Genomic DNA, 225,556 nt, shown 5'->3' with positions numbered 1-225,556 from the left:
GTTCAGCGTCACCGTGCCCACCTTGCCGTCGGCGGACACCGACCACAGGAAGTGGCGCGGCTGGTAGTCGGCGAAGGGGCGCTTATGATGGCGCATGTCGAGGGCGATATCGGTCATTTGCGGTCTCTCTGTGGTTCCGTTCTGTCCTGCTTGTCCTGTCGGTCCGGCCCACCGCAAGGAAGGGGCCGGTGCGGCGTGCGCTCTGGGCGCACAAGGGCGCTCAGCCCGCCATCACTTCGCCGCCGGCCACCGCGATGGCCTGTCCGGTCATGGCGCCTGCCGATGGCCGGCACAGCCACGCCACGGCGTCGGCGACCTCCTCCGGCTGCACCAGCCGCTTCTGCGGATTGCCGGCCGCCAGTTCGGCGCGCGCCTCGGCTTCGCTGCGCCCGGTCTTGGCCACGATGTTGGCGACCGCCTCGCGCACGATGTCGGTCTCGGTGTAGCCGGGGCAGACCGCGTTGACGGTGACGCCCTTGGCTGCCACCTCCAGCGCCAGCGCCCGCGTCAGGCCGATCACGCCATGCTTGGCGGCGCAATAGGCACTGACATAGCCATAGCCCCGCAGCCCCGCTGTGCTGGCCACGTTGACGATGCGCCCCCAACCGGCAGCCAGCATGCCCGGCAGCGCCGCCTGGGCGCACAGGAATGTGCCGGTCAGGTTGACCTCGAGCATGGACTGCCACAGGGCCAGGTCGGTCTTGCCGAAGGGGGCGCTGCGCGCCTGGCCGGCGTTGTTGACCAGTACCGCCACAGGGCCGAGGCGCCCGCTCGCCGCGGCGAAGGCAAGGGAGACAGCCTCGGCGTCGGCGATATCCGCCGTTTCGACCGCCAGCACCGCCTCCGGCAACTCCGCGCGCAGCGCGGCCGCCGTCTCGTGCAGGACGCCGGCATTGCGTCCGAGCAGGGTCACGCTGGCGCCATCGGCCAGCAGCCGGCGCGCGATCGCCGCGCCGATACCGCGCCCGGCGCCCGTCACCAGCGCATGGCGCCCCTGCAGTTCACCGCCTTGCCGTGCCGCTGCCATCGTCATTTCCCCGCCGCCGCCTGCGCCTCGAAAGCCGCGGCGCGCTCCAGGTTGGTCTCGTACTGGCGCTTGCCCGCCAGGTACTGCCGGGGCCAGGCGGCCTCGCGCCAGCCCAGCCGCGCTGCCTCGTGCAGTGTCCAGGCCGGGTCGGCCAGGTGCGGCCGCGCGATCGCACACAGATCGGCGCGGCCGGCGGCGATGATGCTGTCGACGTGGTCGGCCTCGAAGATGGCACCCACCGCGATGGTGGCGATGCCTGCCTCGTTGCGCACGCGGTCGGCGAACGGCGTCTGGTACATGCGGCCGTACACCGGCGCCTGGTCGGGGCTGACCTGGCCGGACGAACAGTCGATCATATCGGCGCCGGCGGCCTTGAAGGCACGCGCGATCTCCACCGCGTCGTCCGGCGTGATACCGCCCTCGACCCAGTCGTGCGCCGAGATGCGCACCGACATCGGCCGTTCCTGCGGCCATGCCGCGCGCACCGCGCGGAACACTTCGAGCGGATAGCGCAGGCGGTTCTCCAGCGAGCCGCCGTAGGCATCGGCGCGCTGGTTGGTCAGCGGCGAGATGAAGCTGGACAGCAGGTAGCCGTGCGCGCAGTGCAGTTCCAGCCAGTCGAAACCGGCCTCGGCCGCCCGCCGCGCGGCCGCGACGAAGTCATCGCGCACGCGCGCCATGTCGTCCGCCGTCATCTCGCGCGGCACCTGCGAGATGCCCGGCAGATAAGGCAGCGGCGAGGCCGACTGCAGCGGCCAGTTGCCCTCGGGCAGCGGATGGTCCATCTGCTGCCAGCCGAGCTGGGTCGAGCCCTTGCGGCCGGCATGGCCGAGCTGCATGGCGATGCGCGCGTCGCTGTTGGCGTGGACGAAGTCGACGATGCGGCGCCAGGCATCGCGCTGGGCATCGTTCCACAAACCCGGGCAGCCCGGGGTGATGCGGGCATCCGGCGCGGTGCAGGTCATCTCGGCCACCACCATGCCGGCGCCCCCCATGGCGCGCGCGCCCAGGTGCACCAGGTGGAAGTCGCCTGGCACGCCGTCGACGCAGGAGTACATGGCCATCGGCGACACCACCACGCGGTTCTTCAAGGTGAGGCCGCGCACCCGGTAGGGCGTGAACATCGGCGGCAGCGACTTGCCTTCGCCCATGCCGGCGGCATCCGCCGGCATGCCTGCCGCGCGCGCCAGCCAGTGCTCGAAGCCCTGCACGTAGCCGGCATCGCGCAGGCGCAGGTTCTCGTGCGAGATGCGCTGCGAACGCGTCAGCAGCGAATAGGCGAACTGCTCGGGCGCCAGCTCCGCATAGCGCGCCACATTCTCGAACCACTCGGTGGAGTTGCGCGCGGCATTCTGGATCTTCAGCACTTCGACGCTGCGCGTGGCCTCGTAGCGCGCCAGCGCCTCGGGCAGGCGAGCCGCACCGGCGTCACCGATCTCGGCCGCCAGGTCGATGGCATCCTCGAGCGCCAGCTTGGTGCCGGAGCCGATGGAGAAATGCGCGGTGTGTGCCGCATCGCCCATCAGCACCACCGGCACGCGACGCCCGCCAGCCAGCGTGTTCCAGTGCACCCAGTGCTGGCAGATCACGCGCGGGAAGCGGATCCAGATCGCCGAGCCGCGCAGGTGGGTGGCATTGCTGATCAGCTTGTGGCCATCCAGGTAGCGCGCAAACAGCCGCTCGCAGTAGGCCACCCCCTCCTCCTGGCTCATCTGCTCGATGCCGGCGGCCTGCCAGACCTCTTCGGGCGCCTCCACGATGAAAGTGGAGGTGTTGTCGTCGAAGCGGTAGGCATGCGCCTGGAACCAGCCGTGCTCGGTCTTCTCGAAGGCGAAGGTGAAGGCGTCGAACAGCTTGCGGGTGCCCAGCCAGACGAAGCGGCAGCGGCGCGTGTCGATGTCGGGCTGGAAGGCGTCGGCGTAGCGGGTGCGGATGCGGCTGTTGATGCCGTCCGAGGCGATCACCAGGTCGGCTTCGTACTGCTCGGCCAGGGCCTGGTCGTCCGTCACGTCGGTCTCGAACACCAGGCGCACGCCGAGCGCCTCGCAACGCGCCTGCAGGATATTGAGGAGGCGCTTGCGGCCGATGCCGATGAAGCCATGGCCGCCCGAGCGGATGGTGCGCCCGCCGATATGGACGTCGATATCGTCCCAGTGGTTGAAGGCCTCGTTGATCTGGGCCGCGCTGACGGGATCGGCCTCCTTCAGGTTGTCCATGGTGGCATCGGAAAACACCACGCCCCAGCCGAAGGTGTCGTACGGGCGGTTGCGCTCCACCACGATGATCTCGTTGCGCGGATCCTGCAGCTTCATCAGCAAGCCGAAATAGAGCCCCGCCGGACCGCCACCAATGCACAGCACACGCATGTCTTGTCTCCTTGTGCGCCGGTCGCCGCATACCGCTTGCCCGGCTGCCGACCCCGCCTTGATCGTCTAGCCTGACCGTCTAGATCAAGCCTAAATATTTCATGTTTAAAATATTAGGAGGCATCACCGGGAAACGCAAGACCTGTTTGCCCCCATCGCCAGATGCCTGCCCCCCTCGCAATGTGGAGGCGACGGCGCGGGCAGGCCGGTCAGGCCTGCCCGCACCCCTCTCCGCTCAAGCCTTCAGGGCGTCCTGCAGCATCTCAAGCGCGACGGGATCCTCGATGGTGGTCAGGTCGCCGGTCGCCCGGCCTTCGGCCACGGCCTGGATCGCGCGTCGCAACAGCTTGCCGGATCGTGTCTTGGGCAGCACGTTGACGAACACCACGCGCGCCGGCTTGGCCACCGCACCGAGCTGCTGCTCCACAGTCTTCATCAACTCGGTCTCGAATGCCTGCCGGCCGGGCGCGTCAGCCACCCTGGCCGGATCGCGCGCCACGCAGACTCCCAGCGCCACCTGGCCCTTGAGCGCATCCTGCACGCCGACCACGGCCACCTCGGCCACGCCCGCGTGCGAGGACAGGCTCTCCTCGATCTCGCGGGTGCCAAGCCGGTGGCCGGCCACATTGATCACATCGTCGGTACGGCCGAGGATGAAGACATAGCCGTCTTCGTCCTGCACGCCCCAATCGAAGGTGGAATAACAGCGGCGGTTTGGCACCGACGACCAGTAGGTCTTGACGAAGCGCTCGTCGTCTCCCCAGATCGTGCTCATGCAGCCCGGCGGCAGCGGGCCGTCGATGGCCACCACTCCCTTCTGCCCGGGCGCGCAGACTTCGCCGGTGGACTCGTCGACGATCTTCAGGTCGTAACCATAGGCGGGCACGCCGGGCGAGCCCAGCTTGGCCGGCAGCGGTTCGATGCCGCGCTGGATGGCGATGATCGGCCAGCCGGTCTCGGTCTGCCAGTAGTTGTCCACCACCGGCTTGCCGATACCCTGCTGGATCCAGTCCGCGGTGGGTTCGTCGAGCGGCTCGCCGGCCAGGAACAGCAGGCGCAGGCTGGACAGGTCGTAGCGCTTCAGCCAGGCCGGGTCCTGCTTCTTCAGCACGCGGATGGCGGTGGGCGCGGTGAACATCAGGTTCACCTTGTACTCCTGCACCAGTTGCCACAGGATGCCGCCGTCTGGCCGCACCGGCGTACCCTCGTACATCAGCGTGGCCAGGCCGGCCAGCAGCGGCGCGTAGATGATGTAGCTGTGCCCGACCACCCAGCCGATGTCCGAGCAGGTAAACATGGTATCGCCCGGCTTGCCGCAGAAGATGTACTCCATCGACGTCGCCAGCGCCACCGCATAGCCACCGGTGTCGCGCTGCACGCCCTTCGGCTTGCCCGTGGTACCTGAGGTGTAGAGCACGTAGGACGGCTCGCTCGATTCGAGCCAGGCGCATGGCACGCGCGCCGCGCCCACCTGCCCGCGCCACGCGGCGTAGTCTTCGTCGCGCCCCGGCGTGCGCGCCATCGCCGCCAGCCCGCGGTCGACCAGCAACACGCGCTCGGGCTGGTGCGAGGCCAGGCGCAGCGCCTCGTCGAGCAGGGGCTTGTACGGCACCACCTTGCCGGCACGCGAGCCGGCGTCGGCACTGATGACCACGCGCGGCTGCGCATCGTCGATGCGAGCGGCGAGGCTGACCGAGGCGAAGCCGCCGAACACCACCGAATGGATGGCGCCGATGCGGGCACAGGCCAGCATGGCGAAAGCCGCCTCGGGAATCATCGGCAGGTAGATCAGCACGCGGTCGCCCTTGGCCACGCCGAAAGCCTGCAGGATGGCGGCCATGCGGTTGACCTCGTCGTGCAGCTCCGCGTAGGTGTAGCGGCGGCGCTCGCCGGTTTCGGTGGAAACGTGGATCAGCGCGGTCTGGCCGGCGCGCTCGGCGAGGTGGCGGTCGACCGCGTTGTGGCAGAGATTGGTGCGCCCGCCGACGAACCAGCGCGTGAAGGGTGCTCGGCTGTCGTCCAGCACCTGTTCGAAGGGGGTCTCCCAGTCGATGCGTCTGGCCTGTTCGGCCCAGAACCCCTCGGGGTCGGCCAGGGAACGCGCGTGCAGGGCGCGGCTAGCGGTCATGGCTGTCTCCTCCGCGCGTAGGCGGCTGTGGTTGTGCCGCTAGTTTGCCACCGCCGCGCGTACCGCAGGAAGATCCGCACCCGCCGCTGCCTTGCGCCAGCGCAAGGCAGGCGCCGCCAGCCGCGGCCGTCAGTGCTTCTTGCCGCCCTTGCCAGCCGACGCCTTGGCCGGCGCCGCCTTGGCGGTAGCGGCCCTGGGAGCGGGGGCAGCCTTGGCGGCGGCGCCCCTGGCCGTCGGCGCGGCCTTGCGCGCCGGCGCCGCCGTGGCGCGCCCGCGCGGCTCGGCCCGCGCTTCCGCACGCGGGTGCGCCGACACGCGCACGACCTCTGCACCACCCCGCGCCGCCGGCTCGGCACGCGCGCCGCCGGCGCGCACCGGTACCATCAGCACCAGGCTCTGGCCTGCCACCAGCTTGGTGCCGGGCAGGTGGTTCCAGCCCATCAGCTGGCTGGCGGTGACGCCGTAGCGCCGCGCGATCGACGCCACCGTGTCGCGCCGCCCCGCGCGCACCACGACGCGCCGGGCATCGGGGAGATCGGGCTCCACGGCCAGCATGGCATTGTCGGCCACGCTGGCGCTGATGTCCTCGTCATTGCGTTCGGTACGCGGGATCATCACCGTCGAGCCGGCCTTCAGCCGCATGCCCTTGGGTATGCGGTTGATCTCGCGCAGGGTGTCCGGATCGATCTTCAGCCGCGCCGCCAGCGCCTCCACCCGCTCACGGTTGTCCACCGTGACGGCGGTCCAGCTCGACAGGCCGCCGCGATAGGTATTGAGGTTGTACTGGAAGCGCTCCGCGTTGTCGAAGGGCAGCAGGATCTGCGGGTTGGCCGCGCCGAGGATCACCGGACGGTTGAAGGAGGGGTTGAGCGCCTTGAACTCCTCCAGCGGCATGTTGGCCAGCTTGGCGGCCAGCGCCACGTCGATGTCGCGCGAGGTGGTGACGGTGACGAAGTAGGGATGGTCGGGAATGTCCGGCAGCTTGATGCCGTAGAGCTCGGGGTTGCTGATGATGTTCTTGACCGCCTGCAGCTTCGGCACGTAGTAACGCGTTTCGTTCGGCATGCTCAGGCTGGCGTAGTCGGTCGGCAGCCCGCGCGCCTGGTTGCGCGAGATCGCGCGCGACACGGCGCCTTCGCCCCAGTTGTAGGCCGCCAGCGCCAGCTGCCAGTCGCCGAACATGTCGTACAGGCGCGCCAGGTAGTCGAGCGCGGCATCGGTCGAGGCCAGCACGTCGCGGCGCTCGTCGCGGAACATGTTCTGCTTGAGCTTGTAGGTCTTGCCCGTGCTCGGGATGAACTGCCACATGCCGGCCGCCTTGGCGCTCGACTCGGCCTGCGGGTTGAACGCGCTCTCGACGAAGGGCAGCAACGCCAGCTCGGTCGGCATGTTGCGACGCTCGAGTTCCTCGACGATGTGGTAGAGGTAGCGGCTCGAGCGGCTGATCATGCGCTCCATGTACTCGGGGCGCTGGGCATACCACTGCGTGCGGTCGTCCACCAGCGTGCCTTCCAGGTCGGGCATGGCGAAGCCGCGCCGGATACGGTCCCAGATATCGCTCTGCTGGACGTTCAGCCAATCCCTGCCGCCGCCTTCGCCACCTGCGGGCGGCTTGCCGCTGGCCGCGTTCAGCCCGCCGGCTGCCTTGCCGGTGGTCAGGCTGTTGAGCGGGTCGGGCGTGCCACGCTGCGCGGTCGCTGTGCCGGCCGTATCGGCGGCGGGCGGCGCGCCCGCGCACGCTGCCAGCAAGGCAGCGCAGGCGACCACCGCCATGAATCGACCAATTTTCATCAATTTCTCGAATCGTGACGCTAAAAAATTGCCTGATGCTATGAAAAACGCGCTATGGCGTCAATGAGATTCTCCCCCGGCAAAGCCGGGCAACCGTCGAGAGACGCGGGAAGCGCCCGGCGCGATGGCGGCCGGGCGGACCCTAGCGGAAGCCGTCCTTCCAGCCGCGCAGTGCGCCGAAAGCCGCCGCATCGTTGCCGGGGTGGCCCCCATGGGCAACGAGCGCCGCACGCACCGCCGGCTCGCGCGAGCGCAGGAAAGGATTGACCGCGCGCTCCAGCCCGATCGTGGTGGGCACGGTCGGCCGGCCCTGCCCGCGCAGATCCTGCACGCGCGCCTGCCAGTCGGCCAGCGCCGCATTGGCCGGCTCCACCGCCAGCGCGAAACGCACATTGGAGGCGGTGTACTCATGCGCACAGTAGACGCGGGTGGCGGGCGGCAATGCCGCCAGCTTGTCGAGCGAGTCCAGCATCTGCGCCGGCGAGCCCTCGAACAGCCGGCCGCAGCCGCTGGCGAACAGGGTATCGCCGCAGAACACGGCCGGACCGCTGTCGCCAAGTGCGGAGTCATCCGCCACGTAGGCCACATGGCCAGCCGTGTGACCGGGCACGTCCAGCACGCGCAGCTGCAACGCTGGCGCCGCCAGTGCCACCACGTCGCCTTCGCGCACCGCCTGGGTGCGGCCGCCGATGCGCTCGCCGGCCGGCCCGATGACCGGCAGCGGGCCGCCGCCGGGCGCGAGCGGATGCGCCTGCAGCAGGTCCGCGACGCCGCCCTGGTGATCGCCGTGGTGATGGGTGATTACAATAGCGCCCAGAGCCAGCCGATGCTGTGCCAGGAAACGCTCGACCGGGCCCGCCTCGCCGGGATCCACCACGGCGGCGCAGTGACCATCGTGGATCGCCCAGATATAGTTATCCTGGAATGCAGGAATCGGCTCCACTCTCAACATACTTGCTCCTATGTCCGACCGACCGATTATAGATTGGGAAGGCTGGCTCGCCTCGCCACCCGGGCAGTACATGCTCGGCTGGGAACAGGGCCAGTACGATCGCACGGTGACGGACATCTTCGGCTACCACGCTGTGCAGCTCGGCCTGCCGGTGATCGACACCCTGCGCGAGAACCGCATGCCCTTCTCGGCGCTTGCGCTGGACGCGGACGGCGGTCCGCACGGTCCGCGCAGCGGCCAGCCCGACGCGCGTCAGCTATTGTGCCGTTTCGACGAACTGCCCTTCGACACACAGAGCCTGGACCTCGTCACCCTGCCCCATGTGCTGGAGTTCAGCGAGTATCCGCACGAGGTGCTGCGCGAGGTCGCGCGGGTACTGATGCCTGAGGGCCGCGTGGTCGTCACCTGCTTCAACCCGATGAGCCTGTGGGGGGCCCGCCAGGGCCTGAACCGCATCGGCGTCGAGCCCTTCCTTCCGACCGACGCGCAGTCGATCGGTTTCGTGCGCATCAAGGATTGGCTCAAGCTGCTCGGCTTCGATATCATCCGTGGCCGCTTCGGCTGCTACTGCCCGCCCTACCGCACCGAGCGCTGGCTGCAGCGCGCGGCCTTCATGGAGAAGGCGGGCGACCGCTGGTGGCCGATCTTCGGCGCCGTCTACATGATCTCGGCGATCAAGCGGGTGCGCGGCGTGCGCCTGGTCGGCCCGGCATGGAAGCCGACCAAGGCGTCCCTCAAGCCGGTGGCGGCACCGGTGGCCACCCCGACCGGCACCCACGGCAAGGCCCCTGGCGGCACGCCTCGCGGCGGCGCCTAGGCGGCCGGCCCTGACGCCAATCCCTATCGCCAATCCACATCGCCGGGCCGCGCGCGGGCCGGCACGAACCTTGAATCACATGGAAGCACTGCAAGAAGTCACGATCTATTCCGATGGCGCCTGCAAGGGCAATCCCGGCCCCGGCGGCTGGGGCGCGCTGCTGGTGGCCGGCACGAGCGAGAAGGAACTGTTCGGCGGCGAGCGCGGCACCACCAACAACCGCATGGAACTGACCGCGGTGATCGAGGCCTTGCGGGCGCTCAAGCGCCCATGCCGCATCCAGGTCTATACCGACTCCCAGTATGTGCAGAAGGGCATCAGCGAATGGCTGCCCGGGTGGAAGGCGCGTGGCTGGAAGACCGCCGACAAGAAACCGGTCAAGAATGCCGACCTGTGGCAGTCGCTGGACGTCGAGGCCGCACGCCACCAGGTCAGCTGGCACTGGGTGCGCGGCCACAACGGCCATCCCGGCAACGAGCGCGCCGACGCGCTGGCCAACCGGGGCGTCGCCTCGCTGGCGGCCTGAGGCCTGCCCGCGCGCTCCGGTAGAATGCCCGCCATGCGACAGATCGTTCTCGATACCGAAACCACCGGCCTGAATGCCGCCACCGGCGACCGCCTGATTGAAATCGGCTGTGTGGAGATGGTCAACCGGCGCCTGACGGGGCGCAATCTGCATTTCTACGTCAACCCCGAGCGCGAGATCGACGAAGGCGCGATCGCCGTGCACGGGCTGACGCTCGAGTTCCTCTCGGACAAGCCGCGCTTCGCCGAGGTGGTCGAGCCCATCCGCGAGTTCGTGCGCGATGCCGAGCTGATCATCCACAACGCGAGCTTCGACCTGGGCTTCCTCGACATGGAATTCCAGCTGCTCGGCCTGCCGCCATTCCGCGAGCACGTCGGCGGCGTGATCGATACGCTCAAGGAAGCGCGCCAGATGTTCCCCGGCAAGCGCAATTCGCTCGATGCGCTGTGCGATCGGCTGGGCGTCAGCAACGCGCACCGGACGCTGCACGGCGCCTTGCTGGATGCGGAACTGCTGGCCGAGGTCTACCTCGCCATGACGCGCGGCCAGGACTCCCTGGTCATCGATGCCCTCGACGATGGCGACGGACCGGGTCACGCGGTGGCCTCGGCGGACCTGTCCGCGCTCGACCTGCCCGTGCTGCGCGCCAGCGAGGAAGAGGTGGCCGCCCATGCAGCAGTGCTGAAGGAACTCGACAAAGCGAGCGGCGGCAAGACCGTCTGGCAGGAGGTGCCGGCGGCCTGAAGCCACCTGCGGCAAAGTGCCAATGGCGCAGCGCCGCAAGAATTTTGCGGAAAGGGCTTTACAAGATACCGCGGCTTCTGCATAATCTCATTTCTCCGCTGCACGACAGCAACAACGCAGCAGCAGGGGTGGTTAGCTCAGCGGTAGAGCACTGCCTTCACACGGCAGGGGTCACAGGTTCAATCCCTGTACCACCCACCAGATTTGGCTGGCAACGCCTTACGTTGCCAAAAAACCCCGAAGCCGGAAGGCCTCGGGGTTTTTTGTTTTGCGCCATCATGCCTGGGCGCTTCGGCTTTGGCGAAGGAAGGAGCAAGCGCCCCCCCCTTCCTTGCGCGCTTACCGCCAGACCCCCTCGTCCGGCACCACGGTGGCGAAACGGTCATGCAGCGCGGCCAGCGCGGCGCGATGCACCTGCGCCGCCGGCAGCGCAGGCCCGCCGAGCGGATCCGGCAGGTCGCGCGTAGCGCAGGCGCCCGCCACCACGGTGCTGCGATAGCCGTGATCGAGCGCCGCGCGCACCGTCGCGCTGACGCACATATGCGTCTGGAAACCCGCCACCACCAGTTCCTTGCGGCCGGTCCGCGCGAGCACCGCGGCGAGGTCGGTGCCGGCGAAGCTGTTCGGCAGCCCCTTGACCACGGTGGCTTCGCCGGCAGCCGGAACGAGGTCGGCGATGATGGCCGCGTAGGGTCCGCTCGGATCGAAGGCCCCGCTACCCGGGCGCCCATGGTGGACCACGTGGACGACCGGTGCGCCCCGCTCGCGCGCCTGCGCCAGCAGCGCGGCGCAGCGGGCCACCGCCGCCGGCATGCCACTCAGCGGCAGCCGGCCATCGACATATTCACGCTGGTGGTCGATCAGCAGCAGCACGGCGGCGTCCCAGGCGGACGGCGCGCGGCTGGCGCCGGCAAGATCGAGCAGGGTGAAGGCTTGGGACATAGCGAGGATCTCCTGGTACAGGTGGCAGGGGCGGCCCAGGGATAGCGGCGCGCACCGCCGCGGGCCAGAGGCGCGGCAGGCGCCTTCCGGGACGCTTCGCAGCCATCTTAGGCTGCGCTAAGCTGTACGCCAATTCTCCAATCCCTCACGATCGCTGTGCAAAAACGTTCACTCTGCTGGGATGACCTGCTGACCCTGTCGGCACTGCAACGCTGCGGCAGCTATTCCGCCTGCGCACGCGAACTCGGTCTCACCCATGCCACCGCGATCCGCCGCATACGGCGCCTGGAAGCCGCGCTCGGCGGCGCGGTCGCCACGCGCACCGACGGCGCCTTCGTCCTCACCGGCACCGGCCGCGCGGCCTTGGAGGCGGCGCGCCAGATGGAACGCAGCGCGGATCGCCTGCTGCGGGAGACCGAACACGCCGGAGCCGGCGTCTCGGGCGAGGTGCGGGTGGCCGCCACGGCCGCGCTCGGCAGCGAATTCCTCACACCGCGGCTGCCGGGCCTGTACGCCGCCCATCCAGCCATCCAGGTACGGCTCGAACTGGACAATCGCGTTGCCAGCCTGGCGCGCCGCCGCGCGCATATCGCGGTGCGACTGGCACGCCCGCAGGAGGAGGATGTCGTGGCGCAGCGTGCCGGCACCGTGCAATTCGGCTTCTACGTGCGCGCCCACGACGCGGCGATGCACCGCCCGGATGCCAGCGCGAGCGCTGCCCTGCCCTGCTGTGCGCTGCTGGACGATGGCCTCGGCCTGCCCGAGTGCGCCTGGCCGCAGGCGCGCGGCGGCCCGGTCGCCTTCCAGTCCAACAGCCTGCATGCCGTGCAGCAGGCGGTGCGGGCCGGCCTGGGTGCGGGCCTGCTGCCGCACTACCTGGCCGCTCACGATGCCAGCCTGGCGAAGCTGCACGATGTGCCGGAAGTGACGCGCGAGATCTGGCTCGCCTATCCGGCGGAATTCCGCGGCCACTCGCGCTTCCGTCCGGTCATCGACTGGTTGCAGCAGACGCTCGCCACCTGCCCTTGACCTGCCCTTGATGCCGGACCTTCACCTGTACCTGCGCTCCTTCGCTTCTGCTAATCTTGACTGTCGGTTCCGTGCCGGCAGGCATGGGCAGATCGCGGCACCGGCCGCGTTCGATCCGCGTCCCCACAGGCCAGAAGAAGCACGAAGCAAGCACGCATGCGGCACTCTTTGAAATACCGGGTAGCTCTCGCCGCCGCGCTGGTGGTGACGCTGATTCTCGGCGTGCGTGTGCTGGCCTCCCAGTATTACGCCTATGCATCGCTGCGCCAGCTGCTGGAGACCGAGCAGGCCCGGCAGACCGACCTCGTCGCGCAGCACCTGGACGACAAGTTCGACAGCCGCATCCACCTGCTGCGCCGGCTGGCGCGCCAGCTCGAACCGATGCTCGACCAGCCGCCGGCGACGCTGCGGGTCTTCGCCTCCGGGATGGTGGACACGCCGGAGGACTTCAATGCTGTCTTCCTGGCCTGGCCGGACGGCGATGTCGCCTTCAGCACCGCCGTGCCCCAGGAGCGACGGCTGCAGGTCAAGGACCGCGACTATTTCCGCGCACTCGAGGCGGGCGCCTCCGTGGCGACCTCCGACCTGCTCTACGGGCGCATGAGCAGCGCACCGGGCATGGTGCTCGCCGTGCCACTGCGCGCGCCGGACGGAACGCTGCGAGCGGTGGTCGGCGGCGCGCTCAACCTGGCCGAGGACAACTTCCTGCACGAGTTGCGCGACGGCCGCCTCGGCAGCGGCGGCATCTATTGCCTGGTGTCCTCCGGGCAGAATCCGCGCTATGCGATGCACGCCGAGCCGGCCAGGATCATGCTGCCGGCGGCGCAGGGCACGGCCGACGCCTGTGGCCTGGCGACACCGGCGGCCAAACCCTGGGAGTTCCTGCGGCCCGCGCGCCCCGTCGTCACGCGCCGCAGTCTCGACCTGAACGGCTGGACCGTCGTGTCGGTGCTGCCGGCCGAGCAAGCCTTCCTGCCGCTGATCGACGTACGTCACAAGTGGCTGCTGATCGGCCTGCTGACGCTGGCGGGGGCTGCCGGCCTGATGTGGCTGATGGTGCGGCGCCTGCTCAAGCCGCTCGAAGACTTCCATCGGGCCGTCGACGCCGTGGCGCTCAACGCCGACGCGCTCAACCAGTTGCCGACGCAGCGCCGGGACGAGATCGGCCAGCTCGCCTCGGCCTTCGCCGGCGTCGTGCGCCAGCTTCATGAGCGCGAGAGCGCGCTCAAGGCTGCCAAGGACCTGGCCGCCGAGAGCGAGAAGCGGATCGAGGCCATCGCCAACCATGTGCCGGACTTCATCTCCCTGGTCGACGCGAAGGAGCGCTACGTCTTCGTCAACCAAGCCTATGCGCGCCATTTCGGGCTGCCGGTGCAGCAGATCGTCGGCCTCAAGCTGCGGGAACTGTGGGGTACGCCGACCTATCTGGCCGTGCGGCCTCACCTGGAGCAGGCGTTCGCCGGCAGGGCCGTGACCTACACTCAGGAAAGCCCGGACGGCACCGAATGCCTGGAAGTCAGTTGCCAGCCTGCCTGGGACGACGCGCGCGATACGGTCGTCGGCCTCTATATGTTCGCCCGCAACGTGACCGCCGAGCGCCAGGCGCTGCGCTCGCTGGAAGCGCAGACCGTCAGCGACCACCTGACCGGCCTGCTCAACCGTAAAGGCTTCGACCGCTGCCTGGCCGAAGCCATGAACCCGGGCGAGGGGCCAGACCAGAGCATCGCCCTGATGCTCGTCGACCTGGACGACTTCAAGCACATCAACGACAGCCACGGACACGCCGTGGGCGACGAACTGCTGGCAGGGTTCGGCAGGCGCCTGTCGGCGTGCGTGCGCGAAGGCGACGCAGTCGCCCGCATCGGCGGCGACGAATTCGCCATCGTGCTGCGCAATGCGATCGCGCCGGCCGATCTCGAGCGGATCGCCCAGGACATCGTGCAGGGTTCGCTGCAAGCGCACCGGATCGCCGGCCGCGCACTGATGGCCACCGCCAGCGTCGGCGCCGCCGTGCACCTGGCCGGCGACGGCCAGACTGCCAGCGAACTGTTCATGCGCGCGGACATGGCGCTCTACGAGGCCAAGCGGCGCGGCAAGGCGCGCTACGCCTTGCAGGTCGTGCACGACCGGGCCTGAAGCCCGGCCGCCACGCCGCCGGCGCGCCCCCGCGCGGGGCACGCCGGCCGGGGCTCAGCGCACCCGCCCTTCCTTCCATGCCTGCAGCAGCTTGTCGTAGGCGATGGTTTCACCCTTGGGCTTCTCGTTGGACAGCTTCTGCCAAGGCGCATGCTCGCTCGACAGCCATTTGGCCGGATCCTCCTTCGGGTTGAGCTTGGGCGCGCAGTTCGCCATGCCGGCGCGCTGCAGCCGCCCCATCACCTGCTCCATCTCGTCGGCGAGGTTGTCCATCGCGGCCTGCGGCGTCTTCTCGCCGGTGACAGCCGTGGCCACGTTCTTCCACCAGAGCTGCGCGAGCTTCGGATAGTCGGGCACGTTGGTGCCGGTCGGCGTCCATGCCACCCGCGCCGGGCTGCGGTAGAACTCGATCAGGCCGCCGTACTTGGCCGCGTTCTTGGTCAGGTACTCGTGGTGGATATCGCTGTCTCGGATGAAGGTCAGCCCGGTCAGCGATTTCTTCAGCGACACCGTCTTCGAGGTCACGAACTGCGCGTACAGCCAGGCCGCGGCGAGGCGGTTGGGATCGGTGTTCTTGAAGAAGGTCCAGGAGCCCACGTCCTGGTAGCCGTTCTGCATGCCCTGCTTCCAGTACGGGCCGTAGGGCGACGGCGCCATGCGCCACTTCGGGCTGCCGTCGGCATTGACCACCGGCAGGCCCTTCTTGGTCATGTCGGCCGTGAACGCGGTGTACCAGAACACCTGCTGCGCGATCTGCCCCTGCGCCGGCACCGGGCCCGCTTCCGAGAAGGTCATGCCCATCGCCTGCGGTGGCGCGTACTTCTTCATCCAGTCGATGTACTTGGTCAGCGCGTAGACCGCGGCCGGGCTGTTGGTGGCACCGCCACGCGCCACCGAGGCGCCCACCGGCGTGCACTTGTCCGCGGCCACGCGGATGCCCCACTCGTCGACCGGCAAGCCGTTGGGCAGGCCCTTGTCGGCGGCACCGGCCATCGACAGCCAGGCGTCAGTGAAGCGCCAGCCGAGCGACGGGTCCTTCTTGCCGTAGTCCATGTGGCCGAAGACCTTCTTGCCGTCGATCTCCTTGACGTCGTTGGTGAAGAACTCGGCGATGTCCTCGTAGGCCGACCAGTTGGTCGGCACGCCCAGCTCGTAGCCGTACTTGGCCTTGAACTTGTCCTTCAGGTCCTGGCGCGCGAACCAGTCGGCGCGGAACCAGTACAGGTTGGCAAACTGCTGGTCGGGCAGCTGGTAGAGCTTGCCGTCGGGCGCAGTGGTGAACTTGGTGCCGATGAAGTCCTTGACGTCGAGTCCGGGGTTGGTCCACTCCTTGCCCGCGCCGCTCATGTAGTCGCTCAGCGGCAGGATGGCGCCGTAGCGGTAGTGCGTGCCGATCAGGTCGGAGTCGGAGATCCAGCCGTCATAGATGGACTTGCCCGACTGCATCGAGGTCTGCAGCTTCTCGACCACGTCGCCTTCCTGGATGATGTCGTGGGTCACCTTGATCCCGGTGATCTCCTCGAAGGCCTTGGCCAGGGTCTTCGATTCGTACTCGTGGGTCGTCAGCGTCTCCGATACCACGCTGATCTGCGTGACGCCCTTGGCCTTGAGTTTGGCGGCAGCGTCGATGAACCATTTCATCTCGGCCAGCTGCTTGTCCTTGGACAGCGAGGACGGCTGGAACTCGTTGTCGACCCACTTCTTGGCATCGGCTTCGCCGGCCCAGGCCGCGTGGCCGCAGGCCAGCGCCGCTGCGCAGGCGAACGCCGTCATGCCCAACTTCATCTGCACCTTCATGAACGCCTCCTCGTGACTCCCCCTTCCCGCTGTATCGTTGGACCGCGGCCCCGGGAAGGGACAAGCCGCCAGGCCCATTGGCTCGGATATCTCCACTCCACCCTGCTCCGCCGCGCCCTGCTCCGGCGCCGGCCGTGCGACCGCTGCCGCGGCGCTCAGCCCTTGCGCAGGATCAGCGCCAGCACCAGCATCGACACCACGAAGCTGATCCATACCGACGGCTCATCGGCCAGCGAGAACCAGCCCGCCATCTTCTCGCCCAGCCCGACCCAGGCCAGGTTGATCCAGGCGGCGCACATCAGCCCGATGAAGAGACGGTCGCCGCGCGTGGTCGCGATGGGCAGGAAACCCTTGCGCAGCACCGACGGCGCGCGCGTCTCCCACAGCGTCATGAGGGCCAGCATCACCACGATGCAGGAAAAGAAGACGGCCACCGGCGTGGTCCAGACCATCCAGCTGAACATGGACTTTCCTCCGCATCAGACGCGGCCCATCGCGAAGCCCTTCGCGATGTAGTGCCGCACGAACCAGATCACGATGCCGCCGGGCACGATAGTCAGCACACCGGCCGCGGCCAGCACGCCCCAGTCCATGCCGGATGCCGACACGGTGCGCGTCATGGTGGCGACGATGGGCTTGGCGTTGACCGAGGTCAGCGTGCGTGCCAGCAGCAGCTCGACCCAGCTGAACATGAAGCAGAAGAAGGCGGCCACGCCCACGCCTGCCTTGATCAGCGGCAGGAAGACGGTGAGGAAGAAGCGCGGGAAGGAGTAGCCGTCGACATAGGCCGTCTCGTCGATCTCGCGCGGCACGCCGGACATGAAGCCTTCCAGGATCCACACTGCCAGCGGCACGTTGAATACCAGGTGGGCGAGCGCCACGCCCAGGTGGGAATCCATCAGGCCGATGGTCGAGTAGAGCTGAAAGAAGGGTAGCAGGAACACCGCGGGCGGCGTCATGCGGTTGGTCAGCAGCCAGAAGAACACGTGCTTGTCGCCGATGAAGCGGTAGCGCGAGAACGCATAGGCCGCCGGCAGCGCGACCGTGATCGAGATCACGGTGTTCAGCGCCACGTAGATCAGCGAGTTGATGTAGCCGGAATACCAGGAGGCATCGGTGAAGATGGTCCGGTAGTGCTCCAGCGTGAAGTCCACCGGCCATAACGACAGCGTGGAGAGAATCTCCTCATTGGTCTTGAACGACATGTTCACCATCCAGTAGATCGGCACGATGGCGAACAGCAGGTAGACCAGCAGGAAGGCATTGCGCCACCAGGTGGCGTGCTGCTTGGCTTCAGGCATTGGGCATGTCCTCCGCACCGGCGGTGCCCGCGCGCTGCATCCAGTTGTACAGGACGAAGCACAGGAGCAGGATGATCAGGAAGTAGACGATGGAGAACGCGGCCGCGGGACCGAGATCGAACTGGCCGACGGCCTTCTGCGTCAGGTACTGCGACAGGAAGGTGGTAGCGTTGCCCGGCCCGCCGCCGGTCAGCACGAAGGGCTCGGTATAGATCATGAAGCTGTCCATGAAGCGCAGCAGCACGGCGATCATCAGCACGCCGCGCAGCTTGGGCAGCTGGATGTAGCGGAACACGGCCAGGCGGCTGGCGCCGTCGATCTTGGCTGCCTGGTAGTAGGCGTCGGGGATGGCGCGCAGTCCCGCGTAGCACAGCAGCGCGACCAGAGGTGTCCAGTGCCATACGTCCATCACCAGCACGGTCAGCCAGGCGTCGAGCGCACTGCCGGTGTAGTTGTAGGCGAAGCCCATGGCGTCGAGCGCGGCGCCCAGCAGGCCGATGTCGGTACGCCCGAAGATCTGCCAGATAGTACCCACCACGTTCCACGGAATCAGCAGCGACAGCGCGATGACCACCAGTACCGCCGACGCCTGCCAGCCCCTGGCCGGCATCGACAGGGCCAGCAGGATGCCCAGCGGGATCTCCACCAGCAGCACGGCCAGCGAGAATCCGACCTGCCGCAGCAGCGCGTCGTGCAGCTCGCTGTCGCGCAGCACGGTGGCGAACCACTCGGTGCCGACGAAGACCCGGCGCTCGGGCGAGATGATGTCCTGCACCGAGTAATTGACGATGGTCATCAGCGGCAGGATGGCCGAGAAGGCCACGCACAGCACCACCGGCACCACCAGCAGCCAGGCTTTCTGATTGACGGGCTTGAGCGTGCTCATGACACCAGTTCCTCGTTGACGTAGTAGCAGGTGTGGCGATGGAAGGCCGACAGCCAGGCGGTCTCGCCCGCGCGCAGCGCCGCCGCTTCGCCGCCCATGCGGGCGCGCAGCGTGGCGACCTTGCCGCCGGCTTCGTGCACGGCGGCGGTGACCAGCCAGTAGGTGCCGATGTCCTGGGCGCGCTCGACCACCACCGGCACCGCCTGCGGATCGTTGGCCGCGGCCAGCCGCAGGTACTCGGGGCGCACCCCGACCTTGAAGCTGCCTGCCGCCTGCAGCGCCTGGCCCAGCGCCGGCGCCAGCTCCGGCGTGTAGCGGCGGCCGCCCATCTCGATGGCGCCGTCGCGCCATTGCCCGACCAGGAAGTTCATGCCCGGCGAGCCGATGAAATGGCCGACGAAGGTGTGTGCCGGCCGTTCGAACAAGGCATCCGCCGGCCCCGCCTGCACGGTCTTGCCGCGCGACATCACCAGCACCTGGTCGGCAAAGGTCAGGGCCTCGGTCTGGTCATGCGTGACGTAGATCAGCGTCAGCTTGAACTCGTGGTGGATCTCCTTGAGCTTGCGCCGCAGTTGCCACTTCAGGTGCGGGTCGATCACCGTCAGCGGTTCGTCGAACAGGATCGCCGAGACGTCGTTGCGCACCAGGCCGCGGCCGAGCGAAATCTTCTGCTTGGCATCGGCAGCCAGCCCGCTGGCGCGCCGGTCCAGCCACGCCGACAGGTCCAGCATCTCGGCCACGCGCCCGACCCGCTCGCGCACCTGGTCCGGCGGCACGCCGCGGTTGCGCAGCGGGAAGGCGAGGTTCTCGCCGACCGTCATGGTGTCGTAGATGACGGGGAACTGGAACACCTGGGCGATATTGCGCTGCTGCGGCGTGGCGGCGGTGACGTCGCGCCCGTCGAAGGCGATGGTGCCGTGCGAAGGCCGCAGCAGCCCGGAGATGCAGTTCAGCAGCGTGGTCTTGCCGCAGCCCGAGGGACCCAGCAGCGCGTACGCGCCACCGTCCTCGAAGGTGAAGCGCAGCGGCAGCAGCGCGTAGTCTTCGTCGGCATGCGGCTGCGCCAGGTAGGAATGCGCGAGATCGAGATCGATGCGAGCCATGTCAGTATCCTCCCGCCGCGGCCACCGCCGCCGCCAGCGGTGCCGGCCGGCCGCCTGGCCGGCGCGGTGCATGGATGCGGCGCCCGGCGGTGTCGAACAGGTAGACCTGGTCCGGGTCGACATGCAGGGCGAGCTGGGCACCCAGTTCGAGATCGACCACGCCCGGGAACTGCGCCACCAGGTTGCCGACGGCGGTATCGACGTGGACGAAGGTGTCCGAGCCCGACAGTTCCGCCAGGGCGACGCGGCCAGGCACGCGGACCGCACCCGGCCCCGCTTCAAGCCGCAGCGCGCCGGCGCGCACGCCGACCGTCACCGGCCCGCCGTGCGCCATCGCGTCCGGCAGCGGCAGCACGATGTCGCCGCCCAGCGCCACGCGCCCGCCATGCAGTTCACCGGGCAGCAGGTTCATCGGCGGATCGCTGAACGCGCGCGCCACGCGCAGGGAGTCGGGATAGTGGAACACCTCTGGCGTAGGCCCGTACTGCAGCAGTTCGCCGGCATCGAGCACGGCGGTGTGGCCGCCCAGCAGCAGGGCCTCGGTCGGCTCCGTGGTGGCATAGATGACGGTGGCGTCGCCGTGGGCGAACAGCTGGCTGAGCTCTTCGCGAAGTTCCTCGCGCAGCTTGTAGTCGAGATTGACCAGCGGCTCGTCGAGCAGCATCAGCGGCGCGTCCTTGGCGAGCGCGCGCGCCAGCGCCACGCGCTGCTGCTGCCCGCCGGACAGCTCGGACGGAAAGCGCTCGAGCAGGTGGTCGATGTGCAGGCGCTGCGCCAGCGAGCGGACCCGCGCAGCGATATCGGCGCCGCCGCGCAAGCGCAGCGGCGAGGCGATGTTGTCGAATACCCGCATCGACGGGTAGTTGATGAATTGCTGGTAGACCATCGACACATTGCGCTGGCGCACCGGCACGCCGGTCACGTCCACGCCGTCGACCAGGACCTTGCCGGCGCTCGGCCTGTCAAGTCCAGCCATCACCCTCATCAAGGAGGTCTTGCCGGCCTGGGTGGCCCCCAGCAGAATCGTGACCGCACCCGCCACGGGTGCAATTGTCATCGGATAGAGATAGGCTTGCGACCCTGCCTGCTGCGCAATGCCTTCCAGTCTGAGCTGCATCCAGCCTCCTGCGCGCGCCGCCTCGCTGCTGGCGGCATTGATGTCTGCCTCGGTTTGCGCGGTCGGGCTCGCGCAAGATTCTTGTATTTCTGCTTCCCGCTCGTTTTAGCAAAGAAACGAAAGCAAAACAATCTTGCAGCGCATCATTTGTTTTCGTTTCTGATTGAACTAGAATGCGGGCATGACGCTCAATCCACGCCAAACCGCCCTGCTCGAAGAAGTCCGGACCCAGGGCTTCGCCTCGATCGAAGAACTCGCGCGCAAGTTCGGCGTGACGCTGCAGACCGTGCGGCGCGACGTCAACCTGCTGGCCGAAAACGGCATGCTGGCGCGCTTCCACGGCGGGGTTCGGGTCGAAGGCTCGACCATCGAGAACATCGCTTACCGGCAGCGCCAGGTGCTCAACGCCGAAGGCAAGGTGCGCATCGCGCGCGCGGTCGCGGCGGCGGTGCCGGAGGGCTGCTCGCTGATCCTGAACATCGGCACCACGGTCGAGGAGGTGGCGCGCGCCCTGCTGCACCACCGGGGCCTGCGCGTCATCACCAACAACCTGAACGTGGCCAACATCCTGGCCGATAACCCCGACTGCGAGGTGATCGTCGCCGGCGGCGTGCTGCGCTCGCGCGATCGCGGCATCGTCGGCGAAGCCACGGTCGACTTCATCCGGCAGTTCAAGGTGGATATCGGCCTGATCGGCATCTCGGGCATCGAGGCCGACGGCACGCTGCGCGACTACGACTTCCGCGAGGTCAAGGTGGCGCGGACCATCATCGAGCACGCGCGCGAGATATGGCTGGCGGCGGATGCCAGCAAGTTCAACCGCCAGGCCATGGTGGAACTGGCCCACCTGTCGCAGATCGACCGGCTCTTCACCGACATGCCGCTGCAAGCGCCCTTCGACCGGATGCTGGCCGAAAGCGAGGTGAACTGTGTGGTCGCGGACCAGCCTTGAGGCGCGGGCCGGCGCCGGCCGCCTGGCGCGGCCGGGCGGCCGCGCGGGCAATGCGGGCGGCGCAGGGCGCGCCGTCCGGTCCCGGACGGATGGTCCGGGCGCCTGCCGCTTACTTGAAGACCACCGTCTTGTGGCCGTTGAGCAGGATGCGGTGTTCGGCGTGCCACTTGACCGCGCGTGCCAGCGCCACGCATTCCACGTCGCGGCCGACCGCGGTCAATTGCTCGGGATCCATGCTGTGATCGACACGCTCGATCTCCTGCTCGATGATCGGGCCTTCGTCCAGGTCGGCCGTCACGTAGTGGGCCGTGGCACCGATCAGCTTCACGCCGCGGTCGTGCGCCTGGTAATAGGGCTTGGCGCCCTTGAAGCTGGGCAGGAAGGAGTGGTGGATGTTGATCGCGCGGCCGGCCAGCTTGGTGCACAGGTCGTCGGACAGCACCTGCATGTAGCGCGCCAGCACCACCAGGTCGATGTTCTGCTCGCGCACCACCTCGAAAACCTTGCCCTCCTGGGCCAGCTTCTGCTCGCGCGAAGCGTTCATCAGCGGCAGGTGGAAGAAGGGAATGTCGTAGGACGCGGCGAGCTGGTAGAAGTCGCGGTGGTTCGACACGATCGCGGCGATCTCTACCGGCAGTCCGCCGGCCTTGGCGCGGAACAGCAGGTCGTTCAGGCAGTGGCCGATCTTGGACACCATGATCATCACGCGCGGCTTGACGCTGGCGTCGAACAGGTCCCACTGCATGGCAAACTGCTCGCCCACCGGCGCGAAGGCCGCCTTCAGCGCCGCCAGGTCGGGGCCGGCCGCGGGCGGGGTGAAATGCACGCGCATGAAGAAGCGGCCTGCGTACTCGTCGCCGTACTGAGCGGAGTCGACGATATTGCAGCCATGCTGGAACAGCAGGCCGGACACGGCATGCACGATGCCGGGCTGGTCAGGGCAGGAGATGGTGAGAATGAAACCGGTGTTGCTCATCGTGTTCTGTTCTTTGGGATGTCCGCCGGGCCGGCCGCGCAGCGCGCGGCTCACGCGCGGGATGTGCCGGAGGCCGCCCAGCCGCGGCGGCGGAGCGCATCCAGCGTCACCAGGGTCGCGTCGACCGTCATGGCGCCATCCGCCATGATAGCAAGCAATGGCCCCGGCTCGATAAGACGGTGCTCCGCCACTTCGCCGTCCCGATTGACCGGAATGAAGCCGGCCGGCAGCAGCAGGTCGTACACATGGACGGCCTCCCACTGCACCCCCTCAGGTAATTCCCGCAGCACCTCGATCACCCCGCAGGCCTGCGCCTGCGCCGCCAGGTCGGGCGGGATGCCCGACTCCTCCTCGCACTCGCGCACCAGCGTGGCCAGCGGGTCGCTGCCATGGGGCATGCCGCCAGCCACCAGGTTATCCCACATGCCAGGGTCGACCGCCTTGGCGGGGCTGCGGCGCGCGATCCAGAAGCGGCGCCGGCCATCGCCATCGCCGACGATGCCGTTCATGTGCGAGGCGAAGGTCAGCAGGCCGAAGAAACGCGCCGCGGCGCGCTCGACCACGGCCAGCGCCGGCGCCTGCAACGCCGGCGTGACGGCGAACAGTTCGTCGCGCCAGCCGCGCACGTGGCCGGCGCCGGCCAGCCAGCGCGCCAGTTCGGCCAGCGCCGCCGAGCGCGCGGCGAAATCCGTGCAGCGCGGCAGCAGCGCGACCTCGTGCGCGCCCCTTGCCTCCAGCGCGGCGGGCACGGTCGGCTGGGCCAGCAGGATCTCGGCATGGGCGCGCGGCAGCCAGCCGACCTGGCTGGCGCCCACCATCAGCCGCAGGTGGGCGGCGGCATCGAAGCGGCTGCGCGCCGCCAGCGCGGCCTCGATGCGGGCGACCGCGTCGGTGCCGGCCGGGGAATCGGGAAGCTTGGACAAATTGACTGCCTCTTTCATGAAACGCGCGCCGCGCACTGGCGCGAACGCTCAGGACTTCACAGGACCGCTTGCATGACGCACAGCACGACGCCATCGCAAACCCCGAACCCCGCCGGCCTGCCGCAGGGACAGCCACGCTACGTGCTGGCGCTAGACCAGGGCACCAGCAGTTCGCGCGCCATCCTGTTCGACCATTTCGGCAACGTGGTGCGGCTGGCCCAGCGGGAATTCCGCCAGTATTATCCACACCCCGGCCATGTCGAGCACGATCCCTACGAGATCTGGCAATCGCAGCTCGCCGTGGCGCATGAGGTGCTGAACGACGCCGGCGTCTCCGCCAGCCAGCTCCATGCCATCGGCATCACCAACCAGCGCGAAACCACCGTGCTGTGGGACCGCGCCACCGGCGAGCCGGTCGGCCGTGCGCTGGTCTGGCAGGACCGGCGCACCGCGCCGATGTGCGAGGCGCTGGTGGCCTCGGGCCACGGCGAATTGTTCCGCGAGCGTACCGGCCTGATCGTCGACGCCTATTTCTCCGGCACCAAGCTGCGCTGGATGCTCGACCACATCGAGGGTGCGCGCGCACGCGCCGAGCGCGGCGAACTCGCCTTCGGCACCGTCGACGCCTGGCTCGTCTGGCAGCTCACCGACGGCGCGCGCCACGTCACCGACGTGTCGAATGCGTCCCGCACCATGCTGTTCAATATCCATCGCTTCGCCTGGGACGACGAGTTGCTCGCCCTGCTCGACATCCCGCGCAGCGTGCTGCCCGAGGTCGTACCTTCGAGCGGCGAGGTCGCGCGTACGGCATCCCGGCTGTTTGGCGCCGAAGTGCCGATCGCCGGCATCGCCGGCGACCAGCAGGCCGCCACCTTCGGCCAGGCCTGCCTGTCGCCCGGCATGGCCAAGAACACCTATGGCACCGGGTGTTTCCTGCTGATGAATACCGGCAGCCAGCCGGTGACGTCGCACAACCGCCTGCTGACCACGGTGGGCTGGCGCTTCGGCGAGCGCACCGTCTACTGCCTGGAAGGCGGGGTCTTCATGGGCGGCGCCACCATCCAGTGGCTGCGCGACGGCCTGCAGATCATCCGGAGCGCAGCGGAAGTGGAACCGCTGGCACGCCAGTGCGAAGACACCGGCGGCGTCGTGCTGGTGCCGGCCTTCGCCGGCCTGGGGGCTCCGCACTGGGACGCGTTCGCGCGTGGCACCCTGGTCGGCATGACGCGCGGCACCGGACGCCCGCAGATCGCGCGCGCCGCGCTGGAGTCGATCGCCCTGCAGAGCGTGGATGTGCTCGACGCCATGCAGAAGGATGCCGGCATCTCCCTGGCCGAACTGCGCGTGGACGGCGGCGCCTCGCGCAGCGACCTGCTGATGCAGATGCAGGCCGACCTGCTGGGCACGACCGTGGTGCGCCCGCGCGTGACCGAGACCACGGCGCTGGGCGCGGCCTACCTGGCCGGCCTGGCCACCGGCTACTGGCAGGACGAAGGCGAGATCAGCCGGCAATGGCAGGTCGAGCAGCGCTTCGAGCCGCGCCTGTCGGCCGACGCGCGCGCGCAGCACCTGGCGCGCTGGCACCGCGCCGTGGATCGTGCCCGCGACTGGGCCCGCGAGGACTTGGCCGACGGCACGCCATGACCCTCTCCCGGCACCGCACCCTCACCTGCGGCGCGCGGCCGGGAAGCAACCCGCACTCCCCGAAGATTGACCCGTTTTGAACCTGTGACCATGCCAACGCCTTTCACCCAGATCCTGCCCCCTGCCCGCGCCGACCTGCTCGCCGGCCTCGCGCGCGAACCGCGCTGGGACGTGATCGTCATCGGTGGCGGCGCCACCGGCCTGGGCACGGCCGTCGACGCAGCCTCGCGCGGCTACCGCACGCTGCTGGTCGAGGCCGCGGACTTCGCCAAAGGCACCTCCAGCAAGGCCACCAAGCTCGTGCACGGGGGCGTGCGCTACCTCGCGCAGGGCAATATCAGCCTGGTGCGTGAGGCCTTGCACGAACGCGGCCTGCTGGCCCGCAACGCACCGCACCTGGTGTGGCCGCTCGGCTTCGTCGTGCCGGCCTACCAGATGCTGGACCAGCCCTTCTACGGCATCGGCCTCAAGGTCTACGACATGCTCGCGGGCAACCTCAAGCTGGCCGGCAGCCGCTGGCTGAACCACCGCGAGACGCTGGCCGCCGCGCCCACGCTCGCCGAACACGTGGGCGGACGCCCGCTGCGCGGCGGCAACCTGTACTTCGACGGCCAGTTCGACGACGCACGGCTGGCGATCGCCCTGATGCGCACCCTCTTCGACGTGGGCGGCACCGCGGTCAACTACCTGCGCGTGACCGGCCTGCTGCAGCAAGGCGGCGCCGTCACCGGCGTCACCGTGCAGGACGCGCTCGGCGAGGCCTGCTTCGCCCTGCAGGCGAAGTGCGTGATCAACGCCACCGGCGTCTGGGTGGATGCCGTGCGCCGCATGGAGGACGGCCAGGCCCGCACCATGGTGGCGCCCAGCCAGGGCGTGCACCTGACGCTGCCGCGCAGCTTCCTGCCCGGCCAGGACGCCATCCTGATCCCGCGCACCGACGACGGCCGGGTACTGTTCGTGGTGCCCTGGAACGGCCACACCATCGTCGGCACCACCGACACCCCGCGCCAGGACCTGCCGCTCGAACCGCGCGCCGCCGGCGACGACGTCGACTTCATCCTGGAAACGGCGGCGCGCTACCTGTCCCGCTCGCCCACTCGCGCCGACGTCACCAGCGTCTGGGCCGGGCTGCGCCCGCTGGTCAAGGCGACCGGGGAAAACACCACCGCATCGCTGTCGCGCGAGCACACCATCCTGGTCTCCAAGGGCGGCCTGATCACCGTGACCGGCGGCAAGTGGACCACCTATCGCAAGATGGCGGAGGACGTGGTGGACACCGCCATCCAGCGCGGGCTGGTGGCGCGCGCTGCGCCCTGCATCACGACGGAACTGGCGTTGCATGGCGCACAGGGCCTGCCGGCCGACCTGCCGGCATCCGGCAGCGGCTCACCCGATCGCTATTACGGCAACGAATTGGGAGCCTTGCGCGCACTGCCTGGCCAGGACGAGGTGCTGATGGCGGGCTCCGGGCTGACCGCCGCCCACGTCCGCTTCGCCGCGCGCCACGAAATGGCGCGGCGCGTCGAGGACGTGCTGGCGCGCCGCAATCGCGCCCTGTTCCTCGATGCGCGTGGCGCCAGCGCGGCCGCGCCGCGCGTGGCGGCCATCCTGGCCGAGGAACTGCAGCACGATGCTGCCTGGCAAACCCGCGAAGTGGAGGACTTCCGCAAGCTCGCCTCGGGTTATATGCTCGACTGAGTACCGCGCCTCCCCGGCCGCCGACAGCGCCGCCCCGACTGCAGGCCCCGACTGCGCGAGCGCCCCGGGGAGCGGGCGGCGGGAAGCGGGCGGCGGAAAGCCTTCGGCGCCCGCTCCGCTGAGCCCTGCCAGCGCCCCTGCCCACAACCCTGCCTCGAGGAATCCGACATGCCAGCCTGCCTTTCCCGCCTGCTCGCCAGCGCTGCCGCCCTGGGCGTGCTGCTCGCCGTCCTGCCCCTGGCCGCCGCGACGCGGCCAGGCATCGACGGCGTGCGCTTCGAGCCGCCGCGAACGGTGCGCTACCGCTGCGACGAAGGAAAGTCGCTGAGCGCGCGCTACTTCAACAGCGCGGACAACCAGATCGCCATCCTCCGGCTGGACGGCAGGCCGCTGCTGTTCGCCAGCGTGCTGACCGGCTCCGGCGCGCGCTATGCGGCCGGGCCCTACCAATGGATCACCAAGGGAGACGAAGGCCGGCTGGAGGACCTGCGCGGCGGGGACGGCGCCCCGGCGCCCTACGCCAACTGCAAGGCCGCGCGCTAGCGGCAGCGCCGCCGCCCGGCAGGCGTGGCGCATGGACGGGCTCCCGGGCGATAATGCGGGTATTGCATCAGGGAGAATGACATGGAAGACATGGACGAGATTGACGATCTGTCCGACCTGCCGATGCCCCGCTTCATCTGGGGCTTCGCCATCGCCACCGGCAAGGGTGGCGAGATCATGCACGACGAGTTCGAGTACCTCACGCACACCCGCAGCCCGCGCTTCACCTGCCGCGTGGTGGAACTTGAGGACATGCCGGGCGATGGCGAAGAAGGCGGCATCGATGGCCGCATCGTGCATTACGACGAGCCGCGCCGCCTGTTCTATATCACCGATGCGGGCATGGCGCTGGTGAACTTCGAGCTGTTCGACAAGCTGCCTGAGCGGCAGAAGCTCAAGCGTGTCTGCGACGAGGCGATCGCCAACTGGATGCAGCGCCGCGAATTCCTCGACAGCGAGGGCGATGACGAGGAATGAGTGTTGCCCCTGGCGCCAGCGCCAGGGCACCGATCACGCGTCGCGCACCACGATCAGCGTGGCGGCGACGCGCTGGATATCTTCATAGACCGGCATCGCCGAGGCCGGCCCGGTGCAGCTGACGCCGGTGGCCTGGTGCGCGTCCGCACCGGCCGGATGGAAGACGAAGGCCATGCCCGGCCGCCAGCCCGGATGGTTGCGCAGGCTCTCATTGAGGATGTCGAGGTACTGCTCACGCGAAAAGACGTGCTTTGCCGGCATGCCCATCTCCGAGGGTTTCGGAGGATCGTACCATGCCGCGATGTGCGGACATCCCGCCGCGCCGGCACTTGCCAGGCCGGCCGGGCAGGCCGTTTCAGCCGTGGTCCCGGAGCCCGCCGTCGTGCGGGCCGTGGCCGTCCCAGTCGCGGCGTTGATCATCACGGCGGCGGTCGTCGTGCCGGTAGTCGTCATGACGTTCCGGACCGCGTTGCGGCTCCGCACGGCCGCCCCAACCCCCGCGCACCAGCACCCAGCCTTCTGGACGATGCTCCCAGCGCGGCGGCGCGTAGGCATAGCCGGGCCGCTCCGCCTCCCAGTGTCCGGCCTGCCAGGCGTGCCGGTGGTACCCGGCATCCCAGTCCCAGAAGCCAGGCACCCAGATAAATCCGGGACGCGGAGCCGGCACCGCCTCGTAGACAGGCGCCGGCGGGGGCGCGCCGATGGTGACGTTGACGGAAACCTGTGCCATCGCGGCAGGTGCCGTGGCAAGGCCACAGGCCAGGGTCGTGGCGCAGGCAAGGCCAAGCGCGGCGCGGCGGACGAAACGGTTCACGAAGATCCTTTCCCATGCAGGGCGAGACGAACTGGGCGCCAGTCTATGCGTCGGCCCCGCGACAGTCTGTAAGAAAGGGTTTCCTTGCATTTCAAGGCCGCCCTCCGCTGCGACGGCCGATGTCCTGAGCCTTGAATCCGTTGATGAACTCGGCCTGCTGAGAGAAGTCTGACAAGCGCCTGCCAAGAGGTTGCGCAAGGCCTGCAACGTGGCGCTGCAAGCGCTGAAGCCTGGCAAGCCTGCGTCACGGCAAAGCGCGCAGCCCCTCGGCGGACTTAGTCGACGAATTCGTGCTTCAGCACGAATGACGCAGTGGACTAGTGGTCCGCCGCCATGGCGCGCAACTGCGCCTCGCCTGCGACGCGGGCCGCGTCCGCCGTGGTGAAGGTGTCGTCCGACACGATCGTCCGTTTGAGCAGCCTCGCTTCGAAATCCACCAGTGCGATCACCCAGACATAGCGCCCGGCCTGGGGTGCGGTCTGCACCAGCGCGCTCAGGCGCGGCTTGGAATCCGTTGTCATCTTGCCCTCCTCCGCAGCGTGCCGGATCCTGCCGGCATCGGGGGCCAGCACGAAGCCGGCGGACCTCGAATCGGAATATGCCTACATATATATAGGCGCTAGCTGAGAAAACTGGTGAGTGCATTCCTCAGTTTTTTGGGCCTTCTCCTAATCACGGTCTGCGGCCATTGCGCGGCAAGCGGCACAAAGCTGAAATCTGGGCGATCTCTTCTGCCTGGCGTGACGGCTGGGCCAGCCACGAACCTTGCGAGCCGCCTTCATGCCCAGCCCAGCACTTGCCCCGCTCTCCCGGCCAGCCGCAGCTGCCGCCCCGTCCCGGGGCGAGGCCCGCGGCTGAACGGGCACGCCCCGCCCGGCCTCCTGCTCGATCCGGCCCGATCCCGCCCCGCATGCGATCCCCCCCGTCCTGGCCCCGCTTCGCGCGGTATGCGGCCACCTGGCTGTGGCTGGCCTGCTGCGCCTGCGGCGGCTGGTGCGCGCCGGCGACCACCCCGGCGCTGAAGCTGACCAGCAGCATCGGCGCGGACGCGGCATTGCGCCTGCCGCCCGCCCTGCAGGGATCACCGGTCCTGCGCGCCTATCGCACGGTCCGCGTCGGCTATGTCCGGCACACTTTCGTGCCCATCTACCTGAACCGCGCCGACAAGCTGTTCGAAGGCGTCCTGGCCGACTACCTGGCGGCGTTGGCGGCGATGAGCGGGCTGCGCTTCGAGATCACCGGCTTCGACACCGGCGCCCAGGCACGCCAGGCGCTCGAGGCCGGCGCCATCGACCTGCTGGCGGGGACCGCAGACGAGGCCGGCGACACGCTGTCCGCCACCTCCGCCTACTTCACACACCGGCTGGCGGAAGTCCGCCGCACCGGCCCGGCGCGTCCGACCGCCACGCAGGTCATTGCCATCGCACGTGACAGCGTCGACCGCGACAGCCTCGCCCGGCACTATCGCGAGGCCCGCATCGAAGTCTTCCCCACCCAGTTGCTGGCGCTGGAAGCGGTCGCCTTCGGCCGCGCCGACCTCTTCGTCGGCGTCGCGACAGGCGCCAACTACCTGATCGACCAGTTGCAACTGCTGCAGCTCGCGATCACCAACTTCGCGCCGTTCAGCGGTGCGCCATTCGTGCTGCTGGCCACGCCGCGCCAGCGCCCGCTGCTGCAGGCGATCGACATCCTGCTGCGCCACGTGCCGATCCGCATCGCCGGTGACATCCAGCAGCGCTGGCTCGGCTCGGCCAGCCATTTCCGCGTCGCCCAGCAAGTGAACCTGTCCCCGGAAGAAGCCGCCTGGATCCGCGCCCACCCGCGCGTGCGCTTCGGCGCGGCCCGGTTCCTCGCTCCGTTCTCCTTCCTCGACCATCGCGATGCGAGCCCCACCGGCCTGTCGATGGACCTGCTGGCCGTGATCACCGCCCGCACCGGCCTGCAATTCGAACCGGTGCTCCTCGACAACGACGCCGACGGCTTCGCTGCCTTGGGCTCGGGCCGCATCGATCTGCTGCTGTCCGTGACCGCGACGGAGGAGCGGCGCCAGCACATGCTGTTCTCGACGCCTTACATGGAGTCGCTGTGGGTCATCACCACGCACGCCGATGAGCAGGGCATCCGGCAGGCCACCGACCTGGCCGGGCGGCGCGTCGGCGTACCCGGCAACACCCTCGGCACGCGCGGCTTGCTGCCCGATGGCGTGGCCGGGCGAGCCGCCAGCATCGCGGTGGCGCCTGACATGCTGGTCCTGTTCCGCTGGCTGCAGGAGCACAAGGTCGATGCCATCATCACCAACCTGACGAGTGCGAACTACCTGAACGCCACGCGCTTCGACGGGCAGTTCGCGGTGGCGGCAACCACCAGCGACTCCCCCTGGCCGATCAGTTTCGCCGCCGATTTCCGCTCCCCTGAACTGATCGGCATCATCGACAAGGTGCTCGACAGCGTCCCGCCGGAGGAGCTCGACGCCATCCGGCGCGACTGGAACGGCGCTCGCGTGGCAATCCCGCGCTACGGGCTGTCGGACCGCCAGACGCAAGGCCTGCTGCTGGGGCTGGCGGTGTCGCTGGGGCTGTTGTGCGCCGGCGGACTCTACCTCGGCTGGTCCTACTACACGCGGCGCCAGCAGGCCTTGCGGCTGCGCGACCAGCTGGAATTCCAGCGCACGCTGATCAACGGGCTGCCGTTCGCCGTCTTCGTGCGCGACGCACACGGCCGCCTGGCCAGCTGCAATCCGCACTACGCCGCCGCCTACGGCGACACGGCGGCCGCCCTGCTGGAGCGCGGGCGCGCGGACGATTGGGAGCGCGCGGGCAGCGGCGGCGCGCTCGATGCGCGCCTCGCCGCGCTGGCCCGCAGTGTCCGCGCCCAGCGCCGCGCCTGCATGACAGATTGCCACCTCGAGCACCGGGGCCAGGACGTCGACCTCTTTATCTGGCTGCTGCCGCTCTATGGCGCCGACCGCCGCTTCGACGGCGTGCTGGGCGGCTGGCTGGACATCACGGAACGCAAGCGCACCGAGCGTGAACTGCAGCAGGCCAAGCAGGCGGCCGATACCGCCAACCGTGCCAAGAGCACCTTCCTGGCCACCATCAGCCACGAGATCCGTACGCCGATGCACGCCATCCTGGGTACGCTCGAACTCGAGATCCGCTCGCGCAGACGGCCGGACAAGCAGAGCCTGGTGGCGGTACAGCAGGCCGCCCAGTCGCTGCTGACCTTGATCAACGATATCCTCGACTACGCCAAGATCGAGGCCGGACAGCTGAGCCTGGACCCGCAGCCGGCCGATCCGCGCGAGGAGCTGGAGCGGCTGCTGTTGATCTACCGGCCGCTGGCGCACGAGAAGGGGCTGCAGTTCAAAGCCCACCTCGACGAAACGCTGCCGCCCGCGATCCGCATCGATGCCCTGCGCGTACGCCAGATCGTCGGCAACCTGCTCAGCAATGCCCTGAAGTTCACGCAGCACGGCCTCGTGGCCCTGGAGGTGCGATGGCAAGGCGGGCGTCCGGACGGCGGTACTCTGCATATCGCGGTGCGGGACACCGGAGCGGGCATCCGCGCGGACCAGCAGGCCTCGCTCTTCCTGCCCTTCCGCCAGGCCGGGCGCGACACCGGCAGCCGCTTCGGCGGCACCGGGCTGGGACTCTGGATCTGCCGCCAGTTGCTGGCGCAGATGCAGGGGCGCATCTGGCTGCGCAGCGAGTTCGGCCTGGGCACCGAGTTCTTCGTCGAGATCCCGGCCTCGCCGGCCGACCTGCCCTCTTCCGCAACCGGCCATGCGCTGCCGCCGGAGCCGCTGGCGACACCTGCCGGACTGCGCGCACTGGTGGTCGACGACCATCCCGCCAACCGACAGCTGCTGGTGCGCCAGCTCGGCTTCCTCGGGGTGGTGACGGTCCATACGGCGGCCGATGGGCGGGAAGCCCTGGAGATCCTGGCACACCACGAGACCGACCTGGTCATCACCGACTGCAATATGGCCGGCATGGACGGCTACGCGCTCGCGCGAAGCATCCGTGCCGATGCGCGCCTGCGCCATCTCTTCGTGATCGGCTGTACCGCCGACGCACGGCCGGAAGTCGCCCGGCAGGCCCAGGAGGCCGGCATGGACCGCTGCCTGGTGAAGCCGGCCGGCCTGGACGCCCTGCGCGCTCTGCTGCAGCAGGCCAGGCCCGGCTCCCCTCTTGCCGGCACCGCCCGCACGAGCACGTCCACCAGCACGTCCACCAGCACGTCCACCGGCACCTCCCCGCCCGGCAGCACGGCCAGGACACGGCGAAGCGGCACTCGCGAAGGCCATGCCCAGCGTGCGGCGCAGCGCGTGGGCGAGATCTTCACGGACGGCCCCGAGGCAGCCGCCTTCCTGCACCTGCTGCAGTCGACCAGCCACCAGTACCTCGGCGAGATCGAGCAAGCCATGGCTGCCGGCGCCCTGTCGAAGGCCGCGTCGGATGCACACAAGCTCAAGGGCGGCGCTGCCGTCATCGGCTTCGAACCCGTCCTTCTGGCCTGCGCGGAATTCGAGCAGGCCGTGTCGCACCGGGTGCTGCAGGAGACACCTGAGAGAACTCTACAGCCACTGCGAGTCGCCTGCGCTCACATGGATCGGCTGCTGGCCGCCTTGATCCGCTACGCCGAAAGCGGTAGAGCCGGACGCACCGGGCCGGCCGACGGCGAAGGCGCTGCCGGCAGGCCGGCAGTCAGCCGGACAGGCTGACGGTCGCACCGCGCAGCGGCAACATACTCTCCGGCGCCGCCTTGACCTGCGCTGCCGGGCACCATGACAATACCCGGTCGGTCGGCGCCCGCAGGCGTCGCCCGCCCCGAACCATGTCATGCGTCCGCCACTCCTTCCGTCCTTCCGGGCAGGCACCGGCAGCCACCACGTCCGCAGCGCCCCGCCACCTTGCGTGCTGGCCCTGCTCGCGCTGCTGCTGGCTATCTTTCCGCTGGCCCACGCGCCCGACGCGAGAGCCCAGACCCTGCAGCAACGCGCGGACGCGGTAGCCAAGACCGTATTCAACCTGCTCAGCTACGCACGCTGGCCGAGCGAGCCAGCGGTGTTGCGGCTGTGCGTGGAACGCTCCAGCCTCTATTCCGCCAAGCTGCTCGATGGAGGCACGCTGGCCAACGGGCGGCCGGTGCGCACGCGCGTGGTCGACGTTACCGGCAGCGACCTGGCGCGCGACTGCGACGCGCTCTACGTCGGCACCATGACCGATGACAAGCGCAAGCTGCTGGGACGAGAACTCAGCGGCCAGCCGGTACTGGTCATCAGCGAGGGAGACTTCGAGTGCGAGGTCGGCAGCATGTTCTGCCTCAGTGTGCGGGATGCGCAGGTGTCCTTCCGCGTCAATCTCGACTCGGTGGCCCGCAGCGGCATCCACGTCCACCCCGGCGTGCTGCAGCTCGGCCGTCGGCGGGGAACCACGCCATGATCGGAAACAACAGGCCCGGCACGCGCCCGACGCTGCAAAGCACCCTGCGGCGCATCCACCTGAGCGTGGCGCTCATCGCCATCTGCACCGCTGGCCTGTCGCTGACCGTGCTCGGCATCACCGCCCTGCGCGTCTACGCGGACCACAACCTGCGCCTGGTGGCACGCTCGGTGGCCTACGCGCTGGAGGCCCCGGTGGTGTTCAACGACAAGGCCGCCACCCGCGACGCCCTCGCGCTGATCGCCAGCGAGGACGTCGCCTATGCCAGCGTCTACGACCGCGGCGACCACCTGCTCGCCGAATGGCGGCGTCCCGATGCCCACCGGTTCTCGGGCCTCAGCCGGGCGATCGGCGAACTGCTGCTGGCGGAGCCGGTCGAGCAACCCATCCTGCATGATGCGCAGGCTGTGGGCTATCTGCGCCTGTCGGGGGATCCGGCCAACCTGCTCAGCTTCCTCGCCAGCGGCGCCTTCGGCCTGCTGGCCTGCCTGCTGCTCACCGCGGTCAGCGCCCACTATATGTCGCGCCGCATGCTGACGCACATCACCGAGCCGGTGCGCAACCTGATGCGGGTGGCACATGCGGTACGCTCGGATCGTGCCTTCGAGCAGCGCACCCCGCCCGCGCACATCGCCGAACTGCATGCGCTGGGAGAAGACTTCAACGGCCTGCTCGACGAACTGGAGGACTGGCAGAAGCAGTTGCAGCATGAGAACCGCTCGCTCGCCCACCAGGCCAGCCACGACGCGCTGACCGGACTGCTCAACCGGACGGCATTCGAGCAGGCGCTGGAGCGCACGCTGCGCGCGGTGCAGGCACAAGGACGGCACGCGGCCGTGCTGTACCTCGACAATGATGCCTTCAAGGACATCAACGACCGTTTCGGCCATGCCGCCGGCGACGAGGTACTGATCAGCGTGGCGGCCCGCGTGCGCGCCTGCCTGCGCGAAACGGACCTGGTGGCACGGCTCGGCGGCGACGAGTTCGCCGTGCTGCTGGCCCCGCTGCAGCGGCCGCAGGATGCGATCCGTGTGGTGGAGCACATCCTGTCGAGCCTGCGCGAGCCGATCATGCTGAAATCCGGCACATCGGTCACGGCCCCGGTCAGCATCGGCATCGCAACCTATCCGGCGCATGGCGGCACGGCGGAAGCCCTGCTGCGGGCGGCGGACGGCGCCATGTATGACGCCAAGCGCCGCTCGGGGGGCACCTGGCAAAGCGCCCCCCCGCCGGACGGCGCCGACTAGGGGAGAAGAAAAGGGAGGAGGGACGTGGGCACTGCACGAACCACCCGCAAGACCGCATCGGCGCATGCCTGCGCCCGCGCCGCGGCGGCACTGCTGCTAGCTGGCGCCCTGGCCCTGGCCGGCTGCCAGACCGCACCGTACCGCAAGCTCACCGCACAGCAGGTGGAAACGCTGCGGCAGCAGGGTTTCCACCTGACTGGCCTCGGCTGGGAACTGGACCTGTCGGAAAAGGTGCTGTTCGGCTTCGACGACGATGCGATCCCGCCCGAACGGCAAAGCAATCTGCGCAGGATCGGGCAGGCCTTGCTGGGCGCCGGCATCGACCATGTGCGGCTGGACGGCCATACCGACGACGCCGGCAGCACCGACTACAACCTGAAGCTCTCCTTGCGCCGCGCGCAGGCCATCGCCGGCGTGCTGGTGAGCGCGGGTTTCGCGCGCGACGATATCGAAGTGCGTGCCCTGGGCATGAGCCGGCCGGTGGCGGACAACCATACCCCCGAGGGCCGCGCACAGAATCGCCGCGTCGCGATCATCGTCACGGTCGACTGAGCACGGCGACGCCCGCGGTGGCGCCGGCGGCTCAATGCGACATCAACAGCGGCACCTCGGCGTGCCGCATCAATACCCGGGTGGCGCCCCCCATCACCAGTTCCCGCACACGCGAGTGGCCATAGCCACCGGCCACCAGCAGATCGGCGTGCAGATGGCCGACGGCGCGCAGCAGCGCGGGGCCGACCGCCTCCTGCGTCGGCACCGGCACCAGTTCGGCGCGGATCCCGTGCCGCGCCAGGTACGCGGCCAGTCCATCGCCCTGTGCCACGCCGCGCCCCTCCGGATCGACCGAGACCAGGCTGATCCGCTGCGCGCGCCTGAGCAAGGGCAGCGCATCGGCGACCGCGCGGGCTGCCTCGCGCCGGCCATCCCAGGCCACCGCAACATGGCGCGCCTCGACGCGGCGCACCTGCGGCGGCAGCACCAGCACCGGCCGGCCGGCATTCAGCAGCACGTACTCGGCAGTCTGCGCCGCCAGCACCGGCGCCAGGTCGGGCACCGGCGGACGCGCCACCAGGATGATGTCGGCCAGCCGGCCCTGCAAGGCCAGAGCCCAGCCAGGATCCTCGGCCAGCAGCATGTGGGCACAGCTTAGGCCGGGCGCTGCCTGTGCCACGATGCGGCGCAGGCGTTCCTCGTCCGCCGCGCGGCGCTGCTGCTGGCGCTGCTCGGCCTGGGCGGCATAGCGGCCGGCTTCCTCACCCGCGCCCCGGAACGGATCGGGACGGAAACCCGTGGCCGTCACGCCGACCACGTGCCCATCGCCTCCCAGGGCAGCCAGTGCGGCCGCTGCCTCGATGCGCGCGTCGCCGCCCTCGTCGTCGCCCATTTCCACCAGCACCGTCTTGAAGTCCATGTCGCCACCTCTCGGATGAAGTATCGGCGTGTTGCGCAGATCGCCCGCGAGTCCGGCGGGCCGGTACCCCGATCATAGCGCCGGACCGGCCCGACCCAGCCCGGCCGCCCCACGCAAAGGGGGATAGCATGGCAAAGCGGCCGGCACAGCACCTTGATACCGATCAAGCAGCCTGGCCCGGTGCCCGCCATACTGGATGCACGCCTGCGGCCCGTCCGCACCGATCCTGCCGTGCCCGCCGGGCATGAGCCGACATGTCCTCACCGGAGCCCGCCATGCCGCAAACCATGCGTGCCATGATCTTCGATGGCAGCAGCCCGCTGCTGCATCCGCGCGACGTACCGGTGCCGGAGCCGGGGCCGGGCGAACTGCGCATCGCCGTCAGTACCTGCGGCGTGTGCCGCACCGACCTGCACGTGGTGGACGGCGACCTGCCGCACCCCAAGCCGGCACTGATCCCGGGGCACGAGATCGTCGGCCGGGTCGAGTCCCTGGGCAGCGGCGTCAGCGGCTTCCAGGCAGGACAGCGCGTGGGCGTGCCCTGGCTCGGCCATACCTGCGGGCACTGCCCGTTCTGCCTCGCCCAGCGCGAGAACCTGTGTGACGCGCCGCGATTCACCGGCTACACACGCGATGGCGGCTATGCGGAATATGCCATCGCCGACAGCCGCTATTGCTTCGCCCTGCCGGACGCCTATGACGATGAACACGTGGCGCCGCTGCTGTGCGCCGGCCTGATCGGCTACCGCACCTTGCGCCTGGCCGGCGAAGCGGCGCGCCTCGGCATCTACGGCTTCGGCGCTGCCGCCCACGTGGTCGCCCAGATCGCGGTCGCACAGGGGCGAGAGGTATTTGCCTTCACGCGCCCGGGGGACCAGGCCGCGCAGCAGCTCGCGCGCGAGACCGGTTGCCGCTGGGCGGGCGCCAGCGGCGAGGCGCCGCCCGCCGTCCTGGATGCCGCCCTGATCTTCGCACCGGTCGGCGCGCTGGTGCCGCTCGCCCTGGGCGCAGTGGCGAAGGGCGGCACGGTGGTCTGCGGGGGCATCCACATGAGCGACCTGCCGGCCTTCCCCTACCGCCTGCTGTGGGAGGAGCGGCGCCTGCTCTCCGTCGCCAACCTGACGCGGGCGGATGGCATCGACCTGATGCGGCTGGCCGCCGCCATCCCACTGCGCACCCACACCACGCTCTACCCGCTGGAGCAAGCCAACGCGGCGCTGGCAGACCTGCGCGACGGCCGCCTTGCCGGCGCGGCCGTGCTGGACATCGGCCATTGAGCCGACCGGCGCTCCGGCCCGGGACGAGTCCCGGCCATTCCCACCGGCCGTGCCCATGGCATATACTCGGCCGGCGCAGCCATGTCGCGGCGCAGGAATCCCAACGCAACCGTGCGGAGAACGGACCAAGATGCAATGTCAGGCGCTAGGGCAAGCAGCGCTCGAACAGGCCGTCGACGCTGTGGTCGTGGTCGACGCCGAGGGGCGTGTGGTGCTCTTCAATGCCGCGGCGCAGGCCTTGTGGGAATGCATCCGTGCCGAAGCGATCGGCCGCGCCGCCGCGGAGCTGGGCCTGCCGCCCGAGGGTGGCAATGGCGCCGTGCCACCGGTGCTGCAGCGCCCGCCCCAGGACGGCGGCAGGCTCGCCGTTCGCCTGCATACCTCCCGCCTCGATAGCGGCGAGCTGGCCTATTTCGCCGCGCCCGACGACGGTGGCCGCGCGTCCGCCCTTTCCTCGGCCTATCTCGATCACGCCGGCAACCCTGTCCTGTTCCTCGACCTGGACGGCTATGTCAGCCACGTCAACCGCGCCTTCACCAGTGTCTTCGGACTGCAGCGCCACCAGGCGGTCGGGCGCCGCGCGCTGGACCTGATGCGCCCCGCCCGCACCAGCGAAGCGCATCTGGCGCAGATGCTGGACGAACTCAGGCAGGGCACGATGCTGCACCGCGAAGCCCTGCTCGCCGACCGCCATGGCCGGCCCCGCTGGTTCGCCACGGCAATCAACCCGCTGCGGCAGGCCGACGGCGCGATCACGGGCGCCATCTGCACGCTGACGGACATCAGCGACACCAAATTGCGTGACACCATCCAGCGCAAGGCACTGGAGGCCTTGGCCAAGGACGTGTCCAGCGCAGAGATGATGGACAGCCTGTGCCGGCAGATCGAAGCGGTGTCCCCTGGGGTTCTGGTCAGCGTGGTCCGCATCGCCGACGGCAGGCTGCGCACCCTGGCAGCTCCCGGACTGCCCGCGGCATGCGTGAGCCGGATCGACGGACTGGAGATCGGGCCGACGGTGGGCTCCTGCGGCACTGCCGCCCACTTCGGCAAGCCGGTGCTGGTCACCGACATCGCCAGCGACCCCTTGTGGGCCGCCTACCGGGACCTGGTCCTGCCGCACGGCCTGAAGGCCTGCTGGTCGACGCCGATCAAGACCTACGACGGTCAGGTCGCCGGCGTGTTCGCGCTGTATTTCCACGAATGCCGGGGTCCCGACGCGCTGCACCGCAGCCTGGTCGACGTGGGCACCTACCTGTGCGCGCTGGCGCTCGAACGCGACGCCGCGCGCGAACGCATCGAGCGCCTGGCCTACTACGATCCGCTGACCGGACTGCCCAACCGCCAGTTGCTGCTGGCACGCCTCGACGATGCGGTGGCGTCGGCACGAGCCACGGGGCAGGCGCTGGCCGTGCTGTTCATCGATATCGACGACTTCAAGCGGGTCAACGAAGCCGACGGGCATGCCATGGGCGACCGGGTGCTCGGCAACGTGGCGGCGCGCCTGGCCGGCGTGGTCGGCCAGGCCGGCACGATCGGCCGCCTGGGCGGCGACGAATTCGGCGTGGTCCTGCCGGACCATGACCTGGCCCGCGCCAAGGCGCTGGCCGAGGCGCTGCTGGCTGCCCTGGCTGCGCCCCCCGCCGGCGGCGGGCAAGCCCTGCCCGCCTCGGCCAGCATCGGCGCCAGCGCGCTCAGCGGCAGCGGTTGCGACGGCCCGACCCTGCTCAAGCAGGCAGACCTGGCCATGTACCAGGCCAAGAAGGGTGGCGGCCACCAGATCGGCATCTACGATGTGGCGGTGGCGCGGCGCCTGGCCGAGCATCGTGAGCTGGCCACCGAGCTGCGCGCCGCGCTGGCAAACGGCACGCTGCAGCAGTACTACCAGCCGCAGATACAGCTGGCCGACGGCCGGCTGTGCGCCGTCGAGGCACTGGCGCGCTGGTTCCACCCGCAACGGGGAGAGATCACGCCCTCCCGCTTCATCCCGCTGGCCGAGGAGGAGGGCCTGATCACCGCGCTGGGCAAGTGGGCGATCGAGGCCGCCTGCGCACAGCTGGCGCAGTGGCGCGCGGCCGGCGTCGGCGTACCGCGCATCTCAGTCAACCTGTCGCCGATCGACCTGCGCGATCCCGCGCTGCCCGGCCGCATCGAGCAGACCCTGGCGCGTCACGGGCTGGTGCCGGCGGACCTGATCATCGAGATCACGGAAAGCGTATTCCTCGAGCATTCGGCCGGCACCGGTGCCAGCGTCGCGGCCCTGCGGCGGCTCGGCGTCCCGCTCTCGATCGACGACTTCGGCACCGGCTTCTCGACGCTGAGCCGGCTGATGCGCCTGCCGGTGGACGAGATCAAGCTGGACCGCTCCTTCCTTGTCTCGCTGGAAACGAGCGCGGAAGCCCGCACGCTGGTGGAAGCCGTGATCCGCATCGGACGCAGCCTCGACCTGACCGTGGTGGCGGAGGGTGTCAGCAGCACCTTCCAGCACCGCTTCCTGGCCACCCACGGTTGCCAGGTCGGGCAAGGCTTCCTGTTCTCGCGCGCGGTTCCGGCCACTGCGGTGGCGGCATGGCCTGCCCAGTGGCCGCTCGCCGACCCTGGCGCGGATGCCGGCGCAAGCGACGCCGCACGCTGCGGCTAGGCAGACAGCGGCCCGAACAAGCCGCACTCCAGGTCGCTTTCGAACTGCTCCAGCCAGGTACCGGGCGGATCGTCCTCGTAGACGCTCTGTGCCTCCGTGCCGGCACGCTTGACCGAGACCTTGCGCGTGGCCACGCTGGCATCGCTGCCGGCACCTGCGTCACGCGTCTCGTCCGTCACCTCGAAATCGCCCGGCGCCAGACCTACGCGCTTGCAGATCTCCGCCATCTGCTCCCGTTCCGCGACCGGGAAATCCTGAATCTGACGCTTGATCATCACTCGCCCCCTAATCTCAACGGACGGGCCGCATCGGACAGGACCGGCACCGGTGCCCGCCGCCGGCACCGCGCGGACTCGGCCGCTCACATGCACGCGGCCGCGCCCCTTGCCCGATGAGTCTACTCCCGGCTAAGAATCGGTGCTGCGCAAGCAGCCTATACTGGCTTGGCCGGCCCCTCGCCGGCAACCCGTCCGTTTCGCATACCTGCCACCTTGCTCATGGAGGTCAACCATGTCGATCCGCATCGGCGACGAAGCCCCCGACTTCACCGCAGACACCACCGAAGGCCAAATCCGCTTCCATGACTGGATCGGCGACAAATGGGCGATCCTGTTCTCCCACCCGAAAGACTTCACGCCGGTCTGCACCACCGAGCTGGGCTATATGGCGCGCCTCAAGCCGGAGTTCGACAAGCGCGGCACCAAGATCATCGGCCTCAGCATCGACCCGGTATCCGATCACCAGCGCTGGGTGCAGGACATCGAGCAGACCCAGGGCCACGCGGTCAACTACCCGCTGATCGGCGACGCCGACCTGACCGTCGCCAAGCTCTACGACATGATCCACCCCAACGCCAGCGGCGGCGGACCGCGCACGGCAGTGGACAACGCCACGGTACGTTCCGTCTTCATCGTCGGCCCGGACAAGAAGGTCAAGGCGATGCTGGTCTACCCGATGAGCGCTGGGCGCAACTTCGACGAAGTGCTGCGCCTGCTCGACGCCCTTCAGCTCAACGCGCGCCACACCGTGGCCACGCCCGTGAACTGGCGGCCCGGCGACGACGTAATCATCCCGACCTCGGTTTCCGATGAGGACGCCAAGAAGAAGTACCCGCAAGGCTTCCGCACCCTGAAACCCTATCTGCGCGTAGTGGCCGAACCGAAATGAGCACGCAGGACGGCCCCCGGCGCGTACGGGAAACACGTGTCTCGGCGACGCTACCCGCCACCGACATCGAGTGGCTGCACCGCTCGCTGCCGGACGGTGGCTCCCAGTGGGGCCTGAGCCTCACCCTCCAGGCCGACGAGCGAGCGATGGAGCGCTGGCTGCGCGGCGTAGCCGTGCCGGCCGGCGCGCACGCGGTGGAAGGCTGGTTGCTGGCGCCATGGACGATCTGGGCAACCTGGACGGCGTGGGCGCCGTGGCTGGCCTGGCATCCCCTGCTGGCGATGGTGCTGCACGCGGCGCCGCGCCCGCGCGTTTGATCCGGCCCTCCTGCCGTAGGCGCTGTCGATCGGCGGTGCTTTTCGCATGACACAATGGACTATCGACTATCGCGCGCCAGCCGGGTTCGGCAGCCGCGCGATACGCTCCCGCATCGCCTGCGCCGAGCCTATCTGGTGGAACAGCGGACCGCCTGGCGCGAAACTGTCGGCGCTGGCGCGGCCGCCCACCACGACCGGCTCGAAACCTGCATCGCGCACGAGTTGCTTGGCCACGCGCAGCGCCTGCGGGTCATCGCCTGCGATCGGCACCGCCACCGGCTCGCCGGCATGGTGGCTTTCGCTGGCGAAGGCAGCCGCCGCCATGAAATTGAAGGCGCGTACCACCCCGGGCGCCGGGCAGGAATCGCGCGGTCGTGATGCCGATGCCGTCACGCAGCGCCAGCGCACAGCATTGCCGTCGCGCTCGCGAAAGGCATTGGTCGCATCTATCACCACCTTGCCCGACAGGGCCCGCCCATAGTCCCGGGCGATCTCGGGCAGCGCCTTGTACGGCACCGCCAGGAAGACCACGTCCGCAAAGGCGATGGCCTGTGCCACGGAGCCTGCCTGCGCCAGCGGGCGCAATTCGTCAGGATGACGCGACGAGAACAGCACTGGATGGCCGGCCTGCACCCACAAGCCGCCGATGGTGCCACCGATATGGCCGGCACCGATGACGCCCACCGGCTGCATGCGTGCGGCACCGGGTTGCGCGCGCAGCCCCTGCGCCCGCCCGCCCAGAGCAGCCAGGGCCGCCGCGGCGGCAAACCCGGCCAGCCAGCCGCGCCGGCCCGGATCGACAGCACCAGTCTCGCGCGCGACCCGCTCGAATCTGAGACGCGGCGAGTAGCTGGCCTCGCGCGCAAAGATCAGCACCGGCCGCAGGGCGCGGCCCTTGCCCGGAACGTGGCGGCCACGATCATGGCGAAAATCGAAGCGCTGGCGGCGGACCCCTACGGGCCGAACCCTGACGCCAAGAAGCTGGCCGGCATCGAGGGATACCGGCTGCGCGTGGGCGATTGGCGCGTGCTATACCGAATCGAGGACGGCCGACTGGTGATCGTCGTGCTGGCAATCAATCCGCGCGGAGGCGCATACAAATGATCGACATCCAATTCATCGAACGCGACGGCCACCGCGAATATGCGGTGGTGCCCATCGAGATCTGGGACAAGGTCAAAGACCTGATCGAGGATCTGGACGATGCCGCTATGCTGAAGCAAGCGATGGCGGAAGACGATGGCACCCGCATTCCGCATGCTGTACTCAAGGCCGAACTGGCGGGCGACCATCCGATCAAGGCATGGCGCGAGCACCGAGGCATCACGCAGGAGGCGCTCGCCTCGGCCGCCGGCATCAGCAAGCCCTACTTGAGCCAGATGGAAAACCGGGAGCGCGATGGAAGCGTCGACGTGCTGCAGAAGCTGGCCACCGCGCTGGAGGTGCAGATGGACCTGCTGGTCGAGCAGGCCTGAGCGAGCAAAAAAGGATTCGCCGGCTCCTGGGAAACCCAAGGTCGCTTATCGACCCATTGCGGTCCTGGGCTTTGGTCGATCTCGTCGCCCCAAAGCAGTCGCCGAACGATGAAATCCAGCGGAGCCATGCGGCCAGGGCTACGTCAACGAGGAGAGCGGCCGCGCCGGCGGGTGGGAATCGCTTGGGCGGAACTTCATGGAGCGGGGGATAGCGGAGACGGACGTCACAGTGCCCTTCAACGAGCACGACATCCGCGCCAAGGCGGCGAACGACGCCGAAGACCTTGAGCACGCGCGAGCCCTGATGTCTCACGCGAGCACGGCGACGACCAAGCGGGTGTACCGGCGGAAACCGGAGGTGGTGGCCCCGCTGCAGGCAAACAAAAAGGGCTTGGGTCACGTTTCCATGACCCAAGCCCTTTGCTATGACCCAGCGGTTAGTGCAACCAACCCGCTAAGCCTTACGTATTCAGTGGCGGAGAGAGGGGGATTCGAACCCCCGCGATGCCTTGCTGCATAAGGCTTTGCGGGGGGGTGATGCGATATTGCTGCGATTCCGGACCGGCCCGCCCTGGTCGTCGGCTCCCTCAGTAGTAGCTGTCGCGGCCACGAATGTAGGTTACGGCCGCAATTGCAATCAACATGAGCCAGATCAGAAACTGCACCCACCCCAAACCCAAGTACGTGACAAGCGACCCCTCTCCTGGGATAAGAAAATGGAAGGTTGCCTTTTCAGCCAAGTTGTTCAGGACAGGCAGACAACCGGGCCACATGCAAACTGGGAAGACGGCAACACGGGTGCCAAAGGGCAAAGAAGAGTCCAGCAAGTGCCCTAATCCAGCAGCTACCACGGCACCTACCACAATCAGCGCCACTGAGAACATCGTGGGAACCCAATCCGCGCCAATCTGACGGGAGGCCCAAAGGCACGCCAGCGCGAAACCGAAGAGGAGAGGGGGAATTGCCTTGTCCATGTTGCCTTGTACCGAGCCGTCAAAATGAATGTCTTGGCTGTATCGACAACATTAGCAAGAAGTTAAGCCCTCTCCTCTTATCTCAGCCCCCCTGCATGCTGGTTCAAGTGCTTGGCCGGCTGCTCGCTATGCTATACTGCGTAGTGTATTTTAATCCAAGAGAGACAGTCGCATGAAGTTTGACCCCGACTCGAAAGTGCGCAGCCAGCGGGAGAACATGCAAGCGTATCAGCTACGGCTGCCCAAGGAAGTCATACGCGATCTGCAAATTTTGCGTGTCTTTGGAGGAGTCAAGGTGTCGGAGGAGCTTCGGGACATCGTCTGCGCCTATGTGGCAGAGCGGCAGGGCCTGATACAGAAAGCAGCAGCGGCTGTTATGCCTGTAGAGACTCTGCTGGCACAGGCGGGAAATGATGACCGGAGCCAGATGAACGCCGACATACGTTCCCTCGTAGACTCTGGCGAAGCGCGGACCCTCACAGCGACCGAGGGCCCCCTCGTGATCGGCGGTGTTGATACGGAAGGCAACCACACGGTTAAGGTGGTTCCTAACGAGAACGAGGGGCGCACAAGCACTCTCGTTGAGAACAAGCGGAAGTAACGCAAAAGCCGCAATCCATGCGGCCACAAGAATTCTGTTGCGTAGTGGTTTTTATTTATATAAACTTGCAAACCTTGCTTGAGAAAAGGGAGCTGCATACGCGATAAATACTCTCCCAAAGGTTTGCGTAGTGGTTTTTTATTGTACACACTTGAAAATGTACATAACGAGCGGCATAGCCGCCCGCCGAGCCGTTGGCGAAAAAGTACGGCCGGCGACCCGGTGCCCGAGAGTGCGACAGCAGCGAACCGGAAGATCACGAGCTAGCCAAGAGGTTAGATAAGGCGATTCGAGGAGTCCCCTTACCTAACCGAATGAGGAGACCTCGCATGTCCTATGCAGAACGCAAAGCCAAACGCAAGGCAAAGCACGAACGACAGCTTGAGCGCGCCCGCGCCGCGCACCAACGCACTACCGAGGCGATGCAGGTCAGCCGGGTATATGCAGCCGATGACTTTCACCGGGACGCAAACCGCCTTGGCCCTGCATTCAATCGGCCACTCACGCCGAGGGGCGCAGGCGTCTACAGCGTGACTACTGCCTGCACGGCGACCCTGTGAGAAGAGCACATGCACACATTTAACGTTCCCAATCTGCCAGCGCCCGCAGCTAAAGCAGCAATTGCAGCCCTCACGCTGTACGGCTTCCAAGTTCTCGCCAACTGGCAGGACAACGGCGTTGCCGTCCGGGTTCGCTGCTGTATGCCGGAGGCTCACATTGCCGCTGCCGAATTCGCAAAGATTCTGCCCGGAGGCTCAAGCGTGCGCGTAGAGGATGCGCTGATTACATGACGTAGCCCAGCACTACGAACACCACGAGGGACGCGAAAGCGTCCCTTTTCTTTTGCGCCGATAGCCGCCCGTTAGTGGGCACTACCAGAGTTGCATGACAGACCTAGTAGGGAGGGCGAGCCAAGCCCGCAGGCCCGTGCACGACACGGGAGGCAAACGAGGTCAGAGGGTGAGCGCTGCACCCTTCAGCAAGGTCGGGAGGCCGTAAGCACCCGGTGAACCCGTCTTGAAGGGGACCCGCGTAGCAAGGAGCATCGTGTCCATCTAGTTCTAGGTGGACACGTGGACACTATCGAAGAGAGCGCGCCAATACGGCGCCGACGTCGGCATAGCGCCGAGTTCAAGGCCAAGGCAGTGCAGGAGTGCATGCAGCCGGGTGTTTCGATCGCGGCGATAGCCCTGCACCATCGCCTCAATGCGAATCTGCTGCGGCGCTGGGTCGCCGAGCAGGAAGCAAAGAATGGCGCGCCTGAGGACCGCGAGTTGATGAGGGTGCCGCAAGGCGAGTTCATCCCGTTGCGGATCGGCGAGCCGACCACTGCCGTGCCGGACATCCAGATCGAAGTCCGCCGTGGCGCGACGACGATCAGTCTTCGCTGGCCGGGATCGGCCGCAGCGCAGTGCGCCCAGTGGCTGCAAGGGTGGTTGCGTTGATTCGGGTGGACGCGATCTGGTTGGCCGTGGAGCCGCTGGACATGCGCGCCGGTACCGAAACGATCCTCGCGCGGGTCGTCAAGGTGTTCGGCGCGGCACGCCCCCACCACGCCTACCTGTTTGCCAATAAGAGTTCGACGCGCATGAAGGTGCTGGTCTACGACGGCTTCGGCATCTGGCTGGCCGCGCGGCGCCTCAACAAGGGGCGCTTCATCTGGACGAACGGCGACCAGGCGATCGCCACGGCGCTCAATCCCGAGCAATTGCGTGCGCTGGTGACGGGGCTGCCTTGGCAGACGCTCACCCACGACCACGCGATCACGGTCGTGTAATACCCCCAAAGCCGTAAACTGGCTTCCTTCCAGAGGACTTGGGGTTCTGGCAGACTCGCCGCATGAACCTACCCACCAACCTCGATGCCCTGAGCCCGGACGAACTGCGCACACTGGCTGCGCAGTTGATGGCCCAGGTCGGCGAGAAGGACCGGGAGTTGCGGTACCGGCAAGCCAAGATCGACCAGCTCACACACGAGCTGGCCATCCACAAGCGCTGGAAGTTCGGCAAGCGCAGCGAGCAACTGACATCTGAACAGGCGAGTCTGCTGGACGAAGCCATTGACGCAGACCTCGAGGCGATTGAGACCGAACTGGAAGCGCTCCTGCCGTCGTCCAAATCTGAAGCCAAGAGCAAGCCCAAGCGCCAGGCATTGCCGCCGCAGTTGCCGCGCACCGACATCCACCACGAGCCGGACGCAGAGACCTGCACCTGTGGGTGTGCGCTCAAGCGCATTGGCGAAGACATCAGCGAGAAGCTGGACTACACGCCGGGCACGTTCACCGTGGAGCGTCACATCCGCGGCAAATGGGTGTGCGATCAGTGTGAGACGCTGGTGCAGACGCCGGTGCCACCCCACGTCATCGACAAAGGCATCCCGACGGCCGGACTGCTGGCACATACGCTGGTGTCCAAGTTCGGCGACCACCTTCCCCTGTATCGGCAGGAGCGCATCTATGCGCGCGCCGGTCTGGCCATCCCGCAATCGACACTGGGCGCGTGGGTGGGCATCTGTGGCGTGCGTCTGCAACCGCTGGTGGACGCCCTGCAAGAAGAGGTTCTGAGCCACGGTGTTCTGCACGCCGACGAAACGCCAGTGCAGATGCTCGCGCCCGGCAATGGCAAGACGCACCGCGCCTACCTGTGGGCCTATGCGCCGAGCGAGTTCGAGAAGATGCGCGCGGTGATTTACCAGTTTGCGCCCAGCCGCAGCGGCGAGCACGCTCGCGCGTTCCTGGGGCAGTGGCAAGGCAAGCTGGTATGTGATGACTTCGCCGGCTACAAGGCCAGCTTCGACGGTGGCGTCACTGAGATCGGTTGCATGGCCCATTCGCGGCGCAAGTTCTTTGAACTGCACGACAAGCACAAGAGCGAATTGGCGGGCCAGGCACTGCGCTACATGGTGAGCTTGTACGAGATCGAGGCGCAAGTGCGGGATGCTGAGCCAGACCAGCGCCTGGCAGCGCGGCAACAAAGGGCTGGCCCGATTCTAGAGCGGCTGCACGCCTGGCTCGAGGAACAGCGACGCCGCGTCCCAGACGGCTCGGCGATCGCGCGGGCCATTGACTACAGCCTCAAGCGGTGGCCGGCTCTCGTGCGTTACCTCGACGACCCGACGGTGCCCATCGACAACAACCACGTCGAGCGACAGATCCGGCCGGTTGCCCTGGGTCGCTCCAATTGGTTGTTTGCAGGCTCACTGCGCGCCGGTCAACGCGCGGCTGCCGTCATGAGCCTGATCCAATCGGCCAAGCTCAACGGGCACGATCCCTACGCCTATCTGAAAGACGTCCTCACGCGACTGCCGACCCACAAGGCGGCCGACATCGCCGAACTGCTCCCGCATCGCTGGACGCCCAGCGCCACCTAGCTGGCAAGACGGGTTCACCGGGTGCTTACGGGAGGCCGCCCTTTTTATTGTCAACAAATCATGGAGGTACTTATTAGCCAAACGAATAGCGCGCGGAACCGCAATTGCGCCTACGACCCCGACGTAACCCGCATTGTCTCCTGCCGGGTCCGGCCGGAAACGCTTCGGGCACTGCGACTGCTAGCAGCAGAGCGGGATATCTCGGTGGCAAGGATGCTTGCGCAGCAGGCTGAACGACTAGCAGCAACCCTTGAGGGTACCAAGCAATGACCGACAAGCAGTTAAGCGTTGTCGTTACCGCTGATACCTCCGGGTACAAGGCGTCGCTAGATAGCGCCATGAAGTCTAACGACGCGCTAAAGCGGTCCATCGCTTCGGCAGCGTCAACGATGCAGGCCAAGTACGAAGCCCTCGCCTCGCTGGCGCAGAACGCGAGCGACCGCCAGAAACGCGCCGCCCTTGCAACCGTTAATGCCCTGGCCTATCAAGCCGCCACAGCGGGCAAGACGACGGCGGAAATGGCAAAGCTGCGTGCAGAGGCCCAAGGCATCGGCGGCGCGGTGGACAGCTACGTAGAGAAAATCGCCGCCGCCTCCACGCACACGCATGAGTTTAGCCTCAAGACTGCCGGCGCGCAGCGCGAGCTACTGGTACTCGCGCACGAGCTATCACAAGGCAACTATAAGCAGTTCGCGGGCTCTATGCTCGTCCTGGCGCAGCGCACGGGCGCAATGGGCCTTATCTTTAACAAGACCGCCCTATCTATCGGCGCCGCTGCTGGCGTCATCGCGCTTACCGCAGAAACCGCCCTTCATGCGCGGGAACAGCTTGCGGAGTACGGCGAGACTATCAGCAAGCTGAGCCAGCAAACGGGAATTTCCACGGATGCGGTGCAGCGGTGGGCCTTCGCCGCCAGCACTGCCGGCATTGAGGCAAAGGAGTCCGCAAAGGCCCTCGCCTCCCTCGCGGAAGCGCAGAACAAGGCTACGCACGGCAACGCCGACGCGGCTGCGGCGTTCAAGGCAGTGGGTGTATCCCTGGCCGACCTCAAGAGCGCGAGCCCCGAGGAGTTGCTTACGCGCGTTGCGGACGCATTCCACAATTCGGCTGACGGCGCGAGCAAGGCGGCGGTAGCCAATGAGCTATTCGGCGCTGCCGGCGAGCAGCTTATCCCGCTGCTTGACCGTGGCCGCGCTGGCCTGGACGAACTACGCAAGGTAGCCGACGAAACCGGCGCCGTCATCGGCGGGAAGACCGTAGCCCAACTCGCAGCCATGCGCGAGCAGATGGAACAATCGACCGCCAAAATGGACGCGATGATGCGTACGGCCAAGCTCCAATTGCTGCCTACCATCATCCATCTTACCGACGCGCTGGGTGACAACGTAGCCCTTAAGCCCATGCTTGAGGACTTCTACAAGGGCGTCGCGGTAACAATGAAGTCGGCGGCTACGCTCATCGGCACGGTTGTCGTGGGCTTCGAGCAGCTTTCGGAAGCCATCGCAACCTCGCTTTCTGTTGTTTCACTGGGTGCGCAAGGCGAGTTCAAGCTAGCCGCCAATGCTGCGCGTATCGGCTTCGAGAACATGAAGCGAGACGGCGACGGCTACGCGCAGTACATGCGCAAGCTGTGGTCCGACACCGCGCCTCCCTCCAACGCGCACGGCGCCGCTGGCACTAAGCCGCTGAACTTCGCCAAGGGAGGCAACAGCGCAAAGAAGGGTGACGAGGCGGGCCTTAACGCCGCACTGCAAGAGCAGAAGAATTCCATTGCGGAACTTGACGCGCGCCGCAGGGAATCCCTCTCCCAGGCTAAAGCCGACTTCGACACAGGCGCACTGACCTACCGGCAGTATTACGACAAGCTGCGGCAGCTCAATGAGCAGTACTACCGCGAGGAACTTGTAATCGCGGAGAAGCGCGTAGACCTGGCCTCCCAAAAGCGAGACATTGCGGCCCGCCAGCATGCTCTAGGCGAAATGCAAAAGATTGGGGAGGCGTGGACTAAGTCAGAGCAGGACGTGACTAACGCCCTCCTCCGGGAGGAGGACAAGCGCGCGAAGGCGAAGCAGAAGTATGCCGACCAGCAGACCGCGCTCGTCCAAAAGCAGGCAGCGGGCTACGAGCATCAAGACGCCTCTCGCTTTATGAGCCCGTCAGAGCAGCAAGCGGACGCCGAACGCCTCAAGCTCAAGGAGTCATACCTGAGCGAGAGCGCCAAGCTAAAAGAGCAATACGACTCGGCGCAACTGGACATGGCCGAGTACGCACAACGCCTCCAGATCGTAGCGGATGCGTACGCACAGCAGGAGGCCCAGCTAGAAGCCCATTTGCAGAAGCAGCAGCAAATTCGAGAAAGCTACGGCGAGCAAGCCAAGCTAGCGGTAGGCAAGGTTGTTGGCGACGGCAAGACCGGCGCGCAAGCAATGGGCGAAGCCTTTACGACGACATGGCAGCAAGCTTCCTCCGCGCTTGACAAGTTCGTTACTACCGGCAAGTTCAGCTTTCAGGACTTCACCGCAAGTCTGCTGCAAGACATGGCGAAGATTCTCCTTCACATGGCAGAAATGCAGGCGCTCAAGGCGGCAATGTCCGCATTCGGGTTCAGCACGGGCGGCGCGGTAGAGGGCTTCGCCACTGGCGGCCACATCACCGGGCCGGGGACGGGTACGAGTGACAGCATTCCCGCAATGCTCTCCAACGGCGAGTTTGTCATCAACGCTGCGGCGACGAGCAAGTACCGCCCGCTGCTCGAATCCATCAACGCGGGCCACGCTGCGCACTTCGCTACGGGCGGCTACGTCGGCAGCGGCGACTCCTCCAACGGAGGCAACAGCAACGGCGGCATCAATGTGACGGTCCACAACAACGGCGGCCAGGGGCTCAGCACACAGGATGCGAAGCAGTTGCACGCCCTCGTGCAGGCGTTCGTTGATAAGCGCATGGGCCAAAACATGCGCGGACAGGGCGGCTACGCCTATCAGCTTCGCTATGGTCAGATTTAAGGAGGCCCATCGTTGGATCAAGTTAGAACAATCCGGCTCTACGGGAAGCTAGGCGCGAAGTTCGGGCGAGTGCATCGCTATGTCTTCAATTCCGCTAGCGGCGCGCTGCGCGCTCTCTGCGCGATGGTGCCCGGCTTCGAGGCAGAGCTAATGTCGAGCCGCGAGCGCGGCGTACGTTATGCCGTCTTCGCGGGTAAGCGCAACCTCGGGGAGAAACAACTAGGCCATCCCTGCGGATCGGATGATGTGCGCATTGCGCCCGTGCTCGTAGGCAGCAAGTCGGGAGGGCTGTTACAGACAATTGCCGGGGCCGTCCTCGTGGTCGTCGGGGCCGTGATGACGTATTTCCCTGCCACAGCCGCATACGGTCCCAATGTAATGATGCTGGGCGCCGGGATGATGCTCGGCGGCATCGCGCAGATGATGGCACCCCATCAGACAACCCAGGACAGCAACGGCCTACAGTCCTACAACCTCAATGGTGCCGAGAACGTCACGCAACAGGGCGGCCCTGTCCCTTTGCTCTACGGACGCATGCGCGTCGGCTCCGTCGTCATCAGCGAAGGAATGCTAGCCCAGGATGGCAAAGCACAGCTTGTCGGAGGACAGTATCTCTCCACCACTTAAGCCGCGCGCCGCGACTCGCAAGGAGCTACAGGCCCTCGCCAAGCAGGCCGGGACGCCACTTAGCGTCGGCGCCTTCCAGCAGGGCCGATACCGAAGTTGGCCCAAGACCAATAGCGAGCTACGGCGCGGCCTTCTGGAGACAACCTGCGGGCCGGGTATTGCATGGAAATTCCGCAGTCTCGGCGCGTGCGACGAAGCAATCCGCGCGTTGGTCGCCGCGAAGCTGGGAAAGCGCGGCCTGAGGTTCCTGCTTTGGGAGGCCGCAATCCGCGACGGACTTATGGCTTATACCGAATATCAGAGATTAACGGGACTTAAGCGAAGACGCACAGATGATGAGGCCAAGCAATTAGCGATCATCGAACAGGCCGCACTAGACGCAAAGCGGTACGAGCAGGATTATTAACGATTACCAGAGGGCTTGTTGACTAGAAAATATAGATACAAAGACATGGAGGTATTCCTGTTATCAGAAATTCTCCGACGGGCGAGCCATGATGCTCACCTTGTAAATGTCGCCTTATGGGAGGCCGGCCGGGATGCCTCTCCGGATAAGCTGGCTGAGCTAGAGGGGCAGGACCGGGCAGCATATGATCGCATCCGAATGCAGGTTTTTTCCGAGTTGACTAAATAACGATTCAGGTCGGGCATCGAAAATGCCCCTCCGGCCTGCGCATAGCCCCGCCACTCAATTATATTTGACTGGGATGCCCATGGGTAGCCTGGGGCATTAAAATGGCTTGACGGGCCGGATATTGGCCTTGAAATTGATTTCCTTGTGGGGCGTGGGCTGCAGGCCGATAACTACCCGGAAGGCCGCATGGTTCTACGCGCGCGTTACGCGCACGCGTTCCGCACCCGCGCGAGGACGGGCTCTAGCCACAATGGGCCGGGATGGGGAGAGCCAGGGTCGTTTCGCCCCTTTTATTTGCCCATTGCGATATTTCACGACTGACCAGTCGGCGCTGGCAAGTTCGCGCTCTGAATTTTTCCCTCCCCCCCCGTCCACAGAGAATCCCTTAGCTGCAAGGAGGCTGAGCGTGCCGAACGTAATAATAATGAGGATCGAACATGACAGAATGCAGCAAACACCCAAAATGGAAGCCGCAAGGAATGGAGTGGCGCTGTCCGCACTGTGCTATCTCTAATCAGACCAAGCGCAACGGGAAGCCGCTAACAGCCAAACAGAAGCAGCGACTAGCAGCAACTAATGCTCCGCGTATTGATGATCTGTCCGGCCATGCTTGGGGCAAGATAAGGAAGCGAATCCGAGAGCGTGACCGATATACTTGCAAATGTTGTGGCCGAGCAGTGGCTACCGGAATCGTCGACCATATCAAGCCATTAGAGCAAGGTGGCTCGAATGATGATAGTAACCTTCAATTACTCTGCCATGACTGCCATACCGACAAGACCAACCGAGATAGGGGATTCAAAGTGAGGCCATGGGTCGGCGCTGACGGGATTCCGGACGGATGGAAATAGGGGCGGCTGCCCCCCTTGGATAGATCGCAATGACGATCGGGGTCTGCCCTGCTATCCGCGCAGAATCTTATTGTATAAGAGAAAACCTGGAAACCCGCACCAGGCTTGCGTTATAGCCTTTTGATTGTGGTGGAGCACACCATTTTTAGGAGATTAATGGACGCCAAAGACATGCCTCCACTACTGGCCGCAGTACTTGCAGAAGTGGAGAGAAGATCGCTTGATCCGGACTATCGGCAGCACCCCGAGTTGTTTATAAGGCGGGTCATCGGCGATGCGGAGATTTTGGCTCACAGGGAAAGCCGACAAGTCGATTCTCTTAAATTACCGCAACCTCTGCCATGCTGTTCGGCACTACCGGAATCGAGCGGACACAGGTTCGTGCCCTGGTCGATTGAGGAAAGGGCTATACCGGAATCTATCCTTAAACGGGCTGGATGGCGGCGGCGTAGATCTAGGGGGAAATCGCCAGAACCTGTTACCCGTATTGTTCCCATTGAGTGGGTTGATTTGGTAAGCGGGGAAATTTTCACCACCAGCGAGCTACGCGCGTACGTCAAGCATGGCGATCACAAACTGCCCGGAACCGGGTCTATCTCTGAAAGGGCATTGCGGGCGGCTGCCAAGGTGGGGGAATGTACCCCGAGTGAGCGCGAATTTGTTGCTGCGGTACTCCGACTAAGGAACCATCGCGGAGGCTTGGTTGTGGACCTGAATACGTTGATTGCTCGTTGGATAGCCTGGAAACACCCCGGCATGCTATCTAACCACATTGCCAGGAAGTGTAAGCAATTGGCGGCCATTCTGGATAAACGCAAGATTATGGCTAATCCGCAAACACTGTACCGCAGTCTGCAATTTATCGGCAACACCGATCCTTGTGCGGCCCTTACCGAATCTGCGAAGGTGTACGGTGTCGTCCCCGTACATGGGAAGATGGGTGTATGGGTTGGTGGGGAAGCTAAGTACGGGCCGCGCAAGAGGTTAGTGTACCCGACGTCTAACATCACACCTCATTGGTTGGCGCAGAGGCATTAAGTACGTCGATGCGCCCCGGGAAGTCTGAAGAGGTAAGCGCGCTGGCAGATGCGAAGTGAGATTGGCTTTATGCTATCCTTGTGACGCCCCATGCGCTCAGCCATGGGTAAGATTTCACGGCAGAAGGAAGGTAAATGAGGCCAAAATCCAATACGCTTTTCCATTTCACTAAGGACCTAGAGACATTGAAGTTAATTTTGCAGAATGGGTTCTGGCCGAGATATTGCCTGGAGGATGTTGGTTGGTTGGGTGGTGACGATGATTACATTGCCTATCCAATGGTATGTTTTTGCGATATTCCCCTATCAAGGATATCAGAGCATGTTGGTTTTTATGGTCAATTTGGGATCGGGTTGACGCGAAGCTGGGCAGAGGATGCTGGCCTCAATCCGCTTCTATATGTTGCCGGAGAGAATGGTGTGTATGCAACCATCCAGAAGCTTGTGTCCAACGCGACGGATGACGAGGATCCGGAGAGGAGCAAGGCAGCTAGGGCCAGCGTTTTGCATATGCTTGCGTATTCGAAGCCTGTTAGCGGAAAAATGGTTGTTGGGGAGGGGCCAGTAGATAAGCTATTTTACCAAGAGTCCGAATGGAGATATGTCCCGAAGGGTAAGGGGGTGTCGCGATTTATAACTAAGGCGAATTTTGACGACGCTTCACAGCGGGACCGTGCTAACGCCAAGACGCGGGAGGGCTGCATGTTGAGATTCGGGCCGAAAGATGTTAGGTATATTTTTGTTAAGTCTGACTCGGATATTCCTGATGTTGTTAATTTTATTCATGCCCATATGGATCGGTACACGGGGAGCGAACAAAAGATTCTTATGTCGCGTGTCGTGTCGCTAGAGAGCCTGAGCGAAGATCTGTGACGGGCCGGGAGCACCCGACAGCCCCAAAGTACACTCGATGGAAAAAACTGTGGACATTCTCAAGACCGAAGCCGAAATCGCTAAGCTGATGGCCGAGACACAGAAGCTGAATGCGGAAGGCGCGAAGTACCACGCCGAGGGCGCCAAGTTTCGGCGCGAAACGTTCCTGATGCCCTTTGTTGCCGGCATGGCAACCTTGGGGGCGACAATCGGAGCGGTAGCAACATTCGCTAAGCTGTTTGTCCACTAACACGAAAGGACGCCGCGAGGCGGCTCTCTCTCCTTTATGGCCTACACTCCCCCGACCGCCGCAGACCTTCGCCGCTTGAAAGACTCCCTAGAGAAGACTAGCGAGCAGATGGCCGAGCTATTCGCGCTCGCGGGCGGGCAGCAGTGGCGCAAGTACACGGGCGGCGAAAGCCCGCGCGTTATGGGCGAAGACCGCTTGTTCTATGCCGCTGCACGGCTGACCCTCTCGGAGGAGGAGCTAGCCCGGGTCTACGCCAAGATGCGCGACATTGGCGCGGATCTGGGCTGACTTGCCGTGATCCGAGACGTTCGCCAAAGCATCGAGAGGGCAGCGAGGTACGGCCCAGATATGCGTAAACCGCGATCTGGGGGCGCCGATTTCGAACCGCCCGCCGCAGGCATCGCTTGCGCACGGCTGATCGGCTATTTCGAGCTTGGAAAGCACGAGCAGGAATACCAGGGGCAAAAGCGGCTCCGCGACAAGGTAGACCTCATTTTTGAACTGAGCGGGCCGAACCACCCGCCGCGAGCCTTGGCAGACGGCACGAAAGTGCCGCAGCGTATCGCCGTTAAAGAAACACTGGACCTGAGCAAAGATTCCAACTTCTTAAAGCTCTTCACAATGATGAACTACGCAGCCAAGGCTACCCATATGGCCCAACTCCTGGGCGACGCATTCCTTGTGGAGATTTTTCACCGCAAGAGCAGGGACGGCAAGAAGACTTTCGCGAACCTCAAGGGGCCGAACGGCTACAACATTAGAAATTCGATCTATCAAGACCTAATTATAGGAAAAACGATAACAATCGAAATTGCCCCGCCCATCACGAAGCTTCGGCTATTTGTTTGGACCACCGCCGACGTGAAAGATTGGTATAACCTTTACATGCCAGGAGAATACGAAGAAGTTCACGATTCAGAAGGCAATTTAGTTACCCCGACCAGATCAAAGAATGTTCTCCAAGAACAGATCATTCAGGCCGTCAACTGGCCTGAACATCCGCTCGCCTCAGTCGTTACCCTTGGGGAAGAGGAAAAACCGGTTGCACCCGAGATGCACACCAAGCGCGCGCCGATCCCGGATAGACGTCGAAGCGCACCGCACGCAGCCTTCGATGCTTCGATAGACGCTCGCAAAAGGACAAGGCGCCAACAGGACATCCCGCCGACGCGCAAGCAGGAGACTAAAGGCACGTAGGACATCGCCCCCCCTCGATTCGAGCTGTTGTGGGCCAAGAGCGGATCTACCATTAGTCAGACTGAGGCTGCCGCATAGGGACCGTAGCCTACCGCTTCTTTGTATGAGAGGATAGCCTTAACGCGGAGTAGCAAAAAACTCAGACGGGACGAATTCACGATGAGCATCGACACTGCAAAGCAAGCATTCGAAATCTTGGTGGCGGAGTGGGAAGCGACCCGCGAGACAATTGAGACAGAACAGGACGTACGCTTTCGGGTAATCAACCATGTCCTTACTGATGTACTCGGCTGGGCTGATTCTCAAATCGAAACTGAGCGTCACGAAGAGGAGGGCTACGTAGACTATCTTATGCGCGAAGGTGATCGCGCTCGCCTTGTTGTCGAGGCGAAGAGACAGAAAGTTCTGCTAGTTGACTCACAGAATCCTACTAGACAAGCGTACAAAATAGGCGGAGCCGCACTCAAGAGTGCCCGAGACGGCCTAGCTCAGGCAACAGGTTATTGCATTAATTTCGGCGCCCCCTTTCTGGCACTAACAAATGGATTTGAATGGATAGTTCATTGGCCGTTGAGAGGGGACGGGAAGCCGCAGAATCATCACTATGCGATTGTCTTTCCAAACCACAAGGCAATACTCGATAATTTTGCCGAATTCTACGACATCTTCTCTCGCTCGGGAGTAGGAAAAGATCTATTCAAGATACACATAAATAGCGCCGAGGGCCTCTCACTTTCCCATAGTGAGCCCTTGCGCCCCTTAAGGGATCCCAAATACCTAAAGCGCCTCGAACGCTCCAGCATGGCACGGGAGTTAGGAGAAGTATTGAACGGCTTTTTTAGCTCCATGAGTGGCGACGATGATCCCGAGATGCTCTCAGAGTGTTTTGTTGAAAGCAAAGAAAGCAGAGAAGCTGACGCCACCTTACAACGCCTCACGGAGAGCCTCCTACAAGAGATAGAGGTAGTTGGCAATGAAAATGCAGGAAATCTACAGGACGAAATTAGAGATGCTGTAGAAATGACCCGCAAGGAATTCGTCCTCATCATAGGGAACAAGGGGGCCGGGAAATCAACATTTATTGACCGCTTTTTCCGCACGGTTCTTGCGGCAGATCTCCGTGCGCGCTGCGCGGTTCTTCGAGTCGACCTCCGGGATTCTAATGGTGACGTAACACAACTATCCAGCTGGCTCACAGAGCAGCTCATTGGATTATGCGAGGGCATTCTTTTCCCCGGCGTCGTTCTGAGCCATGAGCAATTACAAGGAGTCTTCCATAGCAAATATCAGAGATGGGCACAGGGCGAGTACAAGCATCTTTACGACTCCGACAAAATTCAGTTCAAGATTCGATTCGGCGATTACATACGGTGCATGCGGGATGACTCCCCGGCAGAGTATTTACAAGCATTTCTAGCTCACGCCACCTATGCCCGGCGAATGATGCCATGCGTTGTATTCGACAACACCGATCACTTCAATCAGCAATTCCAAGAAGCCGTTTTTCAGTACGCCCAATCCATTCACAGAAACGTCTACTCATTTGTCATCTGTCCAATCACCGACAGAACAATCTGGCAGCTTTCGAAGCACGGCCCCCTGCAGTCATACGACACAAAATCATTTTACCTACCCATCCCACCCACCAAAGAAATTCTGCAGAAGCGGGTGACATTCCTCAAATCAAAACTAAAAGGCCCTGCGAAGCAAAGTGAGCAGTATTTACTGCGCAAAGGCATTCGAATTTCAGTTCGCGACATAAATGCGTTTGCCGCCTGCATTGAAGAAGTCTTCATAAACACAGAATACATATCGCGCACAGTTAGTTGGCTTTGCAACTACGACATCCGGCGCGGACTCAATCTCTCTAAACAGATCATCACATCCCCTCAAATCAGCATTGAGGATTTGGTAAAAATCTACATCTCAGGGAAACCCATCTCCATCCCGGAATATCGCATTCGAAAAGCCCTATTCCTCGGAGAATATAATCAATTCCGCCAAGAGAGCAGCGAGTACGTTTTCAATGTATTCGCTGTATTTCCGGACATGCTTGGCACGCCTCTAGCAACGTGTTCGATTCTACAATGCCTAAAGGACAAGCTAGCAGAGTCATCGGATATCCGGGAATCTTATATGGACCTAGCTTCCATCGCATCATACCTGGAACCGATGGGCATGCCTCCAACGATAACGAAGCGCCACGCCCAATCTCTTCTAAGTTATCGATTGATCGAACCATTCGACCCAACTGAAAGTACCGCAACCGAAGCAACTCAGCTACGATTGACCCCTAGCGGCGCAATTCACCTTGAATTTGCGCTAACTGATACCTCTTACATTGAGCATATCGGTTTAGCAACCAGCGTCCGGGAAAGTTTAATCGCTGACGGAATACGAGAAACGCTGCGAAACCACATTGAATCGTCAGCGGCCGCGCAGAAATTTCACGAGTTGCGGAATTCCTTCGCCAAATATATCTTAGAAGAGGATCTTAAATTCTGCACAATACCTGCAGCCTATCAAGGACAAATTAACCTTCGAGTGCAATTCAAAAATACTTGGCTAAAGGATTTCACACCCCCCCTCACAATCAGATCGGAAACCGAAAAGAAATTTTCAGCAACAATCCGGAAACTTCCCAGCAAGAGCAATTAAACCAAATAAAATGATGCCTCCCTGCAAAAGCCCGACTTCGGTCGGGCTTTTTTATTACATGAAGCAAAGCAAAGAAGGTCGATATTTTTCACCAACAACGCTCAACCACTTGGAGGACTAAAGCTTGAGCGTCCGCTTCCTCACCATCCGAAAATTCTCAGAAAAGAGCGGATACACCGAAGACGCCGTAAGAACAAAGATTCATCGCGGCATCTGGCTGGAAGGCGAAGTATGGAAGAAGGCCCCCGATGGGCGGCAACTAATTGACGTAAAGGGATTCGAGCTATGGGTAGAGACGGGCGGGGAGTTAGGAAGGTTTCGGAAAGCAGCGTTCAAATCTCCTTCACTTATCGGGGAATAATTTGCAGAGAGCGGCTTCGCATCAAACCGACGACCGCAGGGCTCAAGCAGGCGGAGCTACTCCGTGCTGAGATTTTGCTGGCAATTGCGCGGGGAACGTTCAACTATGCGACTGCCTTCCCCGAGTCCCCACGGGCCGCAACGTTCGCGGAATTCAAAGGCCAAATTAAGACAGTAGAGGACTATCTAGAAAGCTGGCTAGTGCGGCAAGAGAAATTCCTGAAGGCCAGCACGGTGGACGGATACCGTAAAGTGGTGAGCTACCTACTGATACCGGCGTTTGGCAAGCGGAAGCTATCAGACTTAACAAGGACTGATTTCCGCGACTGGCTGGACAAGATGACGTGCAGCAACAAGCGACTGGCAAACATCCAGAGCGTTGCCCGCAAGGCGTTTGAGGATGCAGTACAGGATGAGCCGCCACTGATGGAAAGGAATCCTCTGCACGGCTGGACATACCGAAAGAAGGAGGCCCCCAAGGAAGATGACGACGTAGACCCGTTCACCGCGAACGAGCAGCAGTCTATCGTCGCCGCCCTCCCCGCCCAAGCTGCGAACATGATCCAGTTTGCATTCTGGACCGGCTTGCGGACCTCAGAGCTTGTCGCTCTGGACTGGACGGACGTTGATTGGCGTAAGGGTGCCGTTGTGATTCGGCGAGCGCTGACGCAGACCGCAACGGTTGCCGAAGACACCAAGACGAAATCCAGCCGCCGCGAAGTGAAGTTGCTACCTCCCGCGCGGGCCGCCCTGGAGGCTCAGAAGGCGCACACGTTGCTGTCGGGGCGCGAGGTCTTCCAAGACCCCCGAAACGGGGAACGCTGGGCCGGGGATTCGCCGATCCGGATTGTTTGGACGCGGGCACTACGACAAGCGAAGGTGCGCTATCGCAAACCGTACCAAACACGCCACACCTATGCATCCATGATGCTGTCAGCGGGCGAACATCCGATGTGGGTTGCGCGGCAGATGGGACACTCGAACCAGAACACCACTGTGCGCGTCTACGCACGTTGGATGCCGAGTGCTGACCCCGACGCAGGCGGCAAAGCAGTAGAGAAGTTTGCAGCGGACGTGCTGCGATTGTCGTGCGATTCAGAGCCGAAAGTAGCCGAAAACAGCTAACTCAATCGCAGCCCCGAACCGCTAAGCGCTTGATTTACAAGGAAATCCTGGCGGAGAGAGGGGGATTCGAACCCCCGATAGGCTATTAACCTATACACGCTTTCCAGGCGTGCGACTTAAACCACTCATCCATCTCTCCGGGAAGTCCGCGATTATAACAGAGTTATTTTTCGAATCCAGTACTTCCTGCGGGAACAAGCGAAAAGACGGGCAAGCCCCGTGCAATCAGCCCTTGCGCAGGTAACCGACCAGCCGGTCGATCACCGGCGCGTTGCGCGGTGTCAGCAAGCTGACGACGATGGCCACGATGAAGCCGGCCGGCACGCCGAAGGCGCCGGATGCGATCGGGTCGACGCCGAACCAGCGGTCGCCGAAGATGCCGGTCATGCGCGTGAAGAAGGGATAGTTGACGAAGATGTAGTAGATGGCCACCCCCAGTCCCGCCGCCATGCCGGCCACCGCGCCCGCCGCCGTGGTGCGGCGCCAGAAGATGCCCAGCACCAGCACCGGGAAGAAGCTGGAAGCGGCCAGCGAGAAGGCGGCACCGACCAGGAACAGGATATTGCCCGGCCGCAGCGAGGTCACGTAGGAAGCGAACAGCGCCACCCCCAGCAGCAGTACCTTGGCCGTGGTCACCCGGCGCTGGTGGCTCGCCTGACGATCGACCATGTGATAGAAGACGTCGTGAGACAAGGCGTTGGCGATGGTCAGCAGCAGGCCATCGGCCGTGGACAGCGCGGCGGCCAGCGCGCCGGCCGCGACCAGGCCGGAGATCACATAGGGCAGCCCGGCGATCTCCGGCGCGGCCAGCACGATCATGTCGGGCTGGATCAGGATCTCCGCCCACTGCACGATGCCGTCGCCGTTGACGTCGCGCAGCGTGAACACCGGCGGATCGACCTTGCGCCATTGCACCACCCACTGCGGCAGTTCCGCATAGGGCGTGCCCACCAGGTGTTGCAGGAACTCCACCTTGACCAGCGCCGCGAGCGCCGGCGCGGAGACATAGAGCAAGGCGATGAAGAACACCGCCCAGGCGACGGAATTGCGCGTCTCCTTGACCGACGGCGTGGTGTACAGCCGGGTCAGGATGTGCGGCAGGCTGGCGGTGCCCACCATCAGGCAGAACACCAGCAGCACGAAGTTCAGGCGCTTGGCATCCCGCTCGCCCTCGCTCGCCGCGGGAAACGGCTCGGTGGAGGACTTCGAGGGCAGGCTGCGCGCGAGCGCGTCGTCGCGCATCTGCGTCCACTGCTGGTGCGCCTCGGCGGCATCGCGCGGATAGGCCAGCCGCTCGCGCTCCAGTTCCTTGATCTCGCGCAGCGGCGCGTTGCGCACGCGCAGCGACTCCAGCCGCGCCGTCAGCGCATCGCGCTCTTCCTCGAAGGACTGCGGCAGGCGGGCGATGCGGATCTGCAGGGCGGCCGCCTTGTCTGCGTAGAACTTCCGCACCGCGCGTTCGGCCGGGTCCTGGTCGAGCCGGCGCTCCTCCCGGTCGATCTGCGCCAGCAGCGGCCCGTAGCCGAGCTGGGGCAGCAGTTGGTGATGATGCTTCCAGGCGATCATCGACACCGCCGCCAGGAAGGCCACGATCAGCATGATGTACTGCGCCACCTGTGTCCAGGTGACGGCCCGCATGCCGCCCAGGAAGGAGCAGACCAGGATGCCGGCCAGCCCGAAGAACACGCCGACGGCGAATTCGACGCCGATGAAGCGCGTCACCACCAGCCCGACCCCCTGGATCTGCGCGACCAGGTAGACGAAGGAGCAGAGCGAGGCGGCCAGCACGGCGATGCCGCGCACGGCGAAGTTTCCGCCCGGGCGGCCGTTGCCGTAGCGGGCGGCGAGAAAGTCGGGAATGGTGTAGCCGCCGTACTTGCGCAGGTAAGGCGCCAACAGGAAGGCGACCAGGCAGTAGCCGCCGGTCCAGCCCATCACATAGGCCAGTCCTTCATAGCCCGAGGCGAAGACGATGCCGGCCAGGCCGATGAAGGAGGCCGCGCTCATCCAGTCGGCGGCGATCGCCATGCCATTGAAGACGCCCGGCACGCGCCGGCCCGCCACGTAGTACTCGGTCAGGTCGGAGGTGCGGCAGATCAGCCCGATGCAGGCATAGATCGCGATGGTGACGAAGAGGAAGACATAGCCCAGCCACAGGGCATCGCTGCTGGACCGTTCCAGCAGCGACATCATGCCGACGAAGCCCAACAGCCCGAGCGTGAACAGGCTGTAGTAGAGCGTCAGCCGGCGGCGGAAGCGCGACTGGTCGTCGGGCATGGAATAGAACGTGGCGGCACGGAAGCGGGGCGCGACGGGCCGGCGTGCGGCCGGCGCCGCGCGGGCGCCGGGCCGTCATGCCGCTGCGCCCGGATCAGCGTGCCTGCTTGAGCTGGTCGAGGATCTGCGGGTTCTCCAGCGTCGAGGTGTCCTGCGTGATTTCCTCGCCCTTGGCCAGAGAGCGCAGCAGGCGCCGCATGATCTTGCCGGAACGGGTCTTGGGCAGGTTGTCGCCGAAGCGGATGTCCTTGGGCTTGGCGATCGGGCCGATCTCCTTGCCCACCCAGTTGCGCAGCTCGGCGGCGATCTGCTCGGCCTCGGCGCCATCCGGACGCGCGCGCTTGAGCACGACGAAGGCGCAGATCGCTTCGCCGGTGGTGTCGTCGGGGCGGCCCACCACGGCCGCCTCCGCCACCAGCGGGTTGGCCACCAGGGCCGACTCGATCTCCATGGTGCCCATGCGATGGCCGGACACGTTCAGCACATCGTCGATGCGGCCCATGATGGTGAAGTAGCCGGTGTCCTTGTCGCGGATCGAACCGTCGCCGGCCAGGTACAGGCGGCCGCCCAGCTCCTCGGGGAAGTAGCTCTTCTTGAAGCGCTCCGGATCGCCCCAGATGGTGCGGATCATCGACGGCCACGGACGCTTGATCACCAGGATGCCGCCATGCCCGTTGGGCACGTCGTTGCCGGTCTCGTCGACCACTGCCGCCATGATGCCCGGCAGCGGCAGCGTGCAGGAACCCGGCACCAGCGGCGTCGCGCCCGGCAGCGGCGTGATCACGTGGCCGCCGGTCTCGGTCTGCCAGAAGGTGTCGACGATCGGGCAGCGCTCGCCGCCGATGTTCTGGTAGTACCACATCCAAGCCTCGGGATTGATCGGCTCGCCCACCGTGCCCAGCAGGCGCAGGCTGGACAGGTCGTACTGGCGCGGATGGATCTTCTCGTCGGCGTCGGCCGCCTTGATCAGCGAGCGGATCGCCGTCGGCGCCGTGTAGAAGATGCTGACCTTGTGGCGCTGGATCATGTCCCAGAAACGGCCCGCGTTCGGATAGGTCGGCACGCCCTCGAACATCAGCTGGGTCGCGCCGGCTGCCAGCGGGCCGTAGGCGATATAAGTGTGGCCGGTGATCCAGCCGATGTCCGCCGTGCACCAGAAGAGGTCATCCGGCTTGACGTCGAAGGTCCAGCGCATCGTCATCAAGGCCCACAGCAGGTAGCCGCCGGTGCTGTGCTGCACCCCCTTGGGCTTGCCGGTGGAGCCGGAGGTGTAGAGCACGAAGAGCGGGTGTTCGGCGTCGACCGGTACCGCCTCGCAGGTGTCCGCCTGTCCGGCGGATACGTCCTCCATCGAACGGTCGCGGCCTTCGCTCCAGCTGACTTTGCCACCGGTGCGGCGGTAGACGATCACGTTCTTGACGGCCTCGCAGCCGCCCAGCGCCAGCGCCTCGTCGGCGATGGCCTTGAGCGGCAGCGCCTTGCCGCCGCGCATCTGTTCGTCGGCGGTGATCAGTGCCACCGCGCCGACATCGACCAGGCGCTCCTGCAGCGATTTGGCCGAGAAGCCGCCGAACACCACCGAGTGGGTGGCGCCGATGCGGGCGCAGGCCTGCATCGCGACCACGCCTTCGATCGACATCGGCATGTAGATCACCACACGGTCGCCCTTGGCGATGCCGAGCGATTTCAGGCCGTTGGCAAAGCGGCACACGCGCGCATGCAGTTCGCGGTAGCTGACGCGGGTCACGGTGCCGTCGTCAGCTTCGAAGACGATGGCGATCTTGTCGGCGTTGCCGTTCTCGAGATTGCGCTCCAGGCAGTTGTAGGAAGCGTTGAGCTGGCCGTCCTCGAACCACTTGTAGAAAGGGGCGTCGCTCTCGTCGAGCACCTTGGTGAAGGGCTGGTTCCAGTGCAGCAGCTCGCGTGCGTGGCGTGCCCAGAAGCCCTCGTAGTCGCGCTCGGCCTCGTCGCACAGGGCCTGGTAGGCCTCCATGCCGGAGATGGCCGCCTGCTCGACGAACGATGCGGGGGGGTTGAAGACGCGATGCTCTTGCATCACCGATTCGATGGCGGACATGTCGTTGTCTCCTGATTGGCTTGGCTGCGTGGCTGCAAACTTACGCTTGGTGGCTTACTGAATCCTGACGCTGCACGCAGGCAGCCGCGCCGCATCGCGATGGCGCCGGCGCCTGCTGCATCGCAGCATGGGGCGCGGTAAGCGGGACCCGGGGGACGTCTCCCGCATGCTCGCCTGTCAATGTGCAGCCTTCTCCATTAGGCTAGCACAGCTACCCGGCAACGGCGCCGTTCGGGCGGGATTCCCGAATGCCGCGCTGTGCCATTCCGCGCCATTCCCTCGCTGCCAGCAGACCGGCGGCTGCATAGCGCGCCGTGAGCGCCCTGAGCCGCAGGCGCTCACCAACCGCAGCCCTGCCCGGCTGCTTTCTTCATTGTCACCGCCGGCAAGCCGCAAGCATCACCTCCAGCCCGGCTGGGCGAATGTGGACGGATGTATGCACGCAGGCAACCACACCCGCCACGGTGTATGATTGCGGGCTACGTCCCACCGCATGTCCTCCCACAACATGACCGCCATCAAGCAAGAAGACCTCATCCAGAGCGTCGCCGACTCCCTGCAGTACATCAGCTACTACCACCCGATGGACTACATCACCAGCCTGGGCCGTGCCTATGAGCTGGAGCAGAGCCCGGCGGCGAAGGACGCGATCGCCCAGATCCTGACCAACAGCCGCATGTGCGCGGAAGGCAAGCGGCCCATCTGCCAGGACACCGGCATCGTCACCGTGTTCCTGAAGATCGGCATGAACGTGCGCTGGGATGACGCCACGATGAGCCTGGAAGACATGGTCAACGAAGGCGTGCGCCGCGCCTACAACGACCCGGACAACAAGCTGCGCGCCAGCGTGCTGGCCGATCCGGCAGGCAAGCGCACCAATACCAAGGACAACTCCCCGGCGGTGATCAACGTCTCCGTCGTACCGGGCGACACGGTCGACGTGATCGTCGCGGCCAAGGGCGGCGGCTCCGAGGCGAAATCCAAGTTCGTGATGCTGAACCCGTCCGACTCGATCGTCGACTGGGTGCTCAAGACCGTGCCGACCATGGGCGCCGGCTGGTGCCCGCCGGGCATGCTCGGCATCGGTATCGGCGGCACCGCGGAAAAGGCGATGCTGCTGGCCAAGGAAGCCCTGATGGAGCCCATCGACATCCAGGACCTGATCGCGCGCGGCCCGTCCAATCGCGCCGAGGAACTGCGCATCGAACTGTACGAGAAGGTCAACGCACTGGGCATCGGTGCGCAGGGCCTGGGCGGCCTGGCCACCGTGCTCGACGTGAAGATCAAGGACTACCCGACCCACGCCGCCAACCTGCCGGTGGCCATGATCCCGAACTGCGCCGCCACCCGCCACGCGCACTTCACGCTGGACGGCAGCGGCCCGGCCAAGCTGGAAGCGCCTGACCTGTCGCAATGGCCGAAGGTCGAGTGGGCGCCGAACACCGAGACCTCCAAGCGCGTCGACCTGAACGCGCTGACGCCGGAAGAAGTGGCCTCGTGGAAGCCGGGCCAGACCCTGCTGCTGAACGGCAAGATGCTGACCGGCCGCGATGCCGCACACAAGCGTATCGCCGACATGCTGGCCAAGGGCGAGAAGCTGCCCATCGACTTCACCAACCGTGTGATCTACTACGTCGGCCCGGTCGATCCGGTGCGTGACGAAGTGGTGGGTCCGGCCGGCCCGACCACCGCCACCCGCATGGACAAGTTCACCGAGACCATGCTGTCGCAGACCGGCCTGATCGCGATGATCGGCAAGGCCGAGCGTGGCCCGGTGGCGATCGAGTCCATCCAGAAGCACAAGTCGGCCTACCTGATGGCCGTCGGCGGTGCCGCCTACCTGGTCTCCAAGGCCATCCGCGGCGCCAAGGTGCTGGCCTTCGAAGACCTCGGCATGGAAGCCATCTACGAGTTCGACGTCAAGGACATGCCGGTCACCGTGGCGGTCGACAGCTCGGGCATCTCCGTGCACAAGACCGGCCCCGCCGAATGGCAGGCCAGGATCGGCAAGATCCCCGTCGCGGCCGCCTGATTCCAGGCACGCCGTGACAGCCTTGCTGTCCCTGAAAGCCGGGTCTGCCGACCCGGCTTTTTGTTTCCCGGTGCATGCTCGCCCCGCACTTCCGGTGTGGCCGGGCGCCCTCGCCACCAACCGCCCCTTGCCCTGCCCTTTCCCGTGAACCAGCCCGCCAACGACGCTCCCATCGGCATCTTCGATTCCGGCCTCGGCGGCCTGTCGGTCCTGCGCGAGATCCGCGCGCTGCTGCCGCACGAATCGCTGCTGTATATCGCCGATTCGAAGTACGCCCCCTATGGCGAGAAGCCGGAGCGCTTCGTCGAGGCGCGCACGCTGCAGGTCTGCCGCTGGCTGGCCGACCAAGGCTGCAAGGCGCTGGTGATCGCCTGCAATACCGCCACCGTCCATGCCGTGCAGACGCTGCGCGAGACGCTGCCGCTACCCATCATCGGGGTAGAGCCCGGCCTGAAGCCGGCCGCCGCCGCCAGCCGCAGCAAGGTGGTGGGCGTGCTCGCCACGGCCAATACGCTCAAGGGCGCGAAGTTCGCGCGCCTGCTGGCTTCGCTCGACGGCGAGAGCCGCTTCCTCTGCACCGCCGGCATCGGCCTGGTGGACGCAATCGAGCGCGGCGACGTCGGCAGCGCGGCGGTGCGCGCCAGCCTGGCCGGCTTCCTGCAGCCCATGCTGGACGCCGGCGCCGACACGCTGGTACTGGGCTGCACCCACTACCCCTTCCTGACGGACACGCTGGTGGAGATGATCGGCGGACGCATGGCGCTGATCGATACCGGCGCCGCGGTCGCGCGTCAGCTCGCGCGCCGGCTGGCCGAGCACGGCATCGCCGCCGCGCCCGGCGCGGCCCCCTTCACGCGCTATGCAACGACCAAGGAAGCCAGCCACCTGCAGGATATGGTCGCCGCCCTGCTGCACGTCGACGCGCAGGCGGAAACGATCGTCATCGAACCGGCGCCGCCGCTGGACGCGGCGGCACATGTCCTGCGCTGAACGCGGCGGGCCCCGCCCTACTGCAGGAAGCCGAGCGGGCGACGCTGCCTGACCTCGGGCTTGACCGCATGCTCCTGGCGCAGCTGCGCCAGGAACTCCTCAGGTGTCAGCGCTTCGCCCAGCAGCACGCACTGACGCTTCACAGTTGCGAAGTCACCGGGGGTCAGGCAGTCCATCGCATCGAGTTCGCGGCGCATGCTATCGCTCAAGGCACCCGCATCGCCGCCCAGCGCCTCGTCGGTGAACATGGCCACACGCTGTGCCGGCTTCAGCGGCAGGAAGCGGATCTTGAACGAAAAGCGCCGCAGCGCGGCCTCATCGATGCGATCGAACAGATTGGTGGTGCAGAGGAAGATGCCGTTGAAGCGCTCCATGCCTTGCAGCATTTCGTTGACCTCGGACACCTCGTAGTTGCGCACCGCGTTCTGCCGGCTCTGCATGAAGCTGTCGGCCTCGTCGAGCAGCAGCACGGCGCCGTCCTCCTCCGCGCGCGCGAACATGGCCGCGATCTGCTGCTCCGTCTCGCCCACGTACTTGCTCATCAGGTCGGAGGCGCGGCGGATCATCAGCGGCAGGTCCAGGGCGGCGGCGATATGTTCGGCCAGCGCGGTCTTGCCGGTCCCGGGCGGGCCGAAGAAGCACAGGGTGCCGCGCTGGCGCGCCTGCAGCGCCTGGATGATCTTGTCGACCGCATAGCGCGTTTCCAGGTTCAGGTAGTCGAGCCGGTAATGCGTCACCACCGGGCGCGCCTCGGCCTCCGGACGCAGCCCCATGGCCCGATCGGCGTGATCGAGCTGGCGCAGGATCAGGGCTTCCGCCGGCTCCTGCACGCCGGGACGGGCCAGTTCGACGAAGCGCGCCGCCGACTGCACCTGGGCCGGCGTCAGCGTCTTGCGCGCGGCCAGCGCGGCGATGAAGGCCTCGCTGACCTGCAGGCCTTGCAAGTGCTTGCGCAGGATGTTCTCGCGCACCATCGGCGGCGGCACCTTCAGCTCCAGGTGGAACTGGAAACGCCGCAGGTAGGCCGGATCGATCTGCCGGATCGAGTTCGAGATCCAGATCACCGGCACCGGGTTCTCCTCCAGCGTCTGGTTGACCCAGGCCTTGCCGTTGACCGAGCCGCGCGCGTCCTCGTGCCCGAGCAGGCTCATCAGCTCACGCGCGCTGCCCGGGAACACGTCCTCGACCTCATCGAACAGCAGCGCGGTGCGCGGCCGCCCGCGCAGGAATGCCTGCGAGACCTGCAGCGAACGATAGCGGTCCTTGCCCGACAGGCTGTTGCCGTCGCGATCGAGGCAATCGACCTCGTACAGCTCGCAGCCCGCCTCGCGCGCGATCAGCCGCGCGAATTCCGTCTTGCCGGTACCGGGCGGCCCGTACAGCAGGATATTGACCCCCGCGGCGTGCTGGCGCGTGGCGTTGCCGAGCAGGGCGGACAGGTAGCGCGCGTCGGTCTCGACGTGCGGATAGTCCGAGCAGTCCAGCGTCGGCGGCGCCGCCGGCCGCGTGAAGACCGCCATCATGTCGGCCTCGTCGGCGTAGTTTCCCAGCAGCACGTGCAGCAGCCGGTCCGACAGGCGCATCAGATCGCCCAGGTCGGTCACGCTGTTCTCCGGCAGCGGCTGTTCGATCAGGTTCAGCGTCTCCAGGCGCGAGCCGGGCCGCAGCGAAGCGGCCACCTCGGCGGGGCTGGCGCCGGTCAGGCCGGCGAGGATCTGGAACGCCTCCTGGCTGTGCGCCACCTTGCAGTCGACCATCACCGCGCGCAGGTCGCGCTTGTACTTCGCCAGCGCGGCATAGAGCAGCAGCTTGCGCTCGTGCTCGGGCAGGTCGAGCACATGGCTGAGCATGTCGATATTGCGCACCAGCAGCACCCGCTCGCCTTCCAGGCGGGCAGCGATGGCGGCGGCCGACACCTCGAAGACCGCGTACATGTCCTTGGCGTGGTACTTGACGTACTCGTCCAGGTAGTAGAACAGAGCGCTCTCGTCGAAGGCACTGTTCCACTGACCGTGGCGCTCCAGGAACTCCTCGGCCGGCAGGCGGGCGGCGCCCTTCCAGGCCGGCATGTCGGCACAGCGGGCAGCCAGGAAACGCTGCACGCGCAGCACCACGCCATAGGGCCAGACCAGTTCCTGGGCGCTGACCGTCAGCACGTCGTTGATGTTGCTGCGCAGGTTGAAGCGCGGACCGAGCGCGCAGACCACGCGCAGCGCGAACTGCGCGCACATCCAGTCGAGCGCGGAACTGGTGCCGGCCCCCGGCGTGGCGCGCAGGACGGTCGAACGCTCCTCATCGGCATTGCGGGTGAATTCCATAGCCTCGTCCCCTCGCTCGGGCCGCTGCGCGCCGCTGCGGGTGGCCCGTTTCTCCTATCCTAGCGCGCTTTGCGGCCGGCGCGACATTGCCGCCTACCCTCGGATGCCGGCCTGCGTGGCTTTGTCGCAGGCCGAGCAGACCGCTTGGAACAGCGGTATAAAGTGGGCTGCATCCTGCCGCCCGCGCCCGAGTGCCGCAAAAGGCAACAAATAAGAATCATTATCGTTTATACTCGCGAACTGACACGCTGCCAGAGAGCGGCGCTCCCACGGCAACCCGGTTGAAGGAGCGTTTACCATGGAACTGTTGCTCAGCTTGCTGGTCGGTTGTGGCATTTCGCTAATTCTCTTCTATCGCAAGTAAGCCAGGCCCGCCGTCCGTTGCACCATTCGCGCCCACCCGTCGCGACGCCTGTCGTATCCCATGTTCGATCAACGATTCTTCAAGATCACGGTTGCCGTCCTGCTGTTCCACGCGGGACTGCTGTATCTGGTCCAGAGCGGTCTGGCGCGCAAGTTCACCGAAGCCGTGATCTCGCCTGAGATCGTGGCACGCATCATCCCGCTGGAGCCGCCCGCGCCGCCGGCACCGCCGCCACCCAAACCCCAGTCCAAACCCGAGCCGCCCAAGCAGGTCAAGGTGACGACGCCCAGACCGCAGCCGCAGCCGCAGCCGCAGCAGCCCAAGGTCGAACCGGTCGCCTCGCTGCCACCGACGCCCAACGCGATCGAGGCGCCGCCCGCGCCACCGGCACCGCCTGCGCCAGCCGCACCGGCCGAGCCGCCGGCCCCGGTATCGAGCGCGCCGCGCGCGGTCGGCATCGGCGAGATCCAGTGCTCGCCGCCGCAGCCGGTCTATCCGTCGCAGTCGCGCCGCATGGGCGAGACCGGGCGCGCCGTGGTACGCCTGACCACCGATGAGAGCGGCAAGGTCGTCAAGACCAGCGTGTCCACGTCGAGCGGATCGTCGCGCCTGGATCAGGCGGCGGAAGACGCCGTCAAGCGCATGCGCTGCAAGCCGTACATGGACAACGGCCGTGCCGTGGCGGTGACCGCGCAGCAGCCGATCGCCTTCGAACTCAACTGATCCCGGATCCCCGGAATCGACTTATTCCATCCCGACCTACCAGGAACCAACATGCAGGACCTCGGACTCTCCCACCTCTGGGCGCAAGGCGATTTCGTCATGCGTGCGACCGCCATCATTCTGCTCATCATGTCGCTGTCTTCGTGGATCGTGATCCTCACCAAGGCGTGGGATCTGGTCCGCCTGAAGAAGATGGCGCAGGGCGCGGAAAAGCGCTTCTGGCACTCGGATGACTTCGACCACGCACTCGAGACCCTGGGCGCCAGCGATGCCAATCCCTTCCGCACGCTGGCCATCACCGGCAAGGAAGCCGCCCAGCACCACCGCGCCAGCCAGCCGCAGCTGCACGACGTGATGGATATCTCGGACTGGCTGACCCGTTCGCTGAAGAGCGCCATCGACGACGCCGTGTCGCGCATGCAATCCGGCCTGGCCGTGCTGGCCTCGGTCGGCTCGACCGCGCCTTTCGTGGGCCTGTTCGGCACCGTGTGGGGTATCTACCATGCGCTGATCGGCATCGGCGCGTCGGGCGTGCCGACCATCGACAAGGTAGCCGGCCCGGTCGGCGAAGCGCTGATCATGACGGCCTTCGGCCTGGCCGTGGCGATCCCGGCGGTGCTCGGCTACAACGCCCTGACGCGCGGCAACAAGTCGGTCATCTCGAAGCTCAACCGTTTCGCCCACGACCTGCACGCCTACTTCGTGACCGGCGCCCGCGTGCGTCCCGGCACGGGCCGCACGGGCGAAGACGGCTCGGTGCGCCTGGCCGTGAAGAACTGAGCCGGCTCGCCCCGCTCCCGAACCAACCCCAACGCCAAAGGAAGTCATCATGGCATTCGGCACCCTGGAAGGTGACGACGACGAGGTGATGAGCGAGATCAACATGACGCCGCTGGTCGACGTCATGCTGGTATTGCTGATCATCTTCATCATCACCATTCCCGTGATCAACCACGCGGTCAAGATCGATCTGCCGCGCGCGACCAACCAGCCCAACGACCAGAAGCCGCAGAACATCAACGTGTCGATCGATGCAGCCGGCAAGGTCTACTGGAACCAGGCCGAAGTGGATGACGCCACCCTGGACAACAACATCGCACAGGCTGCCAAGCAGGAACCCCAGCCTGAACTGCACCTGCGCGCTGACCGCGACGTACGCTACGAGCGCGTGGCGCAGGTCATGGCCGCGGCCCAGCACGGCGGCCTCGGCAAGATCGGCTTCATCACCGAACCCAAGCACTGACGCGGCATGCGGCACCGCGTGCTGCCGTCCGCATCGAGCAAGGCATCCTTCGGGATGCCTTTTTTCTTTTCACTCCCCCGCGACTGCCCGCCCGATGAATTTGCTCCCTCCGCGCGTACGTCGCCCCGCCCTGCAGAAGATGCGCCACGGTCCGCCGGCCGAGTTGTAAAGTTTGGTGAACCCCCATTGTATTGATAACCATTCGCATTTAAGATGGTCGTACCTGACCAATACACAAGCCGGCATGCATTGCCGGCACCGAGACCTACCGGAGTCCGATGATGAGCACCTTTGCCCTGCCGCTGCCGCAACCGCGCGAAGTCACCCGCCGGCGTCTATCCTTGCGCCGCGTTGAAGTGAACCCCGCGCAGCCGCGCCGGGAAACGCCGGCGGCTGCGGCAATCGAAACCGTGAAATGCGCAGTGGCGGCGCTGCCCGCCCGTCTCGAGGCTCTGGTCCGGGACAGCCGGCCCGCGGCACCCGCCACGGGTGAACCGGTGCGTCTCGACACCCTGATGCGGGGCGCCAGCACGCTGCCGATCCTGCACAACGGCGAGGTCTACACCTTGCGCATCACGCGCTACGGCAAGCTGATCCTGACCAAATAAGCAAACGGGGAAAGAACCGCGGCACGCGCCACCGCAAGGTGGACCGGCGATGGCGCAACAAAAGGAAAACGGGGCGCCATGGCGCCCCGTTTTTCGTTGCCGCGGCCCGCCTCGCGAGCGTCTTGGCATGCAGGACCGGCGCATGCCGGCCCCCCCGCTCAGACTCCCAGCGCGGCGATGCCAGCGCGGGCGATCTGGGCATCTTCGGCCGACTTGACTCCCGAGACACCGACCGCACCGACCACCTGGTCGTTGACCACGATGGGCACGCCGCCTTCCAGCATGCCTTGCAGCACCGGGGCCGTCGTGAAGGAGTGGCGGCCGTTGTTGATCATGTCCTCGTAGATCTTGGACTCGCGGCGACCCAGCGAGGAAGTGCGGGCCTTCTCGGTGGCGATATAGGCCGAGATCGGGGCAGCGCCGTCCAGGCGCACCATGGCAAGAGGATGGCCGCCATCGTCGACCACGACGATCGCGACGGCCCAGTGATTGGCCTTCGCCTCGGCTTCTGCCGCGGCCAGCACCTTCTTCACGTCATCAGCCGTCAGCACGGTTTTCTGCTGCATACCACTCTCCTCGAAAATCATTGCGAAACAGGAGCCGGCAGTATAGCCGCTGGCGCCGGGCCGCTGCCATGGGCGAAAGCACGCCTAAAAAGCAAAAGACCCGCAACATTTGCGGGTCCTTTTCAGTCTGTTTTCCTGCTGTGCGGGGCCGGCCGGGGGAAGCCGGCACCCACCGGCATCAGACGCCTTCCGAGAACGGGTCGCGGCGGTCGCCGACCTTCGCACCGTCGGTGTACGGGTCTACCTTGCCCAGCTTGGCGCCGTCAGTGTACGGATCCACCTTGCCCAGCTTCGCGCCGTCGGTGTACGGATCGGCCTTGCCGATCTTGGCGCCATCGAGATAGGGGTCGACCTTGCGCGGGGCGGCTTGCGCCGAAACGGAAAGGGCCGACAGGGCGGTAAGGGCGGCAAGCGCCACCAGGCTGGTCTTGATCTTCATGTCGCGGTCATCCTTGTATTTGATGCGAGCCATCACCATCCTTGCCGGGCGCCTTCGTGTCGCGCCTGTCATGACGGTGTCACAGCAATAGTGTAGGGGAAAACCCTAGGCCAAAGTGATGTCCGCTTTGATCAGTCACTTCAGTTTTTTTGACCCTCACCAAAATAGGGAAAAAAGAAGGGAACCTTGCACCACTTTCGACGTCGTCATCGCCCCGAGACAAAGCATCGGAATCCCGGCGACCAATGACCAGGGGCTCCTGACGGAGCCCCTGTTGACACTGCCGGCACGGCATCGGCGCTTGTCGCACCATGCCCTGCCCCGCTCAATGACGCCAGTGTCCGCGACCGTGCCACCGGTCCGGCGGGCCGTAGAAGCGCGGACCACCGTAGTAGTAGCCCGGACCGTAATACACCGGTGCCGGGCGCACGATCACGGGCGGCGCACCGTAGTACACCGGCGCGGGCGCGACCACCACCGGCGGAGGCGGCGCATAGTAGACCGGCGGAGGCGGATAGTAGGCGGGAGCCCCGACGACCACGCCGGGCACGCCAATCGCCACGCCAACGCTGACGTGCGCCATGGCCGCGCCTGATGCGAGCGCTGCCGCGACGCCAAGACCTGCAAGCATCCAACGCTTCATGTTCGTGCCTCTGGTTGTGACGGGATTTATACGGTCATTGTAAAACCCCAGGAAAATCCAGGTGCAACCGTCGGGACGACATTGTTACCAGTCGTAACCGGGAACATGGCGGCGCGCTTGCATCCAACCGCCCGAACCACCACAATACCGGGCTTGCCGGGCGGCCGTGGAGAAATTGGTAGACTCAGCAGACTTAAAATCTGCCGCCTTCACAGGCTTACGGGTTCGAGTCCCGTCGGCCGCACCAGCAACTCCCGCCCATCCTCCCGTGGCTTTACGCCATGACGGCGCACAATGCAGCGCCGGCCGCCATCAGGAACACGAACAGCAGGCCGGCCAGCGCCAGCGGCCGCCGCCCCGCGCGCAGCAGGTCGCCAAGGCGCGTATGCAGGCCGATGGCCAGCATGGCGCAGGCCAGCAGCCAGTTGTCCAGAGCCGTCAGTCCGGCCATCCACGCCTGCGGCACCCAGCCTGCCGAATGCACAGCCATGACCACCACGAAGCCCACCGCGAACCAGGGCACTGACTTCCGCAGCGACACCAGGGTGCCCCGCCCCTCTCCCGCTGCCCCCTGCTTCCCCGATCCGCGCGAAGCACTACGCTGCCACAGGGCCATGCCCAGCAGCAGCGGGCCAAGCGCCAGCACGCGCACCATCTTCGCTACCACCGCGGCGTCCGCGGTGGCGTCGCTGACCATCTTGCCCGCCGCGATCACTTGCGCCACTTCATGCAGGGTGGCGCCGGTGAAAATGCCGAACAGGCGCTCCGTCACCGGCCAGTGCCATTGCTGCGTGGCCAGGGTGAAGAGATAGGGGTAGAGCAGCATGCCGGCCGTGCCGAACAACACCACGGTCGCCACGGCCACGGCGGTCTGCTTGTCGTCGCTGCGCAGCACCGACGACACGGCGATGGCCGCGGCGGCGCCGCAGATCGCGCTGCCGGCGCTGACCAGCAGGGCCTCGCGCCGGCTCAGCCCGAACAGCGAGGCGCCCAGCCAGGTACCGACCAGCAGGGTGGCAACCAGCATGAGCAAGGGTACGACCACTCCGGAGACGCCCAGCGCGGCGATCGCGCCGAACGTCAGGCGCAGCCCGTACAAGGCCACACCGATACGCAGCATATGATGGCGCGCCAACTGCATGCCCGGCGCCAGCGGCGCCAGCCAGTCACGCGGCATGGTGTTGGCAGCCACCATGCCGGCACACATGGCAAGGGTCAGCGCGCTCAGGCCGTAGCGCGAGATGGCGGGGTGGTCGGCCAGCACCATGGCCAGCCATGCGATGCCGCCCAGGGGCAGCAAAGTCAGCACTCGCGTGCGCCAGGCCGGCGATGCATTGTCGGCACGCGAGGCGGTCAGGCTGGTGGACATGGAGGACTCCCGCTTCATGGATGGTCGATGTCCCGAGCGTAGCGGGCCCCAATCAATCTGTGAAACAGGTAATATCGTTATGATCAATCTGAATTAACGATATGGAACACCGCCCCCTGCGCCTGACCCTGCGCCAGCTTTCCGTGTTCGTCGCCGTTGCCCAGCATGGCAGCACGGTGGCCGCCAGCGAAGCGCTGGCGCTCTCGCAATCCGCCGTCAGCGCCGCGCTGGCCGAGCTGGAGCGGGCGCTCGGCGGCCCCCTGTTCGATCGCGTCGCACGCCGCCTCAGCATCAACGAGACCGGACGGCTATTCTTCCCGCGCGCGTTGTCGCTGCTGGACCAGGCGTACGAGCTCGAGCGCTTTCCCCTGCAGTCGGGCGTGCAGTTGCGCCTGGCCGCCAGCAACACCATCGGCAGCTATATCCTGCCGGCCCTGCTGCGCGGCTTCCGCGACAGCCAGCCGGGACCGTGCGCGCTCGATATGCGCATCGGCAATACGCGCGAGGTCCTGCAGGCGCTGCTGCAGTTCGAAGCCGACCTCGGCCTGATCGAAGGCACCTGCCACGAGCGCGACCTGCGCAGCACACACTGGTGCGACGATGAGATGGTGGTGGTGGTCGGCACCACGCACCCGCTGGCGCAGCGGCCGGTCAGCCGCCAGGCCCTGCGCGAGGCCGACTGGATCGTGCGCGAGCCCGGCTCGGGTACGCGCGAGGTGATCGAGCAGCGCCTGGTGCCGCTGCTCGGCGAACTGCGCTTCGCGCTGGAACTGGGCAACGCTGAAGCCATCAAGCGCACAGTGATGAGCGGCTTCGGCATTAGCTGCCTGTCGCTGCACGTGGTGGCGGAGGAACTGGAGCGCGGCCAGCTGGTGGCTTTGCGCGCCGGCATGCCGCCCCTGGTCCGGCCGTTGCAACTGGTGGTGCACGAGCACAAGTATCCGACCCAGGGCCTGCTGGCCTTCACCGAGTACCTGCACCGCGGCGCCAGCGCAGGCGCCTGACTCAGGACAGGTCGGCTTCCGCGAGGGTGCGCGCCTGCCGGGCCGTGTAGCGGTCGAGCAGGTGGAAGAGCAGCGGATTGAGCATGATCGACAGCAGCGCGCCGGCCACGATCAGTGCCTGCGCGCGCTCCGGCAGGATCTTCAGGTACACGCCCAGGCTGGCGAGGATGAAGGAGAACTCGCCGATCTGCGCGAGGCTGGCGGCAATGGTCAGGCCGGTGCGGGTGTCGTAGCCGAAGACACGCACGATGCCCAGTGCTGCCAGGGACTTGACCACCAGGATGATGAACAGCGTGGCCAGCACGCCCCAAGGGTCGGCGACCAGCACGGCAGGATCGAACAGCATGCCGACCGAGACGAAGAACAGCACCGCGAAGGCATCCCGCAGCGGCAGCGACTCCTCGGCCGCCCGGTGGCTGAACTCGGACTCCGCCAGCACCATACCGGCGAAGAAGGCCCCCAGCGCGAACGAGACGCCGAACAGGTAGAAGGCACCGAAGGCCACGCCCAGCGCCGTGGCCAGGACGCCGAGGCGGAACAGTTCACGGCTGCCGCTCCAGACGATGCGTTCCAGCATCCAGGGGATGAAGCGCCGCCCGATCAGAAGCATCACGGCGACGAAGGCGGCCACCTTGCCCAGCGTCACCAACACTGCCACCAGGATATCGCCGGCGCCGGGCGAGGCCGCCCCGTCCGCCTGCGCACCCGGGGCCAGCAGGCCTGCCAGCGCGGGCAGCAGCACCAGCGTCAAGACCATCGCCAGATCCTCGACGACCAGCCAGCCCACGGCGATCCGGCCCTGCGGCGAGTCGATCAGGTCACGATCCTGCAAAGCCTTGAGCAGCACCACGGTACTGGCCACCGACAGGGCCAGGCCGAACACCAGCCCTTGCCCCCAGCTCCAGCCCAGGGCCCAGGACACACCCATGCCAAGCAGCGTGGCAATGCCGATCTGCGCCACCGCGCCGGGAATCGCGATAGCCCGCACGGCCAGCAGGTCCTTGATCGAGAAATGCAGGCCGACCCCGAACATCAGCAGGATCACACCCAGCTCCGCCAGCTCCGGCGCCAGCGTCTGGTCGGCCGTATATCCGGGCGTGTGCGGCCCCACCACGATGCCCGCGCACAGGTAGCCGATCAGCGGCGGCAGGCGCAGCCGCGCCGCCAGCGCACCGAGCAGGAAAGCCAGCACGATGCCGCCGACGATGGTACTGATGAGCGGGGAGGCGTGATGCATGCGTTGTCGATTCCTTTTTCGGAGGCCGCAGGGGGGCAGATTGGACAAGCCTCCGCCGGCGCCGAACTCCTGGCCAGCGCTGTCCACTGACACCGGGCATGCTGCGCGGGAGCCCGCGCTGGCGTGCCGTACTGCTGCTCGGAAAAGGCGGAAAACGGGAAAGCCGTCAATGGCGCACGGGTACGAACGGATCGCTGCCCGCGACCGGCATGGCATTGGCGGTTCCGCTCAGACTGGGCTGGGGGACCCGGCGCGAAGGTGCCGACGGCTGCGCATAATGTAACACGATCCCCGTGCAGGCCATGGCAAGAACAAGGGCCGGATATGCCACCTGGACCGCTATGGCGATAGGCCCCCGGTTCGTACCGCTGCGCGCCGCCCGCACTCGCAGCGCGCGGCGCGAGCGGGCAGCACCAAAGCAAAAAGCCCCGAAGCAGATGCTTCGGGGCTTTCGCTGATCTGGAGGCGGAGGTCGGAATCGAACCGGCGTACACGGCTTTGCAGGCCGCTGCATAACCACTCTGCCACCCCGCCAGGCGACATTTTCTGGATTGTATCCGCAATCAGCCACCCAACGGGGCGACGCGGCCACAAGCCAAAACAAAAGGGAAGCCGGGCTTCCCTTTGGGATTGGAGCGGGAGACGAGTCTCGAACTCGCGACCTCAACCTTGGCAAGGTTGCGCTCTACCAACTGAGCTACTCCCGCGTACTACTACTCAAACCACTAGGCTTGCCCGCCACAGCATCGAACTTGTCGATCGTCTGGCGTACTCGCCGAAACCTGGAGCGGGAGACGAGTCTCGAACTCGCGACCTCAACCTTGGCAAGGTTGCGCTCTACCAACTGAGCTACTCCCGCAGGGATATCATCAACTACTTCGCTTTGCCAATCGCGCGCTAACTGCTGCCTACTGCAGCGTTCTCGCATCAGCTTCGCTTTACCTCGCTGTTTCGTTTGCGTCGTCAGCAGCGAGAACGAGATTATTGCAAAGGACGATTCCGGACGTCAAGCTTTTTTTGCATTCGCCCTCACTTTTGCGTGTGGGCCTCCCCGACCAGTGCGCTGCGCTCGCGGATCTGCGGCCACGCCAGCTTCATGTAGTACACCATCGACCACAGTGTCAGCACCGCCGCCAGGTAGATCATCCAGGTGCCGAGCACGCTGGCGTCGATGCCACCGGACAACGGGCCGTTGAACAGCAGCAGCGGGATCGCGATCATCTGGAAGGTCGTCTTCAGCTTGCCCAGGAAGTTGACCGCCACGCTCTTGGAGGCACCGATCTGCGCCATCCACTCGCGCAAGGCCGAGATCGTGATCTCGCGACCGATGATGACCAGCGCGATCAGGTCGGTGACCCGCCCCAGCGCCAGCAACGACAGCAGCGCCGCCGTCACCATCAGCTTGTCGGCGACCGGATCGAGGAAGGCGCCGAAGGACGAAGTCTGGTTCCAGCGCCGCGCCAGGAAGCCGTCGAGCCAGTCGGTGACGGCGGCGATGATGAAGAAGACTGCCGCCGTCAGGTTCTTGGCATGCATCGGCACCCATGCCTCCGGCAGGTAGAAGACCCCCACCACGAGCGGGATCATGGCAACGCGGAGCCAGGTCAGCAGAATCGGGATGTTCAGGGGCATGGGTCGGGGCGCGGGAAACAGCGGTCGAAGCGGTGGACAACCGTGAGATTGTCGCCGATTTCCCCCCTCGGGGGGCCATTCCGGCATTCCACGCGGCCGGACTGGCCGGATGGCGGCCCCGTCCAGGGCGATGCAGGTACTCTCCGGCACCGGTGTTCTCTCAGTGCAGCTGGCGATAGATCTCCTCGGCCAACGCGCGCGAAATGCCCTCGACGCTGGCCAGCTCGTCGACGCTGGCGGCCACCACGCCGCGCAGCCCGCCGAAGCGAGTCAGCAGCTTCTGGCGCCGGCGCGCGCCGACGCCTTCGATTTCCTCCAGCCGGGAGGTGGTACGCGCCTTGGCACGGCGCGCGCGCATGCCGGTGATGGCGAACCGGTGAGCCTCGTCGCGGATCTGCGCCACCAGCATCAGCGCGGCGCTGCCCGGCCCCAGTTCCAGTGCGGCGCGGCCATCGGCAAAGACCAGCGTTTCCAACCCGACCTTGCGGCCCTCGCCTTTCGCCACGCCGACCAGCATGCCGATATCGAGGCCGAGTTCTTCGAACACCTGCCGCGCCACCTCGACCTGGCCCTTGCCACCGTCGATGAGCACGATTTGCGGCAGTTGTACCGGCTCGCCCGCGCCGGCCCCCTCTTCCTGCTCGACCAGCTTCTGGTAGCGCCGCGTGAGCGCCTGGCGCATGGCGGCATAGTCATCGCCGGGGGTGATGCCCTGGATGTTGTAGCGCCGGTATTCGCTGTTCTGCATTTCGTGGTGGTGGAACACCACACAGGACGCCTGCGTCGCCTCGCCTGCCGTGTGGCTGATATCGAAGCACTCGACGCGCAGTTCGGCCAGGTCGTCGGGCTCCAGCCCGATGGTCTCGGCCAGGGCGCGCGTGCGAGCCTGCTGGCTGCCCTGCTCGGCCAGGCGCCGCGCGAGCGCCAGCGCCGCTCCCTGCTGCGCCATCTCGAGCCAGGTGCGGCGCTGGCCCTGCGGCTGGCGCACCAGCGAGACCTTGCGGCCGGCCTGCATGGCCAGCGCTTCCGCCAGCGCGCGATCGGCCGGCAGGTGGCTGACCACCAGGATGGGCGGCGGGGGCTGGTCCAGATAGTGCTGCGCCATGAAGGCAGCCATCACGCCACCGGCAATGCGTTCGACAGCGCTGCCGGCGGCCTCCTCTGCTGGCGCGGCGCTGCCCGGCGCCCTCTCGCCTGCCTCCCCTGCCGGCGCTTCGGCGGCAGCCTCCACCGGCATGGCCTCGAGCGCCTCGTCGCCGACGATCATCGCCGCCTCCTCGGCATGGGCCGGGAAATAGGCCCGATCGCCCAGGTGGCGCCCGCCCCGCACCATGGCGAGATTGACACAGGCACGCCCGCCCTCGACTGCGACCGCCAGAATGTCGATGTCGCGCGCCAGCCCCACCTCTTCGACCGCCTGGCGGCTCAGCACGGTCGACAGCGCCGCGATCTGGTCGCGCACGACGGCGGCCTGCTCGAATTCGAGCTGCTCGGCATACCGCTCCATCTTGGACTGCAGCCCCTCCAGCACCTCGGTCTGGCGCCCCTGCAGGAAGCCGGCGGCATTCTGCACGTCGCGCGCATAGTCGGCCTCACCGATCGCTCCCACGCAAGGACCGGTGCAGCGATGGATCTGGTGCAGCAGGCAGGGCCGCGTGCGGTTGTTGAAGACGGTGTCCTCGCAGGTGCGCAGCTGGAACACGCGCTGCAGGATCTGCATGCTCTCGCGCACCGCATGCGCGCTGGGGAAGGGGCCGAAGTACTGGTGCCTGCGGTCAGTCGCGCCCCGGTAGTAGGCCATGCGCGGGAAGCGGTGCCCGCTGAGCTTCAGGTAGGGATAGGACTTGTCGTCGCGGAACAGGATGTTGTAGCGCGGCGCCAGCGCCTTGATCAGGTTGTTCTCGAGCAGCAGCGCCTCGGCCTCGGTGCGGACCACGGTGGTTTCGATCTGCGCGATCTTGGCCACCATCATCGCGATGCGCGGCGACAGCTGCGTCTTGTTGAAGTAGCTGGAGACGCGCTTCTTCAGGTCGCGCGCCTTGCCGACGTAGAGCACGCGGCCGTCGCTGTCGAGATAGCGGTAGACGCCGGGCAGGCCGGGCAATTGCGCGATGACAGCCTTGGGATCGAATGCCGGCGGCGTGGCGGAGGATGCGGATTCCTGCTCTGACATGGGCGGATCTGGAGACACGGCACGGGTCCCGGCACACGGCGCGGCCGGGACACGCTCTAAAATCGCAAGTGTAGAGCAATCCCCGGCCATGCCGGCCCGCCGTATCCGGCCTCCCCTACCGATCCCCCAAAGACCCCTGTCATGCCCATCCGTTCCTGGGACATCTTCTGCACCGTGATCGACAACTTCGGCGATATCGGCGTCTGCTGGCGGCTGGCGCGCCAGCTGGCGCAGGAGCACGGCCACACGGTGCGGCTCTGGGTCGACGACCTGAACGCCTTCGCGCGCCTCGCGCCCGGGCTGGATCCGACGGCGCCGCAACAACGCATCGCCGGCGTCGAGATCCGCCCCTGGCCGCGCGACGAGCCCGCCGCCACCACGGTGTTCTGCGAGGCCGTGCCGCACGATGTCGTGATCGAGGCCTTCGCCTGCACCCTGCCCGAGCCGTTCCTGGCGCGCATGGCAACGCGCGTGCCGCATCCCGCCTGGATCAACCTGGAGTACCTGAGCGCCGAGCCTTGGGTGCGCGACTACCACGCCATGCCGTCGCCGCATCCGCGCCTGCCGCTGACCAAGCATTTCTTTTTCCCCGGCTTCGAGCCGGGTACCGGCGGCCTGCTGCGAGAAACAGCGCTCGGCGCCGAGCGCGAGGCCTTCCTCGGCAGCGCCGCCGCCCAGGCGGCGCTGTGGCACCGCCTGGACGCGCAGCCGCTCGCCGAGGCGCTCAAGGTGAGCCTGTTCGCCTACGCCAACGCGTCCCTGCCGGCCTTGCTGCAACAATGGCGCGACGGCCCCCGCCGGGTGCAGTGCCTGGTCCCGCTGGGCCTCGCCGCCGACCAGGTCGCAGCCTGCCTGGACACCCAGGCGCAGGTGGGCCGGCATTTCACGGCGGGCGCCCTCAGCGTGCACTTCGTGCCCTTCGTGCGCCAGGAGCACTACGATGAACTGCTGTGGGCCTGCGACCTGAACTTCGTACGCGGCGAGGACTCCTTCGTACGCGCGCACTGGGCCTCCCGCCCGCTGGTCTGGCAGATCTACCCCCAGGCCGACGACGCGCACCGGGCCAAGCTGGACGCCTACCTCGAACTGGCCGGGCGCCATGCCGACCCCGCCGCCAGCGCGGTGCAGACCGCCTTCTGGCACGCCTGGAACGGCTTCGGCGGCGAGGTCGACTGGCCCGCGCTGGCCGCCCGCCTGCCGGCCCTGCAGGCGGCGGCCGGGAACTGGCAGCGGCGCCTGCGCCACCTCGGCGACCTGGCCGCCAATCTGGTGGCTTTTTGCGAGAATCAGGTAGAATAACGGGTTGATTTGATGGCGACCGGCCCGGAAAACCGGGGTAGCCTTCGCGCAGTGCCTGTCCCGCCCGACGATCCGCCAAAAGCGCGGCCGCCAAGCGGACGGATGTCTCGGCGGGAGCACCTGGAGCGTCGGCTCGACGCACAGCGGCGGCGGGATTGCAGTGGATCTTGCGGGTCTGCAACGCGCCAGCGCACATCATCGCCATCCCGCATTCCGGGACTTTCTTTTTCAGGAAATCAGTTCAGATGAAAATCGCACAAGAACTCCGCGTCGGCAACGTGTTCATGATGAACGGCGCTCCGATGGTGGTCCAGAAGGCCGAGTACAACAAGTCGGGCCGTAACGCCGCCGTCGTCAAGATGAAATACAAGAACCTGCTCACCGAAGCTCCGGGCGAGTCGGTGTTCAAGGCCGACGACAAGTTCGAAGTGGTGGTGCTCGAGCGCCGCGAATGCACCTACTCGTACTTCGCCGACCCGATGTATGTGTTCATGGACGCCGACTACAACCAGTTCGAAGTCGAGAAGGACAGCATGGGCGACGCGCTGAACTACCTCGAGGACAGCATGGCCGTGGAAGTGGTGTTCTACAACGAGAAGGCCATCTCGGTCGAACTGCCGACCAGCCTGGTGCGCGAGATCGTCTACACCGAACCCGCCGTCAAGGGCGACACCTCGTCGGGCAAGGTGCTGAAGAGCGCCAAGATCAACACCGGCTTCGAACTGCAAGTGCCGCTGTTCTGCAACATCGGCGACAAGATCGAAATCGACACCCGTACCGGCGAATACCGCAGCCGCGCCAACTAAGGCGATGCACCGTGCGCGCCCCGGCGTGCGCGGCGGGACGAAGAAAGGGCAGCCTCGGCTGCCCTTTTTCTTTTTTCTTACGCTCGGCCGCTTGCCTCGTACGGCTCGCCCGGCGGCCGCCCGGCCACCGGGCGAGCCGGACGCAACGCAGCTCAGGCGACCAGGTCCAGCGCCTTGAGCTGGCGCAGGGCTGCGCGGTACTGCGGCTGGCGGTGCAGCTTGTTCCAGTCGAGCGGCCTGCGGCGTGCAAACAGCTTGCGGATGCGTCGCTGCGATGCCTTGCCGATGGTCACATCCAGCTCGTCGAGCAGCTGGTCGGCACGCTCCGGATGGTTGCAGATCAGCACCATATCGCAGCCGGCGCCGAGCGCCGCGCGGGCCGCCTCGGTCACGCTGCCGGCCACGCTGGCTCCTTCCATGCTCAGGTCATCGCTGAAGATCACCCCCTCGAAACCGAGCTGGCTGCGCAAGATGTCCTGCAGCCAGATGCGCGAGAAGCCCGCCGGCTGCGCGTCCACCTGCGGGTAGATCACATGGGCAGGCATCACCGAGGCCAGCGACAGCCCCATCCAGTCGTAGGGCCGTGCGTCCTGCGCCAGGATCTCTTCGAGCGGGCGCTCGTCGATCGGCACCGCCACGTGAGAATCCGCAGCAACATAGCCGTGCCCCGGGAAGTGCTTGCCGCAGTTGGCCATGCCGGCCAGAAGCAGGCCGTGGGCCAGGTGGTTGGCCAGCATGGTGACCACGCGCGGATCGGCGTGGAAGGCGCGGTCGCCGATCACCGCGCTGCGGCCATAGTCGAGGTCGAGCACCGGCGTGAAGCTCAGGTCGATGTCGCAGGCACGCAATTCGCTGGCCAGCACATAGCCGCAGTCGACCGCCGCCTTGGTCGCGGCCAGCACATCGCGATCCCACAACTCGCCGAGGCGGGACATCGCCGGCAGGTGCGTGAAGCCATCGGTCTTGCAGCGCTGCACCCGCCCGCCTTCGTGGTCGATGCAGATCAGCACGTCGTCGCGCACCGCGCGGATGGCGCGCGTCAGGGCCACCAACTGCGCGCGCGACTCGAAATTGCGCGCGAACAGGATCACGCCACCGGTCAACGGATGCGCGATGCGGCGCGCATCCTCGGCGTCGAGTTGCTTGCCGACGATGTCGAGCACCACGGGGCCCGGCCGCTTGCCGGAGATCAGTTGAGTCATGGAGTATCTTGTTCCGGTTCGGTAGCACGCGCGGCGCCGTCCGCCACGCGCTCGGCGATCGCGAAGGCGACCGCATAGTCTTGTTCATCGCTGACGCTGACGCGCACCGCCAGGCCGCGCGCGCGCATCCATTCGGCCAGTTCGCCGCTGCACTGGGCGACGGGCTCGCCCGAGGGCAGGTTCAGCAGCTCCATCGCGCGCCAGGTCATGGGCCAGCGCATGCCCAGCCCGATGGCCTTGGAAAAGGCCTCCTTGGCGGCAAAACGGGTGGCCAGGAAGGCCAGCCCCCGCTTCTCGGAGCGGGCCAGGCGGGCATGGTACTTCTCCAGTTCGCGCGGGCCCAGGACCTTCTGTGCGAAGCGTCCGCCGGTGCGCGCCATCACGCCGCGCACGCGCTCGATCTGGATGATGTCGGTACCCAGTCCGTAGATCACGCCGGCGCGCTCCCGCCCGGCCCCGGATAGCGCGTGCCGAGGCGCGCCGCGACCATGATCGCCTTCATCTCGCGCACCGCGTTCTGCCAGCCGGCGAAGACAGCATGCGCGACGATGGCGTGGCCGATGTTCAGTTCGGTGATGCCCGGCAGCGCCGCGATCGGCTGCACATTGGTGTAGTGCAGGCCATGGCCGGCGTTGACCACCAGGCCGTGGCGCAGGCCGGTCTCGACGCCGTCGGCAACGCGACGGAACTCGATCGCCTGTTCATCTGGCGTGTGCGCATCGGCATAGCGGCCGGTGTGCAGCTCGATCACCGGCGCGCCGCAGGCGGCGGCGGCTTCGATCTGCTCCGCCTGTGCGTCGATGAACAGCGAGACGCGGATGCCCGCGCCGGCAAGCTGGCGGCAGGCGGCCTTGACCTGCTCGAAGCGGCCCGCCACATCGAGCCCGCCCTCGGTGGTGACTTCCTCGCGGCGCTCCGGCACCAGGCAGACGTCCTGGGGACGGATCTCGCAGGCGATGTCGAGCATCTCCGGGGTGATCGCGCATTCGAGATTCATGCGGGTGGCCAACTGCGGACGCAGCGCGCGCACATCGGCATCGCGGATATGGCGGCGGTCCTCGCGCAGGTGCAGCGTGATCAGGTCGGCGCCGGCCTCCTCGGCCTGCAGCGCGGCCTGGATCGGATCCGGATAGACCGTGCCGCGCGCATTGCGCAGCGTGGCGACGTGGTCGATGTTGACGCCGAGATCGATGACACCGGGATGGGCGTGGAAGATCATGCGAGTCTTTTGGTAAGGTCTCAGAGATAGTGCAGGTCGATCAGGATCTGGCGCGTCCTGAGCGGTTCGCCCTGCAGGTAATAGTGCAGCAGGAAACGCATCAGCGCGCGGCTCTGCGCCGCCGTCTGCGCCCTGCCATAGTCATCCTGGGCCATGTCGAGCAGGGACTGGCCGCCGATCACCGGCCACGACGACGGATCGCTCGCGTGCGCCGGCCGCACGCCTCGCTCCGGATGGTAGACATAGTCCACCTCGGGCCGCACCCGCTCGCCGGTGCTGGTACAACGGTCGAAGGCCACGGCAAAGCCGGTTTCCTGCAGCAACGTGCGCTCGAAGCTGCGCAAAACCAGGCCAGCGGGCTCACCGTGGCCGAGCCGCGTCAAGGTGGCCATGTAGTGGCGGAACAGCGCCGCGTGGCCATCTTCGCGCGGGCAGAAGCGCAGCAGCAGTTCGTTCAGGTAGAAGCCGGACAGCAGCGCGTCGGCGGCAAGCGGCAGCATGCCGCCCACCCACTCCGCCTTGGTCAGGGTCTTGACCTCGCCCCTTCCGCTCCAGGACAGCGCGATCGGCTGGAAATGCTGCAGCACAGGACGCAGTGCGGAATGCGCGCGCTTGGCGCCCTTGGCCACCAGGGCCATGCGGCCATGGTCCCGCGTGAACACGTCGAGGATCAGGCTGGTCTCGCGGTAGGGCCACGAATGCAGCACGAAGCCCGGCTGGTTGTTGACGCGCACCTCGCTGCGCGCCGGCATGATGCGCAGGGCGCGGTCCATCATCGCGCGCTGCTCGGCGACGCTCGCGCCGCGCACGTCCTGGACGCCCAGGACCTCCGCCGCATCCTCGGCCACCGGATCGCCGCGGCGGCCGCCGCGCGGGCCCTGCCCGCCGCCCGCCAGCTCGGGCATCTTGCTCACCCGGTCACCCGCTCATTCGTAGCCGTAGGCGCGCAGCCCGGCCTCGTTGTCGGCCCAGCCGCCCTTGACCTTGATCCACAGCTCCAGGTAGACCTTGCCATCGAACAGCTTTTCCATGTCGAGGCGGGCCTCGGTGGAGATCTGCTTGAGCTTGCTGCCCTTGTTGCCGATGATCATGGCCTTGTGCGCGTCGCGCTCGACCAGGATGGTGGCGAAGACGCGGCGCAGGCGCCCTTCCGTCTCGAACTTGTCGATGATGACGGTGCTGGTATAGGGCAGTTCGTCGCCGGTCCAGCGGAAGACCTTCTCGCGGATGATCTCCGAGGCGAGGAAGCGCTCGCTGCGGTCAGTGAGCGCATCGGCACCGTACATCGGCTCGCCCTCGGGCAGATAAGGCCGGATGATGGCGAACAGGCGCTGGATATGGTCGCGCGTCTTGGCCGACATCGGCACCACTTCGCGGAAGGGGAAGACCTGCCCCATCTTTTCCAGGAAGGGCATGACCACCGCCGCGCGCTCGGCACCGATGCGGTCGAGCTTGTTGACGATGAGCAGCACCGGCACGTTTTTCGGCAGCAGCGCCAGCACCTTCTCGTCGTCCGGGCCATACTGCCCGGCCTCGACCACGAACAGGACCAGGTCGACCGTCGACAGCGTCGACGTGACGGCGCGGTTCAGCGAGCGGTTGAGCGCGCTGGCATGCCGTGTCTGGAAACCGGGCGTGTCGACGAAGACGTACTGCGCGTCCTCGCTGGTCTGGATGCCGACGATGCGATGGCGGGTGGTCTGCGCCTTGCGCGAGGTGATGCTGATCTTCTGGCCGACCAGCGCGTTCATCAGCGTGGACTTGCCAACGTTGGGGCGGCCGACGATGGCCACGGTACCGCAGCGGAAGCCGGCGGGAGGGGTGTCCGCGGCATCCTGCCGCGGCGCTTGGGATTCGGTCATTCCTTCAACCTGAGAGACAACTGAGGATCGGGCGGCGCCGGCTGCTTGCGGGTCTTGCCGGTACGCTCGGCGCGGCTGCGCTTGAGCAGCTGGGGCACCAGCTTCTGGACCTCTTCGAGGGCCAGCTTGGCCGCCGCCTGCTCCGCCGCGCGGCGCGACGCGCCCGTGCCGAACACACGCACCTCCAGTTTAGGCACCGTGCATTCGACTTCAAACTGTTGATTGTGCGCCGCACCATGCGTGGCGATCACGCTGTATTGCGGCAGGGCGATCTTGTGGCCTTGCAGGTACTCCTGCAGCAGGGTCTTGGCGTCCTTGCCCAGCGTGCGCGGATCGACCTGTTCCAGGATGGGGATGTACAACTTGCGGATCAGGGCCCGCGCGGCGTCGAAACCGGCATCGAGGAAAACTGCGCCGACGATAGCCTCCAGCGCATCGGCCAGGATCGAGGGACGGCGGAAACCGCCGCTCTTCAGTTCGCCCTCCCCCAGGCGCAGCACGTCGGAAAGCTGCAGCATCTGCGCGATCTCGTACAGCGCCTGCTGCTTGACGAGGTTGGCGCGCACGCGCGACAGGTCGCCTTCGTCGAGCTTGCCGAACATGCCGTAGAGCATGTCGGCCACAGCGCAGTTCAGCACCGAGTCGCCGAGAAACTCCAGGCGCTCGTTGTGCTGGGCGCTGTGGCTGCGGTGCGTCAGCGCCTGTTGCAGCAATTCGGGCTTGCTGAATCGGTAGCCGAGTCGTTGCTGCAAGGCGTCGAGGTTCATGTCAGTACTGCGTTCCCGAATAGGTAATCAAAAAACTGAGCGGGCCATAGATCGGGACCTCGCTGCGGTAGGAGAAACTGACCGCCCCTATGCCTCCGCCCTCGCTTTCCTGGATGTCCAGGTCGTCGCCGCGCAGGGCCGTGATGCGGTCGATCTGGGCCTGCTTGTCAAAATAGCCCGCCACCTCCTGCTTGCCGGAAGCCTGCTGGCGGGCATAGGCTACCGCACGCTTGACCGAGAAGTACTCCAGCAGGCTCGGGATCGTCTTGATCACCGGAATCACCACGCCCACCGCCACCAGGACCACCACCAGCAGGGTTCCCAGCGAGAATCCTCGCATCCGGGTCGGCCGGAGCCGCCCTCCACCGACTGCTCCGCTCCGCCCCGTCTGACCCATTCTGCGCCTATCCTAGCTTGTTATGGTGAGGTGATACGCTGGCTCCACACGGCTGCCCCGGCCTACTTGAAGGAACCGATGCGGCCGAAATTGCCAAGGTTCATCCAGATCAGGAAGGCCTTGCCGACGATGTTCCGGTCCGGCACGAAGCCCCAGTAACGGGAATCCAGGCTGTTGTCGCGATTGTCGCCCATGACGAAATAGTGACCCGGCGGCACCTTGCAGGTCAGCCCCTGCTGATTGTAAGTGCAGTTCTCGTGGAAGGGAAAATCCGGGTCCGCCCCCGAGACATAAGCCGGCCGGTCCGGGTCGTTGAGGATTCCGTGGTCGGGGCCCGCGGGCAGCTTCTCGCGGAAATGCTTCGAATAAGCCAGGCGCTCCTCGTCCAGGTAGTCGGGCAGCGGCGCGTACTCCGCCGGCTTGCCGTTGATGGTAAGGCGCTTGTCCTGGTAGCTGACCACGTCGCCGGGCACGCCGATCACACGCTTGATGTAGTCGAGGGACTCGTCCTTCGGGTAGCGGAACACCATCACGTCGCCGCGCTGCGGTTCGCCGATATCGAGGACCTTCTTGTTGATCACCGGCAGCCGGATACCGTAATCATACTTGTTGACCAGGATGAAATCGCCGATCAGCAAGGTGGGGATCATCGAGCCGGAAGGGATCTTGAACGGCTCGACCACGAAGGAGCGCAGGACGAATACCGCCAGGATGACCGGGAAGAAGCTGGCCGAATACTCCAGCCACCAGGGCTGGCGCAGCTTCTCCTCGGCCAGGCGGCTGCGCGAATGGTCCAGGTCGGACTGGCCGTAGCGCTGCAGCTCTGCCTGGCGCGCATCGAACTCGGCCAGCGCCGACTGCGCGGCCAGGCGCCGCTGCTTTTCGAAGACGAGCTTGTCGGCGACCCACGCGATGCCCGTGACCACCACCAGCACAAAAAGAATCAGTGCAAAGTTCATGACGGCTTGCTTGTTGACGATTATTGGTTAAGCCCGGCTGCTGCGCCGCCTGCATGCCGCGCGCACCGGTGCCCCCCCTTCTCTTGCCGCTTCCCTTATTTCTCTTCGACCTTCAGGATGGCGAGGAAGGCCTCCTGCGGGATCTCGACGGTGCCGACCTGCTTCATGCGCTTCTTGCCGGCCTTCTGCTTTTCCAGCAGCTTCTTCTTGCGCGAGATATCGCCGCCATAGCACTTCGCCAGCACGTTCTTGCGCAGCGCCTTGACGTTCTCGCGGGCGATGATGTTCGAGCCGATGGCCGCCTGGATCGCCACGTCGTACATCTGGCGCGGAATGATCTCGCGCATCTTGGCCGCCACCTCGCGCCCGCGGTACTGCGAGTTCGAGCGGTGCACGATCACCGACAGGGCATCCACCTTGTCGCTGTTGATCAGGATGTCCACCTTGACCACGTCGGACGGCCGGTATTCCTTGAACTCGTAGTCCATCGAGGCATAGCCGCGCGACACCGACTTGAGCCGGTCGAAGAAGTCCATGACGATCTCCGCCATGGGGATCTCGTAGGTGAGCTGCACCTGCTTGCCGTGGTAGCTCATATTGATCTGCGTGCCGCGCTTCTGCGTGCACAGCGTGATCACCGAGCCGACATAGTCCTGCGGCATATACAGGTTGACGGTGACGATCGGCTCGAGGATCGCCTCGATCTTGGCCGGGTCCGGCATCTTGGCCGGGTTCTCCACCGTGACCATGGTGCCGTCGCGCAGCTGTACCTGGTAGACCACCGTCGGCGCGGTGGTGATCAGGTCCATGTCGAACTCGCGCTCGAGCCGCTCCTGCACGATCTCCATGTGCAGCAGGCCGAGGAAGCCGCAGCGGAAGCCGAAGCCCAGCGCTTGCGACACCTCGGGCTCGAACTGCAGCGAGGCGTCGTTCAGGCGCAGTTTCTCCAGCGATTCGCGCAGCGCCTCGTACTGGTTGGCCTCCACCGGATAGAGGCCGGCGAACACCTGCGGCTTGACCTCCTTGAAGCCAGGCAGCGGCGACTCGGCCTTGCGTGCCACGCTGGTGATGGTGTCGCCCACCTTGGCCGCCTTCAGTTCCTTGATGCCGGCGATGACGAAGCCGACCTGGCCGGCCGAAAGCGCGTCGCGCTGGATCGACTTAGGCGAGAACACGCCGACCTGCTCGACCAGGTGCTGGGCGCCCGTGGCCATCAGCAGCACCCTGTCCTTGGTGCGCAGCGTGCCGTTGACCACGCGCACCAGCATCACCACGCCGACGTAGTTGTCGAACCAGGAATCGATGATCAGCGCCTGCAGCGGCGCGTCCGGATCGCCCTTGGGCGGCGGCACCTTGGCGATCAGCGCCTCGATCACGTCCGCCACGCCCTGGCCGGTCTTGGCCGAGCACGGCGTGGCGTCATGCGCGTCGATGCCGATGACGTCCTCGATCTCCTGGATCGCGTTTTCCGGATCGGCCTGCGGCAGGTCGATCTTGTTCAGCACCGGCACCACTTCGACGCCCAGCTCGATCGCCGTGTAGCAGTTGGCGACGGTCTGCGCCTCCACGCCCTGCGAAGCGTCGACCACCAGCAGCGCTCCCTCGCAGGCCGACAGCGAGCGGCTGACTTCATAGCTGAAGTCGACGTGCCCCGGGGTGTCGATCAGGTTCAGGTTGTAGACCTTGCCATCACGCGCCTTGTAGCTCAGCGCCGCGGTCTGGGCCTTGATGGTGATGCCGCGCTCCTTCTCGATATCCATCGAATCGAGCACCTGCGCCTCCATCTCGCGGTCTGACAGGCCGCCGCAGAGCTGGATGATGCGGTCGGCCAGGGTCGATTTCCCGTGGTCGATGTGGGCGATGATCGAGAAATTGCGGATATGGTCCATCTATATACAGGGAAAGCGCCGGCGCGAAGGGCGGGGCGACAAAGCTAGGGAACGACCCGGAATTGGCGCCCGCCCGGGCGCGTCCGCTCCCGGTCGCTGATATTCGGTGGCGCGCGCCATCCGCGGATGTCGACGCCAAAACGCGATTTTACCGGATTTCGGGGGCTTCCCGCATCGTGACATGGGGCCGCGCCGGCGCCCTGCCACAGGCGGGCTAGTGCGGCAGGTCGCGACAATGTGCGGCAAGCCACACCCGTACCGCAACGGCATCGAGAAAGTAGCGACAAAGTGCCTCGCCGCCGGCGCCCGGCGCCCCGCCCACCAGCAGCGGAACCCGCTCCCCTATGCGCGACTCGAGCATGGGATCCGCCTCGACATCGACTTCGTGCAGCGTGAAGTCGAATTCACGGCGCAGCGGCGCCAGCGCTGCCTTCATGTCGTCACACAGACGGCAGCGGTGCCTGCCATACAGCGTGAGCGCCGTCATCGCCGCATGGCGCCGCTCAACGCGAAGCGTTGCTACCCGGGCGCAGGGTCAGCACCTGGGTGGCATCGCCACGGCGCACGAACAGCGCCGCCAGTCGGTTCTTGTCGAGCGCGCGCACCATGTCGTTGAATTGCCTGGCGCTGGTGACATCGGTATCGCCGAGGCGCAGGATGATGTCGCCCGGGCGGATGCCCGCACGCAAGGCCGGACCGTCGACCGTATCCACCTCCACACCCGACTTGATCTTCAACTCCTTGAGCCGTGCTTCGTTCAGGTCATTGACGATCAGGCCCAGCGCGTTCGGCTTCGCCGCAGTCCCGCCGTCATCGCGCGGGCTGCTGCTCGCGCGCGCCTTGGGCTTGTTGTCCTGTTCCAGCTCGACCACGGTGATGGTGAGCTCGCGCGTGGCGCCCTTGCGCCAGACCTGCATCGGCACCCGGCTGCCCGGTTTGGTGTCGCCCACCATGCGCGGCAGGTCCGAGGCGCGCTCGATATCCCTGCCGTTGAACTTCAGGATGATGTCGCCCGGCTCCACGCCGGCGCGCTCGGCAGGGCCGCCCGGCTCCACGCTGCCCACCAGGGCGCCGCGCGCCCGTCCCAGGCCCAGCGAATCGGCGACTTCCTTGGTAACCTCACCGATCGCCACCGCGATGCGTCCGCGCGTCACCTTGCCGGTGGCCTTGAGCTGCTCGACCACGCGCATCGCTTCGTCGATCGGGATGGCGAAGGAAATACCCATGTAGCCGCCACTGCGACTATAGATCTGCGAGTTGATGCCGATCACCTCGCCGCGCAGGTTGATCAGCGGACCGCCCGAATTGCCCGGGTTGACCGCCACGTCAGTCTGGATGAACGGCAGGTAGTCGCCGGTGTCGCGCCCCTTGGCGGACACGATGCCGGCCGTCACGCTGTTGTCGAGGCCGAACGGTGAGCCGATCGCCAGCACCCATTCGCCGGCGCGGACCTTGTCGGAATCGCCCAGCGGCAGCTTGGGCAGGCCGGTCGCTTCGATCTTGATCAGTGCCACATCGGTACGCTTGTCCGAACCGATCAGCTTGGCCTTGAATTCACGCTTGTCGGGCAGCGTCACGTAGATGGTGTCGGCGTCGGCAACCACATGGGTGTTGGTCATCACGTAGCCGTCCTGGCTGATGATGAAACCCGAACCGACGCCGCGGTTCATCTCCTCGCCCTGGCCTTGACCCTGGCCTTGACCCTGGCCCTGCGGAGGCTGGCCGCGACGAGGCGCGGGCGCACCGGGCATCGGCACGCCGAAGAAGCGGCGGAAGAACTCCGCCATGTCGTCATCCTGGCTGCCGCCCTGGCGGACCCGCTCGGTGGTGCGGATATTGACCACGGCCGGGCTGGTCTTCTCCACCAGGTCGGTGAAGTCGGGCACACCGTAGCTGGGGGCCGCGGCCTGGGCATGGCCCAGTTCGGACACCATCGGCACGATGGCGAGGATGGCAGCCATCACCAGGGTGCGAGCCATGGCAGGCGATTTGGAAATCATCGACAACTCCCGGGAACTCAGCTTGTAGCTGGCAAGGTCTGTCTATTTGAGACAACTGTGAGAACGCCGCGCGGCGATCGCAAGCAACCGGCGCCGCCCGCGGCGGCGCCCGGCTCGGGATGGCACCTGGCTCAGTGCGTCACCTTGGGCGAATGGTACTCGACTGCTGCCGCGAACTGCTTCACCGTCGCGGCAGGTACTTCGCCGACCACCGTGATCCAGAAGTCAGCGATGCGGCGGACCACCACCTGGGTGGCGCCCAGTGAAGCCACGCCCTCGCGCCTGGCGCGCTGCTCCGAAACCGGCTCGATGAATACCGACAGGCCGGTCAGGCCATCGCTGTACACGACCTGCTGCACCTCGAAGGTCTGATTGCGGCCATCGCCCTGCTGGCCACGCAGCTCACCGAGCGGCCGACGCACTTCGCGGATCTTCTGGAAGCCTTTGACCGGCACATTGATCGACCAGCCTTCGTCGGCGATATTGGCCGGCTGGTAGGTGACCTCGTAGTGGCTCCAGCCGCTGGATCCGCGGATCGCCGACAGGATGCGCTGCTTCTCCGATGGCACGCCGATCTGGACCTGCGAGAAGGCGACCTGCTCGAGCACCTTGCCGTTCTCGTCCAGGGTCTGTGCACGCACCAGCAGGCCCGAATTCTTCTCGGCCCACAGGCGGACCGCATAGCGGGCGCCGTCGTGCGGTTGCAAGGCGAAGACCGCGCACTCAAGACCGGCAAGGCGCTCGTCCGGCAGCTTGCGCATGTCGTAGAGATCGAGCACGTCGGTCTTGTTGGTGGCGAGCAGGGCCGGGAAGCGGTCCTTGGCCTGCTGCTTCTCCACTACCACCAGTTTGGCCTCCGGAATCAGGCTGTGCACGACATCGTTCTCGCGCAGGACTTCGCGCGGCTTGCCGTCGAGCGTTTCGAGACGCTCGTATTCGTTCTGCGCCGCGTCGCTGTAATGCTGGATGCGCGAGGCATGCATGACGCTGCCGCGCTGGTAGATCAGGGTGCCGTTGTAGTTCTCACGCTGCGCCGCGCGGTGAATCTTGTTCAGCCAGGCCGTCGCGTCGCGGCGCGCCAGCGCGGTGTCCGCCGGCTGGGCGCTCGCCGCAGCCGCAGTCAGACAGAAGGCCAGAAAAAAGGACCTGCGCAGGGCCCTTATTCTGTGTGCGCCCGCTACATAGGCGGGCGACCATCCCTTATGCATGTCCGGCATTATTCCTGCGAATTGTCCTGAATGAAGTTGGCGCTGTTGGCAACCGCGCGCATGGTGGGCACGACCGCATCGGTCGCCACGGACACGCGATGAGCGCGCAGGTATTCGTCCAGGCGCGGATCCCGGATCATCTGCCCGCTGTCGGCCGCCACGGTGACGACCCCGCCGGCCTTGGCCGCAGGCTGGTCGGCCCGGGCCACCACCGCATCCGGCGCACCCACGTCGCCCGCACCGCGCATCTGCGGCACGACCACCCAGCTGACCGCGGCGACGGCCGCGGCAATGGCGGTACCCGGTACCACGCGGCGCACCCACGACGGACGCAGCAGCAGGCGCTGGCGCGCCTGACCTGCCTGGGCGACCGCCGGCACGAGGACGTGCGGCTCGCTGTCCAGCCGCGCCGAGAAGCGGGCCAGGAAGGCATTGGTCGAATCGATATGCGCGAGGTCTTCCGAACGCAGCACGTCGCCGATCATCTGGAAGGTCGACCAGTCGGCCAGGCCTTGGCCGCTGCGCGCGAATTCCAGCGCGGCGCTGGCCTCGTGCGGTGCCAGCTCGCCATCCATCAGCGCGGAAACCTGCTCCGCCGCATCCATTACATGAACCGACTGCTTATGAGCCTGACCCATTTCCCACCCCAAGACATTCCATTGAACACCGATAATCCCGTGACTGCTTGTCGCTTATCGATGCAGGAATTGACTGCAACGCTGGCCGCACGACATTTCTTTACAACGCTTCTACCACCGCTTGCCTTCTGCCGTTCCAAGTAGCGGACGCAGCTTCTCGGCAATCGCCTCGCGCGCCCGGAAGATGCGCGAGCGCACCGTACCGATCGGGCAGCCCATCGCCTCCGCGATCTCCTCATAACTGAGGCCTTCGATCTCGCGCAGTGTGATGGCCGTGCGCAACTCTTCCGGCAGTGCTTCCATCGCCCGGTTCACCGTCTCGGCAACCTGGCGCGTGTGGAGCATCGACTCCGGCGTATTGATATCCCTTAGTTGCTCGCCGTCCGCAAAAGTTTCAGCCTCCTCGGCATCAATGTCTGTTGACGCTTCCGGGCGGCGGCCCTGGGTGGCCAGATAGTTCTTGGCCGTGTTGACGGCGATCCGGTACAACCACGTGTAGAAGGCCGACTCGCCCCGGAACTGGGGCAAGGCACGGTATGCCTTGATAAAGGCATCCTGCGCCACATCCTCCACTTCAGCGGGGTCCCGGACCAGGCGCGAAATCAGGCGGATGATCTTGCGGTGATACTTGGTCACCAGCAACTCAAAGGCCCGCTTGTCGCCCTGCTGGACGCGTTCAACTAGGAGCTGATCGGCTTCGCGTTCGCTCACGAATGGTTCACCTGCAGTGTATCTCTTGGTTTCGTCGTCACGACAAACGTTGTATTTTACCTACGATTCGGTGGCGCACACGTCTTGGCTATGCATAGAGAGCCACCAGCGGCGGCACAGCCGTCATCGACGGCCCGCGCGGACCGCCCTCCGGATCGCCCGCAGCGCGGGCCCCGGCGTATTGCCGCGGTGAAGGATCAGCCACCGTGGCATGGACACCCCGCCTGGACGCAGCGCCAGCAGCAGCGCCGCGCCGCCGAGATCCCAGTTGGAAGCAATGCCCGCGACGGCGTCCCGTCCGTCCGGAAGGACCAGCATGACGGCAGGAGATCCTGCCGTGCCGGCCAGGCCGGCACAGCGGCAGGCGCCGGCGTACCGCACCTGCCGCCAGCCGTAGAACCACACGACCGGTACGGCGGCCAGCAACGCGCCAAGCGCGACCTGCCGCGGCCGGTCGCCGGAGGCCACGGCGGCGAGACAGGCAGCGGCAAGCAGGAACAGCGCGACCAGTTCGGCCGCAAGCGCGGCGCAGAACGCACCGCGTGGCCAGCTTGCACCGCCTCCGCGCAAGACGGAGGCGGGCCGGCGGGTGCCGGCTTCAGGCGCGGCGGAAGACAAGCGTGCCGTTGGTGCCGCCAAAGCCGAAGTTGTTCTTCACCGCCACGTCGATCTTCATATCGCGCGCCGTATTGGCCACGAAATCCAGGTCGCACTCGGGATCCTGGTCGACGAGGTTGATAGTCGGCGGCGACACCTGGTGGTGCAGCGCCAGCACGGTGAAGACCGACTCCAGCCCACCCGCACCACCCAGAAGGTGGCCGGTCATCGACTTGGTCGAGTTGACCGCCATCTTGTAGGCGTGCTCGCCGAAGGCCAGCTTGATGGCATCGGCTTCGTTCTTGTCGCCCAGCGGCGTCGACGTGCCATGCGCGTTCAGGTATTGCACCGCGTCGGCATTGATACCAGCGTCCTTCAGCGCATTGACCATGCAGCGGCGCGGACCGTCGGTGTTCGGCGCCGTCATGTGGAAGGCGTCGCCGCTCATGCCGAAGCCCACCAGCTCGGCGTAGATGCGCGCGCCGCGCGCCTTGGCCGACTCGTACTCTTCGAGCATCATCACGCCGGCGCCCTCACCCAGCACGAAACCGTCGCGGCCCTTGTCCCAGGGGCGCGAGGCAGCAGCCGGATCCTCGTTGCGGGTCGACAGCGCGCGTGCCGCGGCAAAGCCCCCGATACCCAGCGGCGAAACCGTGGATTCGGCGCCACCCGCCAGCATGGCATCGGCATCGCCGGCCTGAATCAGGCGTGCGGCCAGGCCGATGCTGTGCAGGCCGGTCGTGCAGGCGGTTACCGCGGCCAGGTTCGGGCCCTTGACACCGTGGATGATCGACAGGTGGCCCGAGATCATGTTGATGATCGAGCCGGGCACGAAGAACGGCGAGATACGACGCGGGCCGCGGTTGGTCAGTTCCGCATGGGTGTCCTCGATCATCGGCAGGCCGCCGATGCCCGAGCCGACCAGCACGCCGATGCGGTCGGCGTTGGCCTCGGTCACTTCCAGGCCGCTGTCCTTCAAGGCCTGCGTGCCTGCCGCGATGCCGAAATGGATAAAGGTATCCATGTGGCGGGCTTCCTTGGCTGGGATGTAGTCCTCGGCCTTGAAACCCTTCACTTCACCGGCGAAGTGCACGGCGAGCGCGGAGTGATCGAACTTGGTGATGGTGGCGATGCCGGACTGGCCCGCAACCAGGTTGGCCCAACCTTCGGCAACCGTGTTTCCGACCGGAGACACGAGGCCGAGCCCGGTGACGACGACGCGACGACGGCTCACTATGATTTCCTACGGGTGCGTGAAGCAGAATGCGGAACGGCGGCACGCGGATGCGGGCCAGCCGGTTCGGCGGGCCCGCATCGGCGCGCTCCGCTCACGGCGATTCTGCCTCTTCGGACAGACGAAAGCCACAGAAAACAGCAAGGCAGGGCCGCACGGCCCGCCCGTCCGCCTTCTGTGGCTCGGGAATTCAGAAAAGGCAGGCTCAGGCCTTGACGTGCGCGGTGGCGTAGTCGATCGCCTGCTGCACGGTGGTGATCTTTTCGGCTTCCTCATCGGGAATTTCCATGCCGAATTCATCTTCCAACGCCATCACGAGTTCAACCGTGTCGAGCGAGTCGGCGCCCAGGTCGTTCACGAACGACGATTCGTTCTTGATGTCCGCCTCGGCCACGCCAAGCTGTTCTGCCACGATTTTCTTGACGCGTTGTTCGATATTGTCCATGTAGCCCTCCAGGGAAGTTCGACAAAAAGTGGGCGCATTTTAGCAGGTTTGGAACGTAAAAATCCCGCCTGCCGACCGTTGCATGATCCGCGCCCGATTGATTGGAAAAACAGCCGCTTCACACGGCATCAAGCAGCTTCTCCGTCGAAACCGCTTGCCGTGCGCCGCAGTCAGTTCATGTACATCCCGCCGTTGACGTGCAACGTCGTACCCGTGATGTAGGCTGCTTGCGGGCCGGCCAGGAAGGTCACCGCATGGGCGATGTCCTCTGGCAGGCCGAGGCGGCCCAGCGGAATCTGGGTTTTCAGTGCCGCATGCTGCTCTTCCGACAAGACCTTGGTCATATCGGTATCGATGAAGCCCGGTGCCACGCAATTGACCGTGACATTGCGGCTGCCGATCTCGCGGGCCAGCGCGCGGCTCATGCCTTCCACGCCTGCCTTGGCGGCCGCGTAGTTCATCTGGCCGGGGTTGCCGGCAGAGGCCACCACCGAGGTGATATTGATGATGCGGCCGCCGCGCGCCTTCATCATCGGGCGCAGCACGGCGCGCGACAGGCGGAACACCGCCGACAGGTTGGTGTCGATCACCGCGCTCCAGTCATCGTCCTTCATGCGCATGGCGAGCTGGTCCTGCGTGATGCCGGCATTGTTGACCAGCACGTTCAGGCCGCCGTGTGCCTTGATCACTTCGTCGATGAGGGCCTCGCAGCGTGCCGCGTCCTTGACGTCCAGCACCGCGCCCGCGCCCTTCAGGCCTTCGGCCTCGAGATACGCGCCGATCGCGGCCGCACCGCCTTCGGTGGTGGCGGTGCCGACCACCGTGGCACCTTGGCGCGCCAGTTCCAGCGCGATGGCGCGGCCGATGCCGCGCGAGGCGCCGGTGACCAGCGCGACCTGATTGTCCAGAAGTTTCGTCATGGTCTGGTATCCCGTGTTCTGTTCTTACTTCAGCAGCGCCAGCGTGTCCTGCAGCGAGGCCGGATCGAAGATCGCGCCACCGACCAGGTTGCCGTCGATGCGCTTGGTCATGCCGGCCAGCACCTTGCCGGGACCGCATTCGATCACATGGGTCACGCCTTCGGCGGCCATCTTCTGCACGCACTCGACCCAGCGTACCGGGGCGGCGGCCTGGCGCACCAGCGCGTCCTTGATGGACTCCGGATCGCTGACGATGGCGACGTCGACGTTGTTCACCAGCGGAATGGCCGGCGTCGCGAATGCCAGCCCGGCCATACGCTCGCGCAGGCGATCGGAAGCCGGTTTCAGCAGCGAGGAGTGGAACGGCGCGGACACCGGCAGCGGCAGCGCGCGCTTGGCGCCCTTGGCCTTGGCAATTTCGCAGGCCTTTTCGACCGCAGCCTTCTGCCCGGCGATCACGACCTGGGACGGCGCGTTGAAATTGACGGCCTCGACCACGCCGGCCGGCGCCGCCTCGGCACAGGCCGCGCGCACGTCGTCGTCCGACAGGCCGAGGATGGCAGCCATGCCGCCCTCGCCCACCGGCACCGCTTCCTGCATGGCCTGGGCGCGGAAACGCACCAGCGGCACGGCATCCGCGAACGGGATCACGCCCGCCGCCACCAGCGCCGAGTATTCGCCCAGGCTGTGACCTGCCACCAGGGCGGGAGCCGGGCCGCCGGCGTCGAGCCAGGCGCGGTAGACGGCCACCGCGGCAGTCAGCATGACCGGCTGCGTGTTGGTGGTGAGGTTCAGCTCCTCGGCAGGACCCTCGGCGATCAGGCGGCCGATATCCTGACCCAAGGCACTGGAAGCTTCTTCCAGCGTCGCGCGCACGACGGGGTGGTCAGCAAAAGCATTGAGCATGCCCACCGATTGCGAGCCCTGGCCGGGGAATACAAAAGCGAAAGTCATCGGATTGGAATCGTTGTGGAATCGTTGAGACCGCGGCGCGGCCGCGGGGACCGCGCGCGCATCGGGGCCTTACATGCGCAGCAGCGCTGCACCCCAGGTGAAGCCGCCGCCCACGCCCTCCATCAGCACGTTCTGACCCGGCCGGATGCGGCCGTCCCGCACCGCCTCGTCGAGCGCGAGCGGAATGGAAGCCGCCGAAGTGTTGCCGTGCTCGTGCACGGTCGCCACCATACGCTCGGCCGGCAGGCCGAGCTTCCTCGCCGTGCCTTGCATGATGCGGATATTGGCCTGGTGCGGAATCAGCCAGTCGACCTGGTCCGCCGACATCTCGGCGGCCGCCAGCGCTTCGCGCGCCACCTTGTCCAGCACGGTGACCGCCAGCTTGAAGACGGCCTGGCCGTCCATATGCAGGAAGGGGCTGCCGACGATATTGCCGCCGCTGATGTTGCCCGGCACGCACAGGATATCGACATGGCTGCCATCGGCATGCATGGCGGAGGACAGGATGCCCGGCTCATCCGACGCGCTCAGCAGCACCGCACCAGCGCCGTCGCCGAACAGCACGCAGGTGGTACGGTCGTTGAAATCGAGGATGCGCGAAAACACTTCGGCGCCGATCACCAGCACGTTCTTGTGCGAGCCGCTGCGGATGAACTTGTCCGCCGTGGACAGCGCATACACGAAGCCCGAACAGACGGCCTGCAGGTCGAAGGCAGCACACTGGTTGGTGATGCCCAGCTTCTGCTGCACCAGGCTCGCGGTGCTGGGAAAGATGAAGTCCGGCGTGGACGTCGCGACGATGATCAGGTCGATGGCCTGGCGATCGATGCCGGCGGCCTCGATGGCCCGCTCGGCCGCCTTGACGGCCAGGTCGCTGCTGCCGACGTCCGGCTCGGCCCAATGGCGCGCGGCGATACCGCTGCGCGAGAAGATCCACTCATCGCTGGTCTCGATGCCCTTCGCCGCCAGTTGCTCCGCCAACTCCTGGTTGGTGACGCGCCGCGGGGGCAGGTAGCTCCCCGTACCGATGATTTTTGCGTAGCTGGTCATGTCGTATCGGATCGTGTTGCCCGGGGCATCTGCTCCGGGCCCGCTGGGCGGGCCTCAGGCAGCGCGGGCGCTGGGATGCGGGTTCGGCGCCGTGCCCGGCTGCGAAGTGCCCGCTGCGGCGCCACCGGCGCCGACCTTGTTAGCGAAGGCCTGGCTGATGCGCGCGATGACACCATTCTTGGCGGCATCATACCCGCGTTTGATAGCCCACTCAAAGGAGTGCGCATCGGCCGAGCCGTGACTCTTGATCACCAGGCCGCGCAGCCCCAGCAGCGAGGCGCCGTTGTAGCGCGCCGGGTCCAGCCGCTTGGCCAGCCGCGACAGTACCGGCATGGCCACACCCGCCAGCAGCTTGGTGAACCAAGAGCGCGTGAATTCTTCCTTGATCATACTGCCGATCATCTTCGCCAGGCCTTCGGTGCTCTTGAGCGCCACATTGCCGACAAAGCCGTCGCAGACCACGATGTCGGTGGTGCCCTTGAAGATGTCGTTGCCTTCCACGTTGCCGTAGAAGTTCAGCTCGGAGGCGCGCAGCAATTCGCCGGCGCGCTTGACCACTTCATTGCCCTTGATGACTTCCTCACCGATGTTCAGCAAGCCGACGGTGGGATGGGGCTTGTGGTCGACCACCGCGACCATCGCCTCGGCCATGCGGGCAAACTGCAGCAGATGCTCGGGCTCGCAATCCGCGTTGGCACCGAGATCGAGCACGGTGGTCCCCCAGCCCTGCTCGTTGGGAATGGTGGTAGCGATGGCAGGCCGCTCGATGCCTTCCAACGTCTTCAGCACATAGCGCGACACCGCCATCAGGGCACCGGTGTTGCCGGCCGAGATACAAGCGTCGGCCAGGCCTTCCTTGACCTGCGTCACCGCCACGCGCATCGAGGAATCCTTCTTCTTGCGCAAGGCGACCTCCACGGGATCGTCCATGGTGACGACTTCGGTGGCAGCGACGATGCGCACGCGCGGATGCTCGAGCGCATGCAATTTCTTGAGCTGCGGCTCGATGGCTTCCGGCTGGCCGACCAGGACCACCTCGGCATCCTCGTGCGTAGAGAGAAAACTGATCGCTGCCGGCACCGTCACGGAGACCCCGTGATCGCCGCCCATGCAATCGATGGCAACTTTGATCGTCATTGTTTCCTGGAGCAGACGCGCGATTGCGCTGACTCTGACCCGGCCTCCCGCCCGATCTTGCCCGGACGGCCCGGCGGAGCGGCCTGGCTGGCCGCCGTTCCGGCAACTGGCAGGTCGAATCCCTTCCGAGCGCGCAACAAAAAAGCGGCAACGAGCTTGCCGCTTTCTTGTATCTTGCCTAGAACGTGTGCGCGAGACGCGAAGTCACGCCGAACGGACGTGTCAGTCGTTCTTGGTCTTGATGACCTTGCGGCCACGGTAGTAGCCGTTCGGGCTCACGTGGTGGCGCAGGTGGGTTTCGCCGGTGGTCGGCTCGACAGCCAGGGGAGCCGCCGACAGGTGATCGTGCGAGCGGTGCATGCCGCGCTTGGACGGCGACTTCTTGTTCTGTTGAACAGCCATGATGACTCCTTCGAGAATTTTGCAATATTAACACACAGCATCTGGCGCTAGGCGTAGCCGGGCCCGACCGGATGCGTATCCAGGGCCTGTCGACCGCCCCCTGTCCGCACGCGCTGCGTGAGGCTTCAGTGCTTGGTCTTCAGGTTGGCCAGCGCCGCAAAAGGCGAAGGCCGCTTTTCTTCTTCCGGCGTCGCCTCGACTTCCGGCTCCACCTGTCCGTCCGCGCCGGTCACGAGACTCTCGTGCACCGATTCGCAGACAGCATGCTTGGGCGCTACCGGCAGGGCCAGCAGCACTTCATCTTCGATCAAGGTCAGCAGCGAAAAACGCTTGGACCCCGCGATGACGTCGACCTCATCGTCGTCCATCGGCGCCGCGTCCGCTTCCTCTTCCGTCGCTACGACCTCGAAGCGCGTCGCCGTCGACACCGGCTCCGCGTAGGCCTCCAGGCAGCGCTGGCAGTTCAGCCAGACGCTCCCCTCGACGGACAGGTCGAGGAACAGTCGCCGCACCGGCGCCCGGCCGGGCTCGCCGGCCTCCTCGCGCGCCATGCCGTGCACCTGGAAGCGGAATCGCTCGTCCGGCGCCGAGGCTGGCGCTTGCGCCGCCGTCTCGGCTAAGATGCGCGGCAACTCGCGCAGCGCCACTTCGCCGTCAGCAGTGTCGCCCGACCGGCAAAAGGCAAAGAGATCAAACTCGCGCAGGTCGATCGACTGGGTCATGATGGCTGTCCGACACCGCTCTGCGACGCGGGCCGCGCGCAAGAGGACAAGCACGTCGCCGGCCGCGATCCCCGCCCGGCGCCGCAACTGCCGACGCACGGGGAGAGCCACCGGACCGTCACTTTCCGCCACGGCCACCGCGCGGACCCGCAAGGATTGCGAGCCATAAGCGGCTAAACGCGAGATTATACGTCGAGTTTCCGCCCGGAGTCAAAACCGGCACCCACATCTTTCCTCTTTCCGCTCAACGACTTATGCCTTCCAGCACGCGCCCCACCCTGATCCTGGGCTCCAGCTCCCGCTACCGCCGCGAGCTGCTCGAACGCCTGCGCATTCCTTTCGAGGTCGCCACGCCCGATATCGACGAAACCCCGCTGGCCGGCGAAGCACCGGAAGCGACGGCACTGCGCCTGTCGCTGGCCAAGGCCCAGGCCATCTCCGCGCGCCATCCGGGCGCGCTGGTGATCGGCTCGGACCAGGTGGCAACGCTCGATGGCGCACAGATCGGCAAACCCGGCACCCACGAGAACGCCCTGGCCCAATTGAAGATGATGCGCGGCCGCACCATCACTTTCCACTCGGCCCTGTGCCTGCTGGACGGCCGCACCGGCCAGCATCAGCTCGCCGACGTGCAGACCCTGGCCACCTTCCGCGCACTGGAAGACGCCGAGCTGGAGGCCTACCTGCTGCTCGAGCACCCCTACGACGTCGCCGGCAGCGCCAAGTCGGAGGGCCTGGGCATCGCCCTGCTGTCGCAGGTGGAATCCGACGACCCGACGGCCCTGGTCGGGCTGCCGCTGATCGCGCTCACCGGCATGCTGCGGGCGGCCGGCTATCCCTTCTTCCAGGCGTGAGGGCGGCATGAGCAACCAACCCGACGCAAGCCACGCCGGCGGCACCCTGTTCCTGATCCCCAACACCCTGGGCAAGCGCGACGAGGCGGACCCGCTGCCGGACGTGATCCCGGCCGGCGTGCAGCAGATCGCCGCGCGGCTCGACTACCTGGTCGCAGAGAACGCCAAGACCGCACGCGCCTTCCTGAAGAAACTGGGCGAAACCGCGCCGCTGGCACGGCCGATCCAGCAGATCGAGATCCGCGAACTGAACGTCAACACGCGCGCCGAGGCCCTGGCCGACCTGCTCGAACCGATCCGGGCCGGACGCGATGGCGGCCTGCTGTCCGAGGCCGGCGTACCCGCCGTGGCCGACCCCGGTGCCGACCTGGTGCGGCTGGCCCATGCGGCAGGCGTGCGCGTGCGCCCGCTGGTCGGACCCAGCTCGATCCTGCTGGCGGTGATGGGCTCGGGACTGAATGGCCAGAGCTTTGCCTTCAACGGCTACCTGCCGGTCGATCCGGGCGAGCGCGCGCAGAAACTGCGGGAGCTGGAGCAGCATTCCCGCAAGACGCGCCAGACCCAGGTCTGGATCGAGACACCCTACCGTAATGGCGCCCTGCTGGAAGCCATGCGCCAGCATTGTGCCGGCACCACACTGCTGTCGATCGCAGTCGACCTGACCCAACCCGGGGAGACCATCGTCACGCTGCCGCTGTCGGCCTGGCGGCCCGAGCGCCTGGAACTGCACAAGCGGCCGGCGATCTTCTCGCTGCTGGCAGCCTGATCCCCCCAGCGGCCAGTGGTGAGGCGCGGCGGCGGCCGCGCCTCACCGCGCCTTCCTCGTCACTGCACCGACTGCAGGCGGCTACCCAGCATCAGCGTCTTGATGGCGGCACTACCAGCCGCGGCGCCGAAACGCTTGGCAACGCGCTCGGCCAGGTTCTCCTTGACCGTGTAGTCGACGATGTCCTCCGCCTTGAACAGCTCGCGGGCCACGTAGTCGGCGTTGCCGAGCCCGTCCGCGAGCCCCAGCTCGATGCTGCGCTGGCCGGTCCAGAACAGGCCCGAGAACAGGTCCGGATCCTCCTTGAGGCGATCGCCGCGCCCTGCCTTCACGACATCGATGAACTGCTGGTGGATCTGCTTGAGCATGGCCTGCGCATATTCCTTCTGCCGCGGCACTTCCGGCGAGAACGGGTCGAGCATGCCCTTGTTGGCGCCCGAGGTATACAGACGGCGCTCGACCCCCAGCTTATCCATCAGCCCGGTGAAGCCGAAACCGTCCATCAACACGCCGATCGAGCCCACGATGCTGGCCTTGTCGACATAGATCTTGTCGGCCGCGGCAGCCACGTAATACCCACCTGAAGCGCAGATCTCCTCGACCACCACGTAGAGCGGCTTGGACGGATAGAGCTTGCGCAGGCGGCGGATCTCGTCATTGATGATGCCGGCCTGTACCGGCGACCCGCCCGGGGAATTGATCTTGAGGATGACCCCGGCCGCATTGGTGTCGGCGAAGGCGGCCTGCAACGCCGTGTTGATCGATTCCGCGCTGGCCGTCGTGCCGGCGGCAATCTCGCCGTCCAGCGAAACCATGGCCGTATGCCGGCCGCTGGTGCTGATGCCGCCATCGCCCTTGAAATCGAACACCAGCAGGAATAGCGCCACCAGCAGGGCCAGGCCCGCGAAGCGGAAGAAGATGCGCCAGCGGCGCGCCGCCCGCTGCTCGCGCAGCGATGCCATCAGCACCTTCTCCAGCACATCGCGCTCCCAGCCACCCCCGACCGGGCCGCCGGCCCCTGCCAGTCTGGCGGCGCGCTCCTCCGACTCGCGGCGCGCAGCCGCATCGCCCTGGCGCAACTCGTCCTCGAGCGGATAGTCGGCGTGGCGGGCCGTCTCCAGGCGCGCCTGGTCCGGCGCCACGCCTCCCTCCGCGCCGGGCTTGCCGGCGCCATCGTCGTCAAACGGAGGCTTCTGCTGTTCAGTCATGCAATGGCTCTATGAGATGGCTAGGGATAGGGGTGGCAGCGCAGGCCGGCACGCATTGTCTAGCTGCCCGCGGCGAGGGCCGGTGCGGCATAGGGAAACTCCGGCAGCCAGTACACGCCGCCATCACGCTCCTCGATCCGCAGTTTGACGAGCGCGGCGCCACGGCAGGGGCCGCCCACGCAGAGCCCGGTGTCGGGCGCATAGATGGCGCCGTGTGTCGCGCACATCAAGTATAGGCCCGACGACTCGAAGAACCGGCCTTCCTGCCAGTCCAGCTCCATCGGCACATGCGCGCACTGGTTGAGATAGCCGTGGGCCGCGCCGTCGAAGCGCACCACGAAGGCGCTGATCTCCCGCCCACGCAGCTCGACCGTGAAACGCACGCCATCCCCGCCCTCCGCCAGCGCCGCCGCGTCGCACAGGCGTCGCGCCGCCTCAACCATGGCCGCGCAGCCACTGGCTGAGATCCTCGACCGACGCCGCGCAGTGCAGCGGCGTCATCGCCTGCAGCGAATCGGCCGGATGGGCGCCATAGCTGACGCCGATCCCCGCCGCGCCGGCATTGATCGCCATCTGCAAATCGTGCGTGGTGTCGCCGATCATCACGGTGCGCGCCATCTCCTGGCCCAGTTCGCGCGTCAACTCGAACAGCATGGCGGGATTCGGCTTGGAGAAGGTCTCGTCGGCGCAGCGCGTCGCGTCGAACAAGCGTTCCAGGCCGGTGGCGGCCAGCGCGCGCTGCAGGCCGGCGCGGGTCTTGCCCGTAGCCACGCCCAGGAAATAGTGTTCCGCGCGCAGCGCTTCCAGCATCTCGCGCACGCCGGCGAACAGGACCAGCTCGGCGTCGCGGGTCAGGAAATGGTAGCGATAGCGCTCCGCCAGCCGGGGATAGTCGATCGGGTCCAGCGTCGGCACCGCATACGACAGCGCATCCTTCAGCCCAAGCCCGATCACGTGGGCGGCCGCACGATCGTCCGGTTCCGGCAGGCCCAGATCACGCGCGGCAAGCTGGATGCACTTGGCGATGGTCGGTGTGGAATCCATCAGGGTTCCGTCCCAATCGAACACGATCAGGTCAAAGCGTTGCCGGGGCATGGTTCTGGGTGTCCTCGTCTGTCGTTCTGTTCTTTTCGGTAGCGGCCGCAAGCCAGCCGGTGCTCAGCCGGGCCGCCCCGCCTGTTCGCGCAGTTGCTGCAGGAAGGCCTGGCACTCGGCCGGCAGCGGCGCGCGCACCGTGATCGCCTCGCCGGTCGACGGATGGGCGAAGGTCAGCTGGTGCGCATGCAGGAACATGCGCCGCAATCCGGGCCGGGCCCCGGCCCGGGCCAGCGCCTTGTTCAAGGCGAAGTCGCCGTACTTCTCGTCACCCGCGATGGGAAAGCCCGAGTGGGCGAGGTGCACGCGGATCTGGTGCGTACGGCCGGTCTTGAGTTCGGCCTCCAGCAGCGTGAAGCCGGAGAAGGCCTCGACCCGGTTGAACACCGTATGCGAGGCCAGGCCGTCGGCCTGCACCCGCACCCGGCGCTCGCCATCGGGCGTGGTGTATTTGAAAAGCGGGAACTTCACATGCTGACGGGCATTGGCGAACTCGCCTGCCACGCAGGCGAAATAGCGCTTGTCGAGCGCATTGCCGCGGATCTGCTCGTGCAGGCCGACCAGCGCCGAGCGCTTCTTGGCCAGCATCAGGATGCCCGAGGTCTCCCGGTCGAGCCGGTGCACCAGTTCCAGGAAGCGCGCTTCCGGATGGGCCTGCCGCAACTGTTCGATGACCCCGAAGGCGACGCCGGAGCCGCCATGGACCGCCACGCCGGCCGGCTTGTCGATGATCAGCAGGTGCGCATCCTCGAACAGGACGGGGAAGCTCGCCGGCGGCACGAAGGCGGTGGAAGGTGCGGCAGTCGCCACGCGAATCGGCGGGATCCGCACCACATCTCCCGCTTTCAGCCGGTAAGTGGCGTCGACGCGCCCCTTGTTGACCCGCACCTCGCCGGAACGGAGGATGCGATAAACGTGGCTCTTGGGCACGCCCTTGGCCGACTTCAGCAGGTAGTTGTCGATGCGCTGGCCATCGGCCTCTTCGCCAACCGTCACATACGCCACCTGAGGCCCCATCGCGGGCGCCTGCGCCTCTTTTTCAATTTGATGGCGTAACTCATTCATTTTCAATATAATTTCCTCGCTGTTCCGGCCCAAGGACCGGCAGCGTAATCCGGTGTAGGCGATTTATCGCATTTTACACTTTGGGTTGCCGCCAGCCCGGCCGGCCTCACGTCGATTTGCGTACCCCGCGAACGCCAGGCCGGCGAATGGTGGCAAAAAAGCAGCACGCACGGAACCGTCCGCGCGCAGGAAGCCGACCGAAGTCGGCTTCGGCAATCTGGGCGGTCACGTGGGAACTGAGTGTTCAGGTAGAACAGAATTTGATGGCGGATGCCCGTGGCATCCGCTCTGGTGAGAGAAGTCCCGTCCGCACCGGCTAACGGTGCCGGCCGGCAGGCTTGCCTCGCAGCTGGCTGGTATTACCGGCGCCCGGTCGCAGAACTCTAAGAAGGTATAGGTGCGCCCGCCAGGAGATGTCAGCATGCGGACAAGCATTGTCGTGCCCGACAAATTGCTCTTTGACGCGTCTCGGCCATACCGCGGCCGGCCGCGGTATGGCCGGCGCGCTTTGCCCGGCAACCGCCGCCAGCAAGCAGGGTGTTGCGCCGGCATGCTGCACTGAGCAGCCGCCGGCCCTCTCTCACCCCCGCGGCCGTCGCCAGGACGCCGTGGCCTCTCCTCACCCGCGCCCAGCCGGCCACGCCCATCGGCGTGCCGGCACTCCCGGCAATTCTCCCACCCCCACTCGCTCCCTAGCGTGCTTCACGGAACGCCGCGTGGCGCCGCATGCCGGTGCCTGGCGCGGCATTGGAGCGAGGTAGTGCGATGAAACGCATGCTTTTCAATGCGACGCAGCAAGAGGAACTGCGCGTCGCGATTGTCGATGGCCAGAAGCTGATCGACATCGACATCGAGGCCGCCGGGCGCGAACAGCGCAAGGGCAACATCTACAAGGGCGTGATCACCCGTATCGAGCCCTCGCTGGAGGCCTGCTTCGTCAACTACGGCGAAGAACGCCACGGCTTCCTGCCGTTCAAGGAAGTCGCCCGCGCCTATTTCAAGGAAGGCATCGACGTGCGCAATGCACGCATCCAGGATGCCTTGCACGAAGGCCAGGAACTGATCGTCCAGGTAGAAAAGGAAGAGCGTGGCAACAAGGGCGCCGCCCTGACCACCTTCATCTCACTGGCCGGCCGCTACCTGGTGCTGATGCCCAACAACCCGCGCGGCGGCGGCGTGTCGCGCCGCATCGAGGGCGAGGACCGCCAGGAACTGCGCGAGACCATGGCGCAGCTGACCGTGCCCGAAGGCATGAGCATCATCGCCCGTACCGCGGGCATCGGCCGCTCGGCCGAGGAACTGCAGTGGGACCTGAACTACCTGCTGCAATTGTGGAAGGCCATCGACGGCGCAGCCGGCGACAACCGGGCCCCGCTGCTGATCTACCTGGAATCGAGCCTGGTGATCCGCGCCATCCGCGACTACTTCCAGCCCGATATCGGCGAAATCCTGATCGATACCGACGAGATCTACGAGCAGGCCCGCGCCTTCATGAGCGTGGTGATGCCGGACAACCTGAACCGGGTCAAGAAGTACCGCGACGATGTCCCCCTCTTCTCGCGCTTCCAGATCGAGCACCAGATCGAGTCGGCCTATTCGCGCATGGTGATGCTGCCGTCCGGCGGCGCCATCGTGATCGACCACACCGAGGCCCTGGTCTCCGTGGACGTGAACTCGGCCCGCGCCACCAAGGGCGCCGACATCGAGGAAACCGCGCTGCGCACCAACCTGGAAGCGGCCGATGAGATTGCCCGCCAGTTGCGCCTGCGCGACCTGGGCGGCCTGATCGTGATCGACTTCATCGACATGGAGTCGAGCAAGGCCCAGAAGGACGTGGAAACCCGCCTGAAGGACGCGCTGCGCCATGACCGCGCCCGCGTGCAGATGGGCAAGATCAGCCGCTTCGGCCTGATGGAGCTGTCGCGCCAGCGCCTGCGCCCGTCGCTGTCGGAAGGCTCCCACATCACTTGCCCGCGCTGCAACGGCACGGGCCATATCCGCGATACGGAATCGTCCGCCCTGCAGGTGCTGCGCATCATCCAGGAAGAGGCGATGAAGGAAAACACCGCCGCCATCCACTGCCAGGTACCGGTGGAGGTGGCCGCCTTCCTGCTGAACGAGAAGCGCCAGGAAATCAACCTGATCGAACTTCGCTTCAAGGTCAATGTGCTGCTGATCCCCAACAAGCACCTGGAGACGCCGCACTACAAGCTGGAACGCCTGCGCCACGACGATCCGCGCCTGGAGGACAGCATGGCCAGCTACAAGATGGCCGAGGCCGCCGCCAAGGAGCTGGAAGCCGATACCAGCTACAGCAGCCGCAAGAAGGAAGATGCCAAGCCGCGCCAGGAAGCCGCGGTGAAGGGCATCACGCCCGAGCAGCCGGCCCCGGTGTCGACGCCGCGCCCCGAGCGCGCGCCGCGCCAGGAAGTGCCTGCTGCGCCGCCCGTGCCTGCCACCCAGCCGGTCGCCAGCGGTGGCTTCATCGCCTGGCTGAAGGGCTTGTTCGGCGCCAAGCCGGCAGCCCCGGCCGTCGAGCCCGCCAAGCCAGTGGCCGCCGAGGCACGCACCGGTGAAGGCCGCCGCGAGCGTGGGCCGCGCGGCGAACGCACCGAACGGGGTGAGCGTGGCCAGGGTGGGCGCGGCGAGCGCGGAGACCGTGGTGAGCGCACCGATCGCGGTGAGCGCGCCGAGCGCGGCGAACGCCAGAGTGGCCGCGGCCAGCGCGGCGAACGCGGCGAGCGGCCGGCGACGGAGCAGAAGGGCGAACGCCAGCCGCGTCCGCAGCGCCAGCCGGCCGACCTCCAGGCCGCACCGGCCTCCCGCCAGGCGGAAGCCGGCCAGGAACGCCGCGAGCGCGGCGAGCGCCCCGACCGGGGTGAGCGTGGCGAGCGCTCGGAACGCGGTGAACGGGCCGAACGCGGCGAACGTCGCGAGCGCAACCGTGACCGCCAGCGCGAACGCGGCGAAGCCCGCGAGAGCGAGGGCGCCGAGGAAGTCGCAGCACTTGCCGCCGTGCCGGAGGGCCTCTCAGCCCAGCCCGGCACCGCCGCTGCGGCACGTGAAGCCGAGGACAGCGCACGCCTCGACCTGCCGGAAGGCACCGAAGGCGCTGAAGCGGCCGAGGCTGGCGAGGGCGAAGAACGCCGCCGCCGCAACCGCCGCGGCCGCAACCGCTATCGCCGCGAGCGCGAGGACGGTCAACAGAATGGCGAAGCTGGTGAAGCCGGCGACGTCGGTGCGGCGCCGGCGCCTCTGGCCGCAGTTGGCGCGGAGGCGGACGCAGTCGCCACCGCCGCGGTGACGCAGGTCGAGGCAGTCGCCGTGGCACGCGTCGAGCCGGTGGCCGAAACCGTGGCTGCCGCGCAACCGGCAATCGCGGCAGCGGCAGCGGCAGCCGAGTCCGCTCCGGTGGCAGTCGAGCATGCAGCCGTCGAAGCCGCTGCGAATGCCACGCCAGCGGTTCCGCTGACCGAGCCGGCCCATGCCGAGCCCGCTCCCGTCACGGTGGCAGCCGCCGCGCCGATCCAGCCGGCACCGGCCACGACGGTGGCCGAACCGGTGGCCGAACCGGCGATCGCCGCCGTCCCGGCACCGGAAGCCGCTGCCGTAGCAGCACCCGCGGTCACGGCCGTGGAAGCTGCGCCGGCGGCTGCCGTCGTGGCTCCCGCCCCTGCCGTGCAGGCCGCTGCGCCGGGCAACCTGGAGCCGATGCTGGCTGCTGCCGGCCTGCAGTGGGTCCATACCGACAGCGACAAGTACCGTGCCGCCCAGGAGGCCGCCGCCCGCATCGTGCCCGCGCCGCGGGTGCCGCGCGAGCGCAAACCCCTGCCTCCGCTGCCCGAGGGTCCGATGATCCTGGTGGAAACCGGCGGCAATCAGGTTGAAATGATCTCTTCCGCGCACCAGTAAGTCGCCAGTCGCAAGGGCAATGCCGCGGCGGCGTGCCACCGCGGCCCGAAGGGGACGGGAAGCCGTCCCCTTTTTCTTTTCCCCTGCCGGCAAGCTGTCCGGGCCGGCTGCCGCACTCCCCTTTCCCTTCCGGCGCGCTGCAACACGTGGCGCCTGCGCGCTCGGCTAGAATGACGGCATCAAGTCATCGCGGCGGGAACCGGGGCACACCGCCCGGGCCCCGAGCCGCGAGCCCCGCCCCCAGGCCATGACCGAGACCGTCATCCCCATCCTCGACCTGCGCGAGCATCGCTATCGCTCGATGGCCTCCGGCATCCCGGCCGAACTGGTCCCGCCGACCGGCCTGCTTTCCGACCGGCGCGGGCGCCCGCTGCACGATCTGCGCATCTCGGTCACGGACCGCTGCAACTTCCGCTGTGTCTACTGCATGCCGAAGGACGTCTTCGACAAGGACTACACCTTCCTGCCGCATGCCGAGCTGCTGAGCTTCGAGGAAATCACCCGGGCGGCCCGGCTCTTTGTTGCACACGGCGTGGAAAAGATCCGGCTCACCGGCGGCGAGCCGCTGCTGCGCAAGAACATCGAAAAGCTGGTGGAAATGCTGGCGCGTCTCGAAACCGTCTCGGGCAAGCCGCTCGACCTGACACTGACCACCAATGCCTCGCTGCTGGCGCGCAAGGCACGGGCCCTGCGCGATGCCGGCCTGACACGCGTCAGCGTCAGCCTCGACGCCATCGACGACACCACCTTCCGGCGCATGAACGACGTGGATTTCGCCGTGCGCGACGTGCTGGCCGGCATCGAGGCGGCGCAGGCTGCCGGCCTGGCACCGCTCAAGGTCAATATGGTGGTCAAGCGTGGCGTCAACGATAGCGAGATCGTGCCGATGGCGGCACATTTCCGCGGCTCCGGCGTGATCGTACGGTTCATCGAATTCATGGACGTCGGCGCCAGCAACCATTGGTGCATGGACGAGGTGCTGCCTTCCGCGGAAGTGGTGCGCCGCATCGACGCAGCCTTCCCGCTCGAAGCGATCGGGGCCAACTACCTGGGCGAAACGGCCGAGCGCTGGCGCTACCGCGACGGTGCGGGCGAGATCGGCGTGATCTCCAGTGTCTCCCACGCTTTCTGCGGTGATTGCAGCCGCATCCGGCTGTCGACCGAGGGACGGCTCTACCTCTGCCTGTTCGCCACCGAAGGCCATGACCTGCGCGAGTTGCTCCGCAGCGGCCGCAGCGACCTGGAGATCGCCAACGCGATCGCGGCGCTATGGCAGCAGCGCACGGACAACTACTCCGAGCAGCGGAGCGATCCGGCAATCCGCGCAGCCCGCGCGGAACGCAAGATCGAAATGTCCTATATCGGCGGCTGACCCCGCCCGCCACCGCCCCACCATCGCACACGCATGATGATCCATCCCGACCACGTCACCGGCCTGATCCTCGCCGGCGGCCGTGGCAGCCGCATGGGGGGCGTCGACAAGGGGCTGCAACTGCTGGACGGCATCCCGCTGGTCTGCCATGTGCAGGCGCGGCTGACTCCCCAGACCGGGGCGATGCTGATCAATGCCAACCGCAACCTGGAGCGATACCAGGACTTCGGCCTGGTCGTCGTGCCGGATTCGCTGCCCGGTTTCGCCGGGCCGCTCGCCGGCATGGCAGCCGGGCTGGAACAGTGCCGCACCGCCTGGATGGTCACGGCGCCATGCGATACACCACGGCTGCCGACCGACCTGGTAGCACGGCTCGCCCATGGCCTGGCCTCGACCGGCGCGGAACTGGCGATGGCCGTGACACGCGATGCGCAAGGCAGGCGCCAGCCGCAACCCGTGTTCTGCCTGCTGCCGGTGGCGGCGCGCGACAGCCTGCTGGCCTACCTGTCCGGTGGCGGGCGCAAGGTCGAGACCTGGGCCGCGTCACACCGGCTGACCGAGGTCGTGTTCGACGACCCGCTCGCCTTCGCTAATCTCAACACCCTGGAAGAGTTGCAGGCCTTCGGCCGCTGCGCCGCGGACTGATCGCTCGTCGCACCTGCCCAATCCGAAACCCGATGCCGTCTTTGCCCCCCCTCCCCTCCTGCCAATCCGACCACGACGCCGCCGCGCTGCGCGTCGACCAGGCGCAACGCCTGCTCGCCGAAGCGGCCCGGCCAGTGGGAGGTGTCGAACGGGTCGCGTTGCGCGACGCGCTGGACCGCGTGCTGGCCGAGGACGTGATCTCGCCGCTCGACGTGCCGGCCCACGACAATGCCGCCATGGACGGCTATGCCTTCGCGGGCGACGCGCTGGACCGGCCGGAGGGGGCCTCGGACGGCTTCGTCACCCTGCCGGTGGCCGGCACGGCGCTGGCTGGCGGCAGCCGCGGCGACGCACCGCTGGCACCCGGCCAGGCTCTGCGCATCATGACCGGCGCCCTGATGCCGGCGGGATGCGATACGGTGATCCCGCAGGAACTCGTCGAAGACGCTGCCGACGGCCACATCCGCTTCTCCGCCAGCGCCGTGGTCCGCGGAGCCAACCGCCGCCTGCGCGGCGAAGACCTGGCCCGTGGCCGGGCGGCGCTGGCGGCCGGCCGCCTGCTCCGCCCGGTCGATCTTGGCCTGCTGGCCTCGCTGGGCGTGGCCGAGGTCGCGGTTCGGCGCCGCCTGCGCGTCGCCTTCTTTTCGACCGGCGATGAACTGCGCTCCATCGGCGAGCCGCTGGAGCCCGGCTGCGTCTACGACTCCAACCGCTACACCCTGCACGGCATGCTGCGCCGGCTGCATGTGGACCTGATCGACCTGGGGGTGGTGCGCGATGATCCCGAGGCCCTGGAGGCCACCCTGCGCAGCGCCTGCGAGATCGCCGATGCGGTGATCACTTCGGGCGGCGTCTCGGTCGGCGAAGCCGACTATACGAAGCAGACCATGGCACGCCTGGGCGACGTGCAGTTCTGGTCCATCGCCATGCGTCCCGGCCGGCCGATGGCCTTCGGCCGCATCGCCTCCGGCGCGCACGAGGCCCTGTTGTTCGGCTTGCCGGGCAATCCCGTCGCGGTGATGGTGACCTTCTACCAGATGGTGCGCGGCGCGCTGCTGCGCATGATGGGCACCGATGCGCCGACGCCGCCGCGCCTGCGCGTGCGCTGCGCCCAGGCGATGCGCAAGAAACCCGGCCGCACCGAGTTCCAGCGCGGCGTGCTGGCGCCGGCCGCCGATGGCGGACTGGAAGTCAGGGCCACAGGCCAGCAGGGCTCCGGCGTGCTGCGTTCGATGAGCGAGGCCAATTGTTTCATCGTGCTGGCCCATGAACAGGGGGCCGTGGCCGCCGGCGATACGGTCGAGGTAGTGCTGTTCGACGGCCTGGTATGAGGCCGGCAACCGGCGCTTCCTGCCTCGCCCCGGGGCGCAGTGTCGTTTTTGCGCACCAGTCTGGCCGCACGCGCGGTCGCTTTGGCCGGATATGCCCCCCCTCCGGGAGCCGGGCTATGCGCGCCGCTGCCCAAAACGCTACACTTGCGCAACCTCACTCGTTTACAGCCTGTTGTCATGAATCAGGAGATTGCCTACCTCCACCCGGTCAAGACCGCCCGCGCGCTGGTACTGGTATACCTGTGCTTCTCGGTGCCCATCGTCTCGCTCGGCCTGTTCGTTGCCTTCGTCCGCTACGGCGATCTGCCGGGCATCACCGTGTTCACGGCCCTGATTCTCAACGCGCTGATCGGCTTCGGCCTGCTGTGGCTGGCCTGCAAGGCCTATAACTGGGTGGCGGCACGCTTCGGCGGCATCGAAGTCACCATCCGCGAGTGCCGCTGAGCGGCTGCCCTTGACAGCCTGGCGCCACCGCCGGGCGTCCTTTCGCCGCTTTCACTCTTTCCTGGCGCCGCCCGCGCGCTCAATCGCTCTCGTCGGACGCCAGCGCGGCCGCCGGGCCAAGCAGCCGCTGCGCGGCCTCGCCCGGCAATGCCTCGACCTTGCGCAGCTTGCGCTCCATCTGCCGTGTCCGCACCTCGGCCTGCTCGATATTGCGGGCGGCACGTTCCAGCGTGTCCCGCGTCTTGGCCAGAACCTCGCCGAACTTGCCGAATTCCGTCTTGACCGCACCCAGCACCTCCCATACCTCGCTGGAGCGGCGCTCCAGCGCCAGGGTGCGGAAGCCCATCTGCAGGCTGTTGAGCAGCGCCGTGAGCGTGGTCGGCCCGGCCACCGTGACGCGATAGTCGCGCTGTAGCAGGTCGGCCAGCCCCGGCCGGCGCAGCGCCTCGGCATACAGCCCTTCGGTGGGCAGGAACAGGATGGCGAAATCGGTCGTCTGCGGAGGCGAGAGGTACTTCTCGGCGATGGATTGCGCCTCGCGCTTGAGCGCCGACTCCAGTTCCCGACCCGCAGCCGCCACGCCATCGGCATCACTGCGCTCCTGTGCGTCGAGCAGGCGCTCGTACTGCTCCTTGGGGAACTTGGCATCGATCGGCAGCCAGACCGGTTGTCCGTCCGCATCCTTGCCGGGCAGGCGGATGGCGAACTCCACGCGCGCGCCCGAGTTGCGCACGGTCTCGACGTTCTTGCCGTACTGCTCGGCAGTCAGCAACTGCTCGAGCAGCATCTCGAGCTGCACCTCGCCCCAGGTACCGCGCGTCTTCACATTGGTCAGCACGCGCTTCAGGTCGCCGACCCCCTGGGCCAGCACCTGCATCTCGCCCAGGCCGCGATGCACCTGCTCGAGCCGGTCCGACACCAGCTTGAACGACTCGCCCAGGCGCTGCTCCAGCGTGGCATGCAGCTTCTCGTCGACCGTGCGCCGCATCTCTTCCAGCTTGAGCGCATTGTTGGCTTCGATATCGCGCAGTTTCTGCTCCAGCGTCGCTCGCACCTCGGCCAGCCGGCGCTCGTTGGACTCCGACAGTTGCCCCAGCTGCTGCTGCAAGCCGTCGCCGAAACGGCGCAGCGCAGCGCCCTGCTCCTCGCGCGCCTGCTGCCCCTGCAGCAGCAGGTGCTGCCGCACCTGGTCGAGTTGCTGCGCATTGGATTCGGTCAGCTTGGCGAGCTGTTGCGCGAAGGTATCGATCTGGTTGTTCTGCAGCGTGGCGATGCTGGTGAGCTGCGCCGACAGCGCCTGCTGGAAGCGCATCATCTGCTGTCCGGCTTCGCCACGCCCGGCCCGGCCGTTCTCGGCCACCTCCGCGCGCAACTCACGCTCCAGCCGTTCGCTGGCGCGCGCATGCTCGGCACGCAGCGAGGCGAGTTCGCGCTGCAGCGCGTCAGCGGCCGCATCCACTGCAGCCTCGACCTCCGCGCCGCCGCCCGCACGCCCGCGCAGCAGCAACACGATCTGCAGGATCACGGCCGCCACCGCGGCGGCCAGGGTACCAAGGGAAATCAGGCTCATCGGCTCACATCAGGAAAGGCCGCAACACGTCGCAACACGTCGCAATACGTCGCAATACGTCGCAATACGTCGCGCACGGCCGCAGGAATCCGCCCGCGCCGCGTTCAGCGGCGGCGTGGCAAGACCTCAGGATTGATCACCGAAGGCGGGCGGCCAGCGTCCGGGCCGGCATCGAGCGCCGCGATCAGGTTGTCCGCCGCCAGCATCGCCATGGCGCGGCGCGTCCGCTCCGAAGCGCTGGCGATATGGGGCGTCAGCACGACGTTGGGGACCTCCAGCAGGCCGGGATGCACGGCAGGCTCGCCCTCGAACACATCGAGCCCTGCGGCGAACAGGCGGTGCTCGCGCAGCGCCTCGGCCAGCGCGGCATCATCGACGACGCCGCCGCGCGCGAGGTTGACCAGCGTCGCGCTGGGTTTCATGCGTGCCAGTTCGGCGGCACCGATGGCGTGATGGCTTGCCGCGCTGTAGGGCAGCACCAGCAGCAGGTGGTCAGCACGCGCCAGCAATTCGTCCTTGCCGACGTAGCTCGCGTTGACGCTCTGCTCCACCTCCTGCGGCAGGCGGCTGCGGTTGTGGTAGAGCACGGTCATGCCGAAGCCGGCGGCGCGGCGGGCCAGGGCCTGGCCGATGCGGCCCATGCCCAGGATGCCCAGCGTGCTGCCGTACAGGTCCACGCCGAGGAACATATCGTAGCTCCAGCGCTGCCACTTGCCCGCGCGCAGCCAGTGCTCGGACTCGGTCACGCGGCGCGCCGCCGCCATCAGCAGGGCCCAGCCGAAGTCGGCCGTGGTCTCGGTCAGCACATCGGGCGTATTGGTGGCGACGATGCCGGCCGCGGTCAGCGCCGGCACGTCGAGATTGTTGTAGCCCACCGCCATATTGCACACCGCGCGCAGCGCCGGTAGGTCGCGCACCAGTTCCTGGTCGATGCGGTCGGCGGCATTGGCCAGCACGCCGGCCTTGCCCGCCAGGCGCGCCCTCAGCGCGGCCGCGTCGAGCTGCACGTCAGCCTGGTTGTGATCGACCTCGAAGTATTGCGCCAGCCGCTCCAGCACATCGGCAAAGATGGCGCGGGTCACGAGAATGGAAGGCTTCATCGCAGTCACCAGTCACACGTGGAAGAAGATCAGGGTCATCACCAGGAACAGCGGCACCAGGAAGCACACCGACCAGGCCATGAAACCGAAGAAGCCCGGCATGCGCACGCCGCGGCTTTCGGCGATGGCCTTGACCATCAGGTTCGGGGCATTGCCGATATAGGTGTTGGCACCCATGAAGACAGCGCCGGCGGAGATCGCCGCCAGCGTCGACGCATCGCGCGTCATCAGCGTGGCGGCGTCGCCGCCGGCGGTGTTGAAAAAGACCAGGTAGGTCGGTGCGTTGTCGAGGAAGGACGACAGCACGCCGGTGGCCCAGAAGTACATGCTGTCGATCGGCTGGCCGCCGGCATCGCTGACCGCGTGGAGGACGGCGGCGAACGGTCCCTGCGTGCCTGCCTTCAGCATGGCGATGACCGGGATGATGGTGAGGAAGATGCCGGCGAACAGCTTGCCGACCTCGAGGATCGGCTCCCAGCCGAACTCGTTGCCCGCGCGCGCCGCATGCGGCGTCAGCAGCAGCGAAGCGAGCGCCACCGCCACCAGCAGCACGTCGCGCACCAGCGCAGGCAGGGCCACCTCGGTGCCCATCACGTCGAAAGCGATGCCCGGCTTCCACAGCCCGCTCATCAGCACCAGTCCGATGATCGCCAGCAGCAGCAGGAGGTTGACCTTGCCCTCCAGCACGATGCCGCGCGTGGCGGGCGTGGGATCGGCCGCGGCGGGGAGGTTCTCCTCCTTGTGCAGGTAGTAGTGGCGGTCGATCAGGTAGAAGATGGCCAGCAGCGCCCCCCACATGAACAGCGTCTCGGGCAGGATATTGCGCAAGGTCCAGAAGAAGTCCACGCCCTTGAGGAAGCCCAGGAACAGTGGCGGATCGCCCAGCGGCGTCAGCGCACCGCCGGCATTGGCAACCAGGAAGATGAAGAAGACCACCACGTGCGCCACATGCTTGCGGTTGTCGTTGGCGCGCAGCAGCGGACGGATCAGCAACATCGCCGCACCGGTGGTGCCCATCAGGCTGGCCAGCAGGGTACCCAGCGCGAGGATGCCGGTGTTCAGCCGCGGCGAGCCCTGCAGGTTGCCGCGCACGCAGATGCCGCCCGCGACGATATAGAGCGCCCCCACCAGCGCGATGAAGGGAATGTACTCGGCCAGCAGCGCATGCAGCGCGTTGGCCAGCGCGGCATGCAGGCCGAATACGGCGGCAAAGGGCACGATGAAGACCAGTCCCCAACCTGCCGCCACCTTGCCGAAGTGGTGGTGCCAGAAGCGTGGCGCCAGCAGCGGCACCAGCGCGATCGACAGCAGGATGCCGGCGAACGGCACGCCCCACAGCGGCGACAGCACGGCACCGTCGAGATCCGCTGCCCTTGCCGGCAAGGCAAGGCAACTCAGCACAACAACGGGCAACAGCAATCGCAGTGACGGGGACACACGTCGCATCAGGCGCAATCTCCTTGGCATATCGGGGGGCGGGCGTGGCGTGTCGCCGGGAAGCGGCACGCCGGCATGCGCGCACGGCGCCGGGAGCCTGCCCGGCACGCGGCACGCGGCGAGCCCAGCAGTTTAAAGCAAGCGGCGCGCCGCGACTCAGCCCTGGCCGACCACGATCACATGGACCCGATAGGGACCATGCGCACCCAGCACGATGGTCTGCTCGATGTCGCCGGTGCGGGACGGGCCGCTGATGATATTGGTGGCGCGCGGCAGTTCGCCGCGCTCGCGGCGCACCAGCGCGAAGGCATCCTCCAGCCCGGCGACGATGCGGGCCGCGGGCACGACCGCGATATGGGTCTCCGGCAGCAGTGCCGCCGAGGCATAGGTCTGCGGCCCCGACAGCAGCATCAGCGAGCCTGTCTCGGCGATGGCGCAGAAGCAGCCGGTGATGCCGACCAGGTCGCCGTGCTCGCGGTCGGCCTGTGGATCGCGCAGCGGCGGACGGCACTCGACCTCCAGACCGTGCTGTTGCCAGGGCAGACCCGCCAGCGTTTCCCAGGCGACCGCGCGACGCGCCAGGCCAAGCCCCTCCAGGTACCCGGCGACGGCCGCCGGCACATCGCTGTCGGCGGCCACCCGCACCACCGTCGAGGCCATCTTGCGAGCCTGCGTGGCAAAGGCCTCGGCCAGGTCGGAGGGCACCGGTGGACGCGGGCCCTGTGGATGGCGGCCGAGGTAGTCCGCCACCGCCTCGCGCTCGTGACTGCCGACCGTGGACGGCCGGCCCTGGGCGGCGCGGATGCGGGCGAAGATGCGGTCGCGGGCGTTGCGGGTATCCATGTCTGTTCCGTGAGCGGTAGCGGAAACGGCCGGCGGCGATCGGCCAGCGACGATTATACGGGCCGGGAATCGATGCCGAAGACCTGGCGCAGGTAGGCCAGGTAGGCCGGATCGTCGCACATGGTCTTCTCCGGCGCATCCGACAGCTTGGCCACTGGCTGCCCGTTGCAGCGGACCATCTTGATGACGATCTGCAGCGGTGTATAGCCCAGGTCGTTGGTCAGGTTGGTACCGACGCCGAAGGCCAGGCGGCAGCGCCCGCGGAAGCGCTCGAAGAGTTCGATCACGCGCGGGATGTCGAGGCTGTCGCTGAAGATCAGCGTGCGGCTGCGCGCGTCGACACGGTTGGCGGCATAGTGGGCGAGCATGCGCTCGCCCCAGGCGACCGGGTCGCCCGAGTCGTGCCGCACGCCGTCGAAGAGCTTGCAGAAGTACAGGTCGAAATCACGCAGGAAGGCGTCGAAGCCGTAGGTATCCGACAGCGCGATACCCAGGTCGCCACGGTACTCCTTGGCCCAGGTCTCGAGCGCGAACACCTGGGAATCACGCAGGCGCGGGCCGAGCGACTGGCAGGCCTGCAGGTACTCGTGCGCCATCGTGCCCAGCGGGATCATCTTGTGCTGGCGGGCAAAGTGCACATTGCTGGTACCGGCCATCTGATGTCCGAGCGTGCCCTGCATGGTCAGCAGCACCTCCTCCTGCCAGTCGCGCGAGAAGCGGCGCCGGCTGCCGTAGTCGGCGATCACGCAGTCCGCATGGGCCGGCACCGTCAGCAACGCCAGCTTGGCCTCCAGCCGGCGCCGCCCCTCCTCCAGGTCGGCAGCCGGCTGCGTGCGACGGAAGTAGACCTCGTTGATGATGGCCAGCAGCGGCACCTCGAACAGGATGGTGTGCAACCACGGCCCGCGGATGGTGATGTCGATCTCGCCGCCGCCCTTGGCCGAGGGGGCGATGTGCACATACTTCTCGTTCAGGTGGAAGAGCCCGAGGAAATCGACGAAGTCGCTCTTGATGAAGCGCAGACCGCGCAGGTATTCGAGCTCCTCTTCCGTGAACCGGAGCTGGCACAGCTGCGCCACCTCGGCGCGGATCTCGTCGACGTAGGGGGTGAGATCGACGCCGGCGTTGCGGCACTTGAAGCGATACTCGACGTGGGCAGCGGGAAAATGGTGCAGCACCACCTGCATCATCGTGAACTTGTACAGGTCGGTGTCGAGCAGCGAGGAAATGATCATGTCGGGCGGACAGCAATGCCTAGGCGGAGCATCATGCTAACCGAACTGCCCACGCCGCGCCCAGCGCCAGAACCGCCCCGCCAGCCACTCAGCCGCCGTCGGAATAGGGATCGGGCTGCCGCGTACGGCCCATTCCCTGCACGCACCAGAGCTTGCGCCCATGCACGCCCGGGCAGGTCGACAGCATGGCTTGCGCGCGCGGCACATTGTCGGGCAGAGGATCGGCGAAGGCACCCAGTTCGGTCATGATGCGCTCGCGATAGACCGGCTGGCCGTCGCGCAGGAACAGCAGCACCTGGATACGCTGGCCGCGTGGCGGATCGAGTGCGGGGTCGCACGGCACCAGGCCGGCCCGGCCGCAGTTCATCATGCCGTCTCCGGCCGGCATCCGCTTCACGGTGAAATGATCCCACTCGAAGCTGGTCAGGTCGCCCAACGCCACGGGCTGCGCATTTTGCGCGCCACGGGCGACCAGCCTGGCGACCACGCTACCGGCATCGGCCGTACCGTTGAGCGACTGCGCGCACGTGCCCGCGGCCAGCGCCAGCAGGGCGAGGCCGGCCGCGGCACGGGCGCGCAGCCCGGATGCGTGCCGGTCCGACCGGCACGCGGTGCGCCGCGGGGACGGGGAAGTCAAAGGAAGAATGGCCGGCACGGACTGCACCTCCTGTGGCAAAAAGGCGGCCCCGCAAGCCAGCGCGGCCATCTCACAGCATAGAACGCCTGCGTCACATCGGCGGAAAAGATCGCGCGGAAGGGAGCACCAGGCTGAGCTGGATCAAATATACATAAAGAAATAAGAAAACTATCTGATCCCGGTATATAGCACCACTGCCCTCGCCTTCCGGCTCGGCTACAATATCGGTCTTTGAAAGATCATGGCCCGCGCTCGCGCTGCACTTTCTGCGGCGGCGCCGGTGACAAGCGGCCAGCCCCCAATCCAAGCCGATCCGATTTTCTGGAACCGAAATGACTCACGTTGTCACCGAAGCCTGCATCCGTTGCAAATACACTGATTGCGTCGACGTATGCCCGGTCGACTGCTTCCGCGAAGGCCCGAACTTCCTCGCCATCGACCCGGACGAGTGTATCGATTGCGCGGTGTGCGTAGCCGAGTGCCCGGTGAACGCGATCTATGCCGAAGAAGATGTGCCCGGCGACCAGCAGGAATACATCGCGCTGAACGTCGAGCTGGCACGCGGCTGGCCTTCCATTACCAAGACCAAGTCTCCCCTGCCGGAGGCCGAAGAATGGAAGGACGCCACCGGCAAGCTGCAGTACCTGCAGCGCTGAACCGCGCCGAGCATACCAAGACAAGACAAGGCCCGCGGACACCGGCCCTGCCGCGCCACGGCGCGAGGGCTGCCGACGTGCCGGCAAGCCGTCCCCACGTGCATTCCCGCCACGGCGGGCGCAGCGCGCCCGCAGAACGTACAGGACGATCATGGATTTGAGCATTCCCAACCCCATCGCCGACGCTTCTCAGCACGCCAGCATCGCCATCCCGAGCAGCGGAAAGCCGCTGGATATCGATGCGCTGATCGTGGGCGCCGGGCCGGTGGGCCTGTTTCAGGTCTTCGAACTGGGCCTGCTCGAGATCAAGGCCCACGTGGTCGACTCGCTCAAGGTCGTCGGCGGCCAGTGCGTCGAGCTCTATCCGGACAAGCCGATCTATGACATTCCGGCCGTGCCGATCTGCACCGGCCAGGAACTGACGGACAACCTGCTCAGGCAGATCGAGCCGTTCGCGCCCACCTTCCATCTGGGCCAGGAAGTCGCGGTGGTCGAGCGGCGTGATGACGGCCGCTTCTTCGTCGAAACCTCGACGGGCACGCGCTTCCTCACCAAGACCCTGTTCATCGCGGCGGGGGTCGGTTCGTTCCAGCCGCGCACGCTGAAGGTCGAGGGCATCGACCGCTTCGACGGCAAGCAACTCTTCTATCGCGTCAAGGATCCGAGCCGCTTCCATGGCCGCAACCTGGTCATCGTCGGCGGCGGTGACTCGGCGCTCGACTGGGCGCTGGATCTGGCCGGCAAGGCCGAGTCGATCGTGCTGGTCCATCGCCGCGACGGCTTCCGCGCCGCGCCCGCTTCGGTGGCCAGGATGAAGGAGCTCTGCGAGCGCCTCGAAATGCAGTTCATGGTCGGACAGATCGGCGGCTTCGAGGAAAAGGACGGCCTGCTGACGGAACTGCGCGTGGCGGGCGCCGACGGCATCACGCGCCGCTTGCCGCTGGACGACCTGCTGGTCTTCTTCGGCCTGTCGCCCAAGCTGGGCCCGATCGCCGAATGGGGCCTGGACCTGGAGCGCAAGCAGATCAAGGTCGACACGGAGAAATTCGAGACGAATATCCCGGGCATCTTTGCCGTGGGCGACATCAACACCTACCCGGGCAAGAAGAAGCTGATCCTGTCGGGCTTCCACGAGGCAGCCCTGGCCGCCTTCGGTGCTGCGCCCTACGTCTTCCCCGAGAAGAAGATCCACATGCAGTACACCACCACGTCACCGAAACTGCACAAGATCCTGGGCGTGGACACACCGGTGTTCGACTGAGCCGGGCGCGCTGCAAAAAAGAAGGACTCCGGACAGTTTTTCCTGGCATAAGAGGAGGAGAGCCGCTATAATGCGGCCTCGCTCTTGAGCGGACAGCTGCAGACTGGTCCGATGGACCAGCAAGCCGCACCGCGATTGGCAAACCAGAGATTCGGCAAAGCTGGCGACATCGATAAAATGTCAAAAAACTATTGACGAATCAGAGAGAAACTGGTTATAATTTTTTTCTCAGCTGTTCCCCGATAGCTCAGTCGGTAGAGCGCCGGACTGTTAATCCGTAGGTCCCTGGTTCGAGCCCAGGTCGGGGAGCCAAAGAATGCGAAGGCCCGCAAGCAATTGCGGGCCTTTTTGCATTGGTCGTCGCCACTGGCGACGATCGGCAAGGCCAACCGATACCAAAGCCCCCTCCCTACGGCACAAAAATTGCGAAGCACAGACGAACACAACGACGAGCCAGTCGAACGCAGCGCCGAGCCGAAGGAGAAAAACAGTGAGAACGACGGAGAAAAGCGAGGGAGAGGTAGTGCAAGGACCCCGGCAGCATGCACCGAGGAAAAGCTTTGGCTGGAACCGGCCAGGAGACTGGTTGCGGGGGCAGGACTTGAACCTGCGACCTTCGGGTTATGAGCCCGACGAGCTGCCAACTGCTCCACCCCGCGTCAGAAGTGCGAATAATACAGCACTCACCCCATTCGCGCCAGCCCTTCCTGCCAGACCACTTTCTTGACAAGCGCTTGAAAATCGCGTAAAAGGTAGAGTTTATCCGTTCGCGCGCGTATACGCGTATACGTCGTGCACCGCATCGCGCAGGCCAATGGGTCCATGAGAACCCCGGGAGGCCGACGCAAGCGCTGCAGCGCGGGCCAGCACCGGTTGCCGGGTATCCCGGCGCCGTGTTGCAGGCAAGGATCGGGCCTTCTGCCGCTGCCGCGCCGCCTTCCGCCACGAAGGACGGAAGGCGGTAGCGACAAGCCGTCCGACGGTGTCGTCGGACGTGCCGGGGCTGATCCCCGGGCGCGCGACGCCCCTCCCGTTTGAACCACGCCGCCTTGCGGCATCCCCGAAAGGACTGAATTGACTAAGATCGTCTTGAAACCAGGTGAGCCCGTTGAAGTCGCGATGCGACGCTTCCGCAGGGCAATTCTTCAGACCGGCCTGATCGTCGAACTCAAGAGCCGGACCGCCTACGAAAAGCCGACGACTGAGCGCAAGCGCAAGAAGAAGGCTGCCGAGTCGCGCCTGCGCAAGCGCCTGCGTATGCAGATGCTGCCGAAGAAGCTCTACTGAGCCTCGCGGCATGCCAAAAAACCGCCAGCCCAGCTGGCGGTTTTTTTTCGCGGTACCACGCCCGTCAGGCGTCCGGCAGCGGGAACAGGAGGCAGGTCGTGGTGGCGTAAGCGTACAGTTTGCCTCGCACGTCGACGATACGCCCCTCGGCAATGCCGATCTGGTTGGTCAAACTGACCACCTTGCCCTCCGCGCGGATCGGCCCGGTCTCGGCGGTCAGCGGCCGCACGTAGTTCACCTTCAATTCCAGCGTGGTATAGCCCTTGCCGGCCGGCAGTTGCGTGTGGATGGCGCAGCCGACACAGGAATCGAGCAACGTCGCGGCATAACCGCCGTGCACGGTACCGATCGGGTTGTAGTGGCGGGCGCCGGGCGTGCCCTGGAAGACGAAGCGCCCCACTTCGAACTCGACTGGCACGAAATCCATCAGCTCCCCGATCGGCGGGCCCGGCAACCTGCCTGCCAGCATGTCCTCGAAGAACTGCAGTCCCGAGCGCGCGCGCAGATCCTGGCGCGACGCCACGCCGGGGCTGCCGATGCCAGCCCTCGCCCGCCGCTCGGCCTCGTGCCACTGCGCCAATACGGATTCCGTATTCATCCTTGCTGCCTCCCTCTTGCTCTTGCGGTCATCGATTGCGCAGCACCGCCACGGTGCCGCTCCAGCGAACGATAACCGTTCGGCGCCATTCTTGCTGCAGCGCGCCACGATGCGGCACGCCGAGGACCGGCATAATGGCTGGTATCGCGCCGCCGGCGCCCCCAAGCCGCCCAGCCTTGACCGCCATCCTCCAACTGCAGAAGGTAAGCAAGCACTACGGCGATACGCTCGTGGTGGACGACCTCGACCTCGAAGTCCAGCGTGGCCAGTGCTTCGGGCTGCTCGGCCCCAACGGTGCAGGCAAGACCACCACGCTGCGCCTGCTGCTCGGCCTGACCACACCCGCTGCCGGCAGCATCACGCTATGTGGCGAGCCGGTGCCGGCGCGAGCACCGCAGGCACGGATGCGCGTCGGCGTGGTACCGCAGTTCGACAATCTCGACCCCGACTTCAGCGTGATCGAGAACCTGCGCATCTTCGGCCGCTATTTCGGCTTGCCCGGCGCCGAGATCGAACGCCGCATCCCGGCCCTGCTGGAGTTCGCGCGGCTGGAGAACCGCGCCGACGCCCAGGTGCGGGACCTCTCCGGCGGCATGCGCCGCCGCCTGACGGTGGCGCGCGCCCTGATCAACGATCCCGACCTGCTGGTGCTCGACGAGCCCACCACCGGCCTGGACCCGCAGGCGCGCCACCTGATCTGGGAGCGCCTGAAGTCGCTGATGGCGGCGGGCAAGACCATCCTGCTGACCACGCACTTCATGGAGGAGGCGGAGCGTCTGTGCAGCTACCTGTGCGTGATCGACGGCGGACGCAAGATCGCCGAGGGCCGGCCGCACGAACTGATCAATGCGCAGATCGGCTGCGACGTGGTCGAGGTCTACGGCGATGAGCTGGAGCCATTGCGGGCAAGGCTGGCGCCGCTCGCCCAGCGGGCGGAGATCAGCGGTGAGACGCTGTTCTGCTATGTGCGCGAGCCGGCCCCCCTGCTGGCGGCGCTGCACGGCAACGGCGGCGTGCGCTACCTGCACCGGCCGGCCAACCTGGAAGACGTATTCCTGAAACTGACGGGCCGGGAGATGAGGGATTGAGCATGGCCGAACAGGACCCCCGTACACCGCTGCCGCCCGTCGCGCCGACGCGCGCTGCCCCGCCCGCCTCCGTGCCGGCGCAACGCTATCCGCAACCGCTGTGGCCGCGCAACCTGCGCAACTGGACCATGGTCTGGTACCGCAACTTCATGGTGTGGAAGAAACTCGCCGTGCCGTCGATGATCGGCAACCTCGCCGACCCGATGATCTACCTGTTCGGCCTCGGACTCGGGCTGGGCATGCTGGTGGGGCACGTAAGCGGCGTTTCTTATATCGCCTTCCTCGCGGCCGGCACCACCGCCTCGAGCGTGATGATGTCGGCAAGCTTCGAGGCCATGTACTCAGCCTTCTCGCGCATGCACGTGCAGCGCACCTGGGAAGCCATCATGCACGCACCGTTGACGCTGGGCGACGTGGTCCTCGGCGAGATCGCCTGGGCGGCCAGCAAGGCGGTGCTGTCCGGCACGGCCATCATGCTGGTGGCGGGCGTCCTCGGCTATGCGCACTGGAGCGGCATGCTGCCCGCACTGGCGGTGATCGCCCTGGCCGGCCTGGCGTTCGCCGGCCTGGCGACGATCGTCACCGCGCTGGCGCCCAGCTATGACTTCTTCATGTTCTACCAGACCCTGGCCATGACGCCGATGCTGCTGCTGTCGGGCGTTTTCTTCCCGCTCGAGCAGTTGCCCAGCGCCGTGCAGGCGGCGGCCAAGGCCTTGCCGCTGGCGCACGCGGTGGCGCTGATCCGCCCGCTGCTGCTCGGCTGGCCGCTGCAAGGCGCCTGGCTGCATGTGGCGGTGCTGGCAGCCTACGCGCTGGCCGCCCTGCTGGTCTCGCTGATGCTGCTGCGCCGGCGCCTGCTGCGATGAAGGCGGCAGCAGCCACCCGGCCGCCGCGCGCGGCGCGCACCATGCTGGCGACCGCGTCCGCCATCCTTGCCGTCCTCGCCGTAGCGGGCATGTGCGGCTGCAGCGTGGTGGGCGCCACCGTCGCCGTAGGCAGCGCCGCGGTCTCGGCCGCGGCTACCGCCGGCTCGGCGGCGGTCAGCGTCGCCTCGACCGCGGTCAGCACCACCTATGACGTCGGCAAGGCCGGCGTCCAGGCCGTTTCGGGCAGCGGTAGCGACGCGCCCCGTTGAGCTGTGCGACTGCAGCCCGCCTGGCTTAGTCGCCGAGCCCGCGCAGCAGATCGGCCTTCAGGTCGGCCACGGACTCCAGGCCTACCGCCATGCGGATCAGGCCCTCGCCGATGCCGGCTGCCGCCTTGGCCTCCGGGCTCACGCGCGCATGCGTGGTGGTGTAGGGATGGGTCACCGTGGTGCGCGTATCGCCCAGGTTACCCGTGATCGAGCACAGCCGTGTGCTGTCGATCACGCGCCAGGCATTGGCGCGCTGCTGCTCCGGCGTATCGCCCTTCAGCTCGAAGGACACGATGGCGCCGCCGCCGCTCTGCTGGCGCTGGGCGATCTCATACTGCGGATGGGACTTCAGCGCCGGATGGTAGACGCGCGCCACGGCCGGATGGGATTCGAGGAATTCGGCCAGGGCCAGTGCGCTGGCGGAGTGCCGCTCCATGCGCAGCCCCAGCGTCTCCATGCCCTTGAGCAGTACCCAGGCGTTGAACGCCGACAGCGTCGGACCGGCCGTGCGCACGAAGGGGAATACCTTGCCCATGATGAAGTCGTGCTTGCCCAGCACGGCACCACCCAGCACGCGGCCCTGGCCGTCGATATGCTTGGTGGCCGAATGCACGACGATGTCGGCGCCGAAGCGGATCGGCTGCTGCAGCGCCGGCGAACAGAAGCAGTTGTCGACCACCAGGAGCGCGCCGGCGTTGTGGGCGATGTCGGCCACCGCAGCGATGTCCGCTACCTCGGTCAGCGGATTCGACGGCGTCTCGAGGAAAAACAGCTTGGTGCTGGGGCGCACCGCCGCCCGCCAGGCGGCGAGGTCGGTCGGATCGACGAAGGTGGTCTCGACGCCGAACTTGGCGAAGATATTCGAGAACAGCGTCATGGTCGAACCGAAGATCGCGCGCGAGCTGACCAGATGATCGCCAGCCTGCAGCGAAGACAGCACCACCGACAGGATCGCACTCATCCCCGATGCCGTGGCCATGCAGGCCTCGGCGCCCTCCAGCGCGGCCAGGCGTGACTGGAACATGCTGACGGTGGGATTGGTGAAGCGCGAGTAGGTGAAGCCCTCCTCGGAATTGGCGAAGCGCTCGGCGGCCTCGGCGGCGCTGTGGAAGCAGAAGCTGGAGGTCAGGTACATGGCCTCCGAATGCTCCATGAACTCGCTGCGCAGGGTGCCGGCGCGCACGCCAAGCGTATCGATGCCGAGGGAGTCGAGGGGGAGCGGTTCGTTCATGGTCTATGCGGCGCGGCGCGCGTTCCGTGGTTCGTTCGTGGTTCGGGCCGCCGCAGGCCGGCGGCCATGCAAAAAAGCCCGTTCGATCGGGTGGCCGAATCGACGGGCTGCATGAGGTGCGGGTGTTCTGGATGAGTGCCGGGCCTGGCGCCGCGGCGGGATGCCGGCGGGTGTCGTGCCTGCTCTGCACAACCGCCCTGCGGCGCTCCGCTTTAGCTGTTTCGGGCCTGGGCACGGAGAGCGCGGCTCCCCGACCGATTCCCCCGCCTGCCGGCAGGGCCCGCGTCCGCAAGCTGACAATCAAATCGACGCCCGGCCATGTTACGGCCGGGCCCGGTGTTCGTCAACGCGTGCGGGGCCGCCCGCGCTTACTCGTTGCCGCCGGAACGCTGCAGGTGCAGTTGCGAGCGCTCGGTTTCCCCGGTGCCCTCACGGTCGGCCTGGCTGCGCGCCGTTTCCAGCCGCGTCAGGTAGGCTTCGTCGATGTCGCCGGTGATGTAGCGCCCATCGAAGCAGGAGGCATCGAAGTCCTTCAGCGCCGGATTGATGTCGCGCACGGCCTGCTTCATCGCTTCCACGTCCTGGTAGACCAGCTGGTCGGCGCCGATGATGCGCGCGATCTCTTCGTGGGTGCGGTTGTGCGCCACCAGCTCGCCGCGGGTGGGCATGTCGATGCCGTACACGTTGGGGAACTTCACCGGCGGCGCGGCCGAGGCGAAGATCACCTTGTTGGCGCCGGCGTCGCGGGCCATCTGCACGATCTCGAACGAAGTGGTGCCGCGCACGATGGAATCGTCGACGATCAGCACGTTCTTGCCCTTGAACTCCACGCCCATCGCGTTGAGCTTCTGGCGCACCGACTTCTTGCGCACTGCCTGGCCGGGCATGATGAAGGTGCGGCCGACGTAGCGGTTCTTGAAGAAGCCTTCGCGATAGCCGACGCCCAGCTTGTTGGCCACCTGCATTGCGGCCGGACGGCTCGAGTCGGGGATCGGCATCACCACGTCGATGTCGCCGGCCGACACCTCGCGGCGGATCTTCTCGGCCAGGTAGTCACCCATGCGCAGGCGGGCATCATAGACGGGCACGCCATCGATGCACGAATCCGGGCGCGCCAGGTAGACGTACTCGAAGATGCAGGAGTTCAGCAGCGGATTGTCGGCGCACTGCTTGCTGTGAAGCTTGCCGTCGAGGTCGATGAAGATCGCCTCGCCAGGCGCCACGTCGCGCTCCAGGCGGTAGCCGATGCCTTCCAGCGCCACCGACTCGGATGCCACCATCCATTCCTTGCCGCTCGGCGTATCGACGCTGCCCAGGCACAGCGGACGGATGCCGAAGGGGTCGCGCACGGCCAGCATGCCGTAGCCGGCGATCTGCGCGGCGATGGCATAGGAGCCGCGCACGCGCCGGTGCATGCCGGCCACCGCGGTGAAGATGGTGTCCGGAGCCAGCGAGGTGCCATTGCTGGCGCGCTGCAGCTCGTCGGCCAGCACGTTGAGCAGCACCTCGGTATCCGAATGCGTGTTGATATGGCGGCGGTCGCGGCGGAACATCTCCTCGCGCAACTGCTGCCAGTTGGTCAGGTTGCCGTTGTGCGCCAGGATGATGCCGTACGGCGCGTTGACGTAGAACGGCTGCGCCTCCTCCTCGCTGGAGGCCGAGCCGGCCGTCGGGTAGCGTACCTGGCCGATGCCGGCCAGGCCGGGCAGGCTGCGCATATTGCGCGTACGGAACACATCGCGCACCAGGCCGTTGGCCTTGTGCATGTGGAACGTACTGCCGTTGGCCGTGGCAATGCCTGCGGCATCCTGTCCGCGATGCTGCAGCAGCAACAGGCTGTCGTAAATCAATTGGTTGACGGGCGTGGAGGACACCACACCGACGATACCGCACATGCCAGACTCCCAGGGAAGGCGTTTTCAATCAGAGGCGCGGGCCCGCCCCATGGCGGCGCCAGCGAATAAACCGTTGCGAGGCCGGCGCGTCCCGGAGCGGCATCCCGCCCCGCGTCGCGCTGCGCTCATGTCTTCACGTACTTGGCGATCTCCGGCGGCAACCAGGGCCGCAGCGAATCCATGGCCTCCACCACATAGGGCCGCGACACGGCGTCGCGCCAGAAAGCCTCTTCCGGCAGCTTGGTCAGGCCTGCCAGGGTCACCACGAACATCACCACCAGCGCGCCGCGCAGCAGGCCGAACACCAGCCCCAGGCCGCGGTCGGCCGGCTTCAGCCCGGTTCGCTCCATCAACTGGCCCAGCAGCGTCGCCGCCAGCGCGGCCGCGATCACCGTGCCGATGAACAGCACCACGAAACCGAGCGCCTCGCGCGCCAGCGCACCGCCCGGCACCGACTCCGGCACCCACTGCGCGGCGGTGGGCGCATAGTGATAGGCCACCCAGAACGCAACCACCCAGCCGATCAGGGCCAGCACCTCGCGCACCAGGCCACGCAGCACGCCGACCAGCCCGGAAGCGATCAGGATGAAGGCGACGCCGTAATCGAAAAAAGTCGGTTGCATGGTGACGGGCCCGGAAGGCCGTGCTTCACTGTTCGACGACCTTGCCTTGCAGGCCGGCCGCTGTCACCTTGCGTGCCGCCGCGTCCGCTGCATCGCGGTCGGAGAACGGCCCGGCACGCAGCAACACGCGCTCGCCGTCGGCAAAGGTCTTCTTCTCCACATAGGCCGGCACCTTGCCGGCCTTCAGCTTGGCCACCCAGTTCCTGGCCTTGTCCTCGGAGGCAAAGGCGCCGATCAGCACCAGGTACTTGCCACTGCCCTGCGCCTTGGCGTCGGCGCTCTTCTGCACGGACGGCTGCGGCTGGTCGGCCGCCTTGGCAGCCGTCCTGTCCACCGTCTTGTCGGCGGCCTTGTCCGGCGTGGTTCCCTGCGGCCTGGCCGATGCATCCGGCACGATTTCCTCGCCCGCGTCGAGCGCCTGCTGCGCATCGGCCTTGGCCGACGGCGGCAGCGGATCCGCCTTGCGCGCCTCGACCCGCGGCTTCTGCTTGCCGCCCTGCCCGTTGGCCACGTTGACGCTGACGTCGTCCGACACGGGCCGCGGCTTGGTCTCGAACACGATGGGCAGCAGGATCACGGCCGCCACCATCAGCACCACCGCGCCGATCAGGCGCCGGCGCGCGCGCTGCTTCTGGGGGAATTCGGGATCCAGCGTGTCGTCCGCGTACTCCTCCGCCAGACGCCGCGACGAGGCGATGCCTGCACCCGGGTCCGGACGTGAGCGGCGCGAACGCTCGGGAGCCGGGTCATTGCCCTTGCGGGCGGTAAACAGCGAAAGCAGGCCCATAGATTGGTTCGGTGCGGCGGCGGGCGCAGCCACGCCGCTGTGTTTGCCGTTCCCTGCCGTCAGTTCGCCTGCGTGGCGCGGTAAGCCATCACGCCGGCGACGGTGTAGAACGATCCGAAGACCAGAATTCTATCATTCTCGGTCGCTCTCTCGATGGCGTCGCGGTAAGCCGCCTCGGGGCTGGAAAAACAGGCCGCTGTGGCGTCCGGGCCGGGCCGGAAACCGCCCGCCTCCAACGCCCCGAGCAGGTCCTGCGCGGAGGCGGCACGCTCGGTCGGCAGGTCGCACAGGCACCAGTGATCGACCTTGTCCGCGACGTGGTGCAGCACGCCGGCGATATCCTTGTCGGCCATCGCGCCGAACACCGCGTAGGTGTAGCGGAAGAAGCCCATATTCTCCAGGTTCTGCCCCAGCGTGGCGGCGGCATGAGGATTGTGCGCCACGTCCAGGATCACCGCCGGGCGGCCCGCCAGCACCTGGAAGCGCCCGGGCAGTTCGACGAAGGCCAGGCCGTTGCGCACGTCCTGGGCACTGACCGGCAGGCGCGGCCGCATCGCCTGCAGGGCCGCCAGCGCGGCCGAGGCGTTGAGCAGCTGGTTGGCACCGCGCAATGCCGGATAGCCAAGGCCGCTCAGCTTGCGCCCGCCACCCTGCCAGTCCCACTGCTGGCGTTCCTGCCCCTTGGCGGCGTGGAAGCCGAAGTCGCGCCCGGCCAGCCACAGTTCGGCGCCGATGGCCTCGGCATGCTCGAGCAGGGACTGGGGCGGTACCGGATCGCCGCAGATGGCCGGCGCGCCAGGACGGAAGATGCCGGCCTTCTCGAAGCCGATCGCCTCGCGGGTGCTGCCAAGGTATTGTGTGTGGTCGATGTCCACGCTGGTGACGATGGCGCAGTCGGCATCGATGATATTGACCGCATCGAGACGGCCGCCGAGCCCCACCTCGAGCACGATGGCGTCCAGCCCCGCCTCGGCGAAGGCGTGGATGATGGCCAGCGTGGTGAACTCGAAATAGGTCAGGCTCACCGGATCGGCGAAGCTGTTGCGCGCACGCTCGACCGCCTCGAAGTGCGGCAGCAATTGCGCGTCGCTGAGCATCTCCCCGCCGATGCGCGCACGCTCATTGAATGAAATCAGGTGGGGCGAGGTATGGCAGCCGACCTTGTAGCCGGCTTCCAGCAGGATGCGCTCCAGCATGGCGCAGGTCGACCCCTTGCCATTGGTGCCGCCCACCGTGAACACCACGGCGTCGATGCGCAGGCCCAGCGCCTCCTTGACGCGGGTGATGCGGGTCAGCCCCATGTCGATGCCGACCGGGTGGGCGGTCTCGAGATGGGCCAGCCATTCGGGAAGGGTGTGGAAGATGGGCATGATGGCAATGCGGCGCCCGTCGGGGCAGGCGCCAGGAGCTAGGGTTCTATCGGAATCGGGCCGGTGCTGCGGCGGGCCCTGGCGCGGGTGCCGCGCCTTGCCTGCGAGGTGGGGGCGGAGAATGGAGCCTTCAACGGCATGCCGGCGGCAGGCCCCGCTTCCCCAGCATAGGCCAGCCGGCAAACCGCCGCGGGCCGCTGCCGCCGCACCAAGCAAAAGGCGCGGACATGGTCCGCGCCCTGGTCCTGCACGGGTGCCGCTCAGGCCACCGCGTCGGCCGGCTGCTTCTGCAGCAGTGCCAGCAGCTGCGCCAGTTCGTCGCGCATCTTGCGGCGGTCGACGATCATGTCGATGGCGCCCTTCTGCAGCAGGAACTCGGCGCGCTGGAAGCCTTCCGGCAGCTTTTCGCGCACGGTCTGCTCGATCACGCGCGGACCGGCGAAGCCGATCAGCGCCTTGGGCTCCGCGATCACGACGTCGCCCAGGAAGGCGAAGCTCGCGGACACGCCGCCCATGGTCGGGTCGGTCAGCACGCTGATGAACGGCAGCTTGGCGGCCGACAACTGGTTCAGCATCGAGGTCGTCTTCGCCATCTGCATCAGCGACAGCAGGCTCTCCTGCATGCGCGCGCCACCGGTGGCGGTGATACAGATGAACGGCACCTTCTGCTCGAGGGCGGCCTGCGCGCCGCGCACGAAGCGCTCGCCCACCACCGAGCCCATGGAACCGCCCATGAACTCGAATTCGAAGCAGGCCACGACCACCGGCAGCGTGTGGATCGCACCGCCGACGACGACCATCGCATCGGTCTCGCCGGTATCGTCCATGGCGGCCTTGATGCGATCCGGATACTTCTTGGTGTCCTTGAACTTCAGGGCATCGACCGGCACGATCTCCTGGCCGATCTCATAGCGGCCCTCGGCATCGAGCAGCCCGTCCAGGCGCGCGCGCGCGCGGATGCGCATGTGGTGGTCGCACTTGGGGCAGACGTGCAGGTTGGCCTCGACGTCGGTGCGGTACAGCACCGATTCGCACGACGGGCACTTGACCCACAGCCCTTCCGGAATGCCCTTGCGGGTGGAGGGGTCGGTCTGTTGAATCTTGGGAGGCAGGAGTTTATCCAACCAGCTCATGAAAGCTCCTTTCGGATGGCTGCCGAGCGCCGCGCACGACACGAAAGTCAGGCGCGGCGGCAGGCAACGGACACACGGCCCGGGTTCGGGCCGGGCGCGGGCTCAGCAGGGAATCAGGCCGCGAATTTATCATGCCGGGCGCATGCCCCCGAAGCAAAACCGCTTGCAGGTGCAATATGCGCCACAAAACACACCAGAGCAGCGGTCCCCTGCGTCACTTTCAGGCGTCCAGCGCCTGGCGTATCTCCGCGATGAAGGCACGCAGCGATTCTACCGCCTGCTCGCGCGGCGCATCCTCCAGCAACTGCACCAGGCGGCTGCCGATCACCACAGCGTCGGCGACGCTGCTGATGGCCCGCGCGGTCTGTGCATCGCGGATGCCGAAACCCACTCCCACCGGCAGCTTGGCGTGCTGCTTGATCAGGGGAATGCGCGCGGCCACGCTGTCGAGGTCGAGCGCGCCCGAACCGGTCACGCCCTTGAGCGAGACGTAGTACAGATAGCCGCTGGCGATGCGCGCCACCGCCTCGATGCGGTCGTCAGTGGAGGTCGGTGCCAGCAGGAAGATCGGGTCGATGCCGTTGGCGCGCATCAGCGCAGCGAAATCGCCGCACTCCTCGGGCGGATAGTCCACCACCAGCACGCCGTCGACGCCGGCCTCGTGCGCAGCGCGTGCGAAGGCTTCCTCGCCCATGCGCTCGATCGGGTTGGCATAGCCCATCAGCACCACCGGCGTGGTCGTGTCGGTGCGGCGGAATTCGGTCACCCAGGCCAGCACCTTGGCCAGCGTCACGCCATGGGCCAGCGCGCGCTCGGAGGCGCGCTGGATCACGGGACCGTCGGCCATCGGATCGGAGAACGGCACACCCAGCTCGATCACGTCGGCACCGCCCGCGACCAGCGCGTGCATCAGTGCCACCGTCAGGCCGGGTTCGGGGTCGCCGGCGGTGATGAAGGGAATCAGGCCCTTCTTCTGCTGCGCGGCCAGCGCCGCGAAAGTCGTTTGGATTCGGGACATGGTCAGGACATCAGATTGGGCAGCGGCGCCTGGGTCGCGGCGCCGGCGGTCTCGTCCGCTTCGGCGCCGCCGGCGGCTGCCGGGGTTGGGGTCGGTGGCGCGGCATCGTCCTGCGACGGCGCCGGAGCCAGCGGCTCGGCCGTCGCCACGCGCGCGCGCGCCACGTGCACATACTGCGGGTTGATCTCGAAGCCGACGAAACGCCGGCCGTGACGCGCACATGCCACCGCGGTGGTGCCGCTGCCGGTGAAGGGATCCAGCACCAGACCGCCCGGCGGGCAGCTCGACAGCACCATGCGCTCGACGATCTCCAGCGGCTTCTGCGTGGGATGGTCCGCCCGCTCGGGATCCTGGCGGTGGATGCGCGAAATGCTCCACAGGTCCTTGGGGTTGTAGCCCACCTCCAGCCACTTCTTGCCTTCGAAGCGGGGCCGGCTGCGCGCCTTCTTGGTCTCGGGGTCGTAGGGAATACGGACCGGATCGAGATCGAAGTAGTAGTCGCGCTGCCGGGCGAAGAAGCCGATGTTGTCGTGCACCGAGGAGAACTTGCGCGTGGTGCCGCCCATGCTGGGCACGCGGCGGTCCCAGATGATCTCGTTGATCATCGTCAGGCGCTGCTTGAGCATCACGAACAGCTCCGGCGAATACTGCCAGGTGCAGAAGATGTAGAGCGACCCGCGCGGCGCCAGCTTCGGGCAGACGGCATCCATCCAGCGCTCGGCCCATTCCAGGTAGGCCTGGCCCGAGAGGCGGTCGGAGTCGTTGCCGTAGTCCTTGCCGAGGCCGTATGGCGGATCGGCGACGACCAGGTCGACCGAGCCGTCGGGCAGCCGCGCGATGCCGTCCAGCACGTCTTCCTGGAACAGCAACGCGGGCATGCCGCCGGGCACGGTCAGGTCGATGCCATCATCGTCGGCACCACCGCCGGCAGCTTCCGCGGGAGGCAGTGCGCGCATCAGAGCTCGATTCCCGAACGTTCTGCCACGGTGTGCATATCCTTGTCGCCGCGGCCGGACAGGTTCACCAGCAGCAGCTTGTCGCGCGACAGCGTGGGGGCGAGCTTGCAGGCGTAGGCAATGGCATGGCTCGACTCCAGCGCGGGGATGATGCCCTCGATGCGGCAGCAATCATGGAATGCCTTGAGCGCTTCCTCGTCGGTGATGCCGACGTACTCCGCACGGCCGGCGTCCTTGAGCCAGGCGTGCTCGGGGCCGACGCCCGGGTAGTCGAGGCCGGCCGAGACGGAGTGCGTCTCGATGATCTGGCCGTCGGCATCCTGCAGCAGGTAGGTGCGGTTGCCGTGCAGCACGCCGGGCGAACCGCCGATCAGCGAAGCCGCGTGGCGGCCCGTCTCGATCCCGTCGCCGGCCGCCTCCACGCCGATCAGCTTGACGTCGGCATGTTCGATGTACGGATAGAAAATGCCCATCGCATTGGAACCGCCACCCACGCAGGCGATCACGGCATCGGGCTGGCGTCCGGCCAGCTCGGGCATCTGCACCTTGGCTTCCTCGCCGATCACGCACTGGAAATCGCGCACCATCATCGGATAGGGGTGCGGCCCCGCCACCGTGCCGATGATGTAGAAGGTGTTCTCGACATTGGTGACCCAGTCGCGCATGGCCTCGTTGAGGGCATCCTTCAGGGTCTTGGAGCCGCTCTCCACCGGCACCACCGAAGCGCCCAGCAGCTTCATGCGGTAGACGTTGGCGGCCTGGCGCTTGACGTCCTCCGAGCCCATGTAGACCACGCATTCCATGCCGAAGCGCGCGGCGATGGTGGCGGTGGCGACGCCGTGCTGGCCGGCGCCGGTCTCGGCGATCACGCGCGGCTTGCCCATGCGCTTGGCCAGCAGGGCCTGGCCGATCACATTGTTGATCTTGTGCGCGCCGGTGTGGTTCAGGTCTTCGCGCTTGAAGTAGATCTGGGCGCCGCCGAGTTGCTCGCTCCAACGCTGCGCGTGATAGATCGGCGAGGGACGGCCGACGAAGTGCTTGAGTTCGCGGCGGAATTCCGCGTCGAATTCAGGATCGTTCTGGTAATGCGCATAGGCTTCGCGCAGTTCGTCGAGCGCGTGGACCAGCGTTTCGGAGACGAAGGAACCGCCATAGGGACCGAAATGGCCGCGGGAATCGGGCAGGTCGTACATGGTTTGACTCATTTGTGTGGCGCGCTCGCGGCGGCACGGTAGCGGAGCGGTCCGCCTGCGGGCCGGCGCGGGAGCGCGGAATCGGATCGTCGTGGCAAGGTGAAGCGCCGGGCGCGGAGGCAGCAGCGAAGCGCTGCGCTCAACTCGCGTCGGCGGCGCGTACCGCGCGCACGAACTCGGCAATGCGGGCGTGATCCTTCACACCCTTGGCAGCTTCCACGCCGCTGCTGACATCGACAGCGTAGGGCCGCACGCGCTCAATCGCGCCAGCGACGTTTTGCGCGCTCAACCCACCACTCAAAACGATGCGAGGAGCGGCGCTTGCGCTGGTGACCGGCCGATTGGCCGTGGAGCCGGTTGTGGGTGGAAGCCATGCCTGGGGAATCAGGGTCCAGTCGAAGACGTGGCCGCCGCCGCCATAGCCCTCAATGAAGGCGTCGAGCAGCAGCGCTGCGGCGTCATGATATTGATCGGCGAATTCTACCAAATCGAGGCCCGGCCGCACGCGTGCCGCGCGCAGATAAGGCAAGCGGCAACGCCGCGCGATGTCCTGGCAGGCCTGCGGCGTCTCGTCGCCGTGGAACTGCAGCAGGCTGAGCGGCACCCGCTCCGCCACATGGGCCACCTCCTCGGCGCTGGCATTGACGAACAGCCCCACCACCGAGACGAAGGCGCCGGCGGCTTCGGCCAGGGCAGCGGCCTGCGCGATCTCCACGTAGCGCGGGCTGGCCGGATAGAAGACCAGGCCGATGGCGTCGGCGCCGGCATCGACGGCAGCCTGCACGTCCGCCTCGCGCGTCAGGCCGCAGATCTTGATACGGGTGCGGCCGGGCCGGGTTTCAGGCGCAGTCATCGGCAAAGACTCCGTGGAACAGGCTGGCGGACGAATCCGCAGCGGGGATGCGGAAGGCCTCAGGATACTTCACGTCGGCCAGGTACAGCCCGTCCGGCATGAAGGTCGGCGCGGCGCACTTGCGGTCACGGCTGGCCAGCACTTCCGCCATCCAGCCGGCGGGGTAGCGGCCACGCCCCACGGCGACCAGGCAGCCCATCAGGTTGCGCACCATGTGGTGCAGGAAGGCGCTGGCGCGGAAACGCAGGAACACCCAGTCATCATGATCACGCACCGTCACATCGTACATGGTCTTGACGGGGGACTTGGCCTGGCACTCGGCGGCCCGGAAGGCGGAGAAATCGTGCTCGCCAAGCAGGCAGGCCGCGGCCTCCCGCATGGCGGCGGCATCGAGCCGCTGTCCCGGTGGCAGCATCAGGTAGCCGGCGCGGCCGTGCACCAGCGGCACCCGGTGCGGACCGGTGTACAGCGCGTAGAAGTACATGCGCTCATGCGCCAGGAAGCGCGCATGGAAACCATCGTCCACCGCCTGCGCCCACTGCAGCGCGATCGATGGCGGCAGGAAGGCATTGATCCCGCGCACCCAGGAGAACGGCTCGCGCGCGAGTTCCGTGTCGAGGTGGATCACCTGGCCCAGCGCATGCACGCCGGCGTCGGTACGACCCGCGACCGTGGTCTGCAAGCGCGTGCCGGCGAACTGTTCGATGGCATCCTCGAGACGGTCCTGCACCGTGTTGCGGTGCGGCTGGGACTGCCAGCCGGAGAAGGCCGTGCCGTCATACTGCAGGCCAAGGGCGATTCGGGTCATAGCGTGGGCGCGGGCGCCGGCGCCGCGCGCGGCGGCATCGGACCGCCGCCAGCGCGCCCGACAACCGGGCTGGCGGCGGGCGAGTGGCGGGCATTCAATGCAAAAGCGCCGGAAGCGGCGCTTCCGGCGCATGGCGTCGCGCGCCCCTGCGGGGCGCGCCTCGCGGCAATGATATCAGGCAACCTGCCGCAGCAGCGTGCGCGCCTCGGACTGCAGCGGCTCGCTCGACTGGTCGACGACCTCCTGCAGCAGTTCGCGCGCGCCCTCCTTGTCACCGATCTCGATATAGGCGCGGGCCAGGTCGAACTTGATCTGCATGTCACGGCTGCCGTCGCTGCCGTCGGCAGCCATGGTGCTGACGGCCAGCCCCGGCGTGCTGTCCGAGATGTGCTCGGAGGTCACCCGCGTCAGATCGATGGGCTCAGCCAGGACGCCATTGCGGATCATGGTCGGCGCCGGCAGCGGCAGCGAGGCCTCGGCCTGTGCGTCGACCTCGGCCGGGCCGCCCAGGTCGAGCGAGAGATCGGACATGTCGAAGGACAGCGGGCGGGTCTGCGCGCCCAGTGCAGGCGCGGCGACGTGCACATCATCCTGTTGCACGCCATCGTGCGAAGCCGGCAGGTCCAGTTCGATCACGTCGTCGAGACGCATGATGGGCTCGGCCGACAGGGCATCGCCGAACACCATCGTGGCCGACTCAGGTGCCGTGAGCGGCACGCCGGGTGCCGGCGCGGGGAAGGCATCGAGGGGCAGCGCCAGGTCGGCCAGGGCCGCCTCGCGCGGCGGAGCCGCCGGATCCAGCAGCGGATCGCGGGTGCGCCACTCATCGCCGGGCCGGGTCTGCTGCGTGTCGCCGGCCGGGTACTCGCCGTCCGCATCCGGCGTCACCGGAAGATAGAGCGCGTTGGACGGATCCATGCGCCTGCCCATTTCCGCTGCCTGCGTCCATTCCGCGCCGTGCCCGCCCGTCTGGGCGAACATTTCCTCTGCCATCACTCGAAAACCTTCCACATCCTGTCGATTGTTGTAAATCTCCAGCAGCTTCAGGCGGATCGCCTGACGCTCCGGATTCTGCTGCAGCGCCTCGCGCAGGATTTCCTCGGCCTGCACGTCGCGGCCGTAGGCGATATAGACATCGGCCTCGGCGATCGGGTCGACCTCATTGGCTTCGGCGGCATTGTTGCCGATGCGGAAGTCGGCACCGAACACGCTGTGCTGCGAGGTATCGACGCTTTGCCCGCCGGCGCTGCCGAACAAGGAGTTGGCGCCTCCCATCACCGTGCTTTCCTGCGACAGGATGCTGTCGCCGAAGCCGTCTCCCTCGGCCACCTTCTGCTGGCGGCGGCGCCGATAGACCGCATAGCCGCCCAGCAGGGCCACCAGCACGCCGAGGCCCGGCAGCGTGGTGGGATTGGCCAGCAGATCATCGAGGAAGGACGGCTGCGGCACAGGCTCGACCTGCACGGGCGGCACCCGCTTGGCAGCCACCGCCGAGGCGGCGCCAGGTTGGGCTGCCGCCGGCGCCGACGCCGCGGCAGCCAGCGGTGCAGAGGCACCCACCGACGCTGCCGGCGCAGACGCCGCCGCGGCGGCCACTGCGCTGGCCCCGCCAGCTGCGGCGGCGGAGGCAGAGGCCGCGGCGCTCGACGCCGCCATGGCAGCCGCAGCAGCCACGGCCGGCGCGTCGGGCTTGGCCGCTTGCGCCGGCACCACCGCAGGCGCCGGTGCCGGCTTCGCCGCCGTGGCAGCCGACGCGCCGCCCTTCGGCTGACCCAGCCGCGCGATCTCGGCGTTCTTCAGTTCGAGCAGGTGCTGCATGTCGGAGATGTTCTTCTCCAACTGCGTCAGGCGGGCCTCGGCCTCCTTCAACTGGCGCGCCTTGGCGACATTGGCCTCCGCCTCGGCATTGGCTGCCTGGGCGCCGCGCTCGGGCTTGCTCAGCCTGAGCTCGTCGCGCGTGCCAGCCGCAGCCTCCGCTTCCTGCACGCGGGCGGTCACGCTGCCGGCCTGCTGGCGGCCGTCCGCAGGAGCGACCGACTTGGCGGCAGCGGCCGCCGCCAGGCGGCTGCGATAGGCGTCGAAACCGCGTGTGCGGGCCACCACTTCGTGCCGCGCGGCCTGGCGGCCGACCGACTGGGCCTGCCCGGCGCTCGGCACGGTCAGCACGGCACCGCTGCGCAGGCGGTTCATGCTGCCGCCGATGAAGGCGTCGGGATTGTTGCGATAGAGCGCTACCAGCATCTGGTCCAGCGAGACGTCTTCCTGTCCCTGCACGGCCTCGCTGGCGATACCGTAGAGCGTGTCGCCGCTGCGTACCGTATAGCTGTCGCCCCTGGCTGCCGGCGCGGTGGCCGAAGCATGGCCCGGGCGCTGCGGGCGTGCCGGCGCCGGACGGGACGGCTGCGCCGCCCCCGTGGCAGCGGGCGCGGCGGCTGCGGCACCCGGGGCGGCCGCGCCCGGTACGGCGGCAGGCGGCGCATCCGGCGTGGCGGCCTGCACTACTGTCGGGGAGAAGCTCTCCGGCCCCGACTTGGCGCCGGCCGGATCGAGCAGGAAGGTGTAGGCACGCGAGACGCGGCCGCTCGACCAGTTCAGGTCGACCAGGATGTCCATGAACGGTTCGCTGATCGGCTGGTTCGAGCGCAGGCGCGCCACGAAGCCACCATCCGGCCGGCGCTCCATCTGCAGGCGCAGGCTGCCGACCGCCGGCAGATAGTTCAGGCCGGCGCGCGCATAGGCGTCCGGGGAAGCCAGCTTGACGCTGAGGCTGTCGGCCTCCTCGGCCGTCACCCCGCTGATGTCGATCTCGGCCTGGAGCGGCTGCCCCAGGTTGGACTGTACCCGCAATTGCCCGAACCCCGCGGCATGACCGACCTGCGCGCACAGCAGACCGATTGCCGCGATGGCCAGCGTTGACCAGCGCTGACGGGCGATAGGCGCATCTTTCCGGCGATGTAGGTTCACACTCACCTTGTGCTCCCTTGTGTTTGTGTTCTGAAACAGAATCTGACGAAACGACAATGCCGGCAATGACTTAGGTCTACCCTCAAGGCTGTCGCCCGGTGCCGGGCCCACGGGCCGGACATGCGCGCCTTCCGCCCCCGCAGCCGGCGCATGCCGCGCTGTATTGTGACCCAAGCCCTTGTAAAAATGGGTATCGGATGCGACAACGCCGCGCGGGTGCGCGGCGTGGCGGGAATGGGCGACGCAATGTGTTGCCTGTGTGCAACGCATTGCGCCATCCACCCCGGCCGTCGGAAACGAGGCCGGGGCGGACGGAAATGCGGTCCGCTGGTGACCAGCCCTCGATCAGGACTCGATCAGGATGCGCAGCATGCGGCGCAGCGGCTCGGCAGCGCCCCACAGCAGCTGGTCACCGACGGTGAAGGCCGACAGGTACTCGCCGCCCATCTGCATCTTGCGCAGGCGGCCGACCGGAATGGTCAGCGTGCCGGTCACGGCGGCCGGCGTCAGGTCCGTCATGCTGGCCTCGCGCGTGTTCGGCACCACCTTGGCCCACTGGTTGTTGGCGGCCAGCATGCCTTCGATCTCGTCGAGCGGCACGTCCTTCTTCAGCTTGATGGTCAGCGCCTGCGAATGGCAGCGCATGGCGCCGATGCGCACGCACAGGCCATCGACTGCGATCGGCGCGGCGCCGGTCGCGCCGAGGAAGCCCTCGCCACGGCCCAGGATCTTGTTGGTCTCGGCGCCGCCCTTCCACTCTTCGCGCGACACACCGTTGCCCAGGTCTTTGTCGATCCAGGGAATCAGGTTGCCGGCCAGCGGCACGCCGAACTGCTTGGTCTCGTCGGCGGACAGGCCATGCTGGGTGGCGAGGATGGTGCGGTCGATCTCGAGGATGGCCGAGGCAGGATCATCCAGCAGCGGCTTGACCGCGGCATTGAGCGTGCCGAACTGGGTCAGCAGCTCGCGCATGTGCTGCGCGCCGCCGCCCGAAGCCGCCTGGTAGGTCATGGAGGTCATCCACTCGACCAGGTCGTGCTGGAACAGGCCGCCCAGGCCCATCAGCATGCAGCTCACGGTGCAGTTGCCGCCGATGAAATTCTTCACGCCCTTGGACAGCGCATCCTTGATCACACCGAGGTTGACCGGATCCAGCACGATGATGGCATCGTCTTTCATGCGCAGCGACGAAGCCGCGTCGATCCAGTAGCCCTTCCAGCCCGCCGCGCGCAGCTTGGGGAAGACCTCGTTGGTATAGTCCCCGCCCTGGGCGGTCAGGATCACGTCGCACTGCTTCAGCGCTTCGATGTCGTTCGCGTCCTTGAGCGTGGTTTCATTCTTCGCCATCGCGGGCGCCTTGCCGCCGGCATTGGACGTGCTGAAGAAAATGGGCTCGATATGGTCGAAGTCACCCTCTTGCTGCATGCGCTGCATCAGCACGCTGCCGACCATACCCCGCCAACCGACGAGACCTACATTCATGACAAACCTCGGATGTGATTGAAACTTCCCCGCTCTTTCCTCGCCCGGCGTGGCTGCGCGGGGAAGACGAGCAGGCACGACGAACGATCTAGGCGATCGCTTTTTTGGTAATGGTTTTAATCGTCGTTGCGGTGATCTGCTGGCCGCGCGAATCCATGCCGGCCGTACCGCGGGTAGCGGGGGCAGCGATGACAGTCAGGGTGAACTGGGAGATTCGGGGCATTCGGCTAGTCTACACGAATTTGCGGCAGCGCCGCACGCGGGAAAACGGGGACAAAACAAAGAAAAAAGGCAGGAAACACAAAGAAAGGCGCCGCAAGCAGCGCCCTTCCCGTCACTCAACTTACAGCGCGGCCACCACGGCCTGGCCCATCTCGGCGGTGCCGACCTGCTTGCAGCCCGGGGTCAGGATGTCGCCGGTACGATAGCCCTGCGCCAGCACCTTCTTGACGGCGTTCTCGATGCGGTCGGCCTGCTCGGCACGATTCAGCGAATAGCGCAGCATCATCGCCGCCGACAGGATGGTAGCAAGCGGGTTGGCGATGCCCTTGCCGGCAATGTCGGGCGCCGAGCCGTGCGAGGGTTCGTACAGGCCCTTGTTGTCGGCGTCCAGCGAGGCCGACGGCAGCATGCCGATCGAGCCCGTCAGCATGGCCGCCTCATCCGACAGGATGTCGCCGAACATATTGCCGGTGACGATCACGTCGAAGCTCTTGGGCGCCTTGACCAGTTGCATCGCGGCGTTGTCGACATACATGTGCGACAGCTCGACCTGCGGATACTCCTTGTGCACATCGGTGACGATGTCCTTCCAGAACTGGAAGGTCTCGAGCACATTGGCCTTGTCCACGCTGCACAGCTTCTTGCCGCGCTTGGCGGCGGCCTGGAACGCCACGTGGGCGATGCGGCGGATCTCCGGCTCGCTGTAGCGCATGGTGTCGAAGCCCTCGCGTTGGCCCTTGAACAGGCCGTCCGGCGCCTCGCGCACGCCGCGCGGCTGGCCGAAGTAGATGTCACCGTTGAGCTCGCGCACGATCAGGATATCCAGGCCGGCCACCAGTTCGGGCTTCAGGCTGGATGCGCCGGTCAGCTCGGGATAGCAGATGGCCGGGCGGAAGTTGGCGAACAGCTGCAGGTGCTTGCGCAGGCCCAGGATGGCCTGCTCGGGACGCAGCGCGCGCTCCAGCGTGTCGTACTTCCAGTCGCCCACGGCGCCGAACAGGATGGCATCGGCCTCCTTGGCCAGCTTGAGCGTGGCTTCCGGCAGCGGATGGCCCGCGGCCTCATAGCCGGCGCCGCCCACGGGCGCCGTTTCCATTTCGAACTTCTCGTCGAGGGCGTTCAGCACCTTGACGGCCTGTTCGACGATCTCCGGACCGATGCCGTCACCCGGCAGGACTGCGATTTTCATGCTGTTGGTCTTCCTCGTTGTGCTGGCGGGCCGTAATCAGCCGACCAGGCGGTTGTTCAGCCACGGCATCTTGGCCACGCGCTCGGCCTCGAAGGCCTTGATCTTGTCGGCATGGCGCAGGGTCAGGCCGATATCGTCGAAGCCGTTCAGCATGCAGTACTTGCGGAACGGCGCGACGTCGAACTCGAAGGCGGCCCCGCCCGGCGTCAGCACGACCTGCTTATCCAGGTCGATGGTCAGCTGGTAGCCGCCGAAGGCGTTGGTCTCGTGGAACAGCTGGTCAACCTGGGCCTCGGACAGCGCCACCGGCAGCAGCCCGTTCTTGTAGCAGTTGTTGAAGAAGATATCGGCAAAGCTCGGCGCGATCACGGCGCGGAAGCCGTACTGCGTCAGCGCCCACGGCGCATGCTCGCGCGAGCTGCCACAGCCGAAGTTGCGGCGCGCCAGCAGGATCGACGCGCCCTGGTAGCGTTGCTGGTTCAGTACGAAGTCGGGGTTCAGCGGGCGCTTGCTGTTGTCCTGGCCCGGCTCGCCCACATCCTTGTAGCGCCACTCGTCGAACAAGTTGGGACCGAAGCCGGTGCGCTTGATCGACTTCAGGAACTGCTTCGGGATGATGGCGTCGGTGTCGACGTTCTCGCGGTCCAGGGGCGCCACGAGGCCGCTGTGTACGATGAACTTTTCCATGGTTGGCTTCTTCCTTACTTCTTCGCCGCGTTCTCGAGCGAACGGCCGGCGGCCTGCGTGTCCTTGCCCATGCCCGCGATGGTGTTGCAGCCGGCCAGCTGGATCAGGCCGACGCAGACGAGCGACGCGAGCAGGGTCCTTGTGATGATGCGCATGGTGCGGCGGACCCTCAGGCCAGCTTGCGCACGTCGACGAAGTGGCCTTCGATGGCGGCGGCCGCGGCCATCGCCGGGCTCACCAGGTGGGTGCGCCCGCCGGCGCCCTGGCGGCCTTCGAAGTTGCGGTTCGAGGTCGAGGCGCAGCGTTCGCCCGCATCGAGGCGGTCGGCGTTCATGGCCAGGCACATCGAGCAGCCCGGTTCGCGCCACTCGAAGCCCGCCGCCTTGAAGATCTTGTCCAGCCCTTCGCGCTCGGCCTGCTCCTTGACCAGGCCCGAGCCCGGCACCACCATCGCCAGCTTCACGTTGGCGGCGACCTTGCGGCCCAGCTTCTGCACCACCCAGGCGGCGGCGCGCATGTCTTCGATGCGGCTGTTGGTGCAGGAACCGATGAAGACCTTGTCGATCTTGATGCTGTCGACCGGCACGTTGGGCTGCAGGCCCATGTACTCGAGCGCGCGCTCCATCGCGTTGCGCTTGTTCGGATCCTTTTCCTTGTCCGGGTCCGGCACGCGATCCTCGATGCTGATCACCATTTCGGGCGAGGTGCCCCAGGTGACCTGCGGGCGCACGTCCTCGGCGCGCAGCTCGACCACCTGGTCGAAGTGGGCACCGGCGTCCGAATGCAGCGTGCGCCAGTAGCGCACGGCCTGCTCCCACTCCACGCCCTGCGGCGCATAGGGACGGCCCTTGACGTATTCCAGCGTGACGTCGTCCACCGCCACCAGCCCGGCGCGCGCGCCGGCCTCGATAGCCATGTTGCAGACGGTCATGCGGCCTTCCATGGTCAGGTCGCGGATGGCCGAGCCGGCGAACTCGATGGTGTAGCCGGTACCGCCCGCGGTGCCGATCCGGCCGATCACGGCCAGCACGATGTCCTTGGCGGTGCAGCCGCGCGGCAGCTTGCCTTCCACCTTGACCAGCATGTTCTTGGCCTTCTTGCCCAGCAGCGTCTGCGTGGCCAGCACGTGCTCGACCTCGGAGGTGCCGATGCCGTGCGCCAGCGCGCCGAAGGCGCCGTGGGTACTGGTGTGCGAATCGCCGCAGACCACGGTCATGCCGGGCAGCGTGGCGCCCTGCTCCGGCCCGATCACGTGGACGATGCCCTGGCGATGGTCGTTCATCTTGAACTGCGTGATGCCATAGGCGTCGCAGTTCGCGTCGAGCGTATCGACCTGCAGCTTGGAGACCGGATCCGCGATGCCCTGGCTGCGATCGGTGGTCGGCACGTTGTGGTCCGACACGGCCAGGTTCGCGCTGATGCGCCAGACCGGACGCTGGGCCATCTTCAGGCCCTCGAACGCCTGCGGGCTGGTCACTTCGTGCAGCAGGTGGCGGTCGATGTAGAGCAGCGTGGTGCCGTCTTCCTCGACGTGGACGGCGTGGTCATCCCAGAGTTTGTCGTAGAGCGTCTTGGCCATGATGCGGGGGCGGAGCATCGCCTTGCGGTCACGAGGACGGCGCCAGGCGCGTACTTCCGCGGATTGTGGTTTGCGGGGAGGTTTCGCGGCAAATGCGGGCAGAAACCTGCGGGAACCGGCAGGAACTGCGGCTTGCTGCGATTGCTTGACTTCGCAACAAATTATGCCACAGGGGGTAGATGGCGCCGGCCGACAAGTGCCAGATGGCGCACCCGCGATGTGATGTGATTGGCGAAAGGGGGCTTTCGCGGTTGGCGAAAAGGGGCGGAAGCGGCAGCGTATCGTCGCGCGAGCGGTGTGCTCCCCTCTCCCGCTTGCGGGAGAGGGGCCGGGGGTGAGGGCCGGCGCTGGCTGGGCGTGACGCGCTGGATAACACCAGTGGCTTCGTCCTTGCACTGGCGTGCTGGACGACACCAACGGCGTCGTCTTTGCCTCCGCGTGCCGGACAACACCGACGGCTTCGTCACGCGTGGCGCCTTGCTAGACCACCCCTCTCCCCCACCCTCTCCGGCCTGAACACCCGTGCGGGGAGAGGGAGCCAAGACATCCTGCTTGGCCAGCGGTGTTGGCGTACCTGCCGTACTTGACCAGCGGTGTTGGCGCACCGGCCGCGCCCGCTCACCGCATGGGCATACACCGCCTTACCCGCCCAGGTACGCCTTCTTGATGCTGTCGTTCGCCAGCAGGTTCTCGCCGCTGTCGGCCAGCACCACGCGGCCGGTCTCCAGGACGTAGCCGCGGTCGGCCACGTGCAGTGCCTTGTTGGCGTTCTGCTCGACCAGGAAGACGGTCACGCCTTCGTCGCGGATGGCGCGGATGATGTCGAAGATCTGGGCGATGACCAGCGGGGCCAGCCCCAGGGTCGGTTCGTCCAGCAGCAGCAGGCGCGGGCGGCTCATCAGCGCGCGGCCGATCGCCAGCATCTGCTGCTCGCCGCCCGACATGGTGCCGGCGCGCTGGGTGGCGCGCTGGTTCAGCCGCGGGAACAGCTTGAACACATGCTCGATGCCCGCCTCGATCTCCTGCCGGTTGGCGAAGAAGCCGCCCATCTGCAGGTTTTCCAGCACGGTCAGGCTGGGGAAGACGCGCCGCCCTTCCGGCGAGATGGCCATGCCCAGGCGCATGATCTCGTGCGTCGGCATGCGCGTGATGTCGCGGCCTTCGAACAGCACGCGGCCGCTTGAGGCGCGCGGCGAGCCGCACACCGTCATCATCAGCGTGGTCTTGCCGGCGCCGTTGCTGCCGATCAGGGTGACGATCTCACCTTTGTTGACTTCGATCGACACGCCCGACAGCGCCTCGACGGCGCCATAGTGGGTGTGGACCTTTTCCAGCTTCAGCATCAGTCCTCTCCCAGGTAGGCCTTGATCACGCGCGGGTCGTTGCGCACGGCTTCGGGCTTGCCGATCACGATCGGCCGCCCGTGCTCCATCACGAGGATGCGGTCGGACACGCCCATCACCAGGCTCATGTCGTGCTCGATCAGCAGCACGGCAATGCCGAACTCGCGGCGCAGGCTGTCGATCAGGTGCTGCAGCTCGATCTTCTCCTGCGGGTTCAGGCCGGCCGCCGGCTCGTCCAGCATCAGCAGGCGCGGCTTGGTGATCATGCAGCGCGCGATCTCCAGGCGGCGCTGGTGGCCGTAGGACAGCGTGCCGGCCTCGCGGTTGGCGACCTGGGTCAGCTCCATGCGCTCCAGCCAGTACGCGGCACGCTCCAGCGCCTCGCGCTCGGCGCGGCGGTAGGCCGGGGTGGCGAACAGGCCGTGCAGCAGGCCGCTCTTGACCTGCATGTGCTGGGCCACCATCAGGTTCTCCACCACGGTCAATTGCTTGAACAGGCGGATGTTCTGGAAGGTGCGCACCAGGCCCTTGCGCGCCACCATGTGGCTGGGCAGGCCGGCGATGCCATGGCCGTCCAGCACCACCTTGCCCGCGGTCGGCTTGTAGAAACCGCCCACGCAGTTGAACACGGTGGTCTTGCCGGCGCCGTTGGGGCCGATGATGGCGAAGACCTCGTCGCGGCGCACGTCGAAGTCGATGCCGTCGACGGCCAGCAGGCCGCCGAAGCGCATCTGCAGGCCGGATACCTGCAGCAGTTCGTTGGATTGCATGGCAGTCATCGCGGCAGCTCCACGTGCGGACGGCTCGCGGGCAGCAGGCCCTGCGGTCGCCACATCATCATCAGCACCATCACCAGGCCGAAGATCAGCATGCGGTATTCGGCGAAACCTCGCGCCACCTCGGGCAGCGCGGTCAGCAGGATGGCCGCCAGGATCACGCCCAGCTGCGAACCCATGCCGCCCAGCACCACCACGGCCAGGATCAGCGCCGATTCGATGAAGGTGAAGGACTCGGGATTGACCAGGCCCTGGCGCGCGGCGAAGAAGGCGCCGGCGATGCCGGCGAAGGACGCGCCCAGCGTGAAGGCCGACAGCTTGATGCGGGTCGGGTTCAGGCCCAGCGAGCGGCAGGCGATCTCGTCCTCGCGCAGCGCTTCCCAGGCGCGGCCCATCGGCATGCGGATCAGGCGGCTGGTGACGAACAGCGTGAAGCCCACCAGCAGCAGCGCGAGCAGGTAGAGGAAGATCACCATGTGCTGGCCGTTGTAGTCCCAGCCCAGCAGCTCGTGGAAAGTGCGCGCGCCCTCGACGCTGGCGCTGCGCGCCATCTCGATGCCGAACACCGTGGGCTTGGGAATGCCCGAGACGCCGTCCGGGCCGCCGGTCAGGCTGGTCAGGTTGTTGAGCAGCAGGCGGATGATCTCGCCGAAGCCCAGCGTCACGATGGCCAGGTAGTCACCGCGCAGGCGCAGCACCGGGAAGCCCAGCAGGAAGCCGAAGGTGGCCGACATCATGGCGGCGATCGGCAGGCACTCCCAGAAGCCGAGGCCGAAGTACTGGTTCAGCAGCGCATAGGTGTAGCCGCCCACGGCGTAGAAGCCGACGTAGCCGAGGTCGAGCAGGCCGGCGAAGCCCACCACGATGTTCAGGCCCAGGCCCAGGATCACGTAGATCAGCGCCAGCGTGGCGACGTCGACGGCCCCGCGCGAGCCGAAGAACGGCCACACCAGGCCGACCGCGAGCAGCACCCAGATGGCCACGCGCTGCTGGCGCGCGCCGAGCGCAGGCACGGCCGGCAGCCGCACCGCACCGCGCGCGCGGTCGAGCATCGGCTTGCACAGCTGGAACAGGAAGACCGCGATCACGGCGATCCATACCGGCCGCCAGTGCGATTCCAGCACCACCTTGTAGCCGTCGAGCTTGAGCTGCAGGCCGAGCACGGGGATGGTCAGGATGGCGGTCATCACGGCGGCGACGACCGCGTTCTTCAGTGTCGCGCCGGCGGGCGCGGCCGGCGCCAGGCCGGCAGGCGTAGCAATGGCTTGTGTCATGTCGTCCTCACACCTTTTCCACGTCCGGCTTGCCGAGCAGGCCGGTGGGGCGGAACAGCAGCACCAGCACCAGCAGGCCGAAGGCCACGACGTCCTTGTATTCCGCCGGCATGTAGCCGGAGGCGAAGGTCTCGGCCAGGCCCAGCAGCACACCGCCCAGCATGGCGCCGGGGATGCTGCCGATGCCGCCCAGCACCGCGGCGGTGAAGGCCTTGATGCCGGCGATGAAGCCGATGAAGGGATTGAGCTTGCCGATGGTCAGGCCGATCAGCACGCCGCCGACCGCCGCCAGCATGGCACCCAGCACGAAGGTGAAGGAGATCACCTTGTTGGTGTCGATGCCCAGCAGGTTGGCCATGCGCATGTCCTCGGCGCAGGCGCGGCAGGCGCGGCCCATGCGCGAGCGGCCGATGAACAGCGTCAGCGCGATCATCAGCGCCAGCGTCACGCAGACGATCAGCAGGCGCGCGTAGGGGATGGTCACGGTGAAGTCACCGCCCATCTGGAACTCGATGGCGCCCGAGATCAGCACGGGCACCGAGACATCGCGTGCGCCCTGCCCGATCTGCACATAGTTCTGCAGGAAGATGGACATGCCGATGGCGGAGATCAGCGGCACCAGGCGCGGTCCGCCGCGCAGCGGCCGGTAGGCCACGCGCTCGACCGCGAAGCCGTACAGGCCGGTGACCAGCACCGAGACCAGCAAGGCCGCGCCCAGCACCAGCGGCAGCGGATAGCCCGCCTGCACGCCGATCGCGGTCAGGGTGACGAGACCCACGTAGGCACCGATCATGTAGATCTCGCCGTGGGCGAAGTTGATCATGCCGATGATGCCGTAGACCATCGTGTAGCCGATGGCGATCAAGGCGTAGATCGCACCCAGCGTCAGGCCGTTGACCAGTTGCTGGGTGAACTGTGGAAGGAATTCATTCATGCGGGAAGCCTCGCAGCAGGAAGCCCGATACCAAAACGCCCCGCTCGACAGGCGAGGAGCGGGGCGTGTCGGAAAAGCGCCGGATCAGTTGGCGGCGGTCTTGGTGGCGTCCTTGTGCCAGGTGAAGACCACGAACTTGAAGGACTTCAGGTCGCCCTGGGCGTCGTAGTCGACCTTGCCGATCGGGGTCTGGAAGGCGCTCTTGTGGATGTACGCCGCGACCTTGGTCGGATCGGTGGTCTTGGCGCCGGCGATGGCGTCGGCGATGATCTTGACGCCGGCGTAGGCAGGCATCTGGAACGGGCCGTTGGCGTCGCGCTTCTTGTCCGCGAAGGCCTTGACCAGGCCGGCGTTGGCCGGATCGGCGGAGAAGTCGGCCGGCAGCGTCACCAGCATGCCTTCGGAGGCCGGGCCGGCGATCGCCGTCACGTCCTTGTTGCCCACGCCCTCGGGACCCATGAAGGTGGCCTTGACGCCTTGCTCGCGCGCCTGGCGCATCAGCAGGCCCATCTCGGGGTGGTAGCCGCCGAAGTAGACGAAGTCCACGCCCTGCGACTTCAGCTTGGTGATGACGGCCGAGTAGTCGGAATCGCCGGCGTTGATGCCTTCGAAGACGGCGACGGGGATCTTGGCTGCTTCCAGGTCCTTCTTCACCGAGGAGGCGATGCCCTGGCCGTACGACTGCTTGTCATGCAGCACGGCGACCTTCTTCGGCTTGACCTTGGCGATGATGTACTGGGCGGCAGCCGGGCCCTGCTGGTCGTCACGGCCGATGGTGCGGAAGACGAACTTGCGCTTCTTGCCCTCGGTCAGCTGCGGCGCGGTGGCCGACGGCGTGACCATCACGATGCCTTCGTTCTCGTAGATGTCCGAGGCGGGAATGGTCGAGCCGGAGCAGACGTGGCCGATCACGTACTTGATGCCCTGGCTGACGATCTTGTTGGCCACCGCCACGGCCTGCTTCGGTTCGCAGGCATCGTCCATCAGCACGGCTTCCAGCTTGTTGCCGCCGGCGCCGCCGGCAGCATTGATCTGCTCGATCGCGGTCAGCGCGCCGGCCTTCACCATGTCGCCGTACTGGGCGACCGAACCGCTCATCGGGCCGGCAATGGCGACCTTGACGGTTTCGGCATGGGCGGCGGCGGCGCCGAAAGCGAGCAGTGCGCTGGCCAGGGAGATGGAGGTAAGACGGGACAACATCATCAGGAGCTCCTCGATTATGTATTAGTCAAACGGGCAAGAAGCGGCTTGACGTGCGCAATCGAACAACACCCGCGGGAAGGACCCCGGAACGCGGAAGACGGGCCTGCTTGGAGTTTCGCTTGCGGGGCCCGGCATGTGTCAGCCCCCGCCTGGGCGGAGACCTTGGTTCGGAAAGACAACGTTTGATGCGTTCTCTATTGCGCAAGCGAATCGCCTGCCCCGCTTGCCGCACCGCAGTCCGGAAGGGTGGCCCGGCTGCCGTCGGCAAAGCAGCCCGCATTATAGGGTCAAAATTCCCGCCTCAAGGGGAATTTGCACAACATCTGATGAATACCCTTAGGGAAATGCGGCACAAATCGTCGCAAAAAGACGGATTCACCACATTCCACGCAATATTTTCTCGCGCCGCAACATCGCGCTTTTCCGCCACGCACGCGCCTGCCGCGCCATCGACCGCCGGAACTGCTGCATTGCATCGCCCAGCCCTTCCCCGGCGGCGCCCAGAAAGAAAAAACGCCCCGCGGAAATGGGGCGTTTCGTGTGCCCGGGACTGCGGCGCAGTGACCGGCAGACCGGAGGCGGCGCCGGATCAGCGCTTGTTCAGGTCCGGCACGTCGCGGGAGGCGGCGCCGTTGAACAGCTGGCGCGGACGGCCGATCTTGTATTCCGGATCGGTGATCATCTCTTCCCACTGCGAGATCCAGCCCGGAGTGCGGGCCAGCGCGAAGATGCAGGTGAACAGCGAGGTCGGGATGCCCAGCGCGCGCTGCACGATGCCCGAGTAGAAGTCGACGTTCGGGTAGAGCTTGCGGCTGACGAAGTATTCGTCTTCCAGCGCGATCTTTTCCAGCTCCATCGCCAGCTTGAACAGCGGGTCGTTGTGCAGGCCCAGCTCTTCCAGCACTTCGTGGCAGGTCTCGCGCATCAGCTTGGCGCGCGGGTCGTAGTTCTTGTACACGCGGTGGCCGAAGCCCATCAGGCGCACGCCCGAGTTCTTGTCCTTGACCTGCTTGATGAACTCGCCGATGTTGTCGACGCTGCCGATCTCTTCCAGCATCTTCAGCGCGGCTTCGTTGGCGCCGCCGTGGGCCGGGCCCCACAGGCAGGCCACGCCGGCGGCGATGGCGGCGAACGGGTTGGTGCCCGACGAGCCGGCCAGGCGCACGGTCGAGGTCGAAGCGTTCTGCTCGTGGTCGGCGTGCAGGATGAAGATGCGGTCCAGCGCGCGCTCCAGCACCGGGTTCACCTTGTACGGCGCGCACGGCGTGGCGAACATCATCTGCATGAAGTTGCCCGAGTAGGACAGGTCGTTCTGCGGGTAGATGTACGGCTGGCCGATGTTGTACTTGTAGGCCATCGCGACCAGGGTCGGCATCTTGGCGATCAGGCGGATCGCGGAGATTTCGCGCTGGTGCGGGTCATCGATGTCCATGGCGTCGTGGTAGAACGCGCTCATGGCACCCACCAGGCCGGTCAGCACGGCCATCGGGTGGGCATCGCGGCGGAAACCGCGCAGGAAGAACTGCATCTGCTCGTGAACCATGGTGTGGTTCATCACCGCGTTGACGAACTCTTCCTTCTGCTTGGCGTTGGGCAGTTCGCCCTTCAGCAGCAGGTAGCAGGTCTCGAGGTGGTCGCACTTCTGCGCCAGCTGCTCGATCGGGTAGCCGCGGTACAGCAGTTCGCCCTTGTCGCCGTCGATGTAGGTGATCTTCGAATTGCACGAAGCCGTCGACATGAAACCGGGGTCGTAGGTGAACTTCCCGGTCTGGCCGTACAGTTTGCGAATATCGATCACGTCCGGGCCTACGGTACCCTTGTAGATCGGCAGCTCGACGCTGGGGGAACCATCGGAAAACGATAGCGTGGCTTTCACATCGGACGGCGTCATGTCGGTTCCTTCAAATGCTATAGATAAAGATGTGGACCATACTCAGACCGTGCGCAGCAGGTCGAGGACCCGTTGCACCGGCGGCGTGGCGAGTTCACCGTCAAGCTCCTTGCGGGCAAGGAGCAAGTCCATCAACTCGTTGTCGCTGAGATCGAACAGCGCGCTCAGCGAAGCCACGTCCGCATCGGACAGGCTCTCCTCGTAACGGTTGAAGAATCGTTCGACGATGATGTCGTTCTCCAGGAGGCCGCGGCGGGCACGCCAGCGCAGACGGGCGCGCTTGAGCGGATCGGCCTGATGGGAGAATGAGGTGGATTGACTTTCAGTCATGATTTCCTGCTTCCGGCGCGCCGGCCCGGTATAGCCGACCGGGCTGGCGCGCCGCTTACTGCCTGGCCGTTGAGGCCGTCAGACCGTGCGGCGGACCATCAGCTCCTTGATCTTGCCGATGGCCTTGGTCGGGTTCAGACCCTTCGGGCACACATCCACACAGTTCATGATGGTGTGGCAACGGAACAGGCGGTACGGGTCGTTCAGGTTGTCCAGACGCTCGTTGGTGGCCTGGTCGCGGCTGTCGGCGATGAAACGGTAGGCCTGCAGCAGGCCGGCCGGACCGACGAACTTGTCCGGGTTCCACCAGAACGAGGGGCAGGACGTCGAGCAGCTGGCGCACAGGATGCACTCATACAGGCCATCCAGCTCGTCACGCTCCTCCGGCGACTGCAGGCGCTCCTTCTCGGGCGGCGGCTCGTCGTTGATCAGGTAGGGCTTGATCGAGTTGTACTGCTTGAAGAACTGCGTCATGTCGACGATCAGGTCGCGCACCACCGGCAGGCCGGGCAGCGGACGCAGCACGATGCGCTCGGGCAGCTCGCGCATGTTCGTCAGGCAGGCCAGGCCGTTCTTGCCGTTGATGTTCATCGCGTCCGAACCGCACACGCCTTCGCGGCAGGAGCGGCGGAAGGCGATCGACTCATCGAGCTTCTTCAGCTTGAGCAGCGCGTCGAGCAGCATGCGCTCGTGGCCGTCCAGCTCGATCTCGTAGGTCTGCATGCGCGGCGCCGCGTCCTTGTCCGGATCGTAGCGGTAGACTTCGAAAATACGCTTCATTTCTGTGGGTCCTGTTGTCTCTACGAGGCGGGCTTAGAACGTACGGGCCTTGGGCGGAACGCTTTCCACCGTCAGCGGCTTCATCGTCACCGGCTTGTAGTCGAGGCGGTTGCCCTCGCTGTAGAACAGCGTGTGCTTGAGCCAGTTCTCGTCGTCGCGGTTCGGGAAGTCGCTGTGCGCGTGAGCGCCGCGCGATTCCTTGCGGGCCGCCGCAGAGATCATCGTGGCCTTGGCCACTTCCGTCAGGTTGGCCACTTCCAGCGCTTCGACCAGCGCGGTGTTGAACACCTTGGACTTGTCCTTCAGGTGGATGTTGTCCGCGCGCTCTGCCACCTCGAGGATGCGCTCGACGCCCTCGTCCATCAGCTTCTGGGTACGGAACACGCCGGCATGCGACTGCATGTTCTTGCGGATGTCGTTGGCGACGTCCTGCGTGTACTCGCCCTTCGACGAAGCCTGCAGCCTGGCCAGGCGTTCCATCGCCCGGTCGGCGGCGTCGGCCGGCAGCGGCTTGTGTTCCTTGCTGTCGTTGACGTGCTTGACGATGTGGTTGCCGGCGGAACGGCCGAACACCACCAGGTCCAGCAGCGAGTTCGTGCCCAGGCGGTTGGCGCCGTGCACCGACACGCAGGAGCATTCGCCGATCGCGTAGAAGCCGTTGACCACCTCGTTCGGGCTGCCGTTCTTCGGCACCACCACCTGACCGTGGTAGTTGGTCGGAATGCCACCCATCTGGTAGTGGATGGTCGGCACCACCGGAATCGGTTCCTTGATCGCGTCGACGTTGGCGAACTTCATGCCGATCTCGCGAATCGACGGCAGGCGCTTCATGATGGTCTCGGCGCCGACGTGGGTCAGGTCGAGCAGCACGTAGTCGCCGTTCGGGCCGCAGCCACGGCCTTCCTTGATTTCCTGGTCCATCGAGCGCGAGACGAAGTCGCGCGGCGCCAGGTCCTTCAGCGTCGGCGCGTAGCGCTCCATGAAGCGCTCGCCGTCCTTGTTGCGCAGGATGCCGCCTTCGCCGCGCACGCCTTCGGTGATCAGCACGCCCGCGCCGGCCACGCCGGTCGGGTGGAACTGCCAGAACTCCATGTCTTCCAGCGGGATGCCGGCGCGCGCCGCCATGCCCAGGCCGTCACCCGTGTTGATGAAGGCGTTGGTGGAAGCAGCGTAGATGCGGCCGGCACCGCCGGTGGCGAACAGCGTGGTCTTGGCTTCGAGGATGTAGACCTCGCCGGTTTCCATTTCCAGCGCGGTCACGCCCAGCACGTCGCCGTCCTGGTCGCGGATCAGGTCCAGCGCCATCCACTCGACGAAGAAGTGCGTCTTGGCGCGAACATTGCGCTGGTACAGCGTGTGCAGCAGCGCGTGGCCGGTACGGTCGGCCGCGGCGCAGGCGCGCTGCACCGGCTTCTCGCCGTAGTTGGAGGTGTGCCCGCCGAAGGGACGCTGGTAGATGGTGCCGTCGGCATTGCGGTCGAACGGCATGCCGAAGTGTTCGAGCTCGTACACCACGTTCGGTGCCTCGCGGCACATGAACTCGATGGCGTCCTGGTCGCCCAGCCAGTCCGAACCCTTGATGGTGTCGTAGAAGTGGTAGTGCCAGTTGTCTTCGCTCATGTTGCCGAGCGAGGCACCGATACCACCCTGCGCCGCCACGGTGTGCGAGCGGGTGGGGAACACCTTCGACAGCACGGCCACGTTCAGGCCGGCTTCCGCGAGCTGGAGGGATGCGCGCATCCCGGAGCCGCCCGCCCCGACGATAACCACGTCAAAGCGGCGACGCGGCAATCCAGTCTTGACTGCGACCATTTATTACACCCTCCAGAGAATCTGAGCAGCGTAGCCCGCACAACCGACGAGCCACAGAATGGTAAGAACTTGCAGCACGAGGCGCACGGCCATCGGCTTCACATAGTCCATCCAGATATCGCGCACGCCGATCCAGGCGTGATACAGCAGCGACAGGATGGTCAGGAACGTCAGGATCTTCATCCACTGGTTGGCGAAGAGCCCCGCCCACGCTTCATAGGAAGCGCCGTTCGAGAGCAGGAAGGCAATGGCCAGCACGACCGTGAAGACCACCATCACACAGGCGGTCACGCGTTGCGCCAGCCAATCCTTGATACCGTAGTGCGCGCCGACGACCAGGCGCTTGGGACCGATATTATTGTTAGCCACCTTGACTCTCCTCAAAACACGCCGAACAGCTTCAGGCCGAAAATCGCGGTGAGCAGCAGGCTGACGATCAGGACGGCGACGGCGGACTTGGCGGAGGCCGGCTTGGTGACGCCGACGTGGACATCGAGCAGCAGGAAGCGGATACCGGCGCAGAAGTGATGCAGGTAGCCCCAGATCAGGGCCAGCAACACCAGCTTGACGAAGCCGTTGGAAAGCAGGGAAGTGAACTTGGCGAAGCTGAGTTCGGAAGTGACGCTCTGTTCGAACAGATACAGGATGAACGGCAGCAGCAGGAACATCATGGCACCGCTCGCGCGATGCAGGATGGATACCTTGCCGGCCCAGGGCAACCGATATCGCGCAAGCTGCGCGACATGGATGTTCCGGAATTCCGGCCTGGCTTGTTTGACGGCTTCAGCCATGCGAGACCCCATTAGCGGTAAACAAAAAACAAGAATTTCCTGTGCATCCGGAGCCTGAATGCAAATGGATGCACCGGGTGCAAATCCTGATGATTTTAGCGCCTTTGTTGCGCGCCGCACCAATAATTTTCAGCTATCGGGCACCAGGCTGGCGTACCCGACAACTGCCCACTACCCGTCCGGAACCGCTTTGGTGCAACCATTGCTTCCATCCAAGGCAACAGCCTGTCCGGCTATCGCACAATTCACAACAATCGGCACGCGGACGCGCGCCGCCCAAGGATCAACTCAAATCGTTCTGATAATAGTGGCGCGTCGTGACATACAGACCGCGCCGGACTTCGACAGGCCGATCCCCATAGGTGAACGAGACCCGCTCCACCGACAGCAGCGGCGAGCCCTCGGGCACCGAGAGCAGCGCGGCGGCGGTCGAATCGGCCGACACCGCACGAATCTTTTCGGAGGCACGGATCATCCGCGTGCCGAACTCCGCCTCGAACAGGGCATACATCGGCCCCTTCCACTCAGTCAGCTTCTCGGCCGTCAGGCCCTTGAAGTTGGTGCCGAGCAGCCAGATCTCGTCGAGCACAGTGGCCTCGCCCGAGAAGAACAGCACGCGGCGGATCTGCACCACGCTGTCGCCGGTGCGGATGTCCAGCAGGCGCGCGATCTCGGCAGGCGCCCGCAGGCGCTTGCATTCCAGCACGTGGCTGGCACCGTAATGCGGCTCGCCCTCGTCCGGCACCAGCCGCAGGAAGCGGAACTTGACCCCGTCCTCATGATGGGTGGTGACGAAGGTGCCCTTGCCCTGGCGGCGCGCCACCAGGTTCTCGCCCGCCAGCTCGTCGATGGCCTTGCGTACCGTACCCTGGCTGACCTTGTAGCGCGACGCCAGCTCCATCTCGCTCGGGATCATCTCGCCCGGCTTCCACTCGCCGGACTGCAGGCTCTTCATGATCAGGGCCTTGATCTGCTGGTAGAGCGGACTGAAGGTGGGCGAGGGAGCGGGGGCGGGAGGCGCGGCCGACACGGCGGGCGCGACCGGGCCCGCGGCGGGCGCGGACGGCTGCGCTCCGGCGCCGGGCGCAGCAGCACCGGGATCGGAAGCTCCGCTGGGCGGAACACCGGCGAAGGTCGAGGGCAGCGATGACATAGCCGGATTTCACCACAAAAAGCCGAAGCGCGTCCAGCCCAACATCAAATGTCTTATGTCTTATATAAGACATATGAATTGACTTTGCAAGGGGGGCGGCCTACACTCCGCCTGCCTCGAGCAGCCACGCAGGCAGCCACGCCACGTGCCATGTGGAGCCTGGACCGCGATGTTGCTATGGATGTGGCATGCCGCTTCGCAGTAGACTTACGCCTTGTCGCATCGCCATGACCCGTCGCGGCACCAGCCCATCCGGCCGCCGCGCTGCGCCCCGCGCAGGCGGTGCAGACGGACTGCCGCCTGCCGCCGTGGCGACAACCCGCAGCGGTGCGATGCCCGCGTCCGTGCGGCGCGACACCGACCGGTTTCCCCCTTTTCTCGTTTGGAGATTTACTCATGGCTAAAGCCCCAATGCGCGTCGCAGTCACCGGCGCCGCTGGCCAGATCGGCTATTCCCTGCTGTTCCGCATCGCCAACGGCGACATGCTGGGCAAAGACCAGCCGGTCATCCTCCAACTGCTCGACCTCCCGCAAGCCCAGGCCGCCGTCAAGGGCGTGGTGATGGAACTGGAAGACTGCGCGTTCCCGCTGCTGGCCGGCGTGGTGATCACCGATGATCCCAAGGTCGCCTTCAAGGACGCCGACGTGGCCCTGCTGGTGGGCGCCCGCCCCCGCAGCAAGGGCATGGAACGCAAGGACCTGCTGGAAGCCAACGCCCAGATCTTCACGGTGCAGGGCAAGGCACTGAACGACGTCGCCAGCCGCAACGTCAAGGTCCTGGTGGTCGGCAACCCCGCCAACACCAATGCCTACATCGCCATGAAGTCGGCGCCGGACCTGCCGCGCGAGAACTTCACCGCGATGCTGCGCCTGGATCACAACCGCGCCCTGTCGCAGATCGCCGCCAAGACCGGCAAGCCGGTCGCATCGATCGAGAAGCTGTTCGTGTGGGGCAACCACAGCCCGACCATGTACGCCGACTACCGCTATGCGACCGTCGACGGCCAGAGCGTCAAGGACCTGATCAACGACCCGGTGTGGAACAACGACGTGTTCCTGCCGACCGTCGGCAAGCGCGGTGCCGCCATCATCGAGGCGCGCGGCCTGTCGTCGGCCGCTTCGGCAGCCAACGCCGCCATCGACCACGTGCGCGACTGGGTGCTGGGCACCAACGGCAAGGTCGTCACCATGGGCATCCCGTCGAACGGTGAATACGGCATCCCGCAGGACGTGATGTTCGGCTACCCGGTCACCACGGCCAACGGCAAGTACGAGATCGTCAAGGGTCTCGAGATCGACGCGTACAGCCAGGAAAAGATCAACATCACGCTGAATGAGCTCGAAGAAGAGCGCGCCGGCGTGCAGCACCTGCTGGGCTGATCCCGCACCTTCCCGCAAGGCGCCATGACAGGCCGGAGCCCCGCAACGATTCTCGGATCGGCGCGGGCTCCGGCCTGTTTGCTTTGGCCCTGCCCCATCCATCCCGATTGAATAGAACCCTCAACGTGCATCCCTCCGAGATCTTGTTCCAGGGCGAGACCATGCCGGTCCAGTTGCCCGTGTGCGACCACTACGCCGGCAGCGAGAAGCTGATGCTCAAGTCGCTCGCCCTGCAACAAGAGCTTGGGCCGGTCTTCGACCTCACCTTCGACTGCGAAGACGGCGCTGCGGTAGGCCAGGAGCGCGAACACGCCCAGCTTTGCGCGCGCCTGGTCAACAGCCCGCTCAACATCCATAACCGGGTCGGCGTGCGCGTGCACGCGCCCTCCCATCCCTCGTGGCGCAGCGATGTCGAGATCCTGGTCGGCGCAGCCGGGGCACGACTGGCCTACGTGGTGGTGCCCAAGGCCACCGACGTGGTGGAAATCGCCCGTGTGACCGACCATGTGAACCAGGTAGCGCGCTCGGCAGGCATTGCCCGTCACATTCCCATCCATGCGCTGGTGGAAACCCATGCCGCCCTGGAGCAGGTGTTCGAGATCGCCTCACTGGTGCAGGTCGAGTGCCTCAGCTTCGGCCTGATGGACTTCGTCTCGGCCCACCACGGCGCCATTCCCGGCGAGGCGATGCGCTCGCCGCAGCAGTTCGAACACCCGCTGGTCCGCCGCGCCATGCTGGAAATCTCGGCGGCCTGCCACCGGCACGGCAAGGTGCCCTCGCACAACGTCAGCACCGACGTGCGCCACCCGGAGCGCGCCGGCGAGGACGCCCGGCGCGCGCGCGGAGAGTTCGGCTACCTGCGCAAGTGGAGCATCCACCCGAGCCAGGTGGAGCCGATCGTCGCGGCCTTCCGCCCGGAGCGCCAGGAAATCGGCGCCGCCAGCGAGATCCTGCTGGCCGCCTACGACAACAGCTGGGCGCCGATCCGCCACCAGGACCAGTTGCACGACCGCGCCAGCTACCGCTACTACTGGTCGCTGCTGCAGCGCGCGCACGCCACCGGCGCCGACCTGCCCGAACGCGTCCAGGAGCTGTTCTTCGCCTGATCCCGGGCTCGGGCCCGGCGGCTGGCGACTTCCCCCGATCCCTCAAGAAGACTCAAAGAACCAGGAGACACCGATGGCCAAAGCCAAGGCGGCAGCACCGACCAGCGCGGCGAACGAACCTGCCAGCCCCGACTCCGCACCCGCCGGCGTCACGGCGGCCCCGGCCGGGCCGAAGCCCAAGAAGTCCGTGGCCCTGTCCGGCGTGACCGCCGGCAACACCGCGCTGTGCACGGTCGGCCGCAGCGGCAACGACCTGCACTACCGCGGCTACGACATCCTCGACATCGCCGACGCCTGCGAATTCGAGGAGATCGCCCACCTGCTGGTGCACGGCAAGCTGCCCACCAAGGCCGAGCTGCGCGCCTACAAGACCAAGCTCAAGGCCCTGCGCGGCCTGCCCGCCAACGTCAAGGCCGCCCTCGAATGGGTGCCCGCCAGCGCCCACCCGATGGACGTGATGCGCACCGGCGTGTCCGTGCTCGGCACCGTGCTGCCCGAGAAGGACGACCACAACACCCCCGACGCGCGCGACATCGCCGACCGCCTGATGGCCAGCCTCGGCTCGATGCTGCTGTACTGGTACCACTACAGCCACAACGGCCGCCGCATCGAGGTCGAGACCGACGACGACTCCATCGGCGCCCACTTCCTGCACCTGCTGCACGGCGAGAAGCCCTCGGCCCTGTGGGAGCGCGCCATGCACACCTCGCTGATCCTGTACGCGGAGCACGAGTTCAACGCCTCGACCTTCACCGGCCGCGTCATCGCCGGCACCGGCTCGGACATGTACTCGTCGATCTGCGGCGCCATCGGCGCGCTGCGCGGCCCGAAGCACGGCGGCGCCAACGAAGTGGCCTTCGAGATCCAGAAGCGCTACGACACCCCCGACGAGGCCCAGGCCGACATCACGCGCCGCGTGGAGAACAAGGAAGTGGTGATCGGCTTCGGCCACCCGGTGTACACCATCGGCGACCCGCGCAACAAGGTCATCAAGGAAGTCGCGCGCAATCTGTCCAAGGACGCCGGCTCGATGAAGATGTTCGACATCGCCGAGCGCCTGGAGACCGTGATGTGGGACATCAAGAAGATGTTCCCCAACCTGGACTGGTTCAGCGCCGTCAGCTACCACATGATGGGCGTGCCCACCGCCATGTTCACCCCGCTGTTCGTCATCGCGCGCACCTCGGGCTGGGCCGCGCACATCATCGAGCAGCGCATCGATAACAAGATCATCCGCCCCAGCGCCAACTACACCGGGCCGGATAACCTCAAGTTCGTGCCGATCGGCAAACGAAAGTGATCTATGAATATCATCACAGGCGGGAACGCCACCCGGCGGGGGGGATAATGTAACCAATGGCAGCGCCCCTACGCCCGCCGTCGCAAATCGTAGAGAATAGCGGCGGAACGGCACCGGGCCGCCCCATGGCGGGCCAGGGCCCGCCTTACCGAAGATCTTATTGCCCCGAAAGGAAACGTCTGATGAAACACCTCCTGATCGCCGCCTGCCTTGGCGCCCTCACCGTGACCGCCGCCGGCACCGCCGTGGCCCAGGAACCCGCCAAGAAGGCTGCGGCCAAGAAGGCGCCGGCCAAGAAGAAGGCCTCCAAGAAGGGCGCCACGGCCGCCGCGCCGGTGCCGCCCAAGGGCGAGAAGTGGAGCTGCGAACTGGGCAACAGCCTCTATGTCGACGGCAACATGCTGCGCGACGAGGTCCTGACCCTGAACTGGCAAGGCAAGGAATACAAGCTGCCGCGCCAGACCACCGTGACCGGCGCCGACCGCTACTATGATTCCCACTCGGGCCTCGACCTGGTCGTGATCCCGAGCAAGGCGATGCTGTTCGACCGCAAGGAAGGCCATCGCCTGGCCGACGAATGCCAGACCGTGGCCATGCAGGGCGGTGCCGCCGCGCCGACCCAGGCCGGCGCGCTGCGCGCCCCGGTGGCCACCCCGCTGCTGGTCGCGCCCGCCCAGCAGCCGGCACAGCCGCAGGATGCTGCACAGCAACAGAACGCACAGCCGCACCAGTAAGCCAGGCAGCAAGCCCGCCGGGCGGCCAGCCCGGCAAGCCAGACCCGCCGCAGACAGGCAGGAGCGCCGAGGGAACCCCATGTCCACAGCCATCTCCCATGTCCGTCCCGATACCGACCAGGTCATCGTCGACATCGTCGACTATGTGACGCGGTACCAGATCAAGAGCGCCCTGGCCTACGACACGGCCCGCAACTGCCTGATCGACACCTTGGGCTGCGGGCTGGAGGCGCTCTCCTACCCCGCCTGCACCAAGCTGCTCGGGCCTGTCGTGCCCGGCACGGTGGTGCCAAACGGCGCCAAGGTGCCCGGCACCCAATTCCAGCTCGACCCCGTCCAGGCCGCCTTCAACATCGGCGCCATGGTGCGCTGGCTGGACTTCAACGACACCTGGCTGGCCGCCGAATGGGGCCACCCCTCCGACAACCTCGGCGCCATCCTGGCCACCGCCGACTGGCTGTCGCGCAACCACGTCGCCGCCGGGCGCAAACCCCTGCTGATGAAGGATGTGCTGGCGGCCATGATCAAGGCGCACGAGATCCAGGGCTGCCTGGCGCTCGAGAATGCCTTCAACCGGGTCGGCCTGGACCACGTGGTGCTGGTCAAGGTGGCCTCCACCGCGGTCGCGGCCCGTCTGCTGGGCCTGTCGCACGACGAGATCGCCAACGCGGTGTCGCTGGCCTGGGTCGACGGCCAGCCGCTGCGCACCTACCGCCACGCCCCCAACACCGGCAGCCGCAAGAGCTGGGCCGCCGGCGACGCCACCAGCCGGGCCGTGCGGCTGGCACTGATCGCCCGCACCGGCGAGATGGGTTATCCCTCGGTGCTGAGCGCCAGGACCTGGGGCTTCTACGACGTGCTGTATCGCGGCCAGCCCTTCCGCTTCCAGCGCCCCTATGGCAGCTACGTGATGGAGAACGTGCTGTTCAAGGTGGCCTTCCCGGCCGAATTCCACGCGCAGACGGCCGCCGAGGCCGCCATGGCGCTGCACCGGCAACTGGCTGCGGCAGGCCGTAGCGCGGCCGACATCCGCCGCGTCACCATCCGCACCCACGAGGCCTGCCTGCGCATCATCGACAAGCATGGCCCGCTGGCCAACCCGGCCGATCGCGACCACTGCATCCAGTACATGGTGGCAGTGCCGCTGCTGCGCGGCCGGCTGACGGCCGCCGACTACGAGGACGAGGCCGCCGCCGACCCGCGTATCGACGCGCTGCGGGAGAAGATCGCCTGTGTCGAGGACCCGGCCTTCACCGCCGACTACCACGATCCCGACAAACGCTCGATCGCCAACGGCCTGACGGTCGAGCTGGACGACGGCACGGTACTGCCCGAGGTGGTGGTCGAATACCCGCTCGGGCACAAGCGCCGCCGCGCCGAGGGCATCCCCCTGCTGGTCGGGAAGTTCCGCGCCAACCTGGCGCGCCGCTTCCCGCCGCGCCAGCAGCAGGCCATCCTGGACGTCTCGCTGGACCAGGCGCGCCTTGAAGCGATGCCGGTCCACGAATACGTCGACCTGTACGTGATCTGAGCCGGCCCTTGCCGCACGACACGGGTTGCCCTGCGCCACGGGCCGGAGCTAAAGTTGAGCATTGCAGCCGGCGGCACTTTCCGCCGCCGGCGACCGGGGGCTGCAGCGCGTGCCGCCCCTCCCGCGATGCGGGCTCGGGCCCCGCCCCGGCACCGGGCCGGCACCGCGAAAAGAAGAAGTCAGCATCCATCTCAGTCCGCCCGCATCACCCTTCGATTGGAGTAAGGCAATGCCCCACAACCTCGACAAGACTCTGAAAGAATTCAAGATCGGCCCCTCGGCCAAAGGCAAGTTCTACTCCCTGCCCCAGCTCGGCAAGGAACTCGGCGTAGCCATCGAGCGGCTGCCGGTATCGATCCGCCTCGTGCTCGAATCCGTGCTGCGCAATTGCGACGGCAAGAAGGTGACCGAGGAACACGTCAGGCAGCTGGCCGGCTGGCAGCCCAATGCCGAGCGCGTCGACGAGATCCCTTTCGTGGTGGCCCGCGTGGTGCTGCAGGACTTCACCGGCGTGCCGCTGCTGGCCGACCTGGCCGCCATGCGCAACGTGGCCCAGAGCATGGGCAAGGATCCCAAGAAGATCGAGCCACTGGTGCCGGTGGACCTGGTGGTCGACCACTCCGTGCAGGTCGACCACTATGGCGAGAAGAAGGCGCTGGACCTGAACATGCAGCTGGAATTCAAGCGCAACAACGAGCGCTACCAGTTCATGAAGTGGGGCATGCAGGCCTTCGACACCTTCGGCGTGGTGCAGCCAGGCTTCGGCATCGTGCACCAGGTCAACCTCGAATACCTGGCACGCGGCGTCCACAAGAAGGACGGTGTCTACTATCCTGACACCCTGGTCGGCACCGACAGCCACACCACCATGATCAACGGCATCGGCGTGGTCGGCTGGGGCGTCGGCGGCATCGAGGCCGAAGCCGGCATGCTCGGCCAGCCGGTCTACTTCCTGACCCCGGACGTGGTCGGCGTCGAGCTCAAGGGCCGCCTGCGCGAAGGCGTGACGGCCACCGACCTGGTGCTGACCATCACCGAGATGCTGCGCCGCGAGAAAGTGGTCGGCAAGTTCGTCGAGTTCTTCGGCGAAGGCACCGCCAGCCTGTCGGTGCCGGACCGCGCCACCATCGGCAACATGGCGCCCGAGTACGGCGCCACCATGGGCTTCTTCCCGGTCGACGAAAAGACCATCGACTACTTCCAGGGCACCGGCCGCACCGACAAGGAGATCGCCGCCTTCGAGGGCTACTTCCGCGCCCAGGAACTGTTCGGCGTGCCGCGCGCCGGCGAGATCGACTACACCAAGACGCTGACGCTGGACCTGGGCTCGGTGGCGCCGTCGCTGGCCGGCCCGAAGCGCCCGCAGGACCGCATCGAGATCGGCGATGTCAAGTCGACCTTCGCCTCGCTGTTCGCCAAGCCGGTGGCCGAGAACGGCTTCAACAAGGACGTCGCGGAACTGGACAAGCCCTACCAGACCGCCGACGGCATCGAGATCAAGAACGGTGACGTGCTGATCGCCGCCATCACCTCCTGCACCAACACCTCCAACCCGAGCGTGCTGCTGGCGGCCGGCCTGCTGGCCAAGAAGGCGGTCGAGGCAGGCCTGACCGTGGCCAAGCACATCAAGACCTCGCTGGCCCCCGGAAGCCGCGTGGTGACCGAATACCTGAAGGCGGCCGGCCTGCTGCCCTACCTGGAAAAGCTGGGCTTCGACGTAGCCGCCTATGGCTGCACCACCTGCATCGGCAACGCCGGCGACCTGACGCCGGAGATCAACGAGGCCATCGTCAAGAACGACCTGGTGGCCGCCGCCGTGCTGTCCGGCAACCGCAACTTCGAGGCGCGCATCCACCCGAACATCCGCGCCAACTTCCTGGCCTCGCCGCCGCTGGTGGTGGCCTACGCCATCGCCGGCACCATGACGCGCGACCTGATGACCGAGCCGGTCGGCCAGGGCAAGGGCGGGCGCGACATCTACCTGGGCGACATCTGGCCAAGCTCGGAAGAGATCCACGCGCTGATGAAGTTCGCGATGAATTCGGACGTGTTCAAGAAGAACTACGCCCAGGTCAACAAGCCGAGCAAGCTGTGGGCGGACATCACCGGCACCAGCGGCCAGGTCTACGACTGGCCGACCTCCACCTACATCGCCGAACCGCCCTTCTTCCAGGACTTCAGCATGGAGCCGGCCCAGAGCGTCAGCAACGTGCGCGGCGCGCGCGCGCTGGGCATCTTCGGCGACTCGGTCACCACCGACCACATCTCGCCGGCAGGCTCGATCAAGGACACCTCGCCGGCCGGCAAGTACCTGCAGGAACACGGCGTGCTGAAGGCCGACTTCAACAGCTATGGCTCGCGCCGCGGCAACCATGAGGTGATGATGCGCGGCACCTTCGCCAACGTGCGCATCAAGAACCTGATGATCCCGCCCAAGGCCGACGGCTCGCGCGTGGAAGGCGGCCTGACGCTGCATCAGCCGGACGGCGAGCAGATGTCGATCTACGACGCGGCCATGCAGTACATCGCCGCGGGCACGCCGACCGTGGTCTTCGGCGGCGAGGAATACGGCACCGGCTCGTCGCGCGACTGGGCGGCCAAGGGCACCCAGCTGCTCGGCGTCAAGGCGGTGATCGCGCGCAGCTTCGAGCGCATCCACCGCTCCAACCTGGTCGGCATGGGCGTGCTGCCGCTGCAGTTCAAGGGCAACGACAGCGCGCAGTCGCTCGGCCTCACCGGCACCGAGACCTTCGACATCGAAGGCATCGAGGGCGAGCTGAAGCCGCAGCAGGACGTGACCCTGGTGATCCACCGCGCCGACGGCGAGGCGCAGCGCGTGCCGGTGCTGCTGCGCATCGACACCCCGATCGAGGTGGATTACTACAACCACGGCGGCATCCTGCCCTTCGTGCTGCGCCAGCTGCTGGCCGCCTGAGGCCGGACGCCGGCACCCCCCGCGGGTGCCGGCCCTGGCCGCCGTGCCGGGCCGCCAGCGAGCGCCCCGGCCCCGTGCGCCGCCGGCCCGGTGCCGCAGGCGGCGCACGGCTTTCCGGCCCGGTCGGCGCCGCGCCGGGAGCCGGCAACAGCCGGCCCGCCGGACCGACCATGTAAGTTCCACGCAAGGCGGCGCTGCCAGACTGTCTCCTACACCTACAACAAGGCCAGGGCCGGCGCCGCCGGCCGCCAGGCAGGCGGGCCCGCGGCCCGCCACCCACCAGGAGACACCATGGTCAAGATCCTCATCGCTTTCGTGCTGGTCGCCGGCGGCGCACTCTACCTGCTGACGCGCAGCGGCGGCGACATCGCCATCGCCGGTGAGCAGCACAGCGTGGAATCGCACGCCCCCGCCGCGCCGGCCGGGAAATAGGACGCCAGGGGGCGCAATCCCCGCGTACGGCCCCTGCCGTGGCCGCGTTTTCCATGGCTGCGAGTAGAATACCGTTTTACCGAATCACGGATGGTTTCTACATATGGCAGGTTTTCGCTCCAAGGCTTCCCCTCGTCTTTCACCCGACGCCGAGCGACTGGTGGCGGACGCGCTCGCCCTCGATGCCTCGGGCAGCCGCATGGAAGACGGGTACTGGGAGCGGAGGCTCTCGCAACGGCTCGGCCGGCTGCTGAAGAACGGCAGCCAGTCGGCGCTGGACGCGGCACTCGAACACCTGTTCAAGCACAATCCGGACGCCTCCGACGTGCTGGCCGAGCAGGCCGAGACGCTGGCCGAATCGGCCACCGTGGAGCTCGACGGGGTGCGCTACGATGCGCTGCTGATCGCCGCGCCCATCCTGGCCCATACCCGCTACGCCATTCCCTCGGGCGCGCTCAAGCCCGACCTGGTGCAGACGCTCACCGTGCACCTGCAGGCCCACGTGCTGGCCGCGCAGACCAAGGTGGCGCTGTCGCCCTATCTGTACAGCATCGACCAGCTGCCGCGCACCCATAGCGACACCTTCGCGCTGACGCACAAGCTGCTGTCGGCCGCGCTGGCCGGCAACGCGCCCAAGGTCGACCTGCGCGACCTGCCCGAGACCGCCCCCATCCTGGCCGACCCGCGCTACCTGCTGGCCGTGGTGGTGGCACCGCACGAAGGCCCGCTGTTCCGCTGGCAGGAAGACGCCAAGGAACACCATGCCGAGCGCTCGATCTGCCTGGAGCATTGGCGCACCCAGGTACAGCCTTCTGTGGCCCTGCTGCTGCCCGGCTGCGAGTTCGAGCTGCTGCTGCCCGACGCCTTCTTCCTGTCCTGCCGCGAGTCGGACAAGAGCATCCGTCCGCTGACGGTGCGCGCGGCCGTCAACTACCTGTGCGGCACGCTGGACGTGCCGGCCGGCCAGTTGGCGGCGGTGCTGGCCGCCTTCGGCGAGGACGAGGTCGAGGAATACCGCGTGGGCTTCACCATGCGCGGCGAGAAAGACGTCATCTACGGCATCGTCTGGCCGGTCTACGGCCGCGAGGCGGGCGAGATCGACAGCGAGGAGAAAGGCGGTCCGGTCGAGCAGATCTGCGAGGAATTGCGCAACGCCGGCGTGGAAGACATCTTCCGCCATGCCGCACTGTTCGACCCCGAGTACTGCGAGGACTGCGGCACGCCGCTGTATGCCGACCGCACGGGCGAGATCGTCCACGCCGAACTGCCGGAAGACGCGCCCACGCAGCAGCCGCTGTTCCACTGAGCCGGAGCGCGTCCGCGCTCCCGCCCCCGCCGACGGCCCGCCTTGCGCGGGCCGTTTGCCTTGGTGCCCCCCCGCCGCGCGGCGCTCAGCCGGCCGCCTCGCTGACGCAGCGCCAGAGCGCATGGCCGGAGGCGCCGTACTTGCGCTCGAACGGCGTCATGGCCTCGGCCGGCTGCCAGGGTTCGATCCGTGCCGGCCGCCCGGCCAGGGCCAGCGCCCGCGCGAACTCTTCCACGTAGATCTGCCAGTTGCTGCGGCACTCCAGGTAGGCGCCGCAGGCGGCCAGCGCGGGGAACACGGCGTGCCCCTGCCAGCGCCGGCCCAGATGGCCGATCTTGGGCCAGGGGTTCGGATACAGCACGTAGTGGCGGGCCACCGCCACCTGCAGGTCCTGCAGCAGGCGCCACACGTCCACCAGGTCGGCGCGGGCCCAGACGAAGTTTCCGGGCCGCTCCCCCTCCCACCAGTCCTTGCCGGCGGCCAGGCGCTTTTCCGACTGGTCCACGCCGATGACGAAATGGTCGGGCCACGCCTGCGCCAGCCGCAATGTGCTCTCGCCCACGCCGCAGCCGGCGTCCAGGATCAGCGGCGCACCGCCGGCCTGCTGCCAGCGCGCCAGCGCCGCCTCCAGCGCATTGCGGCTGGCCTCGCCGACGGGCTTGCGGAAGGGCTCCGCCAGGTGGCGCGCCACGCGCGCGTCGAGGTGATCGTGGATGCCCGTCTGGGCCGAGGCGATGGTGCGGGAGTTGGCGAACATGGCCGCGATTCTACCGGGCCCGCAGCGAACGTCGGCGGAGCCCGCCGGGCGCGCCGCTGCGGTGCCGCACCCGGCCGACCGCGCACCGATGTCTTTTTGCCGGCACAATGCGGTCTGTCCGATCGAGAAACCGCCCGCCGGCGGCGCCACCGCGCGCCTGCGCGGGCTTGTACGAGGAGAGCATCCGATGACCGCCTGCCACCGCAACCCTCCCGCCCTGCCCGCCGCGCCGCGCTCGCCGCGGCGCCGGCGCCTGCTGCAGGCCGGCGCCGCGCTGGCGCTGGGGCCCGCCGCCCAGGCCATGCGCCCCGCCGCCGCCGCCGATCCCGACACCCTGCGCATCGGCCTGGCAGCCGACGTGACGTCGATGGACCCGCAGTGGAACAACGCCGGCCCGAACAACGCCATCGCCCTGCACATCTTCGAGTCGCTCGTGTTCATGGACAAGAACGCGCGCTATATCCCGGGACTGGCGCTGTCCTGGAAGCCGGTCAATGCCATCACCTGGGAAATCAAGCTGCGCCCCAACGTGAAGTGGCATGACGGCGCCCCCTTCACCAGCGAGGACGTCAAGGCGTCGCTGGAGCGCCCCGAAAAGCTCGTCAACAGCCCGGGCTCCTTCACCAGCTACACCAAGCCGATCGCGCGCATCGACACGCCCGACGCGCACACCGTGCGGCTGACCATGAGCGTGCCCAACTACGCCAACCTGGCCAATGACCTGAACAGCGTGCCGATCCTGCCGAAGAAGGTGGCGGCCACGCTCACCCAGGCCGAGTTCGACTCGGGCAAGGTCATGATCGGCACCGGCCCGTTCAAGTTCGTCCGCTTCGCGCGCGGGCAGGAGATCGTGATGGAGCGCAATCCCGACTACTGGGGCCCCAGGCCCGAGTGGGAGCGCGCGGTCTTCCGCATCCTGACCGACAATGGCGCCCGCACCGCCGCCCTGCTGGCCGGCGACGTCGACGTGATCGAGAGCGTGCCCTCGGCCGACGTGGCCAAGCTCAAGCAGAACCCCAAGTTCAAGATCGAGCAGCAGGTGTCCTGGCGCACCCTCTTCTGGCAGATGGACCAGGCGCGCGACAACCCGCCCTTCGTCACCGACAAGGCCGGCAAGCCGCTGGGCAAGAACCCGTTCAAGGATGCGCGCGTGCGCGCCGCCATCAGCAAGGCGCTCAACCGCGACGCCATCGTCAGCCGCATCATGGAAGGGCTGGCGGTGCCGGCCTCGTCCATCGTCTCGCCGCAGATCTTCGGCCACCCGGGCACCAGGCCCGACGCCTACGACCCGGAAGGCGCCAAGAAGCTGCTGGCCGCCGCCGGCTACCCCGACGGTTTCGGCCTGACCCTGCACGCCACCAACAACCGCTACCTGAACGACGCGGCGGTGGCGCAGGCCACTGCCGGCATGCTGACGCGCATCGGCATCCAGACCAAGGTGGAGACGATGCCGGTGGCCGCCTACTTCACGCGCGCGCGCCAGGGAGAGTTCGCCTTCGAGATGCTGGGCTGGGGCTCGGCGGCGGCCGATGTGGCGCTACGCTCCATCCTGGGCACACCCAACCCCAAGACCGGCTACGGCACCTGGAACTGGGGCAAGTACAGCAACCCGCAGCTCGACCAGCTGATCGAGAAATCGCTGACCACGGTCAGCAGCGACAAGGCTCGCGAAGAGAACGCCCGCGCGGCGGCCCGCTTCGCGCTGGCCGACCACGGCATCATCCCGTCGCACAGCCAGCTGGCGATGTGGGCGATGCGCAAGGGCGTGCGCTACGAAGCGCGCACGGACGAGTGGTCGCTCGCCCAGTTCTTCCACAAGGAATAGTTGGCGGCCCAGGCCGGTGCGGCGGGGATCGCGCCGCGCCGGCTCGCGCCCCTCTCCCGCCTGCGGGAGAGGGAGTCAAGACGCCATGCTTGACCAGCGGCGTCGGCGCTTCCTGCCGCTCAGATCCGCAGCCGCTCTTCCTGCCGTGCGTTGGCCGCGCGCAGTTTGGCCACCCAGTCGCGCGCCGGCAGCCGCGTGGTGGTTTCCACCACCTTGGCGCGCGCCTCCAGCACCTCCCAGGACACGTCGATCACGGGGCCGTTGAAGGCCAGTGCGATGACATTGCCGTCGTGCACCTCGGGGAAGACCAGCACGCGGTTGTCGAAGGCATCGCAGATGCGCACGATGTTCTTCGGGAAACTGTCATGGTCGCCGAACAGGTTGATGGTCATCACGCCGGGGGCCTTCAGCACGCGCCGGCAGGCGCGGTAGAAGGCGGTGGTGTCGAGCACGGGCCCGCGGGCGGTGGCGTCGTACAGGTCCACCTGCAGCGCGTCGACGCTGCCGGTGTGCGCGGCATCCATCACGTAGTCCCAGGCATCCTGCTCCAGCACGCGCAGCCGCGTGTCGTCCTCGCGCAGGCCGAACATGCTGCGCCCGGCGACGATGACCGCGGGATTCAGCTCGACCGCGGTGACGCGGGCGCGGCTGAACTGGCGGTGATTGAACTTGGTCAGCGCCGCCGCGCCGAGGCCGAGCTGGGCCACGTGGAAGTCGGGCGCGGACGGCGACAGGAACAGCAGCCAAGCCATCATCTGCTGCGCGTACTCCAGCTCGATGGCATCCGGCTTGCGCAGGCGCATGGCGCCCTGCACCCACTCGGTGCCGAAATGCAGGTAGCGCACGCCGTCCATTTCCGAGAACGTGACCGGGGCGAAGCGCGGCGTCATCCGCTTCTCGTCGCCCTGGGCGCCGCGGCGCGCGGGCTTGTCCTCGCGCGGCTCGGCGTCCGGGCCATCGCCTTGCGCCATACGGCGTTGCGCGCGTGCGCCCCGGGCTGGACGGCGGGAGGCCTCGGCCTCGATGGATTTGCGTTTGAGCAGAGTCATGGAATACGGATTCGTATGGTGCTGGCCCGTATCGGCGGGCCGGTTGGAAATCAGGGGAACGTGCCGCGGCGCCGCGGTGCCTCAGGGGGAGAAGGCCCGGCGCTCAGGGCCTGACCTGCGCCGAGCGGGCGCGCTCCAGCCACTCGCGATTGTGCTCGCGCGCATGGCGCGGCCAATGGCGGGCGTCGTGCACGATGTCGGCGTACAAGGTGCGCGCCCGCTCGCGGTCGGCGGCGTCCGGCTGCTGCGCCAGCCAGTCCGCGAACAGGCAGCGCGCTGCCGCATCGCTGGCGCAGGTGAGCGCCGCCTCGAAGGCGGCACGCGTGCCCGCCGCGCCCTGCGCGGCCAGCGCGCGCGCATAGAGCAGTGCCGGGTCGGCCTGCTGGCGCAGCAATGGATTGGCGGCAAACAGACGCTCCAGTGTGGCCACTGCGCCGGCGCTGTCCTGCGTGGCGAACTGCGCCTGGGCCAGCCCGAGCAGCAGTGCCGGATCGCTGGCGAAGGGGCCGCTGGCGGCCTCCTGGTAGTGCTGCAGCGCTTCCTGCGGCTGGCCCGCCTCCAGCAGGGCGGCCGCCAACCGCATGCGGTGGGCCACCGTGGGCGCGCGGTCGAAATCGCTGCGCGCTTCCCGCACCGCGCGGTTCGGGTCGATCAGGTTGGTCAGCGCGCGCGTGGCGACGCGCGCGCCGCGCGACTGGCGCAGCGCCGGCAGGTAGATGGCGAAGAAGTACACCACGCTGCCGAACAGCGGGAAGGCGAACAGGATCAGCAACCAGTACATGTTCTGCTGCGTGCGCACCGCGTGGACGGCGAAATAGATGGCGACGATGACGTGGAGGCTGATTCCCAGGTATGGCATTGCGCAAGAGGAGCCGGCGCCGCTCGCGCGGCCGGCCGATCGGAGGTCGACAGACGGGAATTGTGACAGAACTGCGGTGACAGGACCGCGAAGCGGAACCGCCGCCCGCCTCCGCCGCGCGTCGGCAGGCAAGGAAGGTGAGAGGCGGTTGGAACGGTGCCGCGCCGGACCGGACCGCGGCAGGCAAGAAGCGGGAGGGGAAAAGACCCGCTCCGGCGCGCGCGGCACCGGAGGCGGTGCGCCGCTCAGCGCTGGCGCTTCTGCGTCTCGGGCAGCAGTTGCGAGTCGTCGCCCAGCGAGGACTCGATGCGGCGGATCTCGCCCTGCAGCTTGTCGAGCTGGATGCGCGCCGCGCGGCTCTGGATCTCGGCCGCCTGCGCATCGTTCTGCGAAGTCTTCTGGTCATCGACCATGCGCTTGCGCTGGGCCTGCATGGTGCGCAGGTCGCCCTGCAGGACATCGGCCTGCGCCTGGGCATCCTGGATGGCGCGGTCGTACTGGCGCTGCAAGGTCGTCAGCACCTGCCGGCGGATCCCCTCGGCCGCCATCGCTTCGGCCTGCTTGTTGGCCTTCTGGTACGCGGCCTCGGCTGGCGCCAGCGCGGTGAAACGCAGCACCCGCCAGATCTTGTTCTGGTACAGCTGGCCCACGTAGCAGACCAGTTGCTCGTTGGCGAGCAACAGCGTGGTGCCGTATTCGCCGTTGACCGCCGAGCGCAGCTCCGTGACCGAGCCCTGCTGCAGGCGCTGCTGCAATTCCCCCATCAGGCCGGACGCCGTGACGTCGGCGACCGGCTTCCTGCCCGCGGCATCGTCCGGCTGCGCCGCGGCGCCCTTGGCGATGGCGGCGGAGCCGAACAGCGAGAGTTGGATCGCGACGATGCCGGCGAGAAGCCGGGTACGGCACAGGCTGTCGTACATGCTGTATCTGGTGGTGGGCAGTTTGCTGGGAACGCAGCCGGTCGGCTGCGGCACGGCCTCTTCGGCGCGGCAGCGGCGACGAATCTTAACAAGATTGTGCCAAGGCAGGGAGGTTTCCCCCCTCTTCACCTCAGGCTCGGCTCCGTCCGACAGGCCTTACGGCTGTCCCCGGGGCAAGCTTGAGACACCACAACCCCCACTAAAGAGGGGGGTCAGACAACAATGCCCGCCACAGTTCAAGCTTCTGCGCGAAGCTGCGCGCGGCGTGGGCCGGGCTCGACGAGGGCAGCAGCACGGTCTGGTAGCCGGCCGCGGCGAACTGGGGGGCGAAGCGGCCGGAGGTGCCGCCGTTGAAACCGACACGCCGCAGCGACGGCGCGAGCGCGCGCAGGCGTGCGAAATCATTGGCCTGCGGCTGGCGGATGCTGCTGTCCAGGCTGCCCGCGCGCACGCAGGCGCCGAGCACGTCCCAGACACCGATGCGGTGGGCCAGCAGGCACGCCAGGCGCTCGGCGTAGGGCAGTCCGGCCAGCGGCTCGCCGGTCAGCGCGCCCATCAGCGGCCAGAACTGGTTGCGCGGATGGGCATAGTACTGGCGCGCCGCCAGCGAAGCGGCCCCGGGGAAACTGCCCAGCACCACCACCCGCGTATGGCAATCGAGCACGGGCGGCAGGCCGACCTGCAGGCCGGCCTCGGCGGCGTCAGCCGCGACAGTGGCCCTGGCTGCCGCCACGCCGCTTCAGGCCAGCAAGCGGTTGACGCGCTGCACGTAGGCGGCCGGGTCTTCCAGCATGCCGCCCTCGGCCAGCAGGGCCTGGTCGAACAGCACCTGCACGCGGTCGGTGAAGGCCTCGCCCTCGGGCAGGTCGCGCAGCCGCTTGACCAGCGCGTGCTCGGGGTTCAGCTCCAGGATGGGCTGCACGTCCGGCGCCTTCTGCCCCGCCTGCTTGAGCAGGCGCTGCAGGTAGCCGCTCATCTCGCCCTCGTCCGACACCAGGCAGGAAGCCGAGTCGGTCAGGCGCAGCGTCACGCGCACGTCCTTGGCCTTGCCTTCGAGCGCGGTCTTGGCTCGCGCCACCACGTCCTTCCAGTCGCCTTCGGCCTTCTCCTGCTCGGCCTTCTCGCCGGCATCGGCCAGCGAGCCCAGGTCGAGGCCGCCGCGCGCCACCGAGACCAGTTCCTTGCCGTCGAACTCATGCAGGAAGGACAGCATCCATTCGTCGACGCGCTCGGTCAGCAGCAGCACCTCGATGCCCTTCTTGCGGAACACCTCGAGATGCGGACTCGACTTCGCCGCCAGCCAGGTGTCGGCGGTGACGTAGTAGATCTTGTCCTGGCCTTCCTTCATGCGCGCTACGTAAGCCGCCAGCGAGACGTTCTGCTCGGCATCGTCGTTGTGCGTGGAGGCGAAGCGCAGCAGCTTGGCGACGCGCTCCTGGTTGGCCTGGTCCTCGCCGACGCCCTCCTTCAGCACCTGGCCGAACTGCTGCCAGAAGCTGGCGTACTTGTCGCGTTCGGCCTGCTCTTCGCCGTCGGCCAGCGACTCGAGCACCGACAGCACGCGCTTGGTGCAGCCTTCGCGGATCGCCTTGACGTCGCGGCTCTCCTGCAGCAGCTCGCGCGAGACGTTCAGCGGCAGGTCGGCCGAATCCACCACGCCCTTGACGAAGCGCAGGTAGTTCGGCAGCAACTGCTCGGCCTCGTCCATGATGAAGACGCGCTTCACGTAGAGCTTGAGGCCGCCCTTGTGGTTGCGGTCCCACAGGTCGAACGGCGCGCGCGCGGGGATGTAGAGCAGCTGGGTGTATTCGCTGCGGCCTTCCACGCGGTTGTGGGTCCACGCCAGCGGCGCCTCGTTGTCATGGGCGATGTGCTGGTAGAAGGCGGTGTACTGCTCGTCGCTGATGTCCGACTTGGCGCGCGTCCACAGGGCGCTCGCCTGGTTCACGCTCTCCCACTCGTCGGTGCGCTGGTAGGTGCTGGCCTCGGCATCCCAGACCTCCTTGGGCATGCGGATCGGCAGCGAGATATGGTCCGAGTACTTGCGGATGATCTCCTTGATCTTCCAGGCCGACAGGAAATCGTCCTCGCCCTCGCGCAGGTGCAGCGTGATGGTAGTGCCGCGCGCGGCGCGCTCGATGGCATCCACGGTGAACTCGCCGTCGCCGCGGCTCTCCCAGCGTACCGCCTCGCCGGCGGGCAGGCCGGCACGGCGCGTCTCCACGGTGACCTTGTCGGCCACGATGAAGGCCGAGTAGAAGCCCACGCCGAACTGGCCGATCAGCGCGGCGTCCTTCTGCTGGTCGCCGGAGAGCTGCTGGAAGAATTCCTTGGTGCCCGAGCGGGCGATGGTGCCGAGGTTGCGGATCGCCTCGTCGCGGCTCATGCCGATGCCGTTGTCGGTGAGCTTGAGCGTGCGCGCGGCGCTGTCCACCTCGATGCGGATGGCCAGGTCGGCATCGTTCTCCAGCAGGGCGGGATTCGCGATCGCCTCGAAGCGCAGCTTGTCGGAGGCGTCGGAAGCATTGGAGACCAGCTCGCGCAGGAAGATTTCCTTGTTGCTGTACAGCGAGTGGATCATCAGGTGCAGCAGTTGCTTCACTTCCGCCTGGAAGCTCATCGTTTCGTGCGGTGCGGTCATGGTTCTCCTCTTGGAAATCTCGTCATCCCGGCAAGGCGCCGGGGCTGTGGCATGCGGAACGGCGGGAAAGCGCCTGGCGCGCCGCCGCCGCGCGCCTGCACGGCGGGCACGGCAGCGGCGCCCGTGACCCGACAGATAGGGCCGGACCGGCGGTTTTCAAGCCCGGCCCGCGCGGCTTCGGCGCCGCCCCAGGCTAACGCTCGAGCTGGCGCGCCAGGAAGCGCAGCATGCCCGGATCGGCGCTGCTGGCCACATTGAAGCGCATCCAGCCCGAAGGCAGTTGCGACGGTGAGAACAGGCTGCCGGGCGCGAACAGGAAACCCTCTTCGTGCCCCGCCGTGGCGATCGCATTGGTATCGCGCCCGGTGTCGGCCCACAGGTACATGCCGGCCTGCTGGCCGGGAAACAGCTTCAGGCCGAGGTTCTCCAGGGTGCGCCGGGTATCGTCGCGGGCACGGTCCAGGCGCGTGCGCACGCGCTCGACGTGCTTGCGGTAGTGCCCTTCGGTCAGCACCTTATAGAGCGCGCGCTCGTTGATCTCCGGCGAGGTCAGGCCGGCCAGCAGCTTGCTGTCGGTCAGCGCGGCGACCAGTTCCGGGTGCGCCGCGATGAAGCCCACGCGCAGGTTGGGCGCCAGCGTCTTGGAGAAGCTGCCCAGGTAGATCACCCGGCGCAGCTGGTCGAGGCTGGCCAGCCGCGTGGCGCTCTGGCCCGGCGGCAGCAGGTCGCAGTAGATATCGTCCTCGACGATGAGGAAGTCGTACTGCTCGGCCAGGCGCAGCAGCTGGAAGGCCGTGGCCGGCGACAGCGAGGTGCCGGTGGGGTTGTGCACCACCGAGTTGATCACGAACAGGCGCGGCCGGTGCGCCTGCACGATGCGCTCCAGCGCCTGCAGGTCCGGGCCCTCCGGCGTGTAGGGCACGCCGATGACCTGGGCACCCTGGGCGGCGAAGCGGCCGAACATCACGAACCAGGCGGGATCGCCGACCAGCACCGCGTCGTCGGGCTGCAGGTAGAGCCTGGCGATCAGGTCGAGGGCCTGGGTGATGCCGGAGGTCAGCACGATCTGCTCCGGCGCGGCGCCGATCTCCAGTTCGGCCAGCCGCGTGCGCAGTTGCTGGCGCAGCGGCAGGAAGCCCTGGGGCGAGCCGCTGGCGAGGAAATGGCTGCCGGGCTGCCGCCCCAGCGCGCGCAGGGCGCTGGCGATCAGTTCGCCATCCAGCCAGTCGTTGGGCAGGAAGCCCAGTCCCGGCGCCTTGTGGCTCTCGACCGTGTGGAACATGCTGCGCAGCAGCCAGGTCACGTCGATATGGCGTGCCCGCGCGGGCACCGCCGCCGCCGGCACCTGCGGGGCGGCCGGTTCGCGTACGTAGAAGCCGGAGCCGCGCCGCGATTCCAGGTAACCCAGCGCCACCAGGCGCTCGTAGGCCTCGACCACGGTGAAGCGCGAGATGCCCTTGTCCTGGGCCAGCTGGCGGATCGACGGCATGCGCATGCCGGCGCGGAAGACCCGCTCATCGATGCGCATGCGGGCCCACTCGGTCAGTTGCTCCACCAGCGTCATCTGCGCCGACGGCACCGGGTCGGGCAGGCGGTCGACGCGCGGCACCACCAGCCGCGGCCGCGCCGCCGGCATGCCTTGCGCGCCGCTTCCGCTATCCTTCGGTAACTGGGCCACAGCCTGCTCGCCTTCCATGTCTGCTCCCGCAACTGTACTGAACACGAACAGAGTAACTGTCTAGGTACTGTACTGACAACCTTCTCTACTATCGAAGCCAGATGACACTCGCCCTGGACCATCTCGTGATCGCCGCGCCCGACCTCCACAGCGGAGCGCAATACGTGGCCGACCATCTCGGCGTGGTGCCTCAGCCGGGTGGCAGCCACCCCGGCATGGGCACCCACAACCGACTGCTGGGCCTGTACGGCGACTGCTACCTGGAAGTGATCGCGCCGGATCCGGCTGCGCCCGCCCCCGGGCGGCCGCGCTGGTTCGCGCTCGACAGCGAGACCGTGCGCGCGCGTCTGGCCGGCGGCCCCTTCCTGCTGCACTGGGTGGCGCGCGTGGAGCGCCCGGTCGACCTGGAGCGGTGGCAGGCGCAGTACCCCGGCCGCATCGCCCCGGTGATGCCCATGACGCGCGCGCACCTGCGCTGGCGCATCGCGGTGCCGGACGACGGCGGCCTGCCAGCCTGGCATGGGGAGTCCGGCCCGGCCGGCGACGGCATCCTGCCCACCCTGATCCAGTGGGACAGCGCCGAGCGGCCCGGCATCGCGCTGCCGCGCCAGGACCTGGCATTGCGTGCGCTGCGCGGCCGCCATCCGCGCGCGGCGCTGCTGCAGCAGGGGCTGGACTGGCTCGGGGCGGGCAGCCTGGTGACGCTGGAGCAGAGCGAGGGCGAAGTGGAATTGAGCGCGGAGATCGAGACGCCGCAGGGCGTGCGCACACTGCGCTGAGGCCGGCGGGCCAGGCACCACGACCCGCCAGGACGGTAGAAGACTGAGACAGACGACAGGACGGACCAGCAGGAGACCCCAAGCCATGAGCGCCACCCGCAAGCGATTCGATGACGATGCCTACCTGCAGCAATGCGAGGCCACGGTGGTGGCCGTGCACGCGGAGGGCATCGAACTCGACGAGACGGTCTGCTACGCGCGCAGCGGCGGCCAGGCCGGCGACACCGGCACGCTGACACGGCCCGACGGCAGCGTGGTGGCAGTGGCCGACACCGTCTACAGCGCCGACCGCAGCCGTATCCTGCACGTGCCGGCGCCCGGTGCCGTCCTGCCGCAGCCGGGCGAGCGTGTCACGGTACGCATCGACTGGGAACGCCGCCACCGCCTGATGCGCCTGCACACCTGCCTGCACCTGCTGGGTGCCCTGATCCCGGTGCCGGTGACGGGTTGCGGCATCTCGCCCGACAGCGCCCGCATCGACTTCGACCTGCCCGAGTCCACGCTCGACAAGGCCGATCTCGGCGCCCGCCTGAATGACCTGATCGCGGCCGACACCGCGCTGGCCATCGAGAAGATCACGCCGCAGCAGCTGGCCGCCCAGCCGGAGCTGGTGCGCACGGCCGGCGCTGCGCCGCCGGCCGGCAGCGATTTCATCCGCATCGTCAGCATCCCCGGCGTGGACCGCCAGCCCTGCGGCGGCACCCATGTGGCGCGCACCGGCGAGATCGGCCCCGTGCTGATCAGCAAGATCGAGAAGAAGAGCCGCAGCAATCGCCGCGTGGTGGTGCAGTTCGCGCCGGCGGGCGCCGCCTGAGGCCGCAGCCATGCCGACCGACCTGCTCGCCGGGCTGAGCGCCACGCAGTTCCTTGCGCTGCTGTCACTGATGACGCTGGGCTCCTTCACGCCCGGCCCCAACACCACCATCGCCGCCGTCAGCGGCGCCAATTTCGGCCTGCGCGCAACGCTGCCGCACTGCGCCGGAGTCGCGCTCGGCTTCGCCAGCATCCTGGCGCTGTGCGCGGCCGGCGTGGGCGCGCTGGTGCTCGGCCATCCGCTCGCCGCCGGCCTGCTGCATGCCGGCGGCGTGGCCTACCTGCTGTGGCTGGCGTGGAAGCTGGCGCGCAGCACCGTGCTGGCCGAGCGCCAGGTCCTGCGCCCGCTGCGGCTGTGGCAGTCCGCCGCGCTGCAGTACGCCAATATCAAGGCCTGGATGCTGGCGCTGGCCACCGCCGCCTCCTATATGGCCGGCGCCCCCGCACCCTGGCAGCGCGGCCTGCTGATGTGCGCCGTGTTCGCCATGTTCGGCTTCGTCAGCAACGGCGTCTATGGCGTGCTCGGCGCCTCGCTGCGGCACTGGCTGGCCGCCGGGCAGCGCGTGCGCTGGTTCAATCGCACCATGGGCCTGGCGCTCGGCCTGACCGCGCTGTGGATCGCCGCCGCCAGCCGTCCCGCATGAACCGGCCAGACGCCGTGAACGCAACCCCGGCCGCCACGCCGCCCGCCGCGCGCCGCTCCCGCGCCAGCGGGAGGAGCTTGATGCACCGCCGCAACTGCCGCAACCGCCACGGCGCGGCAGCGGCAAAAGCCTTCGCGAGCGCCACAGGCCGGCTACAATGGCCGCTACCATTCCTGACGCCGCACGGCCCGGCCGCGCTGCCGCATCCGGCACGCGGCGCAGGCCACGGTGCCGGCGCCGCGACGGCCATCGCCGCAGCGGCGGCGCCTGGCCGGCGCGCCGCTGCGCGCGCGCCAGCCCCGCAGGAAGCATCCCCCCGAACTCCCTTGACACACGCACTGACTGGAGACCGTATGTCCGTCTACGATACCCTCGCCCGCCTCGGCATCGAACTGCCCACCGCCAACGCCCCGGCCGCCGCCTACGTGATGGCTGCCCAGACCGGCAACACCGTCTTCGTCTCCGGCCACATCGCACGCAAGGATGGCAAGCCCTGGGCCGGCAAGCTGGGCAAGGACCTGGGCACCGAGGACGGCAAGGCCGCCGCGCGCGCCATCGCCATCGACCTGCTGGCCACGCTGCACGCCCACCTGGGCGACCTGAACCGCGTCACGCGCGTGGTCAAGGTGATGAGCCTGGTCAATTCGACTCCGGAATTCACCGAGCAGCACCTGGTGACCAACGGCGCCTCGGAATTCTTCGTCGAGATCTTCGGCGATGCCGGCAAGCACGCCCGCAGCGCCTTCGGCGTGGCGCAGATCCCGATGGGCGCCTGCGTCGAGATCGAGATGATCGTCGAGGTGAAGTAAGCCGACGCGGCCCGCTGCCACAACCTGAGCACCACGCCATGCGTATCGACAACCTGCCGTTCGGCACCACCGACTGGTCGACCATCGAACCGACCCTCCACCCAGGCGAACACGGCGAGGCCCGCTGGCGCACGCGCCAGTTCGGCGACATCCGCGTACGCATGGTGGAGTATTCCGCCGGCTATCTCGCCGACCACTGGTGCAAGAAGGGCCATATCCTGTTCGTCCTGGAAGGCGAACTGCACACCGAGCTCGAGGACGGCAGGACCTTCGTGCTGGGCGCCGGCACCAGCTACCAGGTCGCCGACCAGGCGGAAGCGCACCGTTCGTCCACACCGGGCGGCGCGCGCTTGTTTATCGTTGACTGAGCCGGTCCGCCGGCTCCCCCAAAACCACAAGAGACCATCATGAACTGGGCCATCTCCCGCCGGGCACAACAGCTCACCAGCTCGGCCATCCGCGAAATCCTCAAAGTCACCGAGCGTCCGGAGGTCATCTCCTTCGCCGGTGGCCTGCCCTCGCCTGCCACCTTCCCGGTAGCGGAGATGGAAGCGGCAGTGGCCCGGGTCTTCGCCGACAACCCCCAGGCGGCGCTGCAGTACGCCGCCACCGAAGGCTACCTGCCGCTGCGCGAGTTCGTCGCCAAGCGCTACCAGGTCGACGTGGAACGCGTGCTGATCACCACCGGCTCGCAGCAGGCGCTAGACCTGATCGCCAAGGTCATGATCGACCCGGGCAGCCCGGTGCTGGTCGAGACGCCCAGCTACCTCGGCGCGCTGCAGGCCTTCTCGCTGTTCGAACCGGAATTCGTCTCGGTGCCGACCGACGACCAGGGCCTGCTCCCCGAGAGCCTGACGGCCGAACTGACCGCCGGCGCGCGTTTTCTCTACGCCCTGCCCAACTTCCAGAACCCGACCGGCCGCCGCCTGCCGCTGGAACGCCGCCAGGCCCTGGTGGCGCGCGCCAGGGAACTGGGCCTGCTGCTGGTCGAGGACGATCCCTACGGCGAGCTGAGCTACGCCGGCAGCCAGCTGCCTTCGCTGCTGTCGATGAACCCGGACGGCGTGATCTACATGGGTTCCTTCTCCAAGATCCTGGCGCCGGGCATGCGCCTGGGCTTCGTGATCGCCCCGCCGGAACTGCACTTCAAGCTGTGCCAGGCCAAGCAGGCCTCCGACCTGCACACGCCGAGCTTCACCCAGCGCATCGCCTACGAGACCATCCGCGACGGCCTGCTGGAGCGCCATATCCCGACCATCCGCGAACTCTACGGCAAGCAGTGCCGCTTCATGCTGGACTCGCTGGCCCGCCACATGCCCGAGGGCGTGCGCTGGAACGCGCCGGAAGGCGGCATGTTCATCTGGGTGGAGCTGCCCGAGGGCCTGGACAGCATGGCCCTGCTGGAGCAGGCGGTACAGCGCAACGTGGCCTATGTGCCGGGCGCGCCGTTCTACGCCAGCAACCCGCGCCGCAACACGCTGCGCCTGGCCTTCGTGACGGTCTCGCCGGAGCGGATCGAACAGGGCGTGGCCATCCTGGGCGAGCTGTTCCGCCAGGCCATCGACGCGGCCGCGCCGCAAGCCAAGGCCGCCTGAGCCCCCGGCCGGCGCCGTCGGGGGCGCCGGCGCAAGCCAACCGGAGAACGAACCGATGCTGCGAATCTGGGGACGCCTGTCGTCGATCAACGTGCAGAAGGTGGTCTGGTGCGCGCGCGAACTGCACCTCGACCATGAACGCGTCGACATCGGCGTGGCGCGGGGCGACCTCGACACCGAGGCCTATGTGCGGCTGAATCCCAACCGCAAGATCCCGGTGATCGAGGATTTCCGCGGCACCGACGTCGGCGGCGAGCCCTTCGTGCTGTGGGAATCCAATGCCATCGTGCGCTACCTGTGCGCCCGCTACGGCGAAGACAGCCTGTGGCCGGCCGATGTGAAGGCGCGCGCCTCGGCCGATCGCTGGATGGACTGGCAGGCCACGGCCTTCAGCCCGGCCATGGTCAACGCCTTCCTGCACCTGGTGCGGCGTCCGCCCGCCGAGCGTGACGAGGCCGTGATCGCCGCCTCCTGCGCGGCCACCGAGCCGCTCGCCGCCCTGCTCGACGAGGCGCTGGCGGAACGCGAATTCATCGGCGGCACGCGCTTCACCATGGCAGACATCCCGCTGGCCTGCGCCGCTCACCGCTGGATGGGCCTGCCGGCCACGCACACGCCGCGCCCCAACCTGGAGCGCTGGCTGGCAGCCATGCGGGCCAGGCCGGCCGCTTCCGGCATCCTCGAGCTGCCGCTGCGCTGAGCCCCGGCGGCGCTGCCGCCGGCGCGCCGCCTTCCTCCTTTCCTCCTCCCGATTTCCCCCTCCCCGCGCCCGCGTCGCCGGGGCATTTCCTGGAACGCCTGTTTCGGGTACGCTGCGCGGGACGCAGCATCGACGCGTCCCCCCAGGCAAACCCTGATCCCTGAATCCGGCTCACGGCCACCGTGACCGGATTTAAGCCGGCAGCGCGCAAGGCCGTTTGTACAATCGGGCACTTTGTCCGCTGCCCGGCGATCCTGCGTGCCGGGCCACCAGAAGAAAACGGGCGGCCGGCCTGCACAGCGGAGCATGGCTGCCGCCAGCCAAGAGGAGGAATCGATCGTGTGGAGTCAAGTCTATGACCCCCTGGGCAATATGGCGCTGTCGACCATTGCCGCCGGGGTTCCGGTCGCGGTGCTGCTGGCCGCGCTCGCCTTCTTTCACCTGCAGGCCCACCTGGCCGCCGGCCTCGCACTGGTGGTCGGCATCGTGGTCGCCTCGGCGGTGTTCGGCATGCCGGCTGCAATGGCCGGCAAGGCGGCCGGGCTCGGCATCGTGTCCGGCCTGTTCCCGATCGGCTGGATCGTGCTGAACATCATCTTCCTGCACCGGCTGACGACCATCAACGGCTCGTTCAAGGTCCTGCAGAACTCGATCTCCGGCATCACCGAGGACCGCCGCCTGCAGCTGCTGCTGGTGGCCTTCAGCTTCGGCGCCTTCTTCGAGGGCGCAGCCGGCTTCGGCACGCCGGTGGCGGTGACCGGCGCCATCCTGATCGGCCTGGGCTTCTCGCCGCTGGCCGCCTCCGGCCTGGCCCTGATCGCCAACACGGCGCCGGTGGCCTACGGCGCGCTGGGCGCGCCCATCATCGGCCTGGCCTCGGTGACGGGCCTCGACCTGTTGCAACTGTCCGCCATGATCGGCCGCCAGCTCCCCTTCTTCTCGGTGCTGGTGCCGTTCTGGCTGATCTGGGCCTTTGCCGGCTTCCGCGGCATGCTGGCGATCTGGCCGGCCATCCTGGTGGCGGGCGTCAGCTTCGCCATCCCGCAGTTCCTGGTCTCCAACTTCCACGGCCCGTGGCTGGTCGACGTCATCGCCGCCCTGGTGTCGATGGGCTCGCTGACGCTCTTCCTCAAGGTGTGGAAGCCCCGGGAGATCTGGACCTCGACCAAGATCCTCGGCCGCCAGGACGACTCCAAGGTCGACCATCCCGAGGCAGTCGCCGCCGAGGCGCGCGCCGGCGCGGCGGCGGCCGGCATCTCGGTGGTCAAGGCCTGGATGCCATGGGTCATCCTGACCGTGTTCGTCTTCATCTGGGGCGTGCCCGAGTTCAAGAAGATGATGGATGGCCTGTGGCAATGGAAGTTCGCCATCCCGGGCCTGGACAAGGCCGTGCAGAAGATGCCGCCGGTGGTGGCCAAGCCGACCGCGGAAGGCGCCGTGTTCGCCTTCAACGTGCTGTCCATGGCCGGCACCGGCATCCTGGCCTCGGCCGTGCTGGGCGGGCTGCTGATGGGCTACTCGGTGCCGCGCCTGTTCAAGGAGTACTTCGAGACCATCAAGCTGGTGCGCTATTCGCTGCTGACCATCTGCGCCATGTTCGGCATCGGCTACCTGACCCGCTACTCGGGCCTGGACGCCACGCTGGGACTGGCCTTCGCCCACACCGGCGTGCTCTACCCGCTGTTCGGCACCCTGCTGGGCTGGCTCGGCGTGGCGCTGACCGGCTCGGACACCGCCTCCAACGTACTGTTCGGCGGCCTGCAGAAGACCACCGCCGAGCAGCTCGGCCTGTCGCCGGTACTGATGGCGGCGGCCAACAGCTCGGGCGGCGTGATGGGCAAGATGATCGATGCCCAGTCCATCGTGGTGGCCTCCACCGCGACCAAGTGGTACGGCCACGAGGGCGATATCCTGCGCTATGTGTTCTTCCACTCGATCGCGCTGGCGATCCTGGTAGGTCTCTTCATCACGCTGCAGGCCTACGTGCATCCGTTCACGCAGTTGGTGATCCACTGACGGCGCTGTACGGCGCGGCGCGGTTCAACCTCTCCGCCGGATGCAAGAAGCCCCGCCTGCGCAGGCGGGGCTTTTTTTCGCGCCATCGGCCGGCGCCGGCGCAGCGGCCGGCGCCGGGACAGGCTTACTTCAGGCGGCGGCCGAGGGTTTCAGGCACCATCGCCAGCCCCAGCAGGGAGACCAGGCCGCAACCGATCACGTAGAAGGCGGGCGCGTTCGGGTTGCCGGTCAGGTGGATCAATTCGGTGGAGAAGAACTGGGCAAAACCGCCGAAGATGGCGATCGCCACGCAGTAGGCGATCGACAGGCCGGTGGCGCGCAGGCGCTGCGGCAGCACCTCGCTGACCAGCACCATCGAGGCCGGCGAGCTCATCGACATCGGCACCGAGAGGCAGCCGACCACCACCAGCAGGCGCGCCAGGCTCGGCTCGGCATTGATCAGGGCGAATGCCGGGTAGATGCCCACCAGCAGTGCGACGCGCGACCACAGCACCACCGGACGGCGGCCCAGGCGATCGCACAGCCAGCCGGCGAACGGCGACAGCAGCACCTGCACCACGGACGCCACGCAACCCGCCCAGATGCCCAGCGAGAGCGGCATGTGCAGTTGGCTGACGGCATAGTTGCTGAGGTAGTACACGACGATGTAGGTCGACGAGGCCACGCCGATCATCAGCAGGATGCTGGCGGCCAGTGCCCGCCGGTGCGCCAGCAGCAATGCCAGTCCCGGGACTTCCTCGCCGTGCTCGCCGGCCGGCGCGGTTTCCTCCAGGCGGCGCCGGATCAGCAGACCCACCGGGATCACCAGGATGCCGATGACGAAGGCCACGCGCCAGCCCCAGGACTCCAGTGCCGCCGGCTCGAGCAGGTTGCTCAGCGCCAGTCCGACCAGGGCGCCGAACAGCGCCGCCAGCCCCTGGCTGAATGGCTGCCAGCTCGTGTAGTAGCCGCGCGAGCGTTCGTCCGCATACTCCAGCAGCAGGGCGGTGGAAGCGCCCATCTCGCCGCCGATGGCGAAGCCCTGCACCAGGCGTGCCAGCAGGATCATCAGCGGCGCGGCCATGCCGATCTGGGCATAGGTCGGCGTCACCACGAAGATCACCGAACTCAGGCCCATCAGCCACAGCGTCAGCGCTACCGCGGGCTTGCGCCCGACGCGGTCGGCATAGATGCCGATCAGCAGGCCGCCGAGCGGCCGCATCAGGAAGCCGACGCCGAAGGTGGCGAAGGACAGCAGCAGCTGGCCGGTCGGATCGGCCACGGGAAAGTAGAGGCGCCCGATCAGCGTGGCGAAGAAGCTGTAGACGACGAAATCGTAGAACTCCAGGCCGTTGCCGATGGTGATGGCAGCGATGGCATGGACCTTGGACAGCGGCGGGCTGGCCACGCCGGCGCCGGTTTCGGCCGGCGGGCTGGACATGGTGCGTTCGATGGACATGGATGGCATCCCGGTAGGTAGAAAAAAGGGGCGCTGCCCGAGCGTGCGGGCGCGGGGTGAAGGCCGCGGGCCGCTCACGGCACGCGGCGGAGCGCTATCGGCGCGGCGGCGCGACAGGCAGGCCGGAGTACGCGCGAGCGCCCTCCGGCCGGATCAACGGATCCTGCATCGGTGTATCTCCTTGGGGTCTTGCCGGCCCGCCGCCGGGGCGGGCCGCCGCAGCCCGGCAGGCAGCCGGGCGCCTGCCTAGAGGCTGGGCAGCAGGCCGTCCGGCATCAGTCCGTTCAGGCAGGCGCTGCCAAGCAAGCCGCTGGCCGCCTCGATATCGGGCGCGAAGAAGCGGTCTTCCTGGTAATACGGCACCTTGGCGCGCAGCAGCGCGCGGGCCTCTTCCAGCCGGGGGGAACTCTTCAGGCCCTCGCGGAAATCCAGGCCCTGGCAGGCGCCGAGCCATTCCACCGCGAGGATGCCGCGCACGTTGTCGGCCATGGCCCACAGGCGCTTGCCGGCATTGGGCGCCATCGACACGTGGTCTTCCTGGTTGGCCGAGGTCGGCAGGCTGTCGACGCTGGCCGGATGCGCCAGCGCCTTGTTGTCGCTGGCCAGCGCGGCGGCTGTGACCTGGGCGATCATGAAGCCGGAATTGACGCCGCCGTTGGCCACCAGGAAGGGCGGCAGCTGCGACATGTGCATGTCCATCATCAGCGAGATGCGCCGCTCCGACAGCGCGCCGGTCTCGGCCAGCGCCAGCGCGATGTTGTCGGCGGCCATCGCCACCGGCTCGGCGTGGAAGTTGCCGCCCGAGATCACGTCGCCCTGCTCGGCGAACACCAGCGGATTGTCGGAGACCGCGTTGGCCTCGATCTCCAGGACCTCGGCGGCCTGGCGCAACTGCGTCAGGCAGGCGCCCATCACCTGCGGCTGGCAGCGCAGCGAGTACGGATCCTGCACCTTGTCGCACTGTGCATGCGAGCGCGCCAGCTCGCTGGTCTCGGTCAGCAGTGAGCGATAGGCGGCGGCGGCGTCGATCTGGCCGCGCTGGCCGCGCACGGCATGGATGCGCGCATCGAAGGGCGCGCGCGAAGCCAGCATGGCCTCCACGCTCAGCGCGCCGCACACGGTGGCGGCGGCATACAGGTCCTCGGCCTCGAACAGGCCGCGCAGTGCATAGGCGGTGGAGACCTGGGTGCCGTTAAGCAGGGCCAGCCCCTCCTTGGCGGCCAGGGTCAGCGGCTGCAGGCCGGCCACGGCCAGCGCCTCGCGGGCCGGCAGCCATTCGCCGCGGTGGCGCGCGCGGCTCTCGCCCAGCAGCACCAGCGACATGTGCGCCAGCGGCGCCAGGTCGCCCGAGGCGCCGACCGAGCCCTTGAGCGGGATATGCGGATAGACCTCGGCATTGACCAGGGAGATCAGGGCTTCGATCACTTCGCGGCGGATGCCCGAGAAGCCACGTGCGAGGCTGTTGATCTTCAACAGCAGGATCAGCCGCACCATGGCGTCGTCGAGCGCCTCGCCCACGCCGGCCGCATGCGACAGGACCAGCGAGCGCTGCAGTTTTTCCAGGTCTTCGGGCGCGATGCGGGTCTGCGCCAGCAGGCCGAAGCCGGTGTTGATACCGTACGCGGTGCGGCCGGCGGCCAGGATGCCCTGCACGCAGGCCACGCTGGCATCGATGGCGGCGCCGGCTTCCGCGTCGAGGCGGATCTGCAGCGGGGCCAGGTAGGCCTGGCGCAGTTGGGCCAGGCGTAGCGTGCCGGGCTTCAGGTTCAGTGATGGCATGTCAGGGGCTCCCATTCTCCCGGCGCGGCTCGCGCCCCGGTACGTGTATAGTCCTGTATATACAGCTTGCGATAAATTAGGGGAAGCCCGGGGGTCTGCGCGACGGCGCACCATGCGGGGAGGCGCCGGCGCCGCATCGGCCGCCGCGTCGACTATGTGTGCAGGCGCCGCAAGGCGCCTGCGTCACCCGCACGCTCGACGATGCGGTCGACGATTGGCCGGCCAGCCGGCTAGGCGCGGCAGACCGACACCCCGCCCTCCGCCAGCAGCAGGCTGCCGGTGGTGAAGCTGGATGCATCCGACACCAGGTACAGCGCCGAGCGGGCGATCTCCTCCGGCGTGGCCAGCCGCTTCAACGCATGCAGGTTCGCCACCGCGGCCCGCGCCGCCTCGCTGTCGGCCACCGTCCGCCCCATCTCGGTATCGGTGCCGCCGGGCAGCAGCGCATTGGCGCGCAGGCCCTGCGCGCCGTACTCGGCGGCCAGCGTCCTGACCAGCCCGAGCAGGCCCGCCTTGCTGGCCGCATAGGCGGCCATGCCGGGGAATCCGACGGTATGGCCGACGAAGGACGAGGTGAACACCAGGGCTCCGCCCCGCCCTCCCGCGAGGATGGCCGGGATCTGGTGGCGCGCGCCGTAGAAGGCGCTGTCCAGGTTCGTGGCGATCACGTCCTGCCACTCGCCTGCCGTGAGCTCGGTGACGGGTTTCAGGCTGCCGAGCGTGCCCGCGTTGTTGAAACCGATATCGAGGCCCCCGAAGCGCTCCAGCGCCATGGCCACGGCAGCCTGCGCGCACGCCTCCTGCCGCACGTTGCCGGCGACCCAGGCGGCCTCTCCGCCGGCCGCCTCGATTTCCCCGGCCAGTTGCCTCAGCCCGGCCTCCCTGCGCGCCACCGCGACCACGCGCGCGCCCTGCGCGGCGAACAGCCGCGCCGCCGCACGGCCGATGCCGGCGCTGGCCCCGGTGACGATCGCCACCTTGCCTTCCAGTTGATGTTGCACGTCAGCTCCTTGTCAGTGCCGGCCGGATGCGCGCAGCCGTGCCGGCGTCGATCGAGTCGGCATGCTAGGCGGCCGGGCCACCCGGCCGCACCCCGTTTCTTGCTTTGCGAGGCAGCGGCAACGGCAGGCAGTTCAGCGAACAATTCGATACATTGCGGGCAAGGCATGCGTGCGAGAATCGAGTTTTCCCATCGCCACGGTGCGGCCCGGCACGCGCCGGACCCCGGCGCTGCGCCCGCCCTCCGGCAGTACGGCCGCCACGCCACAGGCAGCGCGCCACCCGCCCCGACACCGTGTCCACAGTCGGGGCCGCCACCCGGCACCGGGCCAAGCCAGGATCCCCTATGCTGATACGTCGCCTGGAAAGACTGATCGATCCCTTCCGCGCCATGCCCGACCAGCGCCCCCCGGGCGAGGTCTGGCGCTTCTACCTGTACTTCCTGCGCGAAGTGCGCGGCGTGTTCGCGCTGCTGCTGGCGGTGGGGCTGGCCGGCGCGCTGATCGAGGTGGCACTGTTCGACTTCCTCGGCCGCCTGGTCGACATGGCCAGGGAGGGCCCCGGGCCGGGCTTCTTCGCGCGCCACCGCACCGAGCTGCTGTGGATGGCCGTGGTTTCCCTGCTGCTGCGCCCGCTCTTCTTCGGCCTGCACGACATACTGGTACACCAGGTGGTCAACCCCAGCCTGTCCAACCTGGTGCGCTGGCAGAACCACCGCTACGTGCTGCGCCAGAGCCTGTCCTTCTTCCAGAACGACTTCGCCGGCCGCATCGCCCAGCGCATCATGCAGACCGGCTTCTCGCTGCGCGACTCCGCCGTGCAGGCGGTGGATGCCATCTGGCACGTGCTGATCTACGCCGCCGGAGCGCTGGTGCTGTTCGCCAGCGCCGACTGGCGCCTGATGGTGCCGCTGCTGCTGTGGATCGCCGGCTATGTGGCGGCGCTGGCCTGGTTCGTGCCGCGCGTGAAGGCGCGCTCGGTGGCGGCGACCGCGGCGCGCTCGCGCCTGATGGGCCGCATCGTCGACGGCTACACCAATATCGCCACGCTCAAGCTGTTCGCGCACAGCCGGCACGAGGAAGCCTATGCGCGCGAGGCAATGGCAGACCAGGTCGACAAGACCCGGCTGGCCGGCCGCATGGTCAGCGCCATGGACACCACCGTCACCGCCATGAACGGTGCGCTGATCGCCGGCACCACCGGCCTCGCGCTGTGGCTGTGGAACGAGGGCAGCATCACCGTCGGCACCATCGCGCTGACCACCGGCCTGGTGATCCGCATCAACAATATGTCGGGCTGGATCATGTGGGTCGTCAATGGCATCTTCGAGAACGTGGGCCAGGTGCAGGACGGCATGCAGACCATCTCGGCACCCCGCCAGGTACTCGACCGGCCCGGCGCGCCGCCGTTGCAGGTGCCGCGCGGCGAGGTCCGCTTCGAGCAGGTCCGCTTCCACTACGGCAAGGGCGGCGGCGTGATCGACGAGCTGGACCTGACCGTGCGCCCGGGCGAGAAGATCGGCCTGGTCGGCCCGTCGGGCGCCGGCAAGTCGACGCTGGTCAACCTGCTGCTGCGCCTCTACGACGTGGAGAGCGGACGCATCCTGGTGGACGGCCAGGACGTCGCCACGGTGGCGCAGGAAAGCCTGCGCGCCCAGGTCGGCGTGGTCACGCAGGACACCTCGCTGCTGCACCGTTCGATCCGCGACAACCTGCTGTACGGCCGGCCCGGGGCCAGCGAGGAGGAACTGGTGCGCGCGGTGCGCCTGGCGCATGCCGACCAGTTCATCCCGCAACTGGTCGACGGCCACGGCCGCAGCGGCATGGATGCGCTGGTGGGCGAGCGCGGCGTCAAGCTGTCGGGCGGCCAGCGCCAGCGCATCGCCATCGCGCGCGTGCTGCTGAAGGACGCGCCCATCCTGATTCTGGACGAGGCTACCTCGGCACTCGACTCCGAAGTGGAGGCGGCCATCCAGGAAAGCCTGGAGACCCTGATGCGCGGCAAGACCGTGATCGCCATCGCCCACCGGCTTTCCACCATCGCCCGCATGGACCGGCTGGTGGTGCTGGACCGGGGCCGTATCGTCGAGAGCGGCACCCATGCCGAGCTGCTGGCGCGCGACGGGCTCTACGCCCGCCTGTGGGCACACCAGACCGGCGGCTTCGTCGGCGTCGAATGAGCGTGCCGCGCCGCGCGCCGGCCCGGCCGGCCGCGCTCAGTCGGCTGCAGCCTGCTCGCGGAAGGCCAGCAAGGCGGCGAAGCTGACTGCCGAACAGCCCAGCATGTACCAGGCCGGCGCCATCGGATCGCCGCTCAGCTTGAGCAGCCAGGTGACGATGAACTGCGCGAAGCCGCCGAACAGCGTCACGCCGCTGGCGTAGACGATGGCCAGGCCGGTGGCGCGCACCTTGCGCGGGAAGGACTCCATGATCAGCAGGAAGCCCGCCGGGCTGCTGGTCGACAGCAGCGCCACCAGCCCCACCACCACCGCCAGCACGGTGGCCAGCGAAGGCTGGCCCTGCACCGCGGAGAAGGCCGGCCATACCACCAGCAGGGACAGGAGGCTGACCGCCAGCAGCAGCGGCTTGCGGCGCGGCAGGCGGTCGGCCAGCCAGCCCGCCAGCGGCGACAGCACCAGCAGCGTGGCACCGGCGGCGCAGCCCGCCAGCAGCGAGGTCGCCGGCGGCATGTGGGCCATCTTGACCAGGTAGGACGGCATGTAGAACACCACCACGTACATGCTGGCGGTGCCCCCCAGGATCAGCAGCGTGCCGAGCAGCAGCGCGCGGCCGTGCCCGCGCAGCACCTCGGCGAAGGCGCTGCGCTCGCGCGCGTGGTCGCTGTGGGTCTCGTCGAGGTGGCGCCGGATGTAGAAGCCCACCGGGCCGATCATCAGCCCCAGCAGGAAGGGCACGCGCCAGCCCCAGGACTCGAGAGCCTCAGGTGCCAGGCCGCGCGTCAGCAAGGCGCCGCACAGCGCGCCGGCCAGCGCCGAAGCGCCCTGCCCCGCCATCTGCCAGCTCACCATGAAGCCGCGGTTGGCGCGCGTGCCCGACTCCATCAGGAAGCTGGTCGCCGCGCCGACCTCGCCGCCGGCCGAGAAGCCCTGCAGCAGGCGGCCCGCCACGATCAGCAGCGGTGCCGCGATGCCGATCTGGGCGTAGGTGGGGGCCAGGCCGATGATGGCCGTGCCCAGTGCCATCAGGCCGATGGTCAGCGTCAGCGCCGGCTTGCGCCCGGCGCGATCAGCATAGTTGCCGATCACCACGCTGCCGAGCGGCCGCATCACGAAGCCGATGCCGAAGGTGGCCAGCGACAGCAGCAGCGAACCATACTCGCCCTCCACCGGGAAGAACAGCTTGCCGATCAGCACCGCGAAGAAGCTGAACACGGTGAAGTCGAACCATTCCAGCGCATTGCCCAGCGAAGCCGCCACCACGGCGCGCCGTTGCATGGCTCGCTGCGACGCCGGCCGCGCTGCCGCGCCCTGCGCCTTGCCGGCCCCGATCGCGGCCGCCTCCAGACCTTCCTGCATGATTGTCTCCTTCTCTTTGCCTGTCGTTCTTGTCGTTGTCCGTCCGCGCCGGCTGGCGCCGCTCAGGCGCCGGCCACCAGGTAGCGCTCGGTCAGCCGCGCCCACAGCGAAGCGCCCAGCGCCAGCGCCTCGTCATTGAAGTCGTAGCCGGGGTTGTGCACCATGCAGCCGCCATGCGAACCGGTACCGTTGCCCAGCACCACGTAGCAGCCCGGCACGCGCTCCAGCATCCAGGAGAAGTCCTCGCTGCCCATCATGCCCTTGGGCGGCTCGACGATCCGTTCCGCCCCCACCAGTTCCTCGATCACGCTGCGCGCGAAGCGGGTCTGCTCGGGCGCGTTCATCAGCACGCGTGAGATGTGCTGGTAATCGATCTGCGCCGCCACGCCGAAGCTCTTGGCCTGCAGCTCCACCACCTCGCGCAGGCGCTGCTCCAGCGTATCGCGCACCTCGCGGTCCTGCGCGCGCACCGTCAGCAGGATCTGCGCGCTGTCGGGGATCACGTTGTGGGCCTTGCCGGCATGCAGCGCGCCGACGCTGATCACGCCCGCCTCGGTGGCCGGGATATTGCGCGCCACGATGGTCTGCAGCGCCATCACGATGGCCGCCGCCGCCACGATGGGGTCGCGCCCGAAGCTCGGCATGGCGCCGTGCGTGCCCTTGCCGGTCAGCGTCACCGTGACCGAATCGGAGGAGGCCGCCATCACGCCTTCGCGCAGCACGAAGTGGCCGACCGGCACGCCGGGACCGTTGTGCAGCGCGTAGACGGCGTCGCAGGGAAAGCGCTCGAACAGGCCGTCTTCCATCATGCGGGGGGCGCCGCCCAGGCCTTCCTCGGCCGGCTGGAAGATCAGATTGAGGGTGCCATCGAAGCGGCGCGTGCGCGCCAGGTAGTGCGCGGCCGCCAGCAGGATAGCGGTGTGGCCGTCGTGGCCGCAGGCGTGCATCTTGCCCGGCACGGCGCTGGCGTACGGCAGGCCGGTGGTCTCCTGGATCGGCAGCGCATCCATGTCGGCGCGGATGCCGAGCCGGCGCGTGCCGCTGCCCACCTTGAGCTGGCCCACCACGCCGGTGCCGCCGATGCCTTCGGTCACGTCATAGCCCCACTCCCGCAGCTTGGCGGCCACCAGCTTGCTGGTGCGCTCTTCCTCGAAGCCCAGTTCCGGATGGGCGTGGATCTGGCGGCGGATCGCGACGAAATCCGCCTGGCTGGCATGGATCTCGGGAATAATGGCGGGCTGGGTCGACATGCGGATTACCTCGATGGGAACGGATCCGCCATCCTAGGATGCCAGCCGCGGCCTGACTAAGCACAAATATTGATAGCCATAACTCCCGGTTATCCGGGCTTTCCCTAGCCCCTATGAAGCACCACCATCTGCGCGCGCTGGTCGCCATCGCCGACGAAGGCAGCATCAATGCGGCGGCGCGCGCGCTGTGCGTCAGCCAGCCGGCCATCACCAAGGCCATGCGCGAGCTCGAGGCCGACGCCGGCGTGGCGCTGCTGGCGCGCAATTCCTGGGGGGTGACGCTGACCGCGGAAGGCCAGCGGCTGCTGGCGCGGGCGCGCCTGATCGTCAGCGAGCTGGAGCGCGCCGAGCAGGACTTGGCAGGGCTGCGCGGCGCGCGCGAAGGGCGGCTGCAGATCGGCGTGACGCCGCTGGCCGGACTGGCCGTGATGCCGCAGGCGTTCACCCGCTTCCGCCGCGCGATGCCCGAGGTGGCGGTCGATTTCCTCGAGTTCGACCATGCGCGGCTGCTGGAGAACCTGCGCAACGGCCGGCTCGACTTCGCCCTGGCCGCCTTCCAGGCCACGCCCGACGAAGCCTTCGTCACCTGCACCGAACTGTTCGTCTTTCCCACCACCTTCGCCATCCGCCGCACCAGTCCGCTGGCGGGCTGCACCTCGCTGGCGGCATTGCAGGATGCGGAATGGCTGCACGCCGATGCCGGCGACGACTACCCGCGCTACCTGGCGGACCTGTTCGCACGCCACGGCCTGGCACCGCCGCGGCGCGTCACCCGCTGCACTTCGAACCTGCTGTTCTCCACCCTGCTGCTGGAAGCCGATGCGGTGGTGCCGCTGTCGCGTGCCACCCTGCAGGCCAGCGTGACCAGTGCCCGCCTGCAGGCGCTGGCGCTGCCGGAGAACCCGCCCGACCTGCACCTGGCGCTGCTGGTGCGCGAGGGTGCCATTCCCACCGGTCCGGCCGACTACTTCCTGCACTGCATCCGCGCCTCGGCCGCCCAGGGCGCCGAGGCCAGCTGAGCCCCGCCCGCCCGGCAGGCAGGGCGGCCTCAGACCAGGCCGAGCAGGCCCGCTCCCGCGCCCAGCGCCACCAGCACCAGCGGATGCACCCGCGTCTTCAGCATCAGCGCGATGGTGGCCAGGGTGACGGCGGCCCCCGTCCAGCGGTGGTCGACGCTCGCCGCCAGCACCCAGCCGGTGGAGCCCAGCAGGCCGATGGTCAATGCCGCCAGGCCGCGCCGCACCAGGCCGGGCCAGCGCGCCTGCGGCGAACGTCCGGCGAAATACTCGAAGGCCAGCGCAATCACGCTGGATGGCCCGCAGATGGCGACCATGCCGGCAATGGCGCCGGCCAGCCCGGCGATCTGCCAGCCGAACAGGGCGACGAACAGCACATTGGGGCCGGGCGAAGCCTGCGAGATCGCATACATGGCGGAGAACTGCGCGTCGCTCATCCAGCCGTGCGACTCGACCAGGAAGCGGTGCATGTCCGGGATGGTGGTGCCGGCCCCGCCGATGGACAGGAAGGACAGCAGCAGGAAATGGGCGAAGAAGCTGCCGATCACATTGTCCTGGCTCATGGCTGCGGCCCCTCTGTCCTGCCCTCGGCCCGCTCCGGGGCGTCCGCCAGTGCGGCGCGCAGCGCCCGTCCCTCGGCATGCCATTCGAGCAGCAGCCCGAGCGGCACCAGCACGGCCATCACCGGCACCAGCGGCCAGCGCAGCAGGCCGATGGCGACGAAGGCGGCGGCGCCGACCAGCAGGCCGCGCAGCGAAGGCGGCAGGCTCTGCGCCAGCTTGATACCGGTGGCCAGCACCAGGCCCGCCGACACGGCGGTCATGCCGGCCAGCATGTGCTGTACGGCCGCCACGTCGCGATAGTGCTCGTAGAGCAGCATGGCCGACAGCACCACCACCATTGGCACCAGCACCAGCCCGGCGAAGGCCGACAACGCGCCGCGCAGGCCGGCGAAGCGCAGCCCCAGCATCAGCGCGACATTGATGACATTGGGTCCCGGCAGCACCTGGCCCATGCTCAGCAGCTCGATGAACTGGCGGTCGTCCAGCCAGCGGTTGCGCTCCACCACGGCGCGCCGCACGAAGGGCAGCACGCCGCCGAATCCGGACAAGCCCATGCGCGCGAATTCGATGAACAGGCGCCGCGGCGTGGGCGGGGGGGCGAGGTTGGGGTCGATGGGCTCTGACGGGGGCATCGGATCGAACGGTCGGGCTGAAAGAAGGAAAGACGGAAAGACGGGAACGCCGGAAAGGTGGAACGCGGGGGACCCGAAGGCGCAAGGACGGCATGCGGCGCGGCCCCCGCCACGGCCCCGTGCGCATTGTGCGCCGGCCGGCGCGGCGGCGCCTGCGCGAAAGGGACAGGTCGGGACGGGCCGGGACAGGCCGGGACAGGCCGGCGCATGGCGTAAAAAAAGCCCCGCGCGCTGCGCGGGGCCGTTTCGGAGGCCATCGTTCCTGGCCATGCGGTCATACCGCCGGGGCCAGGCAGGCCACCATCATCGCGCCTCAGTTGCCGCCGGGTGCCACCGGCCGCACCGGATCGATGCGCGGCTCCTTGAGCCGGGACTCGAGCGCGCGGCCCTTGCGGGCGCGCTTGCCCACGTAGGGCAGCAGCGCCTGTCCGGCCAGCTTCTGGCTGCTCGGCTTGCCACCCCGGCCGGTGCCGGACAGCACCAGGCCCGGCGCGCCCACGGCGATCGCCTGCAACAGCGCCTCCTTGGGCTCCAGTTCCATCAGGATCACGCCGCGGCCACCGGCGGCCAGCACCTTGATCTCGTCCAGCGCCACCAGCAGCAGGCGCCCGTTGGCCGACAGGCAGGCGGCATGGGTCGCCTCGTCGCCCAGCGGAGCGGGCGGCAGCGGCACGTCGCCCTCATCCACCGTCAGGAAGGCCTTGCCACCCTTGTTGCGGCCGATCATGTCCGCCACCTTGGTCTGGAAGCCGTTGCCGCTGCGCGTGGCGATCAGCATGCGCTGCTCGGCCGCGCCGGCGAAGGTGTGAGCGATCTGCGTGCCCGGCTGCAGGTCGATCAGCGTGGTCAGCGGCACGCCGTCGCCGCGCCCGCCCGGCAGGCCGGACACGGCCACCGAATAGACGCGGCCGTTGCTGCCGAAGGCCAGCAGCGCATCGATGGTGCGGCACTCGAAGGTGCCGTACAGCGCGTCGCCCGCCTTGAAGGTGAACTGCTGCGCATCGTGGCCGTGCCCCTGGCGCGTGCGCACCCAGCCCTTCTGCGATACCACCACCGTGACCGGTTCGTCGACCACGCGCACCTCGGCGGCGGCGCGGCGCTCTTCCTGGATCAGCGTGCGGCGCGGATCCTTGTCTTCCGGGCTGTACTGCTTGGCATCGGCCTCGATCTCCTTGATGATGCGCCGGCGCATCATCGTTTCCGACTTCAGCAGGACGTCGAGGTCACCGCGCTCCTCGCGCAGGTCCTTCAGTTCCTGCTCGATGCGGATGGCCTCCAGCCGCGCCAGCTGGCGCAGCCGGATCTCGAGGATGTCCTCGGCCTGGCGCTCGGACAGGCCGAAGGCCTGCATCAGCGCCGGCTTGGGCTCATCGCTCTCGCGGATGATGCGGATCACCTCGTCGATGTTGAGCAGCACCAGCATCCGGCCTTCCAGGATGTGGATGCGGTCCTCGACCTTGCCCAGGCGGTGGCGCGTGCGCCGCGTCACGGTCTCGAAGCGGAAGGCGATCCATTCGCGCAGGATGTCGCGCAGGCCCTTCTGGCGCGGCCGCCCGTCGGTGCCGATCATGACGAGGTTGATCGGCGCGCCCGACTCCAGGCTGGTGTGGGCCAGCAGCGTCTGCGCGAATTCCTGCTGGTCGATGTTCTTGCTCTTGGGCTCGAACACCAGCCGGACCGGCGCATCCTTGCCGGATTCGTCGCGCACGGCGTCCAGCACCGCCAGCAGGGTCTGCTTGAGCTGGAGCTGCTCGGGCGTCAACGACTTCTTGCCGGCGCGCACCTTCGGATTGGTGATCTCCTCGATCTCCTCCAGCACCTTCTGCGCCGACGTCGCCGGCGGCAGCTCGGTCACCACCAGCTGCCACTGCCCGCGCGCCATCTCTTCGACGGTCCAGCGCGCGCGCACCTTCAGGCTGCCCCGACCGCTTTCATAGATCTGCGCGATATCGGCCGCCGGCGAGATGATCTGGCCGCCGCCCGGGTAGTCCGGCCCCGGCATCAGCGCCAGCAGCTCGGCCAGCGAGATGTCCGGGTTGCGGATCATCGCCACGCTGGCGTGCGCCACTTCGCGCAGGTTGTGCGGCGGGATCTCGGTGGCCATGCCGACCGCGATGCCCGAGGCGCCGTTGAGCAGCACGAAGGGCAGGCGCGCGGGCAGCAGCCGGGGCTCCTCCATCGAGCCGTCGTAGTTCGGCGCGAAATCGACCGTGCCCTGGTCGAGCTCGTCCAGCAGCAGGCGGGAGATCGGCGTCAGGCGCGCTTCGGTGTAGCGCATCGCCGCCGCGCCGTCGCCGTCGCGCGAGCCGAAGTTGCCCTGGCCGTCGATCAGCGGGTAGCGCAGCGAGAAGTCCTGCGCCAGGCGCACCAGCGCGTCATAGGCAGACTGGTCGCCGTGCGGGTGGTACTTGCCCAGCACGTCGCCCACCACGCGGGCCGACTTGACCGGCTTGGCGTCGGCGCGCAGGCCCATCTCGTGCATCGCGAAGAGGATGCGGCGCTGCACCGGCTTCTGGCCATCGGCCACCTCGGGCAGCGCACGTCCCTTGACCACGCTGATGGCGTAGTCCAGGTAGGCACGCTCGGCGTAGTGCGCCAGCGTCAGCGCGTCGGCCGGTTCGTCCGCTTGGAAGGAGATGTCTTGTTGATCCATGGATTCACAGGAAATCGGCGCGCGACGCGGTCATCCGCGCGCGCGCCGGGTTGCATGGGTGCGGGCGCCTCGCCCCGGCGCCGTTCAAGGCAATTCGTCCTGGCCGCCGATCACCATCTTGACGCGCGTCACGCCGGCGCGGCCGACACCGCCCAGCGCGCGCGGCAGCGGGCCTTCGGGCCGGTAAATGCGGTAGAACTGCAGCACCGTGCTGACGTACTGCTGCGTCTCGGGGAAGGGCGGGATCTGGTTGTTGTAGCGCTGCACAGCGCCTTCGCCGGCGTTGTAGGCCGCCAGCACCAGTTCCAGGTTATTGGGGAACATCTGCATCAGCCAGCTCAGGTAGCGCACGCCGGCCGCGATATTGGTACGCGGATCGGCCAGCTTCTGCTCGACGGTGCGCTTGGCGTCGGCCGCCACGCCGAAGCGCGCGCCGGTGTCCGGAATCACCTGCATCAGGCCGATCGCGCCTTTGGGCGACACCGCCTGCGGGTTGAAGCCGGACTCCACCGCCATCACCGCCTTGACCAGCGCCGGATCGACGTTCTGCCGCTGCGCGATCTGCCGGATCATGGGCTCGACCACGGCAATATTGGGATGGTTGATGACGTAGCGGTAAAGCTTGTGGTTCTCGATGTCGATGGCGCCGGCCGCGCCCGCGCCGCCGCCCGTGCCGGCATCCCGGCCCGCGCGCGCGCCCGGGCGCGCCAGCCCCGGCGCGTTGAGCGAACCGCCGCCGCGCAGGAACAGCTGATAGCGCGCGTCGAGCTTGCGGTCGGCGAAGTGGGCCACGCCGTCATCGTCGACATAGCCGTACAACTCGGCGTGGGCGGCGCCGGCGCAGCCGAGCCCGGCAAGCAGCAGGGCCGCGCTCACCGCCGCGCGCCCTGCCCTCGCCATCCGCCCCGTCACTCGCCGACTTGCCGCCATCTCGCCTGCCTCGTCCTCAGATGTCCGCCACCACTTCATTGCCGCGCTCTTCCAGCCAGTTGCGGCGCTGCGCGGCCTCGCCCTTGCCCATCAGCATGTTCATCACACCGACGGTCTCGGCCTGGCCGAAGCCGCCCAGCGACACCGGCAGCAGGCGGCGCGTATCCGGATTCATGGTGGTCTCCCACAATTGCTCCGCGCTCATCTCGCCCAGGCCCTTGAAGCGCGAGATCTGCCAGGCGCCGTCCTTGACGCCGTCCTTGCGCAGCTTGTCCTGGATCGCTTCGAGCTCGCCTTCGTCCAGCGCGTAGAGCTTCTGCGCCGGCTTCTTGCCGCGCGCCGGTGCGTCGACGCGATACAGCGGCGGGCGCGCCACGCACACGTTGCCGCGCTCGATCAGGCGCGGGAAATGGCGGAAGAACAGCGTCAGCAGCAGCACCTGGATGTGCGCGCCGTCGACGTCCGCGTCCGACAGGATGCAGATCTTGCCGTAGCGCAGGTTGGTCAGGTCGGGCTCGTCGTCCGGGCCGTGCGGGTCCACGCCGATCGCCACCGCGATGTCATGCACTTCATTGTTGGCGAAGAGGCGGTCGCGCTCGGTCTCCCAGGTGTTGAGCACCTTGCCGCGCAGCGGCAGGATGGCCTGGAATTCCTTGTCGCGCCCCATCTTGGCCGAGCCGCCGGCGGAATCGCCCTCGACCAGGAACAGTTCATTGCGCTCGGTGTCGGTCGATTCGCAGTCGGTCAGCTTGCCGGGCAGCACGGCCACGCCGGAGCCCTTCTTCTTCTCTACCTTCTGCGCCGCGCGCGTTCGCGCCTGCGCCTGGCGGATCACCAGCTCGGCCAGCTTCTTGCCGTACTCCACATGCTGGTTCAGCCACAGCTCCAACGCCGGGCGGCTGAAGGTGGAGACCAGGCGCACCGCGTCGCGGCTGTTCAGGCGCTCCTTGATCTGGCCCTGGAACTGCGGGTCGAGCACCTTGGCCGACAGCACGAAGGAGGCGCGCGCGAACACGTCTTCGCTCATCAGCTTGACGCCCTTGGGCTGCAGCGCGTGCATCTCGATGAAGCTCTTGACCGCCTGGAACAGCCCCTCGCGCAGCCCCGATTCATGGGTGCCGCCGGCCGGGGTCGGAATCAGGTTGACGTAGGACTCGCGCACCGGCGAGCCTTCCTCGGTCCAGGCCACCACCCACGAGGCGCCCTCGCCCTCGGCGAAGCCCTCCTCGCCGTTGTTGGCCTCGGGATCGGCGAAATGCTCGCCCTCGAACATCGGGATCACCAGTTCAGCGCCGCTGCCTTGCGCCAGCGCCTCGACCAGGTAGCCCTTGAGGCCCTGATCGTACTGCCAGGTCTGGCTCTCACCGCTCTTCTCGGTCACCAGCGTGACCTTGACGCCCGGCAACAGCACGGCCTTGCTGCGCAGCAGGCGCTGCAGTTCCGCCAGCGGGATGGCGGCGGAATCGAAGTACTTGGGATCCGGCCACACCTGCACGCGCGTACCGTTCTTCTTTTCGCCGCGCTCGAGCTTGCGCGAGGACAGCGGCGTGGTGACATCGCCGCCGGAGAAGGTCAGCGCCGAGGCCATGCCGTCGCGCCAGACGCCCACGTCCAGACGCGTCGACAGCGCGTTGGTGACCGACACGCCCACGCCGTGCAGGCCGCCCGAGAAGGCATAGGCACCGCCCTTGCCCTTGTCGAACTTGCCGCCGGCATGCAGCCGGGTGAACACGATCTCGACCACCGGCACGCCTTCCTCGGGGTGGATGCCGACCGGAATGCCGCGGCCATCGTCCTCCACGCTGACGCTGCCGTCCTTGTGCAGGGTGACCAGGATCTCGGAGCCGAAGCCGCCCAGGGCTTCGTCGGACGCGTTGTCGATCACCTCCTGCACGATATGCAGGGGGTTATCGGTGCGCGTGTACATGCCCGGCCGCTGCTTGACCGGCTCCAGGCCCTTCAGGACCCGGATGGAGGATTCGCTGTACTGACTGGTTTTGCTCGCCATGGAGTCGCTACGAAATTGGAGTACCGGCCGGGCGGGCGCCTTGCGCACCGGGCGCGCGCCGGAACGCGTGCCACGGGCCGGGCACCGCATTGTAATGGAAGCCGCCGCGCTGTCGCCCGCACCGGCCGGTGAAAAGTGACTTGAAAAGTGACGCGCCAGCGCGTTCGGGCGCGGCAGAGTACACTCGCCCGGCGGCGGCCCCCTGCCCGGCGCTGCCCCTCCGGCCACCGCGGCCCCCAGGCCAGGTGCCGGTGGCACCACAGCGGAGGCGGACGCGGAAGAAAGCCCGGGACGAAACACGGGCCTGGAACAAGACAAGAACAACGAGAACAACGAGACAACTCCCAGCACAAGAAGAGCCAGACATGCAGAATCGACAACTTTCCCTGGGCTCCGTACTGGTCTGCGGCGGCCTGCTCGTCACGCTCTCGATGGGCATCCGCCACGGTTTCGGCCTGTTCAACCTGCCCATCACCCAGACGCACGGCTGGAGCCGCGAGACCTTCGCCTTCGCCCTGGCCCTGCAGAACCTGATGTGGGGCGCCAGCCAGCCCTTCGCGGGCGCGCTGGCCGACCGCTTCGGCGCGTTGCGCGTGATGCTGGTGGGCGTGGCGCTGTACGTGGCGGGGCTGCTGGTGATGGCCCTGTCGACTTCCGGCACCGCCTTCGCCTCGGGCGCCGGCGTACTGATCGGGCTGGCCCAGTCCGGCACCACCTACAGCGTCGTGTACGGCGTGATCGGCCGCGTGGCCAGCGCCGAGAAGCGCGTCTGGGCCATGGGCATCGCCGCCGCGGCCGGCTCCTTCGGCCAGTTCCTGATGATCCCGGTCGAGCAGACCCTGATTTCCACCATCGGCTGGCAGCATGCGCTCTTCGTGCTGGCCGCGCTGGCCTGCCTGATGCTGCCGCTGGCCTTCACGCTGCGCGAGCCCGACATGGCCGGCGCGCGCTCCGGCGCGCAGCAGACCATCGGCCAGGCCATCCGCGAGGCCTTCGGCAACCGCAACTACCAGTTGCTGACGCTGGGCTACTTCGTGTGCGGCTTCCAGGTCGTGTTCATCGGCGTGCACCTGGCGCCCTACCTGAAGGACCGCGGCCTGGGCGACCCCAAGATCGCCACCGTCGCGCTGGCCTTGATCGGGCTGTTCAACGTGTTCGGCACCTACGGCGCCGGCTCGCTCGGGCAGCGCATGCCCAAGCGCTACCTGCTGGCCTTCATCTACCTGACGCGCTCGCTGGTGATCAGTGCCTACCTGCTGCTGCCGCTATCGGTCGCCAGCACCTGGGTGTTCGCCGCGCTGATGGGCGCCCTGTGGCTGTCCACCGTGCCGCTGACCAACGGCATCATCGCGCAGGTGTTCGGCGTGCAGTACCTGTCCATGCTGTCGGGCGTGGTGTTCTTCTCGCACCAGATCGGCAGCTTCCTCGGCGCCTGGCTGGGCGGCTACCTCTACGACCGCACCGGCAGCTACGACACGGTCTGGATGCTGGCGATCGGGCTGGGCGTGCTGGCCGCCCTGGTCAACCTGCCGATCCGCGAGCACGCGGTGGCGCGCCCGCAGCCGGTGGCGGCATGACGGCGCCCTCGGCGGCCTCGGTATCGGCGCGCCGGCGCCTGCTGCAGGGCGCCGGCCTCGGCGCGCTGGCGGCGGTGGCGGCGCTCGCCTTCCTCGCCTACCTGCGGCCAGCCTTCATGGTGGACCTGTCCAATATGGTGCTGGCCTGGTGCGGATAGCCGCCCGCTGCAGGGGGAACGGCGCTCGCTATGCTCACTGGCTCTCGCCGCGGTGCTTCGCCTCCAGCACTTCCCAGCGCTCGAGCGCCTCCAACAGCTCCATCTCGATCTCGTCGTGGCGGGTGGCCAGCTGTGCCGCGCCGGCCGGGTCGCTGACATAGAGCGAGCCGTCCGCCAGGCGCGCCGAGATGGTCTTTTGCTCCGTTTCCAGGGCAGCGATGCGCTCCGGCAGGCCGTCCAGTTCACGCTGTTCCTTGTAGGAAAGCTTGACGGTGCGGTTGACGCCGCGCGCCTCGCGCCCTTCGCGCGCCTTGGATGCTTCGGCGACGGCCTCGCCGCCGCGCGCCTGCTGGGCCTGCTCGGCCTGGATCCGGGCCGCGCGCGCCGACTGCTGTTCCCAGTCGGCATAGCCGCCCACGTATTCGCGCCAGCGGCCGTCGCCCTCGGCGGCGATGGTGGAGGTCACCACATTGTCGAGGAAGGCGCGGTCGTGGGAGACCAAGAAGACAGTGCCGGCGTATTCCTGCAGCAGTTCCTCCAGCAGTTCCAGCGTATCGATGTCGAGGTCGTTGGTCGGCTCGTCCAGCACCAGCACATTGGCCGGGCGCGCGAACAGGCGCGCCAGCAGCAGGCGGTTGCGCTCGCCCCCGGACAGCGACTTGACCGGCGAGCGCGCGCGCTCGGGGGCGAACAGGAAGTCGCCCAGGTAGCTCATCACGTGCTTGCGCTGGCCGTTGATCTCGACCCAGTCGCTGCCCGGACTGATGGTATCGGCCAGCGAACGCTCCATGTCGAGCTGGCCGCGCATCTGGTCGAAGTAGGCGACCTGCAGGTTGCTGCCGTTGCGCACGGTGCCACTGTCGGGCGGCAGCTCGCCCAGGATCAGGCGCAGCAGCGTGGTCTTGCCGGCGCCATTGGGGCCGATCAGGCCGACCTTGTCGCCGCGCATGATGGTGGCGGAAAACTCGCGCACCACGGTGCGCCCGCCGAAGGCCTTGCTGACGTCGACCAGCTCGGCCACGATCTTGCCCGAGCGCTCGCCCTGCGCCACCTCCAGCTTGACGTTGCCCTGGGCCTCGCGGCGCGCCGCGCGCTCGCTGCGCATCGCCACCAGCCGCTGGATGCGCGACACGCTGCGGGTGCGGCGTGCTTCCACGCCCTTGCGTATCCACACCTCTTCCTGCGCCAGCAGCTTGTCGAACTTGGCCTGCTCGACCTGCTCGGCCGCCAGCAGCTCGGCCTTGCGCGCCTGGTAGGCGGCGAAGTTGCCGGGGAAGGACAGCAGGCGGCCACGGTCCAGCTCGACGATACGCGTGGCCACGCGGTCGAGGAAGGCGCGGTCGTGGGTGATCAGCAGCACGCTGCCGCGGAAGGCCAGCAGCAGGTCTTCCAGCCAGCGGATGGCAGCCACGTCGAGGTGGTTGGTCGGCTCGTCCAGCAGCAGGATGTCCGGCTCGGCCACCAGCGCCTGCGCCAGCGCCACCCGCTTCTGCGTGCCGCCAGAGAGGCCTTCGACGGCCGCCTTGGGATCCAGGCCGAGCTGCGCCAGGGTGGTCTCGACGCGGGTGCGCAACTGCCAGGCGCCGGCGGCATCCAGTTCCGACTGCAGGCGATGCAACTCGGCCAGCGCCGCCGCCTCGTCCGGCCCGCCATGCCCCTCGGCCACCGCTTCGGCCGCCACCTCGTAGCGCAGCAGCAGGTCGTGGGCGGCGCCCATGCCCTGCGAGACCGCGTCGAACACGGTCAGGCCGGGCTCGAACTGAGGCTCCTGCGGCACATAGGCCGACGTCACGCCATTCTGCCGGGAGATCAGGCCGTCGTCCGGCGCGGCGAGGCCGGCCACGATCTTCAGCAGGGACGACTTGCCGGTGCCGTTGCGGCCGATCAGGCCGACGCGCTCGCCGGCCTCCAGCGAAAAATCGGTGTGATCGAGCAATGCCACATGCCCGAAGGCGAGCTGGGCATCGGTAATGGAGAACAGGGCCATCGAAACGTCAGAGAGAATCCGGATCGGCGCGCCTGCCCCGTCCGTCGCGGGGCCTGCACGGTGCAGGCCGCATTGTAGTCGACGCCAGCAGCGCCGCGCCCCACCGCGCCCCGCGGGTGCCGCCCGCCGGCGCCAGGCAAAAAAAAATGGGCCCACGCCGGGGGCCCAAGAGTCTCTCCTCGGTGCCATGCTCGCAAGGCACAAGTCGAGCATAGCAAGCCCCCCTGCCCCCCTCCAGTCGGAAAAGTCCGTAAGGGAAAGCCCCGTCAGCCACCCGAACCGTTCGCGCGTCGGCCGACTTGCCGGGGCCGCCGGCGGATGCCGCAGCGGCCGCCACCGCCCGCAGGGCGCCGCTGGAGCCGCTTCGCAAGTCGTGCGAAGATGGCGGACCCTTCGCTTGCGCCGCCGGCGCCGGCCCTGCCGCCGGCACGCCCTGATCCGATGCCCCCTCGCCCCCTCCGCTTCGCCGACCTGTCCGTTTCCGCGCTGGTCGCGGGGCTGGTCGCCATGCTGACCGGCTATACCAGCTCGCTGGTGCTGATGGTCCAGGCCGGCCAGGCCGCCCACCTGTCCGCCGCGCAGATCGCCTCTTGGATCTGGGCGCTGTCGATCGGCATGGGCGTGACCACCATCGGCCTGTCGCTGCTGACGCGCGTACCCATCGTCATCGCCTGGTCGACGCCGGGCGCTGCGCTGCTGATCGCCAGCCTGCCCGGCGCGCCCTATGCCGAGGCGATCGGCGCCTTCGTGGTCGCGGCGCTGCTGATGGCCGCCGCCGGCCTGACCGGCTGGTTCGACCGGCTGATGCGTGCGTTGCCTGCCAGCATCGCCTCGGCCCTGCTGGCAGGCATCCTGTTCCGCATCAGCGTCGATGTGTTCGTCCAGGCGCAGCAGCAGACGGCACTGTTGCTGGCGATGTTCGCCGCCTACCTGCTGGGCCGGCGCTGGTGGCCGCGCTATGCCGTGCCCGGCGTGCTGCTGGTGGGCGTGGCGCTGGCCGGCGCGCTCGGCCAGCTGCATTTCGAGGGCTTCCGCTTCGCCGTCGCGCAGCCGGTCTGGACCACGCCGGCATTCTCGCTGCAGGCCTGCATCAGCATCGCCATCCCGCTCTTCATCGTCGCCCTCGCCTCGCAGAACATCCCGGGCCTGGCCGTCCTGCGCGCCGACGGCTACCAGGTGAAGGCCTCGCCGCTGATCACCGTGACCGGCCTGGCTTCGGCCTTGCTCGCCCCGTTCGGCTCCCACGGCATCAACCTGGCCGCCATCACCGCCGCCATCTGTACCGGCGTCCAGGCCGACCCCGACCGCGAGCGGCGTTATACGGCCGCGGTGGTGTGCGGCTTCGGCTACCTGGTGGCGGGTGTGCTGGCGGCCAGCATCGCGGCGCTGTTCGCCGCCTTCCCCAAGGCGCTGGTGGTGGCGCTGGCCGCCTTCGCCCTGCTCGGTTCGATCGCCAATGGGCTGACGGTAGCCATGCAGTCGGCGCAGGAGCGGGAGCCGGCCTTGCTGACCTTCATGATCACGGCTTCCGGTATGACGCTGGCGGGCATCGGCTCGGCGTTCTGGGGCGTGGTGGGCGGCATGCTGGCGCTGCTGGTGCTGCGCCAGCGAGAGCCGGGCTGAGCCGGACTGAGCCGGACTGAGCCGGCTCCGGCGCGGCGGCGCCGATCTCGCCGATCGAGTGCCCGTTGGGCGTCTGGGGCAGCACATGCCGCAGCGCGCGGTCGCGACGCTGCGCGAACCACCGGTAGCGAAGGTTTCCACACCAAGGTGGGGAAGGCGATAGCGCGGGAAGTTGGACCGAAGCCACACCCGCCGCGCCATCGCCGCCCTTTCCGCCACAACGCGCCGGGACTGGTCATGGCCCCAGGCACCGCGCCATTTATCATGTCGGGCGACGTTGCCGGCATCCCGCCGGCACGATTCCAGACCGTGGAACAATGAACAGCTACTTGCTCCTGGCCCTCGCCATCGTGGCCGAAGTGATCGCCACCAGCAGCCTGAAGGCCTCGCAGGATTTCACCCGGCTGCTCCCCAGCGTGCTCGTCGTGGCGGGCTACGTATCGGCCTTCTTCCTGCTGATGCAGGTGATGAAGACCATGCCGGTGGGTATCGCCTACGCAATCTGGTGCGGCGCAGGCATCGTCCTGGTCACGTTGATCGCCAGCGTGCTGTACCGCCAGTTGCCGGACCTGGCGGCCTGGCTCGGTATCGGGCTGATCGTCGCCGGCGTCGCGGTGATCCAGCTCTTCTCGAAGATGCAAACGCACTGAGCCAGCCAGTTCCGGTGCATCCCGCCTGGGGCCGGGCGCACGAGAGCATAAAACACCACAGGCTGCAAGCTGGATCATCCCCCGAAAGCTGCGGCTGATCCAGGTGCGGTACGCTGCTCGCCGCGCGAAGATTGCGCCTGGGCCGGTCATCCACGCCCAATTTCCCTTCCACGGCCCCCTCCCGGGGGCCGTCTTTCTCACCGGCGGCATGCCCCACGCCCGTCCCGCACGAACATCCCGGCCAAGACGAGATCATCGGCGGCGGCATTAGCGGCACTTCAGCTATTGGCGTCGATCCAGCGCATTGCCCAGGCGTAGGCCGCGTCCCTCGCCGCCTGCGCGCTCGCATGCTCCCGCCCCACCGAGCGCGTCTCCTGCACGATGGCCGCGTCCTCCCAGATCTCGCAGGAAGCCAGGTAGGAGCCGTCCCGGATCTGGTCGCAGAAGACGTGGACCACATGGCCCTTGTATTCCATCGTGTCGCTTGCCATCTCCATCTCCGCGCCGTGATTCCATCCTAGCACTTCATCCTCGGACGACTGGATTAAGAACTTTCCGAGAGAATTGCCATCCGAAAGCAGGTTGACAGCAAGCGGCTGGCAAAATGCCGGCCGCCGCCGAGGAAGCGGACCGGCGCCGGCATGCCCTCGCCCTCGCCAGACATAACCCGACAAGCACGCAGAGCCCCCGATGCATCAGGTCCCGCCCCCGCACCAGCGCGCCACACTGCCCGCTGCCCAGGTTTCGCTGCTGTCCGGCTGCGCGCTGCTAGGCGCCTGCGCCGCCCTGCTGCTGGAATGCGGTGTCCCCTGGCGGGACGCCGGCAAGACCGTGCTGATGCTGGCCTTGTCGCTGCTGATGACGCGACTGCTCCCCGCCAGTGCATGGGCGCGCATGCCGGCCATGGCCTGGTATGGGCTGCTGCTGGCCGACGCCGGCCTGGAAGCCTTCCTGCAAGGCGCCTACGGACTCTCGTCCGACTCCCCCGCCGTGCTGACCGCGCTCGGCAACACCAACCGCGACGAGGCCGGCGAATTCCTGCGCGCCCTGCCGCTGGGATGGACGGGCGGCGTCATCGCCATGCTGCCGCTGCTCTACCTGGCCTGCTGGCGGCTGGGGCGTCCACGCGCGCACGGCTGGCGGCCGGCGGCGTGCGTGCCGCTGGCCCTGTTCGTGGCCGCCCACTTCAATCCGACCGCGAGGGAGAAGAACCCCATCTTCGGCTGGGCCAGGGCGGTGGCAAAATACCGCGCCTGGCAGGCCGAACTGGCCGGCATGCAGGCACGCCAGCACAGCGCAGGGCAGTGGCTCGCAGCACAGCCGTTCCGCTACACAGGCCCGGAACGGCGCACGGTGGTGCTGGTGGTGGGAGAGAGCATCAATCGCGAGAACTGGCAGATCTATGGCTACGACCGCGCCACCTCCCCGCGGCTGGCCGCGCTGCGCGACGAACTGCTGGTGTTCGATGCCGTGACCTCGGGCGCCGGCACCACGGTGCCCGCCATGCGGGCCATGCTCACACTGGGTCCGGACGACAGCCGCGGGCCGGGCGTCACCGCGCTGGCGCGGCTGGCCGGCTACAAGACCTACTGGCTGAGCAACCAGGCCGACAGCTACCTGTGGACGCGCTACGCCGGCGAGGCCGAAGTGCGCCGGCAAGCCAACCGCGACCAGGACGGGCGCGACGCGGAAAGCCTCGACGAGTCCCTGCTGCCCATGCTCGACGCGGCCCTGGCCGATCCCGCCCCGCGCAAGTTCATCGTGATCCATATGCTCGGCGCGCACCCGCACTACGATATGCGCTATCCGGCCGAGTGGGAACCGTTCGCCGCACCCGACGAGATCGACCGCCAGCTTGCCGACCAGGGCCGCTGGCCCTGGATCCGCCTGGCGCGCCGGCACTACGATCGTGCCCTGCACTACCACGACGCGCTGCTCGGCCGCATGCTCGAATCCCTGCGCCGCCAGCCGCGTGGCGAGGCGGCCCTGCTCTATACCTCGGACCATGGCCAGGAGGTCGGTCATTCGCGCAACTTCGCCGGGCACGCGCCCGGGCGTCCGGCCGGGCATGCCGTGCCGCTACTGGTCTGGCCGCGGCACGCCAGCGCCCCGGAACTCCGCCTCGAATCGCGCCCCTTCAATACCGCCCGCCTGGAAGGCACGCTGGTCCCGCTGCTGCGCATCGAGACGCCGCTGGTGCACCCGCGCGACGATCTGCTGAGCGCACAGTTCGTGGCCGAGCCGCGCCATCCGGCACGGCACGCCTACCTCGAATGAAGGCGCGCACGGCCCGGCGACGCAGCCGCGCCTAGTGCGTCTTCACGAACGCCCACAGCAGGTAAGCCAGGGCCGGCAGGGTCAGGCCGGCGGCCAGGGCAAAGTAATAGCGCGCACCATGATGCGGCACATGTGTGTGGGGCGGATGGGAAACAGGCTTCATCTTGTCTTCCTTGGCAGGCTGTCGCACCGGAAGCGGGACATCGGCCCGGCAAAGGCGCCGCTCCCGGCGGGCCTTGTCACCTAAGCAAGACACAGGCCCGGCGCGCCTGCTCATTGAATTGGACCTGGAAGCCGGCGTGCCGTTGCGCGGCGGACACGTCCCGCCGTACACGGCGCGGAAACACACGTGACAAAGTCCCCACCCATGTAAGCAAGTGTATTCGGCGTTGCTTTGCCAAAGCGGCGCAGCGACAGTAAACCCTGTCGCCGGCAGCGAGGGCCCCGCGCAGCAACATCCGCCGCCTGGCCTTCCTGCCCGCCAGACCCCCTTCCTGTCTTTTCCGTCTTTTCCGTCTTTTCGGCGCGAGCTCCGGCAGCGCCCCGCCCAGGAGACAGCCATGCTCAGTGCACATGAACTCGCCGCGCTGATGATCGTCGACAGCACGCACGACCATCGGCAGCTCAACCCTGTCGACCTGCAGACGCTGGTCGACCGCAAGCTGGTCAGCCTCGAGCGCGACACCGGCAGCTCGCGCCGCCCGCGCCTGACCCACTGCGGCCGCCGCGTGCTCGACGTCGTGGCGCGCGCCGCGTGAGGGCTCCGGACACATCGCCGCGGATACGGCCACCAGGGCCGGACCAGGGAACCCCATGAAACGCAAGACCGCACTCGGCACGCTCGCGCTGCTCGTCACCGCGCTGGCAAGCAGCTACGCCAGCCCCTATTGGACCCTGCGCCAGATGCACGCCGCCATCAAGGCACACGATGCGCAAGCCTTCTCCCGCTACGTCGACTACCCCGCCCTGCGCGAAAGCCTGAAAGCCCAGGCCCTGCTCTCCCTGCAGCAACGCCTGGGCCTGTCCGGGGCCAGCGAGGCTCCGCTGGCAGGCGTGGGCCGCCTGCTTGGCATGGCGATGGTCGGCACGGTGATCGATGCCATGGTTTCGCCCGCCGGCGCGATGGCCCTGATGGCACGGGGCGAAGCCGGAGCGCCGACCGAACCGCCTGCGCAACCCGGCCCCGCCGTCACGCCCGACGACGGCCAGGCCACGCGGCCAGCGCGCGAATCGCTGCGCTACGACGTTTCCTACCGTGCCTGGGACCGTGTCGACGCCTCCGCCACGCGCGCGGATGGCGAGCGCATCGTGGTCGAACTGCGCCGGGATGGCTTGTGGTCGTGGCAATGGTCGGGAGTACGGCTGCCGGGACTGGCGACGCGGCCATGACGGCGCCCGCCTGGCGCCCGCCTTACAAGGCAAGGCGCAAGTCAGAAGTGGAGCGGAACTGTTTGGATGTTGGGAACCACCGCCTGCGATGTGGGGTGGTCCCGCCGACAGGAATCGAACCTGTATCTAGCGCTTAGGAGGCGCTCGTTCTATCCATTGAACTACGGCGAGCGGACAGGAAACAGCTTGCCGGCCGGTGCAGCGCGCTGTGCACCATGGGCCCGCGACCCGGAAGGTACTGTACTATCCCGGGACATGCAAAGCAGCCGGCACGACCGGTGCGGAAGATCCACTCCGGACGGCTTGCCGGCCGTTGGCACATGGCACCGCATGGCACCTGGAGTCCGGTCGGGAAGCAGGCGCGGAGTATAGCAGACTATGCTTGCGCGCCGGCCTGCAAACCCTCTGCTGCGGAGACGGCTGCGGCCGCCCGCAGGGGCCGCGACTGATCAGCAGGACAACAAGAAAAACATCATGTTCCACAGGGTAAGAACGCAGGCAAGATGCGCGGCGGTCGCCGTGCTCGCGCTCGTCGCGGCCGTACTGGTGTCGGCCTGCGCCACGCGCTGGCAGGACAAGCTCAAGATCGAGGCGGAGCAGCACCTGCAGCAGGGCGAGTTTTTCGCCGCGGCGCGCAATGTGGCGGCAATCGACGAACGGTTTCCGGATGATGCCGCGCCGCTCTGGCCAATGCTGACGGCAGAACCGGCCCGTTCACGCCTGGCCGTCACGGCGCCCGCCGAACTGGCCACGCCGGCCTGGCAGACCGAATCCGGCCTGCGCGACGACGCATCGCGCGGCCCATCGACGGACTCAGGGCGGACCTGGTCAACGCAATCGCGACTCAGGATACTGGCGTTCCACCAATGAAAAGCCCGCCAATATCCTGGCGGGCTGGACGTGGACGGGACCGGACCTCCTGGGTCAATACCGGCAGCATTCCGGTTCGCGCTTCACGCCAGCAGGCTACCCATGATTCCGCCCATCACGCGGACGCCCATCCGGACCACCCGGACAGTCGCGGGAAACCTGGCAGTGGCGATACGAATCGTCATGCCGACGGCAAGCAGCAGGCAGATGCTGCAGAAGGTCGTCAGACTTCTCTATGTCCACCTCCGAGCCAGCCCCGATGGGGCCGGGCAAACCCAGTATAGGTCTGCCGCTGCAGGATGCCAACGCCGCCCGGACGGGAGGGGGCAGGCTGCCGTCACCAATTGTCACTTTTTCGCAGCGCAGCATTCTCCAGGATTTCTGCTATAATCCGCGCCGTGAGTTCGCACTGTGAGCTTTCCAGCGCTCCCCGATCCCGCATCGGAACCGCCTCCCGGCTCTCCAGCTCTGCCTCCCGCCTAACCGCCTCCACGGCGAAGACTGCCGGACAGAACGCTTTTCTCACCCGACGTCGCCTCGTCTCCGATCCTGTTGAGCAGCCCTCCGGGCCGCTTGCCTGCCAGGGACCCGCCAGCCAGTTGGTCTGCCGCCCCTGCCTGCCGCCGTACCGTCAGCTGCGTCTGTCGTAACGGCCTCACCGATTGGCGCCGAAGCCTTTTTAAGACTTTGCACTGCGCCCGCCCCGGAACCTTCCATTCACCGGGGTGCCTTGCACTTTGATGATTACGACATGACCCAGCACGATACCCGTGCGGAGCAAGCTATTGCCCCCGCCGCCGACGCCATTGCCACGTCCAGCCCGCTCGACAAGCTCGACGCGATGCTGAACGGCGAGCACGACGGCGCCGCCGCGGCCACCGAAACCGAACTGAGCGGCTTTGCCTCGCTCGGCCTCGATGCCGCCATCCTGCGCGCCCTGGCCGACCAGAACTACACCTCGCCCACGCCGGTGCAGGCGCAGGCCATCCCCGCCTTCCTCGCCGGCCGTGACCTGCTGGTCTCCAGCCAGACCGGCTCCGGCAAGACGGCGGCCTTCATGCTGCCCGCCATCCAGCGCATCAGCGAGAAGCCCGCGCCGAACCGTCCGCGTGCCGAGGAGCCGGTCAAGCGCATCAAGGGTCGCCGCCCCCGTCCGTCGCCGGCCCAGCCCGCGCTGCTGGTGCTGACGCCCACGCGCGAACTGGCGCTGCAGGTGACCGAGGCCGCCGCCAAGTACGGCCGCCACCTGCGCCGCATCGTCTGCGCCAGCATCCTGGGCGGCATGCCCTACCCCAAGCAACTGGCCATGCTGGCCAAGATGCCTGACATCCTGGTGGCCACGCCGGGCCGCCTGCTCGACCACATCGACGCCGGCCGCATCGACCTGTCCGCGCTCGACATGCTGGTCTTCGACGAAGCCGACCGCATGCTCGACATGGGTTTCGCCGATGACATCGACGCCATCGTCGCCGCGACCCCGGCCAGCCGCCAGACGCTGATGTTCTCGGCCACGCTGGATGCCCGCATCGCGCAGCTCGCCTCGCGCCAGCTGCGTGACCCGCAGCGCATCGAGATCGCCGCGGCACGCATGGACCAGAGCCATATCGAGCAGCGCCTGCACTTCACCGACGACATGTCGCACAAGGAACGCCTGCTCGATCACCTGCTGCGCGCCGCGGACCTGAAGCAAGCCATTGTCTTCACCGCCACCAAGCGCGATGCCGACTCGCTGGCCGAGCGCCTGTCCGACACCGGCTTCGCCGCCGGCGCCCTGCACGGCGACATGACCCAGGGCGCGCGCAACCGCACGCTGACGGCACTGCGCCGCGGCAACCTGCGCGTGCTGGTAGCCACCGACGTGGCCGCGCGCGGTATCGACGTGCCCGACATCACCCACGTGGTCAACTTCGACCTGCCCAAGCAGGCCGAGGACTACGTGCACCGCATCGGCCGCACCGGCCGTGCCGGCCGCTCGGGTATCGCCATCAACCTGGTCAACCATGGCGATATGTTCCAGTGGCGTCGCATCGAGCGCTTCACCAACCAGCGCATCGACGCCTCCGTGATCGAAGGCCTGGAACCGCGCCGCACGCCGAAGCCGCGCAGCGGCTTCGGCGGCAAGCCAGGCGGCGGCCGCGGTGACTTCCGCGGCAAGCCCGGCTACCGTGGCGGCCAGGGTGGCCAGGGCAGCGGCCGCGGTTTCGGCGACCGCAACTTTGGCGACCGCAGCTTCGGTGACCGCAATACCGGCGAGCGCAACACCGGTGAGCGCAACTTCGGCGAGCGCCGCTTCGGCGACGGCGACAACCGTGGCTTCGGCAATCGTGGCGGCTTCGGCGGTGGCGAGGGTCGCGGCTTCGGTCCGCGTGAGGGCGGCGAAGGCGGCTACCGCGGCCAGGGCCAGGGCCAGGCACGCGGCGAAGGCGGCTACCGCGGCGGCAATCGCGACGGCAACCGCAGCTTCGGCGACCGTAGCTTCGGCGACCGCAATGGTGGCGAACGCAGCTTCGGCGGCGAGAGCCGTGGCTTCGGCAACCGTGACTTCGGCGACAACAAGCGCGGCGGCTTCGGCGGCCAGCGTCCGGCCGGCCGCAACCGCTACGAGCGCTGAGCGGCGCCCAGCCTGAAGCGGCAATGAAAAAGCACCCCTCGGGGTGCTTTTTTCATGCCTCTGGCCCGCCCTGAATAAGGTTGACACGTTTCCCGCAGTGACGAGGAGCGCGCCTTCGAGACGGAGCGCAGGCGTACTGTGCCCCCCCCCGCGCCCGCCGGCGACGCATTCAGAGCGCGCAGCTGCGGAAGCCGACGAAGGCCAGGTCCGTCTCCGGCAGCAGGGCCGTTCGTGCACGCGGATGACGCTGGCGCCCCGGGCTGACGAAGGAACAGCCGCGCACCGCCTGGCAGATGCCGAACAAGCTGGTCATCCCCGCGTCGGCGGGCTGGGCGACGAAGCCGGCGTAGGGCTCGTAGGGGGTGGCGGTCCATTCCCGCACCATGCCCCAGGCCATGCCGCGGCTCTGCGCGGCAGCCCGCTCCCACTCCGCCTCGGCGGGCAGCCGGCGCCCCGCCCAGGCGCACCAGGCCTGCGCCTCGAACAGGCTGACGTGGCGCACCGGCTCATCCGGATTGAGCGTGCGCAGGGTACCGAAACGCTCGACCATCCAGGCCCGCGACTGCGGGTGGCGAGACCAGTAGCGCGGCGCCGAACGCTCCTGCGACATCAGCCACTGGCAGCCCGAGGCCGACCACCAGGCCGGATGGTCATAACCGCCATCCTCGACGAATTCAAGATACTGGGCATTGCTGACGGGCACCGCATCCATCTCGAAGGCCGGCACATAGGTCGGCTGGGGCGGCAACTCGTCGGGCAAGGCGAAGCCGTCGGCCTCGCTCCAGCCTTGGGTGAATCGCCCGCCGGGGAACTGCAGCGTGCCCGCCCGCAGCGCCGGCACCGTGGCGGCCGGCGTACCGCCCGCCGCACCGGCCGGCGCCACGCCCAGTGCCTGCAGCAGCGCCGCAATGCCTTCGCCCTGCGCGTCTTCGTGAAACAGGGCACGCCGCATGGGATAGAGCGTGGCATCGCCGTCATCGGGCAAGAGCGCCAGCCGGCTCAGCACCCCGTCGAGCACATCCGCGGCGTAGCGCTTGACCACCGAGACATCCGGCAGCGTGACTTCCCAGCGCTCGTCCGGGCCGATGCGTTCCGGGTCGAACCACTCGTCGGCGCCATCCAGCAGCGAGGCGCGGCCGGCCACCAGCAGGCGCGCCTCTCCGCGTTCGATCGTGCGCGCCTCGCGCAGGCACCACCACTCTGCATGCCAGGCGATATGCCCCAGCGTCCACAGCGGCGGATCGGCATCGTACTGGCGCGGCACATCCCAGCCGCGCCGCGTCTGGCCGAAGATGGCCAGCCACGCCAGGGTGCGGTTGCGCGTCTCGACGAGCGCCTGCGCGAGCGCCTCGCGCGGCAGCCGCCGCGCGTCGGCCCAGGCAGACTTGCCGCCGGTGAAATGCAGATCGGGAAGCATCGAGAAGCCGCTCATCCTCTTGCCCTGCCACAGAAGTTGGAATCGGCCCGGCGCGGCTGGCGCGTGGCCGGGTGCCGCGCATTATGACACCGCTGCCGCCGGCGCGCGGTTCAGGCCCGCGCGTGGAAGACCGCGAACCAGCCGCGCGCATCGGTCCAGCAGACCGGATCCTGGAAGCCGGCGGATTCCAGCATGCGGGCGAAGGCTTCCGGCTGGAACTTGTACGAGTCTTCGGTGTGGATGCGCTCCCCGGCGGCAAAGGAGCGCGCGCCGCCCGCCCAGCGCACGGTGAGATCGCGCACGGCCTCGAGATGCATCTGGATGCGCGAGCCGCCGCGCTCGAAGCCAGCCACGTGGCGCCAATCGGGCAGCGCAAAGTCGCTGCCCAGGATGCCGTTCACGTGGCGCAGCACGTTGCGGTTGAAGGCAGCGGTCACGCCCAGCGCGTCGTCATAGGCAGCACACAGCACCTCCTCGTCCTTGACCAGATCGACGCCGATCAGCAGGCCGTCGCCGGCATGTGCCTGGGCACGCAGCCGCCGCAGCAAGGCCACCGCGGCTTCCGGGGCGAAATTGCCGATGCTCGACCCCGGATAGAAGAACAGCCGGCGGCCCCGCGCCACTTCCTCGGGCAGCACCAGTTCCCCGCACAGGTCGGCGCCGAGGCCGAGCATCGGAATCTGCGGATACTGCTGCTGCAGGCAATCCAGCGTGTCCCGCAGGAATTCGACTGAGATATCCAGCGCCACGTATTGCGCCGGCCGCAGGCTGGCGAACAGGCCCGCGGCTTTCTGGCAGTTGCCCGCGCCGAGGTCGACCAGCACGCAGCCGCTGCCGGCGCGCGCCGCGATCGGCACGGCACAGGTTCGGAAGATCGATGCCTCGGTGCGCGTCGGGTAATACTCGTCGAGCGCGGTGATCGCCTCGAACAGGCGCGAGCCGAGCACGTCGTAGAACAACTTGGGACTGAGACTGGCCTGCCTGCGGCCGAGGCCGGCAATGACTTCCTCGCGCAGGGCGCCGTCGTCCTCGCGGTACTGCTGCACGAAGACGGGGCCATCCCGCCGTAGCGGCTCCTGATAGCCGTCGCGGCCATTGGCCAGCGCCAGCAGGCGCCCGCGCGCGGCCTCCGGCACGGTGGCGGCATCGTCCAGCTGCCTGCCATCGCGTTCGGCGCGCTCGTCGGGTTGGGCACCGCGGGGAGAGCGGCGCGAAAGGTGGAGCGGTGTGGGTGCAGCCGGCATGTCATCGTTCCTTATTGTGGGATACGGCACGTGCGAACCCGTCGGCCCCCGGGGCGGGCTCGGGGCCGCCCGGCCGCGGCCCGACCCAACAAGCATAGGTGCCAGGCGGCGGCTGCGCACCCCGGAGGCAGCGCAAGAGGCGGCCAGGCCTGCACTGCCCGCCATGCGGAACCCGTCACGAATCGGACGCCAACTTGCCGCCATGTGCTGGCATCTGGCCAAAAACCTGGGTAAAACCCTCATTCCTGCGCCGCCACAAGCCAGGACGTTCGTTTATAATGCTGCCCAGCGTAGCCGCCACGACATGGCGGCCACGTCCCTTCAAAGGGGAGTAGCTCCGGGGCCATGCCCTTAGCACAATCGTCATTCCGGGACAGTGTCCCCGGTTGTGCTGACGCCTTCACGGTTCGCCCACCGAACCGGCCGGCGTCGAGCAAGACCTTTGCAACCTGGCTTCATGGTTCGCAAAGGCGGTCATTCCTCCCCAGCTTCATGACTCCAGGCGTATCCAACGCAGCTATTCGTACTTGAGGAGTCGAAAATGGAGTGGTTTACCGACCTGTTCACCATGCAGTTCCTGACGGCGCTGGCGTCCATCGTCGTCATCGACCTGGTACTCGCGGGCGATAACGCGATCGTCATCGCGCTGGCCGCGCGCAACCTGCCCCCGCACCTGCAGAAGAAAGCCATCGTATGGGGCACGGTCGGCGCCGTGGTGGTGCGCTCGGCCATGACCATCGGCGTGGTCTGGCTGCTGAAGATCCCGGGCCTGATGCTGGTCGGCGGCCTGGCGCTGGTGTGGATCGCCTACAAGCTGCTGGCCGAGGACGGTGACGGCGACGAACACGGCGCCGGCGCCACCACCCTGTTCGGCGCGATGAAGACCATCATCATCGCCGACGCGGTGATGGGCGTGGACAACGTGCTGGCCGTGGCTGGCGCCGCACACGGCAGCTTCCTGCTGGTGGTGCTGGGCCTGCTGATCAGCATCCCCATCGTGGTCTGGGGCTCGGGCCTGGTGCTCAAGCTGATGGCGCGCTTCCCGGCCGTCATCTATGCCGGCGCCGGCGTGCTGGCCTTCACCGCGGCCAAGATGGTCTCGGGCGAGCCGCTGGCCAAGGCCTTCTTCGAGGCCAACCCGGTGGCGCTGTGGGGCCTGTATGCGCTGATCATCGGCGGCGTGCTGGGCGGCGGCTACCTGGCCAAGAAACGCCAGGCGCAGGCCCCCGAACCCGTCGGCAACTGAGGCGGCACCGGCGGCCGCGCGCGCCGGCCGCCGGCCATGTCGAGCAGCCGCTTGGGATAAAATGCGGGGCTTGCGTGGACACCCTGTCCGCCCCCCCCCCAAATCCGCAACCCCAGCGCCCGCGCCGATGAAACAGTATCTCGACTTCATGCGCCATGTGTACGAGCATGGCACCGACAAGGCCGATCGCACCGGCACCGGCACGCGCTCGGTCTTTGGCTACCAGATGCGCTTCGACCTGCGCGAAGGCTTCCCGGTGGTGACCACCAAGAAGCTGCACCTGAAGTCCATCATCCATGAACTGCTGTGGTTCCTGCAGGGGTCGACCAATGTGCGCTACCTGCAGGAGAACGGCGTCACCATCTGGGACGAATGGGCCGACGAAAACGGCGAGCTCGGCCCGGTCTACGGTTCTCAATGGCGCTCGTGGCCGGCCCCGGACGGCCGTCACATCGACCAGATCACCGAGCTGGTGGCGCAGATCCGCGCCAATCCCGATTCGCGCCGGCTGATCGTCTCCGCCTGGAACGTGGCGGACATCCCGCGCATGAAACTGCCGCCCTGCCACGCCTTCTTCCAGTTCTACGTGGCAGACGGCCGGCTGTCCTGCCAGCTCTACCAGCGCAGCGCGGACATCTTCCTCGGCGTGCCCTTCAATATCGCCAGCTACGCGCTGCTGACCCACATGATGGCGCAGCAGACCGGTCTCGAGGTGGGCGACTTTATCTGGACCGGCGGCG

At 67.3% G+C, this 225,556-nt stretch carries 206 protein-coding genes, 9 tRNA genes and 1 pseudogene (2 of these 216 running past the window's edge); 92 read left to right on the top strand and 124 right to left on the bottom strand.

Annotated features, from left to right (window positions below; translation table 11 throughout):
* The 6 genes from BKK79_RS17820 to gloB all read right to left on the bottom strand — a co-directional run.
* On the bottom strand, window positions 1-117 hold the start of the coding sequence (locus BKK79_RS17820) for an enoyl-CoA hydratase family protein (protein ID WP_071014120.1). 735 nt of this gene lie to the left of the window's left edge; the window shows 117 of its 852 coding nt (coding positions 1-117); the start codon lies at window positions 115-117; its stop codon lies beyond the left edge, outside the window.
* A gap of 103 nt (window positions 118-220) precedes the next feature.
* On the bottom strand, window positions 221-1,027 hold the full coding sequence (locus BKK79_RS17815) for an SDR family NAD(P)-dependent oxidoreductase (RefSeq protein ID WP_071014123.1): 807 nt from the start codon (window positions 1,025-1,027) through the stop codon (window positions 221-223).
* Between the two features lie 2 nt (window positions 1,028-1,029).
* On the bottom strand, window positions 1,030-3,393 hold the full coding sequence (locus BKK79_RS17810; RefSeq protein ID WP_071038161.1) for a bifunctional salicylyl-CoA 5-hydroxylase/oxidoreductase: 2,364 nt from the start codon (window positions 3,391-3,393) through the stop codon (window positions 1,030-1,032).
* 235 nt (window positions 3,394-3,628) lie between these two features.
* Complete coding sequence (locus BKK79_RS17805; protein WP_071014128.1) at window positions 3,629-5,521, bottom strand: propionate--CoA ligase; 1,893 nt, start codon at window positions 5,519-5,521, stop codon at window positions 3,629-3,631.
* A 129-nt stretch (window positions 5,522-5,650) separates the two neighbouring features.
* Window positions 5,651-7,312, bottom strand: a complete 1,662-nt coding sequence (locus tag BKK79_RS17800) for a transglycosylase SLT domain-containing protein (RefSeq protein WP_071014131.1) — start codon at window positions 7,310-7,312, stop codon at window positions 5,651-5,653.
* Window positions 7,313-7,454: 142 nt separating this feature from the next.
* On the bottom strand, window positions 7,455-8,264 hold the full coding sequence (gene gloB, locus BKK79_RS17795; RefSeq protein WP_071014134.1) for a hydroxyacylglutathione hydrolase: 810 nt from the start codon (window positions 8,262-8,264) through the stop codon (window positions 7,455-7,457).
* A 10-nt stretch (window positions 8,265-8,274) separates the two neighbouring features.
* On the opposite strand from gloB, the gene BKK79_RS17790 reads away from it, so the two are divergent.
* From BKK79_RS17790 to BKK79_RS17775, 4 genes are all read left to right on the top strand, one after another.
* Window positions 8,275-9,081 carry a class I SAM-dependent methyltransferase gene (locus BKK79_RS17790; protein WP_071038160.1) on the top strand — a complete coding sequence of 269 codons (807 nt, stop codon included), beginning with the start codon at window positions 8,275-8,277 and terminating at the stop codon, window positions 9,079-9,081.
* An 88-nt stretch (window positions 9,082-9,169) separates the two neighbouring features.
* Complete coding sequence (rnhA, locus tag BKK79_RS17785; protein WP_071038566.1) at window positions 9,170-9,607, top strand: ribonuclease HI; 438 nt, start codon at window positions 9,170-9,172, stop codon at window positions 9,605-9,607.
* Window positions 9,608-9,640: 33 nt separating this feature from the next.
* Complete coding sequence (dnaQ, locus tag BKK79_RS17780; RefSeq protein ID WP_071014139.1) at window positions 9,641-10,351, top strand: DNA polymerase III subunit epsilon; 711 nt, start codon at window positions 9,641-9,643, stop codon at window positions 10,349-10,351.
* 126 nt (window positions 10,352-10,477) lie between these two features.
* Window positions 10,478-10,552 (top strand) — tRNA-Val (locus tag BKK79_RS17775).
* Window positions 10,553-10,690: 138 nt separating this feature from the next.
* On the opposite strand, the gene BKK79_RS17770 is transcribed toward BKK79_RS17775, so the two are convergent.
* Window positions 10,691-11,293: a cysteine hydrolase family protein gene (locus BKK79_RS17770; RefSeq protein WP_071014142.1), complete on the bottom strand. Its 603-nt coding sequence runs from the start codon at window positions 11,291-11,293 to the stop codon at window positions 10,691-10,693.
* Between the two features lie 156 nt (window positions 11,294-11,449).
* On the opposite strand from BKK79_RS17770, the gene BKK79_RS17765 reads away from it, so the two are divergent.
* On the top strand, window positions 11,450-12,322 hold the full coding sequence (locus tag BKK79_RS17765) for a LysR family transcriptional regulator (RefSeq protein WP_071038159.1): 873 nt from the start codon (window positions 11,450-11,452) through the stop codon (window positions 12,320-12,322).
* 156 nt (window positions 12,323-12,478) lie between these two features.
* Window positions 12,479-14,458 carry a diguanylate cyclase domain-containing protein gene (locus BKK79_RS17760; protein ID WP_071038158.1) on the top strand — a complete coding sequence of 660 codons (1,980 nt, stop codon included), beginning with the start codon at window positions 12,479-12,481 and terminating at the stop codon, window positions 14,456-14,458.
* Between the two features lie 54 nt (window positions 14,459-14,512).
* Here BKK79_RS17760 and BKK79_RS17755 read toward each other — a convergent pair whose 3' ends face one another.
* The 6 genes from BKK79_RS17755 to BKK79_RS17730 all read right to left on the bottom strand — a co-directional run bounded on the left by BKK79_RS17755 (window position 14,513) and on the right by BKK79_RS17730 (window position 20,662).
* Complete coding sequence (locus tag BKK79_RS17755) at window positions 14,513-16,243, bottom strand: ABC transporter substrate-binding protein (RefSeq protein WP_071016473.1); 1,731 nt, start codon at window positions 16,241-16,243, stop codon at window positions 14,513-14,515.
* A 167-nt stretch (window positions 16,244-16,410) separates the two neighbouring features.
* Window positions 16,411-16,719 (bottom strand): DUF2160 domain-containing protein, encoded by a 309-nt coding sequence (locus BKK79_RS17750; RefSeq protein WP_071014148.1) that lies wholly within the window; start codon window positions 16,717-16,719, stop codon window positions 16,411-16,413.
* A gap of 15 nt (window positions 16,720-16,734) precedes the next feature.
* Window positions 16,735-17,556 carry a carbohydrate ABC transporter permease gene (locus tag BKK79_RS17745; protein ID WP_071014150.1) on the bottom strand — a complete coding sequence of 274 codons (822 nt, stop codon included), beginning with the start codon at window positions 17,554-17,556 and terminating at the stop codon, window positions 16,735-16,737.
* On the bottom strand, window positions 17,549-18,442 hold the full coding sequence (locus BKK79_RS17740) for a carbohydrate ABC transporter permease (protein ID WP_071014153.1): 894 nt from the start codon (window positions 18,440-18,442) through the stop codon (window positions 17,549-17,551). Before BKK79_RS17740 ends, BKK79_RS17745 begins: the two co-directional genes overlap by 8 nt.
* Window positions 18,439-19,545, bottom strand: a complete 1,107-nt coding sequence (locus tag BKK79_RS17735; RefSeq protein ID WP_071016475.1) for an ABC transporter ATP-binding protein — start codon at window positions 19,543-19,545, stop codon at window positions 18,439-18,441. The genes BKK79_RS17740 and BKK79_RS17735 overlap by 4 nt, the downstream gene beginning before the upstream one ends.
* Window position 19,546: 1 nt before the next feature.
* On the bottom strand, window positions 19,547-20,662 hold the full coding sequence (locus tag BKK79_RS17730; RefSeq protein WP_071014155.1) for an ABC transporter ATP-binding protein: 1,116 nt from the start codon (window positions 20,660-20,662) through the stop codon (window positions 19,547-19,549).
* Between the two features lie 181 nt (window positions 20,663-20,843).
* Between BKK79_RS17730 and BKK79_RS17725 the strand changes: the two genes are divergently transcribed.
* The gene (locus BKK79_RS17725) at window positions 20,844-21,614 is read left to right on the top strand and encodes a DeoR/GlpR family DNA-binding transcription regulator (protein WP_071014158.1); all 771 of its coding nucleotides are present in this window, start codon (window positions 20,844-20,846) and stop codon (window positions 21,612-21,614) included.
* Between the two features lie 109 nt (window positions 21,615-21,723).
* On the opposite strand, the gene purU is transcribed toward BKK79_RS17725, so the two are convergent.
* The gene (gene purU / locus BKK79_RS17720; RefSeq protein WP_071014160.1) at window positions 21,724-22,590 is read right to left on the bottom strand and encodes a formyltetrahydrofolate deformylase; all 867 of its coding nucleotides are present in this window, start codon (window positions 22,588-22,590) and stop codon (window positions 21,724-21,726) included.
* A 50-nt stretch (window positions 22,591-22,640) separates the two neighbouring features.
* A complete protein-coding gene (locus BKK79_RS17715) occupies window positions 22,641-23,531 on the bottom strand; it encodes an NUDIX hydrolase (protein WP_071038565.1) in 891 nt (296 codons plus the stop codon).
* 54 nt (window positions 23,532-23,585) lie between these two features.
* On the opposite strand from BKK79_RS17715, the gene glpK reads away from it, so the two are divergent.
* From glpK to BKK79_RS17695, 4 genes are all read left to right on the top strand, one after another.
* A complete protein-coding gene (gene glpK, locus BKK79_RS17710; protein WP_071038157.1) occupies window positions 23,586-25,157 on the top strand; it encodes a glycerol kinase GlpK in 1,572 nt (523 codons plus the stop codon).
* An 84-nt stretch (window positions 25,158-25,241) separates the two neighbouring features.
* The gene (locus tag BKK79_RS17705) at window positions 25,242-26,855 is read left to right on the top strand and encodes a glycerol-3-phosphate dehydrogenase/oxidase (protein WP_418235862.1); all 1,614 of its coding nucleotides are present in this window, start codon (window positions 25,242-25,244) and stop codon (window positions 26,853-26,855) included.
* A gap of 168 nt (window positions 26,856-27,023) precedes the next feature.
* A complete protein-coding gene (locus BKK79_RS17700; protein ID WP_071038156.1) occupies window positions 27,024-27,398 on the top strand; it encodes an MliC family protein in 375 nt (124 codons plus the stop codon).
* A gap of 90 nt (window positions 27,399-27,488) precedes the next feature.
* A complete protein-coding gene (locus BKK79_RS17695) occupies window positions 27,489-27,875 on the top strand; it encodes a hypothetical protein (RefSeq protein WP_071016479.1) in 387 nt (128 codons plus the stop codon).
* A 33-nt stretch (window positions 27,876-27,908) separates the two neighbouring features.
* Here BKK79_RS17695 and BKK79_RS17690 read toward each other — a convergent pair whose 3' ends face one another.
* The 3 genes from BKK79_RS17690 to BKK79_RS17680 form a co-directional block, all read right to left on the bottom strand.
* Window positions 27,909-28,136, bottom strand: coding sequence for a hypothetical protein (locus BKK79_RS17690; protein ID WP_071016481.1), 228 nt, complete (start codon window positions 28,134-28,136; stop codon window positions 27,909-27,911).
* A 94-nt stretch (window positions 28,137-28,230) separates the two neighbouring features.
* Window positions 28,231-28,605, bottom strand: a complete 375-nt coding sequence (locus tag BKK79_RS17685; protein ID WP_232346326.1) for a hypothetical protein — start codon at window positions 28,603-28,605, stop codon at window positions 28,231-28,233.
* 401 nt (window positions 28,606-29,006) lie between these two features.
* Window positions 29,007-29,210: a hypothetical protein gene (locus BKK79_RS17680; RefSeq protein ID WP_071014169.1), complete on the bottom strand. Its 204-nt coding sequence runs from the start codon at window positions 29,208-29,210 to the stop codon at window positions 29,007-29,009.
* Window positions 29,211-29,599: 389 nt separating this feature from the next.
* On the opposite strand from BKK79_RS17680, the gene BKK79_RS17675 reads away from it, so the two are divergent.
* The 4 genes from BKK79_RS17675 (at window position 29,600) to BKK79_RS17660 (ending at window position 35,932) form a co-directional block, all read left to right on the top strand.
* Entirely contained in the window at window positions 29,600-33,412 is a 3,813-nt protein-coding gene (locus tag BKK79_RS17675; RefSeq protein WP_071038154.1) for a response regulator, read from the top strand.
* 118 nt (window positions 33,413-33,530) lie between these two features.
* Window positions 33,531-34,133: a YfiR family protein gene (locus BKK79_RS17670; protein ID WP_083384118.1), complete on the top strand. Its 603-nt coding sequence runs from the start codon at window positions 33,531-33,533 to the stop codon at window positions 34,131-34,133.
* Window positions 34,130-35,380, top strand: a complete 1,251-nt coding sequence (locus BKK79_RS17665) for a diguanylate cyclase domain-containing protein (protein ID WP_071038153.1) — start codon at window positions 34,130-34,132, stop codon at window positions 35,378-35,380. Before BKK79_RS17670 ends, BKK79_RS17665 begins: the two co-directional genes overlap by 4 nt.
* A gap of 24 nt (window positions 35,381-35,404) precedes the next feature.
* Window positions 35,405-35,932, top strand: coding sequence for an OmpA family protein (locus BKK79_RS17660; protein WP_083384119.1), 528 nt, complete (start codon window positions 35,405-35,407; stop codon window positions 35,930-35,932).
* Window positions 35,933-35,963: 31 nt separating this feature from the next.
* Here the strand turns inward: BKK79_RS17660 and BKK79_RS17655 are convergent, their stop codons facing one another.
* Window positions 35,964-36,791, bottom strand: a complete 828-nt coding sequence (locus tag BKK79_RS17655) for a universal stress protein (RefSeq protein WP_071038152.1) — start codon at window positions 36,789-36,791, stop codon at window positions 35,964-35,966.
* A gap of 275 nt (window positions 36,792-37,066) precedes the next feature.
* Between BKK79_RS17655 and BKK79_RS17650 the strand changes: the two genes are divergently transcribed.
* Window positions 37,067-38,068 (top strand): zinc-dependent alcohol dehydrogenase family protein, encoded by a 1,002-nt coding sequence (locus BKK79_RS17650; RefSeq protein ID WP_071014182.1) that lies wholly within the window; start codon window positions 37,067-37,069, stop codon window positions 38,066-38,068.
* A 130-nt stretch (window positions 38,069-38,198) separates the two neighbouring features.
* Entirely contained in the window at window positions 38,199-40,706 is a 2,508-nt protein-coding gene (locus BKK79_RS17645; protein ID WP_071038151.1) for an EAL domain-containing protein, read from the top strand.
* Here BKK79_RS17645 and BKK79_RS17640 read toward each other — a convergent pair.
* The gene (locus BKK79_RS17640; RefSeq protein WP_071014187.1) at window positions 40,703-40,981 is read right to left on the bottom strand and encodes a hypothetical protein; all 279 of its coding nucleotides are present in this window, start codon (window positions 40,979-40,981) and stop codon (window positions 40,703-40,705) included. The genes BKK79_RS17645 and BKK79_RS17640 overlap by 4 nt on opposite strands.
* Window positions 40,982-41,216: 235 nt before the next feature.
* Here BKK79_RS17640 and BKK79_RS17635 point away from each other — a divergent pair, with 235 nt between their 5' ends.
* The gene (locus BKK79_RS17635; RefSeq protein WP_071014189.1) at window positions 41,217-41,873 is read left to right on the top strand and encodes a peroxiredoxin; all 657 of its coding nucleotides are present in this window, start codon (window positions 41,217-41,219) and stop codon (window positions 41,871-41,873) included.
* Window positions 41,870-42,190, top strand: a complete 321-nt coding sequence (locus tag BKK79_RS17630) for a hypothetical protein (RefSeq protein WP_071038150.1) — start codon at window positions 41,870-41,872, stop codon at window positions 42,188-42,190. Before BKK79_RS17635 ends, BKK79_RS17630 begins: the two co-directional genes overlap by 4 nt.
* Before the next feature lie 66 nt (window positions 42,191-42,256).
* On the opposite strand, the pseudogene BKK79_RS17625 reads toward BKK79_RS17630, so the two are convergent.
* Window positions 42,257-42,883: pseudogene (locus tag BKK79_RS17625) on the bottom strand (NADPH-dependent F420 reductase).
* Here BKK79_RS17625 and BKK79_RS41550 point away from each other — a divergent pair.
* Both BKK79_RS41550 and BKK79_RS17615 read left to right on the top strand, forming a co-directional pair.
* A complete protein-coding gene (locus BKK79_RS41550) occupies window positions 42,851-43,294 on the top strand; it encodes a type II toxin-antitoxin system RelE family toxin (RefSeq protein ID WP_232346229.1) in 444 nt (147 codons plus the stop codon). The pseudogene BKK79_RS17625 and the gene BKK79_RS41550 overlap by 33 nt on opposite strands.
* Window positions 43,291-43,665: a helix-turn-helix domain-containing protein gene (locus tag BKK79_RS17615; RefSeq protein ID WP_071038148.1), complete on the top strand. Its 375-nt coding sequence runs from the start codon at window positions 43,291-43,293 to the stop codon at window positions 43,663-43,665. Before BKK79_RS41550 ends, BKK79_RS17615 begins: the two co-directional genes overlap by 4 nt.
* Before the next feature lie 587 nt (window positions 43,666-44,252).
* On the opposite strand, the gene BKK79_RS17605 is transcribed toward BKK79_RS17615, so the two are convergent.
* Window positions 44,253-44,639 (bottom strand): hypothetical protein, encoded by a 387-nt coding sequence (locus BKK79_RS17605; RefSeq protein WP_071038146.1) that lies wholly within the window; start codon window positions 44,637-44,639, stop codon window positions 44,253-44,255.
* A 172-nt stretch (window positions 44,640-44,811) separates the two neighbouring features.
* On the opposite strand from BKK79_RS17605, the gene BKK79_RS17600 reads away from it, so the two are divergent.
* From BKK79_RS17600 to BKK79_RS17555, 17 genes are all read left to right on the top strand, one after another.
* Window positions 44,812-45,240, top strand: a complete 429-nt coding sequence (locus tag BKK79_RS17600; protein WP_071038145.1) for a hypothetical protein — start codon at window positions 44,812-44,814, stop codon at window positions 45,238-45,240.
* Window positions 45,241-45,569: 329 nt separating this feature from the next.
* Window positions 45,570-45,800 carry a hypothetical protein gene (locus BKK79_RS40410; RefSeq protein ID WP_157128439.1) on the top strand — a complete coding sequence of 77 codons (231 nt, stop codon included), beginning with the start codon at window positions 45,570-45,572 and terminating at the stop codon, window positions 45,798-45,800.
* Window positions 45,801-45,809: 9 nt separating this feature from the next.
* Window positions 45,810-46,031 (top strand): hypothetical protein, encoded by a 222-nt coding sequence (locus BKK79_RS40405; RefSeq protein ID WP_157128438.1) that lies wholly within the window; start codon window positions 45,810-45,812, stop codon window positions 46,029-46,031.
* A 282-nt stretch (window positions 46,032-46,313) separates the two neighbouring features.
* Window positions 46,314-46,685 carry an IS66-like element accessory protein TnpA gene (gene tnpA / locus BKK79_RS17595; protein WP_004633552.1) on the top strand — a complete coding sequence of 124 codons (372 nt, stop codon included), beginning with the start codon at window positions 46,314-46,316 and terminating at the stop codon, window positions 46,683-46,685.
* Entirely contained in the window at window positions 46,652-47,017 is a 366-nt protein-coding gene (gene tnpB, locus BKK79_RS17590; protein WP_306303472.1) for an IS66 family insertion sequence element accessory protein TnpB, read from the top strand. The genes tnpA and tnpB overlap by 34 nt, the downstream gene beginning before the upstream one ends.
* Window positions 47,018-47,079: 62 nt before the next feature.
* Window positions 47,080-48,609 carry an IS66 family transposase gene (gene tnpC, locus BKK79_RS17585; protein WP_009238807.1) on the top strand — a complete coding sequence of 510 codons (1,530 nt, stop codon included), beginning with the start codon at window positions 47,080-47,082 and terminating at the stop codon, window positions 48,607-48,609.
* 266 nt (window positions 48,610-48,875) lie between these two features.
* Window positions 48,876-51,614 carry a phage tail tape measure C-terminal domain-containing protein gene (locus tag BKK79_RS17580; protein ID WP_071038144.1) on the top strand — a complete coding sequence of 913 codons (2,739 nt, stop codon included), beginning with the start codon at window positions 48,876-48,878 and terminating at the stop codon, window positions 51,612-51,614.
* Window positions 51,615-51,626: 12 nt separating this feature from the next.
* Complete coding sequence (locus tag BKK79_RS17575; protein WP_071038143.1) at window positions 51,627-52,241, top strand: tail assembly protein; 615 nt, start codon at window positions 51,627-51,629, stop codon at window positions 52,239-52,241.
* Window positions 52,195-52,647, top strand: coding sequence for a hypothetical protein (locus tag BKK79_RS40400; protein WP_157128437.1), 453 nt, complete (start codon window positions 52,195-52,197; stop codon window positions 52,645-52,647). The genes BKK79_RS17575 and BKK79_RS40400 overlap by 47 nt, the downstream gene beginning before the upstream one ends.
* A gap of 665 nt (window positions 52,648-53,312) precedes the next feature.
* The gene (locus BKK79_RS39120; RefSeq protein WP_084084769.1) at window positions 53,313-53,726 is read left to right on the top strand and encodes an HNH endonuclease; all 414 of its coding nucleotides are present in this window, start codon (window positions 53,313-53,315) and stop codon (window positions 53,724-53,726) included.
* A gap of 156 nt (window positions 53,727-53,882) precedes the next feature.
* On the top strand, window positions 53,883-54,764 hold the full coding sequence (locus BKK79_RS40395; RefSeq protein ID WP_157128436.1) for a hypothetical protein: 882 nt from the start codon (window positions 53,883-53,885) through the stop codon (window positions 54,762-54,764).
* A gap of 134 nt (window positions 54,765-54,898) precedes the next feature.
* Window positions 54,899-55,636, top strand: coding sequence for an abortive infection system antitoxin AbiGi family protein (locus tag BKK79_RS39115; RefSeq protein ID WP_084084767.1), 738 nt, complete (start codon window positions 54,899-54,901; stop codon window positions 55,634-55,636).
* Window positions 55,637-55,685: 49 nt separating this feature from the next.
* A complete protein-coding gene (locus BKK79_RS17565; protein WP_232346228.1) occupies window positions 55,686-55,886 on the top strand; it encodes a hypothetical protein in 201 nt (66 codons plus the stop codon).
* A gap of 108 nt (window positions 55,887-55,994) precedes the next feature.
* Window positions 55,995-56,174 (top strand): hypothetical protein, encoded by a 180-nt coding sequence (locus BKK79_RS17560; protein WP_084084920.1) that lies wholly within the window; start codon window positions 55,995-55,997, stop codon window positions 56,172-56,174.
* A gap of 60 nt (window positions 56,175-56,234) precedes the next feature.
* A complete protein-coding gene (locus BKK79_RS39110; protein WP_157128435.1) occupies window positions 56,235-57,083 on the top strand; it encodes a hypothetical protein in 849 nt (282 codons plus the stop codon).
* Window positions 57,084-57,242: 159 nt separating this feature from the next.
* Window positions 57,243-59,741 carry an AAA family ATPase gene (locus BKK79_RS40390; protein WP_157128434.1) on the top strand — a complete coding sequence of 833 codons (2,499 nt, stop codon included), beginning with the start codon at window positions 57,243-57,245 and terminating at the stop codon, window positions 59,739-59,741.
* Window positions 59,742-60,026: 285 nt separating this feature from the next.
* Window positions 60,027-61,226, top strand: a complete 1,200-nt coding sequence (locus BKK79_RS17555) for a site-specific integrase (RefSeq protein WP_071038139.1) — start codon at window positions 60,027-60,029, stop codon at window positions 61,224-61,226.
* Window positions 61,227-61,274: 48 nt separating this feature from the next.
* Here BKK79_RS17555 and BKK79_RS17550 read toward each other — a convergent pair.
* From BKK79_RS17550 to acs, 3 genes are all read right to left on the bottom strand, one after another.
* Window positions 61,275-61,365, bottom strand: a tRNA-Ser gene (locus tag BKK79_RS17550).
* Window positions 61,366-61,451: 86 nt separating this feature from the next.
* Window positions 61,452-63,503, bottom strand: a complete 2,052-nt coding sequence (locus tag BKK79_RS17545; protein ID WP_071038138.1) for a sodium:solute symporter family protein — start codon at window positions 63,501-63,503, stop codon at window positions 61,452-61,454.
* Window positions 63,504-63,597: 94 nt separating this feature from the next.
* On the bottom strand, window positions 63,598-65,580 hold the full coding sequence (gene acs, locus BKK79_RS17540) for an acetate--CoA ligase (RefSeq protein ID WP_071014200.1): 1,983 nt from the start codon (window positions 65,578-65,580) through the stop codon (window positions 63,598-63,600).
* A gap of 508 nt (window positions 65,581-66,088) precedes the next feature.
* On the opposite strand from acs, the gene BKK79_RS17535 reads away from it, so the two are divergent.
* Window positions 66,089-67,612 (top strand): fumarate hydratase, encoded by a 1,524-nt coding sequence (locus tag BKK79_RS17535; protein WP_071016487.1) that lies wholly within the window; start codon window positions 66,089-66,091, stop codon window positions 67,610-67,612.
* Window positions 67,613-67,756: 144 nt separating this feature from the next.
* The gene (gene murI, locus BKK79_RS17530) at window positions 67,757-68,602 is read left to right on the top strand and encodes a glutamate racemase (protein ID WP_071014203.1); all 846 of its coding nucleotides are present in this window, start codon (window positions 67,757-67,759) and stop codon (window positions 68,600-68,602) included.
* A 17-nt stretch (window positions 68,603-68,619) separates the two neighbouring features.
* Here the strand turns inward: murI and BKK79_RS17525 are convergent, their stop codons facing one another.
* A complete protein-coding gene (locus BKK79_RS17525; RefSeq protein ID WP_071014206.1) occupies window positions 68,620-70,920 on the bottom strand; it encodes an AAA family ATPase in 2,301 nt (766 codons plus the stop codon).
* Window positions 70,921-71,344: 424 nt separating this feature from the next.
* Between BKK79_RS17525 and BKK79_RS17520 the strand changes: the two genes are divergently transcribed.
* The 4 genes from BKK79_RS17520 (at window position 71,345) to BKK79_RS17505 (ending at window position 73,858) form a co-directional block, all read left to right on the top strand.
* Window positions 71,345-72,007 carry an energy transducer TonB gene (locus tag BKK79_RS17520; protein ID WP_071038137.1) on the top strand — a complete coding sequence of 221 codons (663 nt, stop codon included), beginning with the start codon at window positions 71,345-71,347 and terminating at the stop codon, window positions 72,005-72,007.
* Window positions 72,008-72,058: 51 nt separating this feature from the next.
* Entirely contained in the window at window positions 72,059-72,787 is a 729-nt protein-coding gene (locus tag BKK79_RS17515; protein ID WP_071014210.1) for a MotA/TolQ/ExbB proton channel family protein, read from the top strand.
* A gap of 49 nt (window positions 72,788-72,836) precedes the next feature.
* Window positions 72,837-73,250: an ExbD/TolR family protein gene (locus BKK79_RS17510; protein WP_071014213.1), complete on the top strand. Its 414-nt coding sequence runs from the start codon at window positions 72,837-72,839 to the stop codon at window positions 73,248-73,250.
* A gap of 281 nt (window positions 73,251-73,531) precedes the next feature.
* Complete coding sequence (locus BKK79_RS17505; protein ID WP_071016489.1) at window positions 73,532-73,858, top strand: hemin uptake protein HemP; 327 nt, start codon at window positions 73,532-73,534, stop codon at window positions 73,856-73,858.
* A gap of 158 nt (window positions 73,859-74,016) precedes the next feature.
* Here BKK79_RS17505 and BKK79_RS17500 read toward each other — a convergent pair whose 3' ends face one another.
* From BKK79_RS17500 to BKK79_RS17490, 3 genes are all read right to left on the bottom strand, one after another.
* The gene (locus BKK79_RS17500; RefSeq protein WP_071014216.1) at window positions 74,017-74,424 is read right to left on the bottom strand and encodes a heme-binding protein; all 408 of its coding nucleotides are present in this window, start codon (window positions 74,422-74,424) and stop codon (window positions 74,017-74,019) included.
* A 178-nt stretch (window positions 74,425-74,602) separates the two neighbouring features.
* Window positions 74,603-74,863 (bottom strand): hypothetical protein, encoded by a 261-nt coding sequence (locus BKK79_RS17495; protein WP_071016491.1) that lies wholly within the window; start codon window positions 74,861-74,863, stop codon window positions 74,603-74,605.
* 325 nt (window positions 74,864-75,188) lie between these two features.
* On the bottom strand, window positions 75,189-75,506 hold the full coding sequence (locus BKK79_RS17490; RefSeq protein WP_071038136.1) for a hypothetical protein: 318 nt from the start codon (window positions 75,504-75,506) through the stop codon (window positions 75,189-75,191).
* 160 nt (window positions 75,507-75,666) lie between these two features.
* Between BKK79_RS17490 and BKK79_RS17485 the strand changes: the two genes are divergently transcribed.
* Window positions 75,667-75,753: transfer RNA gene (locus BKK79_RS17485), tRNA-Leu, on the top strand.
* A 27-nt stretch (window positions 75,754-75,780) separates the two neighbouring features.
* Here BKK79_RS17485 and BKK79_RS17480 read toward each other — a convergent pair.
* Window positions 75,781-76,875, bottom strand: coding sequence for a YeiH family protein (locus BKK79_RS17480; RefSeq protein ID WP_232346227.1), 1,095 nt, complete (start codon window positions 76,873-76,875; stop codon window positions 75,781-75,783).
* 101 nt (window positions 76,876-76,976) lie between these two features.
* Between BKK79_RS17480 and BKK79_RS17475 the strand changes: the two genes are divergently transcribed.
* A complete protein-coding gene (locus tag BKK79_RS17475; RefSeq protein WP_071038134.1) occupies window positions 76,977-77,879 on the top strand; it encodes a LysR family transcriptional regulator in 903 nt (300 codons plus the stop codon).
* Window position 77,880: 1 nt separating this feature from the next.
* On the opposite strand, the gene BKK79_RS17470 is transcribed toward BKK79_RS17475, so the two are convergent.
* The 6 genes from BKK79_RS17470 to uvrC form a co-directional block, all read right to left on the bottom strand.
* A complete protein-coding gene (locus BKK79_RS17470; RefSeq protein ID WP_084084763.1) occupies window positions 77,881-79,116 on the bottom strand; it encodes a cation:proton antiporter domain-containing protein in 1,236 nt (411 codons plus the stop codon).
* A 460-nt stretch (window positions 79,117-79,576) separates the two neighbouring features.
* Window positions 79,577-79,650, bottom strand: a tRNA-Cys gene (locus tag BKK79_RS17465).
* 97 nt (window positions 79,651-79,747) lie between these two features.
* Window positions 79,748-79,823: transfer RNA gene (locus tag BKK79_RS17460), tRNA-Gly, on the bottom strand.
* A gap of 76 nt (window positions 79,824-79,899) precedes the next feature.
* Window positions 79,900-79,975: transfer RNA gene (locus BKK79_RS17455), tRNA-Gly, on the bottom strand.
* A 170-nt stretch (window positions 79,976-80,145) separates the two neighbouring features.
* Entirely contained in the window at window positions 80,146-80,748 is a 603-nt protein-coding gene (pgsA, locus tag BKK79_RS17450; protein ID WP_071014226.1) for a CDP-diacylglycerol--glycerol-3-phosphate 3-phosphatidyltransferase, read from the bottom strand.
* 160 nt (window positions 80,749-80,908) lie between these two features.
* A complete protein-coding gene (uvrC, locus tag BKK79_RS17445; RefSeq protein WP_071014229.1) occupies window positions 80,909-82,921 on the bottom strand; it encodes an excinuclease ABC subunit UvrC in 2,013 nt (670 codons plus the stop codon).
* A gap of 141 nt (window positions 82,922-83,062) precedes the next feature.
* Here uvrC and earP point away from each other — a divergent pair, with 141 nt between their 5' ends.
* Together earP and efp are read left to right on the top strand one after the other, a co-directional pair.
* Window positions 83,063-84,220 carry an elongation factor P maturation arginine rhamnosyltransferase EarP gene (gene earP / locus BKK79_RS17440; protein ID WP_071014230.1) on the top strand — a complete coding sequence of 386 codons (1,158 nt, stop codon included), beginning with the start codon at window positions 83,063-83,065 and terminating at the stop codon, window positions 84,218-84,220.
* A gap of 245 nt (window positions 84,221-84,465) precedes the next feature.
* Entirely contained in the window at window positions 84,466-85,026 is a 561-nt protein-coding gene (gene efp, locus BKK79_RS17435) for an elongation factor P (RefSeq protein ID WP_071014233.1), read from the top strand.
* Between the two features lie 152 nt (window positions 85,027-85,178).
* Here the strand turns inward: efp and nagZ are convergent, their stop codons facing one another.
* From nagZ to BKK79_RS17320, 23 genes are all read right to left on the bottom strand, one after another.
* Window positions 85,179-86,228: a beta-N-acetylhexosaminidase gene (nagZ, locus tag BKK79_RS17430; RefSeq protein WP_071038133.1), complete on the bottom strand. Its 1,050-nt coding sequence runs from the start codon at window positions 86,226-86,228 to the stop codon at window positions 85,179-85,181.
* Entirely contained in the window at window positions 86,225-86,662 is a 438-nt protein-coding gene (gene acpS, locus BKK79_RS17425; protein ID WP_071014239.1) for a holo-ACP synthase, read from the bottom strand. The genes nagZ and acpS overlap by 4 nt, the downstream gene beginning before the upstream one ends.
* Window positions 86,659-87,447, bottom strand: a complete 789-nt coding sequence (gene pdxJ, locus BKK79_RS17420; protein WP_071014242.1) for a pyridoxine 5'-phosphate synthase — start codon at window positions 87,445-87,447, stop codon at window positions 86,659-86,661. The genes acpS and pdxJ overlap by 4 nt, the downstream gene beginning before the upstream one ends.
* A 20-nt stretch (window positions 87,448-87,467) precedes the next feature.
* Complete coding sequence (gene recO / locus BKK79_RS17415) at window positions 87,468-88,352, bottom strand: DNA repair protein RecO (protein WP_071016493.1); 885 nt, start codon at window positions 88,350-88,352, stop codon at window positions 87,468-87,470.
* A 21-nt stretch (window positions 88,353-88,373) separates the two neighbouring features.
* Entirely contained in the window at window positions 88,374-89,309 is a 936-nt protein-coding gene (gene era / locus BKK79_RS17410; RefSeq protein ID WP_071014244.1) for a GTPase Era, read from the bottom strand.
* Entirely contained in the window at window positions 89,306-90,076 is a 771-nt protein-coding gene (gene rnc / locus BKK79_RS17405; RefSeq protein ID WP_071014245.1) for a ribonuclease III, read from the bottom strand. The genes era and rnc overlap by 4 nt, the downstream gene beginning before the upstream one ends.
* Before the next feature lies 1 nt (window position 90,077).
* Window positions 90,078-90,416, bottom strand: a complete 339-nt coding sequence (locus BKK79_RS17400; protein ID WP_231907929.1) for a DUF4845 domain-containing protein — start codon at window positions 90,414-90,416, stop codon at window positions 90,078-90,080.
* A gap of 119 nt (window positions 90,417-90,535) precedes the next feature.
* The gene (lepB, locus tag BKK79_RS17395; RefSeq protein WP_071014251.1) at window positions 90,536-91,432 is read right to left on the bottom strand and encodes a signal peptidase I; all 897 of its coding nucleotides are present in this window, start codon (window positions 91,430-91,432) and stop codon (window positions 90,536-90,538) included.
* A 95-nt stretch (window positions 91,433-91,527) separates the two neighbouring features.
* Window positions 91,528-93,321 carry a translation elongation factor 4 gene (lepA, locus tag BKK79_RS17390; protein WP_071038132.1) on the bottom strand — a complete coding sequence of 598 codons (1,794 nt, stop codon included), beginning with the start codon at window positions 93,319-93,321 and terminating at the stop codon, window positions 91,528-91,530.
* A 214-nt stretch (window positions 93,322-93,535) separates the two neighbouring features.
* A complete protein-coding gene (locus BKK79_RS17385; protein WP_071038131.1) occupies window positions 93,536-93,808 on the bottom strand; it encodes a glutaredoxin family protein in 273 nt (90 codons plus the stop codon).
* A gap of 16 nt (window positions 93,809-93,824) precedes the next feature.
* The gene (locus BKK79_RS17380) at window positions 93,825-95,321 is read right to left on the bottom strand and encodes a DegQ family serine endoprotease (protein WP_071014260.1); all 1,497 of its coding nucleotides are present in this window, start codon (window positions 95,319-95,321) and stop codon (window positions 93,825-93,827) included.
* A gap of 131 nt (window positions 95,322-95,452) precedes the next feature.
* A complete protein-coding gene (locus tag BKK79_RS17375) occupies window positions 95,453-96,529 on the bottom strand; it encodes a MucB/RseB C-terminal domain-containing protein (RefSeq protein ID WP_071016495.1) in 1,077 nt (358 codons plus the stop codon).
* 8 nt (window positions 96,530-96,537) lie between these two features.
* Entirely contained in the window at window positions 96,538-97,167 is a 630-nt protein-coding gene (locus BKK79_RS17370; RefSeq protein ID WP_071014262.1) for a sigma-E factor negative regulatory protein, read from the bottom strand.
* A 111-nt stretch (window positions 97,168-97,278) separates the two neighbouring features.
* Window positions 97,279-97,878 (bottom strand): RNA polymerase sigma factor RpoE, encoded by a 600-nt coding sequence (rpoE, locus tag BKK79_RS17365; RefSeq protein ID WP_071014264.1) that lies wholly within the window; start codon window positions 97,876-97,878, stop codon window positions 97,279-97,281.
* Between the two features lie 123 nt (window positions 97,879-98,001).
* Window positions 98,002-98,496 carry a hypothetical protein gene (locus BKK79_RS17360; protein ID WP_156811297.1) on the bottom strand — a complete coding sequence of 165 codons (495 nt, stop codon included), beginning with the start codon at window positions 98,494-98,496 and terminating at the stop codon, window positions 98,002-98,004.
* Complete coding sequence (gene fabF, locus BKK79_RS17355) at window positions 98,477-99,709, bottom strand: beta-ketoacyl-ACP synthase II (protein ID WP_071014270.1); 1,233 nt, start codon at window positions 99,707-99,709, stop codon at window positions 98,477-98,479. Before fabF ends, BKK79_RS17360 begins: the two co-directional genes overlap by 20 nt.
* Before the next feature lie 205 nt (window positions 99,710-99,914).
* A complete protein-coding gene (gene acpP, locus BKK79_RS17350) occupies window positions 99,915-100,154 on the bottom strand; it encodes an acyl carrier protein (RefSeq protein WP_008644813.1) in 240 nt (79 codons plus the stop codon).
* Window positions 100,155-100,324: 170 nt separating this feature from the next.
* On the bottom strand, window positions 100,325-101,074 hold the full coding sequence (gene fabG, locus BKK79_RS17345) for a 3-oxoacyl-ACP reductase FabG (RefSeq protein ID WP_071014273.1): 750 nt from the start codon (window positions 101,072-101,074) through the stop codon (window positions 100,325-100,327).
* 24 nt (window positions 101,075-101,098) lie between these two features.
* Window positions 101,099-102,028, bottom strand: coding sequence for an ACP S-malonyltransferase (gene fabD, locus BKK79_RS17340; RefSeq protein WP_071014276.1), 930 nt, complete (start codon window positions 102,026-102,028; stop codon window positions 101,099-101,101).
* 69 nt (window positions 102,029-102,097) lie between these two features.
* Window positions 102,098-103,078 (bottom strand): beta-ketoacyl-ACP synthase III, encoded by a 981-nt coding sequence (locus tag BKK79_RS17335; RefSeq protein ID WP_071014278.1) that lies wholly within the window; start codon window positions 103,076-103,078, stop codon window positions 102,098-102,100.
* A gap of 54 nt (window positions 103,079-103,132) precedes the next feature.
* Entirely contained in the window at window positions 103,133-104,215 is a 1,083-nt protein-coding gene (gene plsX / locus BKK79_RS17330) for a phosphate acyltransferase PlsX (RefSeq protein WP_071014281.1), read from the bottom strand.
* A gap of 222 nt (window positions 104,216-104,437) precedes the next feature.
* Window positions 104,438-104,617 carry a 50S ribosomal protein L32 gene (gene rpmF / locus BKK79_RS17325; RefSeq protein ID WP_010814675.1) on the bottom strand — a complete coding sequence of 60 codons (180 nt, stop codon included), beginning with the start codon at window positions 104,615-104,617 and terminating at the stop codon, window positions 104,438-104,440.
* A 125-nt stretch (window positions 104,618-104,742) separates the two neighbouring features.
* The gene (locus BKK79_RS17320; RefSeq protein ID WP_071014284.1) at window positions 104,743-105,339 is read right to left on the bottom strand and encodes a YceD family protein; all 597 of its coding nucleotides are present in this window, start codon (window positions 105,337-105,339) and stop codon (window positions 104,743-104,745) included.
* Between the two features lie 254 nt (window positions 105,340-105,593).
* On the opposite strand from BKK79_RS17320, the gene BKK79_RS17315 reads away from it, so the two are divergent.
* Both BKK79_RS17315 and BKK79_RS17310 read left to right on the top strand, forming a co-directional pair.
* Entirely contained in the window at window positions 105,594-106,193 is a 600-nt protein-coding gene (locus tag BKK79_RS17315) for a Maf-like protein (RefSeq protein ID WP_071014286.1), read from the top strand.
* Between the two features lie 7 nt (window positions 106,194-106,200).
* On the top strand, window positions 106,201-106,959 hold the full coding sequence (locus BKK79_RS17310; RefSeq protein ID WP_071014289.1) for an SAM-dependent methyltransferase: 759 nt from the start codon (window positions 106,201-106,203) through the stop codon (window positions 106,957-106,959).
* Between the two features lie 59 nt (window positions 106,960-107,018).
* Here BKK79_RS17310 and BKK79_RS17305 read toward each other — a convergent pair whose 3' ends face one another.
* The 4 genes from BKK79_RS17305 to BKK79_RS17290 form a co-directional block, all read right to left on the bottom strand.
* On the bottom strand, window positions 107,019-108,167 hold the full coding sequence (locus tag BKK79_RS17305) for a S49 family peptidase (protein ID WP_071038130.1): 1,149 nt from the start codon (window positions 108,165-108,167) through the stop codon (window positions 107,019-107,021).
* A 59-nt stretch (window positions 108,168-108,226) separates the two neighbouring features.
* Window positions 108,227-108,610, bottom strand: coding sequence for a Rieske (2Fe-2S) protein (locus tag BKK79_RS17300; RefSeq protein ID WP_071038129.1), 384 nt, complete (start codon window positions 108,608-108,610; stop codon window positions 108,227-108,229).
* Window positions 108,603-109,262: an HAD-IA family hydrolase gene (locus tag BKK79_RS17295; protein ID WP_071014295.1), complete on the bottom strand. Its 660-nt coding sequence runs from the start codon at window positions 109,260-109,262 to the stop codon at window positions 108,603-108,605. The genes BKK79_RS17300 and BKK79_RS17295 overlap by 8 nt, the downstream gene beginning before the upstream one ends.
* A gap of 63 nt (window positions 109,263-109,325) precedes the next feature.
* On the bottom strand, window positions 109,326-110,327 hold the full coding sequence (locus BKK79_RS17290) for an RluA family pseudouridine synthase (RefSeq protein WP_071014297.1): 1,002 nt from the start codon (window positions 110,325-110,327) through the stop codon (window positions 109,326-109,328).
* 765 nt (window positions 110,328-111,092) lie between these two features.
* Between BKK79_RS17290 and BKK79_RS17285 the strand changes: the two genes are divergently transcribed.
* The 5 genes from BKK79_RS17285 (at window position 111,093) to BKK79_RS17265 (ending at window position 118,031) form a co-directional block, all read left to right on the top strand.
* Window positions 111,093-114,239 (top strand): Rne/Rng family ribonuclease, encoded by a 3,147-nt coding sequence (locus BKK79_RS17285; RefSeq protein WP_071038128.1) that lies wholly within the window; start codon window positions 111,093-111,095, stop codon window positions 114,237-114,239.
* Between the two features lie 247 nt (window positions 114,240-114,486).
* Window positions 114,487-115,611 carry a GTP 3',8-cyclase MoaA gene (moaA, locus tag BKK79_RS17280; protein ID WP_071014303.1) on the top strand — a complete coding sequence of 375 codons (1,125 nt, stop codon included), beginning with the start codon at window positions 114,487-114,489 and terminating at the stop codon, window positions 115,609-115,611.
* 36 nt (window positions 115,612-115,647) lie between these two features.
* The gene (gene mobA, locus BKK79_RS17275) at window positions 115,648-116,256 is read left to right on the top strand and encodes a molybdenum cofactor guanylyltransferase MobA (protein ID WP_071016497.1); all 609 of its coding nucleotides are present in this window, start codon (window positions 115,648-115,650) and stop codon (window positions 116,254-116,256) included.
* 32 nt (window positions 116,257-116,288) lie between these two features.
* Window positions 116,289-117,587 carry a molybdopterin molybdotransferase MoeA gene (moeA, locus tag BKK79_RS17270; RefSeq protein WP_071038127.1) on the top strand — a complete coding sequence of 433 codons (1,299 nt, stop codon included), beginning with the start codon at window positions 116,289-116,291 and terminating at the stop codon, window positions 117,585-117,587.
* Window positions 117,588-117,764: 177 nt separating this feature from the next.
* On the top strand, window positions 117,765-118,031 hold the full coding sequence (locus tag BKK79_RS17265) for a hypothetical protein (RefSeq protein WP_071014308.1): 267 nt from the start codon (window positions 117,765-117,767) through the stop codon (window positions 118,029-118,031).
* Between the two features lie 79 nt (window positions 118,032-118,110).
* Here the strand turns inward: BKK79_RS17265 and rmuC are convergent, their stop codons facing one another.
* The 6 genes from rmuC to BKK79_RS17235 all read right to left on the bottom strand — a co-directional run bounded on the left by rmuC (window position 118,111) and on the right by BKK79_RS17235 (window position 124,922).
* Window positions 118,111-119,601, bottom strand: a complete 1,491-nt coding sequence (gene rmuC / locus BKK79_RS17260) for a DNA recombination protein RmuC (RefSeq protein WP_071038126.1) — start codon at window positions 119,599-119,601, stop codon at window positions 118,111-118,113.
* Between the two features lie 104 nt (window positions 119,602-119,705).
* Complete coding sequence (locus BKK79_RS17255) at window positions 119,706-120,701, bottom strand: 2-hydroxyacid dehydrogenase (RefSeq protein ID WP_071038125.1); 996 nt, start codon at window positions 120,699-120,701, stop codon at window positions 119,706-119,708.
* 12 nt (window positions 120,702-120,713) lie between these two features.
* Window positions 120,714-122,147, bottom strand: a complete 1,434-nt coding sequence (locus BKK79_RS17250) for a sodium:proton antiporter (RefSeq protein WP_071038124.1) — start codon at window positions 122,145-122,147, stop codon at window positions 120,714-120,716.
* 147 nt (window positions 122,148-122,294) lie between these two features.
* The gene (locus tag BKK79_RS17245; RefSeq protein ID WP_071038123.1) at window positions 122,295-122,981 is read right to left on the bottom strand and encodes a LutC/YkgG family protein; all 687 of its coding nucleotides are present in this window, start codon (window positions 122,979-122,981) and stop codon (window positions 122,295-122,297) included.
* A gap of 53 nt (window positions 122,982-123,034) precedes the next feature.
* Complete coding sequence (pncB, locus tag BKK79_RS17240; protein ID WP_071014320.1) at window positions 123,035-124,216, bottom strand: nicotinate phosphoribosyltransferase; 1,182 nt, start codon at window positions 124,214-124,216, stop codon at window positions 123,035-123,037.
* A gap of 88 nt (window positions 124,217-124,304) precedes the next feature.
* The gene (locus BKK79_RS17235; RefSeq protein WP_231907930.1) at window positions 124,305-124,922 is read right to left on the bottom strand and encodes a hypothetical protein; all 618 of its coding nucleotides are present in this window, start codon (window positions 124,920-124,922) and stop codon (window positions 124,305-124,307) included.
* Between the two features lie 263 nt (window positions 124,923-125,185).
* Here BKK79_RS17235 and fdxA point away from each other — a divergent pair, with 263 nt between their 5' ends.
* The 3 genes from fdxA to BKK79_RS17220 all read left to right on the top strand — a co-directional run bounded on the left by fdxA (window position 125,186) and on the right by BKK79_RS17220 (window position 127,082).
* A complete protein-coding gene (gene fdxA / locus BKK79_RS17230) occupies window positions 125,186-125,509 on the top strand; it encodes a ferredoxin FdxA (protein WP_071014323.1) in 324 nt (107 codons plus the stop codon).
* A 151-nt stretch (window positions 125,510-125,660) separates the two neighbouring features.
* Window positions 125,661-126,770 (top strand): NAD(P)/FAD-dependent oxidoreductase, encoded by a 1,110-nt coding sequence (locus BKK79_RS17225; protein WP_071014325.1) that lies wholly within the window; start codon window positions 125,661-125,663, stop codon window positions 126,768-126,770.
* Window positions 126,771-127,006: 236 nt separating this feature from the next.
* A tRNA-Asn gene (locus BKK79_RS17220) sits at window positions 127,007-127,082 on the top strand.
* Between the two features lie 271 nt (window positions 127,083-127,353).
* Here BKK79_RS17220 and BKK79_RS17215 read toward each other — a convergent pair.
* A tRNA-Met gene (locus BKK79_RS17215) sits at window positions 127,354-127,429 on the bottom strand.
* A gap of 415 nt (window positions 127,430-127,844) precedes the next feature.
* Here BKK79_RS17215 and rpsU point away from each other — a divergent pair.
* The gene (gene rpsU / locus BKK79_RS17210; RefSeq protein ID WP_029044331.1) at window positions 127,845-128,057 is read left to right on the top strand and encodes a 30S ribosomal protein S21; all 213 of its coding nucleotides are present in this window, start codon (window positions 127,845-127,847) and stop codon (window positions 128,055-128,057) included.
* Window positions 128,058-128,121: 64 nt separating this feature from the next.
* Here the strand turns inward: rpsU and BKK79_RS17205 are convergent, their stop codons facing one another.
* A complete protein-coding gene (locus BKK79_RS17205) occupies window positions 128,122-128,655 on the bottom strand; it encodes a PaaI family thioesterase (RefSeq protein ID WP_071014328.1) in 534 nt (177 codons plus the stop codon).
* 134 nt (window positions 128,656-128,789) lie between these two features.
* Here BKK79_RS17205 and nodI point away from each other — a divergent pair, with 134 nt between their 5' ends.
* The 3 genes from nodI to BKK79_RS17190 are packed head-to-tail and all read left to right on the top strand — an operon-like array spanning window position 128,790 to window position 130,878.
* The gene (gene nodI / locus BKK79_RS17200; protein WP_071038122.1) at window positions 128,790-129,743 is read left to right on the top strand and encodes a nodulation factor ABC transporter ATP-binding protein NodI; all 954 of its coding nucleotides are present in this window, start codon (window positions 128,790-128,792) and stop codon (window positions 129,741-129,743) included.
* A gap of 2 nt (window positions 129,744-129,745) precedes the next feature.
* Window positions 129,746-130,609 carry an ABC transporter permease gene (locus BKK79_RS17195; RefSeq protein ID WP_071014334.1) on the top strand — a complete coding sequence of 288 codons (864 nt, stop codon included), beginning with the start codon at window positions 129,746-129,748 and terminating at the stop codon, window positions 130,607-130,609.
* A complete protein-coding gene (locus BKK79_RS17190; protein ID WP_232346226.1) occupies window positions 130,606-130,878 on the top strand; it encodes a hypothetical protein in 273 nt (90 codons plus the stop codon). The genes BKK79_RS17195 and BKK79_RS17190 overlap by 4 nt, the downstream gene beginning before the upstream one ends.
* 25 nt (window positions 130,879-130,903) lie before the next feature.
* Here BKK79_RS17190 and BKK79_RS17185 read toward each other — a convergent pair whose 3' ends face one another.
* The 30 genes from BKK79_RS17185 to BKK79_RS17045 form a co-directional block, all read right to left on the bottom strand.
* Window positions 130,904-132,109 carry an O-succinylhomoserine sulfhydrylase gene (locus tag BKK79_RS17185; RefSeq protein ID WP_071014337.1) on the bottom strand — a complete coding sequence of 402 codons (1,206 nt, stop codon included), beginning with the start codon at window positions 132,107-132,109 and terminating at the stop codon, window positions 130,904-130,906.
* 368 nt (window positions 132,110-132,477) lie between these two features.
* Complete coding sequence (gene purF / locus BKK79_RS17180; protein ID WP_071038121.1) at window positions 132,478-134,004, bottom strand: amidophosphoribosyltransferase; 1,527 nt, start codon at window positions 134,002-134,004, stop codon at window positions 132,478-132,480.
* Between the two features lie 125 nt (window positions 134,005-134,129).
* On the bottom strand, window positions 134,130-134,627 hold the full coding sequence (locus BKK79_RS17175) for a CvpA family protein (protein WP_071014342.1): 498 nt from the start codon (window positions 134,625-134,627) through the stop codon (window positions 134,130-134,132).
* A gap of 25 nt (window positions 134,628-134,652) precedes the next feature.
* The gene (locus tag BKK79_RS17170) at window positions 134,653-135,414 is read right to left on the bottom strand and encodes an SPOR domain-containing protein (protein WP_071038120.1); all 762 of its coding nucleotides are present in this window, start codon (window positions 135,412-135,414) and stop codon (window positions 134,653-134,655) included.
* Window positions 135,415-135,473: 59 nt separating this feature from the next.
* Window positions 135,474-136,784: a bifunctional tetrahydrofolate synthase/dihydrofolate synthase gene (gene folC, locus BKK79_RS17165; RefSeq protein ID WP_071014347.1), complete on the bottom strand. Its 1,311-nt coding sequence runs from the start codon at window positions 136,782-136,784 to the stop codon at window positions 135,474-135,476.
* Window positions 136,785-137,044: 260 nt separating this feature from the next.
* A complete protein-coding gene (gene accD, locus BKK79_RS17160) occupies window positions 137,045-137,917 on the bottom strand; it encodes an acetyl-CoA carboxylase, carboxyltransferase subunit beta (protein ID WP_071014351.1) in 873 nt (290 codons plus the stop codon).
* 220 nt (window positions 137,918-138,137) lie between these two features.
* A complete protein-coding gene (trpA, locus tag BKK79_RS17155) occupies window positions 138,138-138,935 on the bottom strand; it encodes a tryptophan synthase subunit alpha (protein ID WP_071014354.1) in 798 nt (265 codons plus the stop codon).
* Between the two features lie 2 nt (window positions 138,936-138,937).
* On the bottom strand, window positions 138,938-139,891 hold the full coding sequence (locus BKK79_RS17150; protein ID WP_071014357.1) for a DNA-methyltransferase: 954 nt from the start codon (window positions 139,889-139,891) through the stop codon (window positions 138,938-138,940).
* Window positions 139,891-141,084 (bottom strand): tryptophan synthase subunit beta, encoded by a 1,194-nt coding sequence (gene trpB / locus BKK79_RS17145; protein WP_071014359.1) that lies wholly within the window; start codon window positions 141,082-141,084, stop codon window positions 139,891-139,893. Before trpB ends, BKK79_RS17150 begins: the two co-directional genes overlap by 1 nt.
* Window positions 141,085-141,223: 139 nt before the next feature.
* Window positions 141,224-141,937 (bottom strand): phosphoribosylanthranilate isomerase, encoded by a 714-nt coding sequence (locus BKK79_RS17140; RefSeq protein ID WP_071014362.1) that lies wholly within the window; start codon window positions 141,935-141,937, stop codon window positions 141,224-141,226.
* Window positions 141,924-142,745: a tRNA pseudouridine(38-40) synthase TruA gene (gene truA / locus BKK79_RS17135; protein ID WP_071014365.1), complete on the bottom strand. Its 822-nt coding sequence runs from the start codon at window positions 142,743-142,745 to the stop codon at window positions 141,924-141,926. The genes BKK79_RS17140 and truA overlap by 14 nt, the downstream gene beginning before the upstream one ends.
* A 174-nt stretch (window positions 142,746-142,919) precedes the next feature.
* On the bottom strand, window positions 142,920-145,715 hold the full coding sequence (locus BKK79_RS17130) for a FimV/HubP family polar landmark protein (RefSeq protein ID WP_071038119.1): 2,796 nt from the start codon (window positions 145,713-145,715) through the stop codon (window positions 142,920-142,922).
* Between the two features lie 339 nt (window positions 145,716-146,054).
* Window positions 146,055-147,191, bottom strand: coding sequence for an aspartate-semialdehyde dehydrogenase (gene asd, locus BKK79_RS17125; protein WP_071038118.1), 1,137 nt, complete (start codon window positions 147,189-147,191; stop codon window positions 146,055-146,057).
* 88 nt (window positions 147,192-147,279) lie between these two features.
* Window positions 147,280-147,414, bottom strand: a complete 135-nt coding sequence (locus BKK79_RS41950) for a hypothetical protein (protein ID WP_257786731.1) — start codon at window positions 147,412-147,414, stop codon at window positions 147,280-147,282.
* A gap of 120 nt (window positions 147,415-147,534) precedes the next feature.
* A complete protein-coding gene (gene leuB / locus BKK79_RS17120) occupies window positions 147,535-148,602 on the bottom strand; it encodes a 3-isopropylmalate dehydrogenase (RefSeq protein WP_071014372.1) in 1,068 nt (355 codons plus the stop codon).
* 36 nt (window positions 148,603-148,638) lie between these two features.
* Window positions 148,639-149,289, bottom strand: coding sequence for a 3-isopropylmalate dehydratase small subunit (gene leuD, locus BKK79_RS17115; RefSeq protein ID WP_071014374.1), 651 nt, complete (start codon window positions 149,287-149,289; stop codon window positions 148,639-148,641).
* Window positions 149,290-149,303: 14 nt separating this feature from the next.
* Window positions 149,304-149,444, bottom strand: a complete 141-nt coding sequence (locus BKK79_RS17110; protein WP_197523927.1) for an entericidin A/B family lipoprotein — start codon at window positions 149,442-149,444, stop codon at window positions 149,304-149,306.
* Window positions 149,445-149,458: 14 nt separating this feature from the next.
* On the bottom strand, window positions 149,459-150,868 hold the full coding sequence (gene leuC / locus BKK79_RS17105) for a 3-isopropylmalate dehydratase large subunit (RefSeq protein ID WP_071014377.1): 1,410 nt from the start codon (window positions 150,866-150,868) through the stop codon (window positions 149,459-149,461).
* A gap of 641 nt (window positions 150,869-151,509) precedes the next feature.
* Window positions 151,510-152,211, bottom strand: coding sequence for an ABC transporter ATP-binding protein (locus BKK79_RS17100; RefSeq protein ID WP_071014379.1), 702 nt, complete (start codon window positions 152,209-152,211; stop codon window positions 151,510-151,512).
* On the bottom strand, window positions 152,211-152,981 hold the full coding sequence (livG, locus tag BKK79_RS17095; RefSeq protein ID WP_071016504.1) for a high-affinity branched-chain amino acid ABC transporter ATP-binding protein LivG: 771 nt from the start codon (window positions 152,979-152,981) through the stop codon (window positions 152,211-152,213). The genes BKK79_RS17100 and livG overlap by 1 nt, the downstream gene beginning before the upstream one ends.
* Window positions 152,982-152,986: 5 nt before the next feature.
* Window positions 152,987-154,261 (bottom strand): high-affinity branched-chain amino acid ABC transporter permease LivM, encoded by a 1,275-nt coding sequence (locus tag BKK79_RS17090; protein ID WP_071014382.1) that lies wholly within the window; start codon window positions 154,259-154,261, stop codon window positions 152,987-152,989.
* A 7-nt stretch (window positions 154,262-154,268) separates the two neighbouring features.
* Window positions 154,269-155,195 carry a high-affinity branched-chain amino acid ABC transporter permease LivH gene (gene livH / locus BKK79_RS17085; RefSeq protein WP_071014384.1) on the bottom strand — a complete coding sequence of 309 codons (927 nt, stop codon included), beginning with the start codon at window positions 155,193-155,195 and terminating at the stop codon, window positions 154,269-154,271.
* A gap of 84 nt (window positions 155,196-155,279) precedes the next feature.
* The gene (locus tag BKK79_RS17080) at window positions 155,280-156,398 is read right to left on the bottom strand and encodes a branched-chain amino acid ABC transporter substrate-binding protein (protein WP_071014387.1); all 1,119 of its coding nucleotides are present in this window, start codon (window positions 156,396-156,398) and stop codon (window positions 155,280-155,282) included.
* 589 nt (window positions 156,399-156,987) lie between these two features.
* On the bottom strand, window positions 156,988-158,289 hold the full coding sequence (gene gltA, locus BKK79_RS17075; protein ID WP_071014389.1) for a citrate synthase: 1,302 nt from the start codon (window positions 158,287-158,289) through the stop codon (window positions 156,988-156,990).
* Between the two features lie 42 nt (window positions 158,290-158,331).
* Window positions 158,332-158,619 carry an FAD assembly factor SdhE gene (locus BKK79_RS17070; RefSeq protein ID WP_071014392.1) on the bottom strand — a complete coding sequence of 96 codons (288 nt, stop codon included), beginning with the start codon at window positions 158,617-158,619 and terminating at the stop codon, window positions 158,332-158,334.
* 78 nt (window positions 158,620-158,697) lie between these two features.
* A complete protein-coding gene (locus tag BKK79_RS17065; protein WP_071014395.1) occupies window positions 158,698-159,399 on the bottom strand; it encodes a succinate dehydrogenase iron-sulfur subunit in 702 nt (233 codons plus the stop codon).
* 33 nt (window positions 159,400-159,432) lie between these two features.
* The gene (gene sdhA, locus BKK79_RS17060) at window positions 159,433-161,211 is read right to left on the bottom strand and encodes a succinate dehydrogenase flavoprotein subunit (RefSeq protein ID WP_071014397.1); all 1,779 of its coding nucleotides are present in this window, start codon (window positions 161,209-161,211) and stop codon (window positions 159,433-159,435) included.
* A 3-nt stretch (window positions 161,212-161,214) separates the two neighbouring features.
* Window positions 161,215-161,580, bottom strand: coding sequence for a succinate dehydrogenase, hydrophobic membrane anchor protein (gene sdhD, locus BKK79_RS17055; RefSeq protein ID WP_071014400.1), 366 nt, complete (start codon window positions 161,578-161,580; stop codon window positions 161,215-161,217).
* Between the two features lie 11 nt (window positions 161,581-161,591).
* Window positions 161,592-162,002 carry a succinate dehydrogenase, cytochrome b556 subunit gene (gene sdhC / locus BKK79_RS17050; RefSeq protein WP_071016506.1) on the bottom strand — a complete coding sequence of 137 codons (411 nt, stop codon included), beginning with the start codon at window positions 162,000-162,002 and terminating at the stop codon, window positions 161,592-161,594.
* A gap of 283 nt (window positions 162,003-162,285) precedes the next feature.
* Window positions 162,286-163,155 carry a GntR family transcriptional regulator gene (locus tag BKK79_RS17045; RefSeq protein ID WP_071014403.1) on the bottom strand — a complete coding sequence of 290 codons (870 nt, stop codon included), beginning with the start codon at window positions 163,153-163,155 and terminating at the stop codon, window positions 162,286-162,288.
* A gap of 396 nt (window positions 163,156-163,551) precedes the next feature.
* On the opposite strand from BKK79_RS17045, the gene BKK79_RS17040 reads away from it, so the two are divergent.
* The 8 genes from BKK79_RS17040 to BKK79_RS17010 all read left to right on the top strand — a co-directional run bounded on the left by BKK79_RS17040 (window position 163,552) and on the right by BKK79_RS17010 (window position 173,879).
* On the top strand, window positions 163,552-164,535 hold the full coding sequence (locus BKK79_RS17040) for a malate dehydrogenase (RefSeq protein WP_071014406.1): 984 nt from the start codon (window positions 163,552-163,554) through the stop codon (window positions 164,533-164,535).
* Between the two features lie 125 nt (window positions 164,536-164,660).
* Complete coding sequence (locus BKK79_RS17035; RefSeq protein ID WP_071014408.1) at window positions 164,661-165,641, top strand: HpcH/HpaI aldolase/citrate lyase family protein; 981 nt, start codon at window positions 164,661-164,663, stop codon at window positions 165,639-165,641.
* 73 nt (window positions 165,642-165,714) lie between these two features.
* Window positions 165,715-166,941 carry a bifunctional 2-methylcitrate synthase/citrate synthase gene (gene prpC, locus BKK79_RS17030; protein WP_084084761.1) on the top strand — a complete coding sequence of 409 codons (1,227 nt, stop codon included), beginning with the start codon at window positions 165,715-165,717 and terminating at the stop codon, window positions 166,939-166,941.
* 182 nt (window positions 166,942-167,123) lie between these two features.
* Window positions 167,124-167,675 (top strand): hypothetical protein, encoded by a 552-nt coding sequence (locus BKK79_RS17025; protein WP_071014411.1) that lies wholly within the window; start codon window positions 167,124-167,126, stop codon window positions 167,673-167,675.
* A 79-nt stretch (window positions 167,676-167,754) separates the two neighbouring features.
* Complete coding sequence (locus BKK79_RS17020) at window positions 167,755-169,206, top strand: bifunctional 2-methylcitrate dehydratase/aconitate hydratase (RefSeq protein ID WP_071038117.1); 1,452 nt, start codon at window positions 167,755-167,757, stop codon at window positions 169,204-169,206.
* 229 nt (window positions 169,207-169,435) lie between these two features.
* Window positions 169,436-172,141, top strand: coding sequence for an aconitate hydratase AcnA (gene acnA, locus BKK79_RS17015; protein WP_071038116.1), 2,706 nt, complete (start codon window positions 169,436-169,438; stop codon window positions 172,139-172,141).
* Window positions 172,142-172,432: 291 nt separating this feature from the next.
* Window positions 172,433-172,573, top strand: coding sequence for a hypothetical protein (locus BKK79_RS41125; RefSeq protein WP_167366678.1), 141 nt, complete (start codon window positions 172,433-172,435; stop codon window positions 172,571-172,573).
* 103 nt (window positions 172,574-172,676) lie between these two features.
* A complete protein-coding gene (locus BKK79_RS17010) occupies window positions 172,677-173,879 on the top strand; it encodes a DUF2863 family protein (protein WP_071014419.1) in 1,203 nt (400 codons plus the stop codon).
* Window positions 173,880-173,964: 85 nt separating this feature from the next.
* Here BKK79_RS17010 and trmB read toward each other — a convergent pair whose 3' ends face one another.
* Window positions 173,965-174,636: a tRNA (guanine(46)-N(7))-methyltransferase TrmB gene (gene trmB, locus BKK79_RS17005; protein WP_197523928.1), complete on the bottom strand. Its 672-nt coding sequence runs from the start codon at window positions 174,634-174,636 to the stop codon at window positions 173,965-173,967.
* A 187-nt stretch (window positions 174,637-174,823) separates the two neighbouring features.
* On the opposite strand from trmB, the gene BKK79_RS17000 reads away from it, so the two are divergent.
* Complete coding sequence (locus BKK79_RS17000; RefSeq protein WP_071038115.1) at window positions 174,824-176,461, top strand: ABC transporter substrate-binding protein; 1,638 nt, start codon at window positions 174,824-174,826, stop codon at window positions 176,459-176,461.
* Between the two features lie 119 nt (window positions 176,462-176,580).
* On the opposite strand, the gene BKK79_RS16995 is transcribed toward BKK79_RS17000, so the two are convergent.
* The 6 genes from BKK79_RS16995 to BKK79_RS16970 form a co-directional block, all read right to left on the bottom strand.
* Window positions 176,581-177,510, bottom strand: a complete 930-nt coding sequence (locus BKK79_RS16995; protein WP_071014424.1) for a spermidine synthase — start codon at window positions 177,508-177,510, stop codon at window positions 176,581-176,583.
* Window positions 177,511-177,613: 103 nt separating this feature from the next.
* Window positions 177,614-178,369, bottom strand: a complete 756-nt coding sequence (locus BKK79_RS16990; RefSeq protein ID WP_071038114.1) for a tetratricopeptide repeat protein — start codon at window positions 178,367-178,369, stop codon at window positions 177,614-177,616.
* A 245-nt stretch (window positions 178,370-178,614) separates the two neighbouring features.
* Window positions 178,615-179,289: a DUF2968 domain-containing protein gene (locus tag BKK79_RS16985; RefSeq protein ID WP_071014429.1), complete on the bottom strand. Its 675-nt coding sequence runs from the start codon at window positions 179,287-179,289 to the stop codon at window positions 178,615-178,617.
* A gap of 199 nt (window positions 179,290-179,488) precedes the next feature.
* Window positions 179,489-180,022 (bottom strand): DNA-deoxyinosine glycosylase, encoded by a 534-nt coding sequence (locus BKK79_RS16980; RefSeq protein ID WP_071014431.1) that lies wholly within the window; start codon window positions 180,020-180,022, stop codon window positions 179,489-179,491.
* A 6-nt stretch (window positions 180,023-180,028) separates the two neighbouring features.
* The gene (htpG, locus tag BKK79_RS16975; RefSeq protein WP_071038113.1) at window positions 180,029-181,930 is read right to left on the bottom strand and encodes a molecular chaperone HtpG; all 1,902 of its coding nucleotides are present in this window, start codon (window positions 181,928-181,930) and stop codon (window positions 180,029-180,031) included.
* Window positions 181,931-182,123: 193 nt separating this feature from the next.
* The gene (locus BKK79_RS16970) at window positions 182,124-183,626 is read right to left on the bottom strand and encodes an aminotransferase-like domain-containing protein (RefSeq protein WP_071014436.1); all 1,503 of its coding nucleotides are present in this window, start codon (window positions 183,624-183,626) and stop codon (window positions 182,124-182,126) included.
* A gap of 83 nt (window positions 183,627-183,709) precedes the next feature.
* On the opposite strand from BKK79_RS16970, the gene BKK79_RS16965 reads away from it, so the two are divergent.
* From BKK79_RS16965 to BKK79_RS16930, 8 genes are all read left to right on the top strand, one after another.
* Complete coding sequence (locus tag BKK79_RS16965) at window positions 183,710-184,387, top strand: VOC family protein (protein WP_071014439.1); 678 nt, start codon at window positions 183,710-183,712, stop codon at window positions 184,385-184,387.
* An 85-nt stretch (window positions 184,388-184,472) separates the two neighbouring features.
* The gene (locus BKK79_RS16960; protein ID WP_071014442.1) at window positions 184,473-185,201 is read left to right on the top strand and encodes an alanyl-tRNA editing protein; all 729 of its coding nucleotides are present in this window, start codon (window positions 184,473-184,475) and stop codon (window positions 185,199-185,201) included.
* Window positions 185,202-185,211: 10 nt separating this feature from the next.
* Window positions 185,212-185,844: a LysE family translocator gene (locus tag BKK79_RS16955; protein ID WP_071014444.1), complete on the top strand. Its 633-nt coding sequence runs from the start codon at window positions 185,212-185,214 to the stop codon at window positions 185,842-185,844.
* A gap of 353 nt (window positions 185,845-186,197) precedes the next feature.
* Window positions 186,198-186,653: a RidA family protein gene (locus tag BKK79_RS16950; protein ID WP_071014447.1), complete on the top strand. Its 456-nt coding sequence runs from the start codon at window positions 186,198-186,200 to the stop codon at window positions 186,651-186,653.
* Between the two features lie 38 nt (window positions 186,654-186,691).
* Window positions 186,692-187,021 carry a DHCW motif cupin fold protein gene (locus BKK79_RS16945; RefSeq protein WP_071014449.1) on the top strand — a complete coding sequence of 110 codons (330 nt, stop codon included), beginning with the start codon at window positions 186,692-186,694 and terminating at the stop codon, window positions 187,019-187,021.
* Between the two features lie 39 nt (window positions 187,022-187,060).
* Window positions 187,061-188,248, top strand: a complete 1,188-nt coding sequence (locus tag BKK79_RS16940) for an aminotransferase-like domain-containing protein (RefSeq protein WP_071014452.1) — start codon at window positions 187,061-187,063, stop codon at window positions 188,246-188,248.
* A gap of 55 nt (window positions 188,249-188,303) precedes the next feature.
* A complete protein-coding gene (locus BKK79_RS16935; protein ID WP_071014459.1) occupies window positions 188,304-188,948 on the top strand; it encodes a glutathione S-transferase family protein in 645 nt (214 codons plus the stop codon).
* A gap of 339 nt (window positions 188,949-189,287) precedes the next feature.
* The gene (locus BKK79_RS16930) at window positions 189,288-190,964 is read left to right on the top strand and encodes an L-lactate permease (protein WP_071016512.1); all 1,677 of its coding nucleotides are present in this window, start codon (window positions 189,288-189,290) and stop codon (window positions 190,962-190,964) included.
* A 124-nt stretch (window positions 190,965-191,088) separates the two neighbouring features.
* Here BKK79_RS16930 and BKK79_RS16925 read toward each other — a convergent pair whose 3' ends face one another.
* From BKK79_RS16925 to BKK79_RS16915, 3 genes are all read right to left on the bottom strand, one after another.
* On the bottom strand, window positions 191,089-192,402 hold the full coding sequence (locus tag BKK79_RS16925; RefSeq protein ID WP_071014461.1) for an MFS transporter: 1,314 nt from the start codon (window positions 192,400-192,402) through the stop codon (window positions 191,089-191,091).
* A 246-nt stretch (window positions 192,403-192,648) separates the two neighbouring features.
* Entirely contained in the window at window positions 192,649-194,181 is a 1,533-nt protein-coding gene (gene hutH, locus BKK79_RS16920; RefSeq protein WP_071014463.1) for a histidine ammonia-lyase, read from the bottom strand.
* A 230-nt stretch (window positions 194,182-194,411) separates the two neighbouring features.
* Window positions 194,412-195,182, bottom strand: a complete 771-nt coding sequence (locus tag BKK79_RS16915) for an SDR family oxidoreductase (protein WP_071038112.1) — start codon at window positions 195,180-195,182, stop codon at window positions 194,412-194,414.
* A gap of 344 nt (window positions 195,183-195,526) precedes the next feature.
* Between BKK79_RS16915 and BKK79_RS16910 the strand changes: the two genes are divergently transcribed.
* Window positions 195,527-197,359, top strand: coding sequence for an ABC transporter ATP-binding protein (locus BKK79_RS16910; protein ID WP_071038111.1), 1,833 nt, complete (start codon window positions 195,527-195,529; stop codon window positions 197,357-197,359).
* Between the two features lie 36 nt (window positions 197,360-197,395).
* Here BKK79_RS16910 and BKK79_RS16905 read toward each other — a convergent pair whose 3' ends face one another.
* Together BKK79_RS16905 and BKK79_RS16900 are read right to left on the bottom strand one after the other, a co-directional pair.
* A complete protein-coding gene (locus tag BKK79_RS16905) occupies window positions 197,396-198,715 on the bottom strand; it encodes an MFS transporter (RefSeq protein ID WP_071038110.1) in 1,320 nt (439 codons plus the stop codon).
* A 62-nt stretch (window positions 198,716-198,777) separates the two neighbouring features.
* Window positions 198,778-199,965 carry a M20 aminoacylase family protein gene (locus BKK79_RS16900; RefSeq protein ID WP_071038109.1) on the bottom strand — a complete coding sequence of 396 codons (1,188 nt, stop codon included), beginning with the start codon at window positions 199,963-199,965 and terminating at the stop codon, window positions 198,778-198,780.
* Between the two features lie 113 nt (window positions 199,966-200,078).
* On the opposite strand from BKK79_RS16900, the gene BKK79_RS16895 reads away from it, so the two are divergent.
* On the top strand, window positions 200,079-200,984 hold the full coding sequence (locus tag BKK79_RS16895) for a LysR substrate-binding domain-containing protein (protein ID WP_071038108.1): 906 nt from the start codon (window positions 200,079-200,081) through the stop codon (window positions 200,982-200,984).
* Window positions 200,985-201,013: 29 nt separating this feature from the next.
* On the opposite strand, the gene BKK79_RS16890 is transcribed toward BKK79_RS16895, so the two are convergent.
* The 5 genes from BKK79_RS16890 to BKK79_RS16870 all read right to left on the bottom strand — a co-directional run bounded on the left by BKK79_RS16890 (window position 201,014) and on the right by BKK79_RS16870 (window position 207,767).
* On the bottom strand, window positions 201,014-201,544 hold the full coding sequence (locus BKK79_RS16890) for a chromate transporter (protein ID WP_071014480.1): 531 nt from the start codon (window positions 201,542-201,544) through the stop codon (window positions 201,014-201,016).
* Window positions 201,541-202,176: a chromate transporter gene (locus BKK79_RS16885; protein ID WP_071014483.1), complete on the bottom strand. Its 636-nt coding sequence runs from the start codon at window positions 202,174-202,176 to the stop codon at window positions 201,541-201,543. Before BKK79_RS16885 ends, BKK79_RS16890 begins: the two co-directional genes overlap by 4 nt.
* A gap of 313 nt (window positions 202,177-202,489) precedes the next feature.
* Window positions 202,490-204,829 carry a DNA topoisomerase IV subunit A gene (gene parC, locus BKK79_RS16880; RefSeq protein ID WP_071014485.1) on the bottom strand — a complete coding sequence of 780 codons (2,340 nt, stop codon included), beginning with the start codon at window positions 204,827-204,829 and terminating at the stop codon, window positions 202,490-202,492.
* An 84-nt stretch (window positions 204,830-204,913) separates the two neighbouring features.
* A complete protein-coding gene (locus BKK79_RS16875) occupies window positions 204,914-205,729 on the bottom strand; it encodes a lytic transglycosylase domain-containing protein (RefSeq protein ID WP_071014488.1) in 816 nt (271 codons plus the stop codon).
* A gap of 46 nt (window positions 205,730-205,775) precedes the next feature.
* Complete coding sequence (locus BKK79_RS16870; RefSeq protein ID WP_071014489.1) at window positions 205,776-207,767, bottom strand: DNA topoisomerase IV subunit B; 1,992 nt, start codon at window positions 207,765-207,767, stop codon at window positions 205,776-205,778.
* Window positions 207,768-208,132: 365 nt separating this feature from the next.
* Between BKK79_RS16870 and BKK79_RS16865 the strand changes: the two genes are divergently transcribed.
* Both BKK79_RS16865 and BKK79_RS41120 read left to right on the top strand, forming a co-directional pair.
* Window positions 208,133-209,344 (top strand): MFS transporter, encoded by a 1,212-nt coding sequence (locus tag BKK79_RS16865; RefSeq protein WP_071038107.1) that lies wholly within the window; start codon window positions 208,133-208,135, stop codon window positions 209,342-209,344.
* Window positions 209,341-209,502 carry a hypothetical protein gene (locus BKK79_RS41120; RefSeq protein ID WP_167366679.1) on the top strand — a complete coding sequence of 54 codons (162 nt, stop codon included), beginning with the start codon at window positions 209,341-209,343 and terminating at the stop codon, window positions 209,500-209,502. Before BKK79_RS16865 ends, BKK79_RS41120 begins: the two co-directional genes overlap by 4 nt.
* 34 nt (window positions 209,503-209,536) lie before the next feature.
* Here the strand turns inward: BKK79_RS41120 and BKK79_RS16860 are convergent, their stop codons facing one another.
* The gene (locus BKK79_RS16860; protein ID WP_071038106.1) at window positions 209,537-211,489 is read right to left on the bottom strand and encodes an ATP-binding cassette domain-containing protein; all 1,953 of its coding nucleotides are present in this window, start codon (window positions 211,487-211,489) and stop codon (window positions 209,537-209,539) included.
* A 441-nt stretch (window positions 211,490-211,930) separates the two neighbouring features.
* On the opposite strand from BKK79_RS16860, the gene BKK79_RS16855 reads away from it, so the two are divergent.
* A complete protein-coding gene (locus tag BKK79_RS16855; protein ID WP_071038563.1) occupies window positions 211,931-213,112 on the top strand; it encodes a benzoate/H(+) symporter BenE family transporter in 1,182 nt (393 codons plus the stop codon).
* Window positions 213,113-213,429: 317 nt separating this feature from the next.
* Window positions 213,430-213,762 carry a DMT family transporter gene (locus BKK79_RS16850; RefSeq protein WP_071014496.1) on the top strand — a complete coding sequence of 111 codons (333 nt, stop codon included), beginning with the start codon at window positions 213,430-213,432 and terminating at the stop codon, window positions 213,760-213,762.
* Window positions 213,763-214,040: 278 nt separating this feature from the next.
* Here BKK79_RS16850 and BKK79_RS16845 read toward each other — a convergent pair whose 3' ends face one another.
* Window positions 214,041-214,253, bottom strand: a complete 213-nt coding sequence (locus BKK79_RS16845) for a hypothetical protein (RefSeq protein WP_071038562.1) — start codon at window positions 214,251-214,253, stop codon at window positions 214,041-214,043.
* A gap of 199 nt (window positions 214,254-214,452) precedes the next feature.
* Between BKK79_RS16845 and BKK79_RS16840 the strand changes: the two genes are divergently transcribed.
* Window positions 214,453-216,039 (top strand): phosphoethanolamine transferase, encoded by a 1,587-nt coding sequence (locus tag BKK79_RS16840; RefSeq protein WP_071038105.1) that lies wholly within the window; start codon window positions 214,453-214,455, stop codon window positions 216,037-216,039.
* Window positions 216,040-216,070: 31 nt separating this feature from the next.
* Here the strand turns inward: BKK79_RS16840 and BKK79_RS41945 are convergent, their stop codons facing one another.
* A complete protein-coding gene (locus tag BKK79_RS41945; protein ID WP_257786732.1) occupies window positions 216,071-216,202 on the bottom strand; it encodes a hypothetical protein in 132 nt (43 codons plus the stop codon).
* Between the two features lie 397 nt (window positions 216,203-216,599).
* Between BKK79_RS41945 and BKK79_RS16835 the strand changes: the two genes are divergently transcribed.
* Window positions 216,600-216,797 (top strand): hypothetical protein, encoded by a 198-nt coding sequence (locus BKK79_RS16835; protein ID WP_071014500.1) that lies wholly within the window; start codon window positions 216,600-216,602, stop codon window positions 216,795-216,797.
* Between the two features lie 55 nt (window positions 216,798-216,852).
* Entirely contained in the window at window positions 216,853-217,428 is a 576-nt protein-coding gene (locus BKK79_RS16830) for a DUF2939 domain-containing protein (protein ID WP_071038104.1), read from the top strand.
* Between the two features lie 96 nt (window positions 217,429-217,524).
* Here BKK79_RS16830 and BKK79_RS16825 read toward each other — a convergent pair.
* Window positions 217,525-217,599, bottom strand: a tRNA-Arg gene (locus BKK79_RS16825).
* A 303-nt stretch (window positions 217,600-217,902) separates the two neighbouring features.
* Between BKK79_RS16825 and BKK79_RS16820 the strand changes: the two genes are divergently transcribed.
* Both BKK79_RS16820 and BKK79_RS16815 read left to right on the top strand, forming a co-directional pair.
* Complete coding sequence (locus BKK79_RS16820) at window positions 217,903-218,298, top strand: hypothetical protein (RefSeq protein WP_157128433.1); 396 nt, start codon at window positions 217,903-217,905, stop codon at window positions 218,296-218,298.
* A gap of 751 nt (window positions 218,299-219,049) precedes the next feature.
* Window positions 219,050-220,909: a DEAD/DEAH box helicase gene (locus BKK79_RS16815; protein ID WP_071038102.1), complete on the top strand. Its 1,860-nt coding sequence runs from the start codon at window positions 219,050-219,052 to the stop codon at window positions 220,907-220,909.
* Between the two features lie 169 nt (window positions 220,910-221,078).
* Here the strand turns inward: BKK79_RS16815 and BKK79_RS16810 are convergent, their stop codons facing one another.
* Together BKK79_RS16810 and egtD are read right to left on the bottom strand one after the other, a co-directional pair.
* Window positions 221,079-222,341 carry an SUMF1/EgtB/PvdO family nonheme iron enzyme gene (locus tag BKK79_RS16810; RefSeq protein WP_071038101.1) on the bottom strand — a complete coding sequence of 421 codons (1,263 nt, stop codon included), beginning with the start codon at window positions 222,339-222,341 and terminating at the stop codon, window positions 221,079-221,081.
* A gap of 95 nt (window positions 222,342-222,436) precedes the next feature.
* Complete coding sequence (gene egtD, locus BKK79_RS16805) at window positions 222,437-223,570, bottom strand: L-histidine N(alpha)-methyltransferase (RefSeq protein ID WP_071038100.1); 1,134 nt, start codon at window positions 223,568-223,570, stop codon at window positions 222,437-222,439.
* Between the two features lie 541 nt (window positions 223,571-224,111).
* Between egtD and BKK79_RS16800 the strand changes: the two genes are divergently transcribed.
* Window positions 224,112-224,816 (top strand): TerC family protein, encoded by a 705-nt coding sequence (locus BKK79_RS16800; protein ID WP_071038099.1) that lies wholly within the window; start codon window positions 224,112-224,114, stop codon window positions 224,814-224,816.
* A gap of 127 nt (window positions 224,817-224,943) precedes the next feature.
* Window positions 224,944-225,556 carry the 5' portion of a thymidylate synthase gene (locus BKK79_RS16795; protein ID WP_071014519.1) on the top strand. The gene runs 182 nt beyond the window's last position, so the window shows 613 of its 795 coding nt (coding positions 1-613); the start codon lies at window positions 224,944-224,946; its stop codon lies off the right edge, out of view.

This window comes from Cupriavidus sp. USMAA2-4, from assembly GCF_001854305.1.
Lineage (GTDB): Bacteria > Pseudomonadota > Gammaproteobacteria > Burkholderiales > Burkholderiaceae > Cupriavidus > Cupriavidus malaysiensis.
This window is presented reverse-complemented; position numbering and strand designations above follow the sequence as displayed.

Bases quoted from the DNA above. Each gene is read 5' to 3' on its own strand.
- BKK79_RS17815 (WP_071014123.1), bottom strand. From the start codon at position 1,027: ATGGCAGCGGCACGGCAAGGCGGTGAACTGCAGGGGCGCCATGCGCTG.
- BKK79_RS17810 (WP_071038161.1), bottom strand. From the start codon at position 3,393: ATGCGTGTGCTGTGCATTGGTGGCGGTCCGGCGGGGCTCTATTTCGGC.
- BKK79_RS17805 (WP_071014128.1), bottom strand. From the start codon at position 5,521: ATGACCGCTAGCCGCGCCCTGCACGCGCGTTCCCTGGCCGACCCCGAG.
- BKK79_RS17800 (WP_071014131.1), bottom strand. From the start codon at position 7,312: ATGAAAATTGGTCGATTCATGGCGGTGGTCGCCTGCGCTGCCTTGCTG.
- gloB (WP_071014134.1), bottom strand. From the start codon at position 8,264: ATGTTGAGAGTGGAGCCGATTCCTGCATTCCAGGATAACTATATCTGG.
- BKK79_RS17790 (WP_071038160.1), top strand. From the start codon at position 8,275: ATGTCCGACCGACCGATTATAGATTGGGAAGGCTGGCTCGCCTCGCCA.
- dnaQ (WP_071014139.1), top strand. From the start codon at position 9,641: ATGCGACAGATCGTTCTCGATACCGAAACCACCGGCCTGAATGCCGCC.
- BKK79_RS17770 (WP_071014142.1), bottom strand. From the start codon at position 11,293: ATGTCCCAAGCCTTCACCCTGCTCGATCTTGCCGGCGCCAGCCGCGCG.
- BKK79_RS17760 (WP_071038158.1), top strand. From the start codon at position 12,479: ATGCGGCACTCTTTGAAATACCGGGTAGCTCTCGCCGCCGCGCTGGTG.
- BKK79_RS17755 (WP_071016473.1), bottom strand. From the start codon at position 16,243: ATGAAGTTGGGCATGACGGCGTTCGCCTGCGCAGCGGCGCTGGCCTGC.
- BKK79_RS17750 (WP_071014148.1), bottom strand. From the start codon at position 16,719: ATGTTCAGCTGGATGGTCTGGACCACGCCGGTGGCCGTCTTCTTTTCC.
- BKK79_RS17745 (WP_071014150.1), bottom strand. From the start codon at position 17,556: ATGCCTGAAGCCAAGCAGCACGCCACCTGGTGGCGCAATGCCTTCCTG.
- BKK79_RS17740 (WP_071014153.1), bottom strand. From the start codon at position 18,442: ATGAGCACGCTCAAGCCCGTCAATCAGAAAGCCTGGCTGCTGGTGGTG.
- BKK79_RS17735 (WP_071016475.1), bottom strand. From the start codon at position 19,545: ATGGCTCGCATCGATCTCGATCTCGCGCATTCCTACCTGGCGCAGCCG.
- BKK79_RS17730 (WP_071014155.1), bottom strand. From the start codon at position 20,662: ATGCAGCTCAGACTGGAAGGCATTGCGCAGCAGGCAGGGTCGCAAGCC.
- BKK79_RS17725 (WP_071014158.1), top strand. From the start codon at position 20,844: ATGACGCTCAATCCACGCCAAACCGCCCTGCTCGAAGAAGTCCGGACC.
- purU (WP_071014160.1), bottom strand. From the start codon at position 22,590: ATGAGCAACACCGGTTTCATTCTCACCATCTCCTGCCCTGACCAGCCC.
- BKK79_RS17715 (WP_071038565.1), bottom strand. From the start codon at position 23,531: ATGAAAGAGGCAGTCAATTTGTCCAAGCTTCCCGATTCCCCGGCCGGC.
- glpK (WP_071038157.1), top strand. From the start codon at position 23,586: ATGACGCACAGCACGACGCCATCGCAAACCCCGAACCCCGCCGGCCTG.
- BKK79_RS17700 (WP_071038156.1), top strand. From the start codon at position 27,024: ATGCCAGCCTGCCTTTCCCGCCTGCTCGCCAGCGCTGCCGCCCTGGGC.
- BKK79_RS17695 (WP_071016479.1), top strand. From the start codon at position 27,489: ATGGACGAGATTGACGATCTGTCCGACCTGCCGATGCCCCGCTTCATC.
- BKK79_RS17690 (WP_071016481.1), bottom strand. From the start codon at position 28,136: ATGCCGGCAAAGCACGTCTTTTCGCGTGAGCAGTACCTCGACATCCTC.
- BKK79_RS17685 (WP_232346326.1), bottom strand. From the start codon at position 28,605: ATGGCACAGGTTTCCGTCAACGTCACCATCGGCGCGCCCCCGCCGGCG.
- BKK79_RS17680 (WP_071014169.1), bottom strand. From the start codon at position 29,210: ATGACAACGGATTCCAAGCCGCGCCTGAGCGCGCTGGTGCAGACCGCA.
- BKK79_RS17675 (WP_071038154.1), top strand. From the start codon at position 29,600: ATGCGATCCCCCCCGTCCTGGCCCCGCTTCGCGCGGTATGCGGCCACC.
- BKK79_RS17670 (WP_083384118.1), top strand. From the start codon at position 33,531: ATGCGTCCGCCACTCCTTCCGTCCTTCCGGGCAGGCACCGGCAGCCAC.
- BKK79_RS17665 (WP_071038153.1), top strand. From the start codon at position 34,130: ATGATCGGAAACAACAGGCCCGGCACGCGCCCGACGCTGCAAAGCACC.
- BKK79_RS17655 (WP_071038152.1), bottom strand. From the start codon at position 36,791: ATGGACTTCAAGACGGTGCTGGTGGAAATGGGCGACGACGAGGGCGGC.
- BKK79_RS17650 (WP_071014182.1), top strand. From the start codon at position 37,067: ATGCCGCAAACCATGCGTGCCATGATCTTCGATGGCAGCAGCCCGCTG.
- BKK79_RS17645 (WP_071038151.1), top strand. From the start codon at position 38,199: ATGCAATGTCAGGCGCTAGGGCAAGCAGCGCTCGAACAGGCCGTCGAC.
- BKK79_RS17640 (WP_071014187.1), bottom strand. From the start codon at position 40,981: ATGATCAAGCGTCAGATTCAGGATTTCCCGGTCGCGGAACGGGAGCAG.
- BKK79_RS17635 (WP_071014189.1), top strand. From the start codon at position 41,217: ATGTCGATCCGCATCGGCGACGAAGCCCCCGACTTCACCGCAGACACC.
- BKK79_RS17630 (WP_071038150.1), top strand. From the start codon at position 41,870: ATGAGCACGCAGGACGGCCCCCGGCGCGTACGGGAAACACGTGTCTCG.
- BKK79_RS41550 (WP_232346229.1), top strand. From the start codon at position 42,851: ATGGCCGGCACCGATGACGCCCACCGGCTGCATGCGTGCGGCACCGGG.
- BKK79_RS17615 (WP_071038148.1), top strand. From the start codon at position 43,291: ATGATCGACATCCAATTCATCGAACGCGACGGCCACCGCGAATATGCG.
- BKK79_RS17605 (WP_071038146.1), bottom strand. From the start codon at position 44,639: ATGGACAAGGCAATTCCCCCTCTCCTCTTCGGTTTCGCGCTGGCGTGC.
- BKK79_RS17600 (WP_071038145.1), top strand. From the start codon at position 44,812: ATGAAGTTTGACCCCGACTCGAAAGTGCGCAGCCAGCGGGAGAACATG.
- BKK79_RS40410 (WP_157128439.1), top strand. From the start codon at position 45,570: ATGTCCTATGCAGAACGCAAAGCCAAACGCAAGGCAAAGCACGAACGA.
- BKK79_RS40405 (WP_157128438.1), top strand. From the start codon at position 45,810: ATGCACACATTTAACGTTCCCAATCTGCCAGCGCCCGCAGCTAAAGCA.
- tnpC (WP_009238807.1), top strand. From the start codon at position 47,080: ATGAACCTACCCACCAACCTCGATGCCCTGAGCCCGGACGAACTGCGC.
- BKK79_RS17580 (WP_071038144.1), top strand. From the start codon at position 48,876: ATGACCGACAAGCAGTTAAGCGTTGTCGTTACCGCTGATACCTCCGGG.
- BKK79_RS40400 (WP_157128437.1), top strand. From the start codon at position 52,195: ATGGCAAAGCACAGCTTGTCGGAGGACAGTATCTCTCCACCACTTAAG.
- BKK79_RS39120 (WP_084084769.1), top strand. From the start codon at position 53,313: ATGACAGAATGCAGCAAACACCCAAAATGGAAGCCGCAAGGAATGGAG.
- BKK79_RS40395 (WP_157128436.1), top strand. From the start codon at position 53,883: ATGGACGCCAAAGACATGCCTCCACTACTGGCCGCAGTACTTGCAGAA.
- BKK79_RS39115 (WP_084084767.1), top strand. From the start codon at position 54,899: ATGAGGCCAAAATCCAATACGCTTTTCCATTTCACTAAGGACCTAGAG.
- BKK79_RS17560 (WP_084084920.1), top strand. From the start codon at position 55,995: ATGGCCGAGCTATTCGCGCTCGCGGGCGGGCAGCAGTGGCGCAAGTAC.
- BKK79_RS39110 (WP_157128435.1), top strand. From the start codon at position 56,235: ATGCGTAAACCGCGATCTGGGGGCGCCGATTTCGAACCGCCCGCCGCA.
- BKK79_RS40390 (WP_157128434.1), top strand. From the start codon at position 57,243: ATGAGCATCGACACTGCAAAGCAAGCATTCGAAATCTTGGTGGCGGAG.
- BKK79_RS17555 (WP_071038139.1), top strand. From the start codon at position 60,027: ATGGGTAGAGACGGGCGGGGAGTTAGGAAGGTTTCGGAAAGCAGCGTT.
- BKK79_RS17545 (WP_071038138.1), bottom strand. From the start codon at position 63,503: ATGCCCGACGACCAGTCGCGCTTCCGCCGCCGGCTGACGCTCTACTAC.
- acs (WP_071014200.1), bottom strand. From the start codon at position 65,580: ATGTCCGCCATCGAATCGGTGATGCAAGAGCATCGCGTCTTCAACCCC.
- BKK79_RS17535 (WP_071016487.1), top strand. From the start codon at position 66,089: ATGACCGCCATCAAGCAAGAAGACCTCATCCAGAGCGTCGCCGACTCC.
- BKK79_RS17525 (WP_071014206.1), bottom strand. From the start codon at position 70,920: ATGGAATTCACCCGCAATGCCGATGAGGAGCGTTCGACCGTCCTGCGC.
- BKK79_RS17520 (WP_071038137.1), top strand. From the start codon at position 71,345: ATGTTCGATCAACGATTCTTCAAGATCACGGTTGCCGTCCTGCTGTTC.
- BKK79_RS17515 (WP_071014210.1), top strand. From the start codon at position 72,059: ATGCAGGACCTCGGACTCTCCCACCTCTGGGCGCAAGGCGATTTCGTC.
- BKK79_RS17510 (WP_071014213.1), top strand. From the start codon at position 72,837: ATGGCATTCGGCACCCTGGAAGGTGACGACGACGAGGTGATGAGCGAG.
- BKK79_RS17505 (WP_071016489.1), top strand. From the start codon at position 73,532: ATGAGCACCTTTGCCCTGCCGCTGCCGCAACCGCGCGAAGTCACCCGC.
- BKK79_RS17500 (WP_071014216.1), bottom strand. From the start codon at position 74,424: ATGCAGCAGAAAACCGTGCTGACGGCTGATGACGTGAAGAAGGTGCTG.
- BKK79_RS17495 (WP_071016491.1), bottom strand. From the start codon at position 74,863: ATGAAGATCAAGACCAGCCTGGTGGCGCTTGCCGCCCTTACCGCCCTG.
- BKK79_RS17490 (WP_071038136.1), bottom strand. From the start codon at position 75,506: ATGAAGCGTTGGATGCTTGCAGGTCTTGGCGTCGCGGCAGCGCTCGCA.
- BKK79_RS17480 (WP_232346227.1), bottom strand. From the start codon at position 76,875: ATGTCCACCAGCCTGACCGCCTCGCGTGCCGACAATGCATCGCCGGCC.
- BKK79_RS17475 (WP_071038134.1), top strand. From the start codon at position 76,977: ATGGAACACCGCCCCCTGCGCCTGACCCTGCGCCAGCTTTCCGTGTTC.
- BKK79_RS17470 (WP_084084763.1), bottom strand. From the start codon at position 79,116: ATGCATCACGCCTCCCCGCTCATCAGTACCATCGTCGGCGGCATCGTG.
- pgsA (WP_071014226.1), bottom strand. From the start codon at position 80,748: ATGCCCCTGAACATCCCGATTCTGCTGACCTGGCTCCGCGTTGCCATG.
- uvrC (WP_071014229.1), bottom strand. From the start codon at position 82,921: ATGTCAGAGCAGGAATCCGCATCCTCCGCCACGCCGCCGGCATTCGAT.
- earP (WP_071014230.1), top strand. From the start codon at position 83,063: ATGCCCATCCGTTCCTGGGACATCTTCTGCACCGTGATCGACAACTTC.
- efp (WP_071014233.1), top strand. From the start codon at position 84,466: ATGAAAATCGCACAAGAACTCCGCGTCGGCAACGTGTTCATGATGAAC.
- nagZ (WP_071038133.1), bottom strand. From the start codon at position 86,228: ATGACTCAACTGATCTCCGGCAAGCGGCCGGGCCCCGTGGTGCTCGAC.
- pdxJ (WP_071014242.1), bottom strand. From the start codon at position 87,447: ATGATCTTCCACGCCCATCCCGGTGTCATCGATCTCGGCGTCAACATC.
- recO (WP_071016493.1), bottom strand. From the start codon at position 88,352: ATGCCCGAGCTGGCGGGCGGCGGGCAGGGCCCGCGCGGCGGCCGCCGC.
- era (WP_071014244.1), bottom strand. From the start codon at position 89,309: ATGACCGAATCCCAAGCGCCGCGGCAGGATGCCGCGGACACCCCTCCC.
- rnc (WP_071014245.1), bottom strand. From the start codon at position 90,076: ATGAACCTCGACGCCTTGCAGCAACGACTCGGCTACCGATTCAGCAAG.
- BKK79_RS17400 (WP_231907929.1), bottom strand. From the start codon at position 90,416: ATGCGAGGATTCTCGCTGGGAACCCTGCTGGTGGTGGTCCTGGTGGCG.
- lepB (WP_071014251.1), bottom strand. From the start codon at position 91,432: ATGAACTTTGCACTGATTCTTTTTGTGCTGGTGGTGGTCACGGGCATC.
- lepA (WP_071038132.1), bottom strand. From the start codon at position 93,321: ATGGACCATATCCGCAATTTCTCGATCATCGCCCACATCGACCACGGG.
- BKK79_RS17385 (WP_071038131.1), bottom strand. From the start codon at position 93,808: ATGACGGCGCTCACGCTGTATGGCAGGCACCGCTGCCGTCTGTGTGAC.
- BKK79_RS17380 (WP_071014260.1), bottom strand. From the start codon at position 95,321: ATGATTTCCAAATCGCCTGCCATGGCTCGCACCCTGGTGATGGCTGCC.
- BKK79_RS17375 (WP_071016495.1), bottom strand. From the start codon at position 96,529: ATGCATAAGGGATGGTCGCCCGCCTATGTAGCGGGCGCACACAGAATA.
- BKK79_RS17370 (WP_071014262.1), bottom strand. From the start codon at position 97,167: ATGGGTCAGGCTCATAAGCAGTCGGTTCATGTAATGGATGCGGCGGAG.
- acpP (WP_008644813.1), bottom strand. From the start codon at position 100,154: ATGGACAATATCGAACAACGCGTCAAGAAAATCGTGGCAGAACAGCTT.
- fabG (WP_071014273.1), bottom strand. From the start codon at position 101,074: ATGACGAAACTTCTGGACAATCAGGTCGCGCTGGTCACCGGCGCCTCG.
- fabD (WP_071014276.1), bottom strand. From the start codon at position 102,028: ATGACTTTCGCTTTTGTATTCCCCGGCCAGGGCTCGCAATCGGTGGGC.
- BKK79_RS17335 (WP_071014278.1), bottom strand. From the start codon at position 103,078: ATGACCAGCTACGCAAAAATCATCGGTACGGGGAGCTACCTGCCCCCG.
- plsX (WP_071014281.1), bottom strand. From the start codon at position 104,215: ATGACGATCAAAGTTGCCATCGATTGCATGGGCGGCGATCACGGGGTC.
- rpmF (WP_010814675.1), bottom strand. From the start codon at position 104,617: ATGGCTGTTCAACAGAACAAGAAGTCGCCGTCCAAGCGCGGCATGCAC.
- BKK79_RS17320 (WP_071014284.1), bottom strand. From the start codon at position 105,339: ATGACCCAGTCGATCGACCTGCGCGAGTTTGATCTCTTTGCCTTTTGC.
- BKK79_RS17315 (WP_071014286.1), top strand. From the start codon at position 105,594: ATGCCTTCCAGCACGCGCCCCACCCTGATCCTGGGCTCCAGCTCCCGC.
- BKK79_RS17310 (WP_071014289.1), top strand. From the start codon at position 106,201: ATGAGCAACCAACCCGACGCAAGCCACGCCGGCGGCACCCTGTTCCTG.
- BKK79_RS17305 (WP_071038130.1), bottom strand. From the start codon at position 108,167: ATGACTGAACAGCAGAAGCCTCCGTTTGACGACGATGGCGCCGGCAAG.
- BKK79_RS17300 (WP_071038129.1), bottom strand. From the start codon at position 108,610: ATGGTTGAGGCGGCGCGACGCCTGTGCGACGCGGCGGCGCTGGCGGAG.
- BKK79_RS17295 (WP_071014295.1), bottom strand. From the start codon at position 109,262: ATGCCCCGGCAACGCTTTGACCTGATCGTGTTCGATTGGGACGGAACC.
- BKK79_RS17290 (WP_071014297.1), bottom strand. From the start codon at position 110,327: ATGAATGAGTTACGCCATCAAATTGAAAAAGAGGCGCAGGCGCCCGCG.
- BKK79_RS17285 (WP_071038128.1), top strand. From the start codon at position 111,093: ATGAAACGCATGCTTTTCAATGCGACGCAGCAAGAGGAACTGCGCGTC.
- moaA (WP_071014303.1), top strand. From the start codon at position 114,487: ATGACCGAGACCGTCATCCCCATCCTCGACCTGCGCGAGCATCGCTAT.
- mobA (WP_071016497.1), top strand. From the start codon at position 115,648: ATGATCCATCCCGACCACGTCACCGGCCTGATCCTCGCCGGCGGCCGT.
- moeA (WP_071038127.1), top strand. From the start codon at position 116,289: ATGCCGTCTTTGCCCCCCCTCCCCTCCTGCCAATCCGACCACGACGCC.
- BKK79_RS17265 (WP_071014308.1), top strand. From the start codon at position 117,765: ATGAATCAGGAGATTGCCTACCTCCACCCGGTCAAGACCGCCCGCGCG.
- rmuC (WP_071038126.1), bottom strand. From the start codon at position 119,601: ATGAGCCTGATTTCCCTTGGTACCCTGGCCGCCGCGGTGGCGGCCGTG.
- BKK79_RS17255 (WP_071038125.1), bottom strand. From the start codon at position 120,701: ATGAAGCCTTCCATTCTCGTGACCCGCGCCATCTTTGCCGATGTGCTG.
- BKK79_RS17250 (WP_071038124.1), bottom strand. From the start codon at position 122,147: ATGCGACGTGTGTCCCCGTCACTGCGATTGCTGTTGCCCGTTGTTGTG.
- BKK79_RS17245 (WP_071038123.1), bottom strand. From the start codon at position 122,981: ATGGATACCCGCAACGCCCGCGACCGCATCTTCGCCCGCATCCGCGCC.
- pncB (WP_071014320.1), bottom strand. From the start codon at position 124,216: ATGATCATTTCCTCGCTGCTCGACACCGACCTGTACAAGTTCACGATG.
- BKK79_RS17235 (WP_231907930.1), bottom strand. From the start codon at position 124,922: ATGGCCGCGCTGGCTTGCGGGGCCGCCTTTTTGCCACAGGAGGTGCAG.
- fdxA (WP_071014323.1), top strand. From the start codon at position 125,186: ATGACTCACGTTGTCACCGAAGCCTGCATCCGTTGCAAATACACTGAT.
- BKK79_RS17225 (WP_071014325.1), top strand. From the start codon at position 125,661: ATGGATTTGAGCATTCCCAACCCCATCGCCGACGCTTCTCAGCACGCC.
- BKK79_RS17205 (WP_071014328.1), bottom strand. From the start codon at position 128,655: ATGAATACGGAATCCGTATTGGCGCAGTGGCACGAGGCCGAGCGGCGG.
- nodI (WP_071038122.1), top strand. From the start codon at position 128,790: ATGGCTGGTATCGCGCCGCCGGCGCCCCCAAGCCGCCCAGCCTTGACC.
- BKK79_RS17195 (WP_071014334.1), top strand. From the start codon at position 129,746: ATGGCCGAACAGGACCCCCGTACACCGCTGCCGCCCGTCGCGCCGACG.
- BKK79_RS17190 (WP_232346226.1), top strand. From the start codon at position 130,606: ATGAAGGCGGCAGCAGCCACCCGGCCGCCGCGCGCGGCGCGCACCATG.
- BKK79_RS17185 (WP_071014337.1), bottom strand. From the start codon at position 132,109: ATGAACGAACCGCTCCCCCTCGACTCCCTCGGCATCGATACGCTTGGC.
- purF (WP_071038121.1), bottom strand. From the start codon at position 134,004: ATGTGCGGTATCGTCGGTGTGGTGTCCTCCACGCCCGTCAACCAATTG.
- BKK79_RS17175 (WP_071014342.1), bottom strand. From the start codon at position 134,627: ATGCAACCGACTTTTTTCGATTACGGCGTCGCCTTCATCCTGATCGCT.
- BKK79_RS17170 (WP_071038120.1), bottom strand. From the start codon at position 135,414: ATGGGCCTGCTTTCGCTGTTTACCGCCCGCAAGGGCAATGACCCGGCT.
- folC (WP_071014347.1), bottom strand. From the start codon at position 136,784: ATGCCCATCTTCCACACCCTTCCCGAATGGCTGGCCCATCTCGAGACC.
- accD (WP_071014351.1), bottom strand. From the start codon at position 137,917: ATGAGCTGGTTGGATAAACTCCTGCCTCCCAAGATTCAACAGACCGAC.
- trpA (WP_071014354.1), bottom strand. From the start codon at position 138,935: ATGTCCCGAATCCAAACGACTTTCGCGGCGCTGGCCGCGCAGCAGAAG.
- BKK79_RS17150 (WP_071014357.1), bottom strand. From the start codon at position 139,891: ATGCGCGCACTGCCTCCCGCGGAAGCTGCCGGCGGTGGTGCCGACGAT.
- trpB (WP_071014359.1), bottom strand. From the start codon at position 141,084: ATGTACGACCTGCCCGATTCCCGCGGCCATTTCGGTCCCTATGGCGGT.
- BKK79_RS17140 (WP_071014362.1), bottom strand. From the start codon at position 141,937: ATGACTGCGCCTGAAACCCGGCCCGGCCGCACCCGTATCAAGATCTGC.
- truA (WP_071014365.1), bottom strand. From the start codon at position 142,745: ATGACCCGAATCGCCCTTGGCCTGCAGTATGACGGCACGGCCTTCTCC.
- asd (WP_071038118.1), bottom strand. From the start codon at position 147,191: ATGAATGTAGGTCTCGTCGGTTGGCGGGGTATGGTCGGCAGCGTGCTG.
- BKK79_RS41950 (WP_257786731.1), bottom strand. From the start codon at position 147,414: ATGCCCCGAATCTCCCAGTTCACCCTGACTGTCATCGCTGCCCCCGCT.
- leuB (WP_071014372.1), bottom strand. From the start codon at position 148,602: ATGAAAATCGCAGTCCTGCCGGGTGACGGCATCGGTCCGGAGATCGTC.
- leuD (WP_071014374.1), bottom strand. From the start codon at position 149,289: ATGGAAAAGTTCATCGTACACAGCGGCCTCGTGGCGCCCCTGGACCGC.
- BKK79_RS17110 (WP_197523927.1), bottom strand. From the start codon at position 149,444: ATGCGCATCATCACAAGGACCCTGCTCGCGTCGCTCGTCTGCGTCGGC.
- leuC (WP_071014377.1), bottom strand. From the start codon at position 150,868: ATGGCCAAGACGCTCTACGACAAACTCTGGGATGACCACGCCGTCCAC.
- BKK79_RS17100 (WP_071014379.1), bottom strand. From the start codon at position 152,211: ATGCTGAAGCTGGAAAAGGTCCACACCCACTATGGCGCCGTCGAGGCG.
- livG (WP_071016504.1), bottom strand. From the start codon at position 152,981: ATGCAATCCAACGAACTGCTGCAGGTATCCGGCCTGCAGATGCGCTTC.
- BKK79_RS17090 (WP_071014382.1), bottom strand. From the start codon at position 154,261: ATGACACAAGCCATTGCTACGCCTGCCGGCCTGGCGCCGGCCGCGCCC.
- livH (WP_071014384.1), bottom strand. From the start codon at position 155,195: ATGAATGAATTCCTTCCACAGTTCACCCAGCAACTGGTCAACGGCCTG.
- BKK79_RS17080 (WP_071014387.1), bottom strand. From the start codon at position 156,398: ATGATGTTGTCCCGTCTTACCTCCATCTCCCTGGCCAGCGCACTGCTC.
- gltA (WP_071014389.1), bottom strand. From the start codon at position 158,289: ATGACGCCGTCCGATGTGAAAGCCACGCTATCGTTTTCCGATGGTTCC.
- BKK79_RS17070 (WP_071014392.1), bottom strand. From the start codon at position 158,619: ATGACTGAAAGTCAATCCACCTCATTCTCCCATCAGGCCGATCCGCTC.
- BKK79_RS17065 (WP_071014395.1), bottom strand. From the start codon at position 159,399: ATGAAGCGTATTTTCGAAGTCTACCGCTACGATCCGGACAAGGACGCG.
- sdhA (WP_071014397.1), bottom strand. From the start codon at position 161,211: ATGGTCGCAGTCAAGACTGGATTGCCGCGTCGCCGCTTTGACGTGGTT.
- sdhC (WP_071016506.1), bottom strand. From the start codon at position 162,002: ATGGCTGAAGCCGTCAAACAAGCCAGGCCGGAATTCCGGAACATCCAT.
- BKK79_RS17045 (WP_071014403.1), bottom strand. From the start codon at position 163,155: ATGTCATCGCTGCCCTCGACCTTCGCCGGTGTTCCGCCCAGCGGAGCT.
- BKK79_RS17040 (WP_071014406.1), top strand. From the start codon at position 163,552: ATGGCTAAAGCCCCAATGCGCGTCGCAGTCACCGGCGCCGCTGGCCAG.
- prpC (WP_084084761.1), top strand. From the start codon at position 165,715: ATGGCCAAAGCCAAGGCGGCAGCACCGACCAGCGCGGCGAACGAACCT.
- BKK79_RS17025 (WP_071014411.1), top strand. From the start codon at position 167,124: ATGAAACACCTCCTGATCGCCGCCTGCCTTGGCGCCCTCACCGTGACC.
- BKK79_RS17020 (WP_071038117.1), top strand. From the start codon at position 167,755: ATGTCCACAGCCATCTCCCATGTCCGTCCCGATACCGACCAGGTCATC.
- acnA (WP_071038116.1), top strand. From the start codon at position 169,436: ATGCCCCACAACCTCGACAAGACTCTGAAAGAATTCAAGATCGGCCCC.
- BKK79_RS41125 (WP_167366678.1), top strand. From the start codon at position 172,433: ATGGTCAAGATCCTCATCGCTTTCGTGCTGGTCGCCGGCGGCGCACTC.
- BKK79_RS17010 (WP_071014419.1), top strand. From the start codon at position 172,677: ATGGCAGGTTTTCGCTCCAAGGCTTCCCCTCGTCTTTCACCCGACGCC.
- trmB (WP_197523928.1), bottom strand. From the start codon at position 174,636: ATGTTCGCCAACTCCCGCACCATCGCCTCGGCCCAGACGGGCATCCAC.
- BKK79_RS17000 (WP_071038115.1), top strand. From the start codon at position 174,824: ATGACCGCCTGCCACCGCAACCCTCCCGCCCTGCCCGCCGCGCCGCGC.
- BKK79_RS16995 (WP_071014424.1), bottom strand. From the start codon at position 177,510: ATGACTCTGCTCAAACGCAAATCCATCGAGGCCGAGGCCTCCCGCCGT.
- BKK79_RS16990 (WP_071038114.1), bottom strand. From the start codon at position 178,369: ATGCCATACCTGGGAATCAGCCTCCACGTCATCGTCGCCATCTATTTC.
- BKK79_RS16985 (WP_071014429.1), bottom strand. From the start codon at position 179,289: ATGTACGACAGCCTGTGCCGTACCCGGCTTCTCGCCGGCATCGTCGCG.
- htpG (WP_071038113.1), bottom strand. From the start codon at position 181,930: ATGACCGCACCGCACGAAACGATGAGCTTCCAGGCGGAAGTGAAGCAA.
- BKK79_RS16970 (WP_071014436.1), bottom strand. From the start codon at position 183,626: ATGGAAGGCGAGCAGGCTGTGGCCCAGTTACCGAAGGATAGCGGAAGC.
- BKK79_RS16965 (WP_071014439.1), top strand. From the start codon at position 183,710: ATGACACTCGCCCTGGACCATCTCGTGATCGCCGCGCCCGACCTCCAC.
- BKK79_RS16960 (WP_071014442.1), top strand. From the start codon at position 184,473: ATGAGCGCCACCCGCAAGCGATTCGATGACGATGCCTACCTGCAGCAA.
- BKK79_RS16955 (WP_071014444.1), top strand. From the start codon at position 185,212: ATGCCGACCGACCTGCTCGCCGGGCTGAGCGCCACGCAGTTCCTTGCG.
- BKK79_RS16950 (WP_071014447.1), top strand. From the start codon at position 186,198: ATGTCCGTCTACGATACCCTCGCCCGCCTCGGCATCGAACTGCCCACC.
- BKK79_RS16945 (WP_071014449.1), top strand. From the start codon at position 186,692: ATGCGTATCGACAACCTGCCGTTCGGCACCACCGACTGGTCGACCATC.
- BKK79_RS16940 (WP_071014452.1), top strand. From the start codon at position 187,061: ATGAACTGGGCCATCTCCCGCCGGGCACAACAGCTCACCAGCTCGGCC.
- BKK79_RS16935 (WP_071014459.1), top strand. From the start codon at position 188,304: ATGCTGCGAATCTGGGGACGCCTGTCGTCGATCAACGTGCAGAAGGTG.
- BKK79_RS16925 (WP_071014461.1), bottom strand. From the start codon at position 192,402: ATGTCCATCGAACGCACCATGTCCAGCCCGCCGGCCGAAACCGGCGCC.
- hutH (WP_071014463.1), bottom strand. From the start codon at position 194,181: ATGCCATCACTGAACCTGAAGCCCGGCACGCTACGCCTGGCCCAACTG.
- BKK79_RS16910 (WP_071038111.1), top strand. From the start codon at position 195,527: ATGCTGATACGTCGCCTGGAAAGACTGATCGATCCCTTCCGCGCCATG.
- BKK79_RS16905 (WP_071038110.1), bottom strand. From the start codon at position 198,715: ATGCAGGAAGGTCTGGAGGCGGCCGCGATCGGGGCCGGCAAGGCGCAG.
- BKK79_RS16900 (WP_071038109.1), bottom strand. From the start codon at position 199,965: ATGTCGACCCAGCCCGCCATTATTCCCGAGATCCATGCCAGCCAGGCG.
- BKK79_RS16895 (WP_071038108.1), top strand. From the start codon at position 200,079: ATGAAGCACCACCATCTGCGCGCGCTGGTCGCCATCGCCGACGAAGGC.
- BKK79_RS16890 (WP_071014480.1), bottom strand. From the start codon at position 201,544: ATGAGCCAGGACAATGTGATCGGCAGCTTCTTCGCCCATTTCCTGCTG.
- BKK79_RS16885 (WP_071014483.1), bottom strand. From the start codon at position 202,176: ATGCCCCCGTCAGAGCCCATCGACCCCAACCTCGCCCCCCCGCCCACG.
- parC (WP_071014485.1), bottom strand. From the start codon at position 204,829: ATGGATCAACAAGACATCTCCTTCCAAGCGGACGAACCGGCCGACGCG.
- BKK79_RS16875 (WP_071014488.1), bottom strand. From the start codon at position 205,729: ATGGCGAGGGCAGGGCGCGCGGCGGTGAGCGCGGCCCTGCTGCTTGCC.
- BKK79_RS16870 (WP_071014489.1), bottom strand. From the start codon at position 207,767: ATGGCGAGCAAAACCAGTCAGTACAGCGAATCCTCCATCCGGGTCCTG.
- BKK79_RS16865 (WP_071038107.1), top strand. From the start codon at position 208,133: ATGCAGAATCGACAACTTTCCCTGGGCTCCGTACTGGTCTGCGGCGGC.
- BKK79_RS41120 (WP_167366679.1), top strand. From the start codon at position 209,341: ATGACGGCGCCCTCGGCGGCCTCGGTATCGGCGCGCCGGCGCCTGCTG.
- BKK79_RS16860 (WP_071038106.1), bottom strand. From the start codon at position 211,489: ATGGCCCTGTTCTCCATTACCGATGCCCAGCTCGCCTTCGGGCATGTG.
- BKK79_RS16855 (WP_071038563.1), top strand. From the start codon at position 211,931: ATGCCCCCTCGCCCCCTCCGCTTCGCCGACCTGTCCGTTTCCGCGCTG.
- BKK79_RS16850 (WP_071014496.1), top strand. From the start codon at position 213,430: ATGAACAGCTACTTGCTCCTGGCCCTCGCCATCGTGGCCGAAGTGATC.
- BKK79_RS16845 (WP_071038562.1), bottom strand. From the start codon at position 214,253: ATGGCAAGCGACACGATGGAATACAAGGGCCATGTGGTCCACGTCTTC.
- BKK79_RS16840 (WP_071038105.1), top strand. From the start codon at position 214,453: ATGCATCAGGTCCCGCCCCCGCACCAGCGCGCCACACTGCCCGCTGCC.
- BKK79_RS41945 (WP_257786732.1), bottom strand. From the start codon at position 216,202: ATGAAGCCTGTTTCCCATCCGCCCCACACACATGTGCCGCATCATGGT.
- BKK79_RS16835 (WP_071014500.1), top strand. From the start codon at position 216,600: ATGCTCAGTGCACATGAACTCGCCGCGCTGATGATCGTCGACAGCACG.
- BKK79_RS16830 (WP_071038104.1), top strand. From the start codon at position 216,853: ATGAAACGCAAGACCGCACTCGGCACGCTCGCGCTGCTCGTCACCGCG.
- BKK79_RS16820 (WP_157128433.1), top strand. From the start codon at position 217,903: ATGTTCCACAGGGTAAGAACGCAGGCAAGATGCGCGGCGGTCGCCGTG.
- BKK79_RS16815 (WP_071038102.1), top strand. From the start codon at position 219,050: ATGACCCAGCACGATACCCGTGCGGAGCAAGCTATTGCCCCCGCCGCC.
- BKK79_RS16810 (WP_071038101.1), bottom strand. From the start codon at position 222,341: ATGAGCGGCTTCTCGATGCTTCCCGATCTGCATTTCACCGGCGGCAAG.
- egtD (WP_071038100.1), bottom strand. From the start codon at position 223,570: ATGCCGGCTGCACCCACACCGCTCCACCTTTCGCGCCGCTCTCCCCGC.
- BKK79_RS16800 (WP_071038099.1), top strand. From the start codon at position 224,112: ATGGAGTGGTTTACCGACCTGTTCACCATGCAGTTCCTGACGGCGCTG.